General features: G+C 55.7%; 196 protein-coding genes, 4 tRNA genes and 1 pseudogene (2 of these 201 running past the window's edge). 104 read left to right on the forward strand and 97 right to left on the reverse strand.

The window, feature by feature from the left end; all coding sequences use genetic code 11:
- Together GFH31_RS08060 and GFH31_RS13065 are read right to left on the reverse strand one after the other, a co-directional pair.
- Positions 1 to 2,458, reverse strand: partial view of a two-component regulator propeller domain-containing protein gene (locus tag GFH31_RS08060; protein ID WP_228385742.1) — the 5' portion only. It extends 1,388 nt beyond the left edge of the window; the window shows 2,458 of its 3,846 coding nt (coding positions 1–2,458); it begins with the start codon at positions 2,456 to 2,458; its stop codon lies beyond the left edge, outside the window.
- Positions 2,459 to 2,563: 105 nt separating this feature from the next.
- Positions 2,564 to 2,812: pseudogene (locus GFH31_RS13065) on the reverse strand (two-component regulator propeller domain-containing protein); the annotation flags it as partial.
- Between the two features lie 232 nt (positions 2,813 to 3,044).
- Between GFH31_RS13065 and GFH31_RS08065 the strand changes: the two are divergent.
- The 6 genes from GFH31_RS08065 to GFH31_RS08090 all read left to right on the forward strand — a co-directional run bounded on the left by GFH31_RS08065 (position 3,045) and on the right by GFH31_RS08090 (position 14,498).
- Positions 3,045 to 6,320 carry a SusC/RagA family TonB-linked outer membrane protein gene (locus tag GFH31_RS08065; protein ID WP_228385743.1) on the forward strand — a complete coding sequence of 1,092 codons (3,276 nt, stop codon included), beginning with the start codon at positions 3,045 to 3,047 and terminating at the stop codon, positions 6,318 to 6,320.
- An 18-nt stretch (positions 6,321 to 6,338) separates the two neighbouring features.
- Positions 6,339 to 8,288 (forward strand): RagB/SusD family nutrient uptake outer membrane protein, encoded by a 1,950-nt coding sequence (locus GFH31_RS08070; protein ID WP_153497757.1) that lies wholly within the window; start codon positions 6,339 to 6,341, stop codon positions 8,286 to 8,288.
- 38 nt (positions 8,289 to 8,326) lie between these two features.
- Positions 8,327 to 11,488: a SusC/RagA family TonB-linked outer membrane protein gene (locus GFH31_RS08075; RefSeq protein ID WP_172970726.1), complete on the forward strand. Its 3,162-nt coding sequence runs from the start codon at positions 8,327 to 8,329 to the stop codon at positions 11,486 to 11,488.
- Positions 11,489 to 11,525: 37 nt separating this feature from the next.
- Complete coding sequence (locus tag GFH31_RS08080) at positions 11,526 to 13,361, forward strand: RagB/SusD family nutrient uptake outer membrane protein (RefSeq protein ID WP_153497758.1); 1,836 nt, start codon at positions 11,526 to 11,528, stop codon at positions 13,359 to 13,361.
- A gap of 129 nt (positions 13,362 to 13,490) precedes the next feature.
- A complete protein-coding gene (locus tag GFH31_RS08085) occupies positions 13,491 to 14,258 on the forward strand; it encodes a glycerophosphodiester phosphodiesterase (RefSeq protein WP_055202759.1) in 768 nt (255 codons plus the stop codon).
- Between the two features lie 167 nt (positions 14,259 to 14,425).
- Positions 14,426 to 14,498 (forward strand) — tRNA-Thr (locus tag GFH31_RS08090).
- Between the two features lie 102 nt (positions 14,499 to 14,600).
- Here the strand turns inward: GFH31_RS08090 and GFH31_RS12815 are convergent.
- The 22 genes from GFH31_RS12815 to atpD all read right to left on the reverse strand — a co-directional run bounded on the left by GFH31_RS12815 (position 14,601) and on the right by atpD (position 34,283).
- Positions 14,601 to 14,765, reverse strand: coding sequence for a hypothetical protein (locus GFH31_RS12815; protein WP_172970727.1), 165 nt, complete (start codon positions 14,763 to 14,765; stop codon positions 14,601 to 14,603).
- A 1,427-nt stretch (positions 14,766 to 16,192) separates the two neighbouring features.
- Positions 16,193 to 16,265, reverse strand: a tRNA-Met gene (locus GFH31_RS08095).
- Positions 16,266 to 16,437: 172 nt separating this feature from the next.
- Entirely contained in the window at positions 16,438 to 17,214 is a 777-nt protein-coding gene (locus tag GFH31_RS08100) for a S1/P1 nuclease (RefSeq protein ID WP_101571901.1), read from the reverse strand.
- Between the two features lie 117 nt (positions 17,215 to 17,331).
- Entirely contained in the window at positions 17,332 to 18,231 is a 900-nt protein-coding gene (locus tag GFH31_RS08105; protein ID WP_153497759.1) for a cation diffusion facilitator family transporter, read from the reverse strand.
- 93 nt (positions 18,232 to 18,324) lie between these two features.
- A complete protein-coding gene (gene pfkA, locus GFH31_RS08110) occupies positions 18,325 to 19,305 on the reverse strand; it encodes a 6-phosphofructokinase (protein ID WP_055202750.1) in 981 nt (326 codons plus the stop codon).
- Between the two features lie 116 nt (positions 19,306 to 19,421).
- Positions 19,422 to 19,787, reverse strand: coding sequence for a LiaF transmembrane domain-containing protein (locus GFH31_RS08115; protein WP_055202748.1), 366 nt, complete (start codon positions 19,785 to 19,787; stop codon positions 19,422 to 19,424).
- Positions 19,788 to 19,857: 70 nt separating this feature from the next.
- Complete coding sequence (locus tag GFH31_RS08120; protein ID WP_153497760.1) at positions 19,858 to 21,054, reverse strand: PspC domain-containing protein; 1,197 nt, start codon at positions 21,052 to 21,054, stop codon at positions 19,858 to 19,860.
- Positions 21,055 to 21,066: 12 nt separating this feature from the next.
- The gene (locus tag GFH31_RS08125; protein WP_055202744.1) at positions 21,067 to 21,408 is read right to left on the reverse strand and encodes a PadR family transcriptional regulator; all 342 of its coding nucleotides are present in this window, start codon (positions 21,406 to 21,408) and stop codon (positions 21,067 to 21,069) included.
- 4 nt (positions 21,409 to 21,412) lie between these two features.
- Positions 21,413 to 21,931, reverse strand: a complete 519-nt coding sequence (locus GFH31_RS08130; RefSeq protein ID WP_153497761.1) for a PspC domain-containing protein — start codon at positions 21,929 to 21,931, stop codon at positions 21,413 to 21,415.
- 228 nt (positions 21,932 to 22,159) lie between these two features.
- The gene (locus tag GFH31_RS08135) at positions 22,160 to 23,059 is read right to left on the reverse strand and encodes a sugar phosphate isomerase/epimerase family protein (RefSeq protein WP_153497762.1); all 900 of its coding nucleotides are present in this window, start codon (positions 23,057 to 23,059) and stop codon (positions 22,160 to 22,162) included.
- Entirely contained in the window at positions 23,056 to 23,550 is a 495-nt protein-coding gene (locus tag GFH31_RS08140; RefSeq protein ID WP_153497763.1) for a WbuC family cupin fold metalloprotein, read from the reverse strand. The genes GFH31_RS08135 and GFH31_RS08140 overlap by 4 nt, the downstream gene beginning before the upstream one ends.
- Positions 23,551 to 23,641: 91 nt before the next feature.
- On the reverse strand, positions 23,642 to 25,003 hold the full coding sequence (locus GFH31_RS08145) for a Gfo/Idh/MocA family protein (protein ID WP_055202735.1): 1,362 nt from the start codon (positions 25,001 to 25,003) through the stop codon (positions 23,642 to 23,644).
- Positions 25,004 to 25,063: 60 nt separating this feature from the next.
- Positions 25,064 to 26,635 (reverse strand): SUMF1/EgtB/PvdO family nonheme iron enzyme, encoded by a 1,572-nt coding sequence (locus GFH31_RS08150; RefSeq protein ID WP_153497764.1) that lies wholly within the window; start codon positions 26,633 to 26,635, stop codon positions 25,064 to 25,066.
- A gap of 466 nt (positions 26,636 to 27,101) precedes the next feature.
- Positions 27,102 to 27,968: a F0F1 ATP synthase subunit gamma gene (locus tag GFH31_RS08155; RefSeq protein WP_101571889.1), complete on the reverse strand. Its 867-nt coding sequence runs from the start codon at positions 27,966 to 27,968 to the stop codon at positions 27,102 to 27,104.
- Positions 27,969 to 27,971: 3 nt separating this feature from the next.
- Positions 27,972 to 29,552: a F0F1 ATP synthase subunit alpha gene (gene atpA / locus GFH31_RS08160; RefSeq protein ID WP_055202729.1), complete on the reverse strand. Its 1,581-nt coding sequence runs from the start codon at positions 29,550 to 29,552 to the stop codon at positions 27,972 to 27,974.
- A gap of 27 nt (positions 29,553 to 29,579) precedes the next feature.
- The gene (locus GFH31_RS08165; RefSeq protein WP_118457076.1) at positions 29,580 to 30,134 is read right to left on the reverse strand and encodes a F0F1 ATP synthase subunit delta; all 555 of its coding nucleotides are present in this window, start codon (positions 30,132 to 30,134) and stop codon (positions 29,580 to 29,582) included.
- Between the two features lie 3 nt (positions 30,135 to 30,137).
- Entirely contained in the window at positions 30,138 to 30,641 is a 504-nt protein-coding gene (gene atpF / locus GFH31_RS08170; protein WP_055202725.1) for a F0F1 ATP synthase subunit B, read from the reverse strand.
- Between the two features lie 18 nt (positions 30,642 to 30,659).
- A complete protein-coding gene (atpE, locus tag GFH31_RS08175; protein WP_055202723.1) occupies positions 30,660 to 30,908 on the reverse strand; it encodes an ATP synthase F0 subunit C in 249 nt (82 codons plus the stop codon).
- A gap of 58 nt (positions 30,909 to 30,966) precedes the next feature.
- Positions 30,967 to 32,043, reverse strand: coding sequence for a F0F1 ATP synthase subunit A (gene atpB, locus GFH31_RS08180; RefSeq protein ID WP_055202721.1), 1,077 nt, complete (start codon positions 32,041 to 32,043; stop codon positions 30,967 to 30,969).
- Entirely contained in the window at positions 32,036 to 32,443 is a 408-nt protein-coding gene (locus GFH31_RS08185) for a hypothetical protein (RefSeq protein WP_055202719.1), read from the reverse strand. Before GFH31_RS08185 ends, atpB begins: the two co-directional genes overlap by 8 nt.
- A gap of 56 nt (positions 32,444 to 32,499) precedes the next feature.
- Positions 32,500 to 32,742 (reverse strand): ATP synthase F1 subunit epsilon, encoded by a 243-nt coding sequence (gene atpC, locus GFH31_RS08190; RefSeq protein WP_055202717.1) that lies wholly within the window; start codon positions 32,740 to 32,742, stop codon positions 32,500 to 32,502.
- Positions 32,739 to 34,283 (reverse strand): F0F1 ATP synthase subunit beta, encoded by a 1,545-nt coding sequence (gene atpD / locus GFH31_RS08195; RefSeq protein WP_101571883.1) that lies wholly within the window; start codon positions 34,281 to 34,283, stop codon positions 32,739 to 32,741. Before atpD ends, atpC begins: the two co-directional genes overlap by 4 nt.
- Before the next feature lie 179 nt (positions 34,284 to 34,462).
- Between atpD and GFH31_RS08200 the strand changes: the two genes are divergently transcribed.
- Both GFH31_RS08200 and GFH31_RS08205 read left to right on the forward strand, forming a co-directional pair.
- Entirely contained in the window at positions 34,463 to 35,341 is an 879-nt protein-coding gene (locus GFH31_RS08200) for a helix-turn-helix domain-containing protein (RefSeq protein WP_101571880.1), read from the forward strand.
- Between the two features lie 125 nt (positions 35,342 to 35,466).
- On the forward strand, positions 35,467 to 36,084 hold the full coding sequence (locus tag GFH31_RS08205) for a hypothetical protein (RefSeq protein WP_118655501.1): 618 nt from the start codon (positions 35,467 to 35,469) through the stop codon (positions 36,082 to 36,084).
- A gap of 95 nt (positions 36,085 to 36,179) precedes the next feature.
- Here the strand turns inward: GFH31_RS08205 and GFH31_RS08210 are convergent, their stop codons facing one another.
- From GFH31_RS08210 to priA, 3 genes are read right to left on the reverse strand one after another with little or no spacing between them, the layout of a single operon-like run.
- Positions 36,180 to 36,914: a ComF family protein gene (locus GFH31_RS08210; protein WP_118655703.1), complete on the reverse strand. Its 735-nt coding sequence runs from the start codon at positions 36,912 to 36,914 to the stop codon at positions 36,180 to 36,182.
- A gap of 51 nt (positions 36,915 to 36,965) precedes the next feature.
- Positions 36,966 to 37,250: a zinc ribbon domain-containing protein gene (locus GFH31_RS08215; protein ID WP_055203530.1), complete on the reverse strand. Its 285-nt coding sequence runs from the start codon at positions 37,248 to 37,250 to the stop codon at positions 36,966 to 36,968.
- 56 nt (positions 37,251 to 37,306) lie between these two features.
- Complete coding sequence (gene priA / locus GFH31_RS08220) at positions 37,307 to 39,604, reverse strand: primosomal protein N' (RefSeq protein ID WP_228385744.1); 2,298 nt, start codon at positions 39,602 to 39,604, stop codon at positions 37,307 to 37,309.
- 205 nt (positions 39,605 to 39,809) lie between these two features.
- Between priA and GFH31_RS08225 the strand changes: the two genes are divergently transcribed.
- From GFH31_RS08225 to recO, 8 genes are all read left to right on the forward strand, one after another.
- Positions 39,810 to 40,706 carry a YitT family protein gene (locus GFH31_RS08225; protein ID WP_101571874.1) on the forward strand — a complete coding sequence of 299 codons (897 nt, stop codon included), beginning with the start codon at positions 39,810 to 39,812 and terminating at the stop codon, positions 40,704 to 40,706.
- A 45-nt stretch (positions 40,707 to 40,751) separates the two neighbouring features.
- Positions 40,752 to 41,870 carry a pyridoxal phosphate-dependent aminotransferase gene (locus GFH31_RS08230; RefSeq protein ID WP_172970729.1) on the forward strand — a complete coding sequence of 373 codons (1,119 nt, stop codon included), beginning with the start codon at positions 40,752 to 40,754 and terminating at the stop codon, positions 41,868 to 41,870.
- A 97-nt stretch (positions 41,871 to 41,967) separates the two neighbouring features.
- Positions 41,968 to 44,007: a methionine--tRNA ligase gene (gene metG, locus GFH31_RS08235; RefSeq protein WP_055203526.1), complete on the forward strand. Its 2,040-nt coding sequence runs from the start codon at positions 41,968 to 41,970 to the stop codon at positions 44,005 to 44,007.
- 44 nt (positions 44,008 to 44,051) lie between these two features.
- On the forward strand, positions 44,052 to 45,062 hold the full coding sequence (locus tag GFH31_RS08240; RefSeq protein ID WP_153497765.1) for a branched-chain amino acid aminotransferase: 1,011 nt from the start codon (positions 44,052 to 44,054) through the stop codon (positions 45,060 to 45,062).
- A 69-nt stretch (positions 45,063 to 45,131) separates the two neighbouring features.
- Positions 45,132 to 45,689 (forward strand): hypothetical protein, encoded by a 558-nt coding sequence (locus GFH31_RS08245; RefSeq protein ID WP_153497766.1) that lies wholly within the window; start codon positions 45,132 to 45,134, stop codon positions 45,687 to 45,689.
- Positions 45,690 to 45,740: 51 nt separating this feature from the next.
- Positions 45,741 to 46,577, forward strand: a complete 837-nt coding sequence (locus GFH31_RS08250) for an HAD family hydrolase (RefSeq protein WP_055202701.1) — start codon at positions 45,741 to 45,743, stop codon at positions 46,575 to 46,577.
- A gap of 18 nt (positions 46,578 to 46,595) precedes the next feature.
- Entirely contained in the window at positions 46,596 to 47,174 is a 579-nt protein-coding gene (gene rdgB / locus GFH31_RS08255) for an RdgB/HAM1 family non-canonical purine NTP pyrophosphatase (protein WP_118457065.1), read from the forward strand.
- Positions 47,174 to 47,899, forward strand: a complete 726-nt coding sequence (gene recO / locus GFH31_RS08260; protein ID WP_101571864.1) for a DNA repair protein RecO — start codon at positions 47,174 to 47,176, stop codon at positions 47,897 to 47,899. Before rdgB ends, recO begins: the two co-directional genes overlap by 1 nt.
- Before the next feature lie 464 nt (positions 47,900 to 48,363).
- On the opposite strand, the gene metK is transcribed toward recO, so the two are convergent.
- The 5 genes from metK to GFH31_RS08285 form a co-directional block, all read right to left on the reverse strand.
- Complete coding sequence (metK, locus tag GFH31_RS08265; RefSeq protein WP_055202696.1) at positions 48,364 to 49,653, reverse strand: methionine adenosyltransferase; 1,290 nt, start codon at positions 49,651 to 49,653, stop codon at positions 48,364 to 48,366.
- Between the two features lie 237 nt (positions 49,654 to 49,890).
- Positions 49,891 to 52,302 (reverse strand): BamA/TamA family outer membrane protein, encoded by a 2,412-nt coding sequence (locus GFH31_RS08270; RefSeq protein ID WP_228385745.1) that lies wholly within the window; start codon positions 52,300 to 52,302, stop codon positions 49,891 to 49,893.
- A gap of 8 nt (positions 52,303 to 52,310) precedes the next feature.
- The gene (locus GFH31_RS08275; protein ID WP_055202694.1) at positions 52,311 to 52,769 is read right to left on the reverse strand and encodes a hypothetical protein; all 459 of its coding nucleotides are present in this window, start codon (positions 52,767 to 52,769) and stop codon (positions 52,311 to 52,313) included.
- A gap of 2 nt (positions 52,770 to 52,771) precedes the next feature.
- Positions 52,772 to 53,182: a pyridoxamine 5'-phosphate oxidase family protein gene (locus GFH31_RS08280; RefSeq protein ID WP_055202691.1), complete on the reverse strand. Its 411-nt coding sequence runs from the start codon at positions 53,180 to 53,182 to the stop codon at positions 52,772 to 52,774.
- A 22-nt stretch (positions 53,183 to 53,204) separates the two neighbouring features.
- Positions 53,205 to 53,951: a nitroreductase family protein gene (locus GFH31_RS08285; protein WP_118457059.1), complete on the reverse strand. Its 747-nt coding sequence runs from the start codon at positions 53,949 to 53,951 to the stop codon at positions 53,205 to 53,207.
- 126 nt (positions 53,952 to 54,077) lie between these two features.
- On the opposite strand from GFH31_RS08285, the gene dapF reads away from it, so the two are divergent.
- The 3 genes from dapF (at position 54,078) to GFH31_RS08300 (ending at position 56,111) form a co-directional block, all read left to right on the forward strand.
- Positions 54,078 to 54,881, forward strand: coding sequence for a diaminopimelate epimerase (gene dapF / locus GFH31_RS08290; RefSeq protein WP_118457057.1), 804 nt, complete (start codon positions 54,078 to 54,080; stop codon positions 54,879 to 54,881).
- Positions 54,882 to 55,004: 123 nt separating this feature from the next.
- Positions 55,005 to 55,229 (forward strand): hypothetical protein, encoded by a 225-nt coding sequence (locus GFH31_RS08295; protein ID WP_055202686.1) that lies wholly within the window; start codon positions 55,005 to 55,007, stop codon positions 55,227 to 55,229.
- Positions 55,230 to 55,304: 75 nt separating this feature from the next.
- Positions 55,305 to 56,111 carry an alpha/beta fold hydrolase gene (locus GFH31_RS08300; RefSeq protein WP_153497767.1) on the forward strand — a complete coding sequence of 269 codons (807 nt, stop codon included), beginning with the start codon at positions 55,305 to 55,307 and terminating at the stop codon, positions 56,109 to 56,111.
- 50 nt (positions 56,112 to 56,161) lie between these two features.
- On the opposite strand, the gene GFH31_RS08305 is transcribed toward GFH31_RS08300, so the two are convergent.
- The 5 genes from GFH31_RS08305 to GFH31_RS08325 are packed head-to-tail and all read right to left on the reverse strand — an operon-like array spanning position 56,162 to position 61,484.
- On the reverse strand, positions 56,162 to 58,123 hold the full coding sequence (locus tag GFH31_RS08305) for an LTA synthase family protein (protein ID WP_153497768.1): 1,962 nt from the start codon (positions 58,121 to 58,123) through the stop codon (positions 56,162 to 56,164).
- The gene (gene epsC / locus GFH31_RS08310; RefSeq protein WP_055202682.1) at positions 58,120 to 58,941 is read right to left on the reverse strand and encodes a serine O-acetyltransferase EpsC; all 822 of its coding nucleotides are present in this window, start codon (positions 58,939 to 58,941) and stop codon (positions 58,120 to 58,122) included. The genes GFH31_RS08305 and epsC overlap by 4 nt, the downstream gene beginning before the upstream one ends.
- 3 nt (positions 58,942 to 58,944) lie before the next feature.
- A complete protein-coding gene (locus tag GFH31_RS08315) occupies positions 58,945 to 60,012 on the reverse strand; it encodes a DUF4435 domain-containing protein (RefSeq protein ID WP_101571855.1) in 1,068 nt (355 codons plus the stop codon).
- A gap of 32 nt (positions 60,013 to 60,044) precedes the next feature.
- Positions 60,045 to 60,485: a deoxycytidylate deaminase gene (locus tag GFH31_RS08320; protein ID WP_055202678.1), complete on the reverse strand. Its 441-nt coding sequence runs from the start codon at positions 60,483 to 60,485 to the stop codon at positions 60,045 to 60,047.
- 30 nt (positions 60,486 to 60,515) lie between these two features.
- Positions 60,516 to 61,484, reverse strand: a complete 969-nt coding sequence (locus GFH31_RS08325; protein WP_153497769.1) for a type I phosphomannose isomerase catalytic subunit — start codon at positions 61,482 to 61,484, stop codon at positions 60,516 to 60,518.
- A gap of 235 nt (positions 61,485 to 61,719) precedes the next feature.
- On the opposite strand from GFH31_RS08325, the gene GFH31_RS08330 reads away from it, so the two are divergent.
- Genes GFH31_RS08330 through galE form a run of 3 tightly spaced genes read left to right on the forward strand, consistent with a single transcriptional unit; the run spans position 61,720 to position 64,984 of the window.
- Complete coding sequence (locus GFH31_RS08330) at positions 61,720 to 62,658, forward strand: ABC transporter ATP-binding protein (RefSeq protein WP_101571852.1); 939 nt, start codon at positions 61,720 to 61,722, stop codon at positions 62,656 to 62,658.
- Entirely contained in the window at positions 62,651 to 63,943 is a 1,293-nt protein-coding gene (locus GFH31_RS08335; protein ID WP_153497770.1) for an ABC transporter permease, read from the forward strand. The genes GFH31_RS08330 and GFH31_RS08335 overlap by 8 nt, the downstream gene beginning before the upstream one ends.
- Positions 63,944 to 63,958: 15 nt before the next feature.
- On the forward strand, positions 63,959 to 64,984 hold the full coding sequence (galE, locus tag GFH31_RS08340) for a UDP-glucose 4-epimerase GalE (protein WP_153497771.1): 1,026 nt from the start codon (positions 63,959 to 63,961) through the stop codon (positions 64,982 to 64,984).
- Positions 64,985 to 65,062: 78 nt separating this feature from the next.
- Here the strand turns inward: galE and GFH31_RS08345 are convergent, their stop codons facing one another.
- The 4 genes from GFH31_RS08345 to GFH31_RS08360 all read right to left on the reverse strand — a co-directional run bounded on the left by GFH31_RS08345 (position 65,063) and on the right by GFH31_RS08360 (position 68,658).
- Complete coding sequence (locus GFH31_RS08345; protein ID WP_055202666.1) at positions 65,063 to 65,890, reverse strand: sugar phosphate isomerase/epimerase family protein; 828 nt, start codon at positions 65,888 to 65,890, stop codon at positions 65,063 to 65,065.
- Positions 65,891 to 66,104: 214 nt separating this feature from the next.
- Positions 66,105 to 66,860 carry a DUF1080 domain-containing protein gene (locus GFH31_RS08350; protein ID WP_228385746.1) on the reverse strand — a complete coding sequence of 252 codons (756 nt, stop codon included), beginning with the start codon at positions 66,858 to 66,860 and terminating at the stop codon, positions 66,105 to 66,107.
- 74 nt (positions 66,861 to 66,934) lie between these two features.
- Positions 66,935 to 67,624 (reverse strand): hypothetical protein, encoded by a 690-nt coding sequence (locus GFH31_RS08355; RefSeq protein ID WP_101571844.1) that lies wholly within the window; start codon positions 67,622 to 67,624, stop codon positions 66,935 to 66,937.
- Between the two features lie 50 nt (positions 67,625 to 67,674).
- On the reverse strand, positions 67,675 to 68,658 hold the full coding sequence (locus GFH31_RS08360; RefSeq protein WP_101571842.1) for a glucosaminidase domain-containing protein: 984 nt from the start codon (positions 68,656 to 68,658) through the stop codon (positions 67,675 to 67,677).
- A 94-nt stretch (positions 68,659 to 68,752) separates the two neighbouring features.
- On the opposite strand from GFH31_RS08360, the gene GFH31_RS08365 reads away from it, so the two are divergent.
- From GFH31_RS08365 to GFH31_RS08475, 23 genes are all read left to right on the forward strand, one after another.
- The gene (locus GFH31_RS08365; protein ID WP_055202660.1) at positions 68,753 to 69,355 is read left to right on the forward strand and encodes a DUF4254 domain-containing protein; all 603 of its coding nucleotides are present in this window, start codon (positions 68,753 to 68,755) and stop codon (positions 69,353 to 69,355) included.
- A 1-nt stretch (position 69,356) separates the two neighbouring features.
- On the forward strand, positions 69,357 to 70,424 hold the full coding sequence (locus GFH31_RS08370) for a glycosyltransferase family 9 protein (protein ID WP_228385747.1): 1,068 nt from the start codon (positions 69,357 to 69,359) through the stop codon (positions 70,422 to 70,424).
- Positions 70,414 to 71,511, forward strand: a complete 1,098-nt coding sequence (locus GFH31_RS08375; RefSeq protein WP_118457048.1) for an endonuclease/exonuclease/phosphatase family protein — start codon at positions 70,414 to 70,416, stop codon at positions 71,509 to 71,511. The genes GFH31_RS08370 and GFH31_RS08375 overlap by 11 nt, the downstream gene beginning before the upstream one ends.
- An 86-nt stretch (positions 71,512 to 71,597) precedes the next feature.
- Positions 71,598 to 71,975: a glycine cleavage system protein GcvH gene (gene gcvH, locus GFH31_RS08380; protein ID WP_055202656.1), complete on the forward strand. Its 378-nt coding sequence runs from the start codon at positions 71,598 to 71,600 to the stop codon at positions 71,973 to 71,975.
- A 58-nt stretch (positions 71,976 to 72,033) separates the two neighbouring features.
- Positions 72,034 to 72,975, forward strand: coding sequence for a malate dehydrogenase (mdh, locus tag GFH31_RS08385; protein WP_055202654.1), 942 nt, complete (start codon positions 72,034 to 72,036; stop codon positions 72,973 to 72,975).
- 128 nt (positions 72,976 to 73,103) lie between these two features.
- A complete protein-coding gene (locus GFH31_RS08390; protein ID WP_101571837.1) occupies positions 73,104 to 74,552 on the forward strand; it encodes a BACON domain-containing protein in 1,449 nt (482 codons plus the stop codon).
- Between the two features lie 319 nt (positions 74,553 to 74,871).
- Positions 74,872 to 75,294 carry an FtsL-like putative cell division protein gene (locus GFH31_RS08395; RefSeq protein WP_101571835.1) on the forward strand — a complete coding sequence of 141 codons (423 nt, stop codon included), beginning with the start codon at positions 74,872 to 74,874 and terminating at the stop codon, positions 75,292 to 75,294.
- Between the two features lie 6 nt (positions 75,295 to 75,300).
- A complete protein-coding gene (locus tag GFH31_RS08400) occupies positions 75,301 to 77,532 on the forward strand; it encodes a penicillin-binding protein (RefSeq protein WP_153497772.1) in 2,232 nt (743 codons plus the stop codon).
- Between the two features lie 75 nt (positions 77,533 to 77,607).
- On the forward strand, positions 77,608 to 78,015 hold the full coding sequence (locus GFH31_RS08405) for a hypothetical protein (protein WP_145996521.1): 408 nt from the start codon (positions 77,608 to 77,610) through the stop codon (positions 78,013 to 78,015).
- A gap of 153 nt (positions 78,016 to 78,168) precedes the next feature.
- Entirely contained in the window at positions 78,169 to 78,708 is a 540-nt protein-coding gene (locus GFH31_RS08410; protein ID WP_055202644.1) for a hypothetical protein, read from the forward strand.
- A gap of 202 nt (positions 78,709 to 78,910) precedes the next feature.
- On the forward strand, positions 78,911 to 80,134 hold the full coding sequence (locus GFH31_RS08415; RefSeq protein WP_145996520.1) for a hypothetical protein: 1,224 nt from the start codon (positions 78,911 to 78,913) through the stop codon (positions 80,132 to 80,134).
- A 63-nt stretch (positions 80,135 to 80,197) separates the two neighbouring features.
- Positions 80,198 to 82,468 carry a cation:proton antiporter gene (locus tag GFH31_RS08420; protein WP_101572058.1) on the forward strand — a complete coding sequence of 757 codons (2,271 nt, stop codon included), beginning with the start codon at positions 80,198 to 80,200 and terminating at the stop codon, positions 82,466 to 82,468.
- 92 nt (positions 82,469 to 82,560) lie between these two features.
- Positions 82,561 to 84,015, forward strand: coding sequence for a UDP-N-acetylmuramoyl-L-alanyl-D-glutamate--2,6-diaminopimelate ligase (locus GFH31_RS08425; RefSeq protein ID WP_153497773.1), 1,455 nt, complete (start codon positions 82,561 to 82,563; stop codon positions 84,013 to 84,015).
- Positions 84,016 to 84,036: 21 nt separating this feature from the next.
- Positions 84,037 to 85,284, forward strand: coding sequence for a phospho-N-acetylmuramoyl-pentapeptide-transferase (gene mraY, locus GFH31_RS08430; protein ID WP_055202638.1), 1,248 nt, complete (start codon positions 84,037 to 84,039; stop codon positions 85,282 to 85,284).
- 2 nt (positions 85,285 to 85,286) lie between these two features.
- On the forward strand, positions 85,287 to 86,627 hold the full coding sequence (gene murD / locus GFH31_RS08435) for a UDP-N-acetylmuramoyl-L-alanine--D-glutamate ligase (RefSeq protein ID WP_153497774.1): 1,341 nt from the start codon (positions 85,287 to 85,289) through the stop codon (positions 86,625 to 86,627).
- Positions 86,628 to 86,657: 30 nt separating this feature from the next.
- A complete protein-coding gene (locus tag GFH31_RS08440) occupies positions 86,658 to 87,944 on the forward strand; it encodes an FtsW/RodA/SpoVE family cell cycle protein (RefSeq protein ID WP_081032493.1) in 1,287 nt (428 codons plus the stop codon).
- A 58-nt stretch (positions 87,945 to 88,002) separates the two neighbouring features.
- Positions 88,003 to 89,118, forward strand: a complete 1,116-nt coding sequence (gene murG, locus GFH31_RS08445) for an undecaprenyldiphospho-muramoylpentapeptide beta-N-acetylglucosaminyltransferase (RefSeq protein WP_118655481.1) — start codon at positions 88,003 to 88,005, stop codon at positions 89,116 to 89,118.
- Positions 89,118 to 90,479 (forward strand): UDP-N-acetylmuramate--L-alanine ligase, encoded by a 1,362-nt coding sequence (gene murC, locus GFH31_RS08450; protein ID WP_055202629.1) that lies wholly within the window; start codon positions 89,118 to 89,120, stop codon positions 90,477 to 90,479. The genes murG and murC overlap by 1 nt, the downstream gene beginning before the upstream one ends.
- A 22-nt stretch (positions 90,480 to 90,501) precedes the next feature.
- Positions 90,502 to 91,335, forward strand: coding sequence for a cell division protein FtsQ/DivIB (locus tag GFH31_RS08455; RefSeq protein WP_055202627.1), 834 nt, complete (start codon positions 90,502 to 90,504; stop codon positions 91,333 to 91,335).
- 6 nt (positions 91,336 to 91,341) lie between these two features.
- A complete protein-coding gene (gene ftsA / locus GFH31_RS08460) occupies positions 91,342 to 92,769 on the forward strand; it encodes a cell division protein FtsA (protein ID WP_153497775.1) in 1,428 nt (475 codons plus the stop codon).
- An 80-nt stretch (positions 92,770 to 92,849) separates the two neighbouring features.
- The gene (gene ftsZ, locus GFH31_RS08465; RefSeq protein WP_101571819.1) at positions 92,850 to 94,304 is read left to right on the forward strand and encodes a cell division protein FtsZ; all 1,455 of its coding nucleotides are present in this window, start codon (positions 92,850 to 92,852) and stop codon (positions 94,302 to 94,304) included.
- A gap of 42 nt (positions 94,305 to 94,346) precedes the next feature.
- Positions 94,347 to 95,663, forward strand: coding sequence for a gliding motility-associated protein GldE (gene gldE / locus GFH31_RS08470; protein ID WP_101571817.1), 1,317 nt, complete (start codon positions 94,347 to 94,349; stop codon positions 95,661 to 95,663).
- A gap of 80 nt (positions 95,664 to 95,743) precedes the next feature.
- Positions 95,744 to 97,045, forward strand: a complete 1,302-nt coding sequence (locus GFH31_RS08475) for an alpha-L-fucosidase (RefSeq protein WP_118655474.1) — start codon at positions 95,744 to 95,746, stop codon at positions 97,043 to 97,045.
- 119 nt (positions 97,046 to 97,164) lie between these two features.
- Here the strand turns inward: GFH31_RS08475 and GFH31_RS08480 are convergent, their stop codons facing one another.
- The 15 genes from GFH31_RS08480 to GFH31_RS08550 all read right to left on the reverse strand — a co-directional run bounded on the left by GFH31_RS08480 (position 97,165) and on the right by GFH31_RS08550 (position 112,736).
- Positions 97,165 to 99,009, reverse strand: coding sequence for a (Fe-S)-binding protein (locus GFH31_RS08480; RefSeq protein ID WP_153497776.1), 1,845 nt, complete (start codon positions 99,007 to 99,009; stop codon positions 97,165 to 97,167).
- Between the two features lie 87 nt (positions 99,010 to 99,096).
- Positions 99,097 to 99,423 (reverse strand): 4Fe-4S dicluster domain-containing protein, encoded by a 327-nt coding sequence (locus tag GFH31_RS08485; protein ID WP_055202614.1) that lies wholly within the window; start codon positions 99,421 to 99,423, stop codon positions 99,097 to 99,099.
- Positions 99,424 to 99,427: 4 nt separating this feature from the next.
- Positions 99,428 to 100,441: an FAD-dependent oxidoreductase gene (locus GFH31_RS08490; protein WP_055202612.1), complete on the reverse strand. Its 1,014-nt coding sequence runs from the start codon at positions 100,439 to 100,441 to the stop codon at positions 99,428 to 99,430.
- A gap of 6 nt (positions 100,442 to 100,447) precedes the next feature.
- On the reverse strand, positions 100,448 to 101,515 hold the full coding sequence (locus tag GFH31_RS08495; protein WP_055202610.1) for a CoB--CoM heterodisulfide reductase iron-sulfur subunit B family protein: 1,068 nt from the start codon (positions 101,513 to 101,515) through the stop codon (positions 100,448 to 100,450).
- Positions 101,516 to 101,540: 25 nt separating this feature from the next.
- The gene (locus GFH31_RS08500) at positions 101,541 to 102,242 is read right to left on the reverse strand and encodes a 4Fe-4S dicluster domain-containing protein (RefSeq protein ID WP_055202609.1); all 702 of its coding nucleotides are present in this window, start codon (positions 102,240 to 102,242) and stop codon (positions 101,541 to 101,543) included.
- 168 nt (positions 102,243 to 102,410) lie between these two features.
- Positions 102,411 to 103,562 (reverse strand): amidohydrolase family protein, encoded by a 1,152-nt coding sequence (locus GFH31_RS08505; RefSeq protein WP_153497777.1) that lies wholly within the window; start codon positions 103,560 to 103,562, stop codon positions 102,411 to 102,413.
- Entirely contained in the window at positions 103,474 to 104,388 is a 915-nt protein-coding gene (locus GFH31_RS08510; RefSeq protein ID WP_101571810.1) for a DUF4296 domain-containing protein, read from the reverse strand. The genes GFH31_RS08505 and GFH31_RS08510 overlap by 89 nt, the downstream gene beginning before the upstream one ends.
- Positions 104,385 to 105,614: an FtsX-like permease family protein gene (locus GFH31_RS08515; RefSeq protein ID WP_101571808.1), complete on the reverse strand. Its 1,230-nt coding sequence runs from the start codon at positions 105,612 to 105,614 to the stop codon at positions 104,385 to 104,387. Before GFH31_RS08515 ends, GFH31_RS08510 begins: the two co-directional genes overlap by 4 nt.
- A 12-nt stretch (positions 105,615 to 105,626) precedes the next feature.
- Complete coding sequence (rbfA, locus tag GFH31_RS08520) at positions 105,627 to 105,974, reverse strand: 30S ribosome-binding factor RbfA (RefSeq protein ID WP_153497778.1); 348 nt, start codon at positions 105,972 to 105,974, stop codon at positions 105,627 to 105,629.
- A complete protein-coding gene (locus GFH31_RS08525; protein ID WP_172970730.1) occupies positions 105,971 to 106,990 on the reverse strand; it encodes a porin family protein in 1,020 nt (339 codons plus the stop codon). Before GFH31_RS08525 ends, rbfA begins: the two co-directional genes overlap by 4 nt.
- 45 nt (positions 106,991 to 107,035) lie before the next feature.
- The gene (locus GFH31_RS08530) at positions 107,036 to 109,018 is read right to left on the reverse strand and encodes an Ig-like domain-containing protein (RefSeq protein ID WP_153497779.1); all 1,983 of its coding nucleotides are present in this window, start codon (positions 109,016 to 109,018) and stop codon (positions 107,036 to 107,038) included.
- A 39-nt stretch (positions 109,019 to 109,057) separates the two neighbouring features.
- Positions 109,058 to 109,558: a 2-amino-4-hydroxy-6-hydroxymethyldihydropteridine diphosphokinase gene (gene folK / locus GFH31_RS08535; protein WP_118655466.1), complete on the reverse strand. Its 501-nt coding sequence runs from the start codon at positions 109,556 to 109,558 to the stop codon at positions 109,058 to 109,060.
- Complete coding sequence (locus tag GFH31_RS08540) at positions 109,558 to 110,697, reverse strand: ATP-binding protein (RefSeq protein ID WP_101571800.1); 1,140 nt, start codon at positions 110,695 to 110,697, stop codon at positions 109,558 to 109,560. Before GFH31_RS08540 ends, folK begins: the two co-directional genes overlap by 1 nt.
- A gap of 124 nt (positions 110,698 to 110,821) precedes the next feature.
- Positions 110,822 to 111,256, reverse strand: a complete 435-nt coding sequence (dut, locus tag GFH31_RS08545; RefSeq protein WP_055202594.1) for a dUTP diphosphatase — start codon at positions 111,254 to 111,256, stop codon at positions 110,822 to 110,824.
- Positions 111,257 to 111,260: 4 nt separating this feature from the next.
- A complete protein-coding gene (locus GFH31_RS08550) occupies positions 111,261 to 112,736 on the reverse strand; it encodes an oligosaccharide flippase family protein (RefSeq protein WP_153497780.1) in 1,476 nt (491 codons plus the stop codon).
- Between the two features lie 368 nt (positions 112,737 to 113,104).
- On the opposite strand from GFH31_RS08550, the gene GFH31_RS08555 reads away from it, so the two are divergent.
- Positions 113,105 to 113,878 carry a hypothetical protein gene (locus GFH31_RS08555; RefSeq protein ID WP_101571797.1) on the forward strand — a complete coding sequence of 258 codons (774 nt, stop codon included), beginning with the start codon at positions 113,105 to 113,107 and terminating at the stop codon, positions 113,876 to 113,878.
- A gap of 70 nt (positions 113,879 to 113,948) precedes the next feature.
- On the opposite strand, the gene GFH31_RS08560 is transcribed toward GFH31_RS08555, so the two are convergent.
- The 3 genes from GFH31_RS08560 to GFH31_RS08570 all read right to left on the reverse strand — a co-directional run bounded on the left by GFH31_RS08560 (position 113,949) and on the right by GFH31_RS08570 (position 115,707).
- Positions 113,949 to 114,410: a thioredoxin family protein gene (locus GFH31_RS08560; protein ID WP_055202588.1), complete on the reverse strand. Its 462-nt coding sequence runs from the start codon at positions 114,408 to 114,410 to the stop codon at positions 113,949 to 113,951.
- A 98-nt stretch (positions 114,411 to 114,508) separates the two neighbouring features.
- The gene (gene rlmN, locus GFH31_RS08565) at positions 114,509 to 115,573 is read right to left on the reverse strand and encodes a 23S rRNA (adenine(2503)-C(2))-methyltransferase RlmN (RefSeq protein ID WP_153497781.1); all 1,065 of its coding nucleotides are present in this window, start codon (positions 115,571 to 115,573) and stop codon (positions 114,509 to 114,511) included.
- 60 nt (positions 115,574 to 115,633) lie between these two features.
- Positions 115,634 to 115,707, reverse strand: a tRNA-Ala gene (locus tag GFH31_RS08570).
- A 173-nt stretch (positions 115,708 to 115,880) separates the two neighbouring features.
- Here GFH31_RS08570 and hflX point away from each other — a divergent pair.
- The 4 genes from hflX to folE all read left to right on the forward strand — a co-directional run bounded on the left by hflX (position 115,881) and on the right by folE (position 121,009).
- Positions 115,881 to 117,077 carry a GTPase HflX gene (gene hflX, locus GFH31_RS08575; protein ID WP_153497782.1) on the forward strand — a complete coding sequence of 399 codons (1,197 nt, stop codon included), beginning with the start codon at positions 115,881 to 115,883 and terminating at the stop codon, positions 117,075 to 117,077.
- 86 nt (positions 117,078 to 117,163) lie between these two features.
- Positions 117,164 to 117,820: a uracil phosphoribosyltransferase gene (gene upp / locus GFH31_RS08580; RefSeq protein ID WP_055203514.1), complete on the forward strand. Its 657-nt coding sequence runs from the start codon at positions 117,164 to 117,166 to the stop codon at positions 117,818 to 117,820.
- Between the two features lie 20 nt (positions 117,821 to 117,840).
- Complete coding sequence (locus GFH31_RS08585; RefSeq protein ID WP_228385748.1) at positions 117,841 to 120,336, forward strand: helix-turn-helix domain-containing protein; 2,496 nt, start codon at positions 117,841 to 117,843, stop codon at positions 120,334 to 120,336.
- Between the two features lie 73 nt (positions 120,337 to 120,409).
- The gene (gene folE / locus GFH31_RS08590; RefSeq protein ID WP_101571788.1) at positions 120,410 to 121,009 is read left to right on the forward strand and encodes a GTP cyclohydrolase I FolE; all 600 of its coding nucleotides are present in this window, start codon (positions 120,410 to 120,412) and stop codon (positions 121,007 to 121,009) included.
- A 67-nt stretch (positions 121,010 to 121,076) separates the two neighbouring features.
- Here the strand turns inward: folE and lptC are convergent, their stop codons facing one another.
- From lptC to GFH31_RS08620, 6 genes are all read right to left on the reverse strand, one after another.
- Positions 121,077 to 121,775: an LPS export ABC transporter periplasmic protein LptC gene (gene lptC / locus GFH31_RS08595; RefSeq protein WP_055202580.1), complete on the reverse strand. Its 699-nt coding sequence runs from the start codon at positions 121,773 to 121,775 to the stop codon at positions 121,077 to 121,079.
- An 18-nt stretch (positions 121,776 to 121,793) separates the two neighbouring features.
- Positions 121,794 to 123,119 (reverse strand): hypothetical protein, encoded by a 1,326-nt coding sequence (locus GFH31_RS08600; RefSeq protein WP_055202577.1) that lies wholly within the window; start codon positions 123,117 to 123,119, stop codon positions 121,794 to 121,796.
- The gene (locus GFH31_RS08605; RefSeq protein ID WP_055202574.1) at positions 123,109 to 123,837 is read right to left on the reverse strand and encodes a type III pantothenate kinase; all 729 of its coding nucleotides are present in this window, start codon (positions 123,835 to 123,837) and stop codon (positions 123,109 to 123,111) included. The genes GFH31_RS08600 and GFH31_RS08605 overlap by 11 nt, the downstream gene beginning before the upstream one ends.
- A 70-nt stretch (positions 123,838 to 123,907) precedes the next feature.
- Complete coding sequence (gene mfd / locus GFH31_RS08610; protein WP_153497783.1) at positions 123,908 to 127,258, reverse strand: transcription-repair coupling factor; 3,351 nt, start codon at positions 127,256 to 127,258, stop codon at positions 123,908 to 123,910.
- A gap of 8 nt (positions 127,259 to 127,266) precedes the next feature.
- On the reverse strand, positions 127,267 to 128,811 hold the full coding sequence (locus GFH31_RS08615) for an Rne/Rng family ribonuclease (protein ID WP_101571782.1): 1,545 nt from the start codon (positions 128,809 to 128,811) through the stop codon (positions 127,267 to 127,269).
- Between the two features lie 284 nt (positions 128,812 to 129,095).
- Entirely contained in the window at positions 129,096 to 129,380 is a 285-nt protein-coding gene (locus GFH31_RS08620; RefSeq protein ID WP_055202566.1) for an HU family DNA-binding protein, read from the reverse strand.
- 439 nt (positions 129,381 to 129,819) lie between these two features.
- Between GFH31_RS08620 and GFH31_RS08625 the strand changes: the two genes are divergently transcribed.
- The 5 genes from GFH31_RS08625 to GFH31_RS08645 all read left to right on the forward strand — a co-directional run bounded on the left by GFH31_RS08625 (position 129,820) and on the right by GFH31_RS08645 (position 135,490).
- Positions 129,820 to 131,373 carry a PglZ domain-containing protein gene (locus GFH31_RS08625; RefSeq protein WP_153497784.1) on the forward strand — a complete coding sequence of 518 codons (1,554 nt, stop codon included), beginning with the start codon at positions 129,820 to 129,822 and terminating at the stop codon, positions 131,371 to 131,373.
- Between the two features lie 16 nt (positions 131,374 to 131,389).
- A complete protein-coding gene (locus GFH31_RS08630; RefSeq protein WP_118655460.1) occupies positions 131,390 to 132,190 on the forward strand; it encodes a creatininase family protein in 801 nt (266 codons plus the stop codon).
- Positions 132,191 to 132,287: 97 nt separating this feature from the next.
- Positions 132,288 to 134,099: a DUF4838 domain-containing protein gene (locus tag GFH31_RS08635; RefSeq protein ID WP_118655458.1), complete on the forward strand. Its 1,812-nt coding sequence runs from the start codon at positions 132,288 to 132,290 to the stop codon at positions 134,097 to 134,099.
- Positions 134,100 to 134,224: 125 nt separating this feature from the next.
- Positions 134,225 to 134,647 carry a tRNA (adenosine(37)-N6)-threonylcarbamoyltransferase complex ATPase subunit type 1 TsaE gene (gene tsaE, locus GFH31_RS08640; RefSeq protein WP_055202558.1) on the forward strand — a complete coding sequence of 141 codons (423 nt, stop codon included), beginning with the start codon at positions 134,225 to 134,227 and terminating at the stop codon, positions 134,645 to 134,647.
- Positions 134,648 to 134,686: 39 nt separating this feature from the next.
- A complete protein-coding gene (locus GFH31_RS08645; protein WP_145996519.1) occupies positions 134,687 to 135,490 on the forward strand; it encodes a hypothetical protein in 804 nt (267 codons plus the stop codon).
- Between the two features lie 21 nt (positions 135,491 to 135,511).
- On the opposite strand, the gene GFH31_RS08650 is transcribed toward GFH31_RS08645, so the two are convergent.
- A complete protein-coding gene (locus GFH31_RS08650) occupies positions 135,512 to 136,192 on the reverse strand; it encodes a DNA alkylation repair protein (RefSeq protein WP_118655456.1) in 681 nt (226 codons plus the stop codon).
- 42 nt (positions 136,193 to 136,234) lie between these two features.
- Here GFH31_RS08650 and GFH31_RS08655 point away from each other — a divergent pair, with 42 nt between their 5' ends.
- Positions 136,235 to 136,927, forward strand: a complete 693-nt coding sequence (locus GFH31_RS08655; RefSeq protein WP_172970731.1) for a YjjG family noncanonical pyrimidine nucleotidase — start codon at positions 136,235 to 136,237, stop codon at positions 136,925 to 136,927.
- Positions 136,928 to 136,979: 52 nt separating this feature from the next.
- Here the strand turns inward: GFH31_RS08655 and GFH31_RS08660 are convergent, their stop codons facing one another.
- The 6 genes from GFH31_RS08660 to purB all read right to left on the reverse strand — a co-directional run bounded on the left by GFH31_RS08660 (position 136,980) and on the right by purB (position 146,007).
- Positions 136,980 to 138,422, reverse strand: coding sequence for an alpha/beta hydrolase family protein (locus tag GFH31_RS08660; protein WP_101571773.1), 1,443 nt, complete (start codon positions 138,420 to 138,422; stop codon positions 136,980 to 136,982).
- A gap of 11 nt (positions 138,423 to 138,433) precedes the next feature.
- Positions 138,434 to 140,227, reverse strand: a complete 1,794-nt coding sequence (locus GFH31_RS08665) for a hypothetical protein (RefSeq protein WP_101571771.1) — start codon at positions 140,225 to 140,227, stop codon at positions 138,434 to 138,436.
- 10 nt (positions 140,228 to 140,237) lie between these two features.
- A complete protein-coding gene (locus tag GFH31_RS08670; RefSeq protein WP_153497785.1) occupies positions 140,238 to 143,015 on the reverse strand; it encodes a family 78 glycoside hydrolase catalytic domain in 2,778 nt (925 codons plus the stop codon).
- An 87-nt stretch (positions 143,016 to 143,102) separates the two neighbouring features.
- Positions 143,103 to 144,278, reverse strand: a complete 1,176-nt coding sequence (locus GFH31_RS08675) for a multidrug effflux MFS transporter (protein ID WP_153497786.1) — start codon at positions 144,276 to 144,278, stop codon at positions 143,103 to 143,105.
- 165 nt (positions 144,279 to 144,443) lie between these two features.
- On the reverse strand, positions 144,444 to 144,602 hold the full coding sequence (gene rd / locus GFH31_RS08680; RefSeq protein ID WP_055202543.1) for a rubredoxin: 159 nt from the start codon (positions 144,600 to 144,602) through the stop codon (positions 144,444 to 144,446).
- Between the two features lie 49 nt (positions 144,603 to 144,651).
- On the reverse strand, positions 144,652 to 146,007 hold the full coding sequence (gene purB / locus GFH31_RS08685) for an adenylosuccinate lyase (RefSeq protein ID WP_101571768.1): 1,356 nt from the start codon (positions 146,005 to 146,007) through the stop codon (positions 144,652 to 144,654).
- 251 nt (positions 146,008 to 146,258) lie between these two features.
- Between purB and GFH31_RS08690 the strand changes: the two genes are divergently transcribed.
- From GFH31_RS08690 to GFH31_RS08725, 8 genes are all read left to right on the forward strand, one after another.
- A complete protein-coding gene (locus tag GFH31_RS08690; protein ID WP_055202541.1) occupies positions 146,259 to 146,540 on the forward strand; it encodes a DUF4834 family protein in 282 nt (93 codons plus the stop codon).
- Between the two features lie 84 nt (positions 146,541 to 146,624).
- Complete coding sequence (locus tag GFH31_RS08695) at positions 146,625 to 147,368, forward strand: MlaE family ABC transporter permease (protein WP_055203506.1); 744 nt, start codon at positions 146,625 to 146,627, stop codon at positions 147,366 to 147,368.
- A gap of 1 nt (position 147,369) precedes the next feature.
- Positions 147,370 to 148,125 carry an ABC transporter ATP-binding protein gene (locus tag GFH31_RS08700; protein ID WP_055202539.1) on the forward strand — a complete coding sequence of 252 codons (756 nt, stop codon included), beginning with the start codon at positions 147,370 to 147,372 and terminating at the stop codon, positions 148,123 to 148,125.
- Between the two features lie 158 nt (positions 148,126 to 148,283).
- Complete coding sequence (gene gap / locus GFH31_RS08705; RefSeq protein ID WP_055202537.1) at positions 148,284 to 149,288, forward strand: type I glyceraldehyde-3-phosphate dehydrogenase; 1,005 nt, start codon at positions 148,284 to 148,286, stop codon at positions 149,286 to 149,288.
- A 182-nt stretch (positions 149,289 to 149,470) separates the two neighbouring features.
- Complete coding sequence (locus GFH31_RS08710) at positions 149,471 to 150,862, forward strand: Gfo/Idh/MocA family protein (RefSeq protein ID WP_153497787.1); 1,392 nt, start codon at positions 149,471 to 149,473, stop codon at positions 150,860 to 150,862.
- A 28-nt stretch (positions 150,863 to 150,890) separates the two neighbouring features.
- Complete coding sequence (locus GFH31_RS08715) at positions 150,891 to 151,970, forward strand: phosphotransferase enzyme family protein (protein ID WP_153497788.1); 1,080 nt, start codon at positions 150,891 to 150,893, stop codon at positions 151,968 to 151,970.
- Positions 151,971 to 152,018: 48 nt separating this feature from the next.
- A complete protein-coding gene (locus tag GFH31_RS08720; RefSeq protein WP_055202533.1) occupies positions 152,019 to 152,930 on the forward strand; it encodes a glycosyltransferase family 2 protein in 912 nt (303 codons plus the stop codon).
- A 59-nt stretch (positions 152,931 to 152,989) separates the two neighbouring features.
- Entirely contained in the window at positions 152,990 to 154,153 is a 1,164-nt protein-coding gene (locus tag GFH31_RS08725; RefSeq protein ID WP_153497789.1) for a glycosyltransferase, read from the forward strand.
- Positions 154,154 to 155,239: 1,086 nt separating this feature from the next.
- Here the strand turns inward: GFH31_RS08725 and GFH31_RS08730 are convergent.
- On the reverse strand, positions 155,240 to 156,883 hold the full coding sequence (locus tag GFH31_RS08730) for a beta-N-acetylhexosaminidase (protein ID WP_055202527.1): 1,644 nt from the start codon (positions 156,881 to 156,883) through the stop codon (positions 155,240 to 155,242).
- 265 nt (positions 156,884 to 157,148) lie between these two features.
- Here GFH31_RS08730 and GFH31_RS08735 point away from each other — a divergent pair, with 265 nt between their 5' ends.
- A complete protein-coding gene (locus GFH31_RS08735) occupies positions 157,149 to 159,032 on the forward strand; it encodes a methylmalonyl-CoA mutase family protein (RefSeq protein WP_101571758.1) in 1,884 nt (627 codons plus the stop codon).
- A 12-nt stretch (positions 159,033 to 159,044) separates the two neighbouring features.
- Entirely contained in the window at positions 159,045 to 161,180 is a 2,136-nt protein-coding gene (gene scpA, locus GFH31_RS08740) for a methylmalonyl-CoA mutase (protein WP_101571756.1), read from the forward strand.
- Between the two features lie 232 nt (positions 161,181 to 161,412).
- Here scpA and GFH31_RS08745 read toward each other — a convergent pair whose 3' ends face one another.
- The 3 genes from GFH31_RS08745 to GFH31_RS08755 all read right to left on the reverse strand — a co-directional run bounded on the left by GFH31_RS08745 (position 161,413) and on the right by GFH31_RS08755 (position 165,369).
- A complete protein-coding gene (locus GFH31_RS08745) occupies positions 161,413 to 162,639 on the reverse strand; it encodes an alkaline phosphatase family protein (protein ID WP_153497790.1) in 1,227 nt (408 codons plus the stop codon).
- A gap of 114 nt (positions 162,640 to 162,753) precedes the next feature.
- Positions 162,754 to 164,706 (reverse strand): DNA primase, encoded by a 1,953-nt coding sequence (dnaG, locus tag GFH31_RS08750; RefSeq protein WP_101571755.1) that lies wholly within the window; start codon positions 164,704 to 164,706, stop codon positions 162,754 to 162,756.
- A gap of 78 nt (positions 164,707 to 164,784) precedes the next feature.
- Positions 164,785 to 165,369 (reverse strand): manganese efflux pump MntP family protein, encoded by a 585-nt coding sequence (locus GFH31_RS08755; RefSeq protein ID WP_055202517.1) that lies wholly within the window; start codon positions 165,367 to 165,369, stop codon positions 164,785 to 164,787.
- Positions 165,370 to 165,473: 104 nt separating this feature from the next.
- On the opposite strand from GFH31_RS08755, the gene uvrB reads away from it, so the two are divergent.
- Together uvrB and GFH31_RS08765 are read left to right on the forward strand one after the other, a co-directional pair.
- Positions 165,474 to 167,507 (forward strand): excinuclease ABC subunit UvrB, encoded by a 2,034-nt coding sequence (gene uvrB / locus GFH31_RS08760; RefSeq protein ID WP_055202515.1) that lies wholly within the window; start codon positions 165,474 to 165,476, stop codon positions 167,505 to 167,507.
- Complete coding sequence (locus GFH31_RS08765; protein ID WP_055202513.1) at positions 167,504 to 168,007, forward strand: GtrA family protein; 504 nt, start codon at positions 167,504 to 167,506, stop codon at positions 168,005 to 168,007. Before uvrB ends, GFH31_RS08765 begins: the two co-directional genes overlap by 4 nt.
- Positions 168,008 to 168,009: 2 nt before the next feature.
- Here the strand turns inward: GFH31_RS08765 and GFH31_RS08770 are convergent, their stop codons facing one another.
- Both GFH31_RS08770 and GFH31_RS08775 read right to left on the reverse strand, forming a co-directional pair.
- Complete coding sequence (locus GFH31_RS08770) at positions 168,010 to 168,642, reverse strand: LysE family translocator (RefSeq protein ID WP_153497791.1); 633 nt, start codon at positions 168,640 to 168,642, stop codon at positions 168,010 to 168,012.
- Positions 168,643 to 168,671: 29 nt separating this feature from the next.
- The gene (locus tag GFH31_RS08775) at positions 168,672 to 169,769 is read right to left on the reverse strand and encodes a peptidoglycan DD-metalloendopeptidase family protein (RefSeq protein WP_153497792.1); all 1,098 of its coding nucleotides are present in this window, start codon (positions 169,767 to 169,769) and stop codon (positions 168,672 to 168,674) included.
- Between the two features lie 196 nt (positions 169,770 to 169,965).
- Between GFH31_RS08775 and trxB the strand changes: the two genes are divergently transcribed.
- The 9 genes from trxB to rnr all read left to right on the forward strand — a co-directional run bounded on the left by trxB (position 169,966) and on the right by rnr (position 180,279).
- On the forward strand, positions 169,966 to 170,895 hold the full coding sequence (gene trxB / locus GFH31_RS08780; protein WP_101572049.1) for a thioredoxin-disulfide reductase: 930 nt from the start codon (positions 169,966 to 169,968) through the stop codon (positions 170,893 to 170,895).
- An 11-nt stretch (positions 170,896 to 170,906) separates the two neighbouring features.
- Positions 170,907 to 171,872, forward strand: a complete 966-nt coding sequence (locus GFH31_RS08785) for an acyltransferase (protein WP_101571750.1) — start codon at positions 170,907 to 170,909, stop codon at positions 171,870 to 171,872.
- 63 nt (positions 171,873 to 171,935) lie between these two features.
- A complete protein-coding gene (locus GFH31_RS08790; protein WP_153497793.1) occupies positions 171,936 to 173,777 on the forward strand; it encodes a menaquinone biosynthesis decarboxylase in 1,842 nt (613 codons plus the stop codon).
- Positions 173,778 to 173,782: 5 nt separating this feature from the next.
- Positions 173,783 to 174,943 (forward strand): ComEA family DNA-binding protein, encoded by a 1,161-nt coding sequence (locus GFH31_RS08795; protein ID WP_118655430.1) that lies wholly within the window; start codon positions 173,783 to 173,785, stop codon positions 174,941 to 174,943.
- Between the two features lie 74 nt (positions 174,944 to 175,017).
- Entirely contained in the window at positions 175,018 to 175,209 is a 192-nt protein-coding gene (rpsU, locus tag GFH31_RS08800) for a 30S ribosomal protein S21 (RefSeq protein ID WP_055202501.1), read from the forward strand.
- A 73-nt stretch (positions 175,210 to 175,282) separates the two neighbouring features.
- Entirely contained in the window at positions 175,283 to 176,224 is a 942-nt protein-coding gene (locus GFH31_RS08805; RefSeq protein WP_055202499.1) for a tyrosine-type recombinase/integrase, read from the forward strand.
- Positions 176,193 to 176,486: a ribosome hibernation-promoting factor, HPF/YfiA family gene (gene hpf / locus GFH31_RS08810; RefSeq protein ID WP_055202497.1), complete on the forward strand. Its 294-nt coding sequence runs from the start codon at positions 176,193 to 176,195 to the stop codon at positions 176,484 to 176,486. The genes GFH31_RS08805 and hpf overlap by 32 nt, the downstream gene beginning before the upstream one ends.
- A 138-nt stretch (positions 176,487 to 176,624) precedes the next feature.
- Positions 176,625 to 178,004 carry a hypothetical protein gene (locus tag GFH31_RS08815; protein WP_118457006.1) on the forward strand — a complete coding sequence of 460 codons (1,380 nt, stop codon included), beginning with the start codon at positions 176,625 to 176,627 and terminating at the stop codon, positions 178,002 to 178,004.
- An 85-nt stretch (positions 178,005 to 178,089) separates the two neighbouring features.
- On the forward strand, positions 178,090 to 180,279 hold the full coding sequence (gene rnr, locus GFH31_RS08820) for a ribonuclease R (protein ID WP_055202494.1): 2,190 nt from the start codon (positions 178,090 to 178,092) through the stop codon (positions 180,277 to 180,279).
- Between the two features lie 131 nt (positions 180,280 to 180,410).
- On the opposite strand, the gene polA is transcribed toward rnr, so the two are convergent.
- Genes polA through GFH31_RS08840 form a run of 4 tightly spaced genes read right to left on the reverse strand, consistent with a single transcriptional unit; the run spans position 180,411 to position 184,791 of the window.
- Positions 180,411 to 183,251 (reverse strand): DNA polymerase I, encoded by a 2,841-nt coding sequence (polA, locus tag GFH31_RS08825; protein WP_153497794.1) that lies wholly within the window; start codon positions 183,249 to 183,251, stop codon positions 180,411 to 180,413.
- A 22-nt stretch (positions 183,252 to 183,273) separates the two neighbouring features.
- A complete protein-coding gene (locus tag GFH31_RS08830; RefSeq protein WP_172970732.1) occupies positions 183,274 to 183,849 on the reverse strand; it encodes a pentapeptide repeat-containing protein in 576 nt (191 codons plus the stop codon).
- Between the two features lie 11 nt (positions 183,850 to 183,860).
- Positions 183,861 to 184,313: a 6-pyruvoyl trahydropterin synthase family protein gene (locus GFH31_RS08835; RefSeq protein ID WP_055202489.1), complete on the reverse strand. Its 453-nt coding sequence runs from the start codon at positions 184,311 to 184,313 to the stop codon at positions 183,861 to 183,863.
- A 4-nt stretch (positions 184,314 to 184,317) separates the two neighbouring features.
- A complete protein-coding gene (locus GFH31_RS08840) occupies positions 184,318 to 184,791 on the reverse strand; it encodes an Lrp/AsnC family transcriptional regulator (RefSeq protein ID WP_055202487.1) in 474 nt (157 codons plus the stop codon).
- A 169-nt stretch (positions 184,792 to 184,960) separates the two neighbouring features.
- On the opposite strand from GFH31_RS08840, the gene GFH31_RS08845 reads away from it, so the two are divergent.
- Together GFH31_RS08845 and GFH31_RS08850 are read left to right on the forward strand one after the other, a co-directional pair.
- A complete protein-coding gene (locus GFH31_RS08845; RefSeq protein WP_101571739.1) occupies positions 184,961 to 186,220 on the forward strand; it encodes a phosphoglycerate kinase in 1,260 nt (419 codons plus the stop codon).
- Positions 186,221 to 186,444: 224 nt separating this feature from the next.
- Positions 186,445 to 186,519 (forward strand) — tRNA-Val (locus tag GFH31_RS08850).
- 245 nt (positions 186,520 to 186,764) lie between these two features.
- On the opposite strand, the gene GFH31_RS08855 is transcribed toward GFH31_RS08850, so the two are convergent.
- Entirely contained in the window at positions 186,765 to 188,756 is a 1,992-nt protein-coding gene (locus tag GFH31_RS08855) for a discoidin domain-containing protein (RefSeq protein WP_153497795.1), read from the reverse strand.
- Positions 188,757 to 189,213: 457 nt separating this feature from the next.
- Between GFH31_RS08855 and GFH31_RS08860 the strand changes: the two genes are divergently transcribed.
- The 5 genes from GFH31_RS08860 (at position 189,214) to GFH31_RS08880 (ending at position 194,755) form a co-directional block, all read left to right on the forward strand.
- Positions 189,214 to 190,716, forward strand: a complete 1,503-nt coding sequence (locus GFH31_RS08860; protein WP_101571737.1) for a hypothetical protein — start codon at positions 189,214 to 189,216, stop codon at positions 190,714 to 190,716.
- 9 nt (positions 190,717 to 190,725) lie between these two features.
- Positions 190,726 to 191,364: a hypothetical protein gene (locus GFH31_RS08865; RefSeq protein WP_145996518.1), complete on the forward strand. Its 639-nt coding sequence runs from the start codon at positions 190,726 to 190,728 to the stop codon at positions 191,362 to 191,364.
- A 368-nt stretch (positions 191,365 to 191,732) separates the two neighbouring features.
- Entirely contained in the window at positions 191,733 to 192,113 is a 381-nt protein-coding gene (locus GFH31_RS08870) for a hypothetical protein (protein WP_147387353.1), read from the forward strand.
- A gap of 117 nt (positions 192,114 to 192,230) precedes the next feature.
- Entirely contained in the window at positions 192,231 to 192,911 is a 681-nt protein-coding gene (locus GFH31_RS08875; protein WP_153497796.1) for a hypothetical protein, read from the forward strand.
- 104 nt (positions 192,912 to 193,015) lie between these two features.
- The gene (locus tag GFH31_RS08880) at positions 193,016 to 194,755 is read left to right on the forward strand and encodes an O-antigen ligase family protein (RefSeq protein WP_153497797.1); all 1,740 of its coding nucleotides are present in this window, start codon (positions 193,016 to 193,018) and stop codon (positions 194,753 to 194,755) included.
- Positions 194,756 to 194,794: 39 nt separating this feature from the next.
- On the opposite strand, the gene GFH31_RS08885 is transcribed toward GFH31_RS08880, so the two are convergent.
- Positions 194,795 to 196,831: a hypothetical protein gene (locus tag GFH31_RS08885; protein WP_147387350.1), complete on the reverse strand. Its 2,037-nt coding sequence runs from the start codon at positions 196,829 to 196,831 to the stop codon at positions 194,795 to 194,797.
- 707 nt (positions 196,832 to 197,538) lie between these two features.
- Here GFH31_RS08885 and GFH31_RS08890 point away from each other — a divergent pair.
- From GFH31_RS08890 to GFH31_RS08905, 4 genes are all read left to right on the forward strand, one after another.
- Complete coding sequence (locus tag GFH31_RS08890) at positions 197,539 to 198,105, forward strand: helix-turn-helix transcriptional regulator (RefSeq protein WP_228385749.1); 567 nt, start codon at positions 197,539 to 197,541, stop codon at positions 198,103 to 198,105.
- 4 nt (positions 198,106 to 198,109) lie between these two features.
- Positions 198,110 to 198,706 (forward strand): riboflavin synthase, encoded by a 597-nt coding sequence (locus GFH31_RS08895; protein WP_153497799.1) that lies wholly within the window; start codon positions 198,110 to 198,112, stop codon positions 198,704 to 198,706.
- A 172-nt stretch (positions 198,707 to 198,878) separates the two neighbouring features.
- Positions 198,879 to 199,703, forward strand: coding sequence for a prolipoprotein diacylglyceryl transferase (gene lgt, locus GFH31_RS08900; RefSeq protein ID WP_055202469.1), 825 nt, complete (start codon positions 198,879 to 198,881; stop codon positions 199,701 to 199,703).
- The gene (locus GFH31_RS08905) at positions 199,703 to 200,656 is read left to right on the forward strand and encodes an SPOR domain-containing protein (RefSeq protein ID WP_055202466.1); all 954 of its coding nucleotides are present in this window, start codon (positions 199,703 to 199,705) and stop codon (positions 200,654 to 200,656) included. Before lgt ends, GFH31_RS08905 begins: the two co-directional genes overlap by 1 nt.
- Positions 200,657 to 200,729: 73 nt before the next feature.
- Here GFH31_RS08905 and GFH31_RS08910 read toward each other — a convergent pair whose 3' ends face one another.
- The gene (locus tag GFH31_RS08910) at positions 200,730 to 201,497 is read right to left on the reverse strand and encodes a Cof-type HAD-IIB family hydrolase (protein WP_153497800.1); all 768 of its coding nucleotides are present in this window, start codon (positions 201,495 to 201,497) and stop codon (positions 200,730 to 200,732) included.
- Positions 201,498 to 201,614: 117 nt separating this feature from the next.
- Here GFH31_RS08910 and GFH31_RS08915 point away from each other — a divergent pair, with 117 nt between their 5' ends.
- The gene (locus GFH31_RS08915; RefSeq protein ID WP_153498090.1) at positions 201,615 to 202,403 is read left to right on the forward strand and encodes a histidinol-phosphatase; all 789 of its coding nucleotides are present in this window, start codon (positions 201,615 to 201,617) and stop codon (positions 202,401 to 202,403) included.
- A 6-nt stretch (positions 202,404 to 202,409) separates the two neighbouring features.
- Here GFH31_RS08915 and GFH31_RS08920 read toward each other — a convergent pair whose 3' ends face one another.
- Positions 202,410 to 202,892: a DUF456 domain-containing protein gene (locus GFH31_RS08920; protein ID WP_101571714.1), complete on the reverse strand. Its 483-nt coding sequence runs from the start codon at positions 202,890 to 202,892 to the stop codon at positions 202,410 to 202,412.
- 188 nt (positions 202,893 to 203,080) lie between these two features.
- Here GFH31_RS08920 and GFH31_RS08925 point away from each other — a divergent pair, with 188 nt between their 5' ends.
- Both GFH31_RS08925 and GFH31_RS08930 read left to right on the forward strand, forming a co-directional pair.
- Entirely contained in the window at positions 203,081 to 205,237 is a 2,157-nt protein-coding gene (locus tag GFH31_RS08925) for an elongation factor G (RefSeq protein ID WP_118655398.1), read from the forward strand.
- Positions 205,238 to 205,363: 126 nt separating this feature from the next.
- The gene (locus GFH31_RS08930) at positions 205,364 to 205,816 is read left to right on the forward strand and encodes a YhcH/YjgK/YiaL family protein (RefSeq protein WP_055202458.1); all 453 of its coding nucleotides are present in this window, start codon (positions 205,364 to 205,366) and stop codon (positions 205,814 to 205,816) included.
- Between the two features lie 13 nt (positions 205,817 to 205,829).
- Here GFH31_RS08930 and GFH31_RS08935 read toward each other — a convergent pair whose 3' ends face one another.
- On the reverse strand, positions 205,830 to 206,933 hold the full coding sequence (locus GFH31_RS08935) for a hypothetical protein (protein ID WP_153497801.1): 1,104 nt from the start codon (positions 206,931 to 206,933) through the stop codon (positions 205,830 to 205,832).
- A 144-nt stretch (positions 206,934 to 207,077) separates the two neighbouring features.
- On the opposite strand from GFH31_RS08935, the gene GFH31_RS08940 reads away from it, so the two are divergent.
- From GFH31_RS08940 to GFH31_RS08965, 6 genes are all read left to right on the forward strand, one after another.
- Entirely contained in the window at positions 207,078 to 207,494 is a 417-nt protein-coding gene (locus GFH31_RS08940; protein WP_153497802.1) for a Fur family transcriptional regulator, read from the forward strand.
- A gap of 50 nt (positions 207,495 to 207,544) precedes the next feature.
- Complete coding sequence (locus tag GFH31_RS08945) at positions 207,545 to 208,096, forward strand: NADH peroxidase (protein WP_055202452.1); 552 nt, start codon at positions 207,545 to 207,547, stop codon at positions 208,094 to 208,096.
- Positions 208,097 to 208,303: 207 nt separating this feature from the next.
- Positions 208,304 to 210,487: a RelA/SpoT family protein gene (locus tag GFH31_RS08950; protein WP_101572045.1), complete on the forward strand. Its 2,184-nt coding sequence runs from the start codon at positions 208,304 to 208,306 to the stop codon at positions 210,485 to 210,487.
- An 8-nt stretch (positions 210,488 to 210,495) separates the two neighbouring features.
- The gene (gene xseA / locus GFH31_RS08955; protein ID WP_153497803.1) at positions 210,496 to 211,869 is read left to right on the forward strand and encodes an exodeoxyribonuclease VII large subunit; all 1,374 of its coding nucleotides are present in this window, start codon (positions 210,496 to 210,498) and stop codon (positions 211,867 to 211,869) included.
- Positions 211,870 to 212,067: an exodeoxyribonuclease VII small subunit gene (gene xseB / locus GFH31_RS08960; RefSeq protein WP_055202449.1), complete on the forward strand. Its 198-nt coding sequence runs from the start codon at positions 211,870 to 211,872 to the stop codon at positions 212,065 to 212,067.
- A 4-nt stretch (positions 212,068 to 212,071) separates the two neighbouring features.
- The gene (locus GFH31_RS08965; RefSeq protein ID WP_101571706.1) at positions 212,072 to 212,836 is read left to right on the forward strand and encodes a class I SAM-dependent methyltransferase; all 765 of its coding nucleotides are present in this window, start codon (positions 212,072 to 212,074) and stop codon (positions 212,834 to 212,836) included.
- An 85-nt stretch (positions 212,837 to 212,921) separates the two neighbouring features.
- Here GFH31_RS08965 and GFH31_RS08970 read toward each other — a convergent pair whose 3' ends face one another.
- The 3 genes from GFH31_RS08970 to pyrE are packed head-to-tail and all read right to left on the reverse strand — an operon-like array spanning position 212,922 to position 214,300.
- Positions 212,922 to 213,212: a putative quinol monooxygenase gene (locus GFH31_RS08970; RefSeq protein WP_055202445.1), complete on the reverse strand. Its 291-nt coding sequence runs from the start codon at positions 213,210 to 213,212 to the stop codon at positions 212,922 to 212,924.
- A 33-nt stretch (positions 213,213 to 213,245) separates the two neighbouring features.
- A complete protein-coding gene (locus GFH31_RS08975; protein ID WP_055202443.1) occupies positions 213,246 to 213,656 on the reverse strand; it encodes a polyketide cyclase in 411 nt (136 codons plus the stop codon).
- 11 nt (positions 213,657 to 213,667) lie between these two features.
- Positions 213,668 to 214,300 (reverse strand): orotate phosphoribosyltransferase, encoded by a 633-nt coding sequence (gene pyrE, locus GFH31_RS08980; RefSeq protein WP_055203497.1) that lies wholly within the window; start codon positions 214,298 to 214,300, stop codon positions 213,668 to 213,670.
- A 7-nt stretch (positions 214,301 to 214,307) separates the two neighbouring features.
- On the opposite strand from pyrE, the gene GFH31_RS08985 reads away from it, so the two are divergent.
- Positions 214,308 to 214,922 (forward strand): NUDIX hydrolase, encoded by a 615-nt coding sequence (locus GFH31_RS08985; RefSeq protein ID WP_118655390.1) that lies wholly within the window; start codon positions 214,308 to 214,310, stop codon positions 214,920 to 214,922.
- A gap of 120 nt (positions 214,923 to 215,042) precedes the next feature.
- On the forward strand, positions 215,043 to 217,100 hold the full coding sequence (locus GFH31_RS08990) for an alpha/beta hydrolase family protein (RefSeq protein WP_228385750.1): 2,058 nt from the start codon (positions 215,043 to 215,045) through the stop codon (positions 217,098 to 217,100).
- A 113-nt stretch (positions 217,101 to 217,213) separates the two neighbouring features.
- Here the strand turns inward: GFH31_RS08990 and GFH31_RS08995 are convergent, their stop codons facing one another.
- The 3 genes from GFH31_RS08995 to GFH31_RS09005 form a co-directional block, all read right to left on the reverse strand.
- The gene (locus GFH31_RS08995; RefSeq protein ID WP_101571700.1) at positions 217,214 to 219,274 is read right to left on the reverse strand and encodes a peptidylprolyl isomerase; all 2,061 of its coding nucleotides are present in this window, start codon (positions 219,272 to 219,274) and stop codon (positions 217,214 to 217,216) included.
- A gap of 147 nt (positions 219,275 to 219,421) precedes the next feature.
- A complete protein-coding gene (locus GFH31_RS09000) occupies positions 219,422 to 220,681 on the reverse strand; it encodes a hemolysin family protein (protein WP_055203495.1) in 1,260 nt (419 codons plus the stop codon).
- Between the two features lie 216 nt (positions 220,682 to 220,897).
- Complete coding sequence (locus GFH31_RS09005; RefSeq protein ID WP_055202434.1) at positions 220,898 to 221,536, reverse strand: MBL fold metallo-hydrolase; 639 nt, start codon at positions 221,534 to 221,536, stop codon at positions 220,898 to 220,900.
- An 86-nt stretch (positions 221,537 to 221,622) separates the two neighbouring features.
- On the opposite strand from GFH31_RS09005, the gene GFH31_RS09010 reads away from it, so the two are divergent.
- Entirely contained in the window at positions 221,623 to 221,991 is a 369-nt protein-coding gene (locus tag GFH31_RS09010) for a DMT family protein (RefSeq protein ID WP_101571698.1), read from the forward strand.
- 202 nt (positions 221,992 to 222,193) lie between these two features.
- Here the strand turns inward: GFH31_RS09010 and GFH31_RS09015 are convergent, their stop codons facing one another.
- Genes GFH31_RS09015 through GFH31_RS09025 form a run of 3 tightly spaced genes read right to left on the reverse strand, consistent with a single transcriptional unit; the run spans position 222,194 to position 225,377 of the window.
- Positions 222,194 to 223,441, reverse strand: coding sequence for a glutamate-5-semialdehyde dehydrogenase (locus GFH31_RS09015; RefSeq protein ID WP_118655384.1), 1,248 nt, complete (start codon positions 223,439 to 223,441; stop codon positions 222,194 to 222,196).
- A gap of 33 nt (positions 223,442 to 223,474) precedes the next feature.
- Entirely contained in the window at positions 223,475 to 224,566 is a 1,092-nt protein-coding gene (proB, locus tag GFH31_RS09020) for a glutamate 5-kinase (RefSeq protein ID WP_153497805.1), read from the reverse strand.
- 19 nt (positions 224,567 to 224,585) lie between these two features.
- Positions 224,586 to 225,377 carry a pyrroline-5-carboxylate reductase family protein gene (locus GFH31_RS09025; RefSeq protein WP_101571691.1) on the reverse strand — a complete coding sequence of 264 codons (792 nt, stop codon included), beginning with the start codon at positions 225,375 to 225,377 and terminating at the stop codon, positions 224,586 to 224,588.
- A 573-nt stretch (positions 225,378 to 225,950) separates the two neighbouring features.
- On the opposite strand from GFH31_RS09025, the gene GFH31_RS09030 reads away from it, so the two are divergent.
- From GFH31_RS09030 to GFH31_RS09045, 4 genes are all read left to right on the forward strand, one after another.
- Positions 225,951 to 227,873: an NAD(+) synthase gene (locus tag GFH31_RS09030; RefSeq protein ID WP_101571689.1), complete on the forward strand. Its 1,923-nt coding sequence runs from the start codon at positions 225,951 to 225,953 to the stop codon at positions 227,871 to 227,873.
- A gap of 160 nt (positions 227,874 to 228,033) precedes the next feature.
- Positions 228,034 to 228,693: a hypothetical protein gene (locus GFH31_RS09035; RefSeq protein ID WP_101571687.1), complete on the forward strand. Its 660-nt coding sequence runs from the start codon at positions 228,034 to 228,036 to the stop codon at positions 228,691 to 228,693.
- 134 nt (positions 228,694 to 228,827) lie between these two features.
- Positions 228,828 to 229,565 (forward strand): TylF/MycF/NovP-related O-methyltransferase, encoded by a 738-nt coding sequence (locus GFH31_RS09040; RefSeq protein ID WP_118458876.1) that lies wholly within the window; start codon positions 228,828 to 228,830, stop codon positions 229,563 to 229,565.
- A gap of 56 nt (positions 229,566 to 229,621) precedes the next feature.
- Positions 229,622 to 230,056 carry an energy transducer TonB gene (locus tag GFH31_RS09045; protein WP_055205211.1) on the forward strand — a complete coding sequence of 145 codons (435 nt, stop codon included), beginning with the start codon at positions 229,622 to 229,624 and terminating at the stop codon, positions 230,054 to 230,056.
- Between the two features lie 81 nt (positions 230,057 to 230,137).
- Here the strand turns inward: GFH31_RS09045 and leuS are convergent, their stop codons facing one another.
- A protein-coding gene (leuS, locus tag GFH31_RS09050; protein WP_101571683.1) for a leucine--tRNA ligase crosses the window boundary here: on the reverse strand, positions 230,138 to 230,686 show its final stretch. The gene runs 2,214 nt beyond the window's last position; only the last 549 of its 2,763 coding nucleotides appear in the window; the start codon falls outside the window, past its right edge; the stop codon is at positions 230,138 to 230,140.

The following is a 230,686-nucleotide window of genomic DNA, read 5'->3' on the forward strand; positions in this document are numbered from 1 at the left end:
AACGGAACGAGCCGGCCACATTCCGGATGAGCGGCACGATATCCGTTTGCATGACGTGCAACGGGATCGTTTCGTTACCCATCCGGCTGAAATCCAGCAATTGGTTGACCAGTCGCAGCAGCCGGTTGGAGTTGTAGGACAGAGTCGTTATCAGTTTATGCTCGTTGTCTTCGTTCAGCGCGCCATGCGCCAGCAGTTCGATGTTTCCGTTGATCAGGGTCAGCGGAGTCCGTAATTCGTGGGAGATGTTTCCGTAAAAGTCGATTTTCTGCTGGTTGATCTCCTGTTCGTGGAGTCGCTGTTTTTCGGAGAGGGCGAGCGCTTTTTTATTGTATTTCGTCCTGAAATACAGCTTGGTGACCGTAATAATGAAGGCCAGAACCAGCAGGATATACAGGGCGTAGGCCCAGCCCGTCAGCCATGGGGAAGCTTTTATCCGGATATCGATCCCGGTTTCCGGACTCCATTCCCCGTCCCCGTTCTGCACTTTGAGTTTGAACCGGTACTCTCCCGGCGGAACGTTCGCATAAGAGGCCCGCTTGTTGTTTCCCGCCTCTACCCAGTCTTTATCGAGACCGTCCAGTTTATACGCATAACGAAGTTTGTCCGAGTAATTGTAGTCGATGCCTGCGTAGTCGATACTGAATGAATTTTGCCAGTGGTTCAACGTGATCTTCCGCTCGTAAGCGATGCTTTTGCCGATCGGAGCGTGCTTGCCGCCCGGAGTGACGCTCCGGTTCTGAATCTTAATGTCTTCCAATACGACGGATGGATGGTATCCGTTTTGCTTGACGTCGTTCGGATTGAAACAGTCGGTTCCCAAATTTCCACCGATGTAGATCAGCCCGTCGGATGCGGTCAGCATCGCTCGTTCGAAAAACTGGGTGTTGTTCAGTCCGTCGGTTTCGTTGAAATTACGGAACCGTTTCGTTTTGGGATCGAACCGTGACAGCCCGTTGGAGGTGGCGAGCCAGATACGTCCGTTTCCGTCTTCGGTCAGGGCCAGGATGTCGTTGCTCGGAAGTCCCTCCGTGTAGGTGTACTTTGTGATTTTCCGTGTTTTCGGATCGTATTCGAGCAGCCCTTTGTTGTAGCTTCCGATCCATAGGGAGCCGTTTTCGGATCGGCGGATATCGGTACATGCGTTCAACGCGTGCATGTTGGCGAACTGACCCTCCGGGATCAACGGTTCCGGTTCGAAATCGCGGTGATCGATCGTGAAAACATTTTGCCCGTAGGCGGCGTAAACGATCTGATCGGCTTTATAGGGCTGGATCGTGGTGACCGTCACATTTTTTACGACCTGCGAAGGCTCGGCCGTCACATTTTGACCGAAAAAATAAAGTCCGGAGAATCCCCCCGCCCAGATATTGCCCGACAGATCCTGTCCGATCGCCGTGATCGGCCCGAAATTTTGCAGCGTCGTAATTTCCGAAAATCCGGACGCGTTGAGCTGTCCCACGATCAGGTTACGTCCCGTACTGATCCATATCCTGTTTTGAGAGTCGCAAAACAGGGCCCGTATCGAGTTGTTGCGGATTGAAGCCAATGCAGGATGGTTGTTCTTTGTGAGATTTTTTACGGAACCGTTTTTCGAATAGCAATAGAGTCCGTCGTATTTGGAGCCGAACCAGATCCGGCCGAACCTTTTGTCTTCGCAAACGACGGTTACCGATTTCCCGTTCAGTGTGACCGAAGATATTTCCGGATGGTTGAACGTATTTTCCGCGGCGTTGACTTTGACGATGCCCTGTTCGAAAGTCCCGAGCCATAGATTTCCCTGCTTGTCTTTCAATGCACAGGTGATGTCGTTGTTTTGATCGTTTTTTTCGCTTTTTACCGGGATGACGGCTATTTCGCCTGTGCTGATGCAATATTTATATGCATAATGTGTTGAGGTGATGAGGTAATTATTCTTGTCTATCAGTTTAATGCTGTTTATTTTTGCGGCAGATAGCTCCGGGTGTTTCCGTATGGATGGCGGAACGGAGGTCAGTTTCCTTCCTTTGATACTGTAAGCGAGTATTCCCTGGTCGGTTCCTATCCATATCTGTGAATCGCCGAATTTGGACAGGCAGTTGATTTCGATATAATCCGGGAGCGTGTACAATTCTGCCGTCTGGTCGTCGATGTTGTATCTGCCGAGCGCCGATCCGGTAGAGTATCCGATCCATAGATTCTGTAAGTCGTCTATAAACAGGGTATGCGCCCGTTGGGAAGCCCGGTTGCCGAACGGGAGGGGCATCGGAGACAAAATGTCCGTCGTGCGGTTCATTTTGAGAATTCCGTTGCTGTAAGTCGCGATCCATAAATTACCGGTGGAATCTTCGGCGAGATCGGTTACGAAGTATTCGTCTTGTCCGTTACTGATGGTATAGGGTGTTATTTTGTCGATGGTTAGATCGTATTTACTTAATCCCCTGGATGTCGCTATCCATAGATTTCCCGTTTTGTCCAAATGCAACCTGTTGATCCGGCTGGATTGGATAGACGTTTCGGGAGCCGATTCGTCCCGGAATAATTGCGCGTATTCATAGCCGTTGTACCGGTCTACACCGCGGGCCGTCGCAATCCAGAGATACCCCAAGGAATCCTGACAGATATCCCGTATCTGAAGGTTTGAGATCCGGGGTGAAAAATGAAAATTTTGTTGGGCTTTTACATCCGTTTTTGACGTTATAAAAGCAAAAACGGACGTAAATAATAAAATGTATCTGCAATTCATCGTTGAAGGTTTCGGCAATTTCATATTCTTGATAGCACAAAAATAATCATTCTTTGATAATTTTTTCGTTTTTGTTTCAAAAAACATTTTATCCTTTTATATATTATTGTTAATAAGAGTTTTATGGATTATGCTTTTGACCAGAATTTAAATGAATATAGCCCGCATGGGTACAAGAATGAACAGTTTTTGAAAAAAATTGAAACAAATGAGTCTATTATTAGCTAATATTTGTAGAATTTCGTGCTATCGGAATTTTCTATAAAAATACGCGGGGAAAATTTGGTAAAACAAGAAAATTAAACCTAAATTTTTATCTATGAACAAAACATTACTTTACTTCAAGACATGGATGAAGGCAACAGGACGCAATCTGGTCAGTGCGAAGGTGCTGAGCCTGGTTGTTTTGTTGTCGGCAGTTCCATACGCGGCTTTCTCTGGCAATGGGAGCCTATCTGAAGTTTCGGAGTCTATGCAGGCTGGAACTCAGACTGTTTCAGGTACCGTTCAGGATCAGGATGGCACTCCCCTGATCGGTGTGACGGTTACTTCGAGTCCGTCGAACGGCGTGGTGACCGACGTGAACGGTAAGTTTACGATCAAAGTTCCCTCGGGAGCCGAGTTGACATTCAGCTATCTGGGCTATAAGACAGTGAAAGTGAAAGTTGGCGCTCGTACCACGATCAACGTGAAGATGGAAAGCGATTCTCAGCAGCTCGAAGAGCAAGTCGTGGTCGGTTACGGGACTCAGAAGAAAGTTTCCGTGGTTGCCTCCATATCGTCGGTTAACAGCAAGGAACTTCGTCAGAGTTCTTCGCCGAACTTGGCCAACGCGTTGGCCGGACGTCTGGCCGGTCTGACCTCGTTGCAGTCCGGCGGTTCTCAGCCGGGTTTCGACGATGCCGACCTGTATCTGCGTGGGGCTTCCACTACGAACGGTACGAGACCGCTGATCCTGATTGACGGTGTGCCTCGTGACAATATCCGTACGTTGGATGCAAACGAGGTCGCTACGGTTTCTGTGCTGAAGGACGCCGCGGCTACCGCCGTATACGGTGTGCGTGGTGCGAACGGTGTGATCCTGATCACGACCAAGCGTGGCGAAGTAGGACAGACTAAGTTGGATATCTCTTTCGACCAGAGTTTCCAGGCGTTCACGCGCGAGCCGGAAAGGGTTGATTCGTGGGAATTTATGACTTTGCGTAACGAAGCGAACCGGAACGACGGTATGAACGAAGAATATTCCGGAAAGATGATTTCCCGTTCGTTGAATCCGTTGATGGGGCTGGATCCGAATGATCCGGATTATGCATTGAAAGCGGCCAGAAGGCATTATATGTATCCTAACCACGACTGGTATCGTGAAATTTTCAAAAAATGGTCGCCTCAGAGTCGTGTGAACATCAATATCAGCGGCGGTACCGAAAAGCTGCAATATTTTGTAAATGCCAGCTATTTGCATCAGGGTGGTAACTTGCATACGGAACCGAAAAGCAAGCTCGGCTACGATCCTCAGGCAAGGATGACCCGTTACAGCTTCCGTTCGAACTTGGACTATAACATCACGAAGAACTTCAAGGCTTTCCTGAATTTGGGTAGCTACATTGAAAAAGTGGGCATGCCCGGTACTACGACTTACGGCGGAGACAATAAATGGATGATCCGTGACCTTATCCACTGTACGGTAGGTATGAAGCCGATGACCGTAGGTCCTACCACTCCCGATGCGTCTCTGGGCTACGATGTAATTCCGGATAAAGTGATCCGTCCGGTCGAAACCGACCGTTCGCCTTTCGAATCCGTAAACCGTAAAGGTTACCGGGATGAAACCAGAACGAACCTGAATGCGTCTATCGGAGGCGAGTGGAATATGACCTTTATCACCAAAGGTTTGTCTTTGAAAGGTATGGCTTCGTTCGATGCCGTAGCCAATACGATTCTGGGCGGCGACATTACGGAAATGTCTTTCGCAACTTCGGTTGATGAAGATAACGACCAGATCTATTTTGCGGCCGACCGCGAATTGAACGGTACGTTGAGCCTGAGCAAGAGCGGTTATACCAATTATACGGTCAACCTGCAGGGATCGTTGAATTATAGCAGAACTTTTGGCAAGCACGACGTAGGCGCCATGATTCTGGTACAGCGCGATTTTTGGGAAACCAACGGCGCTCCGCTTAACATGCCTTATAATATGATGGGTATGGCTGCCCGCGTTACTTACGGCTTCGATAACCGTTATCTGTTAGACGCCAATATGGGTTACAACGGTTCCGAGCAGTTCTCTCCGAAAAACCGGTTCGGTTTCTTCCCCTCTTTCGCAGTGGGTTGGGTTGTTTCCAATGAAAACTTCCTGAAAGGCAATAAAGTCATCACCAATTTGAAGTTGAGAGCTTCTTATGGTAAAGTAGGTAGCGATAAGATCGGAAACAACCGTTTCCTTTATTTGAGCAATCATACTTATTCTTCAAGTGGCGGCGTTGCCGTCGGCGGTTACGGTACGATCTATGAGAATCGTCCGGGTAACTACAACCTGCAGTGGGAGGTTTCCAAGAAACAGAACTACGGTATCGATCTCCAGTTGTGGAGCGATTGGTCGATTACTTTCGACTACTTTATCGAACAGCGTTCGAAGATCCTGAAGACCCAGGGAATGGCTCCGCAGTTTGCGGGTGTGCCCCAGTGGCCTTACTTGAACCTCGGCGTGGTGGATAACTCGGGTTATGAACTCGAAATTAACTACAACAAATCTTTCAACAAGGATCTGTTCCTCTCTGTAAAGGGTAATTTCAGTTATAACCACAATAAAGTGAAATTCTGGGATGAAGTGCCTTATGCGGACGGTTATTATTACCAGTATCGTACGACCGGACAGTCGCTCAATCAGACTTTCGGTTACAAGATCGACTGGAGCAACGGCAACGGGTATTTCAATACTCAGGAAGAATTGGACAAGTATACGGAAGGATATGTAGACGAGAACGGCGTCGAACACAAGGGTATTACTTACAACCTTTCTACGGCTCCCCAGTTGGGCGATTTCAAGTACATCGACCAGAACGGGGACGGAATTATCGACGAGAAAGACCGGGTGCCCATCGGTTACACGAATGTGCCGCGCGTATCTTACGGTCTCAACGTTTCTCTTAATTACAAATGGTTCGACTTTACGGTCTTCCTTCAGGGGGTAGGTAAATATTCGAGCTATTACAACGGTCAGGGTGTGAACGAGAACATCTATCAGGGTACTTTCTTCAAGTATCACAAAACCGCTTGGACCGCCGAACGTTATGCTGCCGGGCAGAAGATCACTTATCCGAGATTGTCTACCGGAGAAACCTGCTCGAAGATCCAAAATGATTTCTTCGTAATGGACCGTGCTTTTATCCGTCTTAAAGCAATCGAATTGGGTTATACTTTGCCGTCGAATGCTCTGCGTGCAATCGGTATTAATAAATTGAGAGTGTATTTCCGCGGTGATAACCTGGTTACGTGGGATCGTCTGAGAACAAGTACGACAGACCCCGAACAAACGGACCAGATCGGTTATCCTATCGTGAAGACGTTCAACTTTGGATTTAACGTAACATTCTAAGCTACTAAAATTCTCATTATGAAAGTGAAATATATATTTTTATCAGCTATAGCGTCGGTCGTTGCATTGAGTTCGTGCTCGGACGCTTTGGATATGGCTCCGGCTGGTTACATCGACATGTCCACGATATGGAAGGATAACGATAGAGTCGGGGCTTACCTGAATGCTATTTACAGTGGAAGTTATGTTACAGACAAAGGAATCGGACAGTGGTATTTTACTACCAATACTCCGGTTGCCATGTCGGATGATGCGTGGGATGCGGACGCAGAAGTAGAAACGGGATTATATTCGGCTCAGGCTTATAATGGAGTGGCTTCGGCCAGCAACCATCCGTTGTTAAGAAGCGGTAATATCAGTTGGGGCAATCTGTATGAAGGCGTGCGTAAATGCAATATCTTTTTGACTCATATCGATTCGGCAACGGTTACCGAAGAGAAGAACCGCGCCCGTTGGAAAGCCGAGGCTTATTTGTTGCGGGCTTATTTCTATGCGGAATTGATTCGTTATTTCGGTTCGATGGCTCCGCTTATAAAGACTGCCACTGCTTATACGGATGATTTTGAACAATATGCGATTAAATCTACTTACCGTGAGTTGGTCGAGTCTATCATTGCCGATTGCGATTCGGCGCTGGCGGAACCGGCAGTTCCTTGGAGAATTACTACCGGCGGAGAATCGAACCGGGTAACGAAAGCGTTGGCTTGCGCTCTTAAGTCCCGTTATTCGCTTTATGCCGCCAGCCCGCTGAACGCGACGAATGCGCTGGATGCGATGACTTGGGAAGAGGCCTATCAGATCAATAAGGAAGCGTTGGCTAGTTTGCGTGAGAACAGCTATGAACTTTATAAAACGTGCAAGAATCCGTCCGAATACGATGTATTCGCTACCAAAGGGCAGGTGAAATGGAAAAAAGGTTCCGACGCTGCGGCGGCAATGCATGAATATTTCTGTTCAACATTGAGTTATGATGCGAATCCGAACGATAAGGAGACGATTTGGCAAGATCGTGGCGCCCGCGGTGATATGTGGTTTATCAACGGAATCGGTTTCCAGGGATATTATAAGTGCGGATTGACGCCGACGCAGGAACTGGTCGATCAGTATGAAAATGTAAAATACAACAGCAGTACTGCCTTGGAAAGTTATCCGGTTGTCGATTTGGCGTTGCCTTACCGGGATAATACGCATTTGAAACCGAATTTTAATCCTGAAAATACGATTTTCGATCAGGTTTCGAATCCTTATGGGGACAGGGATCCGCGTTTCTACGTAACGGTCGTTTACAATGAGTGTGTTCGTACCGCCTTCTGGAAAAACGAAGAGATCGACGGTCGTTCGGGAGTTCATTATGTCGGAAATGCCATCCGTTCCAAAACGATCTGGACGAATAAGGAAGACGATTACACCGGTATCCATAGCAGTCGTCGTCAGAGAACGCGTACCGGTTACTATCTCAATAAATACTTGAAGCCGTCCGAAGGAGAGAACGCAGGCGGTAGTGTAAAGTATAAAATTTTCCGTTTGGCCGAAATTATTCTGAATACTGCCGAATGCGCTATTAATGCCGGTCATATCCAGGAAGGCATGACGTTGGTCAATGAGATCAGAGACCGCGCGGGAATGCCGGCTTGGCCGACGAGTCTTACGCAGGACGAAGCTCTGTTGTATCTGAAACATGAACGCCGTGTCGAAATGGCGATGGAGGATACCCGTTTGGACGATATGCGTCGTTGGCAGAGGCCCGACGGAGATATGTTGGATTATCAGTGGCCGACGGCTATGGAGATTTCATGGTTGGGCGATGATAAGGAAGGTAAGCCGATGTATACTTACACTCGTAAGCATATTCGGAACTCTCCCCGCCGTTGTTATTCCAATAAGTGGTTGTGGGTGCCCATTCCGTTGAGCGATCAGAATCGGTTGGAAACTTTGACCGGACATGCATGGCAAAATCCCGGATGGTAGTATTTACGGGTTGTGTAAACGATTAAATGATAAATAATATGAGACATAAAGTAAATATTAAAATAGCGCTGTTGCTCACATGCATGTTTTTGAGTGCATTCGGGGCTAAAATCAGTGCGCAGTCGTCAACCGTCTATACCATCAAGGGTGTCGTAACGGACGAGTTTGGCAAGCCGCTGTCCGGAGTGGTCGTTAATTCCGAGACGGGAAAGAACGGAACTTCGACAGATATTGAAGGCTCCTATATCCTGACTGTGGACGATGGAAGTAAAGATATCGTTTTTTCTTATCTCGGTTATAAAGATAAGAAGGTGGCCATCGCAGAGAAGGAAACAATCGATGCGAAATTGGAACCCGACGCTTTGAAAAGCGATGAGATTATCGACATGGGTTTCGTTCAGCAACGGCGGGGAGCAATCTCCGGAGCTGTTAGTTCCGTGAAAGGAACTCCGATAGAAGCCGCTCCCGTTTCGAGTTTCGGTGCTGCTATGAACGGTTTTGTGACCAACTTGATGGTACGGCAGAACAATTATGTGCTTGGTAATGAAACGGTCAGTATGTTGATCCGCGGCGCTTCGAATCCGCAGAATGGGTGGCAGACCCCGTTGATTATGATCGATGGCGTGATGTCTTCTTATAATAGTAACGATGTTTTGCGCTATCTGACTGCAAAAGAGGTCGAATCGATTACTTTGTTGAAAGATGCTTCTACGCAGGCTTTGTACGGGGTTAAGGGAAATGCCGGCGTGCTCGTGATTACGACGAAACGAGGAAAGAAAGGGCCGGTTCGGATCGATGTTTCTTATGATCAGTCTGTACAGCAACCGACGATCTCTCCGAGGTTTTACCATTCTTGGGAGTATGCTACGTTTAAAAATGAAGCTACCTATAACGATAACCCGAGTCTGGGTAAAACGCCTGTTTATTCGCCTGTCGATATCGCCAATTATATCTCCGGAGAAAACAGGGAGTTGTATCCGGATAACAACTGGCGCGATATGTTCTATAAGAAGTTGACCACCATGTCCCGGGCCAATATAAACGTTACCGGTGGTTCGGATAAGTTTACCTATTTCACTCAGGTGAATTTCATGCACCAGGGAGGTCAGTTTAAGACGACTAATGAACGTTATAAGTCAGGATTCAATACCAACTGGTTCAATTACCGTACGAACGTGGATATCAAGGTGAACAAATACCTAAGTTCATACCTGCGGTTGAGCGGTAACGTAAGACGCGACCGCGCTCCCGGAAGCGATGCCTTTTATAACGCGCAGCAGGGATTATATGAAGATATGTATTGGCGCGGAGCGAATATTTACGGTCCTTTGACGCCTGCCGTATATGATCAGGCGACCGGAGAGATGTTGGATCCGGGAGGAAAGTTGGTCGTTGAAGAGAAGAATACTTATTCGATTTACGGAGTGTTGAACCGAATGGGTTATAATAAGGCTACTTCCGTGAACATCAATTCCCAGTTCGGATTGGATCTGGATCTGAGTTTCGTGACCAAAGGGTTGAAATTAGGCGGATATATCGCTTACCAGACTTATGGTTACAATTCTCTTACCGCTATTCAGAGCAATGAACTTGTTAAGAGGAAAACGACCGACGATCCGTCCGTACTCGCTTTCGAAACGATCGGTACGACGAAAGATTCCGAACTGAGTTACGGGAAAGGTTATTCTTCTTACTATCATTTGGATTATCGGGCTTATTTGGATTATCAGCGTACTTTTGGAAAACATAATGTACAGGCTACCGCTTTTATTTACTACCAGAACCTGTCTAAGGCGGATATGGGGTCTTCCAATAATGTTTTGCCTTTCAATACGGTGTTGTCCGGCGTCGAGGCTGCCTATGGTTATGACAACCGTTATTTCGTAAAAGTCGATCTGGGTTATTCTGCGACCGAGCAGTTCGCTCCCGATCGCCGTTGGATCGCTACGCCCGCTATTTCCGGCGCGTGGAATCTGGCGAACGAACATTTTATGAAAAATGTGAAATGGCTGAACGAGTTTAAAATCCGTGCTTCTTACGGACGTACTGCCGAGGACGATTTGCAGAACGGACGTCATGGTTACTTGGATGAGAACCAGTTTGGTACTGGCGGTTCGGTTCCCGTGTTGGCTTATTCTACATGGGAAAATAAAAAGGGATATGCTTTGCTTCAGGCACAAACGATGCTCAAACAAAATTACGGTATCGACGTAGGATTGTTCAACGGGTTTACGTTCTCTTTCGACTATTTCAAAGAACGGATGGATAATATGCTGATCCATGCGACCTCGACGATTCCGAGTTATCAGGGTATTCCCATCAACAATTATCCTGCTACGCAAGTCGGTGTTTACGAGAACAAAGGTTATGATCTGTCGGCTAACTACTACAAACGGATCAATGCGGACTGGAGTTTTAACGTAGGCGGTTGGGTTAGCTATGCCCGTAATAAGGTTATTTACAAAGACGAAACCGAACTGGGTGAAAGCTATTCTTACAGACGTAAAGAGGAAGGATTCCCGCTCGGAACTTCTTTCGGATTGATGGTTGATTATAGCAACGGTAATGGTTATTTCAATTCGCAGGAAGAAATCGATCGTTACGAATGTACTTACGGATGGAACATGCCTTCTCCCAGGGTCGGCGATTTGATCTTCAAGGATATAAACGGAGACTATATCATCGATGAGAAAGATCAGGTTCCTTTCGGATACGGTGGCATACCGCAGGTATTCTACGCTTTCAATGGCGGATTCAAATACAAGAATCTGGAGTTTAGCTTCCTTTTCCAGGGCGTAGCCAGAACGGGGGGATTCGAAAGCAGTACATGGCATCTTAACTACGAAGGGATCTATACTCGGTTGCATGAAGGCGCCTGGACGCCTGAAAGGTATGCCGCAGGGAAAGAGATTACTGCTCCGGCTTTGTCCAATAGTCAGACGTCGAGCGATATGCGTAATAATTCCTACAATTGGAACGACCGGGCATTCCTTCGGTTGAAGAATGTGGAGATCGCTTATACATTGCCGTTGAATGTATCGAAGAAAATTTCTGCGGATAAAATTCGGTTCTCGCTTAGCGGACAGAACCTGGTTACCTGGGGCCGCATGAAAAACAAGGATATTGAACCGGAATACGGCGGTTTGTATACCATTCCTGCCTACCGTGTTTATAACGTAGGTGTCAGTGTTCTTTTCTAACCAGTAAAAGTTCTTTTAACGAGTAAAAAAAAATTGTATGAAAAAACATATATATCTTCTTTTTGCAGCATTTGTTGCCGGAGGGCTTTCCTCTTGCAAGGATGCACTCGATCTGCCGGATGACGGACGTATCAGTTACGAGAGTATCTGGTCGGATCGGAACAGAACGATCGGTTATCTGAATACTTGCTATAATTACGTTTCCGGTCCGAGCTTTGGAGTGATATCTTATACGGACGATGCGCAGGACGCATATGATTACATGGCGAATTCCGGAGTTACTTACTGGTACTCTGGTTTGGTCAGTGCGACTTCATGGCCGCTGGGAGGATCTTGGAGTAATGCATTTGTCGGGATCCGTTATTGTAACGTTTTTATTCAGGCATTGCCGAATGCGACCGCCTATGCCCAGGAGGAGGAAAAGAAAGGTTGGATCGCTCAAGCCCAGGCATTACGCGCTTATTATTATTTGACGCTGATCAGGGAGTATGGCGGCGTTCCGTTGATTACGGAGCCTTATTCTTATGATCACGATTTTTCTTCCGACAGGCGTGCTAAAGTTTGGGAAATCGTTAAGCAGATTCTACAGGATACCGATGATGCTCTTGCAGCTCCGGGAGCCGAGGATATGTCTTATACGAGTAAAGGATTCCGTTGGGTATTGGGCTCGAACTATGCCAATATGATGCACCGCGCATTAGCCTATGCGATCCGTTCGGAAGCGATTATGCTGGCCGTAAGTCCGCTCCACGCTAATGAAGAAGGAAATCCTTATACTTGGGAAGATGCCGCTAGAATTACGAAGGAAGCGCTCGACCAATGTCTGGCTCACGATTATTCTTTGTTTACCCGTCTGCCGGTCGTCCAGACCGATTCGAAGGGCGCCTATGATTATTATTTCTTCACTCCGTACGATTATGACCGTACGAGTGATAAGGAAACGATTTATGGAGTTGCCGGTATTTCGGTTTGGAATTATTACGGTCTTCCGACTAATTCCAGGCAGTCTTCTGCCGGAATCAGTCCGACTCAGGAGTTGATTGACTCTTATGAAACGGCCGATGGACACCCGATTCTTAAGAAAACTGGGGATGGCAAATATTATAAAGATGACTCTCATTTGCAACCGAACTTCAATGAAGCTGCCGGATACGACGATCAGAATCCTTATGAGAACCGCGATCCCCGTTTCTATCAATCCGTTTATTTCAATGGGGCACAGCGTCATTGGGACGATCCGGACGAACTTGTGAAGATTTATGACAATGCGCCGAGAGACAGTTCCTGCGCAATTGATAAAACGACCATTCGGAATACGAGAACGGGTTATTACATGAGAAAGTACGACAAACATACTTCATCTTATGAAACACCTGTTACCGGATATGTACGGAGATTCCGGTTAGCAGAGCTTTATCTGAACTTCGCAGAAGCGGCCAATGAAGCTTATGGCCCGACTCAGCAGGTAGAAGGATATAGCGGGCAGGCTTCCATGTCTGCCATAGAGGCAGTCAATGCAGTCCGTACGAGAGCCGATATGCCGAATGTTAGGGATGAATATACTACGGATAGAGATGTGTTCAGGGACAGGATCTGGAATGAACGTCGGGTAGAATTCGCTTTTGAACCGCTTCGTTTCTACGATATTCGGCGTTGGAAGATCCTTGACGAAGCAGAGACGGTCGTAACGGGTATGCGGGCGACCAAGAACGATAGTGACGGTACGTTTACTTATAAACGGTTCGTTGTCAGCGAACGCAAATCGAATGCGGATACTTATCTGCTTTTCCCGTTGCCTACGGACGAAGTGAATAAGATGTATAAACTTACCGGGACGAACTGGCAGAATCCGGGCTACGAATCTCCCGAATAAGTCGATCGTCTACATGATAAAGAAACGGAAACCAACGGGTTTCCGTTTCTTTTATTTTAGGCGTTGTTGATTATTTTCGCTATAATCATTATATTTACTCTCTGAATAGAACATAAACAAAAGCATAAAATGGGAATTAAACAGATTTTATTAAGTGTTGTGGCTATGTGTGGTATCGTCGGTGCCGGGGCAAAGCCTGCGACGGAAGTGGTTGCGCACCGCGGGTATTGGAAGGCGGAGGGTTCCGCTCAGAATTCGGTCGCGTCGTTGAAAAAGGCGATTGAGATCGGAGCCAGGGGATCGGAATGCGATGTGTATATTACGACGGACGGAGTCGTCGTCGTGCATCATGATCCGACGATCGACGGGAAGCGGATCGACGAAAGCACATACGCGGCTTTGAAAGATTGCAAATTATCGAACGGAGAAGCAATTCCGACGCTGGACGAGCTTCTTGCGATTGCGCGTAAACAGAAACATACGAAATTGATTATCGAGATCAAGTCGCATAATACCCAGGAGAAGGAGGCGGCGGCAGTCGATGCTGTGTTGAAACTGGTGAAAAAAAACAAGATGGATAAGTTGGTCGAATATATTTCGTTCAGTCAAAATGTCTGCGAGCGCCTGATCGCGTTGTCGCCGAAAGCGAAGGTGGCTTATCTTGGCAGCGATCTGACCCCGAAACAGCTCTCCGACAAGGGGTATACCGGATTGGATTATCATATAGGTGCGATGCGGGCCCATGAAGAGTGGTTCGACGAAGCGAAACAATTGGGGTTGGAAGTCAATGTTTGGACCGTCGACGACGAGCCGAATATGAAATGGTTGATCGGTAAAGGCGTTACTTATATTACGACGGACGAGCCCGTTATGTTGCAGAAATTGTTGGCCGAATAGCAAAGGATCGTGTCGGATAAACGATCGTCGGTCTTCTTTTTTCGGATTTTTCGGGAAAAAGAGCGGTGGCGAGGTAAAAAAGTCGCAAGATTTTGCGGATAATTCGATTAATTTTACGAAATTTGCACTCGCTAAATCCGGTTGTGGGAGCACGATCGTTTGGATTTGCCACAATAGCTCAGTCGGTAGAGCATTTCATTCGTAACGAAAAGGTCGTGGGTTCGAGTCCCACTTGTGGCTCAAAAGAAAAAGGAACGTGAAAACGTTCCTTCTTCTTTTGTTTTGGCCCGGTAAGTTTGTTCTCCCTGAGGGAAAGCTTTGTTGCCGTTTTTGCGTGGGCAGTTATTTGCCGTTTTTGCTTTCTTCTTCGGAAAAAGCGTCCTGCACCTCTTTCTTTTTTTCTTCGTGGTCTTTCTTCGTGTAATTTTTCACGTTGTCGACGATCTCTTTTACTTCGTTCCAGAAATTTTCCTCACAAGGATCGCATGTGTTACAATTCTCTTTCATGGCTGTTTTATTTTATTAATGAATAATTCTGCATGAAGACATGCAAAATACGTACTACACCGGCTGCGGACAGGGAATATTCTCGGGAAAAGGGTTAGCCGACCTTTTGCCGGACGGTATCGATTTTTTGCGTTAGCGGTCGATCGGTCGGCGAAAAGCTGTAATTATGCTATACTCTTATTTTGCATTAAGAATTCGCAAGTCGCCTGTTTTTGCGGATAATATAGTGTACGAAGATCGTGGAGGGGGGAATTTCCATAATGACGCCGACATCGTTTGGGTCCGTGTGCAGATTTAACTGGCGGTAGTTCGTCCGGCTGAATTTTATCCACGGATTGTTGTGCATCGGAATTTTAAAGCGATAGACATGCTGGAGGCGGCTGTTTTTCGTTTCGTCGATCACGGAATCATCGTCCGCCGATTGGCATATATACACGTCGTTGTCGTCCGAAGAGGTGCAACAGCCGGTTGTTCCGGACGAAGGAAGAGAGCAATTCCATGGTTCGTGGGCGCCCGATGATGTCCAGCCATTTTTTCATGCCTTCGGTCGATTTGCACTCTCTCTGGTCGATGAGTTTGTCGGCTTTCGGTCTGTCTCCCGTGTAGATGTTCATGCTTCGGGGATCTTCTATTTTGTACAGGGTCGAATGTCCGCGCACGTGTCCCAGAAAATTGGATACATAATATTTTCCTTGAACAGAGACTTTGCTTTCCCGAAAGGTTCCAGCTCTGCCCGCGTTTGTCGAAATACAGGGTTCTGGCTCCTTTGCGGCTACCTATTCGGGCGACGAGCGTGTCGTTCTGACAATGCAGGTAGTGATAGCTGGTAAATACTTGCGAGATGTCGATTTCTGAGAGTTTCTCCCCTGTTTTCGAAAAAGCGTAAAACTTATCTGTCCAGTCTCTGAAATTCGTCATGTCGAACATCCGTCTGGAGAGAATGTAGTAGGTGCCGTCGAGCAGAGTCATCGAACCCAGGTCCAGGTCGCAATCGACATAGACTATACCGAAATTATTCCGCCGATATATAAGGACATTGATTTTTACAAGAATGGGCTGGGCATTATACAGGACTTCGACGACATGTAGGCTCTGGTGTTGAGCAGCGGTGAAATAACGCCTTTTATATATACTTATATCCCGGATGAGAACGGCAATTATTATATCGTCGTTGACGGCGATCCGTATGACGGTAAAAAATTCGGTTTGATGAATGCTAAAGGGAGATATTGATACCGCCCATCTACGACGGGATGGACAACCGGATAACCAATCCTTACTATTCGGATGGGTGGGTAGGGGGAGTCGCCAAGACTTATTCTACATAAGATTCTCAGGTAAACGAGGCGCCGGTTCAAATCAAAGATCTCGTAATACTTCCATAAGACAGACAAGGCTCTCATATATGAGAGCCTTGTCTGTCTTAGTAGCGGGGGAAGGACTTGAACCTCCGACCTTTGGGTTATGAGCCCAACGAGCTGCCAACTGCTCCACCCCGCGGTATTATGGTACAAAGATAACCAAAAAAAACAAATCCGCAAAAAATATCGGCTTTATTTGGCGCGTGCCGAAGGGGTGTTGCGCACAATAGGCTGGTTGTTATTTGTTTATATCGAATATGGAATGATTGCGTGCCGGATTGCCGGATGCGGCGCACCGGTTTCCAGACGCTTTATCCGAAAATCAGGTTCAGTACGTAAGCCAGCCGATAACCGCCTTTGAGCAGTTGCTTTTCGGCCAGCAGGTTGCCTTCGTAGCGTTCCGTGTCGGAAAGTTCCGTGTCGGGTCTTACGATGTCGTAAGCGACGATGCAGTTGCGGGCATTGTCGCTCACCCACTCCCTGGGAGTCCCGCTGACCATTTCGGCCTTTTCGGCTTTCGAACAGCGATCCAGTTGTTCGCACCATTCCGTAACGCTCCATGCGTGGGGGCCGAGCGAAGGCATGTCGTCCCATACGCTGTGGAACAGAATCGCCTCGCCGTCCACTTTCAGCCAGTAGTTCGACGGGCGGTAATTGTAAATGACGTGAGCCGGACAGTGCATGTCGGGCAGGAAGTGAACCAGGTGTTTGATCAGCAGCAATACGGTCGAATCGTCCATGCTCTTGTACTTGCCATCCTTCATCCGGTCGATCGCTTTTTCTACGGCCATCAGCGCATCGCCTGGGAAGTCGCCTTCCGCATATTCGAAATCCTTGTTGACCGGAACGCAATGGTCGAACCATTCGTTCGAGTAGCCGCTTTTGGTAACGTAGCCGAGGTAGTCCATCCACGAGGCGTAATAGATGATGTCGTGTCCTTCGAGGTATTTGGCGATGTTCTTTTTCGCTTTTTTTGTCATGTTTTGTTGTGCGATGGCCGCCGAAATGTCGTGGCCCAATTTGTTCCATCCGAACGAAGAGAAAGGAACGGCCGCCAGCAGGAACGCCGCGATCAGAAGTTTCTTCATAGCGCTTTTTATATATTCGGGTTTAACGATGATTTCATCGTAAAGATAGAAATAATTCGGACTGCGACGATGTTTTGCTCGGATTTCCGGCCGAAAAAAGACATTCCGGTTCCGATATCAGCAGGGAGGATTGCATCCCGGGTCGTCGCACGTCTCTTCCGGCCGTTCGAATTCCAGGGTGGCGTGGGTGATTCCCGTGTGTTCGAGCAGGTGTTTGATCCGGTGCTTGAGCGCTGGAATTTGTTCCGTGTCGCGAACGGCGATGTGGGCTGTCAGGGCGTTCTCGGTCGTGCTGATGGCCCAGATGTGCAGGTGGTGGACGTTTGCGATTCCGGGGTCCGCATCGAGGATCTCTTTCCGGATCCGCTCGCTGTCGATCCCGGTCGGGACGCCGTCCAGCGACAGACGCAGGCTGTCGTGCAGCAAATGCGCGGTCGAGATCAGGATGACTACGGCGATCACCATGCCGATGATGGGGTCGATGACGTACCATCCCGTAAAACTGATGACGATGCCCGAAATCAGTACGCCGACCGAAACCAGCGTATCGGCCGCCATGTGCAGGTAGGCGCCTTTGACGTTCAGATCTTTCTCCTTGTCTTTCAGAAATAGCCATGCGGTAAAGGCGTTGATGACGATTCCCACGCCGGCGACCCAGGCGACGCTGCCTCCGGCGATCGGAGTCGGATTTTTCAGCTTGTCGATACTTTCGGCAAAGATGACGCCGACGGCCACCAGCAGGATACATGCATTCAGCAGCGAGACCAGCACCGTGCTTTTTTTGTATCCGTAAGTGTATTTCGGGGTCGGTTTCAGCCGGGCGAGCCGGAATGCCAGCAGCGATAGGACGAGGCTGACGACGTCGCTCAGGTTGTGCCCCGCGTCGGAGATCAGGGCGACGGAGTCCAGAAAGAGTCCCGCGCCGAACTCGACGGCTACGAAAACCAGATTCAGCAGAATGCCCAGTATGAAAGCCCGGTTCAGGTGATCGACCGAATGATTGTGCGTGTGTGCCATGATGTTTTGTTTTATAAGCAGGGCAGCCGGCTCTTCGGAAGAAGGGCCGGCTGCCTGTATGTTTAAGACGGAACAGCCGTCTCCCGTTCCGGTTTAGATCGAAAGCGTTCTCAGCGTATTCAACAGCTCCCGTTTGATCGGTTTCTGGTTTTTGATCGCTTTGCTGAACGGGATGTAAACCAGTTCATCGTTCTGGATGCCGACCATTACGTTGCGCTGGTCTTCGAGCAGGGCGTTGATGGCGGCTTCTCCGAGCCGGCTCGCCAGAATCCGGTCGCTGGCCGACGGCGAACCGCCGCGCTGAATGTGTCCCAGGATCGTTACGCGGACATCGTACTGCGGAAATTCGTTCTTGACCCGTTCGGCCAGTCCGATGGCGCCGCCGGTCAGTTCGCTTTCGGCCACCAGGACGATGCTGCTGTTCTTCGATTTGCGGAATCCCTGTTGGATGAATTCGCCCAGTTGGTCGACCTCCGTCGCGATTTCCGGGATGATGGCCGCTTCGGCTCCCGAAGCGATGGCTCCGTTCAGCGCGAGGAATCCGGCTTCGCGGCCCATGACCTCGATGAAGAAAATGCGTTCGTGCGAGGTCGCCGTGTCGCGGATCTTATCGACCGATTCTACGATGGTGTTCAGAGCGGTATCGTACCCGATGGTCGTATCGGTGCCGAACAGGTCGTTGTCGATCGTTCCCGGCACTCCTACGATCGGGAAATTGTATTCGGAAGCGAAAATCCGCGCTCCGGTCAGCGACCCGTCCCCGCCGATTACGACCAGCGCCGAGATGCCGTGCTTTATGATGTTGTCGTAAGCGATCTTCCGGCCTTCCGGCGTCCGGAACTCCTCGCAGCGCGCAGTTTTGAGGATGGTTCCTCCCTGCTGGATGATGTTGCTGACATTCTGGGTCTGGAACGGAATGATCTCATCGGTTATCAGGCCTTTGTATCCTCTCATGATCCCTTTTACGTCGAATCCGTTGTAAATAGCCGCCCGCGTCACGGCGCGGATGGCCGCATTCATACCCGGGGCGTCTCCGCCCGACGTCAGAATACCCACGCATTTCTTTCCTTCCATAATCGTTCCTCCTTTTCGGTTCAATCTTTATCCGTTACAAAAATAGTAATTAATCAATTCCCCTGCACATTGGATGCCTGATTTTTTGAACGGAAAGAAAAGAAGAAACCGGAACGTTAATTCCGGTTTCTGCGGTTCAGAATAAAGAAAATTCCTGCGAAGATGAAAAGAAGGGGGAAAATGATCTTTTCGAACGGGATATCCAGGCACAGCCGGTCGACCAGCAGCAGCAGGATTCCGATCGCCGTGACGATGCCGCCCGGGATCCACCGGCTCAGCGAAAGCAGGTAGGTTCCGATCAGAACGACCAGCATGTGCCAGGAGAAGATCAGCTCGAATGCGCTGTCGGATAGCAGCCCGAAGTTGTTCAGCAGCCACAGGATGCCTGCGAGGATCAGGATGATCCCGATAAAAAGATTGCGCGGACGGATTATTTCAACCGTTCGGTTGCGTCCGGGTTTGTCGTTTTCGATGATTTCCATGCCGATGGTAGTTATTGGGTTATGTCGGGTCGGCCGTCGGGATCTGCCGACGCGCCCCCCGTTTTCCGTTTTATTCCGTATAATATTCGATGCGAACGGTGTCGGTGGCCGTCGAGTCGCCTATCGAAACCGTTTCGACGCGCACCGTATCGTTGACGATCGTCGGAGTCGGGATGACGGTCACGCTCCGGGTTACATTGAAAAAGAGTTCGATGTTGTCTTTTCGCACCGCTTCTTCCAAGCGGTCGTAATTCCTTACGACGTATACGCCGATATAGATCAGGATTAGAATCCAGATACCGAACAGCACGGACAGGGTCGTTTTCCGACTCGGCAGGTCGAAAACCAGTTTCATCAGCAGGTAGATGACGATGAAAACCGGCAGGACGAACACCAGCAGCAACAGGATCACCAGCAGGACGCTCTGGGTGCCGGCGATGTGGAACGGCATTCCGACGATCGATCCGCCGATCAGGAATGAAATGACGGCGACGACGGCTGCGATGATGCTCAGCGCCAGAATGCCGCCTACGATCAGAACGAAGGCCTTGATGCAAAACAGCAATACCCGGCCCAGAACATAAAGCAACTCGGAAAATACCGAGGCCGTCCGTTCGTTTTTCGGCGAAGGATGGGCGCTGTTCAGATCTTCGCTGATGTTACGGTGGATCGACGAGGCGGTGATTTTTTCCCCGCTCATCTCCAGCCTTTGGCGCGGCGTGCGCGCTTTCGGGATCGAGAACCACAGGATCAGGTAGAGCAGGGAACTGACGCCGATCAACACCCCGAAAAATCCGCAAAACATATTCAGAAACGGGATGACGCTGATGCAGACCAAGATCAACAGCGGCGAGCAGAAAATCAGGCGCACCAGGGTCGGGTCTACCCGGAAATAGGTGGCCATTCCGTTGCACACGCCGCCGAGTTTGGCTCCGTCGGGGTTGCGGTAGAGCCGTCGCGCGAAGTTGTCGGACGGAACGCTGTCTGCCTGAATGTTGTCTGCCGGCGTGCGCGTATCCATGTCGGGCAGACCCAGTTGGCCGATAATGGTACGGATTCGCTCGGCGGTGACCACCGTGTCGGCGTCCTGTTCGTTCAGGATCAGTTCGCTGATGCGGGCTTCGATATCCGACAGGATTTCGGAGCCGTCCGGATTTCCTTTGTATCCTACCTCGATCCGTACCAGGTAGTCTTTCAAAAGCCGGTATCCTTCGTTTTCGAGGATAAAAGCGATGCCGGCGATGCTGACATTGATCGTGTTGTTCATGGCTGTCGGGTTTTAACGGTTTCCGTCGCGGATGATCCGGATCTGCGAGATCAGTTCACTCCATGCGATGTCGAGTTGTTCGAGGCATTCTCGGCCTTTCTGCGTGATCGAATAATATTTGCGGGGCGGTCCTTGCGGCGATTCTTCCCAGCGGTACGAAAGAAGCCCCTGGTTTTTCTGCCGGGTGAGCAGCGGATAGAGCGTCCCTTCCACCACGATCATTTCGGCGGCCTTCAGCTCGGCGATGATCGATGAAGCATAGGCGTCGTTGCGCGATATGATCGACAGGATGCAATACTCCAGGATCCCTTTCCGCATCTGGGCCTTGATATTGTCTATATTCAGTTCTGTCATGGCCTTACCTCCTGTATTCGTTATGGTTTTCTTGTTTTGCCGGTTCCAGCGGGATGATGATCCACATGACGATGTAGACCATCAGGCCGACTCCGAAAATGATGAACAGCGCCATAAGGACCCGGACCAACGTAAGATCGATTTCCGAGTACTCGGCGATACCGCCGCATACGCCGCCGATGATCTTCTCGCGGCGGCTCCGGTAAAGCCGGCGCTGCCGATCGGGTCCCGGTCCGGGTTCTTGGTCCGGGAGACTGCGGCGCGGTTCCCCGAACTCGCGGGCGCTGCCGATGATCGCGATCGCCCGTTTGACCAGCGCCGCGTCCACGACCTGCGAACGGGCCGAAATCGCGCCGTTGAAAATATCGGCGATCCGTATCTCGATGTCCTGCATCGTCTCTTTGTCGTCCACGCCGTCCAGACGGATTTCGATTTCGTTCAGGTATTTTTTCAACATGCCGTAGGCGTCTTCGTCCACGGTGAACGGGGCGCCTCCTATATTTACATTTACGGTTTTTTTCATGATGTCGCTTTTTTGAGATTAAACGATATTTGAATGGATACGACAAATATATGGAATAGAATTATACTTTGCAATACAAAGTACCATGTTTTTCTCAATCTATTCCGGTACGTAAACGACAAAAGCCTTACAATATGCTTATTGTAAGGCTTTTATTTGGAAATGAGATCGGAATTATTTTTCAGAAAAAGAAAATAATTCCCGAATCAGTGCGAGGAACCGACCGGTTTAGGCCATGTCCCACTGTTCGCGGATCAGTTTCAGCGCAGCCGGAACGCTCTGCGCCCTGTCTCCTTTACAGCCGCATTCGAAGCTGACGTAATTCGGGTAATTCATCGCTTTCAGGGCGCGGAAGCCGTCCACGTAGTTGTCTACGTCGCCGTCTTCGCCGGGCGTGTTGCGGGTGCCGCGGCTGGCGATGTGTACGTGCTGCAGGTGCTCGCCGGCGGAGAAGAAGGCCCCGTAGTCGGAAGGTTCTTCGAAAGTCATGTGCCAGAAGTCGCCCATGCATTTCACGGCGGGATGTTTCGCATCGCGGCAGATCGAGGCGGCGTCGCCTACTTGGCGCAGGTAGAATGCCTCGTTGCGGTTCAACGGTTCGAGAATGACGGTCGTGCCGCACTGTACCGCGTAATCGCCCAACTGGCGGAGTTGGTCTACCAAGTAGTTGCGGGTGTCCATCGTGTGCGGCATTGCGGGAACCTGTCCGTTGAAAGCCGGAACCATGATGACGCCCGTCGAGCCGAGTTCGCCGGCCGCAGCGATGATCTCGCGCATCGTTTGGTCGAACTGTTGCCGCACGGCTTCGTCTTCCGACAGAATGAAGCCCTGGAAACCGGCGCAAATCGCGCTGACCTTGATGTTGCGTCCTTGCAGCAGTTTTTGCAGTTCGCCGACCCGTGCGGCCAAGCCGGCTCCGCCGGGTTCGAAGCCGACCACGCCGTTCTGTTCCATGAAATCGAATTTCTGCTCCAGCGTTTCACCGGGAGCGGTTCCTTCCTGGAACGAGAGTTTCAGTTCCGTTTTTTTCTTTTTAGTGCTGTCGCATCCTGCGAGCATGTTCAGCGGACTGACCGCTGCGACGGCTCCGCCGACCAGCGTCGCCCGTAAAAAGTCTCTTCTTTTCATATTTTTGATTGTTTGTTTCGGTTCGATAATTCGTCCTGCAATCGTTTCAGGTAACGACCGATCCCTTCGGCGTCGCCGGTGTGCGGCGTCCAGGGCGCCAGGTCGGACTCCTGCAACGGAATATACGGGCCGGGCTTCACTTCGTAGACGACCGTACCGCTTTTGAGCACCAGCAGGCTATGCCACTCGCCGGCCGGAATGTCGAATCCGTAAACGCCTTGCTGCGGGTCGATCACGGCACATTCGGCAATTTCGCCCCGGTCGTCGAAAATGAACGAGGCGACGCTGCCGCGCAATACCACGATCGCCTCGTCCTTGGCAGGATTCAGGTGGCGGTGCGCCGGCAGGTAGCTGCCCGGTTCGAGCGCATTCAACAGCCGGTTTACCGGATCGTCCGGCCGTTCGTGAAAGTTATAATTCTTTCGGAGACGGTCGTCCGTTCTGGCCTGGGCGGAGGTACGGTTCAACAGTTCGGCATCGATGAGTTTCATCTTGTTTCAGGTTGTCTCCCGGAACGAATAAAAACGGGTATAGATGTATATACCCGTTTTATTGCCGGAATCCGGATCGCCGGAGTTCGTTTTATTTGCCTGTGCCCGGGACGGGAACGGTATAGATGCTCATGTCCATCGGGCCAAGTTCCATCTTGGCAGGCGTGAGGTTCAGCGGCGATGCCGTCATTTCGTCCCAAGAGACCGACTTGCCGGTGTAAGCCGATTCCCGGCCCATAATGGCGCACATATTCGATGTGGCGGTCTCTTCGGCCTGTACGATCGGGGTATTGTTGCGGATGCAGGAGATCCAGTTGACATGCTCCAGCGTGTACGGGTCGTTTTGCTGGTGGGCGGCATCTTCGGTCGCGCTGTCGTACTGCCATACGATGTTGCCCTGCAGGTCGCGGATGGCGAAGTCGGTGCTGCTCCACGATCCTTTGGTTCCCTGGATGAATTCGCTGACGTTGGAATCGCAGCCGTCGATCTGGCGGCACATGCTGTGCATATGAACGCCGTTGTCGTATTCGAAATCTACGCTGAAATTGTCGTACTGATCCCCCGTCACGCGGCGCTGGCGGCTTCCGAAAGCGGTGGCTCGTTTCGGCTTATAACCCGAGAACCAGTTGAATACGTCGATATTGTGAACGTGTTGTTCAACGATATGGTCTCCGGAAAGCCATTTCCAGTTCACCCAGTCGCGGATCATCCACTCCATGTCCGACCAACCTTTTTCACGGTTGCGGTACCACAGCATCGGCTGATTCCAGTAGACGTTGCCGCCGGTAATTTCGCCGATCAGACCTTCCTGCACCTTTTTATACGATTCTACGTAGGGGCGTTGATGGTGACGCTGCGTTCCGGTGATAACACACAGCCCCTTGGCCTGGGCCTGCTTGGCCGCGGCCATTACGGTGCGGTAACCTTCCGGATCGACGCAGATCGGTTTTTCGAGGAAACTGTGTACCCCTTTTTCGGTGGCGTATTTGAAGTGTTCCGGACGGAAAAACGGGGGCGTGGCGATGATTACCACGTCTACGCCGGAATCGATCACGTTTTTATAGGCGTCGAAACCGGTGAAGCATTTGTCGTCGGCTACTTCGATCTGGTATTTGTCTTTCAGCGTGTTTTTCAATCCCTGCAGGCGGTCGTCGAATACGTCGCCAAGCGCCGTGATCGTGACTCCGTTGGCGGCCGCCAGAAAGTTCTCGGCCGCTCCCGAACCGCGTCCGCCGCAGCCGATCACGCCGGCTTTCAGTTCTTTTCCGTCGGCCGCTTTGTCGGGCAATTCCGGAATGTAATATTCCCCGGGCGCTTTCAACGGTACGTAAGCCGTCTTTTTGCTGTTTCCGCACGAGGAAAGAAGCGGTGAAAAGCCCAGCGCTCCGGCTACGCCGGCCACTGCCGAATAGGAGAGGAACTCCCTTCTGGTAATTTTGTTATCCTTGCTCATAATAGTTAATGTTTAGGTTTTATTGATTTGGTTTCTTTTTTGTCGGACAAGCTCTGACGATTACGGTTGCTGACCATCGGCGGGTTCGCATACGACCCGGAACCCGATGCTGCGGATATCCGAGTACCACCAGATACTTTTCGGATTTTGCGGATCGGTTTTCAGCCATTTGTCGTGCTCGGTATGTCCGCGGGCGGCCGATCGCAGATCCGCCGCGTCGTCGGAGAACTGACCGCCGCGCACTACGTGTTCTTTCCCCGATGCGGGGCCTTTCGGATCGACTGCGCCGTCGGGCATTTTCGCGTAGGCGTCTTCGGCATACCAGTCCGAACAGTATTCCATTACGTTGCCGAGCGTATTTTTAAGCCCGAACGGGTTGGCTTGTACGAACGACGGCTCCTGGGTTTTGTTCTTGCTGTTTTTGGTATAGACGACGTAACGGTTTATGTTGGTCGTGTCGGCGTCGAAGAATTTCCGCCAGAAGCCCTGATCGGAGAGTTTCTTCGGATCGCCGGCGAAGAAGTAGGGCGTTTCCGTTCCGCCGCGCGTCGCGTATTCCCATTCGGCTTCGGTCGGCAGACGGTATTTCTTGCCGGTTTTTTTCGACAACCACTGGCAGAACGTTTCGGCCGCGTAATGGGTCATCGTGATGGCCGGCCGGTTGCCGCTGCCCCAACCCTGGTCGGGGATGCCGAACGGCGGGGTCGGGCCGCTGATCGCGTCTACTTCCGGGTTCGAATTGTTGGCGTAAACCTTTTCCGGCGGCGTGCGTCCTTCCGACATGGTCTCGGCGTAAAAAGCCCAGTACTGATCCCAGGTCACTTCGGTTTCGCCGATAAAGAACGGCGAAACGGTCACTTTTTTTACGGGGCCTTCGTCGTCCCTGCGGAACGGTTCGTCGTCCGGGCTGCCCATTGCGAAAGTTCCTCCGGGGATCGCTTTCATGTCAAACGATACGGTCGTACCGGGGATGGTTTCGGTAAAATTCTCGAATGCGGTTACGGTAGCCGCTTCGGTGAACGGTTCGCCTTTTTTCGCTTCGGGCTGCGGGATGCCCTGCATTTTCGCATGCGTATAGTTCGGATCGTAATGGCCTACGTCCAGATGGCAGCTGATACACTGCAGGTCGAGTTTCTTTTCGTTTTCTTCGTAGTAGAGATGGGCGGTGATACCTTCCTGACTGAGCCGCGACGGGAACAACTGCTGATGGCACTCCTTGCATGATTCGTTGTAGACGATCGTGACGGCGTGGTCCAGTTCTTTTTTACTTTCCCAGTCGAATTCGGAACTGTCTTTCGTCCAGTAGGCCCACAAATCTTTCAAACCGGTCCGCGCTTTGGCCGTGAAATGCTTGAAAGAGCCTTTCGGGGGCAGGTGGCATTCGGCGCAACCGGTCACTACGCCGCTTTTGCTGTTGTGGTGCGACGACAGTTTCCAGCTTTTATCCGCCTGAGGGTGCACATGGCACGACTGGCACGACTCGTCCGTCGAACTCTGCATGTAAACTCTGTTCAATCCGATCGTGATGCTCGCTCCGACGGCAACCGCCGCTATGACAGTTAAAATGAGTCCTTTACGGCTAAGCCCTATAATTTTTTTCTGATGCTCTTTTTTTTCGGATTTCCCGGACATACAAACTGATAGTTAAAATTTTCAATTAGCCACACTCCGCAGCTTAAATACAAATTTATATAAAATATGCCAGAAAAGCCAAAACATCGCCGAAACTTTTACTAAGAATTTTTATTAAAGTGCGTTCTAAATCACTTCCGGTTGAGGCCGATGTTCTTTCCGGAAAATGTGCGGGGGGGGGTATTCGGCTGAAATTCCGGTTCGAAATCTACCACCCGGCTCGTTTTTCGCCCCTATAGCGACTCCGTGATGGGCGGACAGCCGGAACTTCTCTTATGATGTTTAGGGGGTAAAATGAAGATCGATAATTCGAAGCGGTCGGCAGCGACGGGATCGTCCCGGTTGCTAAACATGATCGGCCGGGGGCGATCACTGTGTCGGCAGCGTGTATACGAAACTTTTTCGGGTAATAAAAAACGCCTTCATCGCATGAAGGCGTTTTTGTCAGGTGTGCGATGTCGAAAAATCAGTCATTGCCGATTTCGCTTCCCATCATATCGAGCAGTTCGTTCGTAATCAACTGCTGGCGTGTTTTGTTGTACTGGATCGTAAGTTCCTGGATCAGTTCGATCGCATTGTCCGTCGCCATTTGCATAGCGATCGTCCGGGCGGCATGCTCGGCGGCGTTCGAATCCAGCAACACGGTGAAAATTTTCAGCCCCAGCACCTGCGGGATCAGCGTGTTGACGACCGTCTCGCGATCCGGTTCGACGATATAATCCGCGCTCAGACCTTTCCCTTTCTGCTGTTCGGTGTCGATCGGCAGGTACTCCTCGCGCGTCAGCACCTGTACGGCCGTGCTTTTGAAATGGTTGTATATCAGTTCGACGCGGTCGATCTCGTGATTTGCGAACATCTTCATCAACCGGGCGGCTAGATCGGAAGTTTCTTTGTAAGTCGGTTTCTCAGCCATTTTCTGGTAATCGCCCTGCGGTTCGAAACCCTCTTTGCGGGTCGCTTCGGCGATTTTTTTCCCGATCGGGAAGATCAGAATGTTTTCCCGTTTCAGCTTGCCGTAAGAGGCGATCGTTTCGTGCAGTTTTTTAGCGACATTGGCGTTGAATGCACCGCAGAGCGACGAGTTTGACGAAACGGCCACGATAGCCACCCGCTGCACTTCCCTCTTTTCGGCAAAGGGAGAACTGACCGAACCTTCGGCCGACAGGAATCCCGACAGGATACCGTTCAGCTTCCGCTCGTAGGGGAGCATGTTTTCGATGGCTCCCTGCGCGCGGTGCAACTTGGCCGACGCTACCATTTTCATGGCCGACGTGATTTTCAGCGTACTGTTGACCGACGCGATTCTTCCCTTGACCTCTTTCAGCGATGCCATGGCTTATGACTTTTTAAGTGCCGAGGCGACTGCTGCAGCCACTTCCTCGATTTTGGCGGTTACCTCGTCGTTGATGATGCCTTTTTTCAACGTGGCGAGCGTTTCGCTGCCCAGCAGGTTGTTGATCAATGCCGTTTCGAAATCCTGCACCCGATCCAGCGGAACGTCTTTCAGCAGGCCGTGCGTACCGCAGTACAGTACGGCGATCTGTTGTTCGACCGGCATCGGCGAGTATTGCGGTTGTACCAGCAGACGGGTGTTTTTCTGTCCTTTGTCGATCGTCAGCGCCGTCACCGGATCCATGTCGCCGCCGAACTTCGTAAACGCTTCCAGTTCGCGGTACTGGGCCTGGTCGATTTTCAGCGTGCCGGCCACCTTTTTCATCGCCTTGATCTGCGCGTTACCGCCGACGCGCGATACCGAGATTCCGACGTTGATAGCCGGGCGGTTTCCCTGGTTGAACAGGTCGGTGTCGAGGAAGATCTGACCGTCGGTGATCGAAATCACGTTGGTCGGGATATAGGCGGCTACGTCCCCCGCCTGCGTTTCGATGATCGGCAGCGCCGTCAGCGAACCGCCTCCTTTGACCTTGCCTTGCAGGCTGGGCGGTAGGTCGTTCATCTGCTCGGCCACTTCCTGCTGGTTGATGATCTTCGCGGCGCGTTCCAACAAACGGGAGTGCAGGTAGAAGATATCGCCCGGATACGCTTCGCGGCCCGACGGGCGGCGGAGAATCAGCGATACTTCGCGGTAAGCTACCGCCTGTTTCGACAGGTCGTCGTAAACGACCAGCGCGTGGCGTCCCGTATCGCGGAAGTATTCGCCGATGGCGGCCCCGGCGAACGGTGCGAAATATTGCATGGCGGCCGGGTCGGAAGCCGTAGCGGCCACGACGACCGTATAGTCCATCGCTCCTTTTTCACGCAGCGTGTTGACGATCGTGGCTACGGTCGAGCCTTTTTGCCCGATGGCTACGTAGATACAGTAGATCGGGTCGCCCGCTTCGAAATTGCTTTTCTGGTTCAGGATCGTATCGATGGCGATAGCCGTTTTTCCGGTCTGGCGGTCGCCGATGATCAGTTCGCGCTGTCCGCGGCCGATCGGGATCATCGCGTCGACGGCTTTCAGCCCGGTTTGCAGCGGCTGGTTCACCGGCTGCCGAAAAATAACGCCCGGCGCTTTGCGTTCCAGCGGCATTTCGATCGTTTCGCCGCCGATCAGTCCCATGCCGTCCAGCGGATTGCCGAGCGGGTCGATCACGCGACCGAGCATCGCCTCGCTGACGTTGATCGACGCGATGCGCTTGGTGCGTTTCACGGTGTCCCCTTCGCGGATCTGATCCGTCGGGCCCAGCAGCACGGCGCCGACGTTATCTTCCTCGAGGTTCATCACCACGGCCCGGATGCCGTTGTCGAACTCCAACAGTTCGTTGGCCTCAGCATTCTGCAAGCCGTAGATCCGGACGACGCCGTCGCTGACCTGAAGCACCGTGCCGACTTCTTCGAACCGAAGGTCGGTGTCGATTCCCTCGAGCTGCATCCGCAGCACGTCCGAAATCTCGCTTGCCTTTATATTTTCAGACATACCTTCTTTGTTTACTGATTAAAAACACTATACAATCCGTTTGTTCTTTTCGACGAATTGTTTCTTGATATTGCGCAGTTGCGTCGCAATACTGGCGTCCAGCCGTTCCGAGTCCATTTCGAAAACGAACCCGCCGAGCAATTCCGGTTTGACGGACGTTTTGAGTTCCACCTTCCCGTTCGTTTCGGAGGCGATCAGGTCGATGATCTTCCGTTCGGTTTCGGGAGTTACGGGTACGGCCGTTTCCAGCCTGCCGGTGCTGATGCGATTCAGTTTGCGGTACAGATCGAGGTACATCAGGCTGATCGATTGCAAGTAACGTTCCCTGCGGTTGTGCAGCACGAGCCACACGAACCGGTCGAATACTTCGCTCGTTCGTCCTCCGCCCGCGGTACGGATCAGTTCCGTTTTCTTGTCGACCGGCAGTACGGGATTATCCAGTACCCGGCGCAGCGCGTGTTCGCGTTCGAAACTTCCGGCCACGGCGGACATCTCGGCGTACACCTGTTCCGCGCATTTTTTTTCATACGCGAACTCCAGCAACGCTTTGGCATACCGTACCGGGATCATTCCTGTGTTCATACGCTACGACTGTTTCATGTCGGGCATCTCCTCGAGCAGTCGGTCGATCATCGACATCTGCGCCGGGGTGTTGTCCAGCTTGTTACGGATCACTTTTTCGGCGATATCGACCGACAGCATCGCGATCTGGCTGCGTACTTCGCGTACGGCGGCCTCTTTCTCAAGCCGTATCTGGCGTTTCGCCTCTTCGAGTTGTTTCTGGGCTTCGGCCTGCGCCTGTCCCTTCGCCTCGCTGATGATACGCTCCTTGGCGGCGGCGGCTTCGTTCAGGATTTTCATCTGATCTTCGCGCGCTTGCTGCAGCAGGGCTTCGCTTTCGGTTTTGATATTGTCCAGTTGGGCTTTTGCCTCTTTGGCCGCTTCCAGAGACTTTTCGACGAAAACCCTACGCTCCTCGACCATCTTCGTGATAACCGGGAAACCGTATTTGGCCAGGATCACGAAAACGACGATGAACGACAGCAGCATCCAAAACAGGAGGCCCGATTCGGGTTGTAAGAGTCCCATCGCTTTCCGGATTTAGGATTAAAGCGCGAGGAAACAAACGACCACGGCAAACAGCGCAACGCCTTCGACCAGCGCCGCGATGATGATCATATTCGTACGGATATCGTTCGAAGCTTCCGGCTGGCGTGCGATGGCTTCCATCGCCGATCCGCCGATCTTACCGATACCGATACCTGCTCCGATGGCGGCCAGACCGGCGCCGATCGCTGCGCCCAGTTTTCCGAGGCTCAATTCTGCTGCAACCTGTAACAATAATGTAAGTAACATAACTTTAGGTTTTTAATTGTTATTTGAATTAGTAACTTTTTGAAATTCCGTATCCGGATTAAATTTCCGCTTCTTCGGTTTTATGGTGCTCCACGCGCGCCAGGCCGATGAATACGGCCGACAGCATCGTGAATACGTAGGCCTGGATAAACGCCACCAGAAGTTCCAGCAGGTTCATGAAGATGCAGAACAATACCGATACCACTGTCATCGATCCGTTGACGGCCGGGCCCATGCTGACCGTGACGAATACCAGGCACGTGAGACTCAGGATCACCGCGTGTCCGGCCATCATGTTGGCGAACAGACGGATCATCAGCGCGAACGGCTTCGTGAAAATACCGACCAGTTCGATCGCCGGCATCATCGGAACCGGACATTTGAGCCATACGGGAACCTCCGGCCAGAAAATCTCTTTCCAGTATTCGCGCGTCCCGAACAGATTCACGGCGACGAATGTGCACAACGCCAACACCATCGTGATTGCGATATTGCCGGTCACGTTGGCCCCTCCGGGGAAAATCGGGATCAGCCCCATGATGTTGTTGATGAAGATGAAGAAGAAGACGGTCAGCAGGTACGGCGCGAACCGTTTGTAATCTTTCCCGACGCAGCTTTTGATCAGGTCGTCGTGGATCATCATCACGAACATTTCCATCGCTCCGACGAATCCGCCCGGCGCGGCCGTTTCGACTGTGCGTTTGCGGTACCACCGTGCGACGCCGAGTACGATGCAGACGAGGATCAGGCTGTTCAGCAGCAACGCGAACACCGTCTTCGTGATCGACAGGTCGAGCGGGCGCATCTCCTGTCCGTTGATGCGTTCGACGATCTTGCCGGCGTACGGGCCGTCCTGCGCGATGTAATAGCCGTTATATTCCCCATGTTCCAGGCGCGACGATGAGAATACGTTCCAGTGTCCGGTCTTGCTGCGAACGATCACCGGCAGCGGAACCGTCACGTGCGTTTCGCCCCAGGTCGTGATGTGCCATCCGTAAGCGTCGCCGATGTGTCCGAAAACGATCTCCTTCACGTCTGCATCCTCGCCTTTGGGCAGGTCTTCCGCCGCTGCGGGTTTCGCGATCCCGAACAGCAGCAGACACACGATGGCAACGATATGTCGTAAACTATTCATTCCCTTCGTTTTTTTTCAATTTGTTTTCATAGTGCCAGAAAAACACCGTTTCGAATAGCAGGAAAATCAGGTAGTAGGCGAGAAACGTCACGACGAACTCCGTATTGCGAACATCCACCAGCGACGTGTAAAGCCCGATCAGCAGAACGAAAAGCAACATTTTCGCCACTTTCATGCCGAGGAACAGTCGCGTCATTTTCCGCCCGGTGTTGCGGCGGAAAAGCGCCACGAAAATCAGCCCCCAGAAATAGAAAAACAGCGGCATGTACGGCAGCCATTCCACATAATGTTCCGGGTAAGCGCCCAGCATCAGCGCCGCGCCGCCCCAGCCCGAAATCAGTGTCAGGAGGGTCAGCCCGATCACGTAATGCCTTTTAAATTTACGTTCCCCGTTTTCCATTTTTTCCAGTCGTTTGAGAAAGCCCGACGCTTCCCCGTGTTTTCTTTTTTCTGTCGTCAGACGCTTTCGACGCAGACCGACACTTTGTCTTTTTTCACTTCCGCGAAACCGCTCGCGATCGCCACTTTTTCTTCTTTGCCGTCTTTGAGCAGGTATTTGACCTCCCCTTTGACGAGGGCGGAGATGATCGGAGCGTGCCTTCTGAGCACGGTGAACTCGCCGAGCGCTCCCGGCAGCGTTACGCGCTCCACTTCTCCGCTGTAAAGCGTCCGTTCGGGGGATAAGATCTCGAGGGTCATACGGCAGCCTGTGCTAACAGTTTTTTACCTTTTTCGATCGCTTCGTCGATCGTTCCGACATTCAGGAAGGCCGGCTCGGGCAGGTAATCGACTTCGCCGTCGAGGATCATTTTGAACCCGCGGATCGTCTCCTCGATGGTGACCATCACGCCCGGTACGCCGGTGAACTGTTCGGCCACGGTGAACGGCTGCGACAGAAAACGCTGTACGCGGCGCGCCCGGTTCACGGTCTGCCGGTCTTCGTCCGAGAGCTCCTCCATGCCGAGGATCGATATGATGTCCTGCAACTCCTTGTTGCGCTGAAGGATCTGTTTTACGCGCTGCGCGGTTTCGTAGTGTTCCTTGCCGACCACCAGCGGATCGAGGATGCGCGAAGTCGATTCGAGCGGATCGACGGCCGGGTAGATCCCCAGCTCGGTGATCTTGCGGCTCAATACGGTGGTGGCGTCCAGGTGCGTGAACGTGGTCGCCGGGGCCGGGTCGGTCAGGTCGTCCGCCGGCACGTAAACGGCCTGTACGGAGGTAATCGAACCTTTTTTCGTCGAGGTGATCCGCTCCTGCATCGCGCCCATTTCGGTGGCCAGCGTCGGCTGGTAACCCACGGCCGACGGCATACGTCCGAGCAGCGCCGATACTTCGGAGCCCGCCTGCGTGAAACGGAAAATATTGTCGATGAAGAACAGGATGTCCTTGGTTCCGGTTCCCGCGTCGCGGAACGATTCGGCTACGGTTAGCCCCGACAGCGCCACCGAAGAGCGGGCTCCGGGAGGTTCGTTCATCTGTCCGAACACCAGCGTGGCCTGCGATTTCTCGACCTCCTTGTAATCCACCTTCGACAGATCCCATTCGCCTTTTTCCATGCTCTCCTTGAACGCCTCGCCGTAGCGGATCACGCCCGATTCGATCATTTCGCGCAGCAAGTCGTTGCCCTCGCGGGTACGCTCGCCGACGCCTGCGAAAACCGAAAAGCCGTGGTGTTTCTTGGCGATGTTGTTAATCAGTTCCATGATCAGCACGGTCTTGCCGACGCCTGCGCCGCCGAACAGTCCGATCTTACCGCCTTTCGAATAGGGTTCGAGCAGGTCGATCACCTTGATACCGGTGTAGAGCACTTCCTGCACGGTGGTCAGTTCGTCGAATTTCGGGGGTTCGCGGTGGATCGGGTAAGCCCCTTTTTCGTCGAGCGGCTTCATGCCGTCGATCGCATCGCCCACGACGTTCATCAGCCGCCCTTTGATCTGCTCGCCGACCGGCATGGTAATCGGGCTGAAGTGCGATACCGCTTCCATTCCCCGGCGCAGGCCGTCGGTGCTGTCCATCGCGACGGTGCGCACGGTGTTTTCACCGATGTGCTGCTGTACTTCGACGATCAGGATTTTTCCGTTGTCGCGCCGGATCTGCATGGCGTCGTGGATGCTGGGCAGAACGACCTCGTTTTCGGGGCCTTCGAACGCCACGTCCACCACGGGGCCGATAATCTGCGAAATGCGACCTGTAATCTGCGACGGATGGGCCGTGTTCGATATGTTTTCCGATTCCATAACTTTTTTCCAATTAAAAAAAACATTTCAAAGGTACGGAGTTGAACGGATCAAAAAAGTCCCGATCCACGGCATTAATGTCCTAAATTTCTTTTTTACTACCTTTTTTTCTCCTTGTCGGAGTTCCGCCGGTTTGTTATCTTTGCCCCTGTCCGGCACATTTATGCCGTTGTGCGAAGATGATGAAAAAAGAAGGATTGCCCGGTATCGGCGTAGCGCAAATCGGGCCGGCGGACGGCCGCGGTTACGTGACCGATCATTTTCTGGTTACCGACCGCAGGTGGAGCGCGCCGGCTCTTTTCGCCGAGCCGGTACGGTTTTACGGTGCGTGCACCGGAATTTGTACGGCGGGGAGTTGTACGATCTCGCTGAACCTGAAAATTTCCGAAATCCGTCCCGGCGATTTAATCTTCATCGTCCCGGGAACGATCGTCCATATTCCGCGCCAAAGCGACGATTTCAGCCTTTGCATGACCGGTTTTTCCGCGGAATTCCTGAAAGGGATTTACCAGGCGATCAATCCGCTTTATCCGTATATTTTCCAGACTCCGGTGCTGCCGCTGGCTGCGGACGACGCCGAAACGCTGCTCGATCTGTTCGATTTGCTGTACGAGAAAGCGCTGCGCAAGGAGCACTGTTATTGTAGGGAGATCGTGCAGAACCTGCTGTTGACTCTTTTTTACGAGATCAGCGCCCTGTATCAGAAAAAATATGCGAAAAGCGACCGGCAACTGACCCGCGACGAGGAGATTTTCCGCAAGCTGATCCGCCTGATTATCCTGCATTATAAAGAGGAGCGGACGGTGGCTTTTTATGCGCGGGAGTTGTGTCTGACGCCTAAATACTTGTCGTCGGTCGTTAAGAAGACCACCAACCGCACCGTTACCGAATGGATCAACGAGACGGTCGTGCTCGATGCGAAAACGCAGTTGAAATCGTCGCAGATGACCGTGCAGCAGATCGCCAACTACCTGAATTTCCCGACGCCGTCGTTCTTCGGCCGTTTTTTCAAGAAGCATACGGGCATGACGCCGAAAGCGTACCGGCTCAGCGAATAAGCACGCACCGGGCTGAAAATCCTGTCGGAATAATTTTTATATTTGGGGGGTATACTGTATATTTGTATAGCAGGGAAGGGAATGATAATATTTAGGGTGAGTTATACAAATCAAACTAATTAATTATGAGAATAATGCGTGAAATTTTGTGTCTTTTGGTTGTGCTTACCTGGGGAAATACGGTCACGAAAGTTTCAGCTCAGGCCCCAACGGATAAGGAGATTACTCTTTTTGAAGTCGGCGCTCCGCTTACGTCGGACGAAAGCAATCTCAGTAATCTGTTTTGTAATTTTTCCCGATACATTGAAAATAGAGCGGGGATTGAATTAGTGTCCTACAAAAAAGTAGGGACCGTCAAAAACCGAAGCCATGCTCGGAAATATTTGAAAAATAATTTCGGGGCATCGAGCAGTATTTTTTGGGATATTATGAGCCATACGGGTAGTACGTCCACCAATATTTCCAAAGAGATTACTAATTCGAGAATATGGCTCGATGTAATGCCGACGGACAATTTTAAGGATTCTTATGAAATGACACGGAGAGAAAAAAGAAAACAGACGGTTGCGTCTATCGACGTCGGAGACAGTATTTACGAAATAACCTTCAATTACGATAATAAACAATATGTATATTTCGTTTTCGTCGATCCCCAAAGTCATGCCGTGGTAACGGAGGGTAATATTTTTGCATTTACAATTCCATATAGTCATATAGTTTATGTCGATACTCAGCATAAGTAAAATGTCGCTATTGAAAATAAATTAGCAGGGAGCGGTTGATTTAACTGTATTTATATGAATGTTTGTCGGGATTTTGTCCAGGCGACCGCTTCCCGTTAAAGTCCTCCCTGTCCTTTGCCCCCGAACAGTTCCGTCGCCGAAACGGCCAGCGTAGCGATGCTGATGCGGCACGAAGGGGCTGCTTTCAGGATGGTTTCGGCGCAGGCGGTCAGCGTCGAACCGGTCGTCAGCACATCGTCGACCAGCAGGATATGGCGTCCGTCCAGCCGTTGCGGACAGCGTACCGAAAAGATGTCCGCCACGTTTTCCCAGCGGTCTTTGCGGTTGCGCATGGCGGTTTGCGAACGGTTGTAAGATTTACGGACGAGACTGCGGCAATCGGTCTCCCTGCCGAGCGCCCCGGCGATGCCGCGCGCGAGGTACTCCGCTTGGTTGTAGCCCCTGCGGAAAAGCCGCCTGTAATGCAACGGTACGGGGACGATCAGGTCGACCGTGTCGTACAGGCCGCTTTCGGACAGCTCCGCGCCGAACATCGCTCCGAGTCGCAGGCAGGTTTTCCATTGTCCGTGGTATTTGAATCCGTGGATCATCGCCCGGTAGCGGCCGTGCCGGGTGAAAAAGAACATCGAGGCCGCCTCTTGCACCGGAACCAGTCCCCAGAATTTACGGGCGACCGGGTTGTCGTGCTCGGCGGCATACCCGGTCAGCGGCATGTCCCAGCGGCAGTGCGGGCACAGCCACCGGACGCCCTCGGGCAACGACCGCCCGCAGGCCGGACACCGTTCCGGGAAGAACAGGCGGAATATTTCCGAAAAATAGGTGCGAAGCATGACGGACGTTCTGGGTTTGGACATCGGCCGTTGCGGCCCTGAAAAAATCGATTATTCGGGAGAACCGGATTGCCAGCGTTTCAGGTGCGGGAAAAACTGTCGCATCTGCTCGCGGGCTTGTTCGCGGGTGTACTGTACCGGGGAATCGCGGTTGAATTCGTCCAGGTAGTTCAGGCAGTTTTCGATCATTTCGTCCATCGTGCATTTCTGCGTGAACGTTCCGTCCCGGAAACAAAAATGACAGTACGTTTCGTTTGGGGTTCGGTCGGCGTTCGTGCCGAATTGGGAGGCGTCCGTAAGCGGCATGCCGCAACTTTGACAGAATTTTTGTTCCATAATTAGGTACATGATATCGGTAAGCTCTAAAGATAGCGTTTTTTCCCGAAAAAACGCTATTGCGGGTCTACGTCTACGACGATGTCGACCGGCCGGAATTCCGGCACGGCATGCAACCGATCGAAAAGTCCGGACAACTCTTTTTTCACGGCGGCGACCGGCAACTGCTTTTCGATTTTCAATAGGAACTGCAACCGGAATTGTCCGCGTATCCGATCTACTGCGGGCGGTTCGGGGCCGAGCAGCCGGCGGCCGAACCGGGTGCGCGCTTCCGTCCCGAACGCCGCAGCCGCTTTCCATAGCAAAGCGTGATCGCGATGGCGCAGCAGGACGGCGATCAACCGGCAGAAGGGCGGGTAAAAAAAGGCGCGGCGTTCGGCCAGTTGCGAGCGGATCATCGCATCGTAGTCGCTGTCGCGCGCCTGCCGAACGACCGGGTGTTCGGGCTGGGCGGTCTGGATAACGACCGTTCCCTGCTCTTCGCGGCGTCCGGCGCGTCCGCCGACCTGCATCATCATCTGGAAAGCCCGCTCCCCGGCCCTGAAATCCGGGTAATTCAGCATGTTGTCGGCGTTCAGGATGCCGACCAACGCGACGCCGCCGAAATCGAACCCTTTCGTGATGATTTGTGTCCCGACCAGGATGTCCGTTTTACGCTGTTCGAACGAAGCGATGATGCGCCGGTAGTTGCGCGACGAACGCGCGGTGTCGGCGTCGAGCCGTTCGATCGCGGCCTGCGGAAAGATCGCCGCCAGTTCCTCTTCGATTTTTTCGGTGCCGAAGCCTTGCGGAAGCAGTTCGCCGGTTCCGCACGACGGACAGGTTTTCGGGATCGGCATGTGGTAGCCGCAGTAGTGGCAGCGCAGCGTTCCGTCGTTTTTATGGTAGGTCAGCGAAACGTTGCAGTCGGGGCAGACGCCCGTCCAGCCGCAATGCCCGCACTCGACATACGGCGAGAATCCCCGCCGGTTCTGGAACAGCATTGCCTGACGACCCCGTTGCAGCGTCCGGTCGATCTGATCGAGCAGGATTTTGTTGAAATGCGAGTACTTTTCGCCGCGTTTGGCGGCGCGCAGCGTGTCCGACACGATCACCTGCGGCAGCGTGACTCCGCCGTAGCGTTCCGAGAGCACGACGTGTCCGTATTTGCCGGTTACCGCATTGTGGAACGATTCGGCGCAGGGCGTCGCGCTGCCGAGCAGCACTTTGGCGCCGCAGACGGATGCCAGCACCACGGCGGTGTCGCGGCCGTGGTAGCGAGGGGCCGAGTCGGTCTGCTTGAAGCTGGTGTCGTGCTCCTCGTCGACGATTACCAGCGACAGGTTGCGCAGCGGCAGCAGTACCGACGAGCGCACGCCGATCACGATCCGTCCGCCGTCGCAGCGCAGCAGTTCGTGGTAGACGGCGGCTCGGCGGTTGTCGCTCAGCCGCGAATGGTAGACCGTGACGGCTTTTCCGAAATAGCTTTCCATGCGCCGGATCAGTTGTGCGGTCAACGCGATTTCGGGCAGCATGTACAGCACGTTGTGCCCGGCTGCCAGCGCTTCGGCCATCAGCCGGATGTAGATTTCGGTCTTGCCGCTGCCGGTTACCCCGTGCAGCAGGACGACCTCTTTCTCCGAAAAACAGGTTTTGATCTGCTCGTAGGCCGCCGTTTGCGCTGCCGAAAGTTCGGGCAGTTTGTCCGGCGCGGCGGGCGCGTCCGATGCCGGGATTTCGGTATCGGCGATCCGGATAAATCCTTTTTCGGCCAACGCTTTGAGGATCGCGGTCGGAGCCGAAAGCCGTTTGCGCGGAATTTCGATCGGTGCGCCGAAGTCGGGATTCCCGGTTTTTTCGAGGTATTCCAGCAGGGCTTTGTACTGGGATTTCGCGCGCGACAGGGAATCCAGCGCGACGTGCAGCCGTTCCTCATTGCGGATGTCCGGATGCAGCGAAACGACCGTTTGCCGCGGCTGCATGTAGCCGCGGCCGAACGTCTCGTCCTCCGAAAAACCGTCGGATTTCAGGCCGGCCGGCAGCGCCGCCCGCAGTACCATTCCCAACGGACACATGTAATATTCCGACAGCCAATGCCACAGCCGCAGTTGTTCCGCCGTGGCGACGGGTTCCGCGTCCGCGATCCGCCCGACCGGTTTGATCCGGTCGAAAGGCGGCCGCTGGCCGTGCAGCCGGTCGACGATCCCGGTGTAGTATTTCCGGGCTCCCAGTTGGACGATCACCCGGCAGCCCGGCACGATCTGCCGCAGCATCGCGTCCGGGACGGCGAAAGTCATGGCCGGCGCGGCCAGAGGCAGGATCACGTCGGCGTAGCGGTCGGCCGTCGCGGGAGATTTGTCGGGTCGTTTTTCCAAAGAAGGATGTTTTTCGACAAAAATAGCGTTTTTTCGGGATTGTTTCCGGGTGAAGCCGGTCGTCGCGGCAAATTCTTCCGGCGGCCGCTCCGGACGGGCGGCAAGTGCAAAAAACTGTTGGCAGATCGAAAAATCTTGCCGATCTTTGTTAATCGGATCGCCGTCGCTCGGGTTGCGCGGCGGGAAACCGAAATAACGATGGAATATGAATGCGGATTTCTCGAAGACGGCTGTTTTAAAGACTATTAAAGAATATACGTTGATTTCGATCGGTCTGGTGATGTATTCTTTCGCATGGACCGGCATCCTGATTCCGGCCGATGTGATGGGAGGCGGAATCAACGGCGTGGGCCTGCTGATCTATTATGCGACCGGCGGGACGAACGGCGGCGTGCCGCTGGGGCTTTCGTTCCTGGTGCTGAACTCGGTGCTGGTGGCGGTCAGTTCGGTGTTGGTCGGGCTGCGGTTCGGCGCGAAGACGATCTATGCGATCGTTTTCATTTCGGCGGCGATGTCGGTGATGCAGGGGTTGATACCGAACAATCTACTCGGACTCGGCAACGACAAGCTGCTGTCGGTAATTCTCGGCGGAGCCGTGGCGGGCGGCGGTATCGGCATCTGTTTCACGCAGGGCGGCAGCACCGGCGGCACGGATATCATCGCGATGATCGTCAACCGTTACAAGACGATCAGTTACGGGCGGATCATCATGCTGTGCGACCTGTTGATCATCGGCTGTTCGATTTTCATATTCAAGAATATTACGGCCGCCATTTACGGTTACGTGATGGTGGCCGTCAACGGGTATACGATCGACGCCGTGATGGCCGGCAACCGGCAGTCGACGCAGGTGTTGATCGTGTCGAAAAAATACGAAGAGATCGCCCGGCTGATTTTCAGCGAGATGCGTAGGGGTGTGACGTTGCTCGACGGCGAAGGGTGGTACACGAAGCAGCCGACGAAAGTGGTGATGGTGGTTTGTCGCAAATACGAAACGGGAACGCTGTTCAAACTGATTAAACGGGTCGATCCGGAGGCCTTTATGACGGTCGGTAACGTGATGGGCGTTTACGGTCATGGCTTCGAAGCGTTGAAAAAATAGGTTAGAGATTTCGGAAAATTTATGCCGGAACGTTATCATATCGGAATGAAAATAAAAGAGAGCGGCGTCGCGTTGTCGCACATCGTCGAGATCGGAGAGAATCTGGCGGCTCTGAGCGCCCGTACCGGGGCGGAATACCTGCGGCTGAACCGGGGGATCAATTCGGTGGTAAATATCGACCTGCGGGAGGTGATCGCCGGGATCGACTTCAATACGGCGCAGATGCAAACCTATCCGCCGGGGCGCGGTTTTGCGGCGTTGCGAGACGCGATTAATGCGGAGTACTTCGGCGGCGAATCGTCGCGTGACAACCTGCTGATTGTGCCGGGGGCGATGAACGGACTCGACCTGCTGGCGCAAAGCGTCGACATCGAGCGGCTGTATCTGCCGGTTTATTACTGGGGGTGCTATTTCAAATTGCTGACCATCCGGGGCGTGCAACGCGCCGAATACCCGTCGCTCGACCGACTCGAGTCGATGATCCCGCGACTGACCGGCTGCGGCGTGCTGATCTGCGATCCGGGCAATCCGCTGGGACAAAAGTACGACGACGCCCGTTTGTTGGCGTTGCTGCGCAAATTGGACGCCGCCGGCGTAACCGTCTTTTTCGACAGCCCCTACCGCCGGGTTTTCCGCGACGCGACGGACACGTTCTACCGCGAAATACGTCCGTTGCGCAACGTGGCGATCGTCGAGAGTTTCAGCAAATCGATGGGGCTCAGCGGGCAGCGGATCGGGTTTATCCATACGACCGATCCGGGACTGTACGCCGAACTCGAAAAGCGGACGATGTACACGAACAACGGCGTCAACGCGTTCGCGCAGACGCTCGTGTTGCGCTTGCTTACGACGCCCGAAGGACGGCGCGCCGTCGCGGATTTCAAAGCGGCGACCGTGCGGGACATCGGGCTGAATATCGCTTACCTGAAAGAAAACGGCCTGCTGGCTACGGAATTTTACCGCGAGTCGATGCCGGTCGGCATTTTCGCGATCGTCGACCGCAGCGAGAAGGAACTGCTCGAACACCGCATCGGCAGCGTGTCGCTGGACTTTTTTACGCGCGACGCGGCGTTGGCCGGTTACGCGTCGAGGTTCAGCCGGATTTGCGTATCGGTTCCGCATACGAAGTTCCGCGAATTTTTCGATCCGCTCGTCCGCCGATGATATTTCGGCCTCTTCGGCTGATTAATGGGGCTGCGGCGAACCGTTTTTGACGAAAAATTCATAACTTTGTACGGAATATTGATTTTTGACCTTTACGATGAAAAAGTTTAAACGCTATCTTGTCACATCGGCGCTCCCGTATGCCAACGGGCCGGTGCATATCGGACACCTTGCGGGGGTATACATTCCGTCGGATATTTATGTGAGGTACCTGCGCCTGCGGGGCGCGGACGTGATCTCCGTATGCGGTTCCGACGAGCACGGCGTGCCCATCACGATCAAGGCGCGCCAGGAGGGAGTCAAGCCGCAGGATATCGTTGACAAGTACCACAATATCATCAAGAACGCTTTCAAAGGACTCGGCATGTCGTTCGACATCTATTCGCGGACGACTTCGCCCACGCACCATAAAACCGCGTCGGATTTTTTCCGCGCGCTGTACGACAAAGGAGAGTTCATCGAAAAGACCACGATGCAGTATTACGACGAGGAGGCCGGGCAGTTTCTGGCCGACCGCTACATCGTCGGCACCTGCCCGCACTGTCAGAACGACCGCGCATACGGCGATCAGTGCGAGAAGTGCGGCAGTACGCTGAGCGCGACCGACCTGATCGATCCGCACAGCGCCATTACCGGGTCGGTTCCGGTGATGCGCGAGACGACGCACTGGTTCCTGCCGCTGGACAAGCACGAGGAGTTTCTGCGCAAATGGATACTCGAAGAGCATAAGGAGTGGAAGGTCAACGTGTACGGGCAGTGCAAAAGCTGGCTCGATTTGGGATTGCAGCCCCGCGCGGTGAGCCGCGACCTGGATTGGGGGATTCCCGTTCCGGTCAAGGGTGCCGAGGGGAAGGTGCTGTACGTGTGGTTCGACGCGCCGATCGGTTACATCTCGGCGACCAAGGATCTGACGCCCGACTGGGAAAAATACTGGAAGGACGAGGACACCAAGATGGTGCATTTCATCGGCAAGGACAACATCGTTTTCCACTGCATCGTGTTCCCGTCGATGCTGCGCGCGCACGGCGGTTATATCTTGCCGGAGAACGTGCCGGCCAACGAGTTCCTGAATCTGGAGGGAGAAAAGATCTCGACGTCGCGGAACTGGGCGGTGTGGCTGCACGAATACCTCGAAGAGTTTCCGGGCAAGGAAGACGTGCTGCGCTACGTGTTGTGCGCCAATGCGCCGGAAACCAAGGACAACGATTTCACGTGGAAGGATTTCCAGACGCGCAACAACAACGAGTTGGTGGCCGTGCTCGGCAACTTCGTCAACCGCGCGCTGGTGCTGACGCAAAAATATTACGACGGGAAGGTTCCCGCCTGCGGCGAATTGACCGATTACGACCGCGATATCCTCGGCGAACTGCCGCAGATCAAAAAGGCGCTCGAAGAGAATATCGAGAATTACCGTTTCCGCGAAGCGCTCAAAGAGGCGATGAACATCGCCCGCCTGGGGAATAAATACCTGGCCGATACGGAGCCTTGGAAGCTGTATAAGACCGATCCGCAACGCGTGCAGACGATCCTGAACGTTTCGTTGCAGATCACCGCGTCGCTCGCGATCGCCGTCGAGCCGTTCATGCCTTTTACTGCGGAGAAGATCCTGAGGCTGCTCGACGTCGAAAAGTTCGGCTGGGATCAGCTTGGAAATACGGCCCTATTGAAGCCCGGACACCGGATCGGGACGCCCGCCTTGCTGTTCGAGAAAATCGAAGACAGCGTGATCGAGGCGCAGCTCGAAAAGCTGGCCGCTACGAAACGGGCCAACCTCGCAAAGGAGGCCGGCAAGAAGGTCGAACCGCAGAAAGAGAGCATTGCGTTCGACGATTTCGGAAAGATGGATATCCGCGTGGCGACGATCATCGCCGCCGAAAAGATCGCCAAGACGAAAAAGTTGTTGAAGCTGACTATCGATACCGGGATCGACAAACGGACGATCGTGTCGGGCATCGCCGAGCACTATACTCCCGAATCGCTTGTCGGGCGGCAGGTGCAGGTGCTGATCAACCTGGAGCCGCGCGAACTCAAAGGCGTGCTGTCCGAAGGGATGATCCTGATGGCGCAGGACGCTACCGGAAAGCTGGTGCTGCTGTCCCCTGCCGAGCCGGTCGGCAACGGCACGATGGTGGGGTAGCGGGAATAAAAACGGATTTGTGACGATTGAATAAAAATAGAGTTATGGACTTAGATTGGAAAAACCTATCTTTTGGGTACATCAAAACAGACTATAACATACGGAGTTATTTCCGCGACGGAGCCTGGACAACGCCCGAACTGACAACTGACGAAACGGTCACGATGCATATGGCCGCGACCTGCCTGCACTACGGGCAGGAGGCTTTCGAAGGACAGAAAGCATTTCGCGGCGCCGACGGCGTGATCCGCATCTTCCGTCCCGAAGAGAATGCCAAACGGATGCGCTCCTCGGCCGAATACCTGAAAATGGCTCTGCCGCCGGTCGATATGTTCGTCGATATGATGAAGCGGGTGGTTAAGGCCAACGAACGTTTCGTCCCTCCCTACGGGACGGGCGCTTCGCTGTATATCCGCCCCGTGCTGTTCGGCACCGGCCCGCAGGTCGGCGTAAAGCCCGCCGGGGAATACCTGCTGATCGTTTTCGTTACTCCGGTAGGTCCTTACTATAAGGAAGGGTTCAATCCGATCAAGGTGTTGATCGACCGCGACCACGATCGCGCCGCTCCGCTCGGAACGGGGCACGTGAAGGCCGGCGGGAACTACGCGGCGAGCCTGACTTCGGCCGAGATCGGGCATGAAAAAGGATATCCGAGCGTGCTGTATCTGGATGCAAAGGAGAAAAAGCACATCGACGAATGCGGCGCGGCCAACTTTTTCGGCATCCGCGACGGCGTTTACATTACGCCCAAATCCCATTCGGTGCTGCCGTCGATCACGAACATGAGTTTGATGACGCTGGCCGCGGAGATGGGGCTGAAAGTCGAACAGCGTCCGGTCGATTACGACGAGCTCGGAACGTTCGATGAAGCCGGATCGTGCGGAACGGCGGCCGTTTTGTCGCCCATCGGCAGCATTTACGATCCGCTGACCGGACATACTTTCGTTTACAACGACGGCAAGCCGGGCAAATGGAGCGAAAAGTTGTACCACCGACTGCGAGCGATCCAGTATGCCGAGGAACCCGATACGTACGGATGGATGGTTGCGTTGTAAGGAATCGTTTTTGAAAAACAGGGAACTGCGGACGGGGAATCCCGCTCCGCAGTTTTTAATCCGGGTACGATGACCGAAAAGGAACTGGCCGCCGAACTGAAAGGCAATTTTACCAAAGGATTTGCCGGACGTTACGGGAGATTGATTGCGGAACACGATCTTTTCGGGGACGCGTTGAGCCTTGGACTCGACAGCGATCCGTCCGTTGCGTTCCATGCTTCGTATGCATTGGAAAGGGCGTTTTTTATTGCGCCGGAGGCGTTCGAGCGGCATATCGGGCATTTCGTCCGGAATTACCTCGCGATCGTTAATCCGAGCGCGTGCCGTCATTATTCGAAGATGATGGCGTGGCTGCTCGACCGGAAGCGGATCGAACTGACCGACAGTCAGCGCCGACAGATCGCCGAAACGACGTTCGACCGGCTGATAGACCCGTCGGTGCGTCCGGCCGTAAAAGTGTGGTCGATGGAGATACTCGACATCCTGTCGGCAGAATTGCCGTGGGTCGAAGAGCAGCTTTACGATACGATCTGCTGGCTAATGCGCGACGACGGTCCGGCGCTGCGGAACCGGGGAGCGAAAATCTGCCGCCGCATCCGTGCGCGACGGCAGACTGCGCGGCGGTGATTGCCGTTTATTCCCGTTTTTTATATCTTTAGGGCATCAATTACTTCGATTATGGCAAAGAAACTGACCGTAGCGCTGATTTACGATTTCGACGGCACGCTTTCGCCGGGCAACATGCAGGAGTACGACTTTATTCCGGCGATCGGCAAAAGCAACCGCGAGTTCTGGGAGGAGAGCAACGAAACCGCCCGCGAACAGGACGGCGACCCGATCCTCGCTTATATGTACCGGATGCTGCACGAAGCCAAGAGTTCCGGCATTTCGTTGCGGCGCGAGTCGTTCGCCCGGTCGGGACAGAATATCGAATTGTACGAGGGCGTCCGCGAGTGGTTTCCGCGGATCAACGCCTATGCCGCCGAACGCGGCATCCAACTGCAGCATTATATCAATTCGTCGGGCCTGCGCGAGATGATCGAAGGAACCCCGATCGCCAAGGAATTCCGGAAGATTTACGCCTGTTCGTTCCTTTACGATATCGACGGCGTGGCTTACTGGCCGGCCGTGGCGGTCAATTACACCAATAAAACGCAGTTCATCTTCAAGATCAACAAAGGGATCGAAAGCGTGTACGACAGCCGGCGGATCAACGAGTATATCGAGGAGGAGCAGCGTCCGGTGCAGTTCCGTCACATGATTTATTTCGGCGACGGGACGACCGATATTCCGTGTATGAAACTGGTCAAACAGCAGGGAGGACATTCGATCGCCGTCTACAATCCCCGTTCGCGCCAGAAACGCATGGAGATGATGGAACTGATCCGCGATAACCGCGTCAGCTATATCTGCGCTGCCGATTACAGTCCCGATAAGGAGATCGACTGTCTCGTCAGGACGATCATCGACAAGATCGAAGCCGACCACAAGTTGAGCAAATTCTATAAAAAGTAATTTGTATTTTTAAAAGCTATGAAAATTATTTTTGCTACCAATAACCGTCATAAGCTGACCGAAGCGCAGGAGATTCTCGGCAGTGGTTATCAGTTGGTAACGCCTTGCGATCTGGGTATTACCGAGGATATACCGGAAGAGCAGCCGACTCTGGAGGGAAATGCTTTTCAGAAGGCCCGCTACCTGTACGACCGCACCGGGCTGGACTGTTTCGCCGACGATACCGGTTTGGAAGTCGATGCGCTCGGCGGCGCGCCGGGGGTTCGTTCGGCCCGTTATGCCGGGGATGGCAGAAATTCGTCCGACAACGTGGCGCTGCTGCTCGAAAACCTTTCGGGACAGGCCGACCGAAAGGCCCGGTTCCGCACGGTGATCGCGCTGATCTTCGGAGGAAAGGAATATCAGTTCGACGGGGTGGTCGACGGTACGATCACGGATACGCCGCACGGCGGGGGAGGATTCGGTTACGATCCGGTTTTCGTTCCGGACGGTTACGACGTCACGTTCGCGGAGATGGATTCCGAAGCCAAAAACGCGATCAGTCACCGCGGCCGCGCCGTCGAAAAATTGGCGGCGTTTCTTTCGGGAGCGAAATAATGCGTACGTACAAAGCCCGCGGCGTGGTGCTGCATACGATCAAATACGGCGACAGTTCGATGGTCGCCTACCTGTTTACCGACTTGTTCGGGCGGATGAATTACATGATCCAGGGCGTGCACAGCAGCCGGGGGCGGGGCAACAAGGCGGCGCTGTTCCAGCCGATGTTCCTGGTCGAATTCGAAGGGATCGAGCAGCCGCAGGCGCGGATGCATCGCATGAAGGAGGTGCGCAGCCTGACGCCGCTTTCGAGCCTGCCGTTCGACGTCCGCAAGAGCACCATTTCGCTGTTTATGGCCGAGGTGCTGTACCGATTGATCCGCGAGTCGGAGGCCAACGAACCGCTGTTCGATTTCGTCTGTCGGTCGGTCGTGCAGTTGGATCGGATGACCGAAGGGATTTCCAATTTTCACCTGTGGTTCCTCGTGCAACTTTCCGCCTACCTCGGATTCTATCCGGGCAACGAGCCGATCCCGAACGGTTATTTCGATATCCGGGGCGGCGTGTTTACGCCGTCCGTTCCGGCGCATCGGATCTGCATGGACGCTTCCTGTTCCGGCTTGCTCGGCGATCTGATGGATTGCGAAGCCGACCGGCTCGGTAGCCTGCCGTTGTCGCGGACGCAGCGTTCCGCTTTTATGGAGTCGATGCTGCTGTTTTTCGGTTATCATCTGGACGCTATCCGTACCGTCCGGTCGGTGTCGATTTTGCGTGAGATTTTTTGAGACTTGTCCGCGGCGGGCGCTCGTTTGGCTTGCGACCGATCGACGGTCGGGATGGCGTTTGCGACCGGATCGATCGAGCCGCGGGGGCGGCAGGAACCGTTTATTTTGCCGGATAGTCGGCGCCGTTTTTCAGCATACTCCCGGCGCCAAGGAAAATCTGCTGTCTTCGAAAACCGCCTAAAATCTGAAAATTATAGGACGCGTTATTCTTTTTATCGGATTTGCGGCCGGCTTACGTGTAGTTCGGGATGCTGTGAATCTTCCGGTACGGTTCGTTGAATCAAAAGATTTCGACGGCGATGGTTCGCCGGGAGCGGAGAGGCGTTGCAGTAACGAGGCCCGCTGCCCCGACCGGGCCTTATTTCGATAAAAAAGAGGAACGGGTCGATTATCGACCCGTTCCTCTTTTTATAAGAAAACGTCCGGAAAACCGGCTGTTCCTATGCAGTCGTCGATCGCCGCGATTAGCAGCGGAACGCTTTTTTCAGTTTATCGACGGCATCCAGTTTCTCCCATGCGAAAAATTCGATCTCTTTGCTCACTTCTTTTCCTTTTTCGAAAAGGGTTACTTTTTGCGTATAAGGACGGTTGCCGAAGTGTCCGTACGAAGCGGTCGCTTCGAAGATCGGGTTGCGGAGTCCGAATTCGCGGACGATGGCCGCAGGCCGCAGGTCGAACAGGTCGTTGATTTTCGCGGCGATCTGCCCGTCGGTCATTTTCACTTTCGAAGTTCCGTTCGTGTTGACGTAGACGCTCAGCGGTTGTGCGATTCCGATCGCGTAGGACAGTTGTACGAGCACTTCGTCGGCGATACCGGCCGCTACGAGGTTTTTGGCGATGTGCCGGGCGGCGTAGGCTGCGCTGCGGTCGACCTTCGAACTGTCTTTGCCGGAGAATGCTCCGCCGCCGTGGGCTCCGCGTCCGCCGTAGCTGTCGACGATGATTTTGCGGCCGGTCACTCCGGTATCCCCGTGCGGGCCGCCGATCACGAATTTGCCGGTCGGATTCACATGCAGGATGTAGTCGTCGCCGATCAGTTCGGCCAGGCAGTCGCCGGCTCGTTCCAGGCGGGCTTTGGTGCGCGGAATCAGGATGTTTTGGACATCTTCGCGGATTTTGGCGCACATCGCTTTTTCAGCGGCTTTTTCGCCGCCCGCTTCGGCGGCCGTAATGAATTCGTCGTGTTGGGTCGATACTACGATCGTATGCACGCGCTGCGGTTTGTTGTCGTCGCCGTATTCGATCGTAACCTGGCTCTTGGCGTCGGGTCGCAGGTAGGTCATCACCTTGCCTTCGCGGCGGATGGCGGCCAGTTCCTTCAGGATTACGTGCGACAGGATCAGCGTGGCGGGCATCAGCTCCTTGGTCTCCGAGCAGGCGTAACCGAACATGATTCCCTGGTCGCCGGCGCCCTGTTCCTCTTCGGTCTCGCGTACGACGCCCTGGTTGATATCGGGCGACTGTTCGTGGATCGCCGACAGCACGCCGCACGAATTGCCGTCGAAACGGTAATCGGCGTTCGTATAGCCGATCCGGTTGATCACGCGGCGCGCGACGTCTTGTACGTCCACGTACGCTTCCGAACGGACTTCACCGGCCACGACGACCAGCCCCGTGGTGCAGAGCGTTTCGCAGGCTACTTTCGAATTGGAATCGTGACGAAGAAATTCGTCGAGGATTGCATCGGAAATTTGATCCGAAACCTTGTCGGGATGTCCTTCGGACACCGATTCGGAGGTAAATAAAAATCCCATCTTTAAAATTTTTTAATGGTTTAAAATACTTTTAAACAATGGGAAAAACTCAGCTGTTGTAGATGAACACAAATACTATTTTAGCATTTTTTTCCGTGGTTGCAAGCGGCCAAATCTTTCCACAAATTCAGTAACGGCGGCAAAGGTAATAACATTTCGGATATTTGCCAAAAGTTTTCGGCGTATCGCTTTTGCGGAATAGTACGGCGTTGCGTTCGTTTTCGGCGTCCGTCGTCGTCAGAAAGGATAGCCTACGCCGAAATTCAGCGTCGTGTTCTGCATCCGGAAGTTCTGGATCCAGCGCTGTCCGGCCGCTTCGTTCGGGTTGTGCAGTTTGATGCCCCAGTCGATCCGGAATACGAAGAAACTGAAATCGAACCGCGCGCCGAGTCCGGTATTGAATCCCAGTTGTTTGTAGAATCGGTCGATTTTGAACTGCGATTCTTCGCCGTAGCCGCCCTGTCCGAGGAACCAGATGTTGCCGACATCGAAAAAGAGCGCGCCTTGCAAGATTCCCCAGACTGGAAAACGGGCTTCGAGATTCGTTTCGAGTTTGAAGTTCCCCAACTGGGTGGGATAGTCGCTGACCCAGCGCACTTCGTTGCCCGGGCCGAGCGTCCGGGCCAGCCAGCCGCGCATACTGTTGCTGCCGCCGCAGTAGAACAGCCGCTCGAACGGGATGGATGTCGAATTGCCGTAAGCGTATCCCCATCCGCCGTAGAAGCGATATACGAGACTGGTTTTCGGCCCCAATACGAATTTTCGCGCCAGGTTCAGATCGAACCGGAAATACTGGGCGTACCGGATACCGAACAGTTTGTAATACTCTTCCCCCGACGAACGGCCGAACAGGTGGCTCAGTCCGTCGATCAGGTTACCGTTCGTTTCGAAATTGAACCGTAACGCCAGCGAATTGCGTTCGGTGTTGATCTTCTGGTTGTTGAAGATATACGAGCCGGACAGTCCGGCGATCAGCTGCGATTCGTAGCTGTTCCGCAGGTAGGGATTCTGCAATTGTTCGAGGAAAGCCGTGTCGATCTGCCGCAGTTTCACCACGCTGATGTCCGCCGGCCGCAGGACGAAGGTGCTGTTTTTGCCGTTGCCCCACGTATAGCCCCAGACGCCGCTGGCCAGCGTACGATGGTAGTACGGGCGGCGCTGTACGCTGTAGGAGACTTCTACTTTCGTCCGCGGATTGAAGGCTCGGTTGTAGCGGTCGATTCGCAGCGGCGTGATGAAACGGGGAAACGAAAACGAGGTCGATACGCCTAATTCGAACGAGTTGCGCTTCTGTTTGACGCGCATGAATTCGTAGCCTCCGCGCACCTTGATGTCGAACAGTTCGACGCCGCGGAACAGGTTGCGGTTCTGGTAGCCCACCGTGGCGGCGATTCCGAAATAGTCGGCCGACGTGGTTCCTTCGAGTTCCAGCGAGTATCCCTGCCGCAGCGCAGGCGTACAGAAAATAGTGCAGTTCAGGTAGTGTTCGGTGCCGTACGAGGCTTCGCCGATGCCGGTGGAGTCCTGCGACTGCCCGATGTAGGTGATCCGGTTGTCCCGCAGCAGCGTATCGCCTTCCGCTTCCGAAAAGAGGATGCTGGCGCTTTTGTAATAGTCGAGCCGCATGATGTTTTCGTAAGTCCGTTTCACTTCGTCGGCATTATACAGGTAGTTCGGGTAGAGACTGATCGTTCGGCGCAGGATCTCCGCCCGCACTTTCGACCGGGTGTCGTAAACGATTTTCAGGCCTTTGTAGTCGAGCGTGTCGAGCCGGCTTTCGTAAAGAGAATCCGACACGGCTGCCGAGGGGTTGTAATCCGGATAGATATAGATGTTCCGGATGCGGTAAATTCGGTTGTCGTCGAGCGTCGCTTCGCCTTCGGCGGTATATCCGGCCATGTAGCGTTTTACGACCATCGTCAGGTTGACCGTGCGGTTGCCCGCCGTCGAGTCGGCTACATAACTGATGTTGTTGATCGAGAAGTTGTAATATCCCCGGTTTTTCAGGAATGAAGTGATCCGTACCCGTTCGTCGTCCAGCGTATTCGCATCGAAAATGTCGCCCGTATGCAGCAACGTCGAAATCGTGTCGCTGAAAATGATCGATTGCAGCGACCGGTCCCGGAAATCGTATCGGATGCTGCCGATCCGGTACGGTTCGCCTTGCCGGGCGAGGTAGGTGACTTTCGCTTTTTTGCCCGAAGTGTCGACCCGAAATGCCGTCGAAGCGTCCAGGAAGCCTTTGCCGTTCAGGTAAATTTTCATGCCTTCGGCCGAACGGGCCGTCAGTGTCGAGTCGAGCAGCACGGGTTCTTTGCCGATGCGGCGTTTGAAACGGTTCCACCAGTTCGTTTTGTCCGGGTCTGCCGAATTGTAAGCCCACAGATAGAAATTGGTTCCCAGGAAACGTTTGGTCGGATGCTGGCGGATGAATTGTTCCAATTCCGTCCGCGTCGCCCGTTCGTCCCGCGTCAGTTGTTTCTCCCGTTCGATCCGGACGTCGCTTTTGGACAGCAGGTATTGCCCGGACGGAATGTGCCGCGTCGCGCTGCATGCTGCGAGCAAGCAGCCGCAAACGACGACGACCGGCAGCCGCAGCCGCCTTTTTGCCGCCTCTGCAAACGAATCCGACCGGAATATCCTACTCACTCCGCCAACTATTTTACAAATTTGAAACGCACCCGTAGAACGCCGTCCGCGCAGTCGCTCGAGATCAGCCTGACCGGCGGGATCTCCGCCGTGTTCGATACGTGCGCCCCGATGCACGGACAGCTATCGAAATCGCCGATATGGACGATGCGGACGGTGGTTGCGCCTTCCGGCAGCCGCGACAGGTTGTAACGGGCGGCGGCCTCTGCCGCGGTCAATATTTCGTCCCGCACGTCCGCGTGCGAGGCGATCTGTTCGTTGACCGTCCGTTCGATTCCGGTCAGCTCTTCGGGCGTCAGGTTGCGGTGAAAGCGGAAATCGCATTTCGATTTCTTCTTTTCGATATGGGTCGAAAAGGCCCGGCCGCACCCGAGCGTCCGGGCGATCGCCCCGTTGATCAGGTGCTCGGCCGAGTGCATCGGCTCGAAATAGTCTTTTCCGTTCGGAGTTTGTTCGATCTGATTCATCGTTATTTTAAAACCGATTTTACGAATTTGTCTTCGATGTAAAAAACGCCTTTCCGGGCTTCGAACCGAACCAGGCAGTACTCCGGGTCTTCGACTCCTCCCGGAAAATGTTTGATAAACCACTCTTGCCACATGATCTTTTTGACCGCAGGGTATTCGATCACTTCGGCCGTTCCGGTTAGTGCGACGCTGTCTCCGCGGTCGAAAAAAGAGATGCCGGCGCGCGGGTTCCGGCGCAGATGCGCCGTTTTGTCGGAGCTGGTGCCGGTGGCGAACCAGATCGTAAACGGTTTTTCGGCGCGTATTTTGACGACCGGAACGGGACGCGGGAAACCCTTTTCGTCCAACGTCGCCACGGTAATCACTTCGCACCGTTGTAACAGCGCGAACGCTTTTTCGTGAATCGTTTCCATATCCGGTCGGTCTTACGGGTTCTTACTGGTTGAAGAACCCCTGTTTTTTCAGCATTTCGAAATATTTCCGCGAAAAAAGACGGTTGTCTTCGCCCTTGTAGCGACGTTCGGTGAAAATACGCGCCAGGTTCGGTAGGTCGTTCGCTTTCAGCAGGCCGGCCGTCTCTTCGGAAGCTTCCTTGTCGGCCCAGATCGCGTCGATCGCTTCGGGCGTGTAATCGTGGTAGCGTTCGCGGTGGATTACCCCTTCCAAGGGCAGGCGGTCGGTCGGCGGCGGCAGTTTGTCGGGGTAGCCCATCGTCACGGTAGTGACCGGGATCACCCCCTCGGGCAGGGCGAGCACCTCGGCGATCCGGTCGGCGTTGTAGGTCGTCGTGCCGAGGTAGCAGATGCCGAGCCCCTCCGACTCCGCTTCGAGACAGACGTTTTGCGAAGCGAGGATCGCGTCGATCGCGCCGTTGACGAACCAGACGAAATTGTCGTACTGCGGGTCGGCCCCCCGCTGGCGGCACCACAGCGAGAACCGGCGCACGTCGACGCAGAACGTCAGCACGATCGGGGCCTGAGTGACCATCGGTTGTCCGAAATGGCACGGCGACAGTTGTTCCCGGATCTGCGGGTCGGTCGTCACGATGATGCTGTATATCTGCATATTGCCTGTGTTGGAAGCCCTCGTGCCGGCTTCCAGAATCCGTTGCAGCAGGGCCTCGTCCACCGGATCCGGCTTGTAGCTGCGCACCGACCGATGCTCGAATATCGTTTTGATCATAGCTTTCTGTCTTTTTAACGGAAACGCGGATTCCGCATGAATTTATACAAATATCCGCTATTTTTTTGAAAGAGGAAAAGCTTTTTGAAAATTTCGCGATATTTGCACGGATAAGCCGGAAACGATATGAAACAAAAATTTTATAAATACCACGGAGCGGGCAATGATTTCGTGCTGATCGATAACCGTTCGGGCGGATTCGACGTTTCCCGCGCGCATGTGGCCGCCCTGTGCTGCCGCCGCACCGGGGTCGGCGCTGACGGGCTGATGCTGCTGGAAAACGATCCCCAGGAGTTGTTCAGGATGCGCTATTTCAATGCCGACGGCGGCGAATCGACCATGTGCGGCAACGGCGGCCGCTGTATCGTGTTGTTCGCCCATCATTTGGGGATCGGCGGATCGCGCAAGCGTTTTTCGGGGATCGACGGCGTGCACGATGCGCAAATCCTGTCGGCGGACGCGACGGCGGGCGAGATCCGGCTCGGCATGATCGACGTTCCGCGCGTGGAGAAATTCCCCGATCATTATTTTCTCGATACCGGTTCGCCGCACCATGTCGAATTCGTGCCGGATGTTCGGCGGGAGGACGTCGCCCGAAAAGGCGCAATGATACGCCGCAGCGATCCGTACGCCGCCGCCGGAGGGACGAACGTCAATTTCGTGGAGATCGTTTCGGACGGTCGTATCCGGGTGCGTACTTATGAGCGGGGCGTTGAGGCCGAGACGCTTGCCTGCGGAACCGGGGCCACGGCTTCGGCGCTGGCGGCTGCCGTGCGATCCGGAAGCGATTGCCGGAATTACCGGGTCGACGTCGAGGGCGGAGTCCTTTTCGTGTCTTTCGAACGGACAGGAGACGAGCGTTTTACGAATGTGACGCTTACCGGCCCGGCGCAAAAGGTGTTCGAAGGCTGCCTGGCGGAAAAATTTTAAACCCGAAGCGGTTGTTTTTTCAAAAAAAATCTCTATCATTGCAATCGTACAAAGGACGTGAATCCTGCGTACGAAGAACTGAAATCCATGTCAAACGTTTAAACCCTTACGTTTTCACGACCCATGAAATCGACCCATGTTTTCCGGAACAAGGCCCATGATTCCGAACCGGAAGATTCGTTAAAGCGAGCGGCCAAGCTCGAACCTATTAAAAAAAGCGGAAAAGAGAAGCGGGCGATTTACAGCCGACTCGACGAGGACGACGACGACGAGTTACTCTCTTTCAAGAAACGCGAATCGGTTCTCGACTATTTCGACGACGGTGAGGAAGAACAGGACGAACGATAAACGATCGTTTATAAATCGAATGAAACGGGAATGGCTGCCGCAGGGCGGCCATTTTTTACAAAATATCGAACAATCATGGAAAAATTCATCGTTGCCGCCGAAACGGCATTGCGCATCAGCGACTCGCAGCAGGGGGATACGACGCTCGTACTGCTGCACGGCTACCTGGAATCTCTCGAAGTGTGGGAGGATTTCACGAAATTGCTGACGCCCTACTACCGTGTGATCGCGATCGACATTCCCGGTCACGGCATCTCGGAGGTGCGGGGCGAGGTGCATAGCATGGAGTTCGTGGCCGATGTGCTGAAAGGGGTGCTCGACAAGCAGGGCGTCGCGCGCTGTTTCGTGGCCGGGCACTCGATGGGGGGATACGTCGCCGAAGCTTTTGCGGCCCGTTATCCCGAAATGTTGCAGGGGCTGATTTTGTTCCACTCGACGCCGAATGCCGATACCGATGCGAAAAAAGAGGACCGACGCCGCGAGATCGAACTGATCCGCAGCGATAAGAAAGAACTGATCGCCTCGCTTTTCGCTCCGAAAGGTTTTGCCGAGGCGAACCGCAAACGGCTTCGCGGGCGGATCGAACAACTGCAGGAGCTGATCTCGTCGACCGACGACGACGGCATTGTGGCGCTGCTGAACGGGATGATCGGCCGCAACGATATGAACGACATGCTGCACGGTTTGAAAGTGCCGCAACTGTTCATATTCGGCCGGATGGACGAATTTATCCCGGTCGAACGGGCCGAAGCGCTGGTCGCCGCTCATCCGCAGGCCGAAGCGGCGTGGCTCGATCATTCGGGACACATGGGCTTTTTCGAAGAACCCGAGGCCGCCGCGGAGATCATTCGCGGATTTATCGACAGGCACGCGGCTTGCTGAATGTTTCCGGCGCGGCCGTTCCGGGATTCGGGGAATAATAACGGATGTTTCTATTCGGCTAAATAATCTTTTTGTTTCACATGCCGGTAGTATTGCTGTAGGCGCGCTTTCAGGTCGCGTTCGGCGGCTTCCAACGCGGGGGTGCGGATTCCCGAAATATCGTTTTTTTGCAGGGTGTCGCTGCGTAGGTAGGCCGACAGCGTCCGTTCTCCGTCGAAAAAGAGCACCAGCGAATCGGTAATGCCCTGGTAAGTTCCGCCCGCATAATTCGACACCATCGGTTCGCGGTCGGTTTCGCGCAGCACGTCCCGTCCGAAGGCGAAATAGGGCCGGTCGTAGCCGGTCAGCCCGAGCAGCGTCGGCATCAGATCGATTTGCTGGGCGACCGAACGGTTTACGCCGCGCAGCGATCCGTCCGGCGTGTAGATCAGGCAGATGATTTGCGTGTTGCCGGTCGGGGTCAGCGTTTTTGGCGCGAAGGTTTCCGACGATACGTGGTCGGCTACGAAGACGAAAATCGTATTTTCGTACCACGGTTCCCGGCTTGAGGTCTCCATGAAACGGCGCAGTGCGAGGTCGGTGTACGCCACGCCTTTGTGTACCTTGGTTTTTCCTTCCGGCAGCGTCGCGGCGTATTTTTCCGGAACGACGAACGGGTGGTGCGAACTGAGCGTGAAAGCCGATGCGAAAAACGGCTGAGGCATTTCGGACAGCACGCGGCTCATGTACTGTAGGAAAGGTTCGTCCCAGATGCCCCAGTAGCCGTCGAAATCGTCTGTGCCGCACCGTTTTTCATAATCCTCGCGGCTATAATAATCCTGTACGCCGGCCTGCGCCGCATAGGCGCCGAAACCCATCGAACCGCGTCCCGAACCGTTGAAGAACGACGTTTTGTATCCTTTTTCGGCCAGCAGTGCCGGCAGCGCCTTCATCGGGGCGAGCGCCTGAGGCATCAGTACGAACGGTGTCCGGTAAGAGGGGATAGAAGACAGCACCGAGGGCAGCGCCTCGATCGATTTGTGTCCATTGGCGAATGCGTTCTGGAAATAGTATCCTTCGCGCATCAGCGAGTCGAGGAACGGAGTGTACCCGTGCCCGTCCGGATAGAGGTCGGGATTCAGCAGCGCCGAATGTTCGCTGCTGAAACTTTCCAGGATGAAAATGACGATATTGCGGTCGCCGAACGCAAGGGAGTCGCCCGCAGCGGCCTCCGGCCGGTGGATCGGGGTGTAAATGGCCTCGAGCGTCCGGTCGTCGAAGAATTCGGTGTACGCGATCGAGCGGTTGCCGAGCGTCCGCAGCATACAGAACGGGTTGCTGAGGATCAGGTTCGCCTTCGGACTCGACGCGGTATACAGCGTGGCGTTGCTGAGCGTGATCGGGCGCGTTTGTCGGCTGAATCCGCCCCGTATGCCCCCGATGGACAATCCGACTGCGACCAGCAGCGCCGGCAGATGGATCAGCGCGTAGGCCGTGTTCGACCGGATCCGCGACGGAGCGACCCGGATCCGGCGGTAGGCCCAGACGAGGGCGGCGATCAATCCGGCGGCAAACAGCGCGACGTACCAGTTTTCGGCGAGCGCTTTCAGCAGTACGGTTCCGGTATTGTCGTTGTTGCCGAGGTAGGAGAGTTCGTCCGAGGTGAACCTTTTTTTCGCGTAGTGGTAATAGACGCCGTCCGAGACGTTGACGATCAGCGCGAGGGCGTTGGCGACGGAGAAAAGCCAGAACAGCATCGTGCCGTACCACCGCCGTTCGCGCAGCCGCAGCGGTACGAGCGACAGCACGATGAACAGCGAGTTGACGTACAGGATCGACACCGTGTCGAACACCAGGCTGCCGTGTAGCAGTCCGGGCAGTTCGCTTGCCGCGAGCGGCCCGATTTCGGCCCGGTTCTGCAGGAAGAATACGATGCGGCACAACAGCCATGCCGCGTACAGCAGTCCCAACCTCAGGACGAGCGCCAGCGCCGGACAGAATCCGTCGAAATGCCTGCCGTTTTTCCGGTTCATTTTTTCGTGCGTTTTCCTTTGATGACGATTTCGGGTTTGCAGTAGACCGTCGAATGGGGCGGAACCGACTCGGTGAGCCATACGTTACCGCCGATCACCGTGTCGTGACCGATCACCGTGTCGCCGCCGAGGATCGTGCTGCCGGCGTAGATGATCACGTTGTCCTCGATGGTCGGATGGCGCCGGACGCCCGAAAGCTCTTTGTCGACAAACGTGGCGCCCAGCGTGACGCCCTGGTAAATTTTGACGTTCCGCCCGATAACGGTCGTTTCGCCGATGACGATCCCGGTGCCGTGGTCGATGTAGAAGTTCGGCCCGATGGTGGCTCCCGGGTGGATGTCGATTCCGGTCTGGCTGTGCGCGTATTCCGAAATCACGCGCGGCAATACTGGTATTTTCAGTTTGTGCAGCACGTGCGACAGGCGGTACACCATCACGGCGTAGAATCCCGGATAGCACAGGATCACCTCTTCGGTGCAGTAGGCCGCCGGGTCGCAGTTTTTGTAAAGGTTGGCGTCCTGCATCAGCCGGGTGTATATCAGCGGGATTTCGCCGAAAAACCGTTCGGTGAGATGTTCGCAGCAACAGTCCATGTCGGCGCACAGCGGGCTGATGATCTCCAGGAAATCGTGCTGGAGATTCTCCCATTTCAGATCCATTTCCTTCAGCGAGATGTTCCTTTTGTCCCGTACCGGGAACAGCAGGTTGGTCAGCGTGTCGATGAAACGGCGCGTGGCCACCTGAGACGGAACTTCGCGGTAAAACACCTGCGTCATCTTGTGCAGGCGGGACGGGAAATTCTTGATTACGTCGGCCATAGTCTATCTGATTGCCCGATCGTACGGAGCGTCGGCCGGCCGTCGGCCGGCTTCGTCCTCCGCGATCAGTTGTTGAATATACAGTTCGATGTCTTTTTTCAGTTTTTTATACAGGAAACACTCCTTATACTGTTCGTTGTCGAGCAGTACCTCGCGCACGTTGCGCAACGAGTTGTTGTAATTGCTCAGTTCGTTTTTCAACGACACGCCCTGCTTGGTTCCCGAAGTGATCCGTTCGACGGTCATGTCCCGCAGCCGTTCGCAAACGGTGTGCAGAAGGATCAGCACCACGTTGTCCAGCAGCGTATGGCCCTGCATGAAAAAATAGACATTGTCGGTTTCGACGCCGAACTGCCGGATATGGTGCCCGAAAGCGGCCACTTCGCCGATCCAGGTCGGATGGTTGGCTTCCAACGTTCGGAGACGCTTTTCGACCTGACGGCCGAGCCAGTGCAGCGTTTCGGCGCCGTCGTCGCGCAAATCGAGGTAGTTGAGCCGGACGCTGCTGCGGAAGTCGAGCAACGAAAAGGCCTTTTCGCTTTTGCGGCGGGCGGAGTAGGCGTACCACAGGAACAACGGGTAGATCGTCCGCGAATAAGCGGTCATGAACTTTTCGAAGTTGAAGATCAGCGTATCGTTTTTGGTCGCTTTGACGCACACCTTATGCAGCGACGGGGGGTGGCACAGGAAATTTTCGGTCGCATAGGCGTAGGTGTGGAACAGCCTCGGGGTGTTGTTCACCAGCCGCGACTGGTCGTTGAAGTTTTTGAACAGGTAGTCGAAGTCGCTGTCCATGCACAGGATCGTATCCCGGTCGCGCTCGTCGATCATCGCCAGCAGGACTTTTTTGCCTTTTGCCAGGTCGTCGCGCAACGGGACGCTGATTTCGAACTTCAGCCGCTCGGTTTCGTAGTCGTCGAAGATGCTGCGCCAGAACGCCACGTCGTCGTACCCTTCGACGAACACGCGGATCAGCCGATACGCGCCGTTCGCGTAACGGGAAACCATCGGAACCGTTTTGACCGGTTCCTGGAGTCGTATTGCCTGCCGTTCTTTCCTGCGTTTTTTCATATTCGGGTTCGGTTTGGATAAAGGCCGATGCGTTACCGTTCTTCCGGCAGCGTCACCCGCACCACTTCGATCCCGACGCGCTGCAACAGGTCGAGACCGTCGGTCGAATGGTAGTCGTCGCAGTAGACTACGCGGCGGATGCCGCTCTGAATAATCAGTTTCGAACATTCGATGCAGGGCGACGACGTGACGTACAGCGTCGAGCCTTCGCTGCTGTTGTTCGATTTGGCCACCTTGGTGATCGCGTTCGCTTCGGCGTGCAGAACGTAGGGTTTGGTCTTGCCGGCCTCGTCCTCGCAGATGTTCTCGAATCCGGCCGGCGTGCCGTTGTAACCGTCCGAGATGATCATCTTGTTCTTGACCAGCAGGGCGCCTACCTGCCGGCGGACGCAGTAGGAGTTTTCGGCCCAGATCCGGGCCATTTTGATGTAACGAATGTCGAGCTGACGTTGTTTTTCTTCCTGGTATCCCATAAAAAGATGTCGTGTATGCCGTTTCAGTTTTTATTCGATGTAAATTTCCAGCAGTTTTCCCTGTCCGGTCAGCGTTACCTCCTCGATGCAGGCAGGTACCAGTAGGGTCTCGCCTTTTTTGACGGTTTCGGAGCCGCCTTCCCAGCCGAGCGTCGCCCGTCCTTCGGTCAACATGTAGACGACGAACGAATCGCGTTCCACGTGGTTGCGTCCGACCGCGCCGTCCAGTCCGATCAGGTTGACGGTGAAGTAAGGCGATCTTTTCAGCGGAACCGCTTCGTTTGTCCGCGGTTCGGCGGTGATACGGTACGGGATGTCGTTGTCGAAACGGATCGCGTCGGCGGCCAGGTCGGTATGCAGTTCGCGCCCTTTACCCGAAGCGTCCGTGCGTCCCCAGTCGTAAATCCGGTAGGTGACGTCCGAAGCCTGCTGGATCTCGGCCAGCAGGATTCCCTTGCCGATGGCGTGGATCGTGCCTGCCGGAATGAAGAATGCGTCTCCGGGGCTTACTTTCGGACGAGAAAGAATTTCGGGTAGCGTGCCGCGCTCCACGTGTTCCGCATAGCGTTCGCGCGATACGTCCCCGTCGAATCCCAAGTAAAGCTCGGCTCCCGGATCGCAGTCCAGGACGTACCACATTTCGGATTTGCCGTAACCGCCGTACCGTTTCGCCGCCAGGGCGTCGTCCGGATGCACCTGCACCGAGAGTTTGTCCTGCGCATCGATGTATTTGATCAGCAGCGGAAACTGCAGGCCGAATTTCTCGTAAATTTTGTCGCCCACCAGGTCGCCCATATAGACTTCGATCAACTCTTCGAGGTTGTTTCCGGCCAGTATGCCGTTGCCGACGACGGATACGTCGCCGTCGAGGCCGGAAATTTCCCAACTTTCGCCGATCGTACGCTCCCGGGGCAGCCGTTTTCCGAGTTTTTCGGACAGCCGCCGCCCCCCCCAGATACGCTCTTTCGGCCGAGGCCTGAATTTTAACGGATACAGCATTCGCAACGTTTTAGCGAGCCCGGCTGCGGACGGTTCCCCGGAACGGAGAACGCAACGGCAGACAAAGCCCTGAATTTTAACGACAAATTTAACAAATTATGGCAACTTTTCATACCTTTGTTCCCGCTGCCGGTTCGCGGCGGCGGGTCGCAAGTGCGGACTTATGTGGCAATCAGCCCGATACCGTGAGGCGTGCCGGCGATTATTTTCGGATTATTTTAACCTCGCATCCGCCATGTGTTTGTTACGGGTAGAACAGGTCACCAAGCGTTACGCCGCTCATACGGCGCTCGACGACGTGTCTTTGGAAGTTCCGCGGGGGGCGGTTTACGGGTTGCTCGGGCCGAACGGCGCGGGCAAGACGACGTTGATCCGCATCATCAACCGGATCACGGCGCCCGACAGCGGCCGGGTGTTTTTCGACGGACGGCCGCTCGCTCCCGACGACATTTACCGGATCGGCTACCTGCCCGAAGAGCGCGGATTGTATAAAAAAATGCGCGTCGGCGAACAGGCGCTCTATTTCGCGCAGCTCAAAGGTCTTTCGAAGCGGGAAGCGACGGAGCGCCTGAGGGCGTGGTTTGAAAAATTCGGGATCGCCGAGTGGTGGGACCGGAAGGTGGAGGAGCTCAGTAAGGGGATGGCGCAGAAGATCCAGTTCATCATCACGGTATTGCACCGACCGGCCTTGCTGATTTTCGACGAACCGTTCAGCGGCTTCGACCCGATCAACGCCAACCTGCTGAAAAACGAAATCCTTGCGCTGCGCGACAGCGGGGCGACGGTGATTTTTTCGACGCACAACATGTCGTCGGTCGAAGAGATCTGCGACCATATCACGCTGATAGACCGTTCGCGCAACGTCCTGAGCGGCGCTGTCGGCGAAATTCGCCGCCGGTACGGCGAATCCGTTTTCCGGATCGATTTCGCGGGCGACCCGGCGGCGCTGTCGCAGCAGGAGCTGCAGCCTTACTGTTCGGTGCTCGGCATAAAACGCGGGGCGCCGTATCATACGGCCGAAGTGCGGCTCGTCTCGCCGGACGCCGTGCGTCCGCTGATCGGGCTGCTGAACGAACGAACCGAACTGCACGGCTTTTCGGAAGTGATCCCCGGGATGAACGACATTTTTATCCGGGCAGTCAACGGACAACTTGAACAAACCGACCATGAGTAAGATAGGATTGATTATCGGTCGCGAATTCAACCAGCGGGTGCGGAAACGGACGTTTATCCTGACGACCGTGTTGACGCCGCTGTTGATGGTCGTCCTGATGGTGGCGCCGGTACTGCTGAACAAGGTCGGCGGAAGCCGGCAGTTGGAGATCCTGGTGCTCGACCGCAGCGGTTGGATCGCCCCGCAGTTGCAAAGCGGCGCGCTGCTGAAGTTGACGCCTACCGACTTGTCCGAAGACGAGCTCGGCGCACCGGGAAACCGGTACAACTACCTGGTTATCGGTGAGGACGTTCTGTCCGATCCCGGGGATGTCCGTCTCTATACGAAAGAAGCCCTGACGTTCGACGTTGAAAACGATCTGAAGTCGCAGTTGGGCAGGATTATCGAAAAGCGGAAACTCGAAGCGCACGATATCCGGAACCTGTCTCAGATCATGCAGGAGGTCAAAACGGACGTTTCGATGCAGACTTTTCAACGGCACGATACCGGGGAACGACGGGCCAGTTCCGGCGTCCTGTCGATGACCGCTTCCTATCTGTTCGGGTTCCTGATCTACATGTTCGTTTTCATGTACGGCGTGATGGTCATGCACGGCGTGATCGAAGAGAAAAACTCGCGGGTGTTGGAGATCATCGTTTCGTCGGTCAGGCCGTTCGAACTGATGCTCGGCAAAATCCTCGGCATCGCGTCGGTCGCGTTGGTGCAGTTCCTGATCTGGGCCGCGCTGATCCTGGCGCTGGGAACGGCCGCCCTGCACCTGCTGACGCCCGACGCGTTGATTCGGGGCGCGGCCGTACCCGGGGTTGTGCCGCAAATGGACGCCGGTACGCTTGCGGCGATCCGGCAGGTAACCGACGGCGGTTTCCTGCTGAAATTGTTCGGCGGTTTCCTGGTTTATTTCGTCGGCGGCTACCTGCTCTATGCGGCGATTTTCGCGGCGGTCGGCAGCGCCGTCGACAACGCGCAGGACGCCCAGCAGTTGCAGATGCCGGCCACGATTCCGCTGGTTTTCGCGATCGTCGTGATGTTCACCACGATGCAGAACCCGAACGGGACGCTGTCCGTTTGGTGCAGCATCATCCCGTTCACCTCGCCGATCGTGATGATGGCGCGCATTCCGTACGGAGTGCCTGCGTGGCAGTTGGCGCTGTCGGTCGCGTTGCTTTACGGCAGTTTCCTTTCGATGGTGTGGGTGGCCGGCAAAATTTACCGGGTGGGGATTTTCATGTACGGCAAGAAGCCCGGATTCGCAGAGTTGTACAAATGGATAAAATATAAAGGATAATTAAATTGTAGTCCAATGAAAGAGTGTGTATTGGTAACCGGCGGAGCCGGGTATATAGGAACCCATACGGCGGTCGAGCTGATCGCGGCGGGGTACGACGTGGTCGTGGTCGACAACCTTTCGAATTCCGAACGGGCGGCGGTGGACGGCGTGCGTGAAATTACCGGCGCGGAGATCCCGTTCGAGCAGGTCGACTGCGACGATAAGGCTGCGCTCGCCGGGGTGTTCGACAAGTACAAATTCAATTCGGTCATTCATTTCGCGGCGTCGAAGGCCGTCGGCGAATCGGTCGAAAAACCGCTGTTGTATTATCGCAACAACATCCTGTCGCTGGTGAACGTGCTGGAACTGATGCGCGAAAAGGGCGTCCGCAACATCGTTTTCTCGTCGTCGTGCACCGTGTACGGGCAACCCGAAGTGCTGCCCGTGACCGAGCAGACCCCGCGTCAACCGGCCACATCGCCTTACGGGAATACCAAGCAGATATGCGAAGATATCCTGCGCGACACGACGGCGGCGTACGGGGAGCTGTACGGCATCGCGCTGCGTTATTTCAACCCGATCGGGGCGCATCCGTCGGCGTTGATCGGGGAGCTTCCGAAAGGGGTTCCTGGCAACCTCGTTCCGTTCATTACGCAGACAGCCGCCGGGATTCGGCCGTGCCTGAGTATTTTCGGGGACGATTACGATACGCCGGACGGTTCGGCCGTCCGGGACTATATCGACGTGGTCGACCTGGCCCGCGCGCACGTGGTGGCGGTCGACCGGATGGTCGGCGGCAAGAGCCGGTCGAATTACGAGTTTTTCAACGTGGGCACCGGTCGGGGGCGTTCGGTGATCGAACTGGTCGAAACGTTCGAAAAAGTCACCGGAGTCGAAGTGCCGCACAAGATCGTCGGCCGCCGGGCCGGAGATATCGAAAAGATCTGGGCCGATACCACGTTTGCGAACCGGGAACTGGGGTGGAAAGCCACGCGTCCGATCGAGGAGACGCTCGCTTCGGCCTGGGCCTGGGAAAAGCACTTGCGCGGGATGAAGTAGAGGGACGGGATTCGAAAACGAAAAAACCGCCGCATTCTCATGCGGCGGTTTTTTCGTTCGCTGGAGAAGTACGGTTCGCTATTTGGTGGCGTCGCAGACTCCGCGCAGGTAGCCGATCGATTCGGCCACGCCGGGCAGCGGGTTTTTGCCGTCCTTTTCGAATTCGAGGCTGACCACTCCGGTATAGCCGATCTTGCGCAGCGTTTTGACGATTGCCGGAATGTCCATGATCCCGCGTCCCATTTCCCAGGTCTGGCCCGCTTTCGACGCTTCGGTCTCGTCCTTGATGTGGATGTCGTAGATGCGGTCTTTGTACTTTTTCAGGTCGTTCACGCAGCTCGCTCCGAAGCGCGCCGTGTGTCCCAGGTCGATGCAGATCCCAATGCGCGGGTCGAGGTCTTTGATGTGCGCCATCACGTCGGCGGCGTCCGGGAATGTTTGGGTATCGGGGCCGTGCGTATGGATCGCCATCCGGACATTGTATTCCTTGATCTTTTCGTTGACGTAAGGCAGCAGCTCGTAGGCCGGAACCCCGATGAAAATGTCGGCGCCGTAGCGTTTCACGTATTCGAACGCGCGGTCTGCGTCGGCTTTCGAGTTCATGTAGATCGGGCCGAGGATGTAGCCGTTCACGTCGGCTGCCGCCAGCTTCGCCTTGAAGGCTTCCATCTGTTCGGCAGTGCTGTTCATCGGCAGGTGGAAATCTTTTACGCTCATGTATTTGACTCCCATCTGCTTCATCATCTTCAGGGTTTCGTCGATGTTGAAATTGCGGAACGAAAAGCCGGCGACGCCGATTTTGAAATCTTCCGAGCCGTGTTTCGTTACGAATTGGGCCGATGCCGTGCACGTTCCCAGCAGCAGCGCCGCGGCGGAAAATAACGTGATGAAATTGATTTTTTTCATGATTATTTGATTGGTTAAGGTTTTCGGGAATCGGGTTCAGGGGATCGGGACAAACCCTTCGGCCCGGACTTTCCGTTTTCCGTTTTTCGGAAAATCGGGAGCAGCGCTTCGGAACCGGTACGATCGCCCGCCGTCATCGTTACGGCAGGAGACGGTGCGGGGATAACCGGAGAGATTTTCATAGCGCGGGTTTTGGGGAATCGTTGCGGATGCGTTAACGTGTTTTGAGCCGGATGTTCCGGAATTCGATCTTCATCGGGGGGCCTACGTGCACCTGCATACCGATCAGTCCTTTGCGGGTGCGTTCGTGCGGATCGTCGTCCACGACAATGCTCATCACCTTTCCGTTGATCAGATGGATCAGCGTGTTGCCTTTGGCGATCACGTGGCACGCGTTCCAGCCGTCGCGGTCGATTTCGGCGAAAAGGGCGTCTTTGTCTCCGGTCGAGCCGATTACGTGCGGTTTTTTTCCGGGTTCGGCCTGCGTCGCCTGTCCGCGCAGCGCCAGAAAGGTGCGGCCGCGTTCCTCGTAATTCTGTCCCGTCCACTGGCCGGGGCCGTCGATATCCAGTTGGTATCCTTTCAGCGCATGTGCGACGCCGGGCACTTTCACGCTGCGGTAGTTGATTCCGCTGTTGCCCTCCGGGGAGACCCGGTATTCCATTTTCAGTTCGAAATCCGCCGGCGTCCCGCCCTTCCAAACGATGAACGAATTGCGCTCCAACAGCGTTTCCGGCGTCACTTCGCCGACCATGCGGTCTCCTTCGACGCGCCAGTAAACTGGGTCGTATTCCCAGCCGTCCAGCGTTTTGCCGTCAAAAATGGCCGTGAACCCGGTTTCCGGTACGTTTTCGTCCGGGAACGGGGATTGTGCGCCGAGCGGTTCCGGCATCCAACAGAAAGCGGCTATACAGGCCGCAAAAACCGTTTTGTTCGCCGCGTGGCGAAGCGAGAGCGAAATCGTCGTCATTTTGGATCGGTTTGGGTGCGCGGGTCTCAGGTGTGCCCGTGCACGGGTTAGCTTACACGGAAATATCCGTGCCGTTAAATATCGTCGGAATTGAATTTATATCCGAGTCGTTTACCGGTCTGCATTTTCGAGTTCTCGATCTTGGTGTTGAGCTGGTCTACCGTGACCACTTTCACCGCGTCGTACGGCGGAACCAGCAGGTCGAAGTCGACCGTATAGTCGATCGCGTTCTCGATGATGTTCAGCAGCGCCGCCCGGTCGATCCGCTGCGTGCCGAAACTGTTGTGCCGCATGCTGATCTGGCGTTTCCCCTCGACGAAATACTGCATCTCGCGGTTGATGAAGATCCGTCCGATCAGGTATCCTTCGTCGGCGCTCCGGTTGTACCGGAACGAATCGGACAGGAAGTTGTAGATGTTGATCATCCCGCAGTAGGAGTTTTCGCGGGCCTGTTGCACGTAAGAGTTCTGCCAGATGATGTGCTCGCGGTTGAATTCGAAGACGTTGCTGTGCATGCTGAAGATCAGGATGTCGTCCGCGATTTGCAACTGCGCTTCGAATTTTCCGCGGTCGCGGTATTCGATCCGCGCCTCTTTGCCCGCCTCTTCGAGCGTATCGTCGATTTCCGACGACATTTCGTGCAGGACTTCTTTCAGGTTGCCGAACACGGAGAACGTGTTGTCGAACACTTGCTGGTTCAGCGAGGCTTTGTTACTCAGTTTTTCGATGATGCCGTTTCGTATACTGCCAGGGTCACCGTCCATAATTTTGCTAAGGTTATCGTTAAGGTTTGGTATTTTGGGTTTCGTCGTATTTACATGAGTCGGATCTGCTGGCCTTCGGTCACCTGCGAATCGCGGCTGCGGCGGTTGATGTTGCACAGACTCTTCAGTCGGATGCCGTACATTTGCGAAATGCTGTGCAGCGTTTCTCCGTCGCGGGCTACGTGGATCATCTTGCCGTTCGAACTGCGTTTGGCTTTCGGCCGGATGTAGATCATATCGCCGGTTTTGACGTTCGAATGGATGTCCAGGTCGTTGTATTTGATCAGCTTCTTGGGCGATACCCGGAATTCCGACGCTACGCTTTCCAGCTTGTCGCCGTCGCGCACGACGATGAACAGGCTGCCGTTGTTGCGGTACACGGTATGGCCGCCGTTGCGTCCCTGGATGGATACCGAATAATTGTCCACGTCTACCATATCTGCGGGCGACGCCGACGGAATCGGTTCTGCGACGGGCTCTTCGACGGGGGCGGCGTTCTCCGCGATGCGGACGTCTTGTCCTTCGTCGAGCAGGAAGAGCTGGTAGTCTTCGATGATCTTGATCAGTTGCTGGGCGTATTGCGGGTTGGTGGCGTAACCGGCCTTCTGCAATCCGTGGGCCCAGCCTTTATAATCCGTGGGGTCGAGTTTGAACAGGTCCTGATACCGGGCCGATTTGTCCAAGAACTCGGAATGATCCCTGTACGATTCCTCGACCGAAGGGTATTTGCGGAAACATTCGTCCGGGGCGTCGTCGGTATGCGAGATGGTCTGCCCCGTCCAGTTGCTTTTGCACTTGATGCCGAAATGGTTGTTGGCCTCGCGGGCCAGACGGCTGTTGCCGTTGTCCGATTCGAACAGCGCCTGGGCCAGTTTGATGCTCGCCGGGATGCCGTAAATATCCATCTGTTCGACCGCCAGCGGTTTATACTTCAGGATATAGGCCTCGCGGGTCAGTTTTTGTTGTCCTTCGGCTGACGCGGTCGTGACGGCGAGCAACGCGAAAGTCAGAACGATTTGTCTGAGATTCTTCATATCGGGGTTCGGTAAATGCTTCCGACAAAAATAATATTTTCTTGGAATTTGAGCAAAAATCTTTAGCTTTGTATGTAACTTTAACGGAAAACCTATGTTTACGACAAAAAGCAATCAGATATTTTCACAAGCCATTGCCGATTATCATCGTTTTGACAAGGTGGATATGCCGATCGACAATCCCTATAAAAACGGGTCGATCGAATATTTGTTGTATTTGAAAAACTGGATCGACACGGTTCAGTGGCACCTGGAGGACATCATCCGCGATCCGCACATCGATCCGGAAATCGCGCTGAAAATCAAGCGCCGCATCGACCGTTCGAACCAGGAGCGCACCGACATGGTGGAATACATCGACAGTTATTTTCTCGATTTGTATAAAGACGTTCCCGTAGCGGAAAATGCGACGGTCAATACCGAGAGTCCGGCCTGGGCGATCGACCGCTTGTCGATTCTCGCGCTGAAAATTTATCACATGGCGCAGGAGGTGGCTCGTAAAGATGTATCACTGCAACATGTCGAGGAGTGCGGCCGAAAACTGGCCGTACTGCGGCAGCAGCAGGACGACCTGTCCGCGGCGATCGACCAGTTGCTCGAAGATATCGCCGCGGGGCGTAAGTACATGAAGGTTTACAAACAGATGAAAATGTATAACGATCCGGAGTTGAATCCGGTTCTGTACGCGTCGAAATAACATGGCGGTAATTTCTCGGTCGACTTCCGTGCGTTTGCTGGTGATCCGTTTGTCGGCGATGGGCGATGTGGCGATGGTCGCTCCGGTACTGGTAGCCCTGCGCAGAAACTATCCGAATCTGCGCATTACCGTTTTGACTCCGAAATTTTTGCAGCCGTTTTTCCGGGAAGTCGGAAACATCGAGTTTTTCGCGCCCGATCTGAAAGGGCGGCACAAGGGAGTGGCCGGCCTGTTGCGACTGGGGCGCGATTTGGGCCGTTTCGATATGGTTGCCGATTTGCACGACGTGTTGCGCAGCAAGGGGTTGTGCCGTCTGATGAAACTGCGGGGCACCCGGATCGAACGTATCGATAAAGGGCGGGCCGAAAAAAAAATGCTGACGGCTCCGGAAAACAAGCAGCGGGTGCAATTGAAGACGACCGTCGAACGTTACCGCGAAGTATTCGTCCGGCTCGGGTTCGATTTGCCCGAGATCCCTCTTCCGAGCCGCATTCGTTACCCGATGTCGGAAGCGGTGGCCCGGTTGGCCGGCGCGCATGACGGCACATGGATCGGAGTTTCGCCTTTCGCACAGCACGAAGGGAAAATTTATCCGCTCGACAAGATGCGCGAGGTGATGCTGCGGCTGGCCCGTATTCCCGGCGCACGTATTTTCGTTTTCGGGGGCGGGGATGCCGAAAAAGCGTATGCCGAAGAGGTGGCTGCGCTGCGGGACAATATCGTATCGGTGATCGGGCGCATCCGTCTCGGTCAGGAAATGGAGTTGATTTCGAACCTGGATCTGATGGTGAGCATGGACTCTTCGGGGCTGCACATGTCGTCGTTGGTCGGGCTGCCGGTGGTGTCCGTCTGGGGGGCGACCCATCCGTTCGCGGGATTTTACGGTTTCGGCCAGGACCCGGCGCTGGCCGTTCAAGTCGATATGCCGTGCCGGCCCTGTTCGGTGTATGGCAACAAACCCTGCCTGTTCGGAGATTACCGGTGTATGCGTCAGATTACGCCCGGGATGATCGTAAGCCGGGTATGCGGTCGGTTGGGCGTGGAAATACCCTCCGGGAATGCGGATTAGAAAAACTTTTAAAGCAACGGTTTGGGCGGCGGCCGCGATTTGTGTCGCGGCAGTCCTATTTTTGGGCGTATCGTGGATCGCCGAGTACCGGCCCGACGTCCGGGAAACGGTGATCTACGACACGGCGGAACCCGTTTTTCTGCCCGATACGCTGACTGTCCTCAGTTGGAATGTCGGGTATGCGGGCCTGGGCGACGACATGGATTTTTTCTACGACGGCGGAAAGCGGGTCAGGGACAGCCGGCGGCGAACGTTGGAGAACCTGCGGAATATCGTCGCCGAGCTCCGGAAAGCGGACGCCGATATCATGCTGTTACAGGAGGTGGACTGCGATTCGCACCGTAGTTACGGAATCCGGGAGGTGGATTCGCTGCGCGCAGCTTTTCCGGGATACGTGCTGTCGTTCGCTTATAATTACCGGGCGTGGTGGGTGCCTATTCCGCTCCGAAGTCCGATGGGACGCGTCGGGAGCGGGCTCGTGACGCTTTCGCGGGTCGTTCCGCTACAAGCTCAACGGGTGCAGTATCCGTCGGCCTTTCCGTTTCCGGTGCGGTTGTTCAATCTGAAACGCTGCTTGCTGGCCTTGCAGTTCCGGACGGCGGGCGGCGATACGGTGCTGATCGGCAATACGCATAATACGGCTTACGATGCCGGCGGGATGCGCGATGCCGAAATGCGTTTTCTCGGCGGGATGTTGCGACGGGATGCCGCGCGCGGAGTCGTTTCGGTGGTCGGCGGCGACTGGAATCAGTATCCGCCCGGATATACGCCTTCTCCGGAGGAACTTTCCAACGAATTTTTCGTGCCTCAGGCGGTCGATTCGCAGGTTTTCGGGCCGGGATTCCGGTTCGCGTACGACGATTCCGCGCCTTCGCTGCGTTACCTGGACGCTCCGTGGACGCCGGTTCCGGAAGACGGGGAACCCCGGCAGCGGCCGCAGACGACGCTGACCGATTTCTTTCTGGTCTCTCCGGGCGTCCGTGTCCTGTCGGTGCGTACGCTGCCGCTCGGTTTCCGGTCGAGCGATCACAATCCGGTCGTGATGAGGGTTGTGTTCGAAAATACCGCCGGCGCGGGCTCGCAATAATTTGTGTGAAATAATTCACAGTTCGTTGCCTGAATCCGTAAAAAAAACTACCTTTGGGTTCTGGAAATAAAAAGTTTGTTGCCGTTATGAATATACCAGCCAATTTGAAGTATTCGAAAGACCATGAGTGGATACGGGTCGAGGGGGCCGAGGCCTATGTCGGGATTACCGATTTCGCACAGAATCAATTAGGAGATATCGTTTTTGTCGATGTCACGACGGTCGGCGAGACGCTGCCCCAGAACGAGGTGTTCGGTACGATCGAAGCGGTGAAAACCGTTTCCGACGCGTTCCTGCCGGTCGGCGGAGAGATCCTCGAATTCAACGAAGCGCTGAACGACGCTCCCGATCGGGTCAACAAGGACCCTTACGGGGAGGGTTGGATCGTGAAGATCCGGATGACGGACCCCGCCGAGCTGAACGTGCTGCTTGGCGCGGACGATTACGGCAAGCTGATCGGCTGAGACGCCGGTTGCGCGGATACGAATGGATAAGGACTTTTTTAAAAAATAAATTTGAAGTATGAGCAAAGTAACAGTAGTGGGTGCGGGCAACGTGGGTGCGACCTGTGCCAATGTAATTGCTACAAGGGAAATTGCCGACGAGCTGGTTCTCTTGGACATTAAAGAAGGAGTTTCGGAAGGCAAGATGTTGGATATTTTCCAGACGGCCACGCTGATGGATTTCGACACCAAACTGACCGGCGTTACGAACGATTACGCCGCTACGGCGAATTCGGACGTGGTTGTCGTTACGTCGGGGATGCCGCGCAAGCCGGGCATGACCCGCGAGGAGCTGATCGGCGTGAACGCCGGCATCGTCGCTTCGGTAGTGGGCAATATCCTGAAATATTCTCCGAAAGCGATCATCGTGATGATCAGCAACCCGATGGATACGATGACCTACTTGGCGCTGAAAAAGACGGGTCTGCCGAAGAACCAGTTGTTCGGTATGGGCGGCGCGCTGGATTCGGCCCGTTTCAAATGCTATCTGAGCAAGGCGCTGAACGCTAATTCGAACGAAATCGAAGGTATGGTGATCGGCGGTCACGGCGACACCACGATGATTCCGCTTTATTCGAAAGCGAGCTACAAAGGTATGCCGGTAACCGAACTGCTGAGCAAGGAAGAGGTCGAAAAAGTGGTAGCCGACACGATGGTGGGCGGCGCTACGCTGACCAAACTGCTGGGTACTTCCGCATGGTACGCACCGGGCGCTGCGGGAGCCTATGTGGTCGAGTCGATCATCCGCGACCAGAAAAAAGTCGTTCCGTGCTGCGCTTACCTCGAAGGCGAATACGGCCAGCAGGATATCTGCATCGGCGTACCCGTCGTACTGGGTAAAAACGGCGTCGAGAAAGTGCTCGAACTGAACCTGAATGCCGATGAAAAAGCCTTGTTCGAAAAGAGCGCCGAGGCTGTCCGCAAGACGAATGCGATCCTGAAAGAGATAAAAGCTTTGTAAATATCTTCCGGTTTCGACAGATAAGGCCGGCAGGAAGCCGGCCTTTATTTTTTTAAAAAAAAGTATCCGTTGTCTGGAAAAAGCATTTACGGAATACCGCTCCGGATACGCCTAAAACTTAATGAACGATGAAACGAATGATCCTGTGGTTGCAGGCGGTTCTGTTTTGTGCGCTGACCCTGCAGTGTTCCGATGATAAAAACGGAGAATCGTATACCTTTCGGCTGTCGATTAGCGATTGGCCGATAACGCCCGGTTCGCTTTCCCAGCGGGTGGACATTGAGGCTCCCGACAGATGGTCGGCTGCGGTTGCGTATGCCGAAGCGGAGAGCGAACCTTGGTTGACCGTAGAGCCCGCGTCCGGGCGGGCCGGACGCAGTTCGTTCACCCTGAAAGCGAAAACCAACCCGTCGCTCGGCGTCCGTAACGCTACGGTGACGGTAACCTGCGGCGGCGAGTCGCGGACGATTGCCGTAAGTCAGCCTGCCGGGGAAGGGGTCGAGGTAACCCCGACGGAGCACGAGCTGGAGTACCGCGATACGGTGATCCGGGTGACGGTGTCCCATAACGTTTCCTTCCGGTTAGACATTGTCTACCTTTCCGGCGGACAGACGAAATGGATTACGCAGGTTCCTTCGGGCAAGTCCGATGTGGAAAAGTCCGAAGTGAAGTTCAACGTGGCGGCCAATACGAACGGGACTCAAACCAGTACGCCGGAACGCAAAGCCATTATCCGGATTACCGACGTTTCCGGAAAAGCGACGGACGTGCCAGTGCTTCAACGCGGGTACGACGACGGGACGCGTTCGTTGAAAGTTATGACGTTTAATATTCAGACGACCAACACCCGCCCCTGGGACGAGAGGCGGGAAGGCGTCGTGAAAATGCTGCGGGAAGAGAATCCCGATATGTTCGGCTTGCAGGAGGCGCGGATCGACGTGCTGAATACGCTCGACGAGCGGCTGGGCAACTATGCGCGGGTCGGGATCGACCGGGACGGAAGTCCGCAGAGCAGCGAATACATGTCCGTTTTCTACCGGAAAGATCGTTTCGTATTGGTCGCCAGCGGGAATTTCTGGCTCAGCGAGACGCCCGACCAGATGTCGATCGGATGGGATGCGGCTTACAGGCGGATTGCCACCTGGGTGAAGCTCCGCGAGCGGGATTCCGGCAAAGAAATTCTCTATCTGAATACGCATTTCGATCACAAGTCGGCGACCGCGCGGCGCAATTCGGCGGAACTGATCGTCGCCCGGCTGAAAAAATACGGCGCCGACGATCTGGCGACATTCGTTACCGGAGATCTGAATGTGGCCTATACCAATGCTGCGATGGCCCCGCTGACCGGCTACCTGACCGGGGCCCGCGAGTCGTTCAGCCCGATGGATCAGACCCCGACTTTCCATAACAACGGTTCTTCGGCTGCGTTTATCGACCATATTCTGTACCGCAACATCGACGCCCCGCAGAGTTACCGGGTGCTGACCGACTGTTACGGCGTGCAGAAAGACGGCAAGGATTATTATCTGTCGGATCATTATCCGGTCACGGCCGTTTTTTCCTACATGAAGCCGTAAACGGCGGTTGCACAAACCGGTTTCCCTTATCGGGGGACAGATGCCCTTCCGGGTATTTGCCCCCGTTTTTCGCATACCCTGACGCGCTTTCTTATTGCGTTATAAAATAATACGATAGAAAATAGAAGAAGCAGAGTGCGGTACGAAACGGACGATTCCTGAAAAAGCCGGACTGTTTCGGCTGTGAACGCATTCCGGAATGGATGCCGCGCGCCGAAGTACCGGCGGAGGGTTTCTGTTCGGTAATATGCCGGGACGGCCCGGAGAGATCGTCTCTTTTTGATAAAAAAGATTACTTTTGCATTAAAATGCGTGTGAAATGGCCGAACCAGAAGAAATCGCCAGAGAAGAGTCTGTTGCTGCCGAACCTGCCGCCGCATCGCCGAGACAGCCGGAGCCGTCGACGCGTCCCGTGTCGCGTCCGTCCCGGTTCGAGCGCTATGTGAGGCGGGTGATCTCCGGGAGCATTCTGGCCGATGCGGAGGTGCAGAAGCACTACCCGTACGTGTTGTTTATGGCCGTACTGATGTTTCTGTATATCGCCAACGGGTTTCATACGCAGAAGCTGCACCGGCAGCACGAAAGGCTGACCGCGCGGGTCAAGGAACTGCGTGCGCAGTCGCTGACCATTTCGTCGCAGCGGATGATCGCCACGCGGCAGAGCGAGATCATCCGCGAACTGGAGGAGCGGGGCATTCCGCTCGATGAGTTGGTGAGCCCGCCGAAGATCATCGACAAGTAGCGCCGTATGGAGGAACGCAAACCGGATATCAAAAAAGGAATATTGCATCGCGTGCAGGTGCTCTATGTGTTGTTTTTCATCATCGGCCTGATGATCGTGGGCAAGATCCTGTATCTGCAGTACGGACCCAAAAGCGGGCGGTTGCGCAGCGAAGGGACGACTATCACTTACGAGCGGGTGGCGATGGAAGCCGACCGGGGCGATATCCTCGCCTGCGACGGCCGTATTCTGGCCACTTCGGTGCCGGAGTACGAAGTGCGGATGGACTTCGCCGCCAACGGACTGGTCGATTCGATTTTCCTGCGCGACGTCGATTCGCTGGCTTATTGCCTGTCCGATTTTTTCGGCGACAAAAGCAAGAGCGCTTATAAGCTGAAATTGATCAATGCGTTCCGGGAGCGGAGGAAAAACCGTTACGTGCTGCTGTCCCCGCGACGCGTCAATCATTTGGAAATAAAAGAGATCGCCCGTTTCCCGATATTCCGGCTGGGGCAGAACCGGGGCGGTTTCATCGCTAAGCAGACCAGCCGTCGGCTGCTGCCTCACGGCGATATGGCCAAGCGCACGATCGGCATGGTGAACCAGACCGGGACGAAAGTCGGTATCGAGGGCGCTTTCGATAGCGTGCTGCACGGTATCGACGGAAACGTGCTGATGCAGCGTATTTCGGGAACGTTCCGGGTTCCGGTTCCCGACGAGATGAACGTCGATCCGGTGGACGGTATCGACGTGGTGACGACGCTCGACGTCGATATCCAGGACGTGGCCGAGAAAGCGCTGCGAGAGCAGCTCGAAACGATGCAGGCCGATTGGGGGACGGCGATCCTGATGGAGGTTTCCACCGGCGAAATCCGTGCGATCACGAACCTGACCCGCAAGGGCGAGGGAAACATCGTCGAAGATTACAACTACGCGATCGGGATGAACATGGAGCCCGGTTCCACGCAAAAGCTGGCATCGTTGATTACGCTGCTCGACGATGCCGGGGCCAGTCTCGACGAAAAATACGATACCGGCAACGGTACGGCCATCATCGGTCGCACGAAAGTGACCGATACGCACGGTTACGGCTTGCTGACGTTGAAAGGCGTTTTCGAAAAGTCGTCGAACGTCGGTTTTGCCAAAGCGGTGAATAAGTATTACAAGGACGATCCGAAACGCTTCGTCGAACACCTCTATAAAATGGGTTTGAACGAGTCGCTCCACCTGCAAATCGCCGGCGGCCAGAATCCTGTGATCCGCAAGCCCGGAGACCGCTGGTGGGACGGGACGACGCTGACGAACATGGCTTACGGGTACGCGCTGCTGCTTACCCCGATGAAAACGCTGACGTTCTACAATGCGGTGGCCAACGACGGGCGGATGGTGAGCCCGCTGTTCGTCAAAGAGTTGAGGCAGTACGGGCAGACGTTGCGGACCTACCGGGCGCGAACGATGGTCTCTTCGATCGCCTCGGACGAGACGCTGAAAGAGGTTCGCGCGGCGATGCGCGGCGTCGTGGAAGAGGGAACGGGACGCATCCTGAAAAGCCGTTATTATAAGGTGGGCGGCAAAACCGGTACGGCGCAGATTCCGGTGAACGGGCGCTATACCGACCGCAACGGCGGACGGCACTACCTGGCGACGATGGTGGGCTATTTTCCCGAAGACGATCCGAAGTACAGTTGCCTGGTCGCGCTCAAGACTTACAATGCTCCGGGACACCGGAGATTTTATTACGGGGCTTCGCTGGCCGGGCCCGTATTTCGGGCGATTGCCGACCGGGTGTACGCCAAAAATACCGCTTGGCAGGATCCGTTGTCGCAGCGAAAGGAAAAAACGGATGAAAAGCCCCGGCTCAAGGCCGGTTGCGCCGACGAAATGCGTGAAGTCGCTTATCGTTTCGACGTCCGTTACGAAGGACGGCGCGGACGGACCGACTGGCGGGGAGTGGAAGCCGTCGATTCGGCCGGGATTGCGTATACAAGCTACGAGGGATGGTCGGACGAAGTGCCTTCGGTGGTCGGGATGGGCCTGAAGGAGGCCGTTTATCTGCTGGAACGCCGTGGAATGGTCGTCGCGTTTTCGGGGGTCGGCGGCGTCGAGTCCCAGTCCGTCCCGGCCGGAACGAAAGTGCACCGGGGAATGCTGATTCGGCTGGAACTCGGCTGTACGCCGTTGGAACCGGGGATTTACCTGAAGGAGAAAAAGGCGGACAGCTCGGCAGATTCCGTGGCTTCTTCGGGCCGCGGCGATTGAAAATCGAGCAAGAAGAAATAGCCGATTCGTATAATTCCGGGAAAAAAGATATCTTTGTAACGCAGCGTAAGTTTTATGGGAAGACTGTTTCGATACTTTTTACTGGCAATGGCCCTTTCGGTGATCGTTCCGCGCATTTTCGGCGACGGTCCGGCCGCGGAATGCGCGCCGGCGCTCGAAACGGTTTGCGACCAGATCACCGAAGCCGCTCCGCCGGGAGAGTTGCACCGGTTCGTCTTCGCATCGTTGCAGAGCGATTTGGCGCCGGGGTCTTCCGGTTTCTGTTCTTTCGTAACTAAAACGCCCGTGTCGCGGGTGTCGTCCCTGTTCCGTTTTTGTGCGAATGCGGTGTCTGAGAACCGCGTCGTGAGCAGCGGACCGCTGACGCGGCTGCGATTCCAGCAGCGGTGTTTCGACGGCTGGCTTGCGGCATTGCAGCACACGGGGTATTACGTCTTTTTTCTCAGAAAAATCATTGTTTAGCCGATTCCGATCGAACGTTCGGTGCAGGCGTCCGGCATAGTCGGTTGCGTCGGCCGTACGACGGTTTTCCGGAACGGTTTCCGGTGTTGTTTCTCCCGGCGGAGGGAGCATTCCGCCGCGTATTTTATCAATCACCGAATAAAACAATGAATCATGAACAACGATTTTAAAGTAATCGACGACACGCTGTACAGCGGCGTCGCCGCAGAAGATATCATTCAACGCAGAAAAAGTCCCGTAATCGCCTTGATCGTCGCTCTGGCCGGCAGCGCGCTGGCCGTCTGGAGCCTGACTTCCGATACGATGGTCGATCGCGGCAACCTCTCTTCGATGCTGATGCTCGTCGGGGGGCTGATTGCCATCGTCGGGTTCATCAAGGCCGGGGTGACGTTCAGCTCCGCGGCGCCGGTCTATAAACCGACCGGGGAACGGATTCGCCGGTACGAAATCTATTATCAGGCTGCCGATAAGCCGGCCCTGTGCGCTGCCGTATCGTCGGGCGATATGGAGCGCCTGGTGAATATTCCACGCAACGACAAATCGAGCAGCCTGTTGCTGACGCTGTATGCGACCGAGAGCGGTTCGTTCTCGATGGGGCAGGTGTCGCAGTACGTTCCCCACGCTTTCGAGCCGGTTACCGACGTCGTGCGGTTTTCCGCCGAGCAGGGCAAACTGGCGGTCGGACTGGTCTGACCGCCGTGTAGTCACGGATGCCGGTCCGCCCCGAAAGGCGGGCCGGCTTTTTCTTTTCGGGAGCGTCCGGCGGAAGCTCGGGGCGGAATGTGAAAAAAATGCTAAAAAACGATCGTTTTTTACGGGAAATGAATAAAAATAGTAATTTTGTCCGTTGCTGAATTGTGAGAAACGCCCCATGTTGTTATTCGGGAAATACATTTTGATTGTAATCGTCGCCGTGCTGATGTTGTGCGTGCTGAGTTACATTTCGGTGCCGGTCTATGATTTTCAGTCCGGCCGTTCGTTCTGCGGGGATTCCGTTTACAATCCGTATGCAGGGGCCGATTCGTCCTGTTGGCGGAAAGCCAATTTCCATGCCCATCAAAAAGAGAAACCCCAGTGCGATTATACGGTCGAACAGATGCTCGAAGCCTATCGCAGCAACGGGTACGATATCATGAGCATCTCGGATCATCAGTGCCTGAATACCGAGCATGCCGACCGCCCCGGATTTATCCCGACTTACGAACACGGTTACGGGATCAACGGTTACCATCAGTTGGTGATGGGGGCCGAACGGGTCACGTGGCGCGATTTTCCGCTGATGCTGACCCAGTCGCAGATGCAGTACATGTTGCACTGGCTGCGCCCGCAGGCCGAGGCGCTGGTGCTGAACCACCCGGGCAAGACGCGGATCATCGACCTGGCGGTGTACGGCTGGCTACGCGGGTACGATCTATTGGAAATCAATCCGGAACGGGGCCGCGAGCGTTCCGAGCAGTACTGGGATACGGCGCTTTCGGCCGGGATCTATTCGACCCTGATCGGCGACGACGACGCGCACAATATCCGCAACCGGTCGTCGTGGTTCCAGCGCTGCTTCACAATGGTCAATACGCCGTCGCTACGCCCCGGGGATATTATGAAGTCTTTGAAAAAAGGGGCCGCTTATGCGGTATACGTTCCGCACGACGTTAATAACCGTCCCGATCCGCACGGAGACCTGCCCCGGATGGAGCGCATTTCGATGCAGGGCGATACGATTCGCATCCGGGTCGACCGGCCCGCTTCGGCGATCCGGTTTATCGGACAAAACGGAACGCTGCTTGCAGAGGGAAGCGGGGCCGAGGCCGTTTATGCTTTTCGGAAGAACGATGCCTACGCGCGTGCCGAAGCGCATTTCGACGACGGAACGATCCTGTTTTTCAATCCTTTCGTGCGGACTGCCGACGGTAATCGTCCCGTCAACGTATTCGTTCCGGTGGTGAATTACCCGCTCACGGTGTTGTGCCACCTGCTTTGGTTCGCCTTGTTGGCCGGGCTGACCGCTCTGATGCTGTACCTGTCGGGCGTGCGCCGCGGAAGCTTGTATTACCGGTGGAATCCGTCGGTCGCGCCGGAACGAACGAAACCGGACCGACGGGAGACGACCGCCGGTTCGTAACGACCGGGACTGTCGTAAAAAAATGAATATGTCGGGTCCGAATGCCGGGCCCGTTTTGGGAATATGACACATCTGGATCCGATCATCTCAGACCTTGCGTTGATCCTCGCCGTCGCGGGGGTTACGACGCTGCTGTTCAAATGGCTGAAACAGCCGGTCGTGTTGGGTTACATCGTCGCCGGGTTCCTGTGTAGCGGAAATTTCCTGTTACAGGGGGTTTCGAACATGGGGAACGTGGACATCTGGGCCGAGATCGGTATCATTTTCCTGTTGTTCTCGCTCGGCCTCGAATTCAGCTTCAAAAAATTGATGAACGTCGGCGGCCCCGCGCTGATGACGGCATTGGTCGTGATCGTCGGGATGATGTGCTCCGGCTTTATGGCGGGACGGGCCCTCGGCTGGACTTCGACGGACAGTATTTTCCTCGGCGGGATGCTGTCGATGTCGTCTACGACGATCATTATCAAGGCATTCGACGATCTGGGGCTCCGCAGCCAGAAGTTCACGTCGCTGGTGTTCGGGGTGCTGGTGGTCGAAGACCTGTTCGCCGTAGTGTTGATGGTGATGCTGTCGACGCTTTTCGTGCAGCGGGCGGTCGAACACGTCGTGATCGCCGAACAGCTTTTCAAACTGATCTTTTTCTTGATTCTGTGGTTCGTCGTGGGGATCTATCTGATTCCTACGTTCCTGAAAAAAATACGGAAATTCCTGAATCAGGAAACGCTGCTGGTGATCTCGCTGGGCCTTTGCCTGATTATGGTCGTGCTGGCGACTTACGCCGGATTTTCGTCTGCGCTCGGGGCGTTCATCATGGGGTCGATCCTAGCCGGGACGGTACAGGCCGAGAGCATCGAGAAGGTCATCGCTCCGGTCAAGGACCTGTTCGGGGCGGTCTTCTTCGTGTCGGTCGGGATGCTGGTCGAGCCGGCGATGCTGGTGCAATACATCGTGCCGATCGTTTTTTTGACGGTGGTCGTGATCGTCGGACAGATATTCTACGGGACGCTCGGTTTCCTCGTGTCGGGGCAGAATCTGAAAATCGCGTTGCAGTCGTCGTTCTCGCTGGCGCAGATCGGAGAGTTCGCCTTTATCATCGCGTCGCTCGGACTGTCGATGGGGGTTACCAGTTCGTTCCTTTATCCGGTCGCGGTGGCCGTGTCGGTCGTGACCACATTTACCACGCCGTTTATCATCCGGCTCAGCGATCCTGCCTATCACCGGATCAACCGGTTGATTCCGAAGCGGATGAAAGCGCTGCTGGCCCGGTACAGCGCCGGGTCGCAAACCGTCAACAGCGAGCGGGAGTGGATGTCGCTGCTGAAAAAGTCGCTGTTGAACATGTTTATCTACTGCGTGCTGTTGGGCGGCGTGGTGTGGATCTCTTCGAGTTACTATTCGCCGTTCGTCGAGGAGCGTTTCGAAGGATTCGCCGGCAAACTGATCGCTACGACGACGACCATTCTCTTTATGACGCCGCTGTTGTGGGGGCTTGCGGTGCGGCACCTGAATCGCAGGCTGTTCGTGCCGCTGTGGAACGATCCCCGTTTCAACCACGGGTTGTTGGTGTCGTTGATCGTGCTGCGGATTCTCCTCGCGCTGATGTTCGTACTGACCGTAGTCGCTCACCTGAGTTCGTACCGTTGGGGGGCGTTGATGGCGTTCGCCATTCTGCTGTTGCTGTTGGCGCTGTTCTGGAGACGGATCAAAAGAGGATACCTGCGTTTCGAACAGCGTTTCTTTACCAACCTGAACGAAAAAGATGCGAGCACCGTCGTGACGACCGGGAACTACCGCGCCAAGTTCCTGCATATGGCTAAGATGACGGTTTCGGCCGACAGCCCGCTCGTCGGGCGGTGTTTCAGGGAGTTGGATCTCCGCCTGCGCTACGGGGTGACGGTGGTGTCGGTGCTGCGCGGCAGCCACCGGTACAATGCGCCCGGCGCATCGATGGTGCTGATGCCGTCCGACGAGATTTCGGTCGTCGGGACGGATGCGCAGTTGAGCCAGTTCGCTTCGAAGGTCGAAGTGCCGCTGTCGCCGGTCGATCGGGAAGAGGCGACGATGCAAAAATTTTCGGTCGGCGAGCATTCCGTACTGATCGGTATGACCGTTTCGCAGTTCGGCATGATGTGCCGAGGGGCCTGCTTGATCATCGGGATCGAACGCAGCGACGGCTCGTACGTCAGACCGCTGGGACTGGTGCGTTTTCAGCCGTACGATATGGTTTGGATCGCCGGCGACCGGGAGACGATCGAACAGGTGCTCGTCGGAACGAAGCCTCCCGTACCGAAAACGGAAAAAAAGCTCGTACGGCGGATTCTCCGCAAGAAATGATTTTGTCGATAAGATGTCAATTAAAAGGCATCTTATTTTTTATTTCTCCGGTGTAAAACCTTACTTTTGTACATTGCATAAAGTGTATATGGATGTTACGTGAGCTATTGGTGGACGTGGAAGTGCTTTCGACGGCGGGAGACCTTTCGGTAGAAATTGACAATCTTGAGTTTGACTCGCGCGAGGCGAAGCCGGGAACGCTGTTTTTCGCCATGCGCGGAACGCAGACCGACGGACATCGCTTTATCGGGGCGGCCGTCGGTCTCGGAGCGTCGGCGGTAGTATGCGAAGAGTTGCCGGAAGAGTTGTGCGGTGGGGTGACCTATGTGCGGGTGGCGGATTCGACGGTTGCGCTGGGGCGCATCGCGTCGGCCTTTTACGGACATCCGAGCCGTAATCTGAAACTGGTGGGTATAACCGGAACCAACGGGAAAACCACGACGGCGACGCTGCTGTACCGGTTGTTCCGCCGGCTGGGATATAAGGTGGGATTGATTTCGACCGTAACCTACTGCATCGATACCGAACAGCGCGAATCGACCCATACGACGCCCGACGGCATCCGGTTGAATCGCATGATGGCCGAAATGGTCGAACGCGGATGCGAATACTGTTTTATGGAAGTCAGTTCGCACAGCCTCGTGCAGCACCGCATCGAGGGACTCTCTTTCGTCGGCGCCGTTTTCAGCAACATTACCCACGACCATCTGGATTATCATCATACGTTCGCTGAGTACATCCGGGCCAAAAAAATGCTGTTCGACGCGCTGCCGGAGGGAACGTTCGCGCTGACCAATGCCGACGACCGCAACGGCATGGTGATGGTGCAGAATACCGGCGCGGAGGTCAAGACTTACGCGTTGCAGGCGTTCGCCGATTTCCGGTGCCGGATCGTCGAGATGCATTTCGACGGCATGCTGCTGAATCTGGACGGTTCGGAGGTCTGGGCGACATTCCTCGGGCGTTTCAACGCTTACAACCTAACGGCCGTATATGCGACGGCCCTGCTGCTCGGCGCCGACCGCGACGAGGTGCTGCGTATCCTGAGCGAGCTGACGTCGGTCAGCGGCCGTTTTGAGTACGTTCGTTCGGCGGACGGGGTGACCGCCATCGTCGATTACGCTCATACTCCGGATGCGTTGCAGAACGTCCTGCGGACGATCGACGAGATTCGCCGGGAAGGGCAGCGGATCTATGTCGTCGTGGGGTGCGGCGGCAACCGCGACAAGACCAAGCGGCCCGAAATGGCGCAGATCGCCGTGGCGAACAGCGACCTGGCGATCCTGACTTCGGACAATCCCCGGATGGAAGATCCCGAAACGATTCTCGAAGACATGAAGGCGGGGCTCGATCCGTCGGCGTCGTATCTCGCCGTTACCAACCGCCGCGAGGCGATTCGGACGGCCGTGACGCTGGCCCGGCCGGGCGATATCATCCTGCTGGCCGGCAAAGGGCATGAAACCTATCAGGACATTGCCGGAGTGAAACGTCACTTCGACGACAAGGAAGAGGTTTCGAACCTGTTCGCACTGCGGACGAAGAAGTAAATTCGATTAAGAACCGTATTTATGTTATATCATTTAGTCAAGTATCTTTCATTGCATTTCGACATTCCCGGTGCGGGGATGTTCCTGTCGCTGTCGTTCCGTGCGGCGATGGCGATTATTCTGGCGCTGGCGATCGGAATGATTTTCGGCCGCCGGATCATCCGTTTCCTGCAGCGTAAGCAGATCGGCGAGGAGGTGCGCAACCTCGGCCTCGAAGGACAGTTGCAGAAACGCGGAACGCCGACGATGGGCGGCGTTATTATCCTGATTTCGATTCTGATCCCGACGCTGTTGTTCGGCGACCTGACCAACGTTTATACGCGGCTGATGATCGTTTCGACCGTCTGGCTCGGATTGATCGGTTTCCTGGACGACTACATCAAGGTGTTTCGCAAGAACAAGGAAGGGCTCAGCGGCCGGTACAAGATCGTCGGGCAGGTCGGCCTCGGACTGATCGTCGGTTGCGCGATGTGGCTCAGCCCGCAGATCGTGACCAAGGAGAAACTGGACAGAAACGCGCCGCGCGCGCATGTGGAATATGTCAACGACAACGGGCAGCGCAGCGCGGTCTATATGGCGCCGGCCGAAAAAACCGTCAATACTACGATCCCGTTCGTCAAGAACAACGAATTCAATTACCACTGGCTGGTGCCGGGCGACAGCGAGCGGGCCGACCTGTGGACGTGGCTGGTATACGTCGTGATCGCTACGCTGGTCATTACCGCCGTCTCGAACGGCGCGAATCTGACCGACGGGCTCGATGGACTGGCTTCCGGCGTGTCGGCGACGATCGTCGTCACGCTCGGGATACTGGCCTACCTGTCGGGGAACGTCATTTACGCCGATTACCTGAATATCATGTATATACCGATGAGCGGGGAGCTGATCGTCTATGCGGCGGCGTTTGCCGGGGCGCTGTTCGGCTTTTTGTGGTACAACTGTTATCCGGCGCAGGTCTTCATGGGCGATACCGGCAGTTTGGCGATCGGCGGAATCATTGCCGTATTCGCGCTGCTGATCCGAAAGGAGTTGCTGCTGCCGATCCTGTGCGGGATTTTTTTCATCGAAAGCCTGTCGGTCATCATGCAGGTCACCTATTTCAAATATACGAAAAAACGGTACGGCGAAGGCCGGCGCATTTTTCTGATGTCGCCGCTGCACCACCATTTCCAGAAGAAAGGTTACTTCGAATCGAAAATCGTCGTGCGTTTCTGGATCGTGCAGTTGCTGCTGGCCGCCATCACGTTGGTAACGCTTAAAATCAGATAACGATGCAGAGGATCGTGGTATTGGGAGGAGGCGAGAGCGGTTGCGGGTCGGCGGTGCTGGCGCGCGTAAAAGGATTCGACGTGTTTCTGTCGGATAGGGGGAGTATCGCTCCGAAGTACAGGGAACTGCTGGAGAAATGGGATATTCCTTATGAGGAGGGACGGCATACGGCCGGTAAAATCCTGTCGGCCGACAAAGTCGTGAAAAGCCCGGGGATTCCGGACAAGGCTCTGATGGTGAAGGCCGTCCGGGAGCGGGGAATCCCGGTTATTTCTGAAATCGAGTTTGCGGGGGCTTATACCTCTGCGCGAACGATCTGCATCACCGGCAGCAACGGCAAGACGACGACGACGACGCTGACCTACGAGATTTTGCGGCAGGCCGGCGTGAACGTCGGCCTGGCCGGAAATATCGGCGAAAGTTTCGCGCTGGCGGTGGCCACCGGCAATTACGATTGGTACGTGATCGAACTGAGCAGTTTCCAGTTGGACGGCTGTTACGATTTCCGGGCCGATATCGGCGTGCTGATGAATATTACGCCCGATCACCTCGACCGGTACGATTACGAGTTGCAAAATTACGTGGACAGCAAGTTCCGTATCCTGCGGAATCAGCGACCGGAAGACCGTTTTATTTATTGCGCCGACGATCCGCTGACGCTCGGAAACCTGCCGAAGCATCCGCTCGGGATGCAAACCCTGCCGTTCAGCGTGAAAACCTGCGACGGATGCGCGGCGATGCTGACCGATGGCGTGATCCGTGCGGAAGTTGCCGGGAAACGGGTGGAGATTCCGGTTGCGGAATTGAAAATTAAGGGAACGCATAATACTTATAATGCGATGGCCGCTTCGCTGGCGGCCTTGTCGGCCGGGGTCGGGCCGGATGCGATATGCCGGACGCTCAGGGCGTTCGAAGGGGTCGAGCACCGCCTCGAAAAGTGCGGGGAGATCGACGGCGTGACCTACGTCAACGATTCGAAAGCGACCAACGTCGATTCGGTGTGGTACGCGCTGGAGAGCATGACCCGTCCGGTGGTGTGGATCGCCGGCGGAACCGATAAAGGGAACGACTATGCGCGGCTTTACGAGTTGGCGGAGGCGAAAGTCAAGACGCTGGTCTGCATGGGCGTCGATAACGGTAAGTTGCTGAAGGCTTTCGATGGTCGGATCGGGAAGATTGTCGATACCCATTCGCTGGACGAGGCGATGGCGGCCGCCCGCCGGAACGCCGGAACGGGCGATGTGGTACTGCTGTCGCCGGCCTGCGCCAGTTTCGACCTGTTTAAAAATTACGAAGACCGCGGACGGCAGTTCAAAGAGTGGGTCGCCGCCGCGCAACGATAACGTATCGATAAAACCGAAAAAACGACGATCATGCAACCGGACGAACCGCACAACGAACAGCAGGGCTTTTTCGACCGCTTTTTCAGCGGCGACCGCGTACTGTGGGTGATCATTGCGATCCTGTCGATCGCGTCGCTGCTGGTGATCTATTCGTCGACCGCGTCGATGGCTTACCGTAAGGCCGGCGGGGATACGGCGCACTATTTCCTGCAGCAGTTGAAGTTCATCGTGCTGGGGTTCGCCGCGATGATCGCCGTGCACCGGATCGATTACCAGCGTTACGCGCGTCCGCGCTTTCTGTCGTTCGTTTTCGTTACGGCGCTGCTGTTCATGCTGTTGACCTTCTTCGTTGGAGTCAACCTGAATAGCGCTTCGCGGTGGATCCGCATCCCGCTGATCGGCGTGACGTTCCAGCCTTCGGATTTCCTGCGGATCGCGCTGATCGCGATCCTGGCGCGGCAGTTGGCCAAGCGGCAAACAAACATTCACCGTATGCCGCTGCTGCCTGCGCTGACGCTGCGCGGGTGGCGTAAAAATCCGGACAAGAATTTCAATATACTGACCAATATCACGATCCCCGTTCTGGGGCCGATCGTGATCGCCTGCGCCGCGATTTTTATTTCCAATTTTTCGACGGCGGCGATCACGTTCTGCACCTGTCTGATCATGCTCTATGTCGGGCGTGTCCGCGTGCGGGAGTTGTGGCGGCTGGTCGCGCTGGTGTTCGTGACGATGGTTTGCGCCGTGTCGGTGATGTACGCCTTCAATATCGGGCGGTCGCATACGTGGGTCAACCGGCTTGGGATCGGGGATATGATGAGTAAGACCGAGCAGGTCAAAGCGCAGGGCGAAGACGACGATTTGCAGCAGGAGCAGGCCCGGATCGCGATCGCTTCGGGCGGATTGATGGGCAAAGGGCCCGGAAACAGTACGCAGCGGTCGAACCTGCCGCACTCCTATTCGGATTTCGCGTATGCCTTTATCGTCGAAGAGTACGGGCTGATCGGAGCGTCGCTGATGCTTTTCCTGTACCTGTGTATTTTCTTCCGTGGGATCGTTACGTTCCGGCGTTGCGGGACGGCGTTTCCGGGATTGCTGGTGCTGGGGCTTTGCCTGATGATTACGTTCCAGGCAATCTGTAACATGCTGGTTTCGGTGTGCCTGTTCCCGGTGACCGGACAGACGCTGCCGCTGGTCAGCCTGGGCGGTTCGTCGATCGTGTTTACCTGCCTGGCGCTCGGCCTGATTCTCGGGATCAGCCGACAGGTGAAGGAAGAGTCGCTGGATCGGCCGAGAAAAGAGTCGTTACTGGAGTAGCGGAACGGGCGGCCGTTTTTGCGGCGAATATCGGATCATTGATGTTGTGTTTGAAAATATGGATCGGAAATTAAAAGTCATACTGAGCGGAGGAGGTACCGGAGGGCATATCTATCCGGCGGTTGCGGTGGCCGAAGCGCTGAAGCGGCGGCTCGGCGACGGCGTCGAAATCCTTTTTGTCGGCGCCGAAGGGAAGATGGAAATGGAGAAAATCCCGGAGCTGGGCTACCGGATCGAGGGGCTGCCCGTCGCGGGATTGCAGCGGCGGCTGACGCCGAAAAACCTGGCCGTTCCGTTCAAGGTCGTGCGGTCGGTGCTGCGCGCCCGGCGAATCGTCAAAAAATTCGGGGCCGACGTAGCGGTCGGCTTCGGCGGGTATGCCAGCGCGCCGGTGCTGTGGTCCGCGCAGCGGATGGGAATTCCGACGCTGATTCAGGAGCAGAACTCCTATGCGGGCATGACCAATAAGATGCTGTCCTCGCGCGTCAGGCGTATCTGCGTGGCTTACGAAGGGATGGAACGCTTTTTCCCGAAAGAGAAGATCGTCCTGACGGGCAATCCGCTCCGGGGGCGTTTTTGGCGCAATCCGGATCTGCGCGCGGAGGCGCTTCGGCATTTCGGTTTGGAAGAGGGCAAGCCGGTGACGCTGGTCGTCGGCGGCAGCCTCGGTACCCGGACGCTGAACGAAATGATGAAAGCCAACGTGGATCGGATCGTTGCCGAAGGGAAGATACAGGTGATTTGGCAGACCGGTAAATATTACGAACGGGAGATGACGGAGTTTATGCAGGGGCGCTCCGACCGGGGTATCTGGCGCGGAGCTTTTATCGACCGGATGGATCTGGCCTATGCTGCGGCCGACATCGTCGTGGCGCGGGCCGGAGCCTGTACCGTTTCGGAACTGTGCCTGATCGGCCGGCCGACGATCTTCGTGCCGTCGCCGAATGTGGCCGAGGATCACCAGACCAAAAATGCGATGGCTCTCGTCGGGAAGCAGGCCGCCCGGATGATTCCCGACCGAGATGCGGTGAACGGAGTTTTTCCGGTCGTGGAGGAATTGTTGGCCGATCCGAAGCAACTCGCTGAAATGGAGCGTAATATATTGACTTTAGGGATCGGCGATTCCGCAGATCGGGTTGTGAATGAAGTTATGGATGTTGTAAACGGGAAATAATGAACTTTAGTAAAGTATATTTTTTAGGAATCGGAGGGATCGGGATGAGCGCCCTGGCACGTTATTTCCTGCACGAGGGGAAACAGGTGGCCGGATACGACCGCACCGCGTCGGAACTGACCCGGGCATTGGAGTGCGAAGGAGCGACCGTTACTTATGAGGACGAGGCGGATACGATTCCGGAGCCGTTTCGGGACAAGGCCGATACGCTGGTGGTTTATACGCCGGCGATCCCGTCCGATAGTTTGCAGTTCGGATTTTTCCGGGATGGAGGATTCGAGATCGTCAAGCGTTCGCGGATGCTCGGCGTGATGGCCGAGGGGAAATACCTGATGGCCGTCGCCGGAACGCACGGCAAGACGACGACCAGTACGATGGCCGCGTGGTTCGATCGCGAGGCCGGGGGCGGCGGCAGCGCTTTTCTCGGCGGGATTTCCAAGAATTTCGGTAGTAACCTGGTGCTCGGCCCGGGGGAACGGTTGGTCGTCGAGGCCGACGAGTTCGATCGGTCGTTTCTGCAGCTCTATCCGGACGTCGCGGTCGTGACGGCGGTCGATGCCGACCATCTCGACATTTACGGGACGCACGAAGCGGTCAAAGAGGCTTTTTCGGAGTTTGTCGGGCAGATCAGACCGGGCGGCGCGCTGATTCTCAAACAGGGGGTCGAACTGGATATCCGTAACGACCGAATCCGGGTTTACCGGTATGCATACGATACGCCCTGCGACTTTTACGCCGACCGCATCCGGCTTGAGCCGGACGGGCGGCACACGTTCGACCTTGTTTGTCCCGACCGCGTGATCCGGGATTGCACGCCGGGCGTTCCGGGATGGGTGAATGTCGAAAATTGCGTGGCGGCGGCGGCGATGCTGTGGGTGGCCGGGTTCGACGAAGCGAAGCTGCGGGCCGCGATCGCGTCGTTCAGCGGCGTGAAGCGCCGGTTTGATTTTTACGTCAATACGCCGAAGCATATTTATATGGACGATTACGCGCACCATCCGAACGAACTGCGGGCCGCGATCACGTCGGTCAGGGAGATGTTCCCGGCGCGGAAGCTGACGGTGGTGTTCCAGCCGCACCTGTACACCCGGACGCGCGATTTTTACCGGGAGTTCGCCGAGGCGTTGTCTTTGTGCGACGAGGTGTTGCTGCTGCCGATCTATCCGGCGCGCGAGGAGCCGATCGAAGGGGTGGCTTCCGAAATGCTGCTGCCGCTGATCGGTTGTCCGGCACGGGTCGTCCGCAAGAAGGATCTGACGGACGTGCTGAAATCGAAGAACCCGGAATTGCTGGTGACGTTCGGGGCGGGCGATATCGACCGCTTCTGCACGCAGATCGCCGGTTTATTCGCAGAAAAATAAGAACCCGATAAAACGGAGAATCGTGAAACGGTCGCTGGTTATCACCCTGAATCTGCTGACGTGGACGCTGCTTGCGGTCTACCTGTCGTTTTCGTTGCGATATACGTCGCAGCGGAAAAAGGAACAGTTGTGCCGGGAGGTACGGGTGACGGTGCTGGACAGCGCCGAGCGGAATTTCATTACGCCGGCGATGGTCAGGGCGTGGTTCGCAGCCGAAAAGATGAAGTTGGTCGGAACCGAACTGTCGTCGATCAATACCCTCGAACTGGAGCGTTTCGTCCGGCGGCGCGGGTTCGTCCGCACGGCCCGCGTCTACACTTCGATGGATGGGCGGCTGAACGTGGAATTGACGCAACGGCGTCCGGTGGTGCGGTTCAATACGCAAAACGGGTACAATTTCTACGTGACCGACGACGGCTATGTCCTGCCGCAGCAGCGCTATTTCGTGGTCTATGTTCCGGTGGTTACCGGTTATGTGCCGTTCCCGTTCAAACCGGACTATGTCGGCCCGCTCGACCGGTTCGCCGGAAATCCCGAAAAAAAAGTGCAGAAAAATTACTCGTTTTTGGTGAAACTGATTAATTTTGTGAAATTCGTGGATAGTGACGACTTCTGGAAAGCGTTTATCGTTCAGATTCATGTCGTCGGCTCGCAGGCCGGGGACGGGTACGATCCTGATATCGAGATCGTGCCCAGGGCGGGCGACCAGGTGATCATGCTCGGCAGCGTCGACGGTTACGAACAGAAACTGGCAAAGTTATTGAGTTTTTACCGGCATGCCGTCGCCTACGAGGGGTGGAATTGTTGTAGCTACATAAATTTGAAATATAAAGATCAGATTGTCTGCATCGAATAAACAGGAATGAAAGTGGAAAACGGGGATTATATTGTTGCAATCGATTTAGGGACGAATACCGTGGTCGCGATGATCGGCACGAAAGGCGAGGACGGCCGGATTCGGGTTATCGACCGGGAAGTTTCCGCCGTGCAGGGGGCGGGGATGATCCGCGGCGAAATCAAAAATATCGACCTGGTTTCCAGAAGCATCAAGGAGGCCGTCGATGCGATCGGAGAGCGCCAGGGAATCCGGATCACCGAAGCCTATGCCGGTATATCGGGACAGCACATCCGCAGCGTAAAGCAGCCCTATTACGTATTTGCCAGCCGCGGCGGGGAGATCCGCCAGGAGGACGTCCGCCAGTTGCACGACAGTATGCGCAACGTTCCGGCTCCCGAAGGGGAGAAAATCTTGCAGATCATTCCGCAGAACTACATTGTCGACGACGAGGAGGAGACGGCCAATCCGGTCGGGACGTTCGGCAACAAACTGGCGTCGACGTTCAACATCATATTGGGCGATTCGGTCGCGATCAACCGGTTGGAGATGGCCCTCAAACGGGTGGATATCGTTCCGCTCGGGCTTTTCCTGAATGCGATCGCTTCGGCCGAGGCCGTGCTGACGCCCGACGAAAAGGAGGAAGGAGTCGCCGTGGTGGATATCGGAGCGGGGACGACGGACGTGGTCGTTTATCAGAAAAATATCATCCGTCACGTAGGGATCATCCCGATGGGCGGCAACGTGATCAACAAGGATATCCGCTCGTACGGGATTCTCGAAAAGCATGTCGAGAACCTGAAGACCCGTTACGGGGAAGCCATGCGCGATGCGGCGCAGCCCGACAAATACATTACCACGCCGGGCCTGAGCGCGAAGGCGTCGAAAGAGATTTCGTCTCAGAATCTGGCGGCGATCATCGAGGCGAGGATGCTCGACATCATCGACTTCGTGGTCGAGGAACTGAAAAAATCCGGGTTTCAGGATCGGCTTGCCGCCGGGGTGGTGCTGACCGGAGGAGGCGCGCAGTTGAAGCATGTCGAAACCTTGTTTAAAAGTTACACCGGGATGGATGCCCGCGTAGCGGGGGCGGAGAGCACGCTCGACGGGGAGAGTCTCGAAACGGCCGGACAGCCGGCCATGGCGACTGCCGTCGGCATCCTGGCGCGGGCATTCGACGAACGGGCCCAGAACAAGACTTCCCGGTCGAAACAGCAGGTCGTTCGTCCGGCAAAGGAGGAAAAGCCGGTTACCGAGCCCGCTTCGCCGGTCAAGCGGAAGTTGAACGATTTTTACCGGAGCGGGAGCCGGCCGCACGAAGAGGAAGGCGCCGGGTTGCAGGACGACGCTTACGAACCGGAATACAAACCCAAGCGCAAGCCGGGATTGTTCTCGAAGCTCAGGGAGAAAGTGATCAACATGTTTGACGAGGAGATTGAAGATAACGAGATTTAGGTTTATCGGCGCGGGCGGATCGGTTTCGGCCCGCGTCGGTCGTAGTGGAACGAGTGTGAAAAGCGTAAAAGATTTAGTATATGTCTGACGTAAAAGATATAATCGATTTTGAAATTCCGAAGCTGTCGCCTTCGATCATCATGGTTACGGGTGTCGGCGGCGGCGGTAGCAATGCCGTCAACCACATGTTCGAGCTGGAGATCGCCGACGTTTCGTTCATGGTGTGCAATACCGATCCGCAGGCGCTGCGCAACAGTCCCGTCCCGGTAAAGGTGCGTCTCGGACAGAACGGCCTGGGCGCCGGCAACAATCCGGAAAAAGGACGACAGGCGGCTTTGGAGAGCCTCGACGAGATCATCGAGATTTACAAGCGCGAAGGCACCAAGATGGTCTTCATTACGGCCGGTATGGGCGGTGGAACCGGAACCGGCGCGGCGCCGGTGATCGCCCGGGCAGCCAAGGAGCTGGGTATCCTGACGGTGGCCATCGTGACTCTTCCGTTCAAGACCGAGGGTCCGAAACGGATGCGGCAGGCCCAGCAGGGGATCGAGGAGCTGCGCGGCTGCGTCGATTCGCTGCTGCTGATCAACAACGAGAACATTCAGGAGATCTTCGGCAAGCTGACGCTGACCGAGGCGTTCGGCAAGGCCGATGATATTTTGGCTACCGCAGCCCGCGGGATCGCCGAGGTGATTACGCGCGAAAATACGGTGAACGTCGATTTCGCCGATGTGCAGACCGTGATGAGCGACAGCGGCGTAGCGTTGATGGGTTCGGGCCGCGCTTCCGGCGAAGACCGGGCGATGAAGGTGGCCAACATGGCGCTGGAGTCCCCGTTGCTGAACCACAACGACATCGCCGGGGCGAAAAATATCTTGATCAACATCACCTCGGGCGACGAAGAGATCACGCTCGAGGAGACCTATATGATTACCGAGTACATTCAGGAACGCGCCGGGAACAACGCCGATATTATTTGGGGAGCCGGTAAGGACGACGCTCTCGGACAGGATATCGAGGTGACGATCATCGCGACCGGATTCGATTATGCGCAGATGAACATGGTCAGCTATTCGCCTCTGCAGGATTACAAGGATTCGCTTCGCAAGGCGAACGTTCGCGGCGAGTCGGAGAACGATGCGGTTGCCGGCGAACCGGTTGTCGAGTCGCCCGAACCGGCCGAAAAACCGGCGTTCGTGCCGCATGAGCCGTCCGTGCGTCCGGTGTCCGCCGCGCCGGGGGGGCAGCCCGATGCCGCCCGCCGGATCGTGCCGAACCGTCCCGTCCCGGTTCCGCCGAGACCGCAGCCCAAACCGTTCAGCGCGCCGGTTTCGCAACCTGCCATCGAATCCAAGAAGGACGAAGGTTCCGATATCGATATCGAAGAACTGGAGAACCGTCCCGCCTTCGTTCGTCGGAATATCAAGTTCGTCAAAGACACTTCGGCGGAAGGTAACCGCAGTGCGAGGGTCGTGTTGAAAGACGATTCCGCACAGCAGAGCGACAAGGGGCAGAGCAGTTCGTTGTTTGACTAAGCCGTTCCGGTTATGGATCGGGCCGGCTAAATATCTGTAATTTTGACAGCGTGTTTTATCCAGGCCGTGACGTTCAACCCGTTTACGCTGCAGGATTCCGTGATCCTGCTGATCGTAATTCTGTTGCTGGGCGTTTCGGCGTCGGTTTCGGCTTCTGAAACCGCTTTTTTCTCCCTTTCGCCGCGGGATGTCATCCGGCTGAAGAACAGCCCGGATCGTAGGAGCAATGCGATCCTGCGGTTGCTGTCGGCGGACGAGTATCTGTTGGCGACGATTCTGGTCGTCAATAACCTGGTCAATATCTGCATCGTGATCCTGTCCAACGGACTGATCGACTCGCTGGTCGGGTTCGCCGGCGCCGCGGGGCTGGAGTTCGTCGTGAAGATGGTGATCGTTACGTTCCTGTTGCTGCTGTTCGGAGAGATCATGCCGAAAATCCTCGCATCGTACCATCCGGTGCGTATCGCGCGGATGATGGCCGTACCGTTGCTGTTGCTCAAGGCGCTGTTCAGGCCGGTTTCGTTCCTGCTGATTCGTTCGGGCGGTTATATCAACCGGAGCGTGACGCGGAAGCGGGAGAACATTTCGATCGACGAACTGTCGAATGCGATCGAGATGACCTCCGGACAGAGCGCCGAGGAGAAGCGGATGCTGTCCGAGATCGTGGATTTCGTTCATACCGAAGTGGTGGAGATCATGAAACCCCGTCTGGACATCGTTTCGCTCGACATCGAGGCCGATTTCGATCGGGTGCGCGAGACGATCGTTTCGTCCGGTTTCTCGCGGATTCCCGTCTACGAAGAGAGTATCGATCATATCAAAGGGGTGCTATATGTAAAAGATATGCTGTCGTATGTCTCGCACGAGCGGGATTTCGAGTGGCAGAATCTGATCCGCAAGCCTTATTTCGTGCCGGAGCACAAGAAAATCAACGAATTGCTCGAGGAGTTCCGGGACAGTAAGATCCACATGGCGATCGTGGTCGACGAGTACGGTTCCACGATGGGGTTGCTGTCGTTGGAAGATATCCTGGAGGAGATCGTCGGCGAAATTTCGGACGAATCCGACCGCGATCAGGCTTTTTATACGAAGCTCTCTCCGAATACGTACCTGTTCGACGGTAAAACCCATATCAATGATTTCCTCGAAGTGTTGGAATTGGACGACGATTATCTCGACGCCATGAAAGGCGGTGCGGAGACGATCGCCGGGCTGATGCTGGAGATCCGGAAGGATTTTCTGCACCGGGGCGAAACGCTGACCTGCCGCGATCTGGTTCTGCAAGTCGAAGAGATGGACGGCAGACGGATCGATAAGATTAAGGTTACGGTGGTTTCTTCCGGAACAGGTAATCTGTAAGGGGGGTGTATTTCTGTATATTAAAATTTATACTTCATTAATATTTGTTATTGTTTTTTATAAAACTAAGGAATACGCCCATGAAATACGTTTGCTTGTTTGTCGTTTTATGGCTGGGGGCCGGCCGGTTGGCCGCGCAGTCCGGTTACCAGCCCGCGCCGGAGAATCTCCGCAGCCGGGAAGCGTTTCAGGATAGCCGTTTCGGGATGTTTATCCATTGGGGCATTTACAGTATGCTTGGCGACGGCGAATGGGCGATGACGAACAAAAACATCGATTGCCGCGAGTATGCGAAACTGGCGGGAGGATTTTACCCGTCGAAATTCGATGCGAAGGCGTGGGTGCAGGCAGCTAAAGATGCCGGCATGAAATACATCTGCATTACCTCGCGCCATCACGACGGTTTCTCGATGTTCGGCACCCGGTATTCGGATTACAACATCGTCGAAGCCACCCCTTACGGACGGGACGTTGTCAGGGAACTGGCGAAAGAGTGCCGCAAACAGGGGATCCGGCTGCATTTCTATTATTCATTGCTCGACTGGACGCGCGAAGATTACTATCCGTTGGGCACTACGGGGCAGGGTACCGGGCGTACGGCTCACGGGGATTGGAACGATTACCTCGGTTTCATGAATAACCAACTGACCGAACTGCTGACCGGGTACGGGCCGGTCGGAGCCGTTTGGTTCGACGGTTGGTGGGACAAGGCGGACGCCGACTGGCAACTGGATAAAATTTACGCGACGATCCACCGGTTGCAACCCGGCTGTTTGGTCGGGAACAATCACCATCGCGAACCGTTCCCCGGAGAGGATTTTCAAGCGTTCGAGCAGGATCTTCCGGGACAGAATACCGCCGGGCACTCGGCTGGGCAGACGATCAGCGCCTTGCCGCTGGAAACCTGCGCGACGATGAACGGGACATGGGGTTACAGCATTACCGACCGGAACTATAAGTCAGTCGCTGCGTTGATCCATCTGCTGGTCAATGCCGCCGGACGTAACGCTAATCTGTTGCTGAACGTCGGCCCGCAGCCGGACGGCGAGATACCGCAGGCTTCCCTCGAAAGGCTCCGGGAAGTCGGCCGGTGGATGAAAACTTACGGGGAGACCGTCTACGGAACCCGGGCCGGAGAGATCGCTCCCGGTGCGTGGGGCGTTTCCACCCGCAAAGGCGACCGGCTCTTCGTGCATGTTCTCCGACGCGACGGCGATACGCTTTCCCTGCCGCTGACCGGCGGTGTCGTCCGTTCGGCCGTTCGTTTTGCGGATCGGGCGGAAGTGCCTTTTTCGGTGGCCACAGACTCCGTGTCGCTGGATTTGTCCGGGATACCGGCCGACGAAATCGACAGCGTGATCGAGTTATCCGTACGGCGGTGAATGAAAAAGTTCCGCTCGAGGCGAGACGATATTCTTTTTTAAGTTTTACAGTGTCGGGACGGATTCGTAACGGGGGGAGACTCCTGCCGCCTGTCGCAGCATCCTCCGGAACGTTCGGATCATAATGCTTGGGCGACGATTTCCGCAAGATCGTAAACAGGCATCGAATTGCCCCGGGCGATTCCTTTCTTGCACAGCGGACAGGCCGTGACGACCGCATCGGCCCCGGTGGCGGCAAAGGCTGCCGCGACGCTTTCGCCGATTTTCCGCTGTCCGTCGTCGTCGATGGCGATGTTCGCCAGGCTCGAACCGCAGCAGAGCGCTTTTTCACGATTTTCGGCCACTTCGGTCAGCCGACCGACTGCGGCGATCACTTCGCGCGGAGCGTCGTAAATGCCCGAACCGCGTCCCAGCTCGCAGGGGTCGTGGTAGGTGAAATTCAGGTCGCCGATTTTCGGGTCGATCCGGTGCGCTTTCAACAATCGCTGGATGTACTCCGAATGGTGCAGCACCTCGATGCCTTCCAGCCGGTAGTCTTCGCGGAAAACGCGCAGGCAGATCGGACACGAAGTAACCAGCGTTTCGATGCCGTGCTGGCGGAAAAGTTCCGTATTGTATTCCATCATTTTCCGTGCGGCGTCCACTTCGCCCGAGAGCTTCAGCGGTCTGCCGCAGCATACGCCCCCCTCTTTGTCGGCCCACCACACTTCATCGCCGGACGCTTTGAAAATGTCGTCCATCGCGCGGAGGATCTTCGGGGTCAGCAGCGTCATGCAGCCGGCGAAGTAGCCGACTTTGCCGTTTCCCTGCGAACGGTCGATTCCCCGGATATATCCGTAACGGTTTTCGCCGACCGGTACGGCCGTCCGCTGGCGGCTGTTCAGCCGCAGCGTATTTTGTTCGATGCCGACCGGGCAGGCCTGTTCGCAGCGACCGCACATCAAGCAGTTGTTGGCCACCGCATCGGTCAGGTTGCCGCTCCGCAGGTCGCGCAGGAAGTAGACCGACTGCACGCCGTTGATCCCGGCGGCCCGTTGCAACTGGCAGGGGTCGATGCAGATGCCGCAGCGCGAGCAGGCGTTGGTCTGGAAATGGTCGTAGCTCGACGGTTTTTCTTTGCTGCGCAGCCCCGCGTTTCGTAGGAAAATCAGCGGAATCTCGGTAAAAATATGCATATAGCGCGAGAACGGCAGCGCGACGAAAAAGACGCCCAGCGTGATCGAGTAGAACCACCAGGTCGGCAGTTCGCCGGCCATCAGCACGTCGGGCGGCAGTATGCGGGCCAGCAGTTCGCCGGTCGAATTGGTCAGGAAGCTGCCGCAGCCGACTCCCGGGGGAATCAGGTGGTGCTCTTCGCCGAGCGCCCATACGATGCCGCCGAATTTCCAGATTACGCCGCTGGTCATGCTCTCGGCCAGCAGCCGGGCCGGGAAGATCAGCCACAGCGCCGACAGGGCGATCCGGTCGCCCGGCGTATGCCGGGTCGTTCGGCGCATACCCATCATCCGCGAACGGATTCGTTTGAACAGCGCCAGGCCGATACCGATCAGGATCAGCAGCAGCAGCGCGTCTTTGATCAGCGAGAAATTGAAATTATGCTCGAAAATAGGGTGTACGTAATAAGAGAAGAAGATATCGACGTACAGCGGAACGTTTTCGCCCTTGAAGTAGACCAGCGTTTCGATCCAGCCGGTCAGGATCAACAGAAACCATCCCAGCGCGAAACTGGTGTGCATGTAACCCAGCAGTTTGTTGGTGCGCCATATCTTGCGGTGCAGCAGCGATTCGCTGATAACCTCCCCGACCGAGCGGAACGTCGAGCGGGTGAACAGCGACCGGACGAACAGACGGCGCTCCGCCGCGGTCAGTCCGACGAACCAGCCGATATATTTATACAGAAGCGTTACCAGCAGGAAGAAGGCTCCCAGCCAGAACGGCAAGACGAATAGTCTGAAATGCTCCATGTTTTATTCCGATAACGGTGCACGCGGTGCCGCGTGCGGTTGTTTACAACTTCGTTTTTCTTCGTCCGGGTTCGCGGAAACGGTCCGTTACTTTTCGGGCACCTCTTTTTTCAGAGTCAGCACCAATTGCCGGATGTTGATTCCGCGCGGGCAGACCAGCCGGCATTTGCCGCACAGCATACATTTGGCCAGTTCTTCGCGGATGCCGCGGTATTCGCCGCGCCGCACCAGCGTTTGCAGTTTACGCACGTTGAACTTGGTCAGATTGCCGGCCGTACAGGTCGCCGTACAGTTGCCGCACGCGATGCAGGTCTGTAGTTCCGGATGTTCGGCCAGCAGCCGGCGGGAGTACTGCATGTCGTTGCGGTCGATGTCTACGCCGCGCGTTTGGCTGATGGAAAATCCCCAGTTCATGGCGTTATTCTTTTAGCGATTCGGCCACCCGGTGTGCGGCGGCGACGGCTTCGTTGATCGACTCCCCGATGTTTTTCGGCGCCGTGATCGTTCCGGCATAGAAGATATGCGGCGATCCCGAGTCGACGCTTCCGGTAAACTGATCTTTCGGCTTGACGAATCCGCTGGGGTATAGGTCGACGCCATTGCAGCGGCTCCACTGCAGGTTGCATGCTCCGGCTTTCATGCCGACGATCAGCACCAGCATGTCGACGGTCATTTTCAGCGGCAGGCCGATCAGCGTGTCTTCGGCCTTGATCTGCACTCGGTTGTCGATCGTTTGGCTCGCCTCGGAGATGCGGCCGCGGATGAAATGGATATTGAACTCCTGCTGCGCCTGCCGGTAGAGTTCCTCGTAGCCGGGGCCGAACATTCGCATGTCCATGTAAAAGCTGTATACCTCGGCGTCGGGGATCGCCTGTTTCATTTCGATCGCCTGTTTGACGCCGGTGATGCAGCAGACCCGCGAGCAGTGGCGCTGGTTCACCTTCTCGTCGCGCGATCCGACGCAATGCAGAAAGGCGATCGTCTTCGGTATCCGGCCGTCGGCCGTGCGGATGCCGCCGTTGCGGAACATCCGTTCGACGTCTACCGTCGTATATACGTTGTCGTAGATTTTATAACCGTACTCCTCTTTCAGTTCGGCCGGGAAAAGGTCGAAACCCGAAGTGACGACCACCGCGTCGGAGCGAAGCCGGGTGCCGTCGTTCAGCGTTACGTTTTTACCCTCCTGTCCGATCTCCTTCACCTCCCGGGACGTGAGGATTTCGGCGCCGGAAGCGTCGACCTGTTCGCGAAGCGATCCGAGTACTTCGCTCGCGGGGGTCATGGTCGGAAAGAGCCGGTCCCAGCGGTTCAACTTGCCGCCGATCGTCTCCTCTCTCTCGATAATCACCGGGCTGATGCCCAGTTTGCTGAGCGTAATGGCCGTCTGCATACCTGCGACGCCTCCGCCGATGATAATTACCTTTTTTCCCATAATCCGTTACAGTATGTTTTTCGTGTAGCTTCCGATCGCCGCGGGGGCCGGTTGCCCGATGTATTTTCCATTTTTGCCGAGGTATTTCGCCGACGGGTCGTACTGGACGCCCATCTTGTCGAGCAGCGGTTCGACGGCAACCTGATGCATCTGCATACCGAGTTCCCAGGGATCGTATCCGAGCACCAGCCCGGCCAACTCTTCGTAGGTCAGCACGGGGATGCCGCGGTTGTCCTGCCCGTAAAACGTTCCCTCCATTTCGGAGATCGTGTATTGCCATTTGTCGAGGAACATCGCGCAGCCCGGGCAGTTGGCCAGGATGAAGTCGGGCTTGTACGGGGCCATCGATTCGAACTTTTTCTTGGAGTTGGCGACCGAATAGCCGCGGTTGGCCATCACCAGGTAATTGCGGAATCCGAATCCGCAGCAGTGCCGCCGCTCCGGATAGTCGACCACTTCGCCGCCCCACGCCTCAATCATTCCGGCCAGCACGTACGGGAATTCCGATCCGCCGATACCGACCTTCGGGAAAATCTTCGCATAGTGGCAGCCGATGTGTTCGACGCCGCGCAGCGGTTTTCCGGTTTCGACGTTGACCAATTTGTGTTTGGCTTTCGCGGCGATCTCTTCGCGGTGGTGGAAAATCACGTCGGACGTGTGCGCCAGGTTTTTCGGCTTTTTGAATTCGCGGCCGGTAGCTTTATAAAGGTAGTCGCGGGCCTTCTCTTCCAGTTCCGGGAAGTCGTGCCACATTTCGAGCGCTTCGGAATAGATGCCGAACGACGTGATGCACGACGGGACGAAATTCTCGTACCCCGATTCGGTCATCAGCGAGAACTGCCGCGCCACGACCGTCATGATCGTTTCGAGCGGCACGATGTCGGTATGGTAGCCGATGCCGGTGCAGGAGGTGTGACGCGGGTCTTCGTGGATGTCCCGACCCAGGTCGTTGCGCAGGATATTTAAAAAGGCCGCTTCCGATCCGGGAAAAAAATTCTGCCGGATGCAGCTGCGCGCATAGTAGTAATCGTTGTCGGCGATCTGTTTCTGATACTCTTTCCAGGGTGTTTTCATCGCGTTCGTTTTTTGTTTCGGCCTCTTATTTTCCGGAGTGTTGGCCGCTGTTAGTCGTGAATACGTCGTGGAAATAGTCGTCCCCGGCTTTTTCGTATCCCATTTCCTTCGCTTTTTTATCCGAGCACGTTTCGATGTTCTCGAAAAAACGCATACCCCCGGTCACTTCGAAAATGCTGCGGATCTCCTCCATGCTGCGGTCGTCGATCTTGCGTCCGGCTCCGACGCCTACCTTGCAGTAGTTGTCGCCGAAACGTTCGAAGACGTCTTTGTCGTTGTCGTGGATCCACCGCCATACCGGCCCCTGTTCGGGATGTAGATCCGGATCGACGAAATTCGGCTTGACGCAGTAACCCGACGTCAGGATATTCTGCCCGATGGTGCGTTTGATGGCCAGTTGCTGGCGTCCTTTCTCGGACTCGGTGAAGAAACCGAGTTTTTGCGACAGCGTGCGCAGCGACTGGATGATATATCCGGGCGTATTGCCGCGCGGGCAGCGCGGGCGGCACGACATGCACTCCCCGCAGTACCAGATCGTATCGCTTTTGAGCAGCTTTTCGATGGCGTCGTCGTCCTTGGTTTGCACCATGTTGACGATCTGGCGCGGGTCGTAGTTGTAAAACTCGGCCGCGGGGCAGACTCCCGTACAGATCCCGCAGTTCATGCAGGCCGTCAGGCCCTCTTTCATGCGGACATCCTCCATCAGCATATCGAAATATTTCCCCATAACTCTTGTCCGATAACGTGCATATTTTTACACGTAACAAATTTACATCCAATGTGTAGCACGGAACAGAGAGGATAGACCTATTTTGAATGGGTATAAATACTTAATTTTTCGCCGCGTTCGTCCCGATCGGACGATTCGGGGCGCGGTACGGCCTGGGGGAAGGGTTTACAGGATGCGGCGGCTGGCGGCGTGCGGCAGCAGGGTCAGGGTGTCCCAGTCGATGCCGGTGATCAGTACGGCTCCGGGACGTTTGCCTATGTCGAAACTGCCGGCCCATGCGTCGATTCCGAGCGCTTCGGCGCCGCTGCGGGTGGCCCATTGCAGCCGTTCGGGCAGCGGGATTTCCGGGAACCTTTTCAGTTCGTCGATCATCGACAGCGAATCGTTCGACGCGAGGCTGTCGGTGCCGACGGCGATCCGCCCCGATAACCTATGGAGTAACTCGGCGGGAGGCGTCGCCCTTTCGATAAAATCGTTCGACCGAGGGCACAATACCCATGTGAGCCGGTTCCCGAAACGATGTTGAAGAGTGTCTGCGATTTGTTCGGTGACGAACGTGTTGTGCACCAGCAGCATATTTTTTTCTTTCGGGACCGAGCCTGCGATGCGTCCGGCCGGCGATCCGTATCCGGCGAAATCGATCGTTACGCCTTCCCGGAGGTTCCGTTCGTGAAGGGGCCCCCGTTCTTCGAAAAGTTCCTGTTCGCCGCGGCTTTCCATAAAGTGTACCGACAGCGGGTTTCCCGCTGCGGCGATCGCCCGGAACGCGGCGTCCTGCAGCGAATAGGTGGCGTGCGGGGTGACCGAGGCGGAGAGTCCGAGCGCTTCCGATTCGGCGGCGATTCGGCGTAGGAATGAAAAGTCGGTCGTGCGCAGGCCGAAACCTTCAATGAAATTGTGGTAATGGATGCGGCTATTCCGTTTCAGCTCGAACGTAGACGTGCCGTTGCAAATATCCCCGACGGCCACTATGCCGTCGTGTTCCATCCGGGCGTTCCAATAAGCGGCCGCTTCGATACGTTGTTGCGGGGCGGTTTCGTTGCGCGCCCGCGCGATCGTGTCGGCAAACCCGGCGAACCCGCAGCCGCGGGCGATCCGGCCGCGCAGGTACGACAGTTCCAGATGGCAATGCGCATTGACCATGCCGGGGATCAGCAGGCCGCCGAAAAACTCCACCCGCTGTTGCGAATCGACCGCGTCGGAGGCGGCGATTTCCCGTAGGACGCCGTCAGCGTCGAACGACAGAATCCCGTTGCGCAGCAGTCCCTGTGGTGTCAGGATAAAGTGCGCCGATAATCTCCTTTTTATCTGCGACATGGGAGGCGTTTGAAGGTAAGTTGTACGCTGCCAGGCTCGGGTTGAACCGGAATATTTCGCGGATCAGCGAATCGGCGGCTTCCCGCAGCGGCAGGAAGTAGGTGATCGTCATCGAGTCGATGCGCAGGGCGATGCTCTTTTCCTTGTCGGACGGGGAGGTCGCCAGGCTGATCCGTACTTCGTTCGTTTTCGGATCGGTGACGTCGAAACTGAAAATTTCCTGTTTCTGAGCCCCTTTGATATACCCCAGGTAGTAGAAACTGCCTTTCGTGCCGTCCGTCGTATCGAACTGGTAGTGCGTATAGCGGAGGTTTCCGTTACGACTCGAAGTGTCCAGGTCGTACTTGAATGCGACCTGGTAGCGTCCCGGACGTACCGGAAGGACGATGTCCGGTTTGTCGGGATCGGACAGGCGCCGGAGCCGCCGGGTCGAGTCGGAGTAGACGACGCGTCGGTAGCGGTTCATGGTGCGGCTGTCGACGGTGTCCAGCGTGGCGATCCGCGCTTTCATCAGGGAGTCTTCCCGATCCAGCCGCCGGGCCACTTCTTCCAGAATGTCCGTAAATCGGACGCTTTTGCGCCGCGAAAGGTTGTTGATCGTGTAGCTGAGATCCGAGGGTTTGTATCCGTATTTTTCAAAAATCGGGGTGTAGAAATCCACCGTGTCCGCCTGCGAAAATCCGCTTTTCGGCGAGTCGCGGTAGGCGTTGGCCAGGAAAATCTCGCGGGTGATGGCGATCAATTTCTCGTCCGGTATGTTGCGGGGCCGGTTGCAGGCGGCCGCCGTGACGGCGACGCACAACAGGCAGATCAATCGTTTTATCATGGTCGGTTCTGACTTATCTCTTTTTTCGGTATCATCGCGCGCACCGTCAGCACGGAAATCAGGTAGCTGACCGAAACGAACGTTACGATTACCCACGCCAGGTCGCTCGGATGGACTTCGACCGGATAGGCGTCGATCAGGAACGTCTCTCCGGAGAGTTTGAGGAACCCGAAATGCTGCTGGGCCAGCGCCAGCGCGACGCCGAGCAGCAATCCGCCGCCGGCGCCGATCAGGTAGATCAGCATCCCCTCGGCGACGAAGATCTTACGGAGCAGCTTCGTATCGGCGCCCATCGTGACGAGCGTCTGCGAATCCTTGCGTTTTTCGATGATCAGCATTACCAGCGAACCGATCAGCGAAAACGAAGCGATCACCAGTACCAGCAGGATGATGAAATAGATCCCCCATTTTTCGTACATCATGATGCGGTAGAACGACTCTTTTTGCTGGTAGCGCGACTGGATTTTGTAATCGTCGCCGAGCCATTGCCCGATCTGTTGCTGCACCCGCTGCGGCGAAGCGTCCGCTTCGAGACGGATGGCTACCGACGAAGCTTGTCCCGGATAGTCGAGCAGTTCCTGTGCGAAGTGGAGCGGGACGATCACGTATTTCCCGTCCACTTCGGCTTCCAGCGCGAATACGCCCGACGGGAAAATATTCTGTTTTTTGTAGAAACTGTACGGCAGCAGCGGCGAAACCCGCCCGCGCCGGGGGACGTACACCGAGATCGGGCTGTTCAGGTTGACCCGGATGCCCAGCGCGTAGGCCATGCCCTGTCCGACGTAGGCTTCCGGGAAATCTCCGAACTGCAATTGGAATACGCCTTCGGTTCGCAGGCTGTCCAGCGGCACCACCTGCCGGTAGAGCGAATCGACCCCGCACATCGTGCCGAAAGCCTGCCGGTCGCGGTACTCGAAGACCGCATTGTCTTCGAGCGCGTACGCCGCGTCCCGCACGCCGTCGATTGCCAGAAAGCGTTCGCGCGGCAGCGAGTCGATCGGGAATACCTTGCCCCGTACCGGCGTGATCCGGATATCCGGGTCGAACGACCGGTACATGCTTTTGATCAGCCCCTCGAAACCGTTGAATACCGACAGCAGAATCACCATCGCCATCACCGGGATCGCCACGGAAAAGGCGCTCACTCCCGAGACGATGTTGATCACCGAGTGCGATTTCTTCGAAAAAAGGTAACGCCGTGCGAAAAAGAGCGGTAGACGGGGCATGATCCGGATTTTCTATTTCAGCAGTTTGTCGATCGCGCTGATGTATTCCAGCGAGTCGTCGATGTAGAAGGCCAGTTCGGGCACGTGTCGCAACTGGTTCCTGACCCGCACGCCGAGCGTTTTGCGAATCAGCCAGTTGTTTTCCTGCAGCGAGGCCATCACCTCCGCATGTTTTTCGAACGGGAAGATGCTCAGGTAAATCTTAGCCAGTTCGAAATCCGGACTCATCCGTACCAGCGTTACCGATACCATGGTTCCGCACAGCAGCGAAGCGGCCTCTTTGGAAAAAATTTCGCTGATGTCGCGTTGGATTTGCCGCCCGATTTTTTGCTGGCGGGTGGATTCGATGCGGTCGTTCATTTTTTATCTGTTTTTTGTGATTCCTGTATCGATTCGGTCTCTTTTATCGTCGGTTGGCCGGCCGTTTGTCCGGGCGTTCCGGCGGGTGCGGGATACTCCTTTTTCGTTTTTTCCCGTTTCGTCTTCCGCTTTTCCGGTTTTTGCCGCTGCAGGGAGTCCGGAAGCATTCGTTGCAGGGAGTCCGGGAGCGCTTGCCGTAGTCCGGATGGCAGACTATCGGCGGAAAGGTCCGCTGCGCCCAGGCTATCCCCGTGCTTTTTCGCTTTTTCGATCAGTCTTTCGGCCCGGCGCATTTCGGCCTCCTGCATCCGTCTCGCGACGCCCTTGCTCGGCTCGGCGCGGATGCCTTCTTTGCTCAGGCGGTAATAGAAGGCCATCGAAACGTTGATGTTGTCCAGCGGCGAATGGGTCGGATTGCCCTGATATTTGGTTCCGTTCCGCAGAACGTCCGAGTAACCGAAATAGTAGCGGCCTTCGAAAGCCACTTCGAACCGACGGATCAGGAACGAAAGTCCCGCTCCGCCGCAAAGTCCGTATCCCCACCGCGTATCGCGGGTCAGTTTCATCGTATACGGTCCCTGTTCGTAGATCCCCGCCCGTTTCGATTTATAATAGTATTTCGAGTCCATGAAATAAGAGAGGTAGACGCCCAGGTTGACGAAGAAGCGTCCGTGCCGCTGCATGAAGTAGAAATGCGGCTGCCACATCAGCGGCAGTTCGAACGAATTGATCGTGCGGTGGTAGCTCGTGTCGCCTTTGCTTTGCAGGTCGTACATGAATCCGCGTCCCATGTACTGCAAGTCGGCCTGGATGGCCCCGACGAATTTTTGCGCGGTATAGAATTTATACGAAATCCCGCCCGAATAGAGCCCCCATTCGGTGCCCGTCTCCCGGGACGGGGTGAACCGTGCGGAACCGCCGCCCCATCCGCCGCGCACGCCGATATAATGCTGGGCCCGGAGCGTTCCGCATCCCAGCAGGATCACGAGTAAAGACAGTTTAGCTATTTTCCACATATTTCGTTTCTTGTTCCGCATTCGTTTGTTCCGCGACAGCTTTCGTTACCGGCCTATCATGCTGCCCATACCTCCCATGCTGCCCATGCCCATGCCGCCGCCGCTGTTATGCTGTTTCTTCTGGTTGGCGGCGTCTTCGGCCCGTTTTTTTGCGATCGCTTTCAGCCGCGCTTCGTTGTCCCGGTTGATTTTCGCCGTCATGCTTTCCATCGTAACGGGGCCGAAAATCCGGTTCATGTCCACGTCGAAGACCAATTCCCAGTTCTCCTTAGTCGTGATCTCCTCCGAATTATTGTCGTCGACGTACATCCCGACCCGTTCGGGCTGCCGTCTTTCGACCAGCGATCCGGTGTCCCATCGGCCGTTCCCGTTGAAATCCTCGATGAAACGGATTTTTACGGTACCTACGTCGATGTATTGCAGCGTATGGCTCCCCGTTTTCAGATGGGCGACCTCTTTCAGAACGGAGCCCTGCGGGGAGATCACCTGTACGACGTATTCGCTTTCGGGCGTTTTACCCTGGATATTCAGCACCAGCGTGGCGTACTTTTCGGGCGATTCGATCGTAAATTCGGATCGCAGCGTATCGTTGCTCTCGCCGTTGGTGTTCTTGAATACGCCGGCCGGGATAAGCAGCCGGTATTTTTGATCGGCTTCCCACGGGGCCGCGAGAGTCCATTTCCGGAGTTTCAGGGTATCCTGCCGGAAAGTCAGCCCGACCGGCGTCGTCTGGTCGCCTTCCCCGAGTTTCAGCAACGACATGGCCGCGCTGTCGACTCCCGTCAGCGGATAATCGAATTCGAAAACGATGTTTTTCTCCGGATTGAGCGTCGTTCCGCCCGCTACGCGGACTTTGAACGGATTGGGTTCCGGAAGGTCGTCCTCTTTTTTCTTTTTCTCCTCTTTTTCTTTTTTCACCGGGGCCCTCCAGCCCAGTTTCAGCAGTTGGGTGTCGGGCTGCAAGCGGAACAGGCTGTCGTGCTTCATGTAAATCAGCTTGCCGCGCAGCGTGTCGGGCAGGTCTTCGGATCTGGAGTCGAACCACAGTTCCATGGTGTCCCGCTTCGAATTTCCGTATTCGGTGACGATCTTTCCGGGGTCGATTCCTTCGAACGAAAGTTCTTTGATGTCGGGATGCGGAGCCGTAAAGGTAAGCACGATCCGGTTGCCGTGCGTGCGCTTCGATCCGGTGTAGGTCTGCCGTCTGAACGGTTTGTCCATGAACATCCGCATCATGACCTGCGGGTCGGCCTGCATGTAGCGGCGCGTGGTGTCGTACCAGATGTCGAATCCCGGCTGGTTCAGCGGGTTGTAGGTCGAGTCGAGGAATGCCACGCGGTCCACTCCCGGTTCGTATTCGAGGTTCCCGTTGTTGTCTTCGAGCGCGTAGATCCGGTAGTCGATCGGTTTCAGGTTCTCAGCGATGAAGATTCCGTTCGGGAAAGATTTCCCGACGGCGATCGGTTTGCTTTTCAGCAGCGTCGAATCGTACTGCGGGATCGAGTCGGTTTTCGCGTCGTAAAAGAGGATGTAGACGTTGCCCACCGTATCCGTCGTCATGGCGTCGGTCGTGTAGCCGGACATCAGCAGCGAGTCGATGTGGTCGCCCGTCGAAAAGACGTAGCGCAGGCCGGTATACGGATTCCCCTCGTTGTTGTCCACGACGCTTTTGCCGAAGTTCAGCGAATAGGTCTGGTTCGAATCCAGATCCTCCTTCAGGTCGATCTGGATACCCCGCCCCCGCAGCATGAGGGTCGGTTTTTTCTTCATGAACGGGGAGGTGAAAAACTCCTTCTGCTGGTCTTTGAGCTGGACGTATTCGTTGAACTGGATCGTGATCCGTTTGTCTTTGAAATTGGTCGTCCCGAAAGCGGGGGTCATCATGACGACTTTCGGCGGCAGCGAGTCGCGCGGGCCTCCCTGCGGGGTGCCGACGCTGGCGCAGCGGGCCAGGATCCCGAAGCAGAAAAAAGCCAGGATCCCGAAGCGGGCGATTGTTTTACAGATATTTATTTCGGTCACGCTCATTTTAATCGGAGAATAGGAAACAAAGGTAGTGATTTTTCGTCAGTTTTTCATGCCGTCCGCGCCCGGCGGATTTGCGGCCTGCAGCAGTTCGCGGCGCAGTTGCCGGATCGTTTTCTTCAGCACCGGGTGCACGTAGTCGGGAAGTACCTCCTCGAGCGGCGCCAGCACGAAATCCCTTTCGGCGATCCGCGGGTGGGGAATCGTCAGCCGGTCGCTGTCGACGACCCGGTTGTCGTAGAACAGCAGGTCGATATCCATCGTGCGCGAACCGTACCGCGGCCCGGGCCGGCGAACCCGCCCCAACTGCCGTTCGATCTGCAGGCAGCGCTCCAACAGTTGTTCAGGCGGAAGCGCCGTGGCGACTACGAGCACCTGGTTCAGAAAACGTTCCTCGGCTTCGAATCCCCACGCTTCGGACTCCAGTACGGACGAACATCGTTCGACGACACCCACCTCGCGGGAGATCGCCTCCCGCGCCGCTTCCAGGTTTTCCGCTACCGACCCGAGGTTTCCGCCGGTGATCAGGACTGCTTTCGACATCAGATTTTACGGATCAATTTGCTGATTGTTAATGCAAAGTGCGGGAATAGGATGCGCGGGTTGCCATTCTGGGCGACCTGTCGGATCGCCAGTTCCATTTCGGCGATCAGTTGCTCGATGTTCCCGTTGTTGACGTACGGAGCAAATTTCCTGCAAAATTCGTATTCGCGGCCGAACAGGTAGGCGATCCGTTCGACGCCGGCCGTCAGCATGTAGCTGTCGCGGAGCAGCCGGATGGCGTTTTCGAGCAGTTGTTTCTGTTCTTCGCGGCCCAGGGCGGCGACCGTTTCGGCCCATTCCAGCAGTTCCATGTGGCGGTCTTCATAGCTGAGCCGCATCAGCCGCACGAACAGTTCGAAATATTCGTCGCTGCTTTCGCGTTGTTCCAGCACCCGCGACGCTTCGAGGATGCTGCCGCGCGCGAGCCGCGCGACTTTGGCCGCATCGTCCGTCGGCAACCCTTTGCGGGCGGCGAGCCACGCCGCCATCCGTTCGTCCGCGATGGCCGGTACGTCGACGACCTGCATCCGCGACAGGATGGTGGGCAGCAGCCGTTCGGGCGATTCGGAGACCATCAGGAAGAGGGTCTTTTCCCACGGTTCCTCGATGATTTTCAGCAGTTTGTTCGCCGCCTGCGTGTTCATCCGCTCGGGCAGCCAGATAATGACCGCCTTGTATTCCGATTCGAACGCTTTGAATGACAGTTTGCGGATGATCTCGTCGGCTTCGAACGTGCTGATATTTCCCTGTTTGTTGTCTATTTCGATGGCCGAATACCACATCGGTTCGCTGAAATACCCGCCGGTTTTTTCGAACAGCCGCCTCCACTGCGACAGGAAAGCGTCGCTCAGCGGCTTCTCGCCCGACGATTTTCCTTTCGGCGTGTTGACCGGAAAGACGAAATGGACATCCGGATGGGCCAATTGCGCGATCTGGCGGCAGGACGGGCATTGCCCGCAAGAGTCCCCATCGCGGCGGTCGGTGCAGTTTAGGTACTGGGCATAGGCGATCGCCAGCGGCAGTGCGCCGACGCCTTCGCCGCCAATGAAGAGCTGGGCATGGCTGATTCGTCCGCGCGTTACGCCCTGAACCAGTTTGGCGGCGGTTTCTTGCTGTCCTGTGATCTCTTTAAACTGCATGGCTTCGTTGTTTGAAAATGACCGGGTTTTCCGTCGCGGCGGCCGTTTCCGCTCCGGTGTGGCGTTTGCGCGGACTGCGGCGGCGCAACCCTCCCTGCAAAGATACGAAAAACCGCGGAGTTTATTATTTGCGTCCGGTCGATCCGAATCCGCCGGCGCCGCGCTCCGTTTCGCTCAGCTCCGACACGCTTTCCCATTCGATGCGCGTGAATTGCGCGACGACCAGTTGCGCGATCCGCTCGCCCGGTTTCAGTTCGAACGGCTCGTTCGACAGGTTGACCAAGATCACTTTGATTTCGCCGCGGTAGTCGGGGTCGATTGTCCCCGGCGCGTTGGCTATTGAAATGCCGTGTTTGGCGGCCAGCCCGCTGCGCGGACGCACCTGGATCTCGTAACCGTCCGGGATTTCGACGTAAAGGCCCGTCGGAACGAGAGCCCTTTGCAGCGGTTCGAGCACGATGCTTTCGGTCGTATTGGCCCGGACGTCGAGGCCGGCCGCGCTGACCGTTTCGTAATGCGGCAGTTCGAATGCCGATCGGTTTATGACTTTTATTTTCATATCGTTAACGTTTAATGATCGAGTGTAATATACCTTTCATGTCGATTTTTTCGAGACGGATCGCATAGAATCCGAAAGCCGCCAGCATCGCGAGGTTCAGCGTGTACTCCAGCGCGGCGGGTAGCGCGGACGTGAGCAGCGACGCCCCGTAAATCGCCCCGCCGACCAGGAAGTAGGTCCCGATCCGGCGCAAGTCGTACGGGACGGGATAGTGTTTCTGGTTCAGGTAATAGCTGACGGCGACCATGGCGGTTTCGCAGCCCAGCCGGGCGAGCGCGGCTCCGAAATATCCCAAGACGGGAGTCAGCGCCAGGTTCAACCCGAGCGTGAAAACGAGCCCCGTTCCGGTGATCCAGATCGCGTATTTCGTTTCGCCGGTCTTTTTGTACCAGAACGACAGGTTCAGCCAGATCCCTGCGAAAATATTCGCCAGCAGGATGACCGGCAGCATGTAAACCCCTTCGCGGAAGTCTTTCCCCATCATCAGCGCGAACAAGTTCGTGAAGAGCGTGATGCCCAGAAACATGAAGATCGACACGATGATGAAATATTTTTGGGCCTCTGCGTTTTGCCGTTTGAAATCGTCGTTTTTAAACCCCGACAGAAAGTAGGGCTCCGCGGCGTAACGGTACATCTGGGTGAATAGGAAGATGATGACGGCTAACTTCGAAACGGCGCCGTAGATGCCCAACGCGTCCATCGAGATGCCCGAAGGCAGCAGGTATTTGATCATCTGCCGGTCGATGAACTGGTTCGATACGCCGGCGATGCCGCTGACCAGCAGCGGGAACGAGTACGCCAGAATCGTCCGCAACTGCCGCCACCGGATGCGCGGCATGGCGTCCCGGAAGTCCGGTATCAGTGCGAACAGCAGCACGATGTTGGCCAGCAGGTCGGCCAGCAGCACGTATCCGGCCCCGTATTGCGGGTCGTACCACGATGCGCAGATGCCGAGTTCGGCCAGTCCGGGCAGTCCCGAGTAGAAAAAGAAAGTCAGCGCGAGGTTGACGATCACGAACAGCAGCCGCAGGATCATGAACCGTTTGGCCCGGCCTTGCTGCCGCAACCGCGCCAGCGGGATCGCCGTGACGGTATTCAGCATAACGATGGCGGCGACCAGCCGGATGTACGACGGATGGTCGGTGTATTCCATGACCCGGGCCAGTTGTGGCGTAAACAGCAGCGCGAGTACGAAAAAAACGATGCTGACGGCGGTCACCGCGCCCCATACGTTCGAAAAGATCGTCCGCTTTTCCGCTTCGCTGCCGGCCTTTCCCGCAAAGCGGAAATAACCGGTTTCGAGGCCCATCGTCAGCAGCACCAGCACGAACGGGATCAGCGCGTAGAGGTCGGTGACGACTCCGTACTCGCCGACGGTCATCACGCGGGTCAGGTACGGGAACAGCAGGTAATTCAGGAAACGGGGCACGATCGTCCCTAGCCCGTAGATCGCCGTCTGTCCCGCCAGTTGTTTCAGCATATCGGGTTAATTTTTCACAAAAATAGCGAAATATGCGATACGATGCGATGTCTGCCCGTTTTTAATATTCCGTGTGTTTCGCCCCGGTTTTTTCGGTCGAAACGTCCGGAACGTTCCGCTTCGAAAACAAAAAAGGCCGCCGCTTCGTGATGTGAACAGCCTCTTTGAAACGACACCATATTCGGTGTTGGATTTCAAAATTTCGAGTAGTTTAATTTAATTCTGTCGCAAAATGAATTTATTCCTATCTTTGTAATAGTCATTGAATAAACGATAATGTTTGCCGAACGTAATTTACCGGAGGGTAGAAAGCCGTTTACCGGCCCGTACGATGTCTGCCGAAATAGCGATCGTTAACTTTCCACGCCATGAAAAACAAGTCGATACTGCTGTCTCTATTGCTGGGATTTATTTTTCCGACCGCATTCGCCCAAAACGGGCCACATAAAAACGGCGGAGCGTTTGAGAAAAAAATCGAAAACAATTACAAAAACAAATCCATACAGATAATCAAGGGAAAAAAATACGGCATTTGGAATCTCGATAGTAAGACCGAACTCGAAAAACGCTTCTTCGGAGATTATAATGCGGATGTCGAGTTTTTCGTATCCCCCTCCTTCGAAGGTGCGACCGGTTTCCGTCTTACGAAAGATTCGACCGAGACTTCCTATATCCTCGAGGTCAAACGCGTTTCGAATTACAAGGAAGCTTCCCGACTGGCGGAGGAAAAGTTTCCGTCGATAGGGATTCCGATGGCGCTGCTTAATTCTTTACCTAAGAATATCAAAAGCCTGATATTTGATCATAATTCCGCTATGTATCCCAAAGCAAGGGAAGAAGAGTTAAAACTGTACACGATCGAGACCCGCTCTTTCCCCGTAAGCGATCGGTTCGCAGAAAAATTATACTCCAAAATGCTTTCATCGATCGATGACTTCAAAGCCGAGGGAAGGCCGGAGGGGTTTTTTGATGGTTATCGGGTAACTTTCCGTTGCGTTGTCGGAGATGAATTACGATCTCTGCATATACGTATGCCTCAAGGTGATATCCTGGCTTTCTCCGATCTTTGCAGACAGATGATCGACGATGCTGGAAAAGGCGAGTTCGACGAATCAAAATATATCAAATCATTGAAGAAATGACTCGATATATCGTTTCGAAAAAGGCCGCCGCACGAAGCGACGGCCTTTCTGGAAAAGGTTTTGTCGGCGGTTATTCCTTGCCGATGTTGTCGAGGGCTTCCTGTACTTTTTCGATGAACATGTCGCCGTCGGCTCCTCCGACGATTCGCCCTACTTCCGTTCCGTCCTTATCGAGGATCAGGAAGGTGGGGTAGGCGCGCACGCCGTATTTTTTAGCGACGTCGATGCCTTCGCCCTTCTCTGCGTCGAATTTGGCGTTGACGAACGTCTTATTGAAGTAGTTGCCCACTTTTTCCTGCGGAAAGACCTGCGTGGCCATCGCTTTGCACGGGCCGCACCAGGTGGCGTAAACATCCACGAACAGGTATTTTTTCTCCTTGGCGGCTTTTGCCAGCAACTCTTTCAGCGTCCCTTTTTCGAACACCGTTCCTTTGATCTCCTTGGCGGCCGGGGCTGTCTCCTTCGTGTTATTCTGAGCGAATGCCGCTACCGAGAACAGCGCCAACATCGTCATTGCAATCCATTTTTTCATAATTTTTCGGTTTTTAATGGTTCGTATCGGTTGTCGTTTGCAATTGTCGTTCCATAACATAACGGAAAAACCGTCCGTTTAGTTGTGCATTTCCTTCGTTATTTTGCGTTTCCGGTCGGTCGCTGCCCGGAGCCGGCCTCTCGTTTTTCCTGCTCGCGGGTGGACAGCAGTCCGCAGGCTGCCTGGATGTCTTCGCCGCGCGAAGCGCGGATCGTCGTCGTGATCCCCCGGCGGGTCAGCGCGTCGCGGAAACGGACCAGGGTCGTCTCGTCCGGGCTTTGCATCGGGGCGTCGGGGATGGCGTGGAAGCGGATCAGGTTGATGCGGCATTTCAGCCCCGCCAGCAGTCGGACGAGCGCTGCTACATGCCGGTCGGAATCGTTGATTCCCCGGAACATGATGTATTCGAAACTGATGCGTCGCTGGTGCGAAAAATCCCATTTTTTCAACTCCTTCACCACTTCTTCGATCGGATACCGGTTTTGTACCGGCATCATTTCGAGCCGTTCGGCGGCGAACGGGTTGTGCAGGCTCACCGCCAGGTGCACTTTCGTCTTTTCCAGGAACGTGCGCATGGCCGGGATGACGCCGACGGTCGACAGCGTGATACGGGTCGGACTCCAGGCGTAACCCCAATCGGCGGTCAGGATTTCGAGCGACCGCAGTACGTTATCCGCGTTGTCGAGCGGTTCGCCCATGCCCATGTAGACCACGTTGGTCAGTTGCGCGCTTTCGGGGATCGACCGGATTTGATTCAGAATTTCGCCGGCGGTCAGGTTATGCGCGAAACCTTGGCGTGCCGTCATGCAGAAGCGGCAGCCCATCCGGCAGCCCGACTGCGACGAAACGCACAGCGTCGCCCGCTGGCCGTCCGGGATGTAGGCCGATTCGACGAAGCGATCCCGCAACGTCGGGAAAAGGTATTTTTTCGTGCCGTCCGCAGATTGCTGTACGGCAGCCGACGGGATGCGGCCTACCTGATATCTCTCTTCGAGCGCCCGGCGGTTTTTCAGCGAAATGTTCGTCATCTCGTCGATCGACAGCGCTCCCTTCCGGTAAATCCATGCCGCGATCTGAGTGGCCGTGAAGCGCGGCATCCCGAACGAAGCGGCGACTTCGGCGAGCTCGCCGAGCGTTTTGCCGAACAACCATTCCTTTTCCATAGCGCAACGGGTTTGTACAAATAAAAAAAGGCTGTCGCCGACAGCCTGTAAAAGTCAAGGTGGAGAATACCAGGGTCGAACTGGTGACCTCTTGCATGCCATGCAAGCGCTCTAGCCAACTGAGCTAATCCCCCTTCGGGGGACAAATATAGGCATATTTTCAAAATCTGCAAAACCGGATGACGAAAAAAACGGGCGGAGGCTTTTTTTCGACGGTATTTTTTGTAAATTTGTGGTAAATTGAGTCTGGTGCGCGAGAGACGGGGGAGGGTGTTCCGGCCGCGTGGCGAAGCGCCTTTTTGAATTTATGAAACAGGAAAACGAAACGATAGTTCCCGCCCGCGAAGCCGTGCTGGTCGCGGTGATCCGGGATCAGCAGCAGGAACGGCAGGCCGTGGAATACCTCGACGAACTGGAGTTTCTGGCCGAGACGGCCGGGATCGCTTCTGTCAAACGGTTTACTCAGCGGTTGGCCAACCCTTCGTCGAAAACGTTCGTCGGCGAGGGTAAACTGGCCGAGATCGCGGCTTACGTCGAGGAGCACGAGATCGCCTACGTGATTTTCGACGACGAACTGACTCCGTCGCAGTTGCGCAACCTTGATCGGATTTTCAAAAATAAGATTTACGACCGGACGAGTCTGATTCTCGATATTTTCGTACAGCGTGCGACCACGGCCTATGCGAAAGCGCAGGTCGAACTGGCCCAGTGTCAGTACTTGTTGCCTCGGTTGACCGGGATGTGGACGCATCTCGAACGGCAGCGCGGCGGAACCGGGACGCGCGGCGGCGCCGGCGAACGGGAGATCGAGACCGACCGCCGCGTGATCCGCGACCGGATCAGCAGGCTGAAAGAGCAGCTCAAAAAGATCGACCGGCAGATGGCCGTGCAGCGCAGCAACCGCGGGTCGCTGGTGCGCGTGGCGCTGGTAGGCTATACGAACGTCGGAAAATCGACGTTGATGAATCTGGTTTCGAAAAGCGAGGTTTTTGCCGAGAACAAGTTGTTCGCGACGCTCGACACGACGGTGCGCAAAGTTGTTTTCGACAACCTGCCGTTCTTGTTGTCGGATACGGTCGGCTTTATCCGCAAGCTGCCGCATCAACTGGTCGAATCGTTCAAGTCGACGCTCGACGAGGTGCGCGAAGCCGACCTGCTGCTGCATGTGGTGGATATTTCACATCCGAATTTCGAGGAGCAGATCGACGTGGTGAAGCAGACCCTGCAGGAGATCGGGGCGGGCGATAAACCGGTTTTTCTGATCTTTAACAAGATCGACGCTTACACGTTCGTCCGCAAGGACGAGGACGACCTGACCCCGGCCACGCGCGAGAATCTTTCGCTGGAAGATCTGAAGCAAAGTTGGATCGCAAAAGCCAACACGCCGTGTATCTTCCTTTCGGCGCGCGAGAAAATCAATATCGAAAAGTTCCGGCACGACCTGTACGGCATAGTGCGCGAGATCCATGCAGGGCGTTATCCGTTCAATAACTTTTTGTATTGATCGTGTTTTTGTGGAATACAAAAATGTATTTTAATAAAGAATATTGCGAAAATTCACAAAACAGCTACATAAAAAAGGGCGGACAGATGATGATACGGGTATTGGATCGGGAAAACACCATTTTCAACAGATTTATCGCGCAGATGCGCGATGTGAACGTGCAGGGCGACAGTATGCGCTTCCGGCGCAACCTGGAGCGGGCCGGCGAGGTGATGGCTTATGAGATCAGCAAGACGCTGCATTATACGAAGCATGTCGTGGAGACGCCGCTCGGCGAGGCCGAAGTGTCGCTGCCGGACGACCAACTGGTGATCGCTACGATCCTGCGGGCGGGGATTCCGTTTCATCAGGGTTTTCTGAATTATTTCGACGATGCGCAGAACGCGTTCGTGTCGGCCTACCGGAAGTATAGCAAGGACGGCAGTTTCCATATCAAGGTTGAGTATATATCGAGTTGCGAATTGACCGGCAAGACGCTGCTGCTCGTCGATCCGATGCTGGCTACCGGGGCGTCGTTGGCGCTGACCTATCAGGCGTTGCTGGAGAAGGCCGGGAAACCCCGCCGGACGATCGTCGCTACGGTGATCGCCAGCGAGGAGGGGATCGAATTCGCGAAAAAGAATTTTTCGATGCAGGAGGCCGAGATTTGGTGCGGAACGGTGGATGCCGAACTGACGGTGAAATCCTATATCGTTCCCGGGATCGGCGATGCCGGCGATCTGGCCTACGGCGATAAAATGTAATGAACTGTTAGATAGGGCGAATGCCCGATGGGGGAACGATGGAGAATCCGCAGTTGGAACTGGCCGACCGTTTTATCGGGGAGACCGCCGTCAATCTGTTTTTGACCGGACGGGCGGGGACGGGCAAGACTACGTTCCTGCACAGGCTGCGGGAACGCTCGCCGAAACGGATGATCGTCGTGGCGCCGACCGGTGTGGCAGCGATCAATGCCGGCGGGGTGACGATCCATTCGTTTTTCCAGTTGGCGTTCGCACCGTATATTCCCGAATCCGTCCGCGGCGTGAACCCGCAGAACCGACAGGAGCAGTTCCGTTTCAATAAACAGAAAATAGCCATTATTCGCAGCATCGACCTGCTGGTGATCGACGAGATCAGCATGGTCCGCGCCGACGTGCTCGATGCGGTCAGCGACGTGCTCAGGCGGTACCGCGATCCGGGCAAACCGTTCGGCGGCGTGCAACTGCTGCTGATCGGCGACCTGCAGCAGTTGGCTCCGGTCGTGCGCGACGAGGAGTGGAGCTTGCTCGGTCGATTCTATGCGTCGCCGTTCTTTTTCGAATCCCGGGCACTGAAGGAGACGTCGTACGTCTGCATCGAATTGCAACATATTTACCGGCAGAGCGACGAACGCTTCATTACGATGCTGAATGCCGTGCGCGAAAGCCGCGTCGATCCTGCGATGCTCGAAGAGCTGAACCGCCGTTACCGGCCCGCTTTCGATCCGGACGAAAAGGACGGATACATTACGTTGACATCGCATAACCATACGGCGCATGGGATCAACGAGGCGAAAATGGCCGCGCTGCCCGGCGCGTCCTGTACTTACCAGGCGGCGCTGGAAGGAACGTTTCCGGAATACCTTTATCCGACCGATGCGTCGCTGACGTTGAAGGCGGGGGCGCAGGTGATGTTCATCAAAAACGATCCGTCGCCCGAGAAACGGTATTATAACGGAAAAATCGGTATCGTGACGGGGTTGGACGACGGGTCGGTCGAGGTGCTGCCGCACGGGGCCGCCGAGCCGATCGCCGTGGAACCGGCCGAATGGCTGAATACCAAATACAAGATCGATCCCGAAACGAAAGAGCTGACCGAAGAGGTCGAAGGCCGCTTCGTTCAGTATCCGCTGAAAGCGGCATGGGCTATTACGATCCATAAAAGCCAGGGGCTTACGTTTGAACGCGCGGTGATCGACGCGGCCGACTCTTTTTCGCACGGGCAGGTGTACGTGGCGCTCAGTCGCTGCAAGAGTTTGGAAGGGTTGGTGCTGCGCGCCCCGCTCGACGCGCGTTGCATGATCTGCGATCCTACCGTCCGCGCGTTTACGGATTACGCCGCGGAACACCGGCCGGACGGCGCGCTGCTGGCCCGTCAGGCCGAAGCTTATTACCGGCGGCTGTTGTTGGAACTGTTCGATTTCGCGGCGGTAGGCAAACGACTGCGGATACTCCGCCGGTTCGTCGACGAACACCTGGGCGCGCTTTATCCGAAATTGTCGGCCATGTGGCAACAGCATACGGTGCGTTTCAGCACCGAGATAAGCGATGTCGGCATTCGTTTCCAAAAACAGATCGACCGTATGATCGGCGGGAGCGCAGGCTACCGCGACGATCCGCGGCTCGCCGAACGGGTCGGCAAAGGACGGGACTATTTCCTGGCCCGATGCGGCGAGATTATCGATCCGCTGTTGGCGGCCTGCGACGTCGAGATCGACAGCAAGGAGCTGCGGAAAGATTTTGCGAAGATGCTGTCGGCGGCCGGGGACCAGGTGCGGATTAAAAAAGCCGTGCTGGAGGCGACCGCTGACGGATTCGACCTGCACCGTTACCTGGAAGCGAAGGCGAAGGCTTCGCTGGAAGAGTCCCGGATTTCGATCGGCGCGGAAGCGAAGGTGACGGTTTCCGACGACGTGCTGCATCCGGCGCTTTTCGAAACGCTGCGGAGCTGGCGCAAAGAGGAGGCCGGCCGGCAAAAAGTTCCGGTATACGTGGTGATGAGCCAGAAAGCGCTGCTCGGCGTGTCGAACCTGTTGCCTTCTTCGCTCCGCGAACTGGCGCGTATCAAAGGGATAGGCGATAAGTTTCTGGAGAAATACGGGGACACGGTGCTGGAATTCGTTCGGGAGTTCCGGGCCGAAACGGGAGCCGATATGGATTTCCCGACTCCGGAGGTCGCCGTGAGGCCGGATGCAGGGGGGACGAAACCGAAGAGAAAAGAGCGGGAGGACACGCGGCTGGTTACGCTGGGATTGCTCGAAGAGGGGCTTACCCGCCGCGAAATCGCCGCCGAACGCGGATTGAGCGCAGCTACGATCGACGGGCATATTGCCGACCTGATCCGGCGCGGCGCGCTCGAAGCCGACCGATTCGTGCCGGAAGACAAGATCCGGGCGATTACCCGTTGTCTGAACGAGCATCCCGGAGAGAAATTCGCATTGATACAGGAAAATCTCGGCAGCGATTATTCGTACAGCGAGATCCGTTTCGTGCACAGTGCGCTCGAACGGGGCGAGTAGTCCGCCGTTGCGGTTTCCGTTTTTGTTATCTGCCGCAAGAGTGTTACCTTTGTTCCGCATAAAACAACGGATCATGGAACAGAATTACGCCAGAGAAGAGGTGTACAATCCCGAAACCATCGAGAAACTTTCCGAACATTACCGAGCGATCCTCGAACTGCTGGGCGAGGATACCGACCGCGAAGGGTTGGTCAAGACGCCCGAACGGATCGCCAAGGCGATGTGTTTCCTGACGCGCGGTTACGATGAAGATCCGCGCGAAATCCTGTTGTCGGCCAAATTTCACGAAGAGTACAAACAGATGGTGATCGTCAAGGATATTGAGCTGTATTCGCTTTGCGAACACCACATGCTTCCTTTTTACGGGAAGGCGCACGTCGCATACATTCCGAACGGCTATATTACCGGACTCTCTAAAATCGCCCGGGTTGTGGAAGCTTATGCGCGCCGTCTCCAAGTGCAGGAACGACTGACCGTCCAGATCCGCGACTGCATTCAGCAGGCGCTCGATCCGTTGGGGGTGGCGGTGGTGATCGAGGCCGGACACATGTGCATGCAGATGCGAGGCGTGCAGAAACAGAGTTCACTGACCACTACTTCCGCATTTACAGGCGTGTTCCTCAGGCAGATGCAGACCCGGGAGGAGTTTATTCATCTGATCCGCCGCGGCTGATCCGTCTTCTGCAAGGGAGATTCCGGTCGAAAAATCAAAGCGGACCGGGAGGAAGATTTTTCCTGATTTATTCTTTCGCCTTCGTCTCTTCGACGTGCGGGCGGGCCACCGCTTCGCCTTCGCGGATAACCGGATAACCGGGTTTTACGGGCGGTTGCTGCGGAGCCTCGGGGGCCGGCGGAGTCCCGGCGACGGAATCCTGCTTCGGAGTCGTATCGACCGTAACTTTTCCTTTTACTTTGCGCATTACGAAATCGTCGAACCGCTCGTTCGATTCGAACCCGTCGGCATAGATGACGTCCCCTTTCTGGGTGATTTTCGAATCGACGTTGGAATAGACCCGTTTGGATTTCTGGTTCCAGAACAGCTGCTCGGTTTCGAGCTGGTTGCCGTCGGCATTGCTGCCGCGGACATTTCCTTTGGCTTCCCAGAGCTGCTGCCGTTTCATGAAGATCGCGTAATTGGCCGACAGCTTCGCTTCGACAGTCTGGGTCGAATCGTTGTAGGTCTCGATCTCGATCCCTTTGCGGAATTCGATGTAGGGTTCCTCGGCATATTCGTACTCTTCGAGCAGCGGCGCGGAAAAACGGAAGGAGAGGTTGCCTTCCTTCGTCTGGATGACCGTCAGGTTCTCGCTCTGCTGGGTCATCATATTCTGGTTGTTCTCCTCTTCGACGACGGCCGTTTGCCGCGAGCACGAAAACAGCAGCGCCGCACTTCCGAGAAGTGCGGCGACGGCCGTGATATTTCGGTAAAAGCGAATCATTTCGATCGGGGGCCGGTGTTATTGGTACTTGAACCGCTTGAACCAGTCGTCCTCGCCGAACAAGCTCAGCCCGATGGAGAGTTTGATGTAATTCTCCCGGATCATCCGAAACTGCCGCGTTCCCATCGCGCCGTCGGCGGTTCTGCCGCGCTGGCCGAATTCGACTCCGACATTGACGGCGCTCAGTCCCTGGACTTTGATCGGAATGCCCACGCCGAGCGTGATGGCCTTGTCGCGGACGTTGTGCCCGTTGATCCGCATGTAGTAATCGTTGTAACGGAAGCCGAGCCGGTAAGACCACCGGTTCAGGACATGGCGGACATCCATCGGATTCGGAATGTACTGAACGCCGAACTTGATGTACTGGTTGTTTTTGAATTCTATGCCGTTCATCGGATCGTTCGTGTTCACGTTGTTCCACTGTTCCATGGAGTAATCCAGGCCGAGGCTTAACCGTACGGATTGGTAGCTCAGGCCGAACGTGAACGTATTGGGCAGCGAGAAATTCTCTTTTGAAGTCGTATCGGTAATTTTGTCCGACGTAATGCTGGTCGAGTAGATCGAGCGGCTCGTGGTCGGCTTGAGATTCGTCCTGGGCCGGTAAGTCGCTCCGAAGGTCAGCACGCGTTTGTCGCTCTGAATCAGGTCGTATTGCAATCCGATGTTGGCCCCCAGCCGCGAAATGGATTCCCGCGCGGTTCCGTGGGTGTTGACGAAGGTTTCGTTGGACAGCAGCGAAGTGATGTCGGTGTTGAAATACCGCGAGATGCGCCCGTGGTAATAAACCATGTCGGCGCCGACCGACAGACGTTTGGTCAGCAGGATGCCGAATCCCAGCTTGGCCTGCGTGACGTTCCCTTCTCCGGTGTAGTTATACAGCACGTCCATATTATTAGCCAGGAAGAACGGGTCGGTGTCGCGCATTTCGATCCGGTAGCCCACGCTGCTCATCGGGGTGACGCTGATGCCGATTCCCAGCGAACGGGCTATCGGGAATGCAAGTGCGATGTCCCTTACGTTGAACGAATTGTGGCTGGTTTTGGCTGCCGAGGTTTTCGAGTAGGTGTTGTTTCCTTCGATTTCGACGTTGAACAGGAACGTTTTTTGTTTCAAAATGCTGTAAGAGGCCGGGTTCAGGTAGTTTATCTTCAGCGCGTTGCGTAATCCGATACCGGCGCCTCCCATCGAACGCATATACCCGGGGCCCTGGGTCGAGAAGTCCCCGATTCCGTAAAACGTATAAGGAGAGAAAGTATTCAGACTGCTGCTCTGAGCCCACGCCGCTGCGGGCAACGCCAGCAACAATGCCAGGACAACCCGGAGAATTCGCTTGTTATTCTGCATTATATTCTAAAATTCGGTTCAGACCGTAAGCCACAAGGTCGTAGGTTGCAAATATCGTATTTTTTAATCGTTTGGCAAAGAAATTACTGTCTCCCCCGGTGAAAATTATCCGCAGGTCGCTGTATTTGCGTTGCAGGTCGCGGATATAGCCTTCGATTTCGTAAACGATTCCGTTGACCACGCCGCATTCGATGGCGCTTACGGAGGTGTTGCCGAACAGTTCGGTCGGGTTATCGTTCAGCGAGCACAGCGGCAGTTTTTTCGTGAAGTGGTGCAGGGCCTTGAAACGGATCGCCGCGCCGGGGGTGATGTTGCCGCCGAGGAATTCGCCGCCCGAGACGACGTCGATCGTAATGGCCGTTCCGAAATCGACGATCAGGATATCGCTGTTCGGGTAGATCGTATTGGCTCCTACGGCTGCGGCCAGCCGGTCGGCGCCCAGCGTGCCGGGCGTGGCGTAGCGGTTGACGATCGGCACCGGGACGTTTTGGTCGAACCTCAGGAACCGCTTCATGCGCTGTTCCAGGAACCGTTCGAGTTCCTCGTCCGTGTCGCGCGACGAGACGATCACCGCGGCGTCGATGCCCGGGTTCGCTTTGAGCAGTTTTTCGATATAGGCCGTGTCGATCTGTTCGGTTTTCAGAAAATCGACGACCTGGCCACCGTCGATGATGGCCAGTTTGGCGAGCGTGTTTCCTATGTCGATAGCAAGATTCATCCGTACAAAATTAGTGATAAAAACCGTTCCCGCAACCTCCCGCCGCTCTCCGCTCCGGTACGAAATCCCGCTAAACGACCCCTTCCCCGTGGACTTTGGCTGCCAGTTCGCAAAGGTTCGCAGTCGCTTCGGATATGTTTTTTATATTTCTAACTACAATAGACAGCTTATTATTGTTCTGTTTGAAAATAAATTTACTGTCGGGGCGCGTCGCGATTTTCAGGATGTTGCCGAATACCGTGCTTTTGTAGTAGGCCGAATGCTGGTTTTCGATGAATTTCAGGATCATGATGCCGTTTTTGACGATCGCTTTCTCGAACCCGAGTTCGATGCATACCCACCGCATCCGAACGATGTCGAACAACTCGCGGGTCGCTTCCGGAACCGGGCCGAAACGGTCGATCAGATTTTTCTCGAAAAGGGCCAGCCGCCGGTCGTCTGTGATGTGGTCGAGTTCGCGGTACAGGCGGATTTTCTCGGCGGAACTGCTGATGTAAGCGTCCGGGATAAAGGCTTCGCGGTCGGTGTCGATCTGCGTGTCGGAGATGTACGTGGCCGGTTGCGGCGGCGCCGTTTCGCCGGGCGTTTCGCCGGTTTTCGCGAATTCTTCTTCGCGCAGTTCGGCGATCGCCTCGTTCAGGATTTTCTGATAGGTTTCGAAGCCGATATCGGCGATGAAACCGCTCTGTTCGCCGCCCAGTAGGTTGCCTGCGCCGCGGATGTCCAGATCCTGCATGGCGATGTTGAATCCCGCGCCGAGGTCGGAGAACTCTTCGATGGCCCGCAGCCTGCGTCGTGCGTCGGACGACAGCATTTCGTCCGGCGGCGTCAGCAGGTAGCAGAACGCCTTGCGGTTCGACCGCCCGACGCGGCCGCGCAATTGGTGCAGGTCGCTCAGGCCGAAGTTTTGGGCATTGTCAATGATGATCGTGTTCGCGTTCGGCACGTCCACTCCCGATTCGATGATCGAAGTGGCTACCAGCACGTCGAACTCCCCGTAAATGAAGTCCATCATCAGTTGTTCGAGCTGTTGCGGGTTCATCTGCCCGTGCCCGACGCCAACGCGCGCCTCCGGGCATAGCTTCCTCACGAGGCGTTCGATGTTGCCGATCGTCTCGACGCGGTTGTGGACGAAATAGACCTGCCCGTTGCGGGAGAGCTCGTATCCGATCGCTTCGCGGATGATCTCCTCGTCGAACAGGTGGCTCTCGGTGGCGATCGGCTGGCGGTTCGGCGGCGGCGTTGAAATGACCGACAAGTCGCGCGAACCCATCAACGAGAATTGCAGCGTACGCGGGATCGGGGTGGCCGTCATCGTCAGCGTGTCGATGTTGGCTTTCAGGTGGCGCAGTTTCTCTTTGGCCGCTACGCCGAATTTTTGTTCTTCGTCGATAATCAGCAGGCCCAGATCCTTGAATTCGATGCTTTTGCCGAGCAGTTTGTGCGTTCCGACCAGAATGTCGATCTTGCCGGCGGCCAGGTCGTCGGCGATCTGCCGCACCTCTTTCGCGCTTTTCACGCGGCTCAGGTGCTCGATCCGCACGGGGAATTCTTTCAACCGGTCGTTGAACGTTCGGTAATGCTGCAAGGCGAGGATCGTGGTCGGAACCAGTACGGCGACCTGTTTCGAGTCGGTGACTGCCTTGAAAGCGGCCCGGATCGCGATCTCGGTCTTGCCGAAGCCGACGTCGCCGCAGATCAGCCGATCCATCGGCGTGCGGCTCTCCATATCCTGCTTGACCAGTTGCGTGGCGGTCTGCTGGTCGGGCGTATCTTCGTAGATGAACGAGGCTTCCAGTTCGTGCTGCAGGTAACTGTCCGGCGAATATGCGAAACCTTCGCTCGCCTTGCGTTTGGCGTACAGCGCGATCAGCTCGCGGGCGATGTCCTTGACCGCCTTTTTCGTGTTCAGCTTCATCCGCTGCCAGGCGCCCGATCCCAGCTTGTAGATTTTCGGCGGTTCGCTCTCCTTATCTTTGTATTTCGAAATGCGGTGCAGCGCGTGTACGTTGACCAGCAGCACGTCGTTGTCGCGGTAGACCAGCTTGATCGCTTCGTGTACCTTGCCGTTTTCGACCGTGCGCGTCAGTCCGCCGAAGCGTCCTACGCCGTGGTCGATGTGTACCACGTAATCGCCTACCTTCAGCGAGTTAAGCTCCTGGATCGTCAGACTTTCGCTGCGGTCCAGTTCGCCGCGGATGCGATAGCGCTGATAACGGTCGAAGATCTGGTGGTCGGTATAAAAACACTTTTGCGAAATGTGGTCGATGAATCCGGCGTGCAGCGTCAACGGCACCGATCCGAACCGGACCTGTTTGGCGCCGATCGAATTGAAAATATTGCCCAGGCGTTCCAGTTGGGCTTTATTTTCGGTCAGGAAAAAAGTTTCGTATCCGTTTTCGCGGTTTCGTGTGATGTCTTCGGCCAACAGTTCGAAATTCTTGTTGAACTGCGGCTGCGGCGAAGTATTGAAGGCGATCCGGACGTCTGCGGCGCGTTCGGTGATGTTGTCGTTGAGCAGGATGAAGGTCGCCTTGCCGCTGTTTTCTAAAAATTCTTTGCGACTGGTGACCATCCGGTCGATTTCGGACGGATTTTCGAGGTCGCCGAGTATTTTGGTGCGGATGTCGTTGAATCGTTTCAGCGTGTATTCGCCGTCGGCGATCCAGTAGACGGCCTGTCCGGCGAACGTGGCGAACGAAACGCGGGCCGACGCATTGGCGATGTCCTTCAGGTTCGGGACGATTTCGACTTCGGCGAGTTTCCCGGTCGAGAGTTGCGTCGAAATGTCGAACGGGCGGATCGAGTCGATCTCATCGCCGAAAAAGTCGATGCGGTACGGCACGTTGGACGAAAACGAAAAAATGTCGATGATTCCGCCGCGTACCGAGTATTGTCCCGGTTCGTAAACGAAATCGACCCTTTCGAAACGGTTCGTCGTGAGGATTTCTTCGACGAATGCCGTCGAGAGACGGTCGCCTCTGCGCAGCGTCAGGATGCTTTCGCGGAGCTGCTGCTGGCCGACGACTTTTTCGGCCAGCGCTTCCGGATAGGTGCAGAGCGCCAGCGCGCCGCCGTCGTTGTTTTTTACGGCGTTCAGCGCCGCCGTTCGCTGTACGATCCCCGACGGATCTTCCTGTCCGAATTGGATCGAACGTTTGTAGCCGGTCGGGAAAAACAGCAGTCGTTCTTCGCCCAGCAGCGGAAACAGATCGTTGTACAAGTAGCCCGCCGCGTCCCGGTCTTCCATGACGAAGACGTGCAGCCCTCCGGTTTGCCGCACGGCTGCTGCCGCGACCAGCGACAGCGACGATCCGGCCAGCGAAGCCAGTCCGACGCTGCGGCCGGGACGGATCTCCGCGGCCAGTTGCCGGTAAGCTTTTTCGCCGGTAAAAAGTTGCAGCAGTTCGTCGGTGGTCATGGTGCGGTTCAGAACAATTCTTCGTCCTTCCGGTTGAAATAACGGGTTTCGATGATGCCGGTGGTCGTGTTTTTAACGATGCGGATGGCGCACCGGTATTTCAGCATCCAGCGCAGCCGCAGCGAGAATACCCCTTTGGTCAGGAAGGCGGCTACGACCGGGTTGACTCGGAGCTTGATGTAGTCGAGTTTTTTCTCTTTCGCGTAGTAGGCGATCTGTTTTTCGATTTGCGTATCGAGCAGCGCGGCCGGCGTGACCAGTCCGGTGCCGTGGCAGGCCGGGCAGGTTTCGCGCATGTCGATGTGCGTCTCGGGACGCACCCGTTGGCGGGTGATCTGCATCAGGCCGAATTTCGATAGCGGCAGGATGGTGTGCTTGGCGCGGTCGTTCGCCATCATCTCGCGCATCTTTTCGACCAGCGCCGTGCGGTTTTCGCTTTTGTGCAGGTCGATGAAGTCGATCACGATGATACCGCCCATATCCCGCAGGCGCAACTGCCGCGCGATCTCGGCCGCCGCCGCCAGGTTGACGTCCATGGCCGTCTGCTCCTGGTCGTTGTCCACTTTGGCGCGGTTGCCGCTGTTGACGTCCACCACGTGTAGCGCTTCGGTATGTTCGATGATCAGGTAGGCTCCCTTTTTCAGCGAGACGTATTTGCTGAAAAGCGACATGATCTGTTTCGATACGTCGAAATTGTCGAAAATGGGAACGTTGCCTTTATAGAGCTTGACGATTTTTTCCTTTTCCGGAGCGATCGTGCGAATGTATTCGCGCACTTCTTCGTAGACGGTCTGGTCGTCGATGCAAATGCTGCTGAACGAACCGTTCAGCAGATCGCGTATGATGGTGGTCGTTCGGTTCTCTTCGTTGAGGATCAGGGCGGGAGCCGTACTGTTGCGGACGCCCGATATGACTTTTTTCCAGCGTTCGATCAGCGACAGGATGTCGTGCTTGATCTCTTCGTCCTGCTGTCCCATCGCCGCGGTGCGGATGATCACGCCGTAGTTGTTCGGCAGCACTTCCGATGCGATGCGCTTGAGCCGTTTGCGCTCTTCGGCCGAACGGATTTTCTGCGAAATGGATACCTTGTTCGAAAACGGGATCAGTACGACGTTGCGCCCCGCGAGCGACATGTCGCAGGTCAGACGGGGCCCTTTCGTCGAGATGGCCTCTTTGGCGATTTGTACCAGGATCGATTGTCCGCTGGCGATGAATCCGGATATTTTCCCGTTCTTGCCCATCGCCTTGTCGAGGCGCATGGTTTCGAAGTTCGGGATTTTCTTGTTGTTGGTCAGTATGTTGACCAGCTTCTGCTGGGTGGTGAACTGAGGGCCGAGATCCAGGTAGTGGATGAATGCGTCTTTTTCGTATCCTACGTTGACGAACGCGGCGTTCAACCCGGGCATGATCTTCTTGACTTTTCCCAGATAGATATCGCCGACGGCAAATCCCGTTTTGCATTTTTCCTTGTTCAGTTCGACAAGCTGTTTGTCTTCGAACAGGGCGATGGTGATTTCGTTGGAGGTTACATTGATTATTAATTCTTTATTCATCAGTTGTTTGAGGTTTCGTCACGATCCGCCGTCGTCGCTTGGCGATCCTTTGCGCGGGCGGTCGTGGGGGAGAAGTGATCACTGGCTGTTTATTATGCAATAAACCTAAAGACCCCGAAGGGCTCTTTAGGTTTATAATACTAAAGATGCATAAAATATGCGACCTACTTTTTCTTTTTGTGTCTGTCTTTTCTCAGACGTTTTTTCCGTTTGTGGGTAGACATTTTATGCCTTTTCCTTTTTTTACCGCTTGGCATGATTGAAAAATTTAATAAATAAGGTTACTATTTGGTGTTAGCTTTCACCTTGCCCGCAAAGCTCTTGGCCGGTTTGAACGCCGGGATGTTGTGGGCAGGAATTGTGATCGTCGTATTTTTCGAGATGTTACGGGCTACTTTTTCAGCTCTTTTCTTAACGATGAAGCTGCCGAAACCTCTCAGGTATACGTTCTTATTGGCCGTCAGCGAATCTTTGATGCTTTCCATGAAAGATTCCACGATCTGCTGCACCTGCGCCTTTTCGACGCCCGTGCTTTTTGCGATTTCATTAACGATGTCCGCCTTAGTCATAATTACAAGTATTTTTAGTTTAACTTATTTTCAAAACTCCCGCTGGAGTGCAAAGATACATTTAATTTTTGATTCCAACGATAAAAACAACTTTTTTTTTGGATTTCCGAGCGCGCTAACTCTTTCTGTCCTATTTCGTTTCTATACCCTGAGGTTTCGCAAAAATCAGCCCAAAAATCACGGCCGGCCCGATTTCCGTTTATAAATCTTATTCTGAGACGAATAACCGTTCTGTGGAAGGGTAAGTCGCTGTCTGTTAGATTCGTGTCTTTCGGCGCCTGCCGTAAGTATAACGCGGCAAAACGTTTTATAGTCTTTCAGCAGGCAATAAACGGCTGATTTTTGCATTATAATCGAAACAAACGGCCGCATTACGGACTTTGTATTCGGTGGGTTGGCTGGAAAATAATTATCTTTGTTAGTAAAATTCGGAGGAGTTATGAGCGGTGCTAAAATTTTATGGGTGGACGACGAGATTGATCTGCTGAAACCCCATATCCTGTTTTTGAAGGGAAAAGGTTATGACGTGGAGACCTGCAACAACGGTTACGATGCGATCGACCTGGTGGCTGCGCGGCAGTTCGACCTGGTGATCCTCGACGAGATGATGCCGGGGCTGACGGGGCTCGAAACGCTGCCCCGGATCAAGGAGTTGCGGCCGATGACCCCGGTGATCATGGTTACCAAAAGCGAGGAGGAGAACATCATGGACAAAGCGGTCGGATCGAAGATCGCCGACTACCTGATCAAGCCGGTTAATCCGAATCAGGTGTTGCTGTCGATCAAAAAGAACGTCCACAGCCAGCAGTTGGTCACCGAACAGACCACGGCCGATTACCGCAGCGAGTTCGGGCGCATTTCGTCGTCGTTCGCCGATGCGCGGACGTTCGCCGATTGGGTGCAGATCTACCGCAAGCTGTATAACTGGGAGATGGAGCTCTCCGAATCGACCGATCCGGGCGTCCGCGAGATTCTCTCTTACCAGAAGAACGAAGCGAACAACGAATTTGCCAAATTTATCAAAAACCGTTATCTGGACTGGTTCGCGAAGCCCGACGACGATACGCCGGTGATGTCGCAGAACCTGATTCGCAAAAAAGTGTTCCCGGTGGTGGACGCCGCTCCGAAGACTACGTTTTTTCTGATCGACAATTTCCGGTACGACCAGTGGCGGGTGATCCAGCCGGTGCTGCACAGTCTGTTCGAAGTTGAAAAGGAGGATTTTTACTGTAGCATCCTGCCGACGGCGACACAGTACGCGCGCAATGCGATCTTTGCCGGACTGATGCCGGGCGCGATCGACAAGATCATGCCCGACCTGTGGCTGAACGACGATGAAGAAGGCGGTAAAAACCAGCACGAAGAGGATTTCCTGCGCCGCCAAATCCAGTCGCAGGGGAAGGGATACAGCCTGTTTTTCGACAAGATCGTCAAGACGGATTCCGGGAAACGACTGATCGAGAATATCGACAAGGTACATAATGCCGATTTCTCGGTGATCGTTTACAATTTCCTCGATATTCTGTCCCATGCCCGCACCGAGACGCAGATTATCCGCGACCTGGCCGAGGACGAAGCGGCTTTTCGTTCGCTGACCCGCTCGTGGTTCGAGCATTCCGACCTGTTGGAGCTGATGCGGCTGCTGGCCGAGCGCGGCCATACGATCATCATCACGTCGGATCACGGTACGATCCAGGTGGATAATCCGGTGCGCGTGCAGGGCGACCGCGCGACTTCGTCGAACCTGCGCTACAAGACTGGGCGCAACCTCGGCTTCAATCAGAAAGAAGTTTTTGCGATCACCAAGCCGGAGCTGGCGCACCTGCCGAAGTCGAACATCACGTCGACTTACATTTTCGCCTACAACCGCGATTTCTTCGTTTATCCGAACAATACGAATCAGTTCGTCCGCTATTACAACAATACGTTCCAGCACGGCGGCATTTCGATGGAAGAGATGATCGTGCCGTTCCTGGTGTTGAAACCTCGATAACCGACCGTTTGCCGTTATGGAGAATCCCGATGAATGCGGCGTCGATCTTACCCGCTGCTGCTATGCTGACCTCAGGGGCGGAACGTACCGTCTGGCGGTGTTGCCTTGGGGCGCTACGGAGCCGCACAACCTGCACCTGCCGTATCTGACCGATTGCTTGCTGGCGCAGAGCCTGGCCGTCGACGCGGCGGCGAGGCTGTGGCGCGAACGCCGCGTTCGCGCGGTCGTGCTGCCGCCCGTTACGCTGGGGGCGCAGAATCCGGGACAGTGGGACAAGCCGTTTTGTCTGCATGCCCGCTACGAAACCCAGCGCGCCGTGTTGGGCGACATCGTCGCTTCGCTGCGGCGGCAAGGGCTTTCGCGGCTGATCGTGCTGAACGGACATGGCGGCAATTCGTTCCGTAACATGGTGCGCGATCTGGCGTTCGAATACCCCGATTTCCTGATCGCTGTTTCCGATTCGTTCGGGATCGTTCCGCAGCGGGATTTTTTCGAGGAAAGGGACGACCACGCCGGGGAAATGGAGACTTCGCTGATGATGCATTACCATCCGGAACTGGTGGATATCGAACGCGCCGGCGACGGCCGTTCGGAGCCGTTCGCCGTGGAGTCGTTGAACGACCGGACGGCATGGGTGCCGCGCGATTGGAACCGGGTGTCGGAGGATACGGGCATCGGCAATCCGCTGAAATCTTCGCCCGAAAAGGGGGCGCGTTACGCCGAAGCGGTCGTCGACCGGCTGGTGCGGTTGTTCGCCGACCTCGCCGCGCCCGACGGCATTTACGGAGAGCGACGCCCGGAAACAGATCGTTTTTAACGGATTCGTCCGGAATTTTTCGTAGCTTTGTAAACGGCGGCCGGCGTCGCGCCCGAGGGCGTCGTCGGTTTGCCTACAATCGCTAACCTTTTCCGCTATGAAAAATATTCTGCTTGTCTTTTGCCTGCTGGCGGCCGGAACCGGTTTCGTCCGCGCCGGCGGACTGACGCTCGCCTCGCACGGTAAGAGCGGTTATGTAATTATCATTCCCGAAAAAGCCACCCCGGTCGAGAAAAAAGCGGCCGACGAGTTCCGGCGGCTGTTCGCGCTGAGTTCTTCGGTCGAACTGCCCGTCTGTACCGACGCCCGCCGTCCTTCGGCGCGGGAGATCGTGATCGGCAATACGTCGCGGTCGAATTCCGCCGCCGATACTTCCGGCCTGCAGCAGGACGGGTTCGTGATCCGCACCGACCGCAAATCGCTCTCGATCCGCGGCGGCAGCGAAAAGGGGGTGTTGTACGGCGTTTATACGTTTTTCGACAAATACCTCGGTTACCGCTGTTATTCGCCGACCGTGTTCAAATATCCGACGCTCGCGAAGGTGACGGTCGCAGCCGGGATCGCCGACCGCCAGGTGCCGGTCAACCTCTACCGGAACGTCTTTTACGAAGTGGCCGACGATCCGTTCTATGCGGATTGGCATAAGCTCGATCACATGAAACCCGACTGGGGCATGTGGGTGCATACGTTCGCGCAGTTGCTGCCGCCCGACCGGTATTTTGCGGAACATCCGGAATATTACGCCCTGGTCGACGGCAAACGGGTCGGCATGCAGGCCGACGGTCACCTTTGCGCGCAGTTGTGCTTGACCGACCCGGACGTGCTGGAGACGGTCGTCGAAAACCTCGGCGACAGGATGCGCGAGCAGCCCGACGCCCTTTATTGGTCGGTCAGTCAGAACGACACCTATGCCGAGCACGGCTATAACTGCGCCTGTCCCTCCTGCCGGGAGTTGGACGAGCAGGCCGGCGCTCCGAGCGGTTCGGTCGTCGCTTTCGCCAACCGCGTGGCCGCCCGGTTCCCGGACAAAATGATTTCGACGCTTGCCTACCGTTACAGTCGTACGGCCCCGAAAGGAATTCGCCCGGCCGACAACGTCAATATCATGCTGTGCGACATCGAGTGCAACCGCCATCGGCCGATCGAAACCGATCCGACCAGCCGGGCGTTCCGCACCGATTTCGAGGAGTGGGGGAAAATCGCCAAAAGCATCCTGATGTGGGATTACGTGATTCAGTTTTCGAATCTGATGGCCCCGTATCCGAACCTGCGCACGTTGCAGCCGAACATGCAGTATTTCGTTCGCAACGGCGTGACGGCCCAGTTTCAGCAAGGCAATATCAGCAAAGGCGGTGAATTCTGCGAATTGCGGCCTTACTTGGTGGCCCGGCTGCTGTGGAATCCCGATGTCGATATCCGCGCCGAACTGGCCGATTTCCTGTCCGGGTATTACGAGGAAGCGGGGCCGCATATTGCGGCTTATATCGACCTGATGCACGACGAACTCGAAAAGTCGGGCCTGCCGCTGACTATTTACGGCAAGCCGTACGATCATTACGAGAAGGGATATATGCGTCCGGAGCTTTTTGCCCGTTACGAAGTCCTGTTCGACGAAGCCGAAAAAGCGGTCGTATCGAAACCCGACGTGCTCGAACGGGTGCGGGTGGCTCGCCTGCCGCTGACCTTTTCGCTTTTCGAGATCGCCAAGGCGCGCGGTACCGCCGAAGACCGGGTGTTCGAACAGGCGGACGGCCGCTGGAGGGTGCGTCCCGAAATAACGGTCCTGCTGGACGATTTCCATGCGTTATGCAATAAAGTGAAGATTCGGCATTTCGTCGAAGGAGGCGTGTCGCCCGACGAGTATTGCCGGCAGACCCGTGAGGCGCTGGAAGCGGCGACCCGGAAATAAAGTCGAAACGAATGTTCCGGGAAACCGGAGTTTGTTGTGGAATTCGAAAGGAAACGTTTATCTTTGCCCCGTATCCCGGAAAGTACCGGAAACGGCGAGTCGCTGAATTTTGATAAAACGATTTTATGATACTGAAGATAGGTTCGACGGACGATCTGCCCAAGGCGGCGGCCGCGATTCTGGAGTCGCTCGACGGACGTTCCGTCGTGGCTTTCCGCGGCGAAATGGGAGCCGGCAAGACGACGTTGATCCGTGCGATCTGCGATGCGCTGGGCGTAACCGATACGGTGACCAGCCCGACGTTCGCCATCGTCAACGAATATCGCGGAGAGGGGATTCCGCCGGTGTATCATTTCGATTTTTACCGGATCGACCGGATCGAGGAGGCTTTCGATTTCGGGTACGAGGAGTATTTCTACGGCGGCGACCTGTGCCTGGTCGAGTGGCCCGAAAAGATTGAAAGCCTGCTGCCGGACGATGCGATGACGGTACGTATCGAAGTGACCGGCGAGGATTCGCGGACGATCGAGATCGATCCTCAGGACTGAGACGAATTGAAAGACTGATTAAGGTTAAACTATATGAATATGACAAAGAGTGCGTTTTTGTTCGTCCTGCTGCTTTTCTCCGTCCGGGCTTTCGGACAGACGGATACGATTTTCTCGAACAACGAAAAGATCCCGTGTATCGTCAAGGAGATCAAGGAGAGCTCTGTGGTGTACGTGCATCCGGGGGAAGAGCTTCTGAACAGTATTTATAAAAATGCCGTCCAGAAGATCGTCTTTAAGAACGGCCGGGTTCAGGTTTTTGCCGAGGCGACTTCGTTCAATGCGGTCAAGGGCGTCGACGATTACGAAAAAGTGACCGTGACGGCCGTCGAAAGCGAGGTGAAAGGGCTTTTCAAAGTGGGGGATGTCAGCGCCAAAGCGGTGGGAACCACCGAACTGTCCAATCAGGAGCGAGTGAAGAACCGGGCGTACCGGAAGCTTAAAATGGTGGCTGCGATGATGGGAGCGAACGCCGTCTACCTGACCAACCAGCGCACCGAAGGCAATAAGATCGGTTATTTCTCGTCCAGTTCGGCCGAGACGAACCTTACGGGCGTCGCCTATACGAACCGGCTGCCCGATTTCAACGCCTTCAAGGAGCTGCTCGATCGGCACAAGGGAAAGATGACTCAGGTGCTCGAGGTCAGCCTCGGCGGCAGTTCTACCGAATATGCGAAATTTAAGACCAACAAGCCTTTTACGATCGAAAACTTGACCGGCGAAAACGGGTTGATCGTGATCGACGACAAATACCGCGTGGTCGGGTTCGACCAGCAGGGGTTCAACGTCTATTACCGGAACAAGAGCAAATGGTTCAACGTGCGGGTCGATTTCGGGGAGTAATCCGTATCGTGCCGCCGCCGTCTACGGCTTGATCCGGGCAATGATTTTCGGGTCGGAGAGTTCGCGCAGCGCGTCGCGGCCGATCCATGCAGCCGTCCGGTCGGCGGACGCCCCCAGGCGGCGGCTCAGTGCGACGGCCTGCGTGTGGAGCCGCAGGTTACGCTTGCCGGTTTGCCGCAGCGCCCAGTTGACCGCCTTGCGAACGAAATTTCGGGGGTCGGCGGAAGCGGTTTCGATCAGATCGAAAAGCGGGATGAATTTTTCATCGCCGCTTTTTTTGTCTCCGACGGCCAGCGTGGCGATCAGCGCGAAGGCCGTTCGGCGGACGAACTCCTCTTCGCGGGGAGCATAAGCGTAAATTTTGTCGAATGCGAACGGTGTATGCCGCAGCAGGTTCTGGCAGCACATATCGCAGATGTCCCAAGCGTCGAAACCGTCCGTCCAGCGGTCGGCCAGCTCCGGCGTCGTCCGGGCCGGATCGGCGATCATCGGGGCCAGCAACCGGGCTTCGTGCCAACCGGTCTCCCAAAGACTCAACGCCAATTCGTGCTGTCTTTTGTAAGGCTTGGCGATCTTCCGCAGTTGCGTCACCGGGACGCCCAGCGCCCGTTCGTCCGGGATTCCGAAACGTTTCATTTTTGCCAGGTGGTCGGGCGAGGCGTGCGATTTGAGCAGTTCGATCAATTCGGTCGTTTTGTCCATGAGTTCGGGTTGTGTTATCTTTGGAGCAAAATTAATCATAAAGTGAAAAGGTACGATTGTTTGCTGTTCGATTTGGACAGAACCCTGTGGGATGTGGAGCGGAATCAGAAGGAGGCTCTGCGGGTGTTGTACGACCGTTACCGGCTGGAGCGTTTCTGCCCCGATTTCGACGATTGTTTCGGTTATTACGAAACGAGCAACGCTCGGCTGTGGGAAGAGTACCGCGACGGCAAAGTGAACCGCGAGACCCTGCGCAATGCGCGTTTCGAGGAGATGCTGGCTGCGATCGGCGTATACGATACGGAGTTGGCGCGGCGGTTGGGGGACGATTACGTCCGCCTTGCGCCGACTTTTACGAACCTGATTCCGTATGCCGAGAAGGTAGTCCGGGAGCTGAGCGGACGCTATCCGCTGTACGTCGTGACCAACGGATTCAGAGAGACGCAATATATCAAATTGAAAGAGTGCGGCCTTTACCGTTATTTCCGGGGCGTCGTCTGCTCGGAGGAGGCCGGTGCGAACAAACCGTCGCCGGTAATCTTCGGGTATGCCCTCCGTGCGGCGGGCGTCGGGGCCGATGAGGCCGTGATGATCGGGGACGATCCGCAAACCGATATCCTCGGCGCGTCGAACGCCGGCATCGACTCCGTCTGGTTCAATCCGTTCGGCGAAGTCCGCGAGATTGACGCGACCTACGAAGTTTCGGCCCTGTCGGAATTACTGGGAATATTTTAGAAGACAGTGTTTTCTGCACTCTCCGCCCTCGTTCCGTTGTTATGGGGGAAGGTCAGCGGGAACTGCCGGTCGTTTTCCCGATCCATTCGGCGATTAGGTCGAGCGCTTCCGGAGCGAACGTTTCGTCGATGCTGCCGTATTCGTCCGGTTCTCCCGTTTCGCAGTGCTGAAAAAGGTGGTTCAGCCCGGGGAACCGGCGGAATTCCACGTTCGTTTTACCCGCTTCGCGGCAGCTCTTTTCGAGGCCGTCCATATTCAGGTCGCAGTAGACCTGCATGTCTTTCTCCCCGTTCAGAATCAGCATCGGGCAGCGTATCTGCCCGATCAGCTTGCCCGGATCGGAAGCCATAAAGTACCGGTACCACGGGATGTTCATCGGGCCTACCAGTTTCGTCAGCGAGTCCGGTTCGAGGTAATGTTCGGACGGCAACGACGGCATGACCTTTTTTACGGTGCCGCTGTCTTGTTCCGCGACCCATTTTTTCAACTGTCCGGAGAAAATCACCTCCGCCTTCTGCTGCGGGTTCGCGATCAGGTCGGTATAGATGCTCCTGTTCAGCGCCTGTGCCGCGTCTATGACCGTCCGATCCGATATGATTTTTTTCAGGGCGTGTTCCTGCTGGGACAGGAATATTTCGATACCCGGCACGCCCGGTCCTGCCAGCGAAACGATAAAGGCGATGTCCGGATTGTCCTGCGCGGCGATCAGCGCGATCAGTCCTCCTTCGCTGTGTCCGGCCAGTCCGATCTTCGCCGGGTCGATTTCGGGCCGGTTTTTCAGATAACGGACGCCTTCCAGTACGTCGCGGGCGAAATCCTCGGATGTAGCCTGCCGCAGATCCCCGGTCGTCTGGCCGCATCCGCGGTCGTCCACGCGCAGTACGGCGATTCCGCGGCGTCCCAGGTAGTCGGCGATCACGCGGAACGGCTGGTGATCGAACAGCGTTTCGTTCCGGTCCTGCTGCCCGCTGCCGGTGATCAGCAGTGCGACCGGAAATCGCTCCCCTTTTTCCGGCAACGTCAGCGTGGCGCCGTAGCGGATCGAGGAGTCGCCGTTGTAATAAATGACATCCTGTTCGGCGTAGGGGAAAGGCGGTTGCGGGTATTGCGGGCGCAGTTTGATCCGGTCGACGGATTTGCGGAGCGTCAGCGGGAATTTTTTACCGTAGTTATGCCATTCGCCTACGATGCTGTCCGCCTTTATTTTGCCTTTAAAATAAGCATCTGCGGGTTTCTCTACCCTGAATACCACGCTGTCTTGTTCATAACCGACCGTCGCCGGATAATCGAATGTGCCCTGTGCCGGGACATTCATCTTCGCTGAAAAGTTTCCCGAAGGGTCTTTTTGTACGATGAACTGCATCCGGAGCCGGTGGGCTCCGGCAACCGCATCTCCTTCGTAAAAATTTGGTTGCAATGGCTCTGCCGTCCGGCTGACGGCAATTACCGGCGTACTCAGCAGAAATATCAACAATATTTTTTTGATCGGGTACATTTTTCCACTGATTATTTGGCTTTGTAATGGTAGTTGTAACGTCGTTCCGGAGCGGATTCCCCGTTCAGGAAAAATTCGGCGATGTCGTCCGGCTTCCGGATATTGTCGGCCCAATGGAAATAGAAATCCGGCCGATCGCCTTGGCCGAGCAACTTTTTCGGGACGGCGATCTCCATCTCGTTCCCTCGCTGCCGGTACCGGCAGGGCGCAACGGTCGTCCAGCGGTCGCCGTCGCGCCGTTTCAGCATGGTTTTTTCCGGCGACCGGATCTCCAGGTTGACGGCGAAATCGTATCCTTCCCAGCCGGTTTTTTTGTCCCGGTCGCCGTCGATGAAAAGCAGCATCCAGTTCGGCTCCCGCCAGCAGGTCATCGGTTCGACGGTTTTGACATAAAAATAGATGAATTTGTCGTCGCAGGCCACACGCGATTCGGCGATGTCGTTGCGGGCGGTACGGTTGACGTAGCGGATGCCCTGCGGCGCGCCGTCGTTGTCCCGCATTTGAAGCTCCCCGACGAAATCCTCGAAGCGGGGCTGCACGTCGGCCCACTCGTCGAAGCGGCCGTCGATCGCGATCGTCTTGCGGGGCGAGGCTTCCGGAGGCGGTTTCATCCCTTTGTAACGGCGGACGTGGGCGGCCAGTTGGTAGAAATAGTTGTCCGAATTTTTTCCGGCCTGCGGCTCCAGGTCGCGGTTGAACTCCTCGTTGAATTCATCGACGAAGTAGGTCTCGCCCTCGGCCAGTTTCCGGTTCTGGAAAGTGATGCCGCCCGCCACGAGTTCGGCGGTGGCCGGCCATGCCTCGGCTTTCCATTCGTTCCATCCGGTAACGCAGACGATCAGCGGACGGAAACGTTCGGCCCCTTTCCACTGCTCTTCGAAAAACAGGCCTTCGCCGGAGCGTGGGCTGTTCCAGTAGCGGTCGTATGCGGGCGTGCTGTCCCGTGTGGAACTTTTCGAACCGTAGGCCGGGTAGTCCCATAACGGGGCTCCCTTGCCGGCGGCCACGGCGATCTGTTCGGCCGCCCCGTCGGGGCGCAGGGCGGGCGTCTGCGGATAGTCGTCGAAATAGTGCCAAAACCCGTCGGCGTCCTTGCCGGCCCACATCCGACGCCATGTAAAGGCGTCGTTGATTTTCCGGTCGGAGGGATGCTGTACGGGCGACAGCACCAGCGGTTTCCCGTCGAGTACGAACCATGCGTCCCGGTAAGCGGTGTCGCGGTAAAATTCCGTGTAAAACTCCTCCAGTTTCGGGACGGGATTCGTGTTGAAAAAAGGCACGAGCCGGGGCGGATCATATCCGTTGCGCCTCATGTTGCCCGTCAGCCGTAACAGCAGGCGCAGTTCGTCCTTGTCCATTACCAGGTTCGTGAAGTCGAGAAACAGGAAGTCGATGCCCACGAGGCAGAACAAGCTCAGGTGTTTCTGCATGACGTACGCGTCCGATGAGCGGTAATATCCGAGCTCGGGTTCCCCCCAATAGTAAGCCAGGTGCGGCCATTGCGTGCGATCCGGCTCTTTTCGCAGCGTTTTCGAAATGTCGTAGTCCGGCGTGTCGTTGCGCAACGGCCCGTGCCACAGCCAGTAGAACAGACCGACGTAGCGGTTCGGCTTTTCTCCGCCGGTCTGTGCGTAGTTCGGCAACTCGCGCCCGAGAGCGTCCGTCGCTACCAGCGGATCGCCGAAAGCCGAGACCTGCGGCGAAATCCCCGTTGCGCCGCAAGTTCCGTCCGGCGTTCCGGCCCGGATGCCGTCGTATGCCAGCAGCAGGATTCCTGCCGTCAGTAGGGCCGGGATCGTTTTCATCGGTCGGCGGTTATTTCCGTACCGAGAAGTTGTAGACGCCCGATCCGACGTGCAATACGGTGCGGTCGCCCTTCCGTTCGACGGTAATGCCTTCGATCTTGTCCAGCGGCTGCCCGTTTTCGGAAATGGCTTCCGGATCGGCTGTAGGCAAGTAGACGAGCGCCGAGGCGTTGCCCGGGATTTCGACCGTCTGCCGGAACGTCTGCGGCGTATCGTTCCATTCGCTGCGGATCAGTCCGTACGGCGATTCGAACGCGACGCGGGCGCTGCGGATGTCGCCGACGACCTGCGGGTCGATCACAACCTCTTTATAGCCGACCGATCCCGGAGCCTGCGACAATCCTCCCAGTCCGTTGAACAGCCACGAATAGAGGTGGCCGAGCATACAGTGGTTGTGCGACAGGTAGTCCTTGCTCATCCACGATTCGGCCAGCGCCGTTTCGCCGCAGGCCAGTTGGTAGCCGTATCCCGGCACGTCGTAGCGGCTGTTCATGTCGAACAGCACGTCCGACGCCCCGTTGTCGAGCAGGGCCTGCACGACGTAGCGGTAGCCGACGTCACCGGCCGTCAGCGCGTTGCCGCGGCTGCGGATGTCGTCGATCAGGTTTTGCAGTACGACCGGTTTGTTTTCGGGTTCGACCAGTCCCATGTAGAGCGCCATGGCGTTGGCCGCCTGGCTGTTTCGGTCGTATTTTTTCGTATTTTTATCGAAATATTTGTCGTTGAACGCCTGCTTGACCTGTGCGGCCAGCGCGTCGTAACGAGCGGCGTCCTCCGTTTTACCGAACAGTTCGGCGACCCGTTTCATGGTGCAGATGTCGTAGTAGTAGATGGCCGTCGCGCTGACTCCGTTCGACGTGAGTTGCGAGTGCGCCGGTTCGCCGGGGCCGATATCGCACCAGTCGCCGAGGCCGTAGGCGACGATATGACCGTCGGCTTTCGACGACAGGTAGTCTACGTATCGAGCCATTTTGTCGTAATTCTCTTCCAGCGGGCGGGTATCGCCGTACCATTGGTAAAGGTACCACGGGATCAGGATGTAGGCGCTTCCCCATTCCGGAGTGTCCAGGAAACCTTCCGAGAAGACCGTGTATTGCGGGGCGATGGTCGGGATCATGCCGTCCGCGTGCTGCGCCGTCGCCATGTCGCCGACGATCTTCGGGAATGCCCGCGAGATGTCGTAGCCGAACTGCACCGACGGTCCGATCAGATGAGACTGTTCGAGCCATCCCAGTTTCTCTCGGTGCGGGCAGTCGGTGAACACGCTCGAAAAATTGCTGCGGATCGCCCAATCGATCAACTCGTAAATCCGGTTAAACAACGGGTTCGAGCAGGCGAACGCGCCGACCGGCGCGGCGGAGTTGGTCGTATGCAGACCGGTCAGTTCGACGATTTCGGGCAGTCCGTCCGGGTTCGGCTCGCCGGCCGGAACGGCTCCTTCGACTTCTACGTAGCGGAAACCGTAGTAGGTGAACTGCGGCTGCCAGGTTTCCGGCTCGCCGGTACCGAGCGTCGTGTAGCTGAGTATATAAGGGCCTCCCGACGAACGTTGGTTCGCGGTGCTGTCGCCGCCTTGTAATTCGGAAGGGAACATCCGTACCGTATGTTTGCCGTTGGCTTTGACCGTCAAGCGGACGATGCCCGACGCATTCTGCCCGAGGTCGTACAGGTAATTGCCCCGGCTGTTTTCATATTTGCGCACGGTCGGCAATGCCTGGCGGATTTTCAGCGGCGTGGTACGCTGCGCTCGCAGCGGGCTGTCGAATTTCGTGAGAACCGCATCCTGCCATCCGCTGTCGTCGAATCCGGCCTCTTTCCAACCTTGCTGCACGAGGTTCGCATCGAAATCCTCGCCGCCGTAGATGCTCGAAAAAGTGATCGGGCTTTGCGTGGTTTTCCACGACGCGTCCGATACGATCGTGTCCGACGTGCCGTCTTCGTACTCGATTTCCATCTTTAGAAGCATTTTCGGAGCGCCGTACGATCCGACGAATTTCGTGTAGCGTTCGTTCGGGATATTGAAAAAACCGTTGCCGAGCATCACGCCTATGGCGTTTTTCCCCTGTTTCAGTCGGTCGGTCACGTCGAACGACACGTACTGCGCTTCTTTATCGAATTTCGTCCAGGCCGGGTCCAGAAAATGATCTCCGGTCTTGGTGCCGTTGAGGAACAGTTCGAACTGACCGAGCCCGCAAACGTAGGCCGTCGCGCGGCGCACCGGCTTGTTCACCGGAAATTCGCGCCGCATTTGCGGCAGTTTGTAGCGGCCGATCACCGGCAGGTGGCGTCCCAATCCGTCGGTCACCGTCAGGCTGTCGATGTCGGGTTCGAATGCGATCCACCGTGCTCCCGACCAGTCGGCCTGCGATAGCAGTCCCATTGCGAAAGATGCGGTGCGCGCCCACGGGGACGCTTTTTTCGTGCCGTCCCATACGCGGACGCTCCAGTAGTATTTTTTTGCCGCTTCAAGCGGTTCGCCTGCGTAAGGGACGAGTAGCGATTGCGACGAAGCGATTTTTTTGCTGTCCCACACGTTGCCCGTGCCGCGTTCGACCGCTTCCGGCGTGTCCGAAACGATGATCTGGTAAGCGGTCTGTACGGCGCCCCGTGTCGGGGCGTACAACTGCCAGCTGAAACGCGGCGTTTGGGTTTCGATGCCGATCGGGTCGGTCTCCTGCTCGCATTTGAGTTTGTCTGCGCCGAAGGATTGTCCTTGTGCTGCGCCCGTTCCGAGCAGCAGCAATATGCCTAAAAGTCCGTATGAACGGATCGCCGAAAAGTTTTTCATTGCTGAAAAGATTGATTCGTGTGCTAAAATACGCTTTTTGTACCGTTTCTCAAAACGGATTTTCCGGGAAGGGGCGTAAAGGGATGTTCAGTTTCGGGAGGGGCGGCAAGCCAGCGCTCCGAAACAGAGCGAAACGACGCTACAGCATACGGTCAGCAGACCGGTCAGCAACAGGATATCGCCCAGACCGGTCAGCGGCGAAACGATCGCGCCGGAGAGGAATTGGAAAAACCCGATCACGGCCGAAGCGCTGCCGGAGTGTTCGCGTTCGATGTCGAGCGCGAGGGCCGTCGAGGTCGGCAGGATCATGCCGATGGCGACCATCAGCAGGAAAAGCGTGGACTCCAGGAACCCGAACGGAAGTCCGCACAGCAGGGTCGTCGCGTACAGGATGCCGGAACCGACCAGGCCCCACAGGCCTGCCGACAGCGCGTTGCTTCCCCTGCGGAACCGGCCGGCCAGCCAGCTGCCGACGATGATGCCCGCTGCGTTGGTAGCGAAGCAGACGCTGTATCCGATCGGGCTGAGGCCATAATGCTGTTGCAGGATAAACGGCGACGAGGCGATGTAGGTGAAAAATACGCCCATCCCGAAAGCCTGCGTTAGTACGTAATACATGAACCGGCGGTGTCTGAGGATCGGAACGAAAGCTCGGAACGTGCCCCAGACGCTGCCTTGTATCCGTCGGTGTTTCAGCAGCGATTCGCTAATCCGCAGGTTGACGGCGAAAAGCAGGATGCCGATTACGAGCAGCGTCACGAAAATGCCGTGCCAGTCGGTAAAGTTCAGCAGGAATCCGCCGAATACCGGCGCGAGGATCGGGCTCAGCCCGTTGACGACCATCAGCATCGAGAAAAAGCGGCGCAGTTCCTTGCCTTCGTACAGATCGGCCGCGACCGATTTCGACAGTACGATCCCGCCTGCTCCGGCGATTCCCTGGAACAGTCGGAACAGGACGAACGAATAGATGTCCCAGGCGAACAGGCAGGCGACGGTCGCCGCGACGAACAGGCCGAGCGTGATGAGGATCGGCCGTTTGCGGCCGTACTTGTCGCTGATCGGGCCGACCAGCAATTGGCCGCCGGCGAGGCCGAGCATACTTGACGTCAGGCTCAGTTGCACCATCGATGCGGGCACGTCGAAGTAGTCGCCGATCGACGGGAGTCCCGGCAGGTAAAAATCCGTAACGAACGGGCCGAATGCCGACAGCATGCCGAGAATGATCAGCAGGAAAGTGCGGGAGTTGCGGCGATGGATTTTCATGGTCGGATTTTTATCCCGCAAAAATAACCATTTTTTGTAAAAACCGTTCCCCGAAGAGGAAGGGACTGCGGTACGACGCGTTGCGGCGGATTCCGGCGGTTGCCGGAAAACGAAAGCGGGACGCGCTCCGGAGAGCGTGTCCCGCCTGAAATTCCATGCGGCGGATTACAGGGCCTCGAAAACTTCTTTCCCTTCCTGGCACAACGGGCATACCCAATCGTCGGGCAGGTCTTCAAAAGCGGTTCCGGGTTCGATTCCGTTGTCGGGATCGCCCACTTCCGGGTCGTAAATGTACCCGCATACTTGGCATTTGTACTTTTTCATCGTATTCGATATTTTATTGAGTGAGACATTGCGTCGCGTAAAAACGGTTTTAGTATTTGCACACGCCGGTATAGGTCTGCGGCGAAAGCCTGCGGAGCTCTTCCTTGACTCCTGCCGGCACGTCCAATCCTTCGATAAACGCTTTGATATCGGCTTCGGTGATCGGCTTGTTGGTGCGGGTCAGCGCTTTCAGCGCCTCGTACGGGTTCGGATAGGCTTCGCGGCGCAGAATCGTCTGGATGCCTTCGGCGACGACCGCCCAGTTGTGTTCGAGGTCTTCGTTGATCGCGTCGAGGTTGATGATCAGCTTGTCCATCCCTTTGAGGATCGACTTGAAGGCGATGACCGTATGGGCCATCGGCACGCCGATGTTCCGCAGTACGGTCGAGTCGGTCAGGTCGCGCTGCATCCGCGAGATCGGCAGTTTCGACGACAGGTGTTCGAATACGGCGTTCGCCACGCCGAGGTTGCCTTCGGCGTTCTCGAAGTCGATCGGGTTTACCTTGTGCGGCATCGCCGACGAGCCGACTTCGCCCGCTTTGATCTTCTGTTTGAAGTATTCCATCGAAATATACGTCCACATATCGCGGCACAGGTCGATCAGGATCGTATTGATCCGCTTGAAGTTGTCGAGGATCGCGGCGATGTTGTCGTAGTGCTCGATCTGCGTGGTGACCTGCGAACGTTCCAGGTGCAGGATGTCGTTGACGAAACGGTTCGCGAATTCGATCCAGTCGATGCCCGGGTAAGCGGCTACGTGCGCGTTGAAATTCCCGGTGGCTCCGCCGAACTTGGCCGGCGACGGAATCGCGCGCGACAGCGCGATTTGCTTGTTCAGCCGTTCGACGAATACGCAAATCTCCTTGCCGAGTTTCGTAGGCGAGGCGGGCTGCCCGTGCGTATGCGCCAGCAACGGGATCTCTTCCCACTCCTTCGACAATGCCGTGAGCTTGGCCACCAGTTGTTCGATCAGCGGATAGTAGACGTCGTTGGTCGCGTCGCGCAGTGTCGACGGAATCGCCGTGTTGTTGATGTCCTGCGACGTGAGCCCGAAGTGCACGAACTCCTTGTGCGCGCCGATACCGAGCTGCTCCATTTTCTCTTTTACGAGGTATTCGACGGCTTTCACGTCGTGGTTGGTCGTCTTCTCGATCTCTTTGACGCGTAGCGCGTCCGCTTCCGAAAAGTCGCGGTACAGGTCGCGCAGCCCTTCGAACGCCGACGCGTCCACGTCGGCGAGTTGCGGCAGCGGCAATTCGCACAGGGCGATAAAATATTCCACTTCGACCATCACCCGGTAGCGGATCAGCGCGAACTCCGAGAAGTAGTCGGCCAGCACTTCGCATTTGCTGCGGTAACGGCCGTCGACGGGCGATATGGCGGTTAATTCAGACAATTCCATCATTTTTTTACGGTTCTTAATCACACAATAGAAAACAAACAAACCAAGGCGCGCCTTGGCGTCCCGGTTTTTTCGATCTGTCATGCAAATATACGAAACCTCCGCGTAATCTGCAATAAATGTGCCTTCAACTTCGTATTGTGTCAAAAAGAGGGCAATTTTATGCAATCCGGAATTAAAATGTTACTTTTGTAAATTCCGGGGACATTCTTTGCAGGGTTTTTGCCCCGGAGAATTTTTAGGTTGACGAAGCTATGCTGACGGTATTGTTTTTTATCATTGTCGGGTTTTACCTGTTCGGATTGCTCGGCCGGTTGTTTTTGAATTATTGGATCCGCAAGAAACAGCGGGAGTTCGCCGAAGGTGGCGGCGGGTTTTCGCGTACCTATACGTGGGGGACGGGTTTCGGCCGCAGCAGCCGTCCGAAGCCGGAAGGCGACGTGACCGTGCGGCAAACCGCTTCCGCGCAGAAAAAAGTGAACCGGAACGTCGGCGATTACGTCGATTACGAGGAGGTGAAGGAGGAGGCGAATTAGGCTTCCGGGCTGTTCGCCGCGACGATTTTGCCGGTGGAAACCGTCGCGGAAGTTACCCGTCGCCGGATATTTTGGATGTTGATTATGAAAAAACTGTTTGAACAGATAGGCCGTTATTTCGTGCTGATGGGGAAGGTTTTCTCGAAGCCCGAGAAGATGGCCATCTACCGGAAGCGGATACTGGCCGAAATCCAGGATTTGGGGCTGAATTCGATCGGGATCGTGGCGATCATCTCCGTTTTCATGGGGGCCGTGATTACGATCCAGATGGCGTTGAACCTCGAGTCGCCGTTCATTCCGAAATACCTGATCGGATACGCCGCGCGGGAGTCGATGCTGCTGGAGTTCAGTTCGACGGTCGTGGCGCTGATCCTGGCCGGAAAGGTCGGGTCGAACATCGCTTCCGAAATCGGTACGATGCGGATTACCGAGCAGATCGACGCGCTGGAGATCATGGGCGTCAATTCGGCGAGCTACCTGATTCTGCCGAAGATCATCGGCACCGTATTCTTTTTCCCGTTCCTGACGATCCTGAGCATGATTATCGGCGTGGCCGGCGGATACGTCGTGAGCATACTGACCGGGGCGGTGAATCCCGATTCCTACATCGTCGGCGTGCAGTACCAGTTCAAACCTTTCTACATCACTTATTCGCTGATCAAGTCGTCCGTATTCGCGTTCATCATCACGTCCATTTCGGGTTTTTACGGCTATTTTGCCAACGGCAACTCGCTCGAAGTCGGGCGGGCCAGTACGCAGGCCGTCGTGGTCAGCAGTATCGTGATTCTGATATTTAACCTGATTCTCACACAGTTACTTTTGACATAGCATGATTCGAGCCGAACATATCGTAAAGTCTTTCGACGGACGCGTGGTGCTGAACGACATTTCCGCCGACTTCGCTCCCGGAATCACCAACCTGATTATCGGACAAAGCGGTTCCGGAAAGACCGTACTGCTCAAGTCGCTTGTCGGGCTGCATAAGATCGACAGCGGCAATATCTACTATAACGACGTTTGTTTTAACCGGCTGCCGTTCAAGGAGCGCAAGGCGATCCGCGAGGAGGTCGGCATGATTTTCCAGGGAGGCGCGCTGCTCGACTCGTCGAACGTCGAGGAGAACGTGCGGCTGCCGCTCGACCTGTTCACGACGATGAGCATGAGCGAGAAGCGCGACCGGGTGAATTTTTGCCTGAAACGGGTCAACCTCGGCGACGTGAACCATCTGTACCCGGCCGAAATCAGCGGCGGGATGATCAAGCGCGTGGCGATCGCCCGCGCCATCGTGCTGAATCCGAAGTACCTGTTCTGCGACGAGCCGAACTCGGGGCTCGATCCGATGACGTCGGTGCTGATCGACAACCTGATCCAGGAGATCACCCAGGAATACAACATCACGACGATCATCAACACGCACGACATGAACTCGGTGATGGAGATCGGCGAACACATTATTTTTATCCATCAGGGGCAGAAATGGTGGGAAGGCACCAAGCACGATATTCTGCATGCCGATAACCGCGAGCTGAACGATTTCGTGTTCGCTTCGGCGATGGCCAAGCGCGCCCGGGAGGTGGAAATGTAGCGGGGCGGGCCGTACCGAACGGACGTTCCGCGGGAGAGGCGGTTTACTAAAAAAATTTAAAATAATTTTGCAGGCTCCCTGTTTTTTATATACTTTTGCAACGGTGTATTATAAGGTATTTTTCGGCAATTGATTAACCTTTCAAAATAAGTAGAATTATGTCAAAGATTAAAATTGGTATCAACGGTTTCGGCCGTATCGGACGCCTGGTGTTCCGTGCCGCAATGGCCAAAGACAATTTGGAAATCGTCGGAATCAACGACCTGATTTCGGTGGATTACATGGCTTACATGCTTCGTTACGACACGATGCACGGTCAGTTTAAAGGCACGATCGAAGTGAAGGAAAACGCACTGGTTGTCAACGGCCACTCGATCCGCGTAACTGCTGAAAAAGATCCCGCAAACCTGAAATGGAACGAAGTGGGCGCCGAATATGTCGTTGAATCGACCGGCCTGTTCCTGACCAAGGAAAAAGCCGAAGCTCATATCAAAGCGGGCGCGAAACGCGTCGTTATGTCGGCTCCGTCGAAAGACGATACCCCGATGTTCGTAATGGGCGTGAACAACAAAACTTACGCCGGTCAGACGATCGTTTCGAACGCATCCTGCACCACGAACTGTCTGGCTCCGATCGCCAAAGTGCTGAACGATAAATTCGGTATGGTAGAAGGTTTGATGACCACCGTTCACTCGACCACCGCTACCCAGAAGACCGTAGACGGTCCTTCGATGAAAGACTGGAGAGGCGGCCGCGCCGCTTCGGGCAACATCATCCCGTCGTCGACCGGCGCCGCCAAGGCCGTAGGTAAAGTAATTCCTGCGCTGAACGGCAAACTGACCGGTATGTCGCTGCGCGTACCGACCCTGGACGTATCGGTCGTAGACCTGACCTGTACGCTGGCTAAGGATACCACTTACGACGAAATCTGCAAAGCCATGAAAGAAGCTGCCGACGGCGAACTGAAAGGCATCCTCGGTTACACCGAAGACGCCGTGGTTTCCTCGGACTTCCTGGGCGACGCGCGTACTTCGATTTTCGACGCGAAAGCCGGTATCCAGCTCTCTCCGCGTTTCGTGAAAGTCGTTTCGTGGTATGACAACGAATGGGGTTACTCGAACAAAGTGCTCGAGCTGATCGAATACATGAACACCGTGAAATAGTTTTATAACAACGGTGTATTTTTGCGGGGGATGCCTTTGGGGCGTCCCCCGCTTTGTTTTCGCGGGCGCTCAGTCTGCGGCGCCCGTTTCGCCGTATGCCGCATAATGTTGGCGCGGATCGCTGGAAGTTCGGGGCTTTTTATTATATTTGTCTTCTTATTGAAGTAATATTCCGAAATGTTATGAAATCACGGATAAGTGTTTTACTGGTCGCTTTCGCGATGCTGTTCGCGGCTGCGATCCCGGAGACGGCGACAGGCAAGTCTCCGAAAGTGCGCAACGGAATGATCGAATTCCCCGAGCCGGCCCGCGCGAAAGGGCAGACCGACGTGCTGCAATTGCGCTGCGATCCGATTCCGGTGGTTCGGGTGGCTTTTATCGGACTCGGGATGCGCGGCTCGATGGCCGTGGAACGTTATACCCACCTGGACGGGGTGCGGATCGTAGCGCTGTGCGACGTGCGTCCGGAATTGGTGGAGAATGCTCAGGGAACGCTGAAAAACGCCGGGCTGCCCGCCGCCGCCGGATATACCGGCGCGGAGGATTGGAAAAAGGTCTGCGAACGGGAGGACGTCGATCTGATCTACAACTGCACGCCGTGGCTGCTGCACACTCCGATCGCCATCTACGCGATGCGACACGGGAAACACGTGGCGCTGGAAGTTCCGGCCGCGATGTCGATCGACGAGTGCTGGCAGTTGGTCAATACGGCCGAGCAAACGCGCCGCCACTGCATGATGCTGGAAAACTGCTGCTACGACTTTTTCGAGATGGCTACGCTGAATATGGCGCAACAAGGGCTTTTCGGCGAGGTGATGCACGTAGAGGGAGCTTATATCCACGACCTGCGCTCGCTGAACCTCGACGACAAAACCGGATATTACGATATGTGGCGGTTGAAATACAATACCGACCATACCGGCAACCCGTATCCGACGCACGGTCTCGGGCCGGTCTGTCAAATCCTGAATATTCACCGCGGCGACAAGATGAACTACCTGGTTTCGGTATCTACCGACCAAAAGGGACTTTCGCTGGCCGCTGCCGGGAAATTCGGGAAGGATTCCGAGTATGCCGAAACCGATTACAAACTGGGCGATATGAACACCACGTTGATCCGTACGGCCAAAGGCAAAACGATCCTGATCCAGCACGACGTGACCAGCCCGCGTCCCTATGACCGCCTGCATAAGATCAGCGGTACGAAAGGTTTCGCGCAGAAATATCCTGTCGAGGGAATCGCTCTCGAACCGAATGCGCATTCGTTCCTGGCGAAGCCGGAGTTCGATCAGTTGATGGCCGAGTACGAGCACCCCATTTCCAAAGAGATCGGCGAGAAGGCGCGTCAGGTCGGCGGGCACGGCGGCATGGACTTTATCATGGATTACCGGTTGATTTACTGCCTGCACAACGGGCTGCCGCTGGATCAGGACGTGTACGATGCCGCCGAATGGTCGTCGCTGGTCGAACTGACCGAAACGTCGGTAAAACATCGCGGGATGCCTGTAAAAGTGCCCGATTTTACACGCGGAGCCTGGAACCGAATCAACGGATTTTCGCATGCCGTCAAATAGCGGCGTCGGCGAATGAAATAAGCAGATTATGGAAAAGATAGATCGGATCGTAACGTTATTTGATATTGCCGGCGAGGTCGTAAAGATCGCTCCGGTAGGCAGCGGATGGATCAACGATACCTACCGTGTTTCGACGGCGGGCGATGTGCCGGATTATGTGCTGCAACGGATTAATCACCGTGTTTTCCAGGACGTTGACCTGTTGCAGCGTAACATCGAGCGGGTTACTTCGCACATCCGCCGCAAGTTGACCGAAGCGGGCCGCGAAGATGTGGAACGCCGGGTGTTGCGCGTCGTGCCGACCAAAGACGGCAAACTCTATTATTTCGACGGGGAAAACTACTGGCGGATGATGGTTTTTATCGCCGGTTCCGTTACGCATGAGAGCATCACCGGCCCGTTGGCTTACCTGACCGGGCAGGCGTTCGGCGAGTTCCAGTCGATGCTCGCCGATATCGGTGAGGGGGCGCTCGGGGAGACGATCCCGAATTTCCACAACATCGAGTTCCGGCTCGAAGGTTTCCGCGAAGTGGCGGCCCGCGATCCGCAGGGACGCCTGGCAGGTGTGCGGTGGATGGTCGACGAACTGCTGGCCCGCGCCGACAGGATGTGCCTCGCGCAGCGGCTTTTCCGTGCCGGAGAGCTGCCCAAACGCGTCACGCATTGCGATACGAAGGTCAACAACATCCTGTTCGACGAGCAGGATCGCCCGTTGTGCGTGATCGACCTGGACACGACGATGCCGGGGTTCGTGCTGTCCGATTTCGGCGATTTCATCCGCACGGCGGCCAATACCGGAGCCGAGGACGATCCCGATCTGGACAAAGTGGATGTCGATATGGATATTTTCCGCGCCTTCGCCAAAGGGTATGTCGAGAGCACCGCATCGTTTCTGACGCCCGTCGAGCGCGAGAACCTGCCCTACGGAGCGCAATTGCTGACCTACATGCAGACGGTACGATTCTTGGCGGATTACCTCGACGGCGACAATTACTACAAGATCAATCATCCGGAACACAACTGGCAGCGTTCGAAGGCGCAGTTCAAGCTGCTGCAAAGCATCGAAGCGCAGGAAAAAGCCATGAACGATTACATCGCCGGGTTGTAGATTACTGAAAAAGGGACGGAACCGCAAAAATTTTCCGCGAGGACATCTATGAAAAAACTGTCGATCGTAGTCGCAACGTACAACCGGGCTCCGTACCTGCTCCGGACGCTGGAGAGTCTTGCGCGTCAGACGCTGTCGCCCGGCCTGTTCGAAATACTGGTCGTCAACAACAATTCGTCGGACAATACGCCCGAGGTGGTCGCCGGTTTTGCCGGCAGCCATCCGCAGTTGCAGGTGCGGATGGTGACCGAGACGTCGCAGGGAATTTCCTATGCGCGCAACTGCGGCATCGCTTCGTCGGTCGGGCAGTACATCGTATTCATCGACGACGACGAAGAGGCAAATCCTGAGTTTGCTAAAAGCTATTTTTGTTTTTTTGAAAACAATCCGGGTTTGGATGCTGCCGGGGGGGCGGTTGTTCCGGTTTACGAAGCGCCGTTGCCGGCGTGGTACTCCTACTATATCGAGAAAATGATCACCGGGGCGTTCGATTTGGGCGACCGCATGGTGCCGTTTCGCGGGAAACGGTACCCGGGCGTCGGCAATTCCGGTTTCCGCCGCCGGCTGTTCGATCGGTTCGGTAATTTCAACACGGCGCTCGGACGTTCGGGAGCTAACCCGATGGGGGGCGAGGAGAAAGACTTCTTTATGCGCGTACGGGCGCAAGGCATCCGTTATTACTACGTTCCGGGCGCTGAAATATACCATATTACGCCGGCGTCGAAGCTGACGCGGGCTTATTTCGAACGGTTGACCCGGATGATCGGCGTCAGCGAGCGGGTGCGCACCCGCTCCGAAGGGGGCGTTTCGTTCCCGAAACGTCTGTTGGCCGAGGCGGTCAAATGGGGCGGGGCCTGCGTATTCGCATTCGGCTACCTGTGCCGCCTGCAGCCGCTGAAAGGGTGGTACCTGCTTCGGATGCGGTGGAATATTACCTGCGGTCTGTTGACCGGTAAGTAGGCGTTCTGCCGCGGGAGTTTCGGGACTGAACGGCTCCCGGCGTTTCAAAATCTTTGGTTATGAGCGATTCGAAAAAAATACTGATGGTTTCGGATGCGTGTTATCCGGAGCTTTCGCCTCGGGCGTTCCGCACGACCGAGCTGGCGCGCGAGCTGGCGCGCGAAGGACACCGGGTAACGTTGCTGATTCCGAACCGGCAGGTTTTTCGCGACGATCCGTTGCAGGCGGACGGGTTGCGGGTGATTTTTGCCGACGGTACGGTAGAGGGACGGGGCGGGTCGGCGGTCGCCCGCAGAAACAAGAGCATCCGCCGATTTATCCCGAAATTCGCACAGCGCTGGATTCTCTATTTTTACTGCCACGAGTTTTTCGCCAAATACAATCCGGGGATTTTCCGGCGGTTGGTCGCGTTGGACGAGCCGTTCGACGCCGTGCTGTCGATTTCGTATCCGGCCGCGATCCACCGGGCCGTATCCCGGGCGATGCGGCGGAATCCGAACCTGAGGCATGCCGTGACGATCGCCGAATTCAGCGATCCGCCGTTCCGCGGCGATGTGGCGCCGAACGTGTTTCCTGTCTATTACCTGATCCTGAAATGTTGGGGGCGCCGGTTCGATTATTTTACGATTCCGGTCGAAAAGGCGTTGGGCTGTTACACGCCTTATAAGAGCCGGGAACGGATAAGAATCATTCCGCAGGGATTCGATCTGAACGCCGTGAAACGCCGGCCTTACGAGCCGAATCCGCAGCCGACGTTCGCCTACGCAGGCCGTTTCTACGAGCGGATCCGCGACCCGCGCTTCTTTTTCGATTTTCTGGAGACGCTGGATGCGGATTTTCGCTTCGATCTGTATATCAATTACCTGGACCCTTGTTTCGCCGAAATGATCCGGCAGGCGCAACAGCGGGTGCGCGGCCGGATCGTGCTGCGCGAAGCGTTGCCGCGCGAACGGCTGATCGAACGGCTCGGCGCGGCCGATTTTCTGATCAATTTCGACAATACTACGTCGAACGCTACGCCGAGCAAGCTGATCGACTATGCGATGACCGGCCGGCCGATCCTGTCGTTCAACGACCGCACGTTCGATCCGGACGGGTTCCGCGCGGCGCTTCGCGGCGATTATCGCGCGCAGGTGCGGGGAATCGACCTGTCGCAGTACGATATCCGGAACGTGGCGGCGCAGTTTATCGATCTGATCGACGCCGGGAAACAAAAGGAATAGGGGCTTTCCGGCCTTTTTCGGCGCGGCTTTGGCTGCCGAAATTGACGTGATTCCGATACGGGATTTGCGGGTGTACGATTTATTTTGAGTCGTGTTGCCGAATAGTCGACACGTGCACCTGACTTCTAATTAACTGCAAATTGTTTGTCGGATGTTTTCAACCGTTAGGAATACGGCCTGTTATTTTTTCTGTTTTCACGATTTTTTTCTATTGTAATGCTTGAAATCGCATATTATATATAAGAGTGCGAATCGTGTAGCCATGTTCCCCGTTTTAAATATCAATAATTCCGATATAATGTCCTTTTCGTATTATTTTAAAGAAGGCGCAGAGGAACGATTCTTTCGGAAAGAGGACGTCCGCTATTATATCAGGTATAAAGATAAGACCTATGACCTATCATGCGAAAAGAATCAAAAACGACCTGACGGATTTCCCGGCCTATATTTATCTCAATTCGAGTTTCCCGAGTTGTGTTCATCTTATTATAAAAACTACTTGGTCGATGTGATTATCCCGAGCAGCATGATCGATTTTCCCAGGAACGGTTCAGACAAGATTTTCGTAGAAGGTTTGGGCGAGATAACATCGGACGATAATCCGATAGTTGTAATGATGAGAATGAAGGAATAATGAAAAGAAAAAATCTGTTCGTTTTTGCGGATCGGGTTTTGTTACCGCTGTTGCGGCAGTAACCGTATTTACCGCTCGGTACAAGAATGCGGTCGGCGATTTATTCATGCAAAACGTTGAAGCGTTAACCGAAAATGAAGACTCCGGTTGCCCGGGAGGACAATGCACCACGACTTATGCTGACGGCGGAAGTTGTACGGCTTGTTGTTCCTCAGGGCGAACTCCCAATTGTGACGAATACGGTTGTTGGTGCTTGTGACGGTTAAATTTTTTTATTCCTGTTTCAGTGTCCGGCGATAGAACTCTGTCAGCCGGCTCACGGTTTTGTCGGTGATAGACGGGTCGTGTCGCCGGATGCGTTTTCGGAAGGCGGTAAAAAAAGCGATGCGGATTCCCGCATCGCTTTTTTGTTCAAGTTCGGTATCGGATTGTAGGCGGCCGTTACCGGTTTTTTATTTTGTCGTGTCCGTGGCCGTACTGTCGGCGGGGAACATGTGTTTGGCATACTTGTACCCGTAAGCGTCGTACAGCCTGGCCAGCGAAGTTTCGCGTTTCTTGAAACTGTCGAAATCTTTGTTGTCGTACGACCAGCCCACTTCGGCCAGCGCGGCCAGGCGCGGCAGCAGCATGTATTCGGCATGGTCGAATTCGCTGATGAATTCGGTCCACAGGTTGCCCTGTACGCCCAGGATATACTGCTGTTCGTCGGCGTTCAGCCCTTCGTACGGGTCGAGCGAGTACACTTTCTCGATCGGAAGATGTCCGCCGATCGATTTCGGTTCGGTTTCGGTCTTGTCGGTCTGGTAGTAATCCAGATAGCAGTGCGAGTTCGGGGCCATGATGACGTGGTTTCCCTTTTTAGCCGCTTCGATACCGCCCGCGGAACCGCGCCATGACATGACGGTCGCCGTTTCCGAGATGCCGCCTTCGAGAATCTCATCCCAGCCGACGATCTTGCGGCCTTTGCCTGCGAGGAATTTCTCGGCCCGCTGCATAAAATAACTTTGCAGTTCGTTCTCGTTTTTTAGCTTTTCGGTTTTGATCCGCTGCTGGCATGCCGGGCATTGCTGCCAGTTGATTTTCGGGCATTCGTCTCCGCCGATATGGATGTATTCCGACGGGAACAGTTCGACCACTTCCGACAGGACGCCTTCTATAAACCGGAACGTCGAATCGTTGCCGGCACAGTACACGTCGGCTTTTACGCCCCAGGTCGACGGAACGACATACCCTTCGCCTTTGCAGCCGAGGTAAGGATAGGAGGCGAGCGCAGCGGAGGCGTGGCCCGGCATTTCGATTTCGGGGATGACCGTGATGAACCGTTTTGCGGCATATTGTACGATGTCGCGGATTTCGTCCTGCGTGTAGAAACCGCCGTAGGGAACCGAATCTTTCGGTGCGTCGGCTTCGGCTTGCAGGTTGCAGCGGTCGCGGAACGCGCCGACCTCGGTCAGTTTGGGGTATTGTTTGATTTCGATCCGCCAACCCTGGTCGTCGGTCAGGTGCCAGTGGAAACGATTGAGTTTGTGCATAGCGAGGATGTCGATGAAAGTTTTCACGTCGTCGGCGGTAAAGAAGTGACGACACACGTCCAGCATTCCGCCGCGGTGGGCGAAGTGCGGCTTGTCGGCGATCTCCGCGACGGGCAATTCGATGACGCCGGCTTTTTCGCCCCGCGCTACGGCTACCGGCAGTAACTGCCGCAGCGTCTGGAAGGCATAAAATACGCCGGCGGGGCTTCCTCCGGTAATGTCGACGCCGTCCGGACGGATATTCAGCGTATATTCCTCGGGTTGCAGGCCGCCCAATCGCACGTTGATCGCGCCCGCTTCGGGCTGCGTGCTTTTAATCACCGGCAGCGGTTTGCCGAACGATTTGTCGAGCAGGCCGTTGAACAGGCGGACGGAGTAGTTCAGCGTCGAGTCGTCCGACAGCAGGCAGATTTTGGTGTTTTTCGTCAGGTCGAACGCCCCGTCGGAGGCGACGACCGATACCGGCTGCGGTACGATGTCGACCGATTCGACGCGGGCGATCCGTTTGCCGCAAGAGCTGCATAAGACGGCCGCGACGCCGCAGAAGAATAGCAGTTTTTTCATAGGTCAGATTTTTAAATTTTGGATTCGGTGGAACAAAAATACGTTTTTTTCGCAAAACCGTCGTATCCGTCCGCTTTTTGCCGACCGTCGATCCGGACTCTTCGTGCGATCGCGTAGCCGTATTGTCGCATCGCGTCGGTCTGTTTTCGTAGGGGAAGGGCGAAAATGTCCGGCGGTTTGCCGTCTGTTCGTAAAAAAATTATAACTTTGTATGCATTTGATTTTTCAGATGCGGGGAAAACTAATCTTATCAAATCATAAAACTATGGCAAATAAGGAACAGAAGCTGTTCGCCGAATTTCCGCCGGTTTCGACCGAGCAGTGGGAATCGGTGATCGCGGTAGACCTTAAAGGGGCCGATTATGAGAAAAAACTCGTGTGGAGAACGGCCGAGGGATTCAATGTCCGCCCGTACTACCGCGCCGAGAATCTCGACGGCATCAAGTACCTCGGTTCGCAGTGCGGGGAATTTCCGTACGTACGGGGTACCGGGAAAGACAACAACTGGCGGATCGTCCAGACCATCGAGGTCGGATGTCCGAAAGAGGCCAATGCACAGGCTACCGTCCTGTTGACCAAAGGGGTCGAATCGATCGGTTTCGTGATCGGGGACAAGGAGTTTTCCGCAGCCGACCTCGATACGCTGCTGTCCGGGATTTCGGTAAAAAATACCGAGCTCGTTTTCAGCGGCTGCGCCACCAAAAAAGTAGCGGGCCTTTTTATCGATAAAATGGATAAGGAGGGAGTCGATCCCGAAACGGTGAGAGCCTCTTTCGTGCTCGACCCGATCGTCAAAAAGCTGACGCTGAAAGGAACGATGGCCTGCAAGAACGGGCAGTGCAAGGGTTTTGAGAATCTGGCGTCGCTGATCTCGAAGGGAGCCGCATACAAGAGGATTCGTTTTGTCAACGTCAGCGGCGAGATTTTCCATAACAGCGGTTCCACGATCGTGCAGGAACTGGCCTTTACGCTGGCTGCCGGCCACGAATACGTGGTGAAACTGATGGAGCAGGGCCTGAGCGTCGATCAGGTCGCTCCGGCGCTGCGTTTCTCGATGGCGATCAGTTCGAACTACTTCATGGAGATCGCTAAGTTCCGCGCCGCGCGGCTGCTGTGGGCCAATATCATGGCGCCGTACAATCCTTCGCGCGGCTGCGCAAGCAAGATGAAGGTGCATGCGGTGACCTCGAAATGGAACATGACCGTTTACGACCCGTATGTCAACATGCTGCGCGGCACGACCGAAGCGATGAGCGCCGCCGTATCGGGCGTTCATTCGATCGAAGTGCTGCCGTTCGACACGCCGTACGAAAAACCGACCGATTTTTCGGCGCGTATCGCCCGCAATGTGCAGTTGCTGCTGAAAGAAGAGTCGCATTTCAACCAGGTTTGCGATGCCGCCGGCGGATCGTACTATATCGAAAACCTGACCAATTCGATCGCCGAGCAGGCGTGGAACCTGTTCCGGCAGGTGGAAGAGAAAGGCGGTTACATCGCCGCGTTCGAAGCCGGTTTTATCCAGGATCAGGTCGAAGCTTCCGCCGCCAAAAAGAATTCGAATATCGCGACCCGCCGCGAGACGCTGCTCGGAACCAACCAGTTCCCTAATTTCAATGAAGTGGCCGACGAGGCGATTACCGAAGACGTCGTTACCGGGAAATCGACCTGCAAATGCGGTTGCGCGTCCCAGGCGGCAGACGGCGTACGTCCGTTGAAGCCGTACCGCGGCGCGATGGCTTTCGAACAGATGCGCCTGAAGGTGGACCGCAGCGGCAAACAGCCGAAGGCCTTCATGCTGACCTGCGGAGCGTTGGCTTTTGCCCGCGCCCGCGCGCAGTTCTCGTGCAATTTCTTCGCCTGCGCCGGGATCCGCGTGCAGGACAATACCTATTTCAAGAGCGTCGAAGAAGGCGTGAAAGCCGCATTGGAAGCGAAGGCCGAGATCGTGGTGATCTGCGCGGCCGACGACGACTACGCTACGCTGGCTCCCGAGGCGTTCAAGCTGCTCGGCGACAAGGCGATTTTCGTGGTTGCCGGGGCGCCCGCTTGCAAAGAGGAGCTCGAAGCACAAGGGATCAAGAACTTTATCAGCGTCCGCAACAACGTGCTCGAAACCCTCCAGTATTATCTTAAAGAACTCGGTATTTAAACAGGGATTGTCATGAGAGCAAAATTTTCAGATTTAAAATATGCAGGCGCCGCGGCAAAGTGCTGCAGCGCGAAAGGGTGCAAGGAAAACGAGCCCTGGGTAACTCCCGAGCACATCGCCGTGAAAGGAACCTATACGGCCGAAGACCTCGAAGGCATGGAGCACCTGAATTATGCCGCCGGTATCGCGCCGTTCCTGCGCGGTCCGTACAGTACGATGTACGTGATGCGTCCGTGGACGATCCGTCAGTACGCCGGTTTTTCGACCGCGGCCGAATCGAACGCGTTCTATCGCCGTAACCTGGCTTCCGGCCAGAAAGGGCTTTCGGTGGCGTTCGACCTCGCTACGCACCGCGGTTACGACGCCGATCATCCGCGCGTAGTCGGCGACGTCGGCAAGGCCGGCGTGTCGATCTGCTCGGTGGAGGATATGAAGGTGTTGTTCGACGGCATTCCGTTGAACAAGATGTCCGTCTCGATGACGATGAACGGCGCCGTACTGCCGGTGCTGGCGTTCTACATCGTGGCCGGTCTGGAGCAGGGCTGCACGCTCGACCAGCTCAGCGGTACGATCCAGAACGACATCTTGAAGGAGTTCATGGTGCGCAATACTTATATTTACCCGCCCGAATTTTCGATGAAGATCATCGCCGATATTTTCGAGTACACGTCGAAGAATATGCCGAAGTTCAACTCGATCTCGATCTCCGGCTACCACATGCAGGAGGCTGGGGCTACGGCCGACATCGAGCTGGCTTATACGCTGGCCGACGGTCTGGAGTACCTGCGAACGGGGGTTAATGCCGGCATGAGCGTCGATACGTTCGCTCCGCGGTTGTCGTTCTTCTGGGCTATCGGCATGAATCATTTTATGGAGATCGCCAAGATGCGCGCCGCCCGTCTGCTGTGGGCGAAGATCGTCAAGCAGTTCGACCCGAAAAATCCGAAATCGCTGGCGCTGCGTACGCACTCGCAGACTTCCGGTTGGTCGCTGACCGAACAGGATCCGTTCAACAACGTGGCGCGTACCGCGATCGAAGCGATGGCCGCCGCGCTGGGACACACCCAGAGTCTGCATACCAACGCGCTCGACGAAGCCATCGCGCTGCCGACCGATTTTTCGGCGCGTATCGCGCGTAATACGCAGATCTATATTCAGGAAGAGACCAACATTACCCGCGCGGTCGATCCGTGGGCCGGTTCCTATTACGTGGAATCGCTGACCGACGAGATCGTGCACAAGGCCTGGGATTTGATCCAGGAGGTCGAAAAGCTTGGCGGTATGGCCAAAGCCATCGAAACCGGTATTCCGAAAATGCGTATCGAGGAGGCGGCCGCCCGCAAACAGGCGCGCATCGACTCGGGCAACGATACGATCGTCGGGATCAACCGTTACCGTCTCGAAAAAGAGGATCCGATCGACATTCTCGCCGTCGACAATACGGCTGTCCGCGAAGCCCAGATCAAGCGTCTGAACGAACTTCGCGCCAACCGCGACGAAGCGAAAGTGAAAGCCGCGCTGGCCGCTATTACCGAATGTGTCCGCACGAAGAAGGGGAATCTGCTCGAACTGGCCGTCGAAGCCGCCAAAGTGCGCGCGTCGCTCGGTGAAATCTCGGATGCCTGCGAAGAGGTCGTAGGACGATACAAAGCTGTTATTCGTTCAATATCAGGAGTATATTCAGCAGAAGTGAAAAACGACGAAAGTTTTGCGAAGGCCAAACAAATGGCCGAGCAGTTTGCCAAAAAGGAGGGTCGACAGCCCCGCATCATGATCGCCAAACTCGGTCAGGACGGGCACGACCGCGGCGCGAAGGTAGTCGCTACCGGTTACGCCGACATCGGATTCGACGTCGATATGGGGCCGTTGTTCCAGACCCCGGCCGAAGCCGCCAAACAGGCCGTCGAAAACGACGTGCATGTGGTGGGCGTATCGTCGCTGGCCGCCGGCCACAAGACGCTCGTTCCGCAGATCGTCGCCGAACTGGCGAAGCTGGGCCGCGAGGACATCGTGGTGATTGTCGGCGGCGTGATCCCGCACCAGGATTACGACGACCTGTACAAAGCCGGCGCCGCCGCTATTTTCGGTCCCGGAACTCCGATCTCGACCGCTGCGATCAAGATCCTGGAGATTTTGAATGCCGAATAGGTTGTATGCATAGACGAGGCCGGGCCGTCCTTTCGGGCGGCCCGGTTTGTTTTGCGGGAGGAACGGGGCCTTTCCGGCCGGACCGGGAATCGACAATCGGTTCCGAGTATGGATTCCGGTGCGTCCGTCGAGGCTGCTTTGCCCACCTGTTTCCCCGAATAAAAAAGCGGCCGTCCGGAGTCTCCGGACGGCCGCTTTCGCTTGCGGGAGCCCCTGCCTGTTTCCCGAACGGTTACTTGGCCGGAGCCCAGCAGGTCAGGTGGTTATTCGGTGTTACGACGGCGAATTTATAAAAACCGTCCGGGTTTGCGGAGAGGTCGTAGGTGAAACTTCCCGCGCCGGCTTTCACTTTGCCGACCTTGACCCACCGATCCGGCGAACCTTGTTTGAAGTTGTTGGAGCGGGCGGCGTATACGGTGGCCGTAGCTTTGTCGTTCAGGCTCGTCCATCCCAGTTCGACGGCGTTGCCTTTGCGGTCGATCCGGATGCCGGCGATGTCCGCCTTGCCGATAAAGGGCATCCCGTCCTGCTCCCACAGCACGTCCGTCGGAACTTCGAAGCCCAGGTAGCGGCAGATCGTCGGGGCGATGTCTACGATCGACAGCAGCGGAGCGGCGAAGTGCGCATTCGGCTGCACGTTCGTGGCGATCCACGAAGTGCGTTCGCGTTCGGACTGCCCGCCGTGGTGGTATCCGTCGGGGCCGCGTCCGTGGTCGGTCGTCACGATGAGCAGCCACTCTTCGTCGTAGTTGGCTTCGCGGTATTTCACGGCTTCCCGGATTCGTTTGACCTGCTTGTCGGCTTTCATCACGTATTCGTCCATGAAATCGCCGTTGCCGTAATAGTGTCCCGCGTCGTCCGTGTACCACAGGTAAACCCAGCTCATGTCCGGGGCGTCGTTGCGGATTCCTTCGGCGGCGGCTTCGGAGATCGCTTCGTCGATCTTGAAAATATGGAGGTCGTCTTTCTCTTTCGGGTAATTTTTCGTGTCGAGGTCGAGCCCGTCCGCAACGTAGTCGATCTTCAAATTGCCCGTTTCGGGAAGCCCTTCGCCGAGCAAGACGGTACGGTTGTCCGTCCAGCTCGAATAAAGCCCCGTTTTAAAATTTTTCTTCTGTTCCTTGGCGATCCGGAAAATCGACCAGTAATTATAGTCCGGTTTCGGAGAATTGTCCCAGACTTCGTGCTTGTTGGCCCAGGTGGCCGTCAGGATGCAGTTGTAACCGACGGCCGAAATGGTCGGCGTCTGGTCGTACCGGCCGACGGTTCCGCCGCAGTAGGCGCGCGAGTAACCGCCTTCGGCTGCGACGGCTTTGATGGCCGGCGGATCGAGCCGTTCGATCACGTCGGCCGGAATTCCGTCCAGAATAACGTATACCGCTTTTTTCGTTTTTGCGGAAAAAACCGAGAGCGGCAGCAGCAAGGCGAATGCAAAAGAAAGGAGGGTCAGTCGTCTCATAGTCCGTTTTTAAATGTTCCGGATTCAAAGATACGAAAAATGCGGCAAATATTTTTTGCAAACGGATGGAAGCGAGGAGAAACGGGACGAAGCCCGGTTCGGCGGGGCAATCATTCAGACGATCAGCCGCGAAAGTTTTTTCGAGATCAGCGTCCGTTCCTGGTTCAGAACCGAAATCTGGTGGGTGAGGGTGGCTTGTTCCTCCTCCGGCAGCGACTGGTCGGCCAGTTTCGCCCGCAGCCCGGCGATGATGTCGTCGATCACTTTCGACTTGTACAGGATCACGGCCCGCGGAACCGCCACCGGCAGCCGCTCCTGTTCGCTTTCGACGACGATGTCGAATTTTTTCCACAGTTTGCTGACCATGTAATTGTCGTCGTAGGTCAGCAGGTTTACCACGGCATTGCTGACTTCCGGATCGGGGTGGTTGATGAAATGGTTCATGCCGATTCCTTCGCCGCTCTGTCGTAGCGTTTTGTATTCTTCGTATATTTTGTGCAGTACGGTGTTTTTCATCACGATGCCGTTCTGGTCGAGGTCGTTTATAATCACTTCGGCCACGTTCAGTTCGACGACCTCCTTTCCTTCGACGTACTCGAAGTCGTGCTCGCCGTACTTGAGCAGGTATTTGATCAGTTCGTTTTCCAGTTCTTCGATGCTGCTGCCCGCTTCGACTTGCGCTATGGCGGCCGGTTGGTTTTCCGTGCGCCGGCGGATGATTTCCTGGTTGCGGATAAACTCTTTGGCTTCGTTGCCGGCCGTGTGTTCGACGCGGCGCAGCGCGATCTCGCGCAGCAGGATCTGTTCGTCGATCTCCATTTGCCGCGAACATTCGCGCGTGTAGACCGAACGGGTGATGGCGTCCGGAATCACCGAAATGCTTTGCACGATGTCGGCAATCAGCGCCGCCTTGCGCAGCGGGTCGCCCGCCGCCTCGGCCAGCAGCAACCGGGTCTTGAACGAGATGAAGTCTTCCTCGTGCGACAGGATGAAATCGCGCAGTTCGGTCGCGTTGTGCTTGCGGGCGAACGAGTCGGGGTCGTCCCCGTCCGGCAGCAGCACGACCCGCACGTTCAGGCCGTCTTTCAGGATCATGTCGATCCCGCGCAGCGAGGCTTTGATGCCGGCGCTGTCGCCGTCGTAGATCACCGTCACGTTGCGCGTGAAGCGGCCGATCAATCGGATTTGCCCGTCCGTCAGCGAGGTGCCCGACGAGGCGACCACGTTTTCGATTCCGGACTGGTGCATCGAGATGACGTCCGTGTAACCTTCGACCAGGATGCAGCAATCCTGCTGCGTGATCGCCCGTTTGGCGAAATAGATTCCGTACAGGACGTCGCTTTTGTGGTAGATCTCCGATTCCGGCGAGTTCAGGTATTTAGCGACTTTCTTGTCGGTGCGCATCGTCCGGCCGCCGAATGCGGTTACGCGTCCGCTGATCCCGTGGATCGGGAACATTACCCGGCCGCAGAAACGGTCGTAATAGCCGCCCGTCTCGCGTTTGATCGTCAGTCCGGTGCCGACCAGGAACTCCTCTTTGTAACCGTCGGCCAGCGCCTGCCGCGTAAAAGTGTCGCCGCCGTCGGGACAGTAGCCGAGTCCGAATTTCCGGATCGTGGCGTCCGAGAACCCGCGTTCGCGGAAATAGCCGATACCGATGCTTTGTCCTTCGGGCGTGTCGTGCAGCGTCCGGACGAAATAGTCGGCGGCATACGACGAGACGACCATCATGCTCTCGCGGTCGTCGTTGCGGCGCACCTCTTCGGGAGTCTGTTCGCGTTCGGCGACCTCGATGCCGTATTTGCGGGCGACGTATTTCAACGCTTCGGGATAGGTCATGTTTTCGTGTTCCATCACGAAGGTCACGGCATTGCCTCCCTTGCCGCAGCCGAAGCACTTGAATAGCCCCTTCGACGGCGAGACAACAAACGACGGCGTTTTTTCGTTATGGAAAGGACAGCACGCCTGGTAGTTTATCCCCTTCTTTTTGAGGGTGACAAAGTCGCCGACCACCTCGACGATGTTGGCGGCGGCGAAAATACGGTCTATGGTTGCTTTGTCGATCATAGGGATAAACGGTGTTTCCGGAATCCAAAGTTACGATAATTTTCGGATTGTAGGATGCGGCGCGCCGGCCGGAACGCTTTAGCTGAGGTGTTCGATCAGGATTTTGACGCCGATGCCGATCAGGATCAAGCCGCCGAAGATTTCGGCTTTCGGGCCGAGCCGCGACGAAACGCGTTTGCCGATCTTCAGTCCGGCGGCCGAGATCAGGAAAGCCGACAGGCCGATCAGCAGCGCCGCGAGCAGGGTGTTGCCCAGCGGCGGTCCGTCGAACAACCTGATCTTGACCATCCCGAGGCTGAATCCGGTGATCAACGCGTCGATGCTGAGCGCCACGCCGAGCAGCAGCGTATTGCGTAGCGATAACAGGTCGTTGCAGTTGACCGATTCTCCTTCGGCGGAAAGGCCCTCTTTGATCATCTTGCCGCCGACGATCGCCAGCAGCCCGAAGGCTACCCAGTGGTCGTAGTCGGCGATCAGCCGGCTCACGTTTTCGCCGAGGAACCAGCCGGCCATGATCATCAGGAAGTGGAAGATGCCGATGACGATCAGGAAGCGCATCCGCTGCCGGTGCGTCGTGCACCCGGCGAATCCCAGCGACAGCGAGACGGCGAACGTGTCGAGACTCAATCCGACTCCCAACAGTAAGACCCCAAGTAAACCCATCCGGAAAAGTGCTAAATTTTATGCAAAAATAGCTATTAATTCCGGTTTTGTGAATAAACGGTACGACGTGACCGGATTTTTAAATCAATTCTTACCTTTGCACCATGGATTTCAAACTGGTATCGGAATACAGCCCCACCGGGGATCAGCCCGAAGCGATCGGGCAGCTCGTGTCGGCGCTGCGGGACGGTTGCCGGCACAATACGCTGCTCGGCGTTACCGGTTCGGGCAAGACGTTTACGATGGCCAACGTGATCGCCGCGCTGAATAAGCCGACGCTGATCATGAGCCATAACAAAACGCTCGCGGCGCAGCTCTACGGCGAGTTCAAAAACTTCTTTCCGGAGAATGCGGTCGAATATTTCGTCTCTTATTACGACTATTACCAGCCCGAGGCTTACCTGCCGACGACGGACACTTTTATCGAAAAGGATCTGTCGATCAACGAAGGGATCGAGAAAATGCGGCTCAGCGCCACTTCGTCGCTGCTGAGCGGCCGTAACGACATCGTCGTCGTATCGAGCGTGTCGTGCATATACGGGATCGGCAATCCCGAGGACTTCCATGCCACGTCGGTCGAGCTGAAAGTCGGCGATGTGATCAGTCGCAACAAACTGCTGTACGCGCTGGTCGATGCGCTCTACACCCGCAGCGAGAACGATTTCCGGCCGGCCACGTTCCGCGTCAACGGCGATACGGTCGATATTTTCGCCGCTTACGGCGAGAAGTGCTATCGGGTGGTTTTCTTCGATAACGAGATCGAGATGATCAGCCTGATCGATCCGGTGACCGGACAGCGGCTCGAATCGCTCGAACGCGTGATCGTGTATCCGGCCAATCTGTTCGTGACGACGCGCGAACGGGTCGAGCAGGCGATCCGGATGATCCAGCTCGATCTGGGGAAACAATGCGAGTTTTTCGAGTCGATCGGTAAGCCGACCGAGGCCCGGCGGCTCAAACAGCGCGTCGAATACGACCTGGAGATGATTAAGGAATTGGGTTATTGTCCCGGGATTGAGAACTATTCGCGCTATTTCGACGGGCGTTCGCCGGGCAGTCGGCCCTTCTGCCTGATCGATTATTTCCCGAAGGACTTTTTGTTGATTATCGACGAGAGTCACGTGACGATCCCGCAGATACGGGGGATGTTCGGCGGGGACAGTTCGCGTAAAAACAACTTGGTCGATTACGGCTACCGGTTGCCGGCCGCGTTGGACAACCGACCGTTGAAGTTCAACGAATTCGAATCGCTCGAAAATCAGGTGATCTATGTGAGCGCCACGCCGGCCGACTACGAGCTGATCAAATCGGAGGGTTCGGTGGTCGAACAGTTTATCCGCCCGACCGGGCTGGTCGATCCGCCGGTGGAGGTACGTCCGACGCTGAACCAGATCGACGACCTGGTCGAGGAGATCGAAATCCGCGCCGAAGCGGACGAGCGGGTGTTGGTGACGACCCTGACCAAACGAATGGCCGAAGAGCTCTATAAATATTTCGACCGGATGGGAATCCGCTGCCGGTACATTCATTCCGACGTCGATACGCTCGAACGGGTGCAGATCCTCGACGATCTGCGCGCCGGATTGTTCGACGTGCTGATCGGCGTAAACCTGTTGCGCGAGGGGCTCGATCTGCCCGAAGTTTCGCTGGTGGCGATCATGGACGCCGACAAGGAGGGCTTTCTGAGAAGCGCGCGTTCGCTGACGCAGACCGCGGGGCGCGCGGCGCGAAACGTCGGCGGACGGGTAATTATGTATGCGGATAAGATCACCGATTCGATGCGGCTGTCGATACAGGATACCAACCGCCGCCGAGAAAAGCAGATACATTATAACAACCTGCACGGCGTGGTGCCGCGGCAGGCGATCAAGAGCGGCCGGGCGATCCTTTCCGGCGAAGCGTTGCAGGGCCGCAAAGGGGAAGGCGCGCTGTACGACCTGACCGGGGACCGCGGCTTTGCAGTGGCGGCCGATCCGGTGGCCGCCTACATGACCGAGCACGACCTCGAATCGGCGATCAAGATCGCCCGCGAAGCGATGGAAAATGCTGCTCGCGAACTCGATTTTGCCGCCGCCGCCGCTTACCGCGACCAGATGTACGCGTTGCAGGAAAAACAGCAAAACCTGAAAAAGAAATGACGTTCGCCCGGAGACTGACCCGCATCATCGATATTTTTTACCTGCCGCCGTTGCGGCGGCTGGTGCCGTTACAGACGTTCCGTTACGCGGTTTGCGGCGGGGCGAACATGGGGTTCGACCTGCTGCTTTATTTCATTCTTTACAATTTCGTGCTGGACAAGGAGGGCGTCGTGCATCTCGGCGACTTTGTCGCCGTTTCGTCGTATAACGCCGCCTGGATGATCGTTTTTCCGATCACGTTCTTCACCGGGTTCTGGCTGAACCGTCACATCGCGTTTCACGGTTCGCCGTTGCGCGGACGCGTGCAACTGTTCCGTTACCTGATGAGCGTGTGCGGCTCGATCCTGTTGAATTATCTGTGCATGAAACTGTTCGTCGGCGTGATCGGGATCTATCCTACGCCGTCGAACGCCCTCACCAAAGCGATCTCGGTCGCTTACAGCTACCTGATGCAGAAATATTTTTCATTCCGGGGCTGCGTGGACGGCAATTGCCGCTGACGTCAGTAGAACAGGAACAGCATGGCGATCGTCCAGTAGACTCCGGTCCGGATCCAGGCCAGCGTGGCCGGCGGGATCTGCCGTGCGCCGAACCGTGCGGAGACCCAGTCGGCGACCAGGGCTACGATCGTGAAGATCGTAATCGCTACTGCTGCGAACGTCGTGCCGAGGATCAGGATGTCGATGCGCGGCGTCGCGGATGTTTTGTCGAGGAATTGCGGAAAAAACGCGAGGAAGAAAAGGATGATTTTCGGGTTCAGCAGGTTCATCGTGATTCCCGTCCGGTAGAGCTTGCCGAACGTGCCGGCGGATTCGTTTTGCAGGGTGGCCGTGCTGTCCGCGATGGAGACGGATGCGTCGTTACGGCTTCTGAGCGAAACGATGCCCATATAGATCAGGTAGGCGATTCCCGCGTAACGGATGGCGGCAAACAGGATCGGGGAAGAGGCGATGATCAGCGAGATGCCGAGCGCGGCCAGCGCCGTGTGTACGAACAATCCCGAACAAAGCCCCAAGGCCACCGCGATCCCCGTCTTACGTCCCTGGACGATGCTTTGGGCCATGACAAACAAAATATCCGGACCCGGCATCAGGGTCAGTAACGACGAGGCGACGATAAATTCGAGCAGTTTCATGTGCGGAGCGGTTCAAAATCCGCGGACGGCTATTTGACGCGCAATTTCTGTTTGATCTGCAACAGACTGTTCGGCTTGATCCCGTTCAGTGCGCACAACTTCGAGACGGTCGTCGAGTAATTTACCGCGATGTGCGACAGGGTTTCCCCTTTTTTCACATAGTGGTAGGTCGGCGCGGTTTGTTGCGGCGAGTTGTCTCTCTCGGCGGCTGTCGCGGGCGACGATTCCCGGGGGGCCGTTTTATCCGCCGGTTCGAGGGTCTGGGCAAAAATCGGCTGGTTGCCGTCGCTGTCCGGAATATAAGTCGTCGCGCGTTTTGTCGAGACGCGGATCGCTCCGCCCCGGTTATAACAGTAAAGAGTTTGGTCGCTGCGCAGGCAACGGTTGTCCGGATCGACGAGCAGCGTCGGATTGACCGGTTCGCTGGCGACGCGTACTTCGAAATGGACGTGCTCGGTGGTCGCCCGGCCGGTTCTTCCGGCCAACCCGATCGGGTCGCCGGCTTCGACGACGTCGTTCACCCGGACGAGATTCCGGGACTGGTGCGCATAGACGGTCTCGATGCCGTTGTAATGCCGGATCACGACGAGGTTGCCGTATCCGCTGTACGGTTTCGACATCCGCACGACGCCCGGCATCGCGGCCCGGATCGTGTCGTTCGGGATCGCCTTGATGTCGATACCGGTGTGGTTCGAACGTCCGCGTCGCCCGAACGGGGAGATCAGTTTTCCCGGATACGGATAACAGAATTCCGTCTCCAGCTCGCACAGCGGAACGACCAGTTCGCCCGATTCGGGGAACGGATTGTTATAACGCAACGGGATGCGGACGTTCGCGCTTTCGGTTTCGCCGAAACTCATCTCCGGTCGCGCCTTCAGCGGTTTGATCATCGCTTCCGGACGTTCTACGCCCGGAATTGCGCACACGTTGTTATCGGATTTTAAATTTTCAGAGAGCGAATTGCCGTCGGATTCGGATGTCCGTGCGGAAATATTTTCAGCCACGACTTCCGTTCCGGCCTTTTGCCGCTGCTGTTTTTTCGAACTGCCGAAAAACGATTTTACGGACGAACATCCTGAAAGTAAAATGGTTACGACAATAGATAAGATCAATGAACGCAGTCTCATACGGCGATTTGTTTTTTATGGCTATAAAAATAGGCATTTTTTTCGGGAAATCATAATTTCCGCGACGCCGGCTGCGGCCGGGCCCGTCGCGGCGGAACGAATTCGTCCGGATTCGCGCCGTTTCGAAAATATCCTCTATATTTGTATAATCTGTTTGATTTTTGCAGCTACTTACGCAACGATTAAAAATAACGATATGGAGACCGAAAAAACGAAATGCCTGATCGTCGGCAGCGGGCCGGCGGGTTATACGGCGGCGATTTATGTTTCGCGCGCGGGTTTTACGCCTATCCTTTACGAAGGGATGGCCCCGGGCGGACAGCTTACGACCACGACGCGGATTGAGAATTTTCCGGGATTCCCCGACGGGATCGACGGGGGCGTCCTGATGGAGAATATGAAGCAGCAGGCGATCAGATACGGGGCCGATATCCGGATGGGTGCGGTGACCGGGGTGGATTTCACGATGCGTCCGTTTCGGGTGACCGTCAACGGCGAGAAGCGGATCGAGGCGGAAGCGCTGATTATCGCTACCGGGGCGGAAGCCCGCTACCTGGGTTTGGAGTCCGAACAGCGGTTCCGGGGGATGGGCGTGTCGGCGTGCGCTACGTGCGACGGCTTTTTCTATCGGGGACAGGACGTCGTGGTGGTCGGCGGCGGCGATTCGGCCTGTGAAGAGGCGGCCTATCTCGCGACGATCTGCCGGAAAGTGTATATGATCGTGCGTAAGGATCGTTTCCGGGCGTCGAAGGCGATGCAGGAACGCGTGATGACCACGCCGAACATCGAGATCCGTTTCGAGACCACGACGCAGGAGGTGCTCGGCGACGATTCCGGCGTAACCGGGGTCCGCGTGCGCCGTGCCGACGGTCGGGAGGAAGAACTCGGCGTGACCGGTTTTTTCGTGGCGATCGGGCATCAGCCCAATACGGAGATTTTCAGGGGCTCGCTGGAACTCGACGACGAAGGATATATCAAAACGGCGCCGGGGAGTTGCCGCACGAACATTGTCGGCGTCTTTGCCGCCGGCGACGTGCAGGATCCGCATTACCGGCAGGCGATCACCGCGGCCGGGTCGGGGTGCGCCGCCGCGCTGGAATGCGAACGGTTCCTGTTGCAACTATAAAAGGTCGGGCGATGATCGATCCGAACCGGATTTTTTCTGTCCGCGACGACGAAGAGTTCGACCGGCTGGCGCTGGAAGTGTTCCGCTTCCAGGCGGAGGCTTGTGCGCCGTACCGAGAGTACCTCGGCCTGCTCGGGATCGGGCCGCAATCCGTCGGGCGGGTTTCCGAAATCCCTTTTTTACCGATCGGGGTTTTCAAGAACCGTCGGGTTTATGCGGCCGACCGCGAGCCGGAGACGGTCTTTACCAGTAGCAGCACGACCGGTCAGACGCCGGCGAAACATTATGTCGCCGACCTGGAGCTTTACCGGCAGGCTTTTACGCGCGCTTTCGAACGGTTTTACGGGCCGGTCGGCGAGGTCGCCGTTTTTGCGTTGCTGCCCAGCTACCTCGAACGGGAAGGGTCGTCGTTGATATACATGGCCGACCGGCTGATCCGCGACGGGGCCGGCGGCGGTTTTTATCTGTACGACCACGAGGCCCTGTTGCGCGATATGCGGGCGTGTACGGCGCGGAAAGTGTTGTTGGGAGTGAGTTATGCGCTGTGGGATCTGGCCGAACGGCGTCCGGGACCGCTGTACGATACGGTGGTGATGGAGACCGGCGGCATGAAGGGACACCGCGAGGAATTGCCGCGCGAGGCGTTTCACGAACTGTTGTGCCGGGCGTTCTCCGTACCGTCCGTCCATTCGGAATACGGGATGGCCGAGCTGATGTCGCAGGCCTATTCCGCCGGCGAGGGCATCTTCCGGACGCCGTCGTGGATGCGGGTGTCGGTGCGTGATCTGAACGATCCGTTCTGCACGCTGCCTGCCGGGCGGACGGGCGGGATCAACGTCATCGATCTGGCGAACCTTTATTCGTGTTCTTTCGTACAGACCGAAGACCTCGGCGTCGTGTGCGGCGACGGGGCGTTCCGGATGTTGGGACGTATTTCGGGCAGCGAAATCCGGGGGTGCAACCTGCTGGTGCAGTGATCCGCGCCTTCCGGATCGGTCCGTACGGAGACCGTATCCGAAAGATTTCATTCGAATCGTGCTATGTATAAAAATCTGACCGATTATATCGGGGCGCTCGAACGGGCCGGCGAACTGGCCCGGGTCCGCGTGCCGGTCGATCCGCAGTTTGAGATTGCGGAATTGACCGACCGCGAGTCGAAGCGGCCCGGAGGGGGAAGGGCCCTGCTGTTCGAAAATACCGGGACGGCGTTCCCCGTGCTGACCAACATGATGGGTTCCGACCGCCGGATCGCGATGGCGCTCGGCGTGGAACGGCTCGGAGAGCTTACCGAGCGGATCGACGCGCTGTTCGGCGAATTGACTTCGCCGAAGCCGTCGCTGATGGACAAGTTGCGTATGCTGCCGGTGCTGGAAAAGATGTCGCGCTGGCTGCCGCGCAACCGCGGCGGGCGCGGAGCCTGCCAGCAGGTCGTGCTGACAGGCGAAGAGGCCCGTCTCAGTCTGCTGCCGGTGCTCCGGTGCTGGCCGCACGACGGCGGCCGCTTCGTGACCCTGCCGCTGGTGAATACGGTCGATCCGGACAGCGGCGTGCGCAACGTGGGGATGTACCGGATGCAAATCCTGTCGGAGCATACGACCGGAATGCACTGGCACCTGCATAAGACCGGCGAGCGCCACTACCGCAGGTATGCGGAGCTGGGACGGCGAATGCCGGTGGCGGTGTGTCTGGGCGGCGATCCGGCGTACACTTATGCTGCGACGGCGCCGATGCCCGATAACATGGACGAGTACTTGCTGGCCGGGTTTCTGCGTCGCCGTCCCGTCGAACTGGTGCGCTGCCTGACTTCGGATCTGCGGGTGCCCGGAGACTGCGATTTCGTGATCGAGGGCTATGTCGATCCGGCCGAGCCGAAGACGACCGAAGGACCTTTCGGCGACCATACCGGTTTCTATTCGCTCGAAGACGCTTATCCGGTGTTCCACGTCACGGCCGTTACGCACCGCCGGGGCGCGGTCTATCCGGCGACGATCGTCGGCGTGCCGCCGCAAGAGGACGCTTACATCGCCAAGGCTACCGAAAAGATTTTCCTCGCGCCGATCCGCCGGGCTATGCTTCCGGAGGTCAGGGATCTGTATATGCCCGTGCAGGGTGCGGCCCATAACATTGCGGTCGTCGATATCGTGCGGAACTATCCGGGGCAAGCGTTGAAGGTCGCTTCGTCGTTGTGGGGCGCGGGGCAGATGATGTTCAACAAATACATGGCGGTCGCATCGTCTGGCAGGGACGTCCGCGATCCGGAGGTGTTGCGGCAGTTGCTGCGCCGCGTGCGCGTTCCGGAAGACGTCGTGCTGTCGCGCGGGCCGCTGGATGTGCTCGATCATGCCGCTCCCCGGATGGGGCTCGGCGGAAAACTGGCCTTCGATCTGACCGGGGTCGATCCGGACGGCGCCGTGCCGCCCGTCGGACTGCCGCAGCGGTGGGAAAACTGTTGCGGCGTGGAGAGGGCGGACGATTCGCTGTGCGCGTCGTGGGGCGTGTTGCTGCTCTATGCCGCCTCGTCCGTCGTACCCGATGTTCCTGCGTTTCTGCGACGGAACGGGGTCTCGTACCTGCCGCTGGCCGTCCTGTTGGATGCCGGGGCCTACGGATTTTCCTACGGGGATCTGCTGTGGCTCGCTTCGTCGAACTGCGATCCGTCGCGCGACGTGGCGTTTTCCGGCGGCACGGCGATTTTCGACGCCCGGACGAAAGCCGGCGGAGTGAACGGGTTCGCGCGCCGCTGGCCGAACGTGGTGGCGTCGTCGCCCGAAACGATCGCTCGGGTCGACGCCCGCTGGGAGGAGTACGGGCTCGGGCCGCGGACGGAGTCCCCGTCGCTGCGCTACTTGAAACTGCAACGGCGCGCGTCCGCCGAATACTGAATCCGATGAAAGAGCGTCTGAAAGCGTTGCTGAAGGCCTGGACGGCCTGCTCCGGCCGCGAAGGGAGGCGGATCCTGCTGCTGATTCCGTTGCTGGTGCTGATCGCGCTGCTGTTTCTGTGGCAAGGCAAACCCCGTTTCGAGCGGAGTTTCACGATGTACGGCGATCGGGCGCTCGATTCGTCGTATCGGGCGAAAAATTCCCGTGCGCGGGCGGCTGAGTACCGGACGGATTCCGTCCGACCGTTTCTTTTCGATCCGAATACGGTCGATCGGGACGGGTTGTTGCGTCTGGGTTTTTCGCCGAAACAGGCCGACGGCATCGTGCATTACCGGCAGGCCGGAGCTGTTTTCCGTACGGCCGCCGACTTCGCGCGCTGCCGTATGGTTTCCGACCGGAAGTTCCGCGAATTGTCGCCTTATATCGCGATCCGCGCAGGAGGAAATTTTTCGAAACCGGAGACGGGGACGGATTCCGTCCGGGAGGGGCGGATTCCGGTGCAGGATTCGCTGTTTCTTTTCGATCCGAACACGATCGACCGGGACGGGTTGTTGCGCCTGGGTTTTTCGCCGAAACAGGCCGACGGCATCGTGCATTACCGGCAGGCCGGAGCCGTTTTCCGCACGGCCGCCGACTTCGCGCGCTGCCGTATGGTGTCGGCCGACCGCTACCGAAAACTGGAACCCTATATCCGGATCGATTCGGTTGTCGGGCGCCGCGAAGAACTTCTGGAGAAGCGCGGTGCGTCGGATTCGGTTTCCGGCCCGGTCGAGCTGAACGGAGCCGATTCGGCCGCGTTGGTCGCGGTGAGGGGGATCGGGCCGCTGACGGCCGGCCGAATCGTGCGTTACCGCGAACGGCTCGGCGGATTCGCCCGGATCGGGCAGCTACGCGAGATCGAGGGGATGACCGATGAAAATTATCGCCGCATTTTGCAACAAATTTGGGTAGACAGTAGTAAAATTCAAAAAATTGATATTAACTTTGCACTCCCGTTGCAGTTGAGGGATCATCCCTACCTGCCGGAACGAGTTTTAAACCGGTTATTGAAATACCGACAATTAAAAGGAGGTTGGCGTAGTATAAGAGATTTGACAGAGCAACATATCATTTCGGAGCAGCAGGCTGAGAAGCTCTCTCCGTATCTCTGTTTCAGAGTGCAGTAAACCCGCGCGGGAGCGTCGGTTTACACCGATTTACGAATTTTGATTACTAAAAAATTTAAAACCATTTTTGCAAAATGATTATCATGCCGATCAAAGAGGGCGAAAACATTGAACGCGCACTCAAAAAATTTAAAAGAAAATACGAAAGAACCGGTGTGCTGAAAGAACTCCGTCGCCGCCAATATTTTACGAAGCCGTCCATCACGGCGCGTGAGAACAAGCTGCATGCGATCTACGTCGAGCAGTTGAAGCGGGAGGAAGAATAGTACGCGTGTTTTTATCATAAACGAGACCGTCCGGAACGTAGTTCCGGACGGTTTTTTATTTACCTTTACGGCAATGGACGAATTCCTGACATACCTGCGCGCCGAAAGGCGTTATTCGGAACTGACCGTGAAAGCCTATGGCGACGACATCCGCCGCTTCGCTCGGTTCTGTACGCGGGACGGGGCGGAACCGTTCGACCCGGCGCGGGTGACGGCCGACGATCTGCGGGCTTGGATCGTCTCGCTCGGCGGCACGGAAAAAATGGCGGCACGGAGCATCAACCGGAAAATCTCGTCGGTAAAGGCCTATTTTCGCTACCTTCGCAAGCAACGGATCGTTGAATCGGATCTTTTCGCGCATATCACGGCGCTGAAAACGCCGCAGCGACTGCCGTCGTTCGTCGAAGAAAGCCGGATGCAGCGCATCGTCGCATCGCTGATGCAACCATCCGACGATTTTTCTACGGAACGGGACGCCGTCGTGGTGCTGTTGTTTTACGCGACTGGCATCCGTCTTGCAGAACTGACCGGTATACGGACGGAAGATTTCTCGGACGGATACCGGACGTTGAAGGTGAGGGGCAAAGGAGATAAGGAGCGGATCGTCCCGGTGATCGAGCCGGTAGCCGCGCGGGTACGGCATTATCGGGAGCTGATCGAAGCGCAAAATATTTGTAAAAACGGAAATAATTTCTTAATTTTAACGCAACAAGGAAAGCCGATCGGGCGCAGTGAAGTGTACAATGCGGTGCATGAGGTGCTGAAAGGAGCGGGCGTACAAGGCAAGAGCAGCCCGCATGTGCTGAGGCATACGTTCGCCACTCACCTACTGAACCACGGGGCCGATATCCGAGTGATTCAAGAGCTGCTCGGACACGCCAGTCTCGAAACGACGCAGGTGTACACGCACAACAGCATCGAGAAGCTCAAAGAGATCTATAATCACGCCCATCCGAGGGCTAAAAAAGATAAGGAGGATAATTATGAAAGTGCAGATTCAATCCGTAAAGTTTGATGCCGACCAGAGACTCGTCGACTTCATTCAACACAAAATGGACAAAATGGATCGGTTTGTTGAGGGTGTTCTCTCCGCGCAGGTAAACCTGAAAGTCGACAAAGACGATGAACTGGGCAATAAAGTGGCCGTCGTAAAAATGGATGTCGCCGGCAGCGAATTGGTTGCCGAACGTCGTTGCAAAACTTTTGAAGAAGCGATCGATCAGTGTCTCGACGCTATTAAAAAGCAGATCGATAAGTATAAAGAGAAACACCGTTAGAAAAAACGGACGATATCGTGGCCGTCCCTCCGGATTCCGGGGGGACGGTTTTCGTTTCTGCAGTAAAATCCATATCTTTGTGCAAACGGTTGCATAAGCCGGATGCCTCGCGTATGAGACTAACTTGAATCCGATATTATGAAAAACGATCCGCTGAGATTTTTACTGGTTTTCGCCTGCGTTTGCGGGTGTTCCCGCGCTGTCGGGACCGTCCGTCCGTCGGGGAACGATCCGGAAGCGGTAGCGCCGGTACGCTGGGCCCGGTTCGATCCGGCTCCGGTAAGCGGGAGGTTGGAAGACCGCGTGAGAACGATTCTGTTGAACAGCAACAAATATGCGCTGAACAAGTGGTACGACCAGGTGAAAAAATTGGGAGGCCAGTCGGGCGAATACCTCAATTTCGGCGGGATCCGCGAACATCATATCCGTCCGGTGGCCAGCGAAGCGCTCGCGTTGGCCGTGTCGTTGAAATTCGGGGTGTACGATCCGGCGGTTACCGGCGTTTCTGAAACAGAAGCGGTCGCCAAGGCGGTGCGAATGACTGCCTCGCTCGCGGCGCGGCATCGGGTGAATGCCGGCGACAAAGGCTGGGGACACGAGTGGCAGAGCGCGCTGTGGGCCAGTTTCGCCGCTACGGCGGGTTGGCTGCTGTGGGACGACCTGACGCCGCAGGATCGGGAGCTGGTACGCCGGATGGCCGTCGACGAGGCCGACCGGCTGATCGACTACGAGGTTCCGTATTACAGGGATGCGAACGGGAAAGTGGTCTTCAAGGGGGACAGCAAGGCCGAGGAAAATTCGTGGAACTCGACGATTCTGGTGATCGCCGCCGCGATGATGCCGGAGCATCCGCATTGGAAGGGTTGGTACGATAAGTCGGTCGAGTTGCAGCTTTCGGCCTACGCCGCACCGCAGGATTTGCGCAGTAAACGGAAGATCAATGGTTTCAGACTGAACGAAATCCTGCGCGGCAGCAATGTGGATGCTTACGGAATCGTGGTCAACCACAATATCCTGCATCCGGATTACATGACCGCTTTCATGCACAACGGGTACAACGCTTGGATCTGGCGGTTGGCGGGTCTGCGGATGCCGCGGGCGACGGTTTACAACGGCGATTTACTGTACCGGACGCTGGCGCTCCGCCCGGTCGGCGACGGTCGCACGATGTACGTGCGCGGCGATAAAGGGGAGGCGACTCCGCAGATTTACTACCCCGAAGGCAACGACTGGGGGTACGGCCGCCAGGCGAATTTTCTGATGATGGACGTGATGGCGATGGCTTTCGGCTGGGACAAGGGTTTCGACGTCCCGGCGTCGGCCTGGGCGGACGTGCGGGCGCAGGAGATGTTGCGGATGCAGGCCCGCGATACGACGGGACAGTATTACCAGCAGCGGCAGGAAGACTTTTATCCGTCGCGCGAGGAGTGGGTCGCCTACCATGCGGCGTTCTGCTACCTCGGCCTGTGGATGAAAGATCGCGGACTGCACCGCTTTACGGACGGGAAAATCCGCTGATCCGCAGTTTCGTACAAATTCTTCCGACTGTTTTGGAAGAATGCGAACTATTTGCCTAACTTTGTACCTGTTTAAAAGAGAGATTATGGCAAAAGGAAAAAAGACCTCCGGCAAGGAAAAAGGTCTGTACACCGATCCCGCAACGCTGATCATGGAGCTATTCCGCACGTTGCCGGACAAACGTTATTCGGTGAAAAGTCTGAGTGCGGCCGCCGGAGCCGCGACCCGGGAGCAGAAAGATCAGGTGCGCGCGATCGTGCACGACTTTCTCAGGCAAGGAGTGATCCGTCAGGTATCCGAGGGAAAATACAGTCTCAGCGGTTCGCAGCGCGAAACGGTCGAAGGAACGGTCGATATGACCTCTTCGGGCGCGCTTTACGTGATCGTCGAAGGGATGGACAAGGATGTTTACGTCAATGCGTCGCGCGCCGGACATGCGCTGCACGGCGACCGGGTGAAAGTGGCCATTACGCGTAAGGGGCGCGGCGGAAATCCCGAAGGGGAGGTCGTCGAAGTGATCGAGCGCTCGCCGAAAAAGTACGTCGGCGTGGTCGAACGTTCCGATAATTTCGCTTTCGTGCATGTCGACAGCCGTAAGATGGCGCACGATATTTTTATTCCCGAACGTTCGCTGAACGGTGCGAAACAGGGGCAGAAAGTGCTGGTCAACATTGTCGGCTGGCCCGATACGATGAAGAGTCCCGAAGGGGAGATCGTCGACGTGTTCGGCACTCCGGGGAACAACAATACCGAAATGCATGCGATTCTGGCCGAATTCGATCTGCCGTACAGTTATCCGCAAGAGGTCGAACAGCAGGCCGAGAAGATTCCCGATACGATCGATGCGAAGGAGATCGCCCGCCGGCGCGATATGCGCGGCGTGACGACCTTTACGATCGACCCGGCCGATGCGAAGGATTTCGACGACGCGCTTTCGATCCGGCGCCTGCCGAACGGTAATTTCGAAGTCGGCGTACACATTGCCGACGTGACGCACTACGTGCATCCGGGCGATATGATCGACGCCGAGGGACAGTCCCGCGCCACGTCGGTCTACCTGGTCGACCGAACGGTGCCGATGCTGCCCGAACGGTTGTCGAACGGACTGTGCTCGCTGCGCCCGAACGAAGAAAAACTGTGTTTCTCGGCGATTTTCGAGCTGAGCCCCGAAGCCGAAGTGCAGCAGGAATGGTTCGGGCGGACGGTGATTTATTCCGACCGCCGGTTCACTTATCAGGAAGCGCAGGACGTGATCGAAACGGGACGAGGCGATCTGTCCGACGAAATCCTGCTGCTGAACGACCTGGCTCAAAAGTTGCGCGCCGAGCGTTTCCGCAACGGTTCGATCAATTTCGAGCGCGACGAGGCGAAGTTCGAACTGGACGAGAACGGCAAACCGCTGCGCGTTTATTTCAAGGAGATCAAAGAGTCGAACCAACTGATCGAGGAGTTCATGTTGCTGGCCAATCGCAAGGTGGCCGAATTCGTAGGCCGCAAGCGCAAAGGAGTGCAGAACAGCGATCGCACGTTCGTATACCGGATTCACGACAAGCCCAACACCGATAAAATGGCGCAGTTCCGCAGTTTCGTAACGCGGTTCGGCTATCAGATGAAGGCGCAGGGAAACAAGGCCGTGGCGAAGGAGATCAACCGGCTGATGAAGAAAATACACGGCCGTAAGGAAGAGAACATCATTTCGACGTTGGCGATCCGTTCGATGGCCAAAGCGACCTATTCGACCGACAATATCGGGCACTACGGGCTGGCGTTCGACTATTATACGCATTTTACTTCGCCGATCCGTCGTTATCCGGATATGATGGTGCACCGTTTGCTCGCGCACTACCTGGCCGGCGGAAAGTCCGAGGATAAGGAGTATTACGAACGCCTGTGCGAGCATTCGTCGGCGATGGAGGTGCGTGCCGCCGATGCCGAACGGGCCTCGATCAAGTACAAAATGGTCGAATTCATGCTCGACAAGCTCGATCAGGAGTTCGACGGCCATATTTCGGGCATTACCGAGTGGGGCATTTACGTCGAGTTGGAGGATACGAAGATCGAAGGGATGGTCGCGCTGCGCGACATGACCGACGATTTTTACGTGTTCGACGAGGAGAATTACGCGGTTCGCGGGCGCGAGCACAAGCGGACGTTTACCCTGGGCGACGAAGTGCGCATCCGCGTGACGCGGGCCGATCTGCAACGCAAGCAGCTCGATTTCGACCTCGTGGCATCGTATGATTTCGATACGAAAGAGGCGATTCGGGTCGAATAACGGCGCGGGAAGGCGCGCGGTTCCCGAAACGGAACGCAACGCAAACGGCCGGAGCGATATCGCTCCGGCCGTTTGCGTTGCAGGCGGTTTTGTCCGGTTTTCCCGGTCGTCCGTCAGATTTTCAGGGGAAGTCAATGGGCCTCGACCCAGTTCTTCCCGATACCGCAGTCGGCGATCAGCGCTACTTTGAGTCGCGCGGCGTTCTCCATGCAACGGACGACCAGTTCGCGCACTTCGTCTTCTTCGCTTTTCAGCAGGTCGATGACCAGTTCGTCGTGTACCTGCAGGATGATGCGCGACAGCAGTCCGCGTTCGCGCAACTCGCGGTGTACGGCGATCATCGCCAGTTTCATGATGTCGGCCGCGCCGCCCTGGATCGGGGCGTTGATCGCGTTGCGCTCGGCCAGCCCGCGGACGACCGCATTGCCCGAACGGATGTCCGGCAGCATCCGCTTGCGTCCGAACAGCGTGCTGACGTAGCCGGTTTCGCGGGCTTTGCTTACCACGTCCTCCATGTATTTTTTGACGCCCGGGAAGGTGGCGAAATATCCGTCGATGATCGCTTTCGCTTCGGTGCGCGGAATTTGCAGCCGTTGGGCGAGCCCGAAAGCGGAGATGCCGTAAATGATGCCGAAGTTGGCCGTTTTGGCCTGCCGCCGCTGTTCGCGCGTTACGTCGGCCGGAGCGACGCCGAAGATTCGCGCGGCGGTCGCCGTGTGGATATCGGCATCGTGCGCGAAGGCGTCGATCATGACCGCGTCGCCGCTCAAGTGCGCCATCAGCCGCAGTTCGACCTGCGAATAGTCGGCCGAGAGCAGCAGGTGTTCGTCGTCCGACGGTACGAACGCCTTGCGGATCTCGCGGCCCTGTTCGTCGCGCACCGGGATGTTTTGCAGGTTCGGGTTCGTCGAACTGAGCCGCCCGGTTGCGGTGACGGCTTGGTTGAACGAGGTGTGGATGCGTCCGGTCTGCGGATTGATCAGTTGCGGCAGCGCTTCGACGTAGGTCGAAAGCAGCTTGCGCAGGCCGCGGTATTCGAGAATCAGTCCGACGACCGGGTGGCGGTCGGAGAGCATCTGCAGGTACTCCTCGTCGGTGCGATATTGTTTGGTTTTGGTCTTGCGCGGGTTCGGGTCGATCTTCAGCCGGGCGAACAGCGCCTCGCCCAGTTGTTTGGCCGAGTTGACATTCAGCGACGGATCGCCGCACAGTTCCCGGATGCGTTCTTCGAGTCCGACAAGTTGTCCGGAGAGCTCGCGGCCCGAGGCCGCCAGCGTTTCGGCGTCGATCTTTACGCCGGTCATCTCGATATCGGCCAGCACGCGGATCAGCGGTTCCTCGATCGTCCGGTACAGTTCTTCGAGTCCGGCCTGTTGCAACTGCGGCCATAGGCGCAGTTGCAGCCGCAGCGTCACGTCGGCGTCTTCGGCGGCGTAAGCGGCCGCTTTTTCGATCGGCACGCGGTCCATCGTGATCTGGCGGACCCCTTTGCCGATCAACTCTTCGATCGGTACCGGCGAATAGTTCAGCAGCGTGCGGGCGAGGTGATCCATGCCGTGCCGGGATTCGGGGTCCAGCAGGTAGTGGATAATCATCGTGTCGTAAAGCATACCGCGCACCTCGGTGCCGGCGCTGCGCAGCATCATGATGTCGAATTTGACGTTCTGCCCGATTTTAGCGATTCGCTCGTCTTCGAAAACCGGGCGTAGCGTGTCGATGATTCTTTTCGTGTTTTCCGGGTTGCACGGGATGTACCAGGCTTCGTGCGGTTCGACGGCGACCGAAATACCGACCAGCCGGTCGCCGAATACGTTGAAGCCGGTGGTTTCGGTGTCGAAACAGAATTCACGGACGGCGGCGAGCCGGTCGCGCAGCGCTTCGAGCGCTTGCTGCGTTTCGACGATGTGGTAGGTGTGCGCGACGGTGTCGATCGTTTCGTAGGTGTTTGCGCCGAACAGGTCGGCCTGTCCGGAACTCCCGCCTGCCGTTTGTTCGAGCGCCGAGAACAGGTTCGGAGCCCCGGTCGTCTGGGGAGCGGAAGGCGAAACGCCGGATTTGGGCCGCGCGGGTTTGCCGTCCGTCGGAATGCCGGCGTCGGGATGTCCTTGCCGCATTTCCTGCAGCAGCGAGCGAAAACCCAGTTCCTGGAAAACCTCGGCCAGACGGTCGGCGTCCGGCGATTCCATGACCATTTTTTCGGGTTCGAAAGCCACCGGAACGTGCTGTTCGATGGTCGCCAGCCGTTTGGCCAGCAGGATTTGTTCGCGCAATCGTTCGATATTCTCCCGCTGTTTGCCGGAGAGTTTTTCGGTATTGTCGAGCAGGTTCTCGACCGTACCGTACTGGCAGATCAACTTCACGGCGCTCTTCTCGCCGATGCCCGGCACGCCCGGGATGTTGTCCGAGGCATCGCCCCACAGCGCGAGAATGTCGATTACTTGTTTTGGGTCGTCGATGCCGTAGTGCTCGCAGACCTGTTCGCAGCCGATGATTTCGACTCCTTCGTTGCCGCCTTTGCGTTGTTTGTAGATATAGACGTTCGGACGGATCAACTGGCCATAGTCCTTGTCCGGTGTGACCATGAACACTTCGAATCCGGCTTCGGCCGCTTCGCGCGACAGCGTGCCGATCACGTCGTCGGCTTCGTATCCGGGGACTTCGATCACCGGGATTCGCATCGCTTCGAGGAACTCCTTAATGTACGGAACCGAGACGATGATGTCCTCCGGCGTTTCGCCGCGGTTGGCTTTGTAGTCGGCGAACAGTTCGTGCCGGAAATTGCCGCCCGGCGGATCGAACGCCACGCCGAGGTAGTGCGGGTTTTCGCGGCGAATGATCTCGTTGATGTAGCGGACGAAGCCGAAAACAGCCGAGGTGTTGACGCCGTCGGCGTTCCGCATCGGACGACCAATGAATGCGTAATAGAATCGGAATATCAGCGCGTAAGCGTCGATCAGGAATAGTTTTTTCATCTTTTCGTTTGCGGGCCGGGCGTCATTCGATTACGATGCCGTATCCGGAGAGCAGTCCGGCCAGGTTATAGGTTGAAAATTTGGCTTTCCGCAGGTTGTTCTGCGCCGGGTCGATCGCGAATTCCGATGCTGAGCGGAAGTCCGCCCCTTTCAGCGTGCAGCGATCGAACACGGTTCCCGGCAAGGAGCAGTCGTCGAACGAGGCGCCCGTCAGGTCGCTTTCGGTGAAAAAGCAGTCGTTCAGGACGCTTTTCGAAAACGGCGTTCCGGACATTTTGCGTTTGCGGAACGAACAGTTGTCCAGTTTCGAATGCCGGAAATCTACCGAGAATCCCAGGGCTTCGCACTGGCCGAAATCCGCGCCGGACAATTGGCACTCTTCGAAAACGGCGCTTTGCAGATGGACTCGTTTCAGGTCGGGAACCACGAAACGGCATAACCGGAAAGCGCATCCGGTGAACAGCGCCCCCGACAGGTTTACGTACGAAAAATCGCACTCCGTAAAGCTGCATCGTTCGAATTCGGCCCCTGACAGGTTTTCGAAAGGGAATTCCTCTTTCGAAAACGTTTTTTGAAGATAGACGACGGGCTGCTGCATGGCGGTCGGAATTAACGGTTGTCCGAGCGGAACCATTCGGCGAACGAAGTGGCCGTTTCGTGCAGGCGGATCGAAAACAGTTCGACCCCTGCCGGCAGCTCTTTTTCGATCGCGGCGGCGAAACGGGCGACCATGTTCTCGCAGGTCGGCTGGTAGTCGACGACTTCGATTTTTGCGTAGTTGCCGCGCAGCGTTCGGATCAGTTCGCCGTTATCGGCGGTCGCCCGCATGACCAGCGCATGGTCGTACCGGTCGACGATCAGCCGTCCCACGATCCGTTTCAACTCGCCGAAATCCATTACCATGCCGTATTTCGGTTCGGCGGCGTCGGCGACCGGCTCGCCTTTTACCGTGACGAACAACTTGTAGGAATGGCCGTGGATTTCGCGGCACGGACCGTCGTATCCGGCCAGCGTATGGGCCATTTCGAACGAAAATTCCTTGGTAAGTCGAATTGCTGCCATCGTGTTATTCCTCCAGATCGGGTATTTCCACCTGCCGGTCGAACGATTCGATCAGCGAGATGAACGTTTCGGTTTGCGAGACTTCGGGCAGTTTCAGGATATGGTCGAAGATCGTATGCATCAGGTGTTCGTTGTTCGTGCAGTAGAGCTTGATCAGGATGTTGTATTTGCCCGTAATGAAATGACATTCGGTGATTTCAGGTATTTTGCGCAGGTGTTCGACCGTCTGTACGGTTTTCGTCGGGTCGGAGATCCGGATGCCGATGATCGCACAGACGTCGTAGCCCATCGCTTTCGGATTTACCTGTAACCGGGAGCCGAGGATGACGCCGGCGTCTTCCAGCTTTTTGACCCGTTGGTGGATGGCTGCTCCCGAAACGCCGCATTCCCGCGCGATCTCGAGGAATGGCATCCGTGCGTTTTTGATCAGAAATCCCAGTATCTTGCGGTCGACTGCATCCAGTGAAATTTTTGCCATATTCCTCCTTTCGTAAATTTCGGGCCTTTCCACCCAAGTTAATTATAAGCAAAGTTACGTTTTTCCCTGAAAAAATTCTAATAAAGTGGAAAAAATATCGAGACATTGCTTAACTTTGGGGAATTCTTAAAGATATTTAAAAAGTTTAACCTAATAATTTTTTGGTATTATGCAATCGATCGACAGCTACGATTTCAAGGGTAAGCGCGCGATTATCCGCGTGGACTTCAACGTGCCCCTGAACGAAAAACTCGAAATTACCGACGATACCCGCATCCGTGCGGCGATCCCCACCATCAAGAAGGTGCTGGCCGAAGGCGGTTCCGCCATTCTGATGTCGCACCTGGGACGTCCGAAAAAAGGCCCGGAAGACAAGTTCTCGCTGAAGAACATCATCCCGGGAATCGAAGCCCGTCTGGGCGTGAAAGTCGATTTCGCCGGCGACTGCATGGGCGAAGAAGCTGCCAAGAAGGCCGCTGCGCTGAAACCCGGACAGGTGTTGTTGCTCGAAAACCTCCGTTTCTACGCCGAGGAAGAGGGCAAACCGCGCGGACTGTCGGAGAATGCGACCGACGAGGAGAAAGCCGCTGCAAAAAAAGCGTTGAAGGCGAGCCAGAAAGAGTTTACCAAACGCTTGGCCTCCTATGCCGACTGTTATATCAACGACGCGTTCGGAACGGCGCATCGCGCGCATGCTTCGACGGCGTTGATCGCCGAATACTTCCCGAACGACAAGATGTTCGGTTACGTGATGCTCGGCGAGCTGAAAGCGATCGACAAAGTGCTCGAAGCGCCGGCCCGTCCGTTTACGGCCATTCTCGGCGGATCGAAGGTTTCCACCAAGATCAGCGTGATCGAAAACCTGATGAAACGCGTGGACAATCTGATCCTCGGCGGCGGTATGACCTATACGTTCAAAGCCGCCCTCGGCGGTAAGGTCGGAACCAGCATCTGCGAGCCCGATCAGTTCGAAACGGCGCTCGGCATCCTGGCCAAGGCCAAAGAGATGAACGTCAAGATCTACCTCGCCGAAGACGCCGTTTGCGGAAAAGAGTTCAAGAACGATACCGAAACTCAGATCGCTCCGTCGAATGCGATTCCGGACGGTTGGGAAGGTCTCGACATCGGCCCGAAAGCCATCGCCGAGTTTACGAAGGTGATCGCCGAATCGAAGACGATCCTGTGGAACGGCCCGGTGGGCGTGTTCGAAATGGATAACTTTGCCAAAGGGTCGCGCGCGATTGCCGATGCAATCGTGGCGGCTACCAAGAAAGGCGCTTATTCGCTGATCGGCGGCGGCGACTCGGTTGCCTGCATCAACAAGTTCGGTCTGGCCGACCAGGTAAGCTATGTTTCGACCGGCGGTGGCGCCCTGCTCGAATACATGGAAGGAATCGAACTGCCGGGCGTAGCTGCGATTCGCAAGTAAGTTATCGCGCAGCCTGCCGATTTGAAAAATACCGGAGAGACCGTGTCTTTCCGGTATTTTTCGTTTTGCACCTCCGCGCTTTCGTGTCTTCCGCCTGCGTGCAATCGCTCCTCCGGGCGTAAAAATTTCAAAAAAATCTCCCGGATATTTGGAGGAATAAATATTTTGCCTATCTTTGCACTCGCAATCGGGAATAAGACGGTTGCCGACGTTCATAAGCATTCGGGAGTATAGCTCAGCTGGTTCAGAGCATCTGCCTTACAAGCAGAGGGTCCGGGGTTCGAATCCCTGTGCTCCCACAGCAGTTAAAGTCGAAAAGGTTTGAAACGGAAGTTTTAAACCTTTTTTTATTGCGGGTCGTGGACAGAGGAGGTTTTTTCTAATGCTTGTCGGCAATGCGGTGACCGGTTTGCCGTTTGTCCTGAGAAACGGCGTTCAGGCAGGGATTGGTAGCTGTAAGCCGCAGGGATGATTTTGCGCGCCTGCAGAAATTCCGTTCGCTTTTTTCTGAACGACGATTTCTAAAATTCTGTCCCCAGCGAATTTACCACCAGACCTGTTCGTCGTTCTCGTAAGTGAAAATGCGTGTTTCGACACCTTTGGTCAGGTTTTTCAACACGAACAGCGCATTGCCTGACGGGGCGTCTCCGTAATGGAGCACAGCATCGTAAGCCGTCTTTTTTCCGAGTGAACGCCATTCTTTCCCGTTGTGATAGAACAGTTCGAAAGTGTCGCCGAATTCGATGCTGTTGGCATCGGAAACGGCATAGCAAATTACTTTGCTCAGGGAAACCGGGGCGCCGAAATCCATCCCGATCCAGTCGTTTTTGCCCCAGTTCGGAGATTCGTAATAGGTCAGCAGGTCGCCGTCGGTCAGATGTTCTTTTACATTGTATCCGCTGCAACCTTCCGTTCCGATGATTTTCCCGGTTATTTTCCGGGCCGTGTCGACTGGGTCGATGAACATCATTTCCGCGATTGCGATCGGCGTTTCCGGCGGAGCGATGTATCTCCAGTAGCGGTAGGGCGGCAAAGTGTCCGCGCGGATCGTTACGGCGGGCTGCCAGGTTTCGAAAGCCCGGAACGAAACGGCATCCGAGAAATCCGGTTCGTTCGCGGCCTGCATGACTCCCTGCATCAGCCGCCGTCCGCCTTCCGCCGAGTGATAGGCCGCCGGATATTTTCTTTTCAGCGTAAGAGTCGTCCGGTTGACCGTGTCCGGGATGAAATAGCGTATTTCGTCGTCCCGTGTAATGGAAAACGGATAATTCACGGGCTGGACGAATCCGGACGCATCGATGACGACCGGAAGCAGTGCGGCCGTGCGGCCGATGTTGCCGAAACGGATTTTCGATCCGTCCCTTTTCCCGAAATCCAGCGGAACCCATTCCGAATTGTCGAAAGCAGCCAGGTAACCGTAATGGGTTTCGATATCTGCATTGAACTTCACCGGAACGGTCAGATCCGTCGTTTGCATGTATTGCTCCGTAACGTCCCGTATAAATAGGTTCCGGAAAGTTCCCGGCACTTCCTTTTCTTTGAGGTTCAGTTCCAGTAACTTGTGGTTCATTGTGTAGGTATATCGGAAAACCTTGACCATGTTTTCGCAGGCCTTGTGCAAGATTCCGGGCTCTTCGTCCGTGAAACTGCCGAAAGCGATGATTTTTTTCTCGTTCGTCAGCAGTGCGTTCCACGTGTGCCCGATGCTTCGTTCCGCCCACTGGGGGGTAAAATCCAATGCGACCGGAATACCGGTGCTCCGCATGTTGATCATGGTCATCAGCGCGGTTTCGAAACACGAACGGTAAACCCTGTTTTCGATCAGCATTCTAGCCGAAAGCAGCGGGTAGCCCGAATAGTCCCGGGAGAACGGGAAATTCGATTCGGTCATACCGAATTGCCTGCGCATTTCGGAATACACTTCGCGGCACGCCTGCAACGAATATTTTTCCAGTCGTACCGCGTATTTCAGTTTATGGTCCAGTCCCCGGCGGAATACGCTGCGGTTGTCCCGTCTCCAGTCGTCCAGCGGCTGCAGTTCGAAGCACCGGTAAGGGAGGATGAACTCGCAAAATTCGTCGAAGTTCAGATGCCGGCACCACGGATCGCTCCGCCAGGTTTCGAACGCCAGGTCGATATGGTCGATCAGATAGTCGGCCGTAATCACTTCGATATCCTGCCTGATCGTCAATTTACCGTGGTCTTCGTCCCACTGCCGGCATATCCGTTCCACGGCTTCCTTTTTTTCGGGAATCGGGGTTGAAGACCGGAATACGGGCATCATCAGCGAAGTCAGCGAGTCCATTTGCGTCCGGTCGTACCCGATGTGGCCGGGCATGTTTTCGATCAGGAAAACCGCGGCGCGGTATTTCAGACTGTCCGCCTCGTCTGCGGCATAACGGTCCAGCACTTTTTCCAGTTCGGGTCGGTTGCTTCCGGCCAGCCGCAGAACCGCTTCGAGGCGTTCGTTGCGGCTGCATGAGATCCCGGTGAATAATACGGACACCAGGAGAATGATTCGTTCGGGCAGGTTCATAGGGTCGTTTCTATATAGATACAAAATTACGATTCGTACTGTAAAACCCAAAAGTACAGCGGTATTTCTGCCCCTGCGGTAGTGCGAACGTTCGCCGGTTTTTTTTGCAAACAGGCGAATTTTACTATATTTGAACTTTAAATTTGTCGGATATAGGTAATAAAATAAGACGAAAAGCGTATCGTATCATGCTGTAGGTTGTTTTGCAGCGTGTTGCGGCAATTTAATAAAAATAACATTTTTTATTCAACAAATTATTTAATCTTAAGGAAAGACGATGATCCTGCCGGTGTTGTGTAAGCGCCGGCCGTTCCGGATCGATCCTTTTACCTCGTAATTTGAAAAAGGAGGAATTCAATCGGAAAAAGAAATGCAAACAGCGGGGAGAGTTACGCGCTTTCCATTCCCGTCGCGGGGAACGTCGAACCTTATTTTAAACTCAATTTAACGTATTTTTATGAAAAAATTTTTACCCGGACTGATATGTCTGGCTGGCACTGCGTGTTTATATTGCTGCAGCAGCGAGTACGACATTTTTGAAAACGATGTCGAACAAATTTCAGATCAGTTTTCGGTCGCGGAGGCCCGCGCCTATTTCGAACGGACGGCCGAGGACCTTCGCGGCGTAACCATCGGCGCAGGCCATACGCACGCTCCCGTCACCAAGGCGCTGCCCGGCGCCGACGAAGTCGAGGGCGGCCCGGTGTTGACTCCTCAGTGGTCGAAAGGGCGGCAGACCGACGATAACGGCCTGGCCGTGTCGATCGAAATTCCGCTTGCGGTTCAAGGGACTCCGCTGCAGGCCGCCGTGTCGGAAAAGCGGAACGGTCGCAAGCCGTCGTCCTACCTGTCGACCGGTCTGAGCAAACTGATCCTGAAAAAGAACGTCGAGACCGGCGAAACATTTTATTTTATCGCTACCTTTATCCCCGATTCGGCTTGTTTTGCGAAGCGGAAGCAGGATATTAAAAATTACCGCTACATGAAAGATGCGGATTACAGCGGACTGGTGATTCTTTCCGACGAGCGCGGGGAGTATCTCGGCGCCATTCTCCGCAAAGACGGGAAGCAGCAGCGGGTGAAATTGCGACGCTGTATTCCAGAATCAGAAAAGCCGCAAGATGTAACAGATAATGTCTTGATGAGACTTAACTTGAGTCAAAAAGCTCCAATTGCTTTATTGGCAGGAACTAACGATTCGGAAGAGAGAAACGATGATGAAATCAAAGATGGAATTTGCTTAGGATGTGGTCAGCCGCTGAACGGATTTGATTACTGTCAAAATCCTAATTGTGGAGGTGTTGAGGTAGTTGGACCTCCTCTGCAACCAAGGCCTGATCCTATATGGCCAGGGCTATGTACAAATCCGAATTGCCCGTACGGAGGACATTGTAATGGTTTATGTGACCATGCCGGTATTGGCGGCGGCGGAGACAATGGCGGTGGAACTACAGGGGGAGGAGGTGAAATAGGAAACGATAATTCGGAATCTGTATTTGTTCTTATCCCTCGTGCTAAAATGCTTGATGCCGTCAATAAAGCAGTTCAGCAGATAATAAAATCTTTTCCAGGAAAGACTGCTGCATGTAGTAATGGTGTCCAGACTATATTCAAAAATTTATTTGGTTCTAACGCGTTGGATGGTAAAAGAGCCAATGATATGGTAAAATATTGGGAGGAGACTTCTGCTTCATGGAAACAAATTCCAATGTCTTCGGCTCAACGACTGGCGAATGATGGTTATTTTGTTGTTGCAGGACGATTTGAGTCCAGGCCAGGACATTCTGGACATGTAGTAGTTGTGGTACCGGGAGAAGAAAAACCAGGATGGGGTGGTTTGGTGCCGGTTGTAATGGATACCGGGTATGGAATGAGGTCTGTACAACAAAAGTTAAGTTCGAGTTGGAGAAAAGAGGCTAAAGACGAAATTCAGTTTTATTATTATAAAAACAAAAAATAATTGTTAGAAATGAAAAGGTTTTTCTTAATAATTTTGATATTCCAGGGGATTTGGTGTTCGGACCTTGTCGCTCAGGCATTGTTCACTCCTGTTTTTTCCTATAATGCCGTTGGAAAACCGGTCGCGAATAGTAAGTATTTGAAAATATTTACTTTAGGAAGAGAGTATGATTATATGAGAACATTGAAAACTTTCAGTTGTGCTTTGGCTACGCAAGATAAAAGCGGGAAGTATACGATCAGTCTTTCACGTTATGAGGAGAATGCCGACGATTCCGAGGTCTATAATCTGATATCCGTTTATCCGGACGGAGCGGCTAAGCCCTACGTTTTGAAACAGGCGGATGCATGGGAAAAACTTCCCGACGATTTGCGAAAATACGCCGCGAACGAGTATTTCATTACGATTCCGCTGAAAGATAATGCAGTGGCTTTGTTGTTCATCGGCCGTGCCTATGCCAACGATCCGCATCAACTGACTATTCTCGTTATGAGTAAATCTTATGTATGTACGGTTTACAATCGTCTGGCTAATATCACCGAAATCAGGCCTGCAACCGCTACGGCGTCTTTTTCCCTTAAGGGTGAGGCCTGGGGGATTTCTTTTACGATAAAGAATGAAAACGGAATACTGAAAATCAACGAGTAACCTGAATTATTCCGATTGTCGCTGCTTTTTTTGTGTATTTTTGAGGTAGTTGTTTTATTTGTCGTGAAATGAAAAAGTTTTTTTTAAGCGCTTTATTATTGTTTGCATTTGTCGTTGAAAGTACGGCCCAATGGGGAACGATGAAAAGTTTGTTGGAGAGTATTCCCGTGACGGCTCCTCCCACTTCGGATATGTCCAAACAGCTCAAAAAATGGGTAGTTCTTAACGAAGAGAATCGTAAATTTCCGGATGTTATATATCGGGATTTTCAGCGGACTCAACCGGAAGTTTATTCCGATCCGGATCGGGAAGAGTACTGCGCTGCATATTGCCAGTTCCGGAAACCCGGTAATGATAATTATACCGTTTTGGGCGTATCCCTCGGGGAGGCGGATGTGACGTCTACGCTTTTGGTTACTTATGATTTGAATGGAACCCAATTGGATTGGGTCGAGGTTGATGCTAAATTCTCTGATATCAAACTGAAACAATACAAGATCACACCTGAAATGAAACTTTTCGTTTACGAGTTGAAGCCGACTTCGCCGACGCCGATCTATTTTTACGAAGATTATATCCAGAAAAAGATCTCTTCGCTGAATGCCCAGCGGATCGACACGGTTTACCAGATCGACGACGACGGCAAGGTCAATAAGCTGTCCGAAAAGAAATATCAGCCGAAGGACTATTCTATGACGATCCTCGAAACCGCCGATATCTGGAACGGGAACGAAGTACCTCTTCAGTAAACCGACGAGCCTGCAGGCGTTTTCCCGGCGATAATGTAAAAAGAGTGCGGCCGGTGCTTGCCGGTCGCGCTTCTTTTTATATATTATGTAACAGTGTAATTCTTGTTTGTCCTGAAAATGAGAAAGATTTTTTTGATTGTTTTTTTGCTTTTTGCTTTTTTTGTTGAAAGTACGGTTCAGGCGCAAACGATAAAAGAAGTTATTGAAGGCGTTCCCGTTCTTCCTACGCCAACGGCCAACGTGCCTAAACAGTCTCAAAAATGGATTTACATTCAAAAAGAAGACCGTAAATTTCCTGATATAATTTATCAGGATTTTCAACGGACAAAACCAGAGACTTATTCTGATCCGGATAAGGAAGAATTTTGTGTTGGTTGTTTTCAATTCCGTAAACCGGGAAATTCTAATTATACGACATTAGGTGTAAATGTGGGCCAATCGGATGCCCGGAATATGTTGTTGGTTACTTATGATTTTAATGCTAATCAGATTGATTGGGTTGAGGTTGAAGTAAAATTTAGCGATATCAAACTGAAGCAATACAAAATTACGCCAGAGATGAAGCTTTTCGTTTACGAGTTGAAGCCGACTTCGCCGACGCCGATCTATTTTTACGAAGATTATATCCAGAAAAAGATCTCTTCGCTGAATGCCCAGCGGATCGACACGGTTTACCAGATCGACGACGACGGCAGGGTCAATAAACTGTCCGAAAAGAAATATCAGCCGAAGGACTATTCCATGACGACCCTCGAAACCGCCGATATCTGGAACGGGAACGAAACGCCGTTACAGTAACGGAATGCCGGAATATGCGGTAAGGTGCAAAAGAAAGCGCGGTCCGGTTCGCCGGTCGCGCTTCTTTTTTATATCTTTGATTATCTAATCTTTGTCGGATCGGAATGAAAAAAGTACGATACCTGGTTTACGGTCTGTTCGGGGGCTTCGTCGTTTTGTGCCCGCTGGTTTTCGATTGCTTTTCCGCGCTGTGCCGTTTCCGGGCGGCGTTCGTCTGCCTGTATGCTCTGGGTTTTATTTTTCTGTTGAAGGCGCTGCTGGTTCCCGGTAGACGGCTCCGTATCGCGCTGCCGGACGTGCTGCTCGCGCTGTACCTGTCGTGGGGCGCGTGCAACCTGTTGTTCGTTAAGGCCGGGGGAACGGACGCCCTGCCGATTTTCGAGTGGATTTCCCTGTTGCTGGGATACCTGTTGGCTCGCAGCGTGCCGGAGCGCGCCGTGCCGCTCGTCCTCGGAGCGATCGTCTGTTCGGGTTGCGTGCAGGCGGCGGTCGGATTTTTACAGTGGCTGGACGTACTTCCGTCCAACCACAACCTTTTTCCGGTTACCGGCAGTTTTATGAATCCGGGGCCTTACGGCGGTTACTTGGCCGTTTGCTGGGTCGTCGGCGCCGGTTTGGCGATCCGGGCGGTACGCCGGAGACGCTGGCCGTCGGCTGCCGGATGGGCGGTTGCCGTGCTGGTCGTCGGCTGTCTGCTGGCTCTGTCCGATTCGCGTGCCGCCTGGCTTGCCGTGCTGCTGGCGCTGGCCTGGCTGCTTTGCCGGGCCGCCGGGATTCGGTGGACGGGGATTCCCGTCGGACTGAAGATCGCGGCGGCAGTCGTTTTTGCCGTCGTCCTGTGCGCGCTGTACGGGTATAAAAAAGGTTCGGCCGACGCTCGGCTGCTGATCTGGCGGGTCAGTTGCCGGATGTTCGTCGAGTCGCCCGTTACGGGCAGCGGGATCGCTTCTTACGCTTCGCGCTATATGGATGCTCAGAGCGAATATTTTGCGGAGAATCCTCAGTCTCCGTTCCTGGATGTCGCCGGGAACAATCACCGGGCGTTCAATGAGTTTATTCGTGTGGGATGCGAGCAGGGCGCGATCGGCCTGCTGCTCGCGGGCGGATTCCTGCTGTCCCTTTTCGGAAAATCCCGTGCGGGCCGTTTCCGCGATCCGATCCGGGGCGGGATACTGGCGTTGCTGGTCTTTTCGTTTTTTTCCTATACGTCGGATATTTATCCGCTGAAATTTTATTATGCCCTGTTGCCGGGGCTGTTGCGACTGCGTCCGCTTCGCACCGCGACGGTGCCGGCTGTCGGACGGGGCGTCGCGGTCGCGCTCGTTCTGGCGGTCGCCGGCATGGCCGTTCGGTTTCAGGGGCGTTACGAACGCGCTTCCGACCGTTTGCAGGATTATATGCGGTCTCCTTCCGAAGAGAGCCTGAACCGGGTGAAAGACTGTCTCCCGGACGTGATCTATCATCCCGGTTTCATGTGGGAATACTGCCGGCATCTTTATCTGAACCGGCGGTATTGCGATTGCCTGGGCGTATTCCCTGTTTATCATGCCCATGTGCGGAAAACGTCGGAAACGCTGTGCGATCTGGGAAACGCTTATTTGAACGTTTACGGGTTCCGTGAAGCGGAGGCGTGTTTCGAGCAGGCCCGGCAGATGATTCCGACGCGTATCTATCCGCAGTACTGTCTGTTCCGGCTGTATCGGTCGCAGGGAGATACGCTCCGTGCCCGACAAACGGCCGAAGCGCTCGTCGTCTTTCCCGTCCGGATCATGAATTCCACGTCGATCCGCATAAAAGCCGAAGCCCGGAATTACCTGAAGCATCTCCGGCGGAACGATTGGTGATGCTGCGGAGAATCGGCGCCGGGGCTCTGCTCGCGGCGTTTACCACCAGACCTGTTTGCCGTCCTCGATGGTGAATATGCGTTCCTGAACCCCGCGCGTGTAATCGCGGATGAAGAACAGAGCGTGGGTGGGGATGCTGTCGTAGTGCAGTTTCAGGTTTTCTGCCTTCTGTTTGCCGAGCGAGGCCCAACCGTGTCGGTCTTTCCAGTAGAACAGCTCGTATTCGTCTCCGATCCACACGTTGTTGTCGTCGCTTCGGTAGACGAACAGGATGCGGTCCATCGAAACCGGTTTCCCGTAGTCCATGCCGGCCCATCCGTCGTAAGGGAACGGCGCGTCGAAGAACGTGAACGGATCGTTGTCGAACATGGCCTCCTTGTGGTTTTTCGGGTCCCCGATTCGGGTGCCCGGCGTGCCGATGATTTTACCTGTGTTCGGGACGGTGTCGCCGGCGAGGTAAAAGCGGACTTCGGCCATCTGGTTGTGCCGGTCGGGCGGAGACAGGAAACGCCAGTAGCGGTATTTGGCCGTATCCCGGCTCAGGTCGATCGTCCCGGTCGGATCGTTCCACCCTTCCGGAAATTCGAATACCGTGACCGAATCCCGAAAGTCGGGTCGGTTCGCCGCCTGGAATTTGCCGCCGATCAACCTTTTGGTCGTGTTGTACACGTGGTAATGGGGCGGGTATTTGCGCGTCAGGTCTACCGATTGCAGCCGGGTCGTGTCCGGGATCATATACTCCGCTCGTCCGTTCGCATCGAGCGTGAACGGATAGGAAAACGGGACGACTTTACCGTCGATGTAATACGACGGCAGGTAGGCGACGCTGCGCCCGATGTCTTCGAAGCGGACTTTCGACCGTTTCACTTCGCCCCATGCGATCGGAACCCAGTTCTTGTTGTCGAACATGGAGAGGTAGGCGAACCTGTTCTGCTGTTTCAGGCTGTCCGGAATGGATACCTCGATCGTCTGCGTGGACATGTACTCGGACGTTACGTCCTTGATGAAACTGTTGCGCAGAAACGGAGGAACGTCTTCTCCCGAGCGGTTGATACGGAACAGCAGCGGATTGATGGCGTACCCTTCCCGGAAAGCTTTCGCCATGGTTTCTCCCGGACGGTAGGCTTCGCCCGGAAACCCTTCGAACGGATCGAACTTTTCGTAGTTGCCGCCGGCGGTGGTTAGCACCGCGCACCAGGAGTGGCCCTCGTAACCGGTCGGCCACTGGGGCGTGTAGTCTACGGCCATCGGAATGCCTTTGCTCCGCATGACCGCCATGCAGACGATCCCCTTTTCGCCGCACGAGACGAAGTGTTTTTTTATCCAGGTCGACATCCTGATAGGTTGGTTGCCGTTGTAGGTATAGGGGCCGATGATCCGCATGTTCGGGAGCAGCGCGCTGTTGACGAACCGGGCGGCCCAATGGATCGAGTTTTTGTAATATTGGCAGCGATCCATGTCGCTCAGATCCACGATCGAATCGCAGAATTTCCGGCAGTATTCGCGCCAGTCGTCGGGCAGGAACGGGTCTTGCACTTTGTAGGGGAGGATGAATTCGCAGAAGTGGTCGAAATTCAGATGTGCCGACCACGGCGACGTCTTCCAGGTCGCGAAAGCGCTGTCGATGTTTTTAATCAGGTAATCGGCCTTGATTACCTGGATGTCGGGTCTCAGGGATTCCTGTTTGAAAGGCATCTCTTTCGAAATCTTTTCGAGGGCGGGGACTTTGAACTTTTCCCAGTCCAGATTCCGGGCCATGTTGAAATCCGTTTTCGATAGCTCCAGGAACGACGTGTCCAGCGGGATCGCCATCACCGAGTCGGCCTTGTCGCAAAAACGGTTGGCCAGAACGGAGTCGACGCTGTAATGCCCCGGCATGTTCGTAATCAAGTAGACTGCGGCACGGTATTTTTGGCTGTCGGCCGGATTTTGTTTGTAGTGGTCGAGCACCCGTTCCAGTTCGGCCCGGTTGTCGCCTGCCAGGTTGAGCGCCCATTCCAGCGTAAATTCGCGTTGAGCGCAGCAGCAAAGAAGTATTCCCGATAGGAGTACGACTGATAGATAAAAATGGCGCATTTTTAATATTAAATAGGTTGAGTCTGCGGATCGGTCCGGACACGGCCGGGAGCGATCCGGCGGGTACGGGCGGTTAATTGATTGCAAGATAAGAAAAATAGCGAAACGATCGTACATATCGTCGGTTTTATGCGCCGACGGAACGGCGTTCGTGGCGGGGTTCGTTTCGTTTGTCGTGAAATCCCGGTTTCGGAATCCGTTCCGGTTGCCGGATTCCGTCCCTGACCGTCGCGCGTGCGTCTTTGTCCGGGTCGGCTCTTCGCCGCTTCCGCCTTTTTTTTGCGGGAGACGCAAGATGTGCGGTCTGCGTTTTGTAATTTTTGTCGCGCGGCGCTTCCGGATCGGTTTTGCGGGGCTTCCCGGCGGGATTTCTGCCGGAAAACGGAGCCGGTTTTTTCGACGGGAGCGGCGGAGCGAACGAAATTTGCGCAGCGCGTTGAAAAGTGGGATAAAAAGAGCTTTTTATATTTTCGGAAGATTGAATAAATTCAAGACGGTTTGCCGTATTGACCGATTTGTTCTTGAAAAAGAGCGCGTTTTTTCAATTTTTAATGCTATTTTTGCAATATTATCTTGTTATATGTTGCGTCATTTCAGGACAAATGATGTACATTTGCAAAATAAAATAATAATACCGCATGTTGGATACGTGGCATAGACTTGAACGCGTAATAAAGTGGACCGGGTTGTCTGTAAACTCGTTCGCCTTGAATATCGGTTTAAAGAGGAGTGAAAACCTCTACCAGATAAAACGAGGCAATAACGGGATCAGCCGCGACCTGGCGAACCTGATTACGACCAAGTATCCGACGGTAAGCAAGGGGTGGCTGTTGACCGGCGAAGGGGATATGTTTATCGAATCGCAGCCGGCGACCGTCCCCGAAGGAGGCGGAGTGCCTTATTACGGGATGGACGTGCTTTCGGCCGTAGAGTCCGACCTGCGTCCCGAGCCGCGTTTCAGGATCAATGTCCCGCTGTTCAACGACTGCGATATCGCCGCCCTGAATATAGGAACGGCCATGCAGCCCGAGATTCCGGCGGGGGCGATCGTCATCCTGAAAAAATGGACGGTTCCGGCCATCATCCCCGGAGAGGCTTACCTGGTGGTCACGCAATATTTCCGGGGGATACGCATTATCCGTTTCGGCGAAGATCCGTCGGACATTCAACTGCTGGCGAGCAATACGAAACAGTACGATCCCATTTCGATCCGCAGCAACGAGATCACGAAGCTGTTCATCGTGCGGGGTGTCATCATCAAAAAAAGCTTATAAGATTATGTTTTCGGGAATTGTAGAGACGACGGGGCGGATCGTAGCGATCCGCGAGGAGCGGGGAAACCGGCATTTCACGCTGGAATGTCCGTTTACCGGGGAGTTGAAGATCGATCAGAGCGTCGCGCACAACGGCGTGTGCCTGACGGTCGTGGAGCTGGACGGCTCCCGCTATACGGTCACGGCGATCCGCGAGACGCTGCTCAAGTCGAACCTCGGAGGGCTGATCGAAGGCGATCTGGTCAATCTGGAGCGCAGTATGCGGCCCGACGCGCTGCTGGACGGTCATATCGTGCAGGGGCATGTCGACCAGACGGCGCGCTGTACGGCGATCCGCGAGGCCGACGGCAGTTGGTACTATACGTTCGAATACGATCCGTCGGCGGGCAATATCACGGTCGAAAAAGGGTCGGTCGCCGTGAACGGGGTCAGTCTGACGGTTGTCAATTCGGCCGAGGGTTCGTTTCAGGTGGCGATTATCCCGTACACGCACGAGCATACCAATTTCCATACTTTTCGGGTGGGAACGGTCGTTAACCTGGAGTTCGATATCGTCGGCAAATACATTACCAAATTGGTGAAACAATATATCAAGGCGTGAGTTTCCCGCCGCCGGAACGAAGCGCCGCGACCCGGGTCGCGGCGCTTTCGCTTTCCGGATAATCGCCAAAGGGCTGCCGGGTGTGCTACTTTGGCTAAAAATAAGTATATTTGTTCGAAATACCGGGTTCGTACGACCCGTAGTAATCCGATCAATTCCTGGAATCGAAATGATGAATTCGCTTTTACCGTTGTTTGTCCGATGGGACGTGCATCCGACCCTGTTTACGTTCGGGCCGGTCGAGATCCGCTATTACGGTCTGATGTGGGCGCTGGCGCTCGGAATCAGCGCCTATATATTCAGTAACCTGATCAAACGCGAGGGGTACAGCGACAAGATGTTCGATTCGATCTTCTGGTACGGCGTCCTGTCGACGATCATCGGCGCTCGTCTCGGGCACTGCTTGTTTTACGATCCGGGTTATTACCTGACCCATCCCGTCGAAATCCTGTATATTCACCAGGGGGGACTGGCCAGTCACGGAGCCGCCGTCGGGCTGCTCGTCGGGCTGTGGCTCTTTTCGCGGAAAAACAAGATGCCTTACATGTGGTCGCTGGACCGCATCGCGATTGCCGTCTGCATTGCCGGCGCGCTGGTGCGGATCGGGAACCTGATGAATTCCGAAATTTACGGCGAGGCGACTTCGCTGCCGTGGGGATTCGTTTTCGTAAGGGCCGGAGAGACCGTGCCGATGCACCCGACCCAGATCTACGAGGCGCTCGCCTACTTGATCCTGTTCGTCGTGCTGTGCTGGATGTATTACCGCAAGGACGTCGCCCGGAAGCGGCCCGGCGTGATGTTCGGTATCTTCCTGATCGCGCTGTTCGGCTTCCGTTTTTTCGTCGAATTCATCAAGAATCCGCAGGAAGAGTTCGAACGTGGCATGTTGTTGGATATGGGACAGTGGTTGAGCGTCCCGTTCGTGATTCTGGGCGTCGTCATCCTGTACCGGGCGCTTAAACGTCCTGCAAAAGAACTTTCTAAGAAAACGAAATAATGGATCAGGTCAGTAATTTGGTGTATAACGCGCTGGCGAAGCGTCAGGGCGTTGTCCTGCCGGGGATCGGAACGCTGTATGCGGTGACGGTTCCCGCAGAAATGCAGAAGCCGGGCGTCGTAACGCCGCCGGTCAACCGGGTGGAACTCGTAACGGACGAACTGCCGGGGATTCCGCACATCGTGGATCTGATCGCTGGGTACGACCAGACCGATCCCGAACAGGCGCGGGAGATCTATAACCGCTGGCTCGCCGAAAACTGCTCGGAGGAGGGAGTGACGATCGGGGCGGTGGGCAATATCCGCGAGGGCGTTTTTACGCCCGATCCCGGTCTGGAGGAGGCGTTGAATCCGGTGGATACGGGCGCGGTGCGCCTGCCCGGGCGGATCGATGCGAAACGGGTGGCGATGTGGGTCGTTTTCGCGGTGCTGATCGGCGTCGGAATTTCGGTCGGCGCGATCGTGTGGTACGAATACAGCGAACAGATGCGGATCGTGCGGCTGTCCGAACAGCCCGTATTGCCGGCGTCTGTCCCGGCCGCGCCGGATTCTCCGGCCGTGAAGGTTCCTGCGGCGGCCGGTTCCGATTCCTCGGCCGGAGAGTCCGGCGCTCCGGCGGGAGCGGATTCGTCTGCCGCCGTGCCTGCGAAACAGCCCGAACCGGTGCGCGAGCCGGCGACCGTTCCTGCGGCAAAATTAGTTCCTGCGACTGCTGCGATGCACTATTACGTGATCGTGGGTACTTACAGCACGGATCAGAATGCCGAGAAGTTCATCGCGTCGGCCAAAAAGAAAAACGATCAACTGGAATATGCGAAAATCCCGATGCCGAACGGAAAGATTCTGGTTTCCGTTTTCGGGGCTACGGCCGAAACCGAGGCGAATCGGATGAAGAACGAGGTGTCCGGCCTGTTCCCGGATGCGTGGGTTTTCAAATCCAAATCCGCACGATAGCTTCCGGTGCGAAGACGAAAACGGCCTGTTCTTTTCAAAAGGAACAGGCCGTTTTCGTTCTTGCGAGCGGGGTTTACAGTCCGAAATGACGCAGCGCTTTGGCGATTCCTGCGCGGTCGACGCCGGTGGTGACGTAGTCCGCCGACCGTTTGACTTCGTCCGCCGCATTTCCCATCGCGACTCCGATTCCTGCGTGGCGCAGCATCTCGATATCGTTCTGGCCGTCCCCGAAAGCCATCGTTTCGGCGAGGTCGATTCCGTGCGCGCGGATCATCGCGTCGATCCCGAGTCGTTTGCTGCCGCCTGCCGGGACGACGTCGATGAAGTACGGGTTCCAGCGCGTCGAGTCGCAGTGCGGGAGCGAATCCATCAGCGTGCGTTCCTGTTCGGGGCCTACGAACGCCATGAGTTGGTAAATGTCGTTGTGCAACGCGGTTTCGGCCGGGACGACCGGCGGATCGTCGAAATTAATCAGTTTTTGCGAAACTTTTACCTTGTCGTCGATCCGGTTGATGTACATCCGGTGCTCTTCGATGAACAGGCAGCCGAACGGGTCGCGGGCGAGCAGGTCGACAGTCGTTCGGATATCTTCCGCACGGATGCAGTTCTTGTAAATCACGCCGCGGTCGTCGTAACAGTACTGGCCGTTCAGCGTGATGTAACCGTCGAATGCGAGCCCGCCGAGGTTGTTCAGATCGGCGTGGTGACGTCCGGTGGCGATGAACAGTTTGATTCCCCGGGCGCGCAGTCTTTCCAGCGCTTGTACCGTCGACGGGGGAACCCGGTGGGTTTTGAAACTTACCAGCGTGCCGTCGATGTCGAAAAATACCGCTTTAATCATGGTCGTTGCGTGTTTGCCGGCCGGATGCCGGTTTTTATTTGTGCGGCAAAGATAAAGAAATTAATTTTGCCGCAGGTTTTTGCCGTTTTACTGTGGCGGACCGATTACGAAATCATGCTGAAAACGAACTATCATACCCATACCGCCCGTTGCCATCATGCCGTGGGCAGCGATGAAGATTACGCGCAGAGCGCCATTGCCGGCGGGTTCCGAGTACTCGGATTTTCCGACCATACGCCGTGGAAATACGATTCTCCTTTTGTTCCGGAAGTGCGGATGATGCTCGACGAACTGCCCGGCTATCTGGCGAGCGTGCGCGCCCTGCGCGAGAAATACCGCGATCGGATTGAGATCAGGGTCGGACTCGAGTGCGAGTATTTTCCGGAATACATGCCCTGGCTTTGGGAGACGATCCGTCGCGAGCGGCTGGATTACGTGATTTTCGGCAATCATTTTTACGAATCGGACGAGCGATATCCTTATTTCGGTATGCACACCCGGACGCTTGAAATGCTCGAAATGTACGAAGAGAGCGTACTCAAAGGGATGGAAGCCGGAATGTTTGCTTACCTGGCGCATCCCGATCTGTTCATAAACAGTTATAAAACGTTCGACGAGCACTGTGCCCGGATCAGCCGCCGGATTTGCCGCAAAGCATACCGGACGGGCCTGCCGCTGGAATACAACGTCAGCCTGCTCGGTTACCGGGAGGAGCGCGGAGAGGTTATGTTCCCGCATCCCGACTTCTGGAAAATCGCGGCCGACGAAGGGTGTACGGCCATCGTCGGCATGGATGCGCACGACAACCGGATGCTTGAGAATACGGTTTTTTACGAACGGGGGGTGCGGGCGCTGCGCGAACTGAATATCAAAACCATCGATACCATTCCTTATTTCAGCTATTGACGCTTTCTATACGAACAGGGCCCGGATCACGTAATAACCCATTGCGAGCGATGCCGCCAGTTTCAATCCGGTACTCAGCAGAAATGCGACGAACGAACCGATCGCTACCCGGACGGCTTTCCGGAGATCGTCGCGGTCGTACAGCAGTTCCCCGATCAGCGCGCCCGCGAAAGCCCCGACGATCAGCCCTGCCGGCGGGAAAAACAGCAGTCCGACGATCATACCCACCGTCGATCCGGTCGCGGCGTATTTCGATCCGCCGAAACGCCTGGCCAGGTAGCCGGGCAGCAGATAATCCAATGCCGAGACGATCAGCGTAACGGCCGCCCATATCCACAGGAAGCGGCTGTCGAAACCGGCGTGTCCGCTCCAGCGCATCAGCAGCAGGGCGAGAAAGTTCAGCGGCGGCCCCGGCAATATCGGCAGGATGCAGCCGGCGACGCCGCCCAGCGTACAGAGGATCGCGAGAATGATCAACAGGGTATCCATTTTTTTCGGATTTTGTGATTTTCCGAAATTTGCGGCATCCCTTCCAACGTCGGAGAAAAAGGACTGCCGTAAACGGGTTGAAAATTATGAAAATCTTTTGAGACCGTTGCATTTTCGCGATTATTTTTCTAAATTTAAAGCTGTTTAGTGAATCTGAATCGAAGTCGAACCTAAAACTTTTTTCGATTATGAAGACATACACAACGCACGAGATCAAAAACGTAGTCCTACTCGGTGCCTCAGGCTCGGGAAAGACGACTCTGGCCGAGGCAATGGCTTTTGACGGAAAGGTGATCGACCGCCGCGGCAGTATCGAAAACGACAATACGCTGTCGGACTACACGGAGGTCGAACATCTGTATAAACGGTCGATTTACCCGACGATCCTGTTCGCCGAGTACAACGGGTGTAAGCTGAACATCATCGATACGCCGGGTTCGGACGACTTTTGCGGCGGGCTGTTTTCGGCGTTCAAAGTAGCCGACGTGGGCGTGATGTTGCTGAATGCGCAGAACGGTTTCGAAGTGGGGACGGAAATTCAGGCGCGCTATGCGCGTGCGCACGAGAAACCGATCATCGCCGTGATCAATCAATTGGACAGCGAGAAGGCTTCGTGGGAAAATACGCTCGAATCGCTGAGGGTGGCTTCCGGCGTGAAACCCGTGCTGGTGCAATATCCGGTCAATCCGGGGCCCGGTTTCGATGCGTTCGTCGATGTGCTGTTGATGAAAATGTACAAGTTCAAAGGCGATACCGGGATCCGCGAGGAACTCGAAATCCCCGAATCCGAAATGGAGCGGGCCCGCGAACTGAATCAAATACTGACCGAAGCGGCCGCCGAGAACGACGAGTCGCTGATGGAACTCTATTTCGACAAAGGCGTGCTGACGCAGGACGAAATGCGTTCGGGGCTGAAACTCGGGTTGGCCAAACGCGACTTGGTGCCGGTGTTCTGCGCTTCGGGCAAACGCGATATCGGGGCGAAACGGCTGATGGAGTTTATTATCAACGTGGCTCCCGGCCCGATCAAGGCTCCCGCTTTCCGGAACGTGGACGGCGGCGAAGTCCCGGCCGACAGCAAAGCTCCGACCGCGCTGTTCGTATTCAAAAGCGCCGTCGAACCGCATCTTGGCGAGATGACCTTCTTCCGGGTGGTTTCGGGTCGGGTGGCCGAAGGCATGGAACTGATCAATTCGAAAACGGGAAATAAAGAGAAGATATCGCAGTTGTTCGCCGTGGCAGGCAAAGGGCGCGTCAAAGTGACGGAAATGGAGGCCGGGGACATCGGCTGCACCGTGAAACTGAAGGGCACGCGTACGAACCAGACGCTGGCCGCCGCCGGATCGGGAATCGAGATCGAACCGATCAAATTCCCGGAACCCCGTTACCGGGCGGCCGTCCGGTCGGTCAAGACGGGAGAGGACGAAAAGCTCGGCGAGCTGCTGAATCGGGCTCATTTCGAGGATCCGACGATCCTGGTCGAGTATTCGAAAGAACTGAAACAGACGATCGTGCAGGGGCAGGGCGAACACCACCTGAATATCCTGAAATGGCAACTGGCGAATCAGAATAAGATCGACGTGGAGTTTTTCGCGCCGAAAATCCCTTACCGGGAAACGATTACCAAAGTGGCTGCCGCCGATTACCGCCATAAAAAACAGTCCGGCGGCGCGGGCCAATTCGGCGAGGTGTGGATGATAATCGAGCCTTATTTCGAGGGGATGCCCGATCCCGGGAAATATAAGGTGGACGGTAAGGATTTGGTGCTGAATATCAAAACCAAAGAGGAAGTAGCGCTCCCGTGGGGCGGGAAGCTCGTATTTTGCAGCGCCGTCGTGGGCGGGGCGATCGACGCCCGCTTCATGCCGGCCATCCTGAAAGGGATTATGGAGAAGATGGAAGAGGGGCCGCTGACCGGTTCGTATGCCCGCGATATCCGGGTGGTGGTTTACGACGGCAAGATGCATCCGGTCGATTCGAACGAGCTGTCGTTCAAACTGGCGGGCCGCAATGCTTTCAAGGAAGCTTTCAAAAAGGCCGGCCCGAAGATTATGGAGCCGATTTACAGCGTCGAGGTGCTCGTGCCGTCCGACAAGATGGGCGACGTGATGAGCGATCTGCAGAACCGCCGCGCGATGATCGAAGGGATGAGCAGCGACAAGGGATTCGAGCGTCTCGTAGCCCGGGTTCCGCTGGCCGAGATGTATCGTTATTCGACTACGCTCAGTTCGCTGACCAACGGGCGCGCGACCTATTCGATGAAGTTCGCCTCTTACGAGCAGGTGCCGGCCGATGTGCAGGAGAAACTGCTGAAGGCGTATGCCGATACCGATAAAGACGAATAACCGCCGTCGCTTCGACAATTTCGGGGAAGTCTCGCGCGAGACTTCCCCGGTTTGTTGCCGGGCGGCTTTTGGTTTTCCCGCCGTTTGTACGTACCTTGCATCGGTAAACGGATAAATGCCTGATTTATGATTGTCGATACGTTATCAGGATCGGGGCGGTACGACGCCCTGCATCCCCGGTTCAAAAAAGCTTTCGATTATGCCGTCGCCCGAATGGATACGTTGGCTCCCGGGAAATACGCCATCGACGGAGACGATCTGTATATCGTAATCAGCGAAGGGTTGCTCCGGCCGGAGCAGGAAGCTCCTCTCGAAGCGCACGATCGATACATCGACGTACAGATCCCGCTCCGGGTTCGGGGCGAAGAGCGGTTCGGATGGCGTCCGCGCGAACGGTGTATTCTGCCCCGGGGCGAATTCGACGAAGCGGCCGATATTGTTTTTTTCGACGATAAGCCTTCGTGCTATGTGTCGCTGCATCCGGGGGAATTCGTCGTTTTTTTCCCGGAAGACGCGCACGCCCCGCTGATCGGCAGCGGCAATGTCCGGAAAGCGATCCTGAAGATCCGGGCTGTGTGAGAGCCGGCGTTCGCTATTCGAAAAGGCGGACGATCGCCTGTTTTTTCTGCCTTAGGTAGGTGACCGGGAACCGGAAGAAGGACACTTTGTTCCCTGAGACGGAGTATATTTTCAGCGAGTCCGGACAGTTGCCTCTCATCAGTCCGACGGCGGTCTTTTTATCGAAAGCGCTGAAATAGAGTTTACACTCTTTGTCGTCCCGGAGCAGAGCGCTGCGGTACAGGCCGCCGGCATAGAATGAGCCCAGTTTCGGGGACGGGGCGAGCAACAGCCGCCGTTTTTCGAAAAAGAGTCCGTCGCGGCTGCTCCACAAGGTCAGGTTTCGGAAGTCGTAAATCACCATGTAATAGATGCTGTCGATCCGTTGTACGTCGATGTGCCAAGGGACGACGGCGGTGTCCGACAGCCGGCAATACTCTTTTTTCTGCCAATTTCTGCCATCGTCCGAGAACGAACGGCAAATGCTCCGGGATTCCCCGATATCGTTGACATACCACATGCAATACCGGCCGCCGATCTTTTGGATCGCGGGACTGACGATCATGCCTCCGGGGCCTTCGCGGACGACCGCCGGATCTTGGAGATCGATGACCGTTTCCCGTTCCGACCAGTGTATGCCGTCGGTGCTGTATTTTCGCAGGATGTATGTTTCGTCTCGCTGTGTGCGGCTGATGCGGTACCAGCACTCCAGCGTGTCGCCGTTCATCACCAGATGTGTGTCGGAAAAGAAATCCCGGTTCTCGATCTCGGTTTCGTTCAGGTCGTCGATCGGGTTGACCAAGTCGCCCGGCGTTTCCCAGTGTATGCCGTCGTGCGAGGCGTGGATGCACGGGTTTTCCCATCTGGCTCGGTAAGGAGGCAGGCCGTTCCAATCGCCGTCCGGCCCCAACGGGTAGGGCGTTTCCGCCATCCAGTAAGCATACCCGTTCCATCCTCCGGGAATGTATACCACCGAAGGATGGTAAGGTTGAGCGTTTCCTTCCGGCGTTTCGATGTTCAGCGGACTTTGGTTGTACGGTTCGAAAGCGAAATACCGATATACGTAGTCGATGGCGATCAATAGCGTGATTGCGAAAACGATATATCCGTATTTACGCCTGGTCCTAATTGGTTGCATGATGCAAAAGTAGACATATTTTCATACGTTGTATGCCGGATATAAGGTAAAATCCAAATAAATTCCGTCCGAAAAATTTGCAGATTCGAAAATTCGATATATATTTGCATTCGATTAATAGTTGTAATTAATACAAAATTGTAGATGATTCAGGATTTGCACCGTTATTTGATGGAATACGGCATCCGGCCTTCGTTGCAGCGGCTCGCGATCATGGAGTATCTCGTGACGCATCCGACGCATCCGACGGCCGACGAGATCCATACGGCGCTCAGTCCGTCGATGCCGACGCTTTCCAAAACGACGGTGTACAATACCCTGAAGCTGCTGGCTGCGCACCGCGCGATCCTGTTGCTCGATATCGACGAGCGGAACAGCCGTTTCGACGGGGATGTTTCTCCGCATGCGCATTTTCGTTGCCGGAACTGCGGCGCGGTTTACGATCTGCCGTTGGCGGTCGATCCGGAAGCGTTGGAGGTGAGCGATCCGCGTCACGAAGTCGACGAAGTGCAGGTCTACTACAAAGGCTACTGCGAGCGGTGCCGGAAAAAATCGAACTAGTGGGTAAAATGAAATAATAACAGAATCAATCACTTAAAAACTTGATGGCTATGAAAAAGAAATTTATTTGTACGGTTTGCGGTTATGTTCACGAAGGGGATGCAGCTCCCGAATTTTGTCCGCAGTGTAAACAACCCGCGTCGAAATTTAAGGAAGTGGTCGAAGGAGAAGCGCTGACGTGGGCCGATGAACATGTGATCGGCGTGGCCAAAGGCGTAGACGAAGAGGTGCTCGAGGGTTTGAGAGCGCATTTTGCCGGCGAGTGCAGCGAAGTGGGCATGTACCTGGCGATGAGCCGTCAGGCCGACCGCGAGGGATATCCCGAAATTGCCGAGGCGTTCAAGCGTTACGCGTGGGAGGAGGCAGAACATGCGTCGAAGTTCGCCGAGCTGCTGGGTGAAGTGGTTTGGGATACCAAGACCAATGTGAAAGCCCGGATGGAAGCCGAAAGCGGCGCCTGCGAAGATAAGAAACGGATCGCTACCCGTGCCAAACAACTGGGACTGGATGCCATTCACGATACCGTCCACGAAATGTGCAAAGACGAAGCGCGTCACGGAAAAGGTTTCGAGGGACTTTACAACCGTTATTTTAAGAAATAACGATTCGAAAACGGATTTGACGGGCGGAACCCTCTGTGGCTCCGCCCGTTTTTCGTGTGCCGCGGGGTCGGATTTATTCGTCGGGGCGGGGGCTGTCCGGGATGCCGGGCACCGGATCGTTCGCACGAATGGAATCGTTGCGGAACGGAGGCGGATTTGTTTCCGAAAAATTATTAACTTTATCGCACGAACCTAACAGGGATGAATATGGAAGAGGTTGAGAAAGAGATTGATCTGGATGCCGAATATTACCAGCCGTTTTTGGATCTGGCGCGTTCGGTATTCGACGACGAGGTTTTCGGGGTGGTGCGTTCGGCATTGTGTCTGGCGGTTGACCGGTTGAAAGGGCTGGTTCGTCACGATGGGACGCCTTTCGTTACCCATTCGATCAATACCGCGATGATCGTGATTCAGGAGGTGGGACTCGGGCGGAATTCGACGGTCTCGACGCTGCTGCACGATGTGGTGCGCCTGCAGTTGATGGATGTTCATAAGCTCGGGAATCATTTCGGGAAACAGTGCGTCGGCATCTTGCAGGGGTTGTGCAACATCTCGGACGTCGATCCGAAAGTGGCCAACGATCAGGTCGATAATTTCCGGGAGCTGATCGTTTCTTATTCGACCGATCCCCGCGTGATTCTGATCAAGCTGGCCGACCGGCTCGAAGTGATGCGCCGTCTGGAGATTTTTCCGCCGGAGAAACGGGCCAAAAAATCGTGGGAAAGCCTGAACCTGTATGCCCAGATCGCGCATAAGCTGGGATTGTACAATATCAAATCCGAACTGGAGGATCTCGCCCTGATGCACCTGGAACCGGACGATTACGAGTACATCCGCAAGCGGTTGAACGAAACGGCTGCCGAACGCGAGGTATTTATCCGCCGGTTCGTGCGCCCGATCGAAGAAAAAATGCGGCATCTCGGGTTCAAATACCATTTGAAAAGCCGTACCAAGTCGATCTATTCGATTTGGCGCAAAATGAAGCGGATGCGAATCGGCTTCGACGAGGTGTTCGACCTGTTCGCGATCCGGATTATCATCGACTGTCCGCAGGAGCAGGAGAAGGCGCAGTGCTGGGCGATCTATTCGATCGTCACCGATTTTTATACGCCGAATCCCGACCGGATGCGGGACTGGATATCCATCCCGAAGTCGAACGGTTACGAATCGCTCCATACGACGGTCGTTTCCAATGAGGGGCGCTGGGTCGAGATACAGATTCGCAGCGAGCGGATGGACGAGGTCGCCGAACGCGGCGTGGCGGCCCATTGGCGTTACAAAGGCGTCAGCGGCGGAACGATGGGAACCGAGGAGTGGTTCACCAAGCTGCGCGAGATCATGGAGACGACTCAGCCGCAGGAGATCGCGCAGAAGTTTGATGCAAAGCTGTCGTCCGGCGAAATCTTCGTGTTCACGCCGAACGGCGACCTGCGCAAACTGAGCGAAGGGGCCACCGTGCTCGACTTCGCGTTCGATATCCATACCAATCTCGGAGCTACCTGCGTCGGCGGTAAGGTGAACCACCGTAACGTGTCGTTCCGCGAAGTGCTGCGCAACGGCGATATCGTCGAGATACTGACGTCGAAAACCCAGAAACCGAAAGCCGATTGGCTGAATATCGTCACCACGAGCAAAGCGCGCAACAAGATCCGGGCCTACATGCGCGAGGAGCAGGCCAAGGCGGCCAGTCTCGGGCGGGAGGAACTCGAACGCAAGATCAAGAACTGGAAACTCTCCATCACGATGGACGACGCCGTGATGGTGCTGAGCAAATACTACAAATTGCGGACGGGAACCGAGCTGTACGGGCAGATCGCACAACAGAAGATCATCCTGCCCGACATCAAGGAGATCCTGACCCGCCACCTGAACGGGACGCTGGACGACGGGCATCCGTTGAAAGCTCCGTCGGCCGCGAAGATCGTTTCGGACAACGACGACGCGCTGATTATCGACAATTCGCTAAGTAATATCGAATACAAACTGGCCAAGTGTTGCAATCCGATCTTCGGGGACGAAATATTCGGTTTCACGACGATCAACAGCGGGATCACGATCCACCGGCAGGATTGCCCGAACGCCCAGCGGCTGAAGGAACGTTACCCTTACCGGGTGTTGCCGGCGCGCTGGCAGCAGAACGCGGCGAAGGGCGCGTTCGTCGCGACAGTGCGTATCCAGGCCGAAGATGCGACCGGCCTGGTGAATAAAATCGCCGAAGTGATCAACCGCGACCTGAAGATCAATATCCGTTCGATGAGCCTGAACTCGTCGGGAGGAATGCTCTCCGGGTTGATCAACATCGAGGTGACCGGTACGCAATTGGTCGATGCCGTCGTCTATTCGCTGATGCGAATTAAAGGGGTGCAGAAAGTGTTCCGGGTAAATAAATAACCGCAGAGATGCCGGCTTCCACGCATATTTCTCTCAGCGAACTGCAGGCGCTTATCAAGCGCGGGATCGACAACGCCCATCCGCTGCCGTACTGGGTGACAGCGGAGATCAGCGAACTGAAGGTGAACTATTCCGGCCACTGTTACATCGAACTGGTCGAAAAAGGCGGGGCGAACCATGTGCCCAAAGCGAAAGCGAGCGCCGTGATTTGGCGCAGCGGTTATTCGATGATCGCGTCCTATTTCCAAGGAGCGACGGGCCAGGTCCTCGCAGCGGGGCTGAAGGTGCTGGTCAAGGTGGTCGTTTCGTACCACGAACTTTACGGATTGTCGCTGCAGATTACCGATATCGACCCGACCTATACGCTCGGCGACATGGAGCGCCAGCGACAGGAGACGATCCGGCGGTTGCGACAGGACGGCGTGTTCGACATGAACCGCGAGTTGCCGCTGCCTGCGGCGATTCAGCGGATTGCGGTGATCTCGTCGCGGAATGCGGCGGGTTATCAGGATTTTATGAAGGAGATTTCATCCTCTCCCTACGGATTCGAAATTACGTTGTTCGACGCTTTCATGCAGGGGGCCGAAGCCGAGGAGTCGATCGTCCGGGCATTGGGCGAGGCGGCCGACCGGGCGGACGGTTTCGATGCGCTGGTGCTGATCCGAGGGGGCGGTTCGCAGAGCGATCTGGGGTGCTTCAACAGCTATCGGCTGTGCTGTTACCTGGCGCAGTTCCCGTTGCCGGTGATCGCCGGGATCGGACATGATAAAGACCAGAGCGTGGCCGATCTGGTTGCGGCCGTTTCGTTGAAAACGCCGACTGCCGTGGCCGTGTACCTGAAAAACGGGATGGCCGAATTCGATGCCGGACTCGACGATATGAGGAAGGAACTGAAGGAGGCGGCACAGGCGTTTTTCCTGCAGCGGCGCAGCGCGTTGAGGGATGCGGCGTTCGCGCTGAACCGGATTTCGACGCAGGGGACGCAGGCGGTGCGGCTGCGGCTGGAACAGTTGCGCGGTGCGCTGCGGCATGGGGCGGCGCAAGCGATCCGCCGCCGGGAAGACCGCACGGCGGCGCTGCAGGCGCAATTGCGACAATCGGCTCGTTTTGCCTTTTCGGACGCGAATTTCCGACTCGATAATTTGTCGGCCATGCTCAGACACCGCAGCCGGGAATACGTCGCATCCCGTACGAAAGCGTTATCTTTGCTGGGCGACCTGGCGGCTACGCGCGATCCGGACCGGATTCTCGACATGGGGTTTGCCGTCGTGCGCAGCGGCGGGAATATCGTGACCGATCCGGTCGGCTTGCAGGCGGGCGATTCGGTAGAGATCGTGATGAAACGCCGGACGATAGAAGCAGAAATCAAAAAAATCAAATAGATGGAAAAATCGAAAATTACATATGCGCAGGCGATCGCCGAAGTGGAGCAGATCCTCGAGCGGTTTAACAATGAGCAGATGAACGTCGACGAACTGGGCGCTCAGGTCAAACGGGCCGCCGAACTGATCCGGTTGTGCAAGGAACGGCTGCGAAAGGCCGAAAAAGAGGTCGACGAGGCCCTGAAAGAGGAGGAATAGCCCGATGAAGCAGTTGATCCGATTCGTATTGCGACATGTGCCGCGCCGTTATATCCAGCGGGTAGTGCATCTGTGCACGCCGCTTGTGGGGCTATTTTACGCCGGGAGCCGGGTGCAGTGCCCGGTGTGCGGCAACCGTTACCGGAAATTCATGCCCTACGGATACGTCAATTCGCGTGAAAATGCGTTGTGTCCGCATTGCCTGGCGCTCGAGCGGCACCGACTGATGTGGCTGTACCTGCAAAACGAAACCGACTTTTTCGAAGCGCCCGCGCGGGTGTTGCATATCGCTCCGGAGTATTGCTTCCTGAAGCGGTTCGGTCGGCTGCCGCAGTTGGATTACGTGACCGCCGATCTGGAGTCGCCGTTGGCGAAGGTTAAGATGGATGTGCAGCGAATCCCGTTTCCGGACGGGGAGTTCGACGTGATCTTCTGCAACCACATTTTGGAGCACGTCGACGACGACCGGCAGGCGATGCGGGAACTTTTCCGCGTGATGCGTCCGGGAGGCTGGGGGATCATGTTGTCGCCGGTCAATCCCGACCGCGAGACGACTTACGAAGATCCGTCGATCACCGATCCCGTGCAGCGTGAACTCCATTTCGGACAAAAAGATCACCTGCGCGATTACGGCAGGGATTACGGCGAGCGCTTGGCCGAAGCCGGGTTCGATGTCGAAGAGATCGACTACATCCGTTTCCTCAGTCCGGAAGCGGCGGCGTTGTACGGGCTGCGTTCGGAAATGATCTACCTCGTTCGGAAGGAATAAGGCTGGTTCGGGAAAAACGAACGCCTCTCTGCCGGAATGTACGTATCCGGCCGGGAGGCGTTTTTGTATCGGGCGGCGTCTTGCGTCAATCGATCGGTTCTGCGTCGAATTTCTGGATGTCGATTCCGACCGACAGTTTTTCGATCTGCGGCAGCAACGTCGTGAAATGCTTGGTCGCTTCGTGCTCGGCGAGCACTTCGGCGTTCTGCCAGACCTCGATGATCGCCAACCGCATCGGGTCGGTGGGATGCAAGTAAAATTCGTAGGAGATGTTGCCCGATTCCTGCTGCGAGGCTGTCGTAAGCGCTTCCAGCAGGGGCAGTACTTGCGGGCGGTTTTCTTCGGAGACCGTAATGGTTACGATAATGTTGATCATGGTATTTCGTTTTAAGTTAAACGTCGTTTCCGTTTAAACCGGGGCGTTGTTGAACGCCTCGGCGATCTGGTCGGCGATTTGGTCGACCGCCTGGGCCAGCTTGCCGCCGATCATCATCTTCATCATCATGTTCAGCTGCACATGCAGCACGATGCGCATCCGGGTGTCCTGCTCGTCGACGCTGACCAACTGCACCCAGAACGTGAAATCCATCGGGGAGCCGTCTTCGCCGGTCACTTTGACCAGCTTGTGCGGCTCTTTCTCGACGATCCGCAGGCTGACGGGAAACCCCTTCGCCTTGAACGAGCAGGTATTCTCCTCCGCCGTCCAGCCTTCCACTTTGTCGGCCAGTACCGGCGTGAGGTTGTCGAAGCGCGACAGGACGCTGTAAATCATCGAAGCCGGCCGCCGGATCCGGACGTGTTTGCTTTCGTATTTCTCCATTTTCGTGCCGCTTATTTTTTCCAGTTCGCCGGGTCGCGGCGCCACTCCTTCAGGGTCTGCAATTCGTCTTCGTGGACGTAGCCCTGGTTGACAGCCAGTTCGATCATCGTTTTGTAGTTGCTCAGCGTGTCGAGCTTCACGTCCGCTCCGGCGAAATTTTCTTCGGCGGTCGGAAAACCGTAGGTGAAGATCGCGACCATGCCCAGCACGTCGCATCCCCCCTCGCGCAGCGCTTCGACGGCGCTCAGGCTGCTGCCGCCGGTGGAGACCAGGTCTTCGACCACGACCACTTTGGCTCCCGGCCAGTATTCGCCCTCGACCTGGTTGGTCAGCCCGTGCGATTTCGGCGAGCTGCGGACGTAGATAAACGGCTTGCCCATTTTTTCGGCGACCAGTACGCCGTGCGCGATAGCTCCGGTGGCTACGCCGGCGATGATGTCTGCGTCGGGATATTTTTCGGAGATGATCTTTACGAATCCTTCGTAGATTTCCTTCCGGACGGCCGGATAGGAGAGGATCTTGCGGTTATCGCAGTAGATGGGCGAATACCAGCCCGACGCCCAGGTGAAATGATTTGTCGGATTTAATTTAATTGCCTTAATTTGTAACAGACTTTCAGCGACTTTTTTGTCTAAATCACACATTATTACCATGTATAAAGTTTATATTGAAAACAGTGCCGTGCTGTTCGCGCAGCAGCTTCCGGCCGATCCGCAGGGCGAAGTATTCCGGGTGGCTCCCGGCGAAACGCCCGCTATTACAAAGTTCTTGCAAAAACTTCAATTTACCAAAAAGTTATACGTAATATCCGAAAATATTGAGCGTATTTTCGACGAATTCCGGGCATCGCTGCCTTTTATCGAGGCGGCCGGCGGTTTGGTGGTCGACGATGCGGCGAAAGTGCTGATGATTTTCCGCAACGGCCGCTGGGATTTGCCGAAGGGAAAACTCGAACCGGGCGAACGGATCGAAGACTGCGCCGTGCGGGAAGTCAGCGAGGAGTGCGGTCTGCGAATCGAAGAACTGCAACGGAAAGAGCCGATCACGCACACGTTCCACTGTTACCGGATTCGGGAGCAGTGGGTGCTGAAACGGACGGCTTGGTATCACATGCGCTACGTCGGAGGGCAACGACCGCAGCCGCAGACGGTCGAAGGGATTACCCGGGCCGAATGGATCGCGCCCGAACGGGTGCCCGAACTGCTGAGCGGCACCTATTATACGATCGGCGACGTTTTTCGGGAAGCCGGTTATCCGGTGCGGTAGGGCTGCCGGATACTAAACGTTCGAACGATGAAAAGAGGTCTGTTCTTTGTACTGAAAGCCGTATGCTGCGTATGGATGGTTTTGCCGTACGGCTGTTCTTTCCGAAAAAACGATGATAAGATGAGTGCTGACCATGTACTGACCGATGCCGAACGATCGGCGGGGATACTGACGCCCGAGGTAATGTGGAAAATAAAGAGGGTCGGCAGCGCCGTCCTTTCGCCCGACGGCCGTACCGTGCTTTATACGGTTACGACCTACGACATGAAAGAGAACAAGGGAGTGACCAATATCCGTTCGGCGCCGGTATCCGGGGGCAAATGGATCCGGGTCACCGATCCCGGCAGCAACGAGTCGTCGCCTCAGTGGAGCGCAGACGGACGTACGATCTATTTTATTTCCGACCACGGAGGCAGCGACCAGGTTTGGTGTGCGGCTCCGGACGGGAACAACCGTCGTCAGGTGACCGACATCCCCGGCGGCGTCGAGGGCTTTTCGGTCGCTCCGTCGGAGAACCGGCTGATGTACGTCGCCCGGGTGCCGGTCGAAAAGCGCAGTTCGCCGGAAATTTATCCCGATCTGGACCGTTCGAAGGCGAAGATTTACGACGACCTGATGGAGCGCCACTGGAATTATTGGGACGACGGGAGCTACCGTCATATTTTCATCGCTCCGCTGACGGGCGGCGCGAAAGTGACCGGAGGGACGGATATTATGCCGGGCGAGCCGTGGGATGCCCCGACGGCGCCCTATTTCGATATTTCGGAAATCGCGTGGAACCGCGCCGGAACCCAATTGGCCTATACCTGTAAGAAGCTGACCGGGAAAGCGTATGCGCTCAGCACCGATTCGGACGTGTACCTTTACGACCTTGCGTCCGGGCAGACGCGCAACCTGACCGAAGGGATGCCCGGGTACGACAAATATCCGGTTTTCTCGCCGGACGATTCGATGTTGGCGTTCACCAGTATGGAGCGGGCCGGGAACGAGTCAGACAAGAGCCGACTGTTCGTCGAAACGCTGGCTACCGGCGAAAAACGCTACCTGACCCGGAACTTCGATTACAATGCGGGAAACGTGCGTTGGGACGGGAACGGGACGTTGTATTTCATTGCGCCTGTGCGGGGAACCTATCAGGTGTGCCGGGTCGACCTGGCGGACGATTCGGTGCGCGTGCTGACCGCAGGGGCGCACGATGTCAATGCGATTACGCTGAACGGGGGCGAACTGGTCGGCGAAGTGACTTCGCTGTCCGCTCCGACCGAACTTTTCAGGATCGATCCGGCGGACGGAACGATGACCCGGATCACGAATACCAATCCGGAAATCTACGATCATATCCGGATGGGGGAGGTGCGCGAACGTTGGATACGGACTACCGACGGCCGGCAAATGTTGACGTGGGTCGTGCTGCCGCCGGATTTCGATTCGACCGAACGCTATCCGGCGCTGCTGTACTGTCAGGGAGGACCGCAAAGCGTCGTAAGCCAGTTCTGGAGTTACCGTTGGAATTTGCAGTTGATGGCGGCGCAGGGATACGTGGTCGTCGCACCGAACCGGCGCGGCGTGCCTTCGTTCGGACAGCAGTGGCAGGATCAGATTTCGGGCGATTACAGCGGGCAGAATATACGCGATTACCTGAGCGCGATCGACGATGTGGCCGCGGAACCGTGGGTGGACGGCGGCCGGTTGGGCTGCGTCGGGGCGAGCTACGGCGGATATTCGGTGTTTTTTCTGGCCGGGCATCATCAAAAACGCTTCAAAGCTTTTATAGCCCATTGCGGGATGTTCAATCTGGAGAGCATGTACGGGGCGACCGAGGAACTATGGTTTCCAAACAACGATCTGGGCGGTCCGTACTGGAGCGACGACACGACGGCGCAGCGGTCGTATGCCAATTCGCCCCATAAGTTCGTGAAAAATTGGGATACTCCGATTCTGATTTTTTCGGGTCAGGGCGATTTTCGGATTCCGTATACCGAGAGCTTGCAGGCCTTTACGGCGGCCCGGCTGATGGGGGTGCCGAGCCGGTTGGTGTCGTTCGAAGACGAGGCCCACCAGATTTTCAAACCGCAGAATTCTTTGGTTTGGAACCGGGAGTTTTTCGGATGGCTCGATAAATATTTGAAGCATACGGAGACCGATTCGGCGCAGTCCCCCGATTCGTCGAAAAGATAACCCGGAACAGGATTTTTCTCCGGATAATACGGAGAAAGCGAAAAACAAGCGGGACGGACTTCGAAGTCCGCCCCGCTCGGGTTATAGGATCGGATGTCCGATTCCCGGTTCCGTTAGAAGAATTTCACACGGTTGTCGGTGATCTTGCTCTGTTCGGTCAACGCCTGGTTGACGCGCTCCATAATATAGGCCTGCGCGCTCGCTTCGAGGCGTACCTTTTCGCTTTCCGGGGTTACGTTGTCCACTTTGGCTCTCGAAGTTACGTCGAACAGGAAGACGCCTTTCTGTCCGGCAACGGGTTTCGACAGCGTATTTTCCTTCGCTCCGGTAACGGCTCCGATCAACTTCGGTTCTACGCCGACGCTTTCGATGTAGAACGAGTTGAAGTCGATGTTAGCCGCTTCTTTGACTTCCAGGTTCAGTTTGGATGCCACTTCGGCCAGCGAGCTTCCGGTCATCTCCTGAGCCAGGATTTCGCCTTTTTTCTGTTCGCGCAGGATCGAAACGATCTGCGGAGATACGGTTTCGAGCGGTGCGATTCCGTCTTCCGAAACGCCGGTGATGGCGGCGATTACGTAATTGCCGTCCACTTCCATGATGGCGGATACGTCGCCTTTGTTTCCGTTATAGGCCCAGCGGACGATTTCACGCGAATTGTTGATGCCGCTGACGTTGCGGTCGGTATTTTTGATCCGTACGACCCGTTTCGACAGCGAATTGTCCGTAGCCGCTTTTTCGAAGTTTTCGTACGATCCGGCCGCTTCGCTGATGAATTTGCTGGCGTTGGCGTAGATGGTTTGCTGGGTCGTTTCGCTCGGTTCGATTTTATAGGTGATCGTGGCCAACTGCACTTTTTTCTTCGGTTCGCTCTTGTAGGTTACCTGTCCGACATGGATACCGAACTGCGTCTGGACGGTGAAATAGTCGCCCTTGTTCGTTTCCAGGACGGCTTCGCTGAATTCCGGAACCATCTGTTCGGGCTGGAAGACGCCCAGGTCGCCGTCTTTCGCTTTCGCTCCGGGGTCCTGCGAATAGGTCGCCGAAAGTTCTGCGAAAGAGGCGCCGCCTTTCAGCGCGTTCAGAATGCTGTCCGCAGTGGCCTTCTGGTCGGCTCCGATCAGGATGTGACGCGCTCCGACCGAGTCCGGCAGCATTTTGGAATCGGCCACGCGGGCCATCGTGTACATGTCTCCTTCTTTGGTCGGGCCGTACATTCCGTTGCTGTTCGCTCCGAAGGCGAACGCGGCCAGTTCGGCGGGCAACTGATCTTCCGTGAAATACCGTTTTTCGGTCGGGTTCTGGGAGTTCAGCGTGGCGTATTGCAGCGGGGTTTCGCTGACGGCGAATTCCGCGGCGATCTCGTTGATGTGCTTTTCGGCATCGACGTAATCGCTGTCCGAAGGTAATACGTCGAACAATACGTATTCGATGTCGCGCGAGGCCGTCTGACGGAAAATATTCTTATGAGCGTCGTAATATTTTTTGACTTCGGCTTGCGAGATGTCGATCGTCGAATCGGCGACCTGCGAATAGTCCTTGACGATGTACGAAATGGCGCTGGTTATGTCGGAATTGGCGACGCCCTGTTCCACTTCGAGATCCGTAACGTACATTCCCTTGGCGACCAGCGTGATGTATTTGGACAGGTAACGCTGCTGAATCATCTGGTCTTTGATGAAGTTCCAAACCAGCGCCGCGGTGGGATCTTTGTCTATCTGGGTCACGAAATTGCGCACGATCGCCGGGTCGAAGGTTCCTGTGTTGGGATTCGTGAAAGTGGTGCGGATCACCGGCGAGATGAACGAACCGTCCACCATGTCGATCTGCTCGTTCTCGCTGACCTGAAGTCCCGATTGTTCGAAGCCGGGCTCCCAGGCGTACTGCATGATCAGCGCCTGCCATACTTGGTTTTTCACATTCTCCTGCTGCTCGGCCGAAAGGCTCTGCGATCCGTACATGGTCTCCAGGGCTTTCGTATAAACGTCGACCTTATCGGCGAATTCGGCGTAACCGATTTTCTCGCCGTTGATCGTGCCGACTTTCATTTTGCGATCGTTCATCAGCTTGGCTCCCGTGTTCCCGAAATCGCCCAACAGAAAAGAGAGCAGAGCGATTCCGATCACCACGGACACGATAATTCCGCCCCGGGTCCTTAATGTGTTTAATGTTGCCATATTAGAGATTTAGTTTTTGTTTACTGCGTTTGAAACATATAACAGGTTCCAAAGGTAATAAAATTCTTTTTTGTAATAACAAAACGGAGTTAAGATTCTCCATTTTTCTCCCCGCTGCGTCCGGTTCGGGCCCGTTTTGCGGTCTTTTCAGAGGATCGTGACGCGTACCAGTTCGATTTTAGAGGCGTTTACGCGCAGGATTTTGAGCCGTTTGTTGTCTGCCAGGATGGTTTCGCCGACTCCGGGTATGCCCTGGTACTTCGAAATTACATAGCCTGCCAGCGTGTCGTAGTCGTCGCTTTCGGGGAAGTCGAGCCGGTATTTTTCGTTGATGGCTTCGATCTCGAGCCGGCCCGAAAACAGGAACTCCGTGTCGCTCATCTTTTTCTCCACCAGATCCTGCGAGTCGTGTTCGTCTTCGATCTCTCCGAAGATCTCTTCGAGGATATCCTCGCTGGTCACCATGCCGGCCGTCCCTCCGAACTCGTCGATCACCACCGCCACCGAATGGTGTTTCTTGATAAAGGTGGCCAGCAGTTTCCGGGTCGGCATACTTTCCGGCACGTAATCCACCTTGTTAATGATTTCCAGGATGCTTCCGGGTTGCTGGAACAGGTTTTTGGTATGGATGAAACCGATGATGTTGTCGATACTCCCGTCGTAGACCAGCAATCGCGAAAACTGCGTTTCGACGAAACGTCTGGTCGCTTCTTCGACCGGACAGTTCTGTTCGACCGCTTCGATGTCGACGCGGGGAACCATGCAGTCGCGCACCAGCCGGTCGGAAAAGTCGAGCGCGTTTTGGAACAGGCGGATGTCTTTTTCGTTTTGCTGCTGTTCGGGGCTGTCCGAGACTTCGTCCAGCAGGTGGGCCAGATCCACTTTGTTGAACGTGTTGATCCGCTGTTCGCGGTTCAGCGACAACCCGAAGATTTTGAAGATACCCACCGCGATCAGAGTCGTCAGTTTAGCGACCGGATAGAACAGCAGGTAGAAAAAGTAGACCGGGACCGCAAAGTTTTTATAGTAGAAATTCGGGTTCAGGTGTACGACCGCCTTCGGGATGAATTCGGCCGTGAAGATGATGATCAGCGTCGATACCAGCGTTTCGATCACGTAGGACGCGCCGTTGCCGAGGATCAGTCCGCTCCGGACGAGCAACAGTTGGATCAATACGCTCATCTGCAATGAGTAGATGACCAATGCCAGGTTGTTGCCCACCAGAATCGTCGTGATGTACTGTCCCGGATATTTCGAGAACAGGCCGGCCACGTAGCCGAACGCCCGGCTTTGTTTCTTTTCGATTTCGAGTTTCAGTTTGTTCGACGACAGGAACGCGATCTCCATACCCGAAAAAAATGCGGATAGAGCCAGCGAAACGACGACGGTAATGATGACGGCAAGCATGCTGTTCGGTTGCGTTTTTCGAGAAGCGGGGTAGACGATTCCGCTTTCCCGTCGCAAAGATATGAATTTTCCGGATTGATTCGTCCGGTCGGGTACGCTATTGAACGGCGATCGGCTCCGGTTTTTACGTAAGAGCGGTTGCCGTCCGCGAAAACCGGAAAATAGGGTGGGCGTTCGGAACGGTCGGCCCCGTGCCGTTGCGGTTTACGAAACGTCTTAACGGATCCGAATGGCCGGCAACGCTTTTTGCAGCGTTTCCCGGTCGACCTCGAAATAGTGGTAGGGGTACAGGTAGGTCGGACGGATCAGCCGGGCCGTTTCGACGAACATCTGGTCGCTCATCGTGTAGGGCAGGTTTTTCGGCAGGAAGGCGATATCGACCGGACCCAGCTTTTCCATCTCCGGGATCAGTTCGGTGTCTCCAGCGATATAGATCCGCAGGTTCGCCACTTCGAGCAGATAGCCGTTTCCTTCGCCTTTAATATGGAACGGAACCCCCGGCGAACGCATGGCGATCCGGTTGTAGGCGGCTGTGGCGCGTATGCGGAATTCGTTCCAGGCGGTTTCTTCTCCGTTTTTCAGCGCTTGGCCGCGCCCGAGTTCGCGGATCGCCAACGGGCTGCCGATGATCTGCGTCGAGGGCTTCTCGATATCGGCGATCGCGAAGGAGTCCAGGTGGTCGCCGTGATGGTGGGTGATCAGGATCAGGTCGGCTTTCGGAAGCCCGCTGTAATCGGCTATGTCGCCGTAAGGATCGACGTGGATGATTTCGTCCCCGTAGCGAAACATTACCGAAGCGTGACCGATGTAGGTCACTTCGAGCGTTTTGTCGGTAGTCGGATATGTATCGGTCATAATCGTTCTTTTTGAAATTTTGTTTGACAAGCGTAAATTTACGAATAGTTTGTAATTTTGTCGCGCAAAAATTGATTTGATCCATAATGAAACCTTATCTTACAATCGGGATGCTCGTTATCTCCAATATTTTCATGACTTTCGCATGGTACGGACAGCTGCATCTGCGGGGGCAGCGTTGGTTCGACACGCTGCCCCAGTTGCTGGTGATCGTGTTCTGCTGGAGCATCGCGTTTTTCGAATACATCTTCCTGGTGCCGGCCAACCGGATCGGGTTTCAGGGGAACGGAGGGCCCTTCACGCTTTTCCAATTGAAAATTATTCAGGAGGTGGTTTCTCTCACCGTGTTCACCGTATTCGCCCTGACTTTTTTCAAAACCGAGACGTTCCGCTGGAACCATCTGATGGCTTTCGTGTGCATGGTGATGGCGGTCTATTTTATTTTTAAAAAGTAATTGCCGGAAAAGTTTTTTCTCGGAGAAAATTCGAAACCGGACGGAGCCGGGGACGGATCGGCGTTCGTATCCGGTGACAGTGAATCGTTTTGTCTTGAATCCGGTAACGAAGCGGCCCGAAATATTTCGGGCCGCTTCGTTTGTTTTTTATTTCCTCCGACCGTTCCGGCGGGAGGTCGGTGTCCGCTTCCGGACGGTACTGTCAGGCGCGGGTTTGTCCGTCTCCTTCGACGATGTATTTGTAAGAGGTCAGCTCCTGAAGCGCCATAGGGCCTCGGGCATGCAGCTTCTGCGTGCTGATCCCGATTTCGGCTCCGAGGCCGAACTGGGCGCCGTCCGTAAAGGCGGTCGATACGTTGGCGTATACGCAGGCGGCGTCGACCCGCTGTAAGAACAGCCGGATCGTCTCCGGGTTTTCCGATACGATGGCTTCGCTGTGCCGCGACGAGTAGCGCGCGATGTGTCGGATCGCCTCGTCGACCGAGTCGACCGTTTTCACCGACATGCGGTAGGAGAGGAACTCCGTCCCGAAGCTGTGTTCGTCGGCCGGTTGCAGCAGTTCCGCCGGATAGTGCCCGTTCAGGGCTTTCCATGCCTCTCCGTCGGCAAGGATAACGACGTTTTTGCCGGCCAGCGGCGCGCATAAGGCGGCCAGGTCGGCGAGCCTGTCCCGATGGAAAACGAGGCAGTCGAGCGCGTTGCATACGCTTACGCGGCGCGTTTTGGCGTTCAGTACGATGGCGGTTCCCTTTTTCAGGTCTCCGTCGCGGTCGAAATAGGTGTGGCAAATGCCCGCTCCCGTTTCGATGACCGGGACGTGCGCGTTCTGCCGGACGAAGTCGATCAGCCCTTTGCTGCCGCGCGGAATGATCAGGTCGACGTAACCCACGGCGTTTAGCAGTTCGGCGGTCGCCGCTCGGTCGGCCGGCATCAGCGTTACGCAGTTTTCGTCCAATCCCTGTTCGCGCAACACCTCCCGGATGACCCGAACGATCGCCTCGTTCGAATACCGGGCATCGCTGCCTCCTTTCAGGATGCAGGCGTTGCCGGATTTCAGGCACAGCGAGAAAACGTCGAATCCGACGTTCGGCCGCGCTTCGTAAATCACGCCGATCACGCCGAACGGTACGCTTACTTTCGTGATCTTCATTCCGTTCGGACGGACTGTTTCGCTCAGTATTTTTCCCAGCGGCGACGGCAGCGACGCGACATTGCGGATGTCGGCGGCGATGCCCGCGATGCGTTCGCGGTTCAGCAGCAGGCGGTCGTACATCGGGTCGGACGGCTCCATCCGCGCCAGGTCCTCCCGGTTGGCTTCGAGGATTTCGTCCGTGTGCTTTTCGGCGGCGTCGGCCAGTGCGGTCAGCGTCCGGTCGATTTTCGATGCGGAAACGCAGTTCAATTCCCGCGACGCTTCGAGCGCTTTTTCAAAACAGTCTTTCAGTTGCATGGCTTTCTGTATCGTTTGTTAATCGTTTTCCTGTCAGTCGAGGTATAGGTAGTCGTAATGGACGACCGGCCTTCCTCCTTTTTGTCCCATCGTTTGGCGCGCCCTGGCGCTGCTACAGGCGACGCGCCCGACCCCGATCGGTTCGCCGTTCGGGGCGACGATGCGGACGATGTCGTCCTTCTCGAACTCCCCTTCCACACGGTTTACGCCGATCGGCAGCAGGCTCGTCGCCGACGGGCCCGTCAGAGCCGTATAAGCGCATTCGTTGATGTGCAGCTCGCCTTTGGCGAATCCTTCCGAATGGGCGATCCATTTTTTGACCTGCGAGATCGTTCGCGGGGCCGGAACGAAGCGCGTCGAGACGACTTCGGATTGTTCGGCCAACAGTTGCGGCAGGATGTTGTCTCGTTTGCCGTTCGCCACGATTACCTCGATCCCTTCGTCGGCCACCTTCATCGCGATTCGGCATTTGGTCAGCATACCTCCGCGGCCGAACTGCGATTTCCCGGTGCAGATGTACTGCGCCAGGTCGTCGCGCTGCGAGCCGATCTCCCGCAGTACGCTCGATGCGGGGTCTGCCGGGTTGCCGTTGTAGATGCCGTCGATGTTGCTGAGGATAATCAGCGCCTCGACGTCCATCATCGCGGCGATCAGGCCCGACAGCTCGTCGTTGTCGGTGAACATCAGTTCCGTCAGCGAGATCGTGTCGTTCTCGTTGACGATCGGGATCACGCCGTTTTCGAGCATCACCGACATGCAGTGCTGCTGGTTCAGGTAGTGGCGCCGCGTCGAAAAGTTCTCTTTGGTCGTCAGCACCTGTCCGCAGGTGATGCCGTATTCGCGGAACAACTCGTAGTAGTGGTTGATCAGCTTCACCTGTCCGACGGCCGAAAAGAGCTGGCGGGCCGAAACGGAATCCAGTTTCCGTTGCGTCTTCAGCTCGTTGCGTCCCGATGCGACGGCCCCCGACGACACGAGAATCACCTCGACGCCTGCGCGGTGCAGCGCGGCGAGCTGGTCGGTCAGCGCCGACATCCGCGTCGTGTCGAGCATCCCGTCCGGGCGGGTCAGCACGTTGCTGCCTACCTTTACGACAATCCGTTTGAATCTGTATGAGTTGTTCATAATCTTTGCTGTACGGTCGTTAACGGCTTTTGAGCAATCCGGCGCGGACGGCTTCGCTGAAACCGCCTTCGGCCATCGCGTCGAGTCCTTTCAGCGTCAGTCCGCCGGGCGTGGTCACCTTGTCGATCTCGGTTTGCGGCATCGTGCCGTTGGCTTGCAGCAGGGCGAGCGCGCCGCGCATCGTCTGCATGACGATCTCGCGCGACTGGGTTTCGTCGAAGCCCAGTTCGACGCCTCCTTTGATCGAGTCGCCGAGGTATTTCAGCGCGAAAGCGATTCCGCACGACGCCAGCGAAGTGCCGGCCGCCATCATCGCTTCCGATACCACTACGGTCTGTCCGAGTTCTTTGAACAGCGTGACCACGGCATTCAGCTGGCTTTCCGAAGCGCCGTCCGATGCGATGAACGTGACGCTCTCGCGCAGCGAGATCGCCGTATTCGGGATCAGCCGCAGCAACGCCGGGCGGACGTCTTTCCCGTTGTCGAGCATGGTTTTCAGTTTTTCGAAGCTGACGCCCGCCACGACCGATGCGAGGCATTGCCGGTCGAAGTTGAGTTTATCCCGGAACGTGGCGGATACCTCTTCGGCCAGCCACGGTTTGACGGCCAGGATGATCAGGTCGGCTCCTTCTACGGCCGCGGCGTTATCCTGAGACGTCCGGATCGCGGAGTTCAGGCCCTTGATTCGTTCGAGCGCGGCGGCTGAAGGATCCGCTACGGTCAGATCCGATGCTTTCATCAATGTGCTGGCCGCCAGTCCTCCGGCGATGGCGCCGCCGATGTTGCCCCCTCCGATAATCGTGATTTTCATGGTTTCGATGTTTTATTTTTTTATTGAAACGTATGCTATTAACTTACAAAATTACGAAAAATCTCTGGAAAAGACGAGCAGAAAGGGAGAAAGGTACGCGAAATAATTATAAATAAAGTGTTTGCGGAAATAAAAGAGGACAAGGGGAAAAACGGGGTAACGCAAAGGAAGGCGGATTTATGAAGTAGTACGGTTTTCAAATCGTTACCCGCTGAAAGATGCTTTCTCAGTAAAACAACCTCTATTTGTGACAGCGGTGCCATAGACGAGTTCCGTTACTGTTTTGATGGCGACGGCAAGTTTCCTGTAGCTATTGTCCTTGGTTCTGACGGCATAGATGATTCTTTCGACACAGAGGAAAATCAAGTAAATTTCTACGTCCAGACTTTGGAATCCATAGTCAAAAATGGCATTGATACTGAAAAAACAACATTTTTATTTTTAAGCTTCGGCAGCAAAGACACGCCCCGCCCTTCTCAAAAAAGACGCGGCGGGAAACGGAAAATCGACGTATGTCCGAAAACTCCCCGAATTTTTTCGTTAATTTTGTACCGGACAAATTGCTCGAATCGTATGGACTTCGGATTTTTGAAAATCGCAGCCGCCACACCGGGCGTGAAGGCGGGGGATTGCAGCCACAACATCGCCCGAATCGCCGGATTGATTCGGGAAGCCGACCGGCAAGGCGTCTCCGTCGCGGCATTTCCGGAGCTCTGCATCACCGGATACACCTGCGGCGACCTGTTCGGCCAGCCTTTCCTGATCGAACAAGCCGAACGGGCTCTCGCACGGCTGCTCGCCGACACGGCCTCCTGCCGGACGGTCTGTATCGCCGGTATGCCGCTGGCTGTCGACAACCGGCTCTACAATACGGCCGTCGTATTCGGCTCCGGCATCATTTTCGGAGTCGTGCCGAAGACTTACCTGCCGAATTACGACGAATTTTACGAAGCGCGCTGGTTCGCCTCCGGCGCGGAACCCCACCGCGAAACGGTCGAACTGTGCGGACAGCAAGTTCCGTTCTCGACCGACCTGCTTTTCGAAGACGGGAAAGTCTGTTTCGGTGTCGAAATCTGCGAAGATCTGTGGGTTCCGCACCCGCCGTCCTCCCGCCTCGCAGTGGCCGGGGCCACCCTGCTGGTCAATCTGTCGGCAAGCGACGAAATGGTCGGCAAGCACGCTTATCTCCGTTCGCTGATCGCCCAACAGTCGGCCCGCACGCTGTCGGCTTACCTGTACAGCTCGGCCGGATTCGGCGAATCTTCGACCGACGTGGTTTTCGCCGGCAACGGCCTGATCGCCGAAAACGGAATCTTTCTGAACGAATCGGAACGCTTCTCGCTCGAAGAACAACTGACCGTAGCGGAAACGGACATCGAACGGCTGCTGACCCTGCGGCGCAAAACCAATACCTTTGCATCCTACGGCAGCGGCACGCTCTGCAAACGCATCCCGGTCGCCCTGCGCGCCGACCGCGAACAGTTTCCGGTCGAACGCGGTTTCAATCCGAGCCCGTTCATCCCGGACGATCCGCAGCAAATGCAGCAGCGCTGCGAAGAAATCTTCAGCATCCAGGTCGGCGGACTGGCGCAGCGCATCCGGCATACCGGCACGCATTCGGCCGTCGTCGGTATCTCCGGCGGGCTCGATTCGACGCTCGCCCTGCTGGTAGCCGTCCGCACGTTCGACAAGTTGGGACTCCCGCGCCGCAACATTCTCGGCGTCACGATGCCCGGTTTCGGAACGACCGACCGCACCCATACCAACGCCCTGCGATTGATGGAATCGCTCGGGGTCGGCATCCGCGAAATCAGCATCCGCGAAGCCTGCGCCGTCCATTTCCGCGACATCGGGATGGACGACGCCGACCGCAGCGTCGCCTACGAAAACGCCCAGGCCCGCGAACGCACGCAGATCCTAATGGATCTGGCCAACCGCACGGGCGGACTGGTGATCGGCACCGGCGACCTTTCCGAACTGGCGCTGGGCTGGGCTACTTACAACGGCGACCACATGTCGATGTACGGAGTCAATTGCGGGGTTCCGAAAACCCTCGTTCGCCACCTGGTGCGCTGGGTGGCCGCGCATCCCGACTACGAAGTCGCCCGGGGGTGGTTGCTCGACATCGTCGACACCCCGATCAGTCCGGAGCTGCTGCCTGCCGACGAAAAGGGCGAAATCGTACAAAAGACCGAAGACCTGGTCGGCCCTTACGAACTGCACGACTTTTTTCTGTACCATTTCGTCCGGTTCGGCTGCCGCCCGGCCAAACTCCATTTCATGGCCTGCCGGGCGTTCGCCGGAAAATACGACGCGAAAACCGTCAAAAAGTGGCTGACCGTATTCTTACGGCGTTTCTTCTCGCAACAGTTCAAACGATCGGCATTGCCCGACGGGCCGAAAGTGGGATCGGTCAGTCTGTCGCCCCGCGGGGACTGGCGTATGCCGAGCGACGCTTCGCCCGCCATGTGGATCCGCGAAGCGGAAAGCCTGTAAATAATGGACCAAAAAATAGCGAAAAATCATTTTTTTTATTTTCCTTTGTAACGAACGGCGCGTATAAAGCATCTTATAAAACATAACGGATCGCCATGCTCCGCAAGGAAAACGCGATCCGGGCCATGAAACCAATAACCGTAAAACGAAATACGCTATTATGAAAAAACTCATCTCGTTTTCAGCGTTGTGCCTGACGATTGTGCTGTCGGTTCAATCCGTATCGGCACAGGGAACGACTACCCTGATCATGAAGGACGGCACACAGCAAGAAGGCTACCTCCGCTCGCCGTTCTATTCGACGATCCAGTACGTTGATCTGAGCCAGAGTCCCACCGCCAAGCCCCGTCGCTATCCGATCGGAGAGATCGACCGCATCGTCATGGTCGGGCTCGACGGCGATACCGTCAATTATGTCCGGGAGATTCGCTACCGAATGTTCAAATCGAACTCTCCGGACACTAAAAAAGAGAAAGGCCGTTACCGGATGCCCGTCCTGTTTCGCGAAGATTACCGGGGCAAGGACGGCATCGCGCTGCTGACCGAATTCCGCGAAACGGAACAGACGACCGGCCTGCGCACCGCTCTGCAGAAAGAACGCTGGTGCTACGTAAAACTCAAAGACGAACCCGCCGCGCGGGTACTGTCGGTCAGCACCGCGGGAGAGAACCCCGAAAGCACGCAGAAAAACTTCGTCCGGTTCGCCAAACAGACTTTCGCCAACTATCCGGATCTGGTGCAACGAATCGAGAGCAACGAATTTTCGGTCAAGGACCCGCTCAAATTGGTAAAGGCCTACGAGGCGATCGTGACATACTGACAAGGCCTTCCTCCCTCCCGCTCCCAAACGGACGAAGAAAAGATAAGACGAAGGAATCCGTTCGGCGTTTGTAAAAATTGGCCATCTGTATAAAAACCTATCGGAAAGACGTTTCCGATAAATGCGATCATTTCATGAAACCATTGATTAAACTTACCGGCTTTGTCAAAAGTTGTCTGTTATTGTTGCCGATAACATTCCTATTTTATCCTTTCACAAAATTGATGTTATTTCTATCCTACCTAAACAAGCTGTTGGTATGGATATACGGGAATAAAAAGAAATTCGAATACCGCGAACCCGTCGCTTTCAACCGGAATTACAACAACAGATACAATCTATACAAATACATATCGGACAATTATTTAAAGGACAATTCCGAAATCGTTTATCTCGAGTTCGGAGTCGCCGGAGGCACCTCGTTCAAATGGTGGTTGAATGAGAATAAAAACGATTCTTCCCGTTTTTACGGATTCGATACTTTCGAAGGTCTTCCTGAGAATTGGGGCATGTTTTTTCGAAAAGGAGACATGCAGCATCAAGAATCACAGGTACAAGATAATCGCGTAAAGTTTGTCAAAGGATTGTTCCAGGATACTTTGGTTCCGTTTATCCAAGAAAATAGGGGTGACTTAAAATCCGCTGTCCGGAAGATCGTACATATGGACGCAGACCTTTATTCTTCCACGATTTTTGTCTTAACTCAGCTTTATCCGTATCTGCAACCGGGCGATATCATTCTATTCGACGAATTTAACGTGCCTTTGCACGAATTCAAAGCCTTTAATGAGTTTACAAAGGCATTTTATATCGAACTGAAACCTTTAGGCGCGGTCAACAATTACCTCCAGGTTGCTTTTGTGGTTAAATAAAAATGCATTCGTAATTCCCAAATCTTTTGAAACGCCCACAAATAAAACTACCCGTCATGAAAAGTCTAAACGTCGCCGTACTGTCCCTGCTGTTGTTCGCAGGCGCCGCAGCGAACGGCCGGCCGACTGCCGGCGATCCGGCCGCCCCGGTAAAAACGGAAACAGGCAAAGACTCCGTTACCGCAAAAGCCGACGTATTACCCTCTTTCCGCGGAGGACCGGAACGCCTTGCCGAATATCTCAGGGTCAACCTGCGTTACCCGAAAGAAGAGGTAGCCGCCGGAACGGAAGGCAGGGTTGTCGTCCGCATGGTTATTTCCAAAACGGGCGAAGTCCGGGAGCCGGAGATCGTTCAGTCGTTGTCTCCCGCCTGCGATGCCGAAGTAATACGCATCGTCCGTGCAATGCCGCGCTGGAAACCGGGTAAATCCGGCGGCCAACCGGTAAACGTCTATTTCACGCTGCCCGTCACTTTCAGGCTGCCGAAATAATCCGGAAAAGCAAAGTAAAAACACGGGGCGCTGTCAACGGACAGCGCCCCGTGTTTTTACATCTACCCCTTGGATCGGCAATCAGCAAACGACATTGACGATCTTACCGGGAACGACCACCACCTTTTTCGGGGTTTTCCCTTCCAGGTACTTCCCGGCGGCGGGATCGGCCAGCACGGCCGCTTCGACCTCTTTCGGAGACAACGACAGCGACAGTTCCTTTTTAAACCGCATCTTTCCGTTAAACGATACCGGATATTCGAAACTGTCTTCCACGAGGTATTTTTCGTCGTACTCCGGGAAACGAGCGTCGAAAACGGAAGTTCCGTGCCCCAATTGTTCCCAGACCTCTTCGGCAAGGTGCGGAGCGAACGGCGCGATCAGCACGACCAGCGGTTCGAGCACCGCGCGTTTCGCGCACTTCTGGTTGCTCAGTTCGTTCAGGCAGATCATAAAAGCGCTGACCGACGTATTGAACGAGAAATTTTCGATGTCTTCGGTCACTTTCCGAATCGTTTTATGCAGCGTCTTCAGCTCCCCGGCCGTCGGTTTTTCGTCGGTCAGAATCAACTTCCCGTCGCGGTCGAAGAACAGCCGCCAGAACCGGCGCAGGAACTTATGCACGCCGTC

The organism is Alistipes sp. dk3624 (assembly GCF_009557455.1).
In the GTDB taxonomy this organism is placed as follows: domain Bacteria; phylum Bacteroidota; class Bacteroidia; order Bacteroidales; family Rikenellaceae; genus Alistipes_A; species Alistipes_A hominis.

Bases quoted from the DNA above. Each gene is read 5' to 3' on its own strand.
- GFH31_RS08065 (WP_228385743.1), top strand. From the start codon at position 3,045: ATGAACAAAACATTACTTTACTTCAAGACATGGATGAAGGCAACAGGA.
- GFH31_RS08070 (WP_153497757.1), top strand. From the start codon at position 6,339: ATGAAAGTGAAATATATATTTTTATCAGCTATAGCGTCGGTCGTTGCA.
- GFH31_RS08075 (WP_172970726.1), top strand. From the start codon at position 8,327: ATGAGACATAAAGTAAATATTAAAATAGCGCTGTTGCTCACATGCATG.
- GFH31_RS08080 (WP_153497758.1), top strand. From the start codon at position 11,526: ATGAAAAAACATATATATCTTCTTTTTGCAGCATTTGTTGCCGGAGGG.
- GFH31_RS08085 (WP_055202759.1), top strand. From the start codon at position 13,491: ATGGGAATTAAACAGATTTTATTAAGTGTTGTGGCTATGTGTGGTATC.
- GFH31_RS12815 (WP_172970727.1), bottom strand. From the start codon at position 14,765: ATGAAAGAGAATTGTAACACATGCGATCCTTGTGAGGAAAATTTCTGG.
- GFH31_RS08100 (WP_101571901.1), bottom strand. From the start codon at position 17,214: ATGAAGAAACTTCTGATCGCGGCGTTCCTGCTGGCGGCCGTTCCTTTC.
- GFH31_RS08105 (WP_153497759.1), bottom strand. From the start codon at position 18,231: ATGGCACACACGCACAATCATTCGGTCGATCACCTGAACCGGGCTTTC.
- pfkA (WP_055202750.1), bottom strand. From the start codon at position 19,305: ATGGAAGGAAAGAAATGCGTGGGTATTCTGACGTCGGGCGGAGACGCC.
- GFH31_RS08115 (WP_055202748.1), bottom strand. From the start codon at position 19,787: ATGGAAATCATCGAAAACGACAAACCCGGACGCAACCGAACGGTTGAA.
- GFH31_RS08120 (WP_153497760.1), bottom strand. From the start codon at position 21,054: ATGAACAACACGATCAATGTCAGCATCGCCGGCATCGCTTTTATCCTC.
- GFH31_RS08125 (WP_055202744.1), bottom strand. From the start codon at position 21,408: ATGACAGAACTGAATATAGACAATATCAAGGCCCAGATGCGGAAAGGG.
- GFH31_RS08130 (WP_153497761.1), bottom strand. From the start codon at position 21,931: ATGAAAAAAACCGTAAATGTAAATATAGGAGGCGCCCCGTTCACCGTG.
- GFH31_RS08135 (WP_153497762.1), bottom strand. From the start codon at position 23,059: ATGAAAAGAAGAGACTTTTTACGGGCGACGCTGGTCGGCGGAGCCGTC.
- GFH31_RS08140 (WP_153497763.1), bottom strand. From the start codon at position 23,550: ATGAAACTCATCGATGCCGAACTGTTGAACCGTACCTCCGCCCAGGCC.
- GFH31_RS08145 (WP_055202735.1), bottom strand. From the start codon at position 25,003: ATGAGCAAGGATAACAAAATTACCAGAAGGGAGTTCCTCTCCTATTCG.
- GFH31_RS08150 (WP_153497764.1), bottom strand. From the start codon at position 26,635: ATGTCCGGGAAATCCGAAAAAAAAGAGCATCAGAAAAAAATTATAGGG.
- GFH31_RS08155 (WP_101571889.1), bottom strand. From the start codon at position 27,968: ATGGCATCGCTGAAAGAGGTCAAGGGAAGAATCGCGTCGGTCAACAGT.
- atpA (WP_055202729.1), bottom strand. From the start codon at position 29,552: ATGTCTGAAAATATAAAGGCAAGCGAGATTTCGGACGTGCTGCGGATG.
- GFH31_RS08165 (WP_118457076.1), bottom strand. From the start codon at position 30,134: ATGAACACAGGAATGATCCCGGTACGGTATGCCAAAGCGTTGCTGGAG.
- atpF (WP_055202725.1), bottom strand. From the start codon at position 30,641: ATGGGACTCTTACAACCCGAATCGGGCCTCCTGTTTTGGATGCTGCTG.
- atpE (WP_055202723.1), bottom strand. From the start codon at position 30,908: ATGTTACTTACATTATTGTTACAGGTTGCAGCAGAATTGAGCCTCGGA.
- atpB (WP_055202721.1), bottom strand. From the start codon at position 32,043: ATGAATAGTTTACGACATATCGTTGCCATCGTGTGTCTGCTGCTGTTC.
- GFH31_RS08185 (WP_055202719.1), bottom strand. From the start codon at position 32,443: ATGGAAAACGGGGAACGTAAATTTAAAAGGCATTACGTGATCGGGCTG.
- atpC (WP_055202717.1), bottom strand. From the start codon at position 32,742: ATGACCCTCGAGATCTTATCCCCCGAACGGACGCTTTACAGCGGAGAA.
- atpD (WP_101571883.1), bottom strand. From the start codon at position 34,283: ATGGAATCGGAAAACATATCGAACACGGCCCATCCGTCGCAGATTACA.
- GFH31_RS08200 (WP_101571880.1), top strand. From the start codon at position 34,463: ATGATGAAAAAAGAAGGATTGCCCGGTATCGGCGTAGCGCAAATCGGG.
- GFH31_RS08205 (WP_118655501.1), top strand. From the start codon at position 35,467: ATGAGAATAATGCGTGAAATTTTGTGTCTTTTGGTTGTGCTTACCTGG.
- GFH31_RS08210 (WP_118655703.1), bottom strand. From the start codon at position 36,914: ATGCTTCGCACCTATTTTTCGGAAATATTCCGCCTGTTCTTCCCGGAA.
- GFH31_RS08215 (WP_055203530.1), bottom strand. From the start codon at position 37,250: ATGGAACAAAAATTCTGTCAAAGTTGCGGCATGCCGCTTACGGACGCC.
- GFH31_RS08225 (WP_101571874.1), top strand. From the start codon at position 39,810: ATGAATGCGGATTTCTCGAAGACGGCTGTTTTAAAGACTATTAAAGAA.
- GFH31_RS08230 (WP_172970729.1), top strand. From the start codon at position 40,752: ATGAAAATAAAAGAGAGCGGCGTCGCGTTGTCGCACATCGTCGAGATC.
- metG (WP_055203526.1), top strand. From the start codon at position 41,968: ATGAAAAAGTTTAAACGCTATCTTGTCACATCGGCGCTCCCGTATGCC.
- GFH31_RS08240 (WP_153497765.1), top strand. From the start codon at position 44,052: ATGGACTTAGATTGGAAAAACCTATCTTTTGGGTACATCAAAACAGAC.
- GFH31_RS08245 (WP_153497766.1), top strand. From the start codon at position 45,132: ATGACCGAAAAGGAACTGGCCGCCGAACTGAAAGGCAATTTTACCAAA.
- GFH31_RS08250 (WP_055202701.1), top strand. From the start codon at position 45,741: ATGGCAAAGAAACTGACCGTAGCGCTGATTTACGATTTCGACGGCACG.
- rdgB (WP_118457065.1), top strand. From the start codon at position 46,596: ATGAAAATTATTTTTGCTACCAATAACCGTCATAAGCTGACCGAAGCG.
- recO (WP_101571864.1), top strand. From the start codon at position 47,174: ATGCGTACGTACAAAGCCCGCGGCGTGGTGCTGCATACGATCAAATAC.
- metK (WP_055202696.1), bottom strand. From the start codon at position 49,653: ATGGGATTTTTATTTACCTCCGAATCGGTGTCCGAAGGACATCCCGAC.
- GFH31_RS08275 (WP_055202694.1), bottom strand. From the start codon at position 52,769: ATGAATCAGATCGAACAAACTCCGAACGGAAAAGACTATTTCGAGCCG.
- GFH31_RS08280 (WP_055202691.1), bottom strand. From the start codon at position 53,182: ATGGAAACGATTCACGAAAAAGCGTTCGCGCTGTTACAACGGTGCGAA.
- GFH31_RS08285 (WP_118457059.1), bottom strand. From the start codon at position 53,951: ATGATCAAAACGATATTCGAGCATCGGTCGGTGCGCAGCTACAAGCCG.
- dapF (WP_118457057.1), top strand. From the start codon at position 54,078: ATGAAACAAAAATTTTATAAATACCACGGAGCGGGCAATGATTTCGTG.
- GFH31_RS08295 (WP_055202686.1), top strand. From the start codon at position 55,005: ATGAAATCGACCCATGTTTTCCGGAACAAGGCCCATGATTCCGAACCG.
- GFH31_RS08300 (WP_153497767.1), top strand. From the start codon at position 55,305: ATGGAAAAATTCATCGTTGCCGCCGAAACGGCATTGCGCATCAGCGAC.
- GFH31_RS08305 (WP_153497768.1), bottom strand. From the start codon at position 58,123: ATGAACCGGAAAAACGGCAGGCATTTCGACGGATTCTGTCCGGCGCTG.
- epsC (WP_055202682.1), bottom strand. From the start codon at position 58,941: ATGGCCGACGTAATCAAGAATTTCCCGTCCCGCCTGCACAAGATGACG.
- GFH31_RS08315 (WP_101571855.1), bottom strand. From the start codon at position 60,012: ATGAAAAAACGCAGGAAAGAACGGCAGGCAATACGACTCCAGGAACCG.
- GFH31_RS08320 (WP_055202678.1), bottom strand. From the start codon at position 60,485: ATGGGATACCAGGAAGAAAAACAACGTCAGCTCGACATTCGTTACATC.
- GFH31_RS08325 (WP_153497769.1), bottom strand. From the start codon at position 61,484: ATGCTGTATCCGTTAAAATTCAGGCCTCGGCCGAAAGAGCGTATCTGG.
- GFH31_RS08330 (WP_101571852.1), top strand. From the start codon at position 61,720: ATGTGTTTGTTACGGGTAGAACAGGTCACCAAGCGTTACGCCGCTCAT.
- GFH31_RS08335 (WP_153497770.1), top strand. From the start codon at position 62,651: ATGAGTAAGATAGGATTGATTATCGGTCGCGAATTCAACCAGCGGGTG.
- galE (WP_153497771.1), top strand. From the start codon at position 63,959: ATGAAAGAGTGTGTATTGGTAACCGGCGGAGCCGGGTATATAGGAACC.
- GFH31_RS08345 (WP_055202666.1), bottom strand. From the start codon at position 65,890: ATGAAAAAAATCAATTTCATCACGTTATTTTCCGCCGCGGCGCTGCTG.
- GFH31_RS08350 (WP_228385746.1), bottom strand. From the start codon at position 66,860: ATGACGACGATTTCGCTCTCGCTTCGCCACGCGGCGAACAAAACGGTT.
- GFH31_RS08355 (WP_101571844.1), bottom strand. From the start codon at position 67,624: ATGGACGGTGACCCTGGCAGTATACGAAACGGCATCATCGAAAAACTG.
- GFH31_RS08360 (WP_101571842.1), bottom strand. From the start codon at position 68,658: ATGAAGAATCTCAGACAAATCGTTCTGACTTTCGCGTTGCTCGCCGTC.
- GFH31_RS08365 (WP_055202660.1), top strand. From the start codon at position 68,753: ATGTTTACGACAAAAAGCAATCAGATATTTTCACAAGCCATTGCCGAT.
- GFH31_RS08370 (WP_228385747.1), top strand. From the start codon at position 69,357: ATGGCGGTAATTTCTCGGTCGACTTCCGTGCGTTTGCTGGTGATCCGT.
- GFH31_RS08375 (WP_118457048.1), top strand. From the start codon at position 70,414: ATGCGGATTAGAAAAACTTTTAAAGCAACGGTTTGGGCGGCGGCCGCG.
- gcvH (WP_055202656.1), top strand. From the start codon at position 71,598: ATGAATATACCAGCCAATTTGAAGTATTCGAAAGACCATGAGTGGATA.
- mdh (WP_055202654.1), top strand. From the start codon at position 72,034: ATGAGCAAAGTAACAGTAGTGGGTGCGGGCAACGTGGGTGCGACCTGT.
- GFH31_RS08390 (WP_101571837.1), top strand. From the start codon at position 73,104: ATGAAACGAATGATCCTGTGGTTGCAGGCGGTTCTGTTTTGTGCGCTG.
- GFH31_RS08395 (WP_101571835.1), top strand. From the start codon at position 74,872: ATGGCCGAACCAGAAGAAATCGCCAGAGAAGAGTCTGTTGCTGCCGAA.
- GFH31_RS08400 (WP_153497772.1), top strand. From the start codon at position 75,301: ATGGAGGAACGCAAACCGGATATCAAAAAAGGAATATTGCATCGCGTG.
- GFH31_RS08405 (WP_145996521.1), top strand. From the start codon at position 77,608: ATGGGAAGACTGTTTCGATACTTTTTACTGGCAATGGCCCTTTCGGTG.
- GFH31_RS08410 (WP_055202644.1), top strand. From the start codon at position 78,169: ATGAACAACGATTTTAAAGTAATCGACGACACGCTGTACAGCGGCGTC.
- GFH31_RS08420 (WP_101572058.1), top strand. From the start codon at position 80,198: ATGACACATCTGGATCCGATCATCTCAGACCTTGCGTTGATCCTCGCC.
- GFH31_RS08425 (WP_153497773.1), top strand. From the start codon at position 82,561: ATGTTACGTGAGCTATTGGTGGACGTGGAAGTGCTTTCGACGGCGGGA.
- mraY (WP_055202638.1), top strand. From the start codon at position 84,037: ATGTTATATCATTTAGTCAAGTATCTTTCATTGCATTTCGACATTCCC.
- murD (WP_153497774.1), top strand. From the start codon at position 85,287: ATGCAGAGGATCGTGGTATTGGGAGGAGGCGAGAGCGGTTGCGGGTCG.
- GFH31_RS08440 (WP_081032493.1), top strand. From the start codon at position 86,658: ATGCAACCGGACGAACCGCACAACGAACAGCAGGGCTTTTTCGACCGC.
- murG (WP_118655481.1), top strand. From the start codon at position 88,003: ATGGATCGGAAATTAAAAGTCATACTGAGCGGAGGAGGTACCGGAGGG.
- murC (WP_055202629.1), top strand. From the start codon at position 89,118: ATGAACTTTAGTAAAGTATATTTTTTAGGAATCGGAGGGATCGGGATG.
- ftsA (WP_153497775.1), top strand. From the start codon at position 91,342: ATGAAAGTGGAAAACGGGGATTATATTGTTGCAATCGATTTAGGGACG.
- ftsZ (WP_101571819.1), top strand. From the start codon at position 92,850: ATGTCTGACGTAAAAGATATAATCGATTTTGAAATTCCGAAGCTGTCG.
- GFH31_RS08475 (WP_118655474.1), top strand. From the start codon at position 95,744: ATGAAATACGTTTGCTTGTTTGTCGTTTTATGGCTGGGGGCCGGCCGG.
- GFH31_RS08480 (WP_153497776.1), bottom strand. From the start codon at position 99,009: ATGGAGCATTTCAGACTATTCGTCTTGCCGTTCTGGCTGGGAGCCTTC.
- GFH31_RS08485 (WP_055202614.1), bottom strand. From the start codon at position 99,423: ATGAACTGGGGATTTTCCATCAGCCAAACGCGCGGCGTAGACATCGAC.
- GFH31_RS08490 (WP_055202612.1), bottom strand. From the start codon at position 100,441: ATGGGAAAAAAGGTAATTATCATCGGCGGAGGCGTCGCAGGTATGCAG.
- GFH31_RS08495 (WP_055202610.1), bottom strand. From the start codon at position 101,515: ATGAAAACACCCTGGAAAGAGTATCAGAAACAGATCGCCGACAACGAT.
- GFH31_RS08500 (WP_055202609.1), bottom strand. From the start codon at position 102,242: ATGGGGAAATATTTCGATATGCTGATGGAGGATGTCCGCATGAAAGAG.
- GFH31_RS08505 (WP_153497777.1), bottom strand. From the start codon at position 103,562: ATGTCGCAGATAAAAAGGAGATTATCGGCGCACTTTATCCTGACACCA.
- GFH31_RS08510 (WP_101571810.1), bottom strand. From the start codon at position 104,388: ATGATAAAACGATTGATCTGCCTGTTGTGCGTCGCCGTCACGGCGGCC.
- GFH31_RS08515 (WP_101571808.1), bottom strand. From the start codon at position 105,614: ATGCCCCGTCTACCGCTCTTTTTCGCACGGCGTTACCTTTTTTCGAAG.
- rbfA (WP_153497778.1), bottom strand. From the start codon at position 105,974: ATGAACGACCGCATCGAATCCACCCGCCAGCAAAAAATCGGGCGGCAA.
- GFH31_RS08525 (WP_172970730.1), bottom strand. From the start codon at position 106,990: ATGTGGAAAATAGCTAAACTGTCTTTACTCGTGATCCTGCTGGGATGC.
- GFH31_RS08530 (WP_153497779.1), bottom strand. From the start codon at position 109,018: ATGAGCGTGACCGAAATAAATATCTGTAAAACAATCGCCCGCTTCGGG.
- folK (WP_118655466.1), bottom strand. From the start codon at position 109,558: ATGTCGAAAGCAGTCCTGATCACCGGCGGAAACCTCGGGTCGGTAGCG.
- GFH31_RS08540 (WP_101571800.1), bottom strand. From the start codon at position 110,697: ATGCAGTTTAAAGAGATCACAGGACAGCAAGAAACCGCCGCCAAACTG.
- dut (WP_055202594.1), bottom strand. From the start codon at position 111,256: ATGAAAATAAAAGTCATAAACCGATCGGCATTCGAACTGCCGCATTAC.
- GFH31_RS08550 (WP_153497780.1), bottom strand. From the start codon at position 112,736: ATGCTGAAACAACTGGCGGGACAGACGGCGATCTACGGGCTAGGGACG.
- GFH31_RS08555 (WP_101571797.1), top strand. From the start codon at position 113,105: ATGAAAAACAAGTCGATACTGCTGTCTCTATTGCTGGGATTTATTTTT.
- GFH31_RS08560 (WP_055202588.1), bottom strand. From the start codon at position 114,410: ATGAAAAAATGGATTGCAATGACGATGTTGGCGCTGTTCTCGGTAGCG.
- rlmN (WP_153497781.1), bottom strand. From the start codon at position 115,573: ATGGAAAAGGAATGGTTGTTCGGCAAAACGCTCGGCGAGCTCGCCGAA.
- hflX (WP_153497782.1), top strand. From the start codon at position 115,881: ATGAAACAGGAAAACGAAACGATAGTTCCCGCCCGCGAAGCCGTGCTG.
- upp (WP_055203514.1), top strand. From the start codon at position 117,164: ATGATGATACGGGTATTGGATCGGGAAAACACCATTTTCAACAGATTT.
- GFH31_RS08585 (WP_228385748.1), top strand. From the start codon at position 117,841: ATGCCCGATGGGGGAACGATGGAGAATCCGCAGTTGGAACTGGCCGAC.
- folE (WP_101571788.1), top strand. From the start codon at position 120,410: ATGGAACAGAATTACGCCAGAGAAGAGGTGTACAATCCCGAAACCATC.
- lptC (WP_055202580.1), bottom strand. From the start codon at position 121,775: ATGATTCGCTTTTACCGAAATATCACGGCCGTCGCCGCACTTCTCGGA.
- GFH31_RS08600 (WP_055202577.1), bottom strand. From the start codon at position 123,119: ATGCAGAATAACAAGCGAATTCTCCGGGTTGTCCTGGCATTGTTGCTG.
- GFH31_RS08605 (WP_055202574.1), bottom strand. From the start codon at position 123,837: ATGAATCTTGCTATCGACATAGGAAACACGCTCGCCAAACTGGCCATC.
- mfd (WP_153497783.1), bottom strand. From the start codon at position 127,258: ATGACCACCGACGAACTGCTGCAACTTTTTACCGGCGAAAAAGCTTAC.
- GFH31_RS08615 (WP_101571782.1), bottom strand. From the start codon at position 128,811: ATGAATAAAGAATTAATAATCAATGTAACCTCCAACGAAATCACCATC.
- GFH31_RS08620 (WP_055202566.1), bottom strand. From the start codon at position 129,380: ATGACTAAGGCGGACATCGTTAATGAAATCGCAAAAAGCACGGGCGTC.
- GFH31_RS08625 (WP_153497784.1), top strand. From the start codon at position 129,820: ATGAGCGGTGCTAAAATTTTATGGGTGGACGACGAGATTGATCTGCTG.
- GFH31_RS08630 (WP_118655460.1), top strand. From the start codon at position 131,390: ATGGAGAATCCCGATGAATGCGGCGTCGATCTTACCCGCTGCTGCTAT.
- GFH31_RS08635 (WP_118655458.1), top strand. From the start codon at position 132,288: ATGAAAAATATTCTGCTTGTCTTTTGCCTGCTGGCGGCCGGAACCGGT.
- tsaE (WP_055202558.1), top strand. From the start codon at position 134,225: ATGATACTGAAGATAGGTTCGACGGACGATCTGCCCAAGGCGGCGGCC.
- GFH31_RS08645 (WP_145996519.1), top strand. From the start codon at position 134,687: ATGACAAAGAGTGCGTTTTTGTTCGTCCTGCTGCTTTTCTCCGTCCGG.
- GFH31_RS08650 (WP_118655456.1), bottom strand. From the start codon at position 136,192: ATGGACAAAACGACCGAATTGATCGAACTGCTCAAATCGCACGCCTCG.
- GFH31_RS08660 (WP_101571773.1), bottom strand. From the start codon at position 138,422: ATGTACCCGATCAAAAAAATATTGTTGATATTTCTGCTGAGTACGCCG.
- GFH31_RS08665 (WP_101571771.1), bottom strand. From the start codon at position 140,227: ATGAAAACGATCCCGGCCCTACTGACGGCAGGAATCCTGCTGCTGGCA.
- GFH31_RS08670 (WP_153497785.1), bottom strand. From the start codon at position 143,015: ATGAAAAACTTTTCGGCGATCCGTTCATACGGACTTTTAGGCATATTG.
- GFH31_RS08675 (WP_153497786.1), bottom strand. From the start codon at position 144,278: ATGAAAATCCATCGCCGCAACTCCCGCACTTTCCTGCTGATCATTCTC.
- rd (WP_055202543.1), bottom strand. From the start codon at position 144,602: ATGAAAAAGTACAAATGCCAAGTATGCGGGTACATTTACGACCCGGAA.
- purB (WP_101571768.1), bottom strand. From the start codon at position 146,007: ATGATGGAATTGTCTGAATTAACCGCCATATCGCCCGTCGACGGCCGT.
- GFH31_RS08690 (WP_055202541.1), top strand. From the start codon at position 146,259: ATGCTGACGGTATTGTTTTTTATCATTGTCGGGTTTTACCTGTTCGGA.
- GFH31_RS08695 (WP_055203506.1), top strand. From the start codon at position 146,625: ATGAAAAAACTGTTTGAACAGATAGGCCGTTATTTCGTGCTGATGGGG.
- GFH31_RS08700 (WP_055202539.1), top strand. From the start codon at position 147,370: ATGATTCGAGCCGAACATATCGTAAAGTCTTTCGACGGACGCGTGGTG.
- gap (WP_055202537.1), top strand. From the start codon at position 148,284: ATGTCAAAGATTAAAATTGGTATCAACGGTTTCGGCCGTATCGGACGC.
- GFH31_RS08710 (WP_153497787.1), top strand. From the start codon at position 149,471: ATGAAATCACGGATAAGTGTTTTACTGGTCGCTTTCGCGATGCTGTTC.
- GFH31_RS08715 (WP_153497788.1), top strand. From the start codon at position 150,891: ATGGAAAAGATAGATCGGATCGTAACGTTATTTGATATTGCCGGCGAG.
- GFH31_RS08720 (WP_055202533.1), top strand. From the start codon at position 152,019: ATGAAAAAACTGTCGATCGTAGTCGCAACGTACAACCGGGCTCCGTAC.
- GFH31_RS08725 (WP_153497789.1), top strand. From the start codon at position 152,990: ATGAGCGATTCGAAAAAAATACTGATGGTTTCGGATGCGTGTTATCCG.
- GFH31_RS08730 (WP_055202527.1), bottom strand. From the start codon at position 156,883: ATGAAAAAACTGCTATTCTTCTGCGGCGTCGCGGCCGTCTTATGCAGC.
- GFH31_RS08735 (WP_101571758.1), top strand. From the start codon at position 157,149: ATGGCAAATAAGGAACAGAAGCTGTTCGCCGAATTTCCGCCGGTTTCG.
- scpA (WP_101571756.1), top strand. From the start codon at position 159,045: ATGAGAGCAAAATTTTCAGATTTAAAATATGCAGGCGCCGCGGCAAAG.
- GFH31_RS08745 (WP_153497790.1), bottom strand. From the start codon at position 162,639: ATGAGACGACTGACCCTCCTTTCTTTTGCATTCGCCTTGCTGCTGCCG.
- dnaG (WP_101571755.1), bottom strand. From the start codon at position 164,706: ATGATCGACAAAGCAACCATAGACCGTATTTTCGCCGCCGCCAACATC.
- GFH31_RS08755 (WP_055202517.1), bottom strand. From the start codon at position 165,369: ATGGGTTTACTTGGGGTCTTACTGTTGGGAGTCGGATTGAGTCTCGAC.
- uvrB (WP_055202515.1), top strand. From the start codon at position 165,474: ATGGATTTCAAACTGGTATCGGAATACAGCCCCACCGGGGATCAGCCC.
- GFH31_RS08765 (WP_055202513.1), top strand. From the start codon at position 167,504: ATGACGTTCGCCCGGAGACTGACCCGCATCATCGATATTTTTTACCTG.
- GFH31_RS08770 (WP_153497791.1), bottom strand. From the start codon at position 168,642: ATGAAACTGCTCGAATTTATCGTCGCCTCGTCGTTACTGACCCTGATG.
- GFH31_RS08775 (WP_153497792.1), bottom strand. From the start codon at position 169,769: ATGAGACTGCGTTCATTGATCTTATCTATTGTCGTAACCATTTTACTT.
- trxB (WP_101572049.1), top strand. From the start codon at position 169,966: ATGGAGACCGAAAAAACGAAATGCCTGATCGTCGGCAGCGGGCCGGCG.
- GFH31_RS08785 (WP_101571750.1), top strand. From the start codon at position 170,907: ATGATCGATCCGAACCGGATTTTTTCTGTCCGCGACGACGAAGAGTTC.
- GFH31_RS08790 (WP_153497793.1), top strand. From the start codon at position 171,936: ATGTATAAAAATCTGACCGATTATATCGGGGCGCTCGAACGGGCCGGC.
- GFH31_RS08795 (WP_118655430.1), top strand. From the start codon at position 173,783: ATGAAAGAGCGTCTGAAAGCGTTGCTGAAGGCCTGGACGGCCTGCTCC.
- rpsU (WP_055202501.1), top strand. From the start codon at position 175,018: ATGATTATCATGCCGATCAAAGAGGGCGAAAACATTGAACGCGCACTC.
- GFH31_RS08805 (WP_055202499.1), top strand. From the start codon at position 175,283: ATGGACGAATTCCTGACATACCTGCGCGCCGAAAGGCGTTATTCGGAA.
- hpf (WP_055202497.1), top strand. From the start codon at position 176,193: ATGAAAGTGCAGATTCAATCCGTAAAGTTTGATGCCGACCAGAGACTC.
- GFH31_RS08815 (WP_118457006.1), top strand. From the start codon at position 176,625: ATGAAAAACGATCCGCTGAGATTTTTACTGGTTTTCGCCTGCGTTTGC.
- rnr (WP_055202494.1), top strand. From the start codon at position 178,090: ATGGCAAAAGGAAAAAAGACCTCCGGCAAGGAAAAAGGTCTGTACACC.
- polA (WP_153497794.1), bottom strand. From the start codon at position 183,251: ATGAAAAAACTATTCCTGATCGACGCTTACGCGCTGATATTCCGATTC.
- GFH31_RS08830 (WP_172970732.1), bottom strand. From the start codon at position 183,849: ATGCAGCAGCCCGTCGTCTATCTTCAAAAAACGTTTTCGAAAGAGGAA.
- GFH31_RS08835 (WP_055202489.1), bottom strand. From the start codon at position 184,313: ATGGCAGCAATTCGACTTACCAAGGAATTTTCGTTCGAAATGGCCCAT.
- GFH31_RS08840 (WP_055202487.1), bottom strand. From the start codon at position 184,791: ATGGCAAAAATTTCACTGGATGCAGTCGACCGCAAGATACTGGGATTT.
- GFH31_RS08845 (WP_101571739.1), top strand. From the start codon at position 184,961: ATGCAATCGATCGACAGCTACGATTTCAAGGGTAAGCGCGCGATTATC.
- GFH31_RS08855 (WP_153497795.1), bottom strand. From the start codon at position 188,756: ATGAACCTGCCCGAACGAATCATTCTCCTGGTGTCCGTATTATTCACC.
- GFH31_RS08860 (WP_101571737.1), top strand. From the start codon at position 189,214: ATGAAAAAATTTTTACCCGGACTGATATGTCTGGCTGGCACTGCGTGT.
- GFH31_RS08865 (WP_145996518.1), top strand. From the start codon at position 190,726: ATGAAAAGGTTTTTCTTAATAATTTTGATATTCCAGGGGATTTGGTGT.
- GFH31_RS08875 (WP_153497796.1), top strand. From the start codon at position 192,231: ATGAGAAAGATTTTTTTGATTGTTTTTTTGCTTTTTGCTTTTTTTGTT.
- GFH31_RS08880 (WP_153497797.1), top strand. From the start codon at position 193,016: ATGAAAAAAGTACGATACCTGGTTTACGGTCTGTTCGGGGGCTTCGTC.
- GFH31_RS08885 (WP_147387350.1), bottom strand. From the start codon at position 196,831: ATGCGCCATTTTTATCTATCAGTCGTACTCCTATCGGGAATACTTCTT.
- GFH31_RS08895 (WP_153497799.1), top strand. From the start codon at position 198,110: ATGTTTTCGGGAATTGTAGAGACGACGGGGCGGATCGTAGCGATCCGC.
- lgt (WP_055202469.1), top strand. From the start codon at position 198,879: ATGAATTCGCTTTTACCGTTGTTTGTCCGATGGGACGTGCATCCGACC.
- GFH31_RS08905 (WP_055202466.1), top strand. From the start codon at position 199,703: ATGGATCAGGTCAGTAATTTGGTGTATAACGCGCTGGCGAAGCGTCAG.
- GFH31_RS08910 (WP_153497800.1), bottom strand. From the start codon at position 201,497: ATGATTAAAGCGGTATTTTTCGACATCGACGGCACGCTGGTAAGTTTC.
- GFH31_RS08920 (WP_101571714.1), bottom strand. From the start codon at position 202,892: ATGGATACCCTGTTGATCATTCTCGCGATCCTCTGTACGCTGGGCGGC.
- GFH31_RS08925 (WP_118655398.1), top strand. From the start codon at position 203,081: ATGAAGACATACACAACGCACGAGATCAAAAACGTAGTCCTACTCGGT.
- GFH31_RS08930 (WP_055202458.1), top strand. From the start codon at position 205,364: ATGATTGTCGATACGTTATCAGGATCGGGGCGGTACGACGCCCTGCAT.
- GFH31_RS08935 (WP_153497801.1), bottom strand. From the start codon at position 206,933: ATGCAACCAATTAGGACCAGGCGTAAATACGGATATATCGTTTTCGCA.
- GFH31_RS08940 (WP_153497802.1), top strand. From the start codon at position 207,078: ATGATTCAGGATTTGCACCGTTATTTGATGGAATACGGCATCCGGCCT.
- GFH31_RS08945 (WP_055202452.1), top strand. From the start codon at position 207,545: ATGAAAAAGAAATTTATTTGTACGGTTTGCGGTTATGTTCACGAAGGG.
- GFH31_RS08950 (WP_101572045.1), top strand. From the start codon at position 208,304: ATGGAAGAGGTTGAGAAAGAGATTGATCTGGATGCCGAATATTACCAG.
- xseA (WP_153497803.1), top strand. From the start codon at position 210,496: ATGCCGGCTTCCACGCATATTTCTCTCAGCGAACTGCAGGCGCTTATC.
- xseB (WP_055202449.1), top strand. From the start codon at position 211,870: ATGGAAAAATCGAAAATTACATATGCGCAGGCGATCGCCGAAGTGGAG.
- GFH31_RS08965 (WP_101571706.1), top strand. From the start codon at position 212,072: ATGAAGCAGTTGATCCGATTCGTATTGCGACATGTGCCGCGCCGTTAT.
- GFH31_RS08970 (WP_055202445.1), bottom strand. From the start codon at position 213,212: ATGATCAACATTATCGTAACCATTACGGTCTCCGAAGAAAACCGCCCG.
- GFH31_RS08975 (WP_055202443.1), bottom strand. From the start codon at position 213,656: ATGGAGAAATACGAAAGCAAACACGTCCGGATCCGGCGGCCGGCTTCG.
- pyrE (WP_055203497.1), bottom strand. From the start codon at position 214,300: ATGTGTGATTTAGACAAAAAAGTCGCTGAAAGTCTGTTACAAATTAAG.
- GFH31_RS08985 (WP_118655390.1), top strand. From the start codon at position 214,308: ATGTATAAAGTTTATATTGAAAACAGTGCCGTGCTGTTCGCGCAGCAG.
- GFH31_RS08990 (WP_228385750.1), top strand. From the start codon at position 215,043: ATGAGTGCTGACCATGTACTGACCGATGCCGAACGATCGGCGGGGATA.
- GFH31_RS08995 (WP_101571700.1), bottom strand. From the start codon at position 219,274: ATGGCAACATTAAACACATTAAGGACCCGGGGCGGAATTATCGTGTCC.
- GFH31_RS09000 (WP_055203495.1), bottom strand. From the start codon at position 220,681: ATGCTTGCCGTCATCATTACCGTCGTCGTTTCGCTGGCTCTATCCGCA.
- GFH31_RS09005 (WP_055202434.1), bottom strand. From the start codon at position 221,536: ATGACCGATACATATCCGACTACCGACAAAACGCTCGAAGTGACCTAC.
- GFH31_RS09010 (WP_101571698.1), top strand. From the start codon at position 221,623: ATGAAACCTTATCTTACAATCGGGATGCTCGTTATCTCCAATATTTTC.
- GFH31_RS09015 (WP_118655384.1), bottom strand. From the start codon at position 223,441: ATGCAACTGAAAGACTGTTTTGAAAAAGCGCTCGAAGCGTCGCGGGAA.
- proB (WP_153497805.1), bottom strand. From the start codon at position 224,566: ATGAACAACTCATACAGATTCAAACGGATTGTCGTAAAGGTAGGCAGC.
- GFH31_RS09025 (WP_101571691.1), bottom strand. From the start codon at position 225,377: ATGAAAATCACGATTATCGGAGGGGGCAACATCGGCGGCGCCATCGCC.
- GFH31_RS09030 (WP_101571689.1), top strand. From the start codon at position 225,951: ATGGACTTCGGATTTTTGAAAATCGCAGCCGCCACACCGGGCGTGAAG.
- GFH31_RS09035 (WP_101571687.1), top strand. From the start codon at position 228,034: ATGAAAAAACTCATCTCGTTTTCAGCGTTGTGCCTGACGATTGTGCTG.
- GFH31_RS09040 (WP_118458876.1), top strand. From the start codon at position 228,828: ATGAAACCATTGATTAAACTTACCGGCTTTGTCAAAAGTTGTCTGTTA.
- GFH31_RS09045 (WP_055205211.1), top strand. From the start codon at position 229,622: ATGAAAAGTCTAAACGTCGCCGTACTGTCCCTGCTGTTGTTCGCAGGC.